180 protein-coding genes, 7 tRNA genes and 4 riboswitches are annotated in these 210,789 nt (G+C 72.4%); of the genes, 60 read left to right on the forward strand and 127 right to left on the reverse strand.

All coding sequences use genetic code 11. The features are described from left to right. Window positions 1–275: 275 nt before the first annotated feature. Complete coding sequence (locus tag ACFVQ3_RS04595) at window positions 276–1,541, forward strand: Fic family protein (protein WP_387635653.1); 1,266 nt, start codon at window positions 276–278, stop codon at window positions 1,539–1,541. On the opposite strand, the gene ACFVQ3_RS04600 is transcribed toward ACFVQ3_RS04595, so the two are convergent. Continuing rightward, window positions 1,529–2,293 carry a hypothetical protein gene (locus tag ACFVQ3_RS04600; protein WP_387635655.1) on the reverse strand — a complete coding sequence of 255 codons (765 nt, stop codon included), beginning with the start codon at window positions 2,291–2,293 and terminating at the stop codon, window positions 1,529–1,531. The genes ACFVQ3_RS04595 and ACFVQ3_RS04600 overlap by 13 nt on opposite strands. A 330-nt stretch (window positions 2,294–2,623) precedes the next feature. Here ACFVQ3_RS04600 and ACFVQ3_RS04605 point away from each other — a divergent pair, with 330 nt between their 5' ends. The 4 genes from ACFVQ3_RS04605 to ACFVQ3_RS04620 all read left to right on the forward strand — a co-directional run bounded on the left by ACFVQ3_RS04605 (window position 2,624) and on the right by ACFVQ3_RS04620 (window position 6,763). Then, on the forward strand, window positions 2,624–3,601 hold the full coding sequence (locus tag ACFVQ3_RS04605; protein ID WP_387635657.1) for a carbohydrate ABC transporter permease: 978 nt from the start codon (window positions 2,624–2,626) through the stop codon (window positions 3,599–3,601). After that, window positions 3,598–4,593 carry a carbohydrate ABC transporter permease gene (locus ACFVQ3_RS04610; protein ID WP_387635660.1) on the forward strand — a complete coding sequence of 332 codons (996 nt, stop codon included), beginning with the start codon at window positions 3,598–3,600 and terminating at the stop codon, window positions 4,591–4,593. Before ACFVQ3_RS04605 ends, ACFVQ3_RS04610 begins: the two co-directional genes overlap by 4 nt. 68 nt (window positions 4,594–4,661) lie before the next feature. Next, window positions 4,662–6,029, forward strand: a complete 1,368-nt coding sequence (locus ACFVQ3_RS04615; protein ID WP_387635662.1) for an ABC transporter substrate-binding protein — start codon at window positions 4,662–4,664, stop codon at window positions 6,027–6,029. After that, complete coding sequence (locus ACFVQ3_RS04620; protein WP_387635664.1) at window positions 6,026–6,763, forward strand: glycerophosphodiester phosphodiesterase; 738 nt, start codon at window positions 6,026–6,028, stop codon at window positions 6,761–6,763. Before ACFVQ3_RS04615 ends, ACFVQ3_RS04620 begins: the two co-directional genes overlap by 4 nt. A gap of 140 nt (window positions 6,764–6,903) precedes the next feature. Here ACFVQ3_RS04620 and ACFVQ3_RS04625 read toward each other — a convergent pair whose 3' ends face one another. The 4 genes from ACFVQ3_RS04625 to ACFVQ3_RS04640 all read right to left on the reverse strand — a co-directional run bounded on the left by ACFVQ3_RS04625 (window position 6,904) and on the right by ACFVQ3_RS04640 (window position 11,049). Then, window positions 6,904–8,046, reverse strand: coding sequence for a VanZ family protein (locus tag ACFVQ3_RS04625; protein WP_387635667.1), 1,143 nt, complete (start codon window positions 8,044–8,046; stop codon window positions 6,904–6,906). 177 nt (window positions 8,047–8,223) lie between these two features. Beyond that, window positions 8,224–9,855: a mechanosensitive ion channel family protein gene (locus ACFVQ3_RS04630; protein WP_387635669.1), complete on the reverse strand. Its 1,632-nt coding sequence runs from the start codon at window positions 9,853–9,855 to the stop codon at window positions 8,224–8,226. A gap of 83 nt (window positions 9,856–9,938) precedes the next feature. Further along, complete coding sequence (locus ACFVQ3_RS04635) at window positions 9,939–10,535, reverse strand: antibiotic biosynthesis monooxygenase (protein WP_387635672.1); 597 nt, start codon at window positions 10,533–10,535, stop codon at window positions 9,939–9,941. 154 nt (window positions 10,536–10,689) lie between these two features. Then, window positions 10,690–11,049 carry an iron chaperone gene (locus ACFVQ3_RS04640; protein WP_387635674.1) on the reverse strand — a complete coding sequence of 120 codons (360 nt, stop codon included), beginning with the start codon at window positions 11,047–11,049 and terminating at the stop codon, window positions 10,690–10,692. 177 nt (window positions 11,050–11,226) lie between these two features. Here ACFVQ3_RS04640 and ACFVQ3_RS04645 point away from each other — a divergent pair, with 177 nt between their 5' ends. The 3 genes from ACFVQ3_RS04645 (at window position 11,227) to ACFVQ3_RS04655 (ending at window position 14,926) form a co-directional block, all read left to right on the forward strand. Next, window positions 11,227–11,718, forward strand: a complete 492-nt coding sequence (locus ACFVQ3_RS04645) for a hypothetical protein (RefSeq protein WP_387635676.1) — start codon at window positions 11,227–11,229, stop codon at window positions 11,716–11,718. A gap of 263 nt (window positions 11,719–11,981) precedes the next feature. Then, a complete protein-coding gene (locus ACFVQ3_RS04650) occupies window positions 11,982–13,175 on the forward strand; it encodes a threonine/serine exporter ThrE family protein (RefSeq protein ID WP_387636074.1) in 1,194 nt (397 codons plus the stop codon). A gap of 419 nt (window positions 13,176–13,594) precedes the next feature. After that, window positions 13,595–14,926 (forward strand): M15 family metallopeptidase, encoded by a 1,332-nt coding sequence (locus ACFVQ3_RS04655; protein WP_387635678.1) that lies wholly within the window; start codon window positions 13,595–13,597, stop codon window positions 14,924–14,926. Window positions 14,927–15,006: 80 nt separating this feature from the next. On the opposite strand, the gene ACFVQ3_RS04660 is transcribed toward ACFVQ3_RS04655, so the two are convergent. The 9 genes from ACFVQ3_RS04660 to ACFVQ3_RS04700 all read right to left on the reverse strand — a co-directional run bounded on the left by ACFVQ3_RS04660 (window position 15,007) and on the right by ACFVQ3_RS04700 (window position 22,241). Then, the gene (locus ACFVQ3_RS04660) at window positions 15,007–15,927 is read right to left on the reverse strand and encodes a prenyltransferase (protein ID WP_387635680.1); all 921 of its coding nucleotides are present in this window, start codon (window positions 15,925–15,927) and stop codon (window positions 15,007–15,009) included. Further along, a complete protein-coding gene (locus tag ACFVQ3_RS04665; RefSeq protein WP_387635682.1) occupies window positions 15,924–16,238 on the reverse strand; it encodes a lycopene cyclase domain-containing protein in 315 nt (104 codons plus the stop codon). The genes ACFVQ3_RS04660 and ACFVQ3_RS04665 overlap by 4 nt, the downstream gene beginning before the upstream one ends. Further along, on the reverse strand, window positions 16,235–16,624 hold the full coding sequence (locus ACFVQ3_RS04670; RefSeq protein WP_387635685.1) for a lycopene cyclase domain-containing protein: 390 nt from the start codon (window positions 16,622–16,624) through the stop codon (window positions 16,235–16,237). Before ACFVQ3_RS04670 ends, ACFVQ3_RS04665 begins: the two co-directional genes overlap by 4 nt. Next, window positions 16,621–18,372 (reverse strand): phytoene desaturase family protein, encoded by a 1,752-nt coding sequence (gene crtI, locus ACFVQ3_RS04675; RefSeq protein ID WP_387635687.1) that lies wholly within the window; start codon window positions 18,370–18,372, stop codon window positions 16,621–16,623. The genes ACFVQ3_RS04670 and crtI overlap by 4 nt, the downstream gene beginning before the upstream one ends. Then, window positions 18,369–19,346, reverse strand: a complete 978-nt coding sequence (locus ACFVQ3_RS04680) for a phytoene/squalene synthase family protein (protein ID WP_387635690.1) — start codon at window positions 19,344–19,346, stop codon at window positions 18,369–18,371. Before ACFVQ3_RS04680 ends, crtI begins: the two co-directional genes overlap by 4 nt. 131 nt (window positions 19,347–19,477) lie before the next feature. Further along, window positions 19,478–20,461 (reverse strand): UDP-glucose 4-epimerase GalE, encoded by a 984-nt coding sequence (galE, locus tag ACFVQ3_RS04685; RefSeq protein WP_387635692.1) that lies wholly within the window; start codon window positions 20,459–20,461, stop codon window positions 19,478–19,480. A 66-nt stretch (window positions 20,462–20,527) separates the two neighbouring features. Continuing rightward, a complete protein-coding gene (locus tag ACFVQ3_RS04690) occupies window positions 20,528–21,454 on the reverse strand; it encodes a cation diffusion facilitator family transporter (RefSeq protein WP_387635695.1) in 927 nt (308 codons plus the stop codon). Then, the gene (locus ACFVQ3_RS04695; protein ID WP_387635698.1) at window positions 21,451–21,864 is read right to left on the reverse strand and encodes an ArsR/SmtB family transcription factor; all 414 of its coding nucleotides are present in this window, start codon (window positions 21,862–21,864) and stop codon (window positions 21,451–21,453) included. The genes ACFVQ3_RS04690 and ACFVQ3_RS04695 overlap by 4 nt, the downstream gene beginning before the upstream one ends. 32 nt (window positions 21,865–21,896) lie before the next feature. After that, on the reverse strand, window positions 21,897–22,241 hold the full coding sequence (locus ACFVQ3_RS04700; RefSeq protein ID WP_191792004.1) for a metallopeptidase family protein: 345 nt from the start codon (window positions 22,239–22,241) through the stop codon (window positions 21,897–21,899). Window positions 22,242–22,421: 180 nt separating this feature from the next. Between ACFVQ3_RS04700 and ACFVQ3_RS04705 the strand changes: the two genes are divergently transcribed. The 5 genes from ACFVQ3_RS04705 to ACFVQ3_RS04725 all read left to right on the forward strand — a co-directional run bounded on the left by ACFVQ3_RS04705 (window position 22,422) and on the right by ACFVQ3_RS04725 (window position 23,875). Further along, window positions 22,422–22,494 (forward strand) — tRNA-Glu (locus ACFVQ3_RS04705). Window positions 22,495–22,582: 88 nt separating this feature from the next. Further along, window positions 22,583–22,656, forward strand: a tRNA-Asp gene (locus tag ACFVQ3_RS04710). A gap of 45 nt (window positions 22,657–22,701) precedes the next feature. Next, window positions 22,702–22,774 (forward strand) — tRNA-Phe (locus ACFVQ3_RS04715). 394 nt (window positions 22,775–23,168) lie between these two features. Beyond that, window positions 23,169–23,591 (forward strand): phage holin family protein, encoded by a 423-nt coding sequence (locus ACFVQ3_RS04720; protein ID WP_387635701.1) that lies wholly within the window; start codon window positions 23,169–23,171, stop codon window positions 23,589–23,591. Further along, a complete protein-coding gene (locus ACFVQ3_RS04725; RefSeq protein ID WP_387635704.1) occupies window positions 23,588–23,875 on the forward strand; it encodes a DUF3618 domain-containing protein in 288 nt (95 codons plus the stop codon). The genes ACFVQ3_RS04720 and ACFVQ3_RS04725 overlap by 4 nt, the downstream gene beginning before the upstream one ends. A gap of 232 nt (window positions 23,876–24,107) precedes the next feature. On the opposite strand, the gene ACFVQ3_RS04730 is transcribed toward ACFVQ3_RS04725, so the two are convergent. Next, window positions 24,108–24,320, reverse strand: a complete 213-nt coding sequence (locus tag ACFVQ3_RS04730; RefSeq protein WP_030151000.1) for a BldC family transcriptional regulator — start codon at window positions 24,318–24,320, stop codon at window positions 24,108–24,110. A 316-nt stretch (window positions 24,321–24,636) separates the two neighbouring features. On the opposite strand from ACFVQ3_RS04730, the gene ACFVQ3_RS04735 reads away from it, so the two are divergent. Then, a complete protein-coding gene (locus ACFVQ3_RS04735) occupies window positions 24,637–24,936 on the forward strand; it encodes a DUF3073 domain-containing protein (protein WP_387635707.1) in 300 nt (99 codons plus the stop codon). 169 nt (window positions 24,937–25,105) lie between these two features. On the opposite strand, the gene purM is transcribed toward ACFVQ3_RS04735, so the two are convergent. Both purM and purF read right to left on the reverse strand, forming a co-directional pair. Further along, on the reverse strand, window positions 25,106–26,224 hold the full coding sequence (gene purM, locus ACFVQ3_RS04740) for a phosphoribosylformylglycinamidine cyclo-ligase (RefSeq protein WP_387635709.1): 1,119 nt from the start codon (window positions 26,222–26,224) through the stop codon (window positions 25,106–25,108). Window positions 26,225–26,279: 55 nt separating this feature from the next. Further along, a complete protein-coding gene (gene purF / locus ACFVQ3_RS04745) occupies window positions 26,280–27,827 on the reverse strand; it encodes an amidophosphoribosyltransferase (protein WP_387635712.1) in 1,548 nt (515 codons plus the stop codon). 118 nt (window positions 27,828–27,945) lie between these two features. Between purF and ACFVQ3_RS04750 the strand changes: the two genes are divergently transcribed. Further along, a complete protein-coding gene (locus ACFVQ3_RS04750) occupies window positions 27,946–29,304 on the forward strand; it encodes a hypothetical protein (protein WP_387635715.1) in 1,359 nt (452 codons plus the stop codon). 27 nt (window positions 29,305–29,331) lie between these two features. On the opposite strand, the gene ACFVQ3_RS04755 is transcribed toward ACFVQ3_RS04750, so the two are convergent. The 11 genes from ACFVQ3_RS04755 to gdhA all read right to left on the reverse strand — a co-directional run bounded on the left by ACFVQ3_RS04755 (window position 29,332) and on the right by gdhA (window position 45,564). Beyond that, window positions 29,332–29,766 (reverse strand): hypothetical protein, encoded by a 435-nt coding sequence (locus ACFVQ3_RS04755; protein ID WP_387635718.1) that lies wholly within the window; start codon window positions 29,764–29,766, stop codon window positions 29,332–29,334. A 138-nt stretch (window positions 29,767–29,904) separates the two neighbouring features. Continuing rightward, a complete protein-coding gene (locus ACFVQ3_RS04760) occupies window positions 29,905–34,611 on the reverse strand; it encodes an ExeM/NucH family extracellular endonuclease (RefSeq protein WP_387635720.1) in 4,707 nt (1,568 codons plus the stop codon). 432 nt (window positions 34,612–35,043) lie between these two features. Continuing rightward, window positions 35,044–35,421, reverse strand: coding sequence for a sterol carrier family protein (locus ACFVQ3_RS04765; RefSeq protein WP_387635722.1), 378 nt, complete (start codon window positions 35,419–35,421; stop codon window positions 35,044–35,046). Window positions 35,422–35,466: 45 nt separating this feature from the next. After that, window positions 35,467–36,996, reverse strand: coding sequence for an RNB domain-containing ribonuclease (locus ACFVQ3_RS04770; RefSeq protein ID WP_387635725.1), 1,530 nt, complete (start codon window positions 36,994–36,996; stop codon window positions 35,467–35,469). A 226-nt stretch (window positions 36,997–37,222) separates the two neighbouring features. Beyond that, the gene (locus ACFVQ3_RS04775; protein ID WP_387635727.1) at window positions 37,223–38,110 is read right to left on the reverse strand and encodes an ABC transporter ATP-binding protein; all 888 of its coding nucleotides are present in this window, start codon (window positions 38,108–38,110) and stop codon (window positions 37,223–37,225) included. Beyond that, window positions 38,110–39,027 (reverse strand): ABC transporter ATP-binding protein, encoded by a 918-nt coding sequence (locus ACFVQ3_RS04780; RefSeq protein ID WP_387635729.1) that lies wholly within the window; start codon window positions 39,025–39,027, stop codon window positions 38,110–38,112. Before ACFVQ3_RS04780 ends, ACFVQ3_RS04775 begins: the two co-directional genes overlap by 1 nt. Further along, the gene (locus tag ACFVQ3_RS04785) at window positions 39,024–40,163 is read right to left on the reverse strand and encodes an ABC transporter permease (RefSeq protein ID WP_387635732.1); all 1,140 of its coding nucleotides are present in this window, start codon (window positions 40,161–40,163) and stop codon (window positions 39,024–39,026) included. Before ACFVQ3_RS04785 ends, ACFVQ3_RS04780 begins: the two co-directional genes overlap by 4 nt. Continuing rightward, window positions 40,156–41,151, reverse strand: coding sequence for an ABC transporter permease (locus ACFVQ3_RS04790; protein WP_387635734.1), 996 nt, complete (start codon window positions 41,149–41,151; stop codon window positions 40,156–40,158). Before ACFVQ3_RS04790 ends, ACFVQ3_RS04785 begins: the two co-directional genes overlap by 8 nt. A gap of 46 nt (window positions 41,152–41,197) precedes the next feature. Continuing rightward, window positions 41,198–42,883: an ABC transporter substrate-binding protein gene (locus ACFVQ3_RS04795; protein WP_387635736.1), complete on the reverse strand. Its 1,686-nt coding sequence runs from the start codon at window positions 42,881–42,883 to the stop codon at window positions 41,198–41,200. Window positions 42,884–43,171: 288 nt separating this feature from the next. Further along, complete coding sequence (locus ACFVQ3_RS04800; protein WP_387635739.1) at window positions 43,172–43,930, reverse strand: copper homeostasis protein CutC; 759 nt, start codon at window positions 43,928–43,930, stop codon at window positions 43,172–43,174. A gap of 296 nt (window positions 43,931–44,226) precedes the next feature. Continuing rightward, on the reverse strand, window positions 44,227–45,564 hold the full coding sequence (gene gdhA, locus ACFVQ3_RS04805) for an NADP-specific glutamate dehydrogenase (protein WP_387635741.1): 1,338 nt from the start codon (window positions 45,562–45,564) through the stop codon (window positions 44,227–44,229). A 314-nt stretch (window positions 45,565–45,878) separates the two neighbouring features. Further along, window positions 45,879–45,988: riboswitch (SAM riboswitch) on the forward strand. A 20-nt stretch (window positions 45,989–46,008) separates the two neighbouring features. Between gdhA and ACFVQ3_RS04810 the strand changes: the two genes are divergently transcribed. Continuing rightward, window positions 46,009–46,647 (forward strand): NADPH-dependent FMN reductase, encoded by a 639-nt coding sequence (locus tag ACFVQ3_RS04810; protein WP_387635744.1) that lies wholly within the window; start codon window positions 46,009–46,011, stop codon window positions 46,645–46,647. After that, a complete protein-coding gene (locus ACFVQ3_RS04815) occupies window positions 46,644–47,210 on the forward strand; it encodes a flavin reductase family protein (protein WP_387635746.1) in 567 nt (188 codons plus the stop codon). The genes ACFVQ3_RS04810 and ACFVQ3_RS04815 overlap by 4 nt, the downstream gene beginning before the upstream one ends. A 73-nt stretch (window positions 47,211–47,283) precedes the next feature. Here the strand turns inward: ACFVQ3_RS04815 and ACFVQ3_RS04820 are convergent, their stop codons facing one another. The 16 genes from ACFVQ3_RS04820 to ACFVQ3_RS04895 all read right to left on the reverse strand — a co-directional run bounded on the left by ACFVQ3_RS04820 (window position 47,284) and on the right by ACFVQ3_RS04895 (window position 63,946). Beyond that, a complete protein-coding gene (locus ACFVQ3_RS04820) occupies window positions 47,284–47,700 on the reverse strand; it encodes a hypothetical protein (protein WP_387635749.1) in 417 nt (138 codons plus the stop codon). A gap of 138 nt (window positions 47,701–47,838) precedes the next feature. After that, entirely contained in the window at window positions 47,839–48,936 is a 1,098-nt protein-coding gene (locus ACFVQ3_RS04825; protein ID WP_387635752.1) for an LLM class flavin-dependent oxidoreductase, read from the reverse strand. 171 nt (window positions 48,937–49,107) lie between these two features. Beyond that, complete coding sequence (locus ACFVQ3_RS04830; protein WP_387635755.1) at window positions 49,108–50,223, reverse strand: LLM class flavin-dependent oxidoreductase; 1,116 nt, start codon at window positions 50,221–50,223, stop codon at window positions 49,108–49,110. 164 nt (window positions 50,224–50,387) lie between these two features. Continuing rightward, entirely contained in the window at window positions 50,388–50,993 is a 606-nt protein-coding gene (locus ACFVQ3_RS04835) for a GNAT family N-acetyltransferase (protein ID WP_387635757.1), read from the reverse strand. Further along, window positions 50,990–51,379: a rhodanese-like domain-containing protein gene (locus ACFVQ3_RS04840; RefSeq protein ID WP_387635760.1), complete on the reverse strand. Its 390-nt coding sequence runs from the start codon at window positions 51,377–51,379 to the stop codon at window positions 50,990–50,992. Before ACFVQ3_RS04840 ends, ACFVQ3_RS04835 begins: the two co-directional genes overlap by 4 nt. A 51-nt stretch (window positions 51,380–51,430) precedes the next feature. Then, window positions 51,431–52,705 (reverse strand): LLM class flavin-dependent oxidoreductase, encoded by a 1,275-nt coding sequence (locus ACFVQ3_RS04845; RefSeq protein WP_387635762.1) that lies wholly within the window; start codon window positions 52,703–52,705, stop codon window positions 51,431–51,433. 38 nt (window positions 52,706–52,743) lie between these two features. Then, window positions 52,744–53,658 carry an NADPH-dependent oxidoreductase gene (locus ACFVQ3_RS04850; protein ID WP_387635765.1) on the reverse strand — a complete coding sequence of 305 codons (915 nt, stop codon included), beginning with the start codon at window positions 53,656–53,658 and terminating at the stop codon, window positions 52,744–52,746. A gap of 61 nt (window positions 53,659–53,719) precedes the next feature. Beyond that, window positions 53,720–54,904 (reverse strand): FAD-dependent oxidoreductase, encoded by a 1,185-nt coding sequence (locus ACFVQ3_RS04855; RefSeq protein ID WP_387635768.1) that lies wholly within the window; start codon window positions 54,902–54,904, stop codon window positions 53,720–53,722. Window positions 54,905–55,010: 106 nt separating this feature from the next. Further along, a complete protein-coding gene (locus ACFVQ3_RS04860; RefSeq protein ID WP_387635771.1) occupies window positions 55,011–56,072 on the reverse strand; it encodes an ABC transporter substrate-binding protein in 1,062 nt (353 codons plus the stop codon). A 74-nt stretch (window positions 56,073–56,146) separates the two neighbouring features. After that, a complete protein-coding gene (locus tag ACFVQ3_RS04865; RefSeq protein ID WP_387635773.1) occupies window positions 56,147–56,962 on the reverse strand; it encodes an amino acid ABC transporter ATP-binding protein in 816 nt (271 codons plus the stop codon). Continuing rightward, on the reverse strand, window positions 56,959–58,116 hold the full coding sequence (locus tag ACFVQ3_RS04870) for an amino acid ABC transporter permease (RefSeq protein WP_387635775.1): 1,158 nt from the start codon (window positions 58,114–58,116) through the stop codon (window positions 56,959–56,961). The genes ACFVQ3_RS04865 and ACFVQ3_RS04870 overlap by 4 nt, the downstream gene beginning before the upstream one ends. 77 nt (window positions 58,117–58,193) lie before the next feature. After that, complete coding sequence (locus tag ACFVQ3_RS04875) at window positions 58,194–58,805, reverse strand: GNAT family N-acetyltransferase (protein ID WP_387635777.1); 612 nt, start codon at window positions 58,803–58,805, stop codon at window positions 58,194–58,196. Further along, window positions 58,802–59,773: a DUF1684 domain-containing protein gene (locus ACFVQ3_RS04880; protein ID WP_387635780.1), complete on the reverse strand. Its 972-nt coding sequence runs from the start codon at window positions 59,771–59,773 to the stop codon at window positions 58,802–58,804. The genes ACFVQ3_RS04875 and ACFVQ3_RS04880 overlap by 4 nt, the downstream gene beginning before the upstream one ends. 78 nt (window positions 59,774–59,851) lie before the next feature. Further along, on the reverse strand, window positions 59,852–61,273 hold the full coding sequence (locus ACFVQ3_RS04885; RefSeq protein ID WP_387635782.1) for an NtaA/DmoA family FMN-dependent monooxygenase: 1,422 nt from the start codon (window positions 61,271–61,273) through the stop codon (window positions 59,852–59,854). Window positions 61,274–61,284: 11 nt separating this feature from the next. Then, entirely contained in the window at window positions 61,285–62,565 is a 1,281-nt protein-coding gene (locus ACFVQ3_RS04890; RefSeq protein ID WP_387635784.1) for an LLM class flavin-dependent oxidoreductase, read from the reverse strand. A 586-nt stretch (window positions 62,566–63,151) separates the two neighbouring features. Continuing rightward, window positions 63,152–63,946 (reverse strand): SDR family NAD(P)-dependent oxidoreductase, encoded by a 795-nt coding sequence (locus ACFVQ3_RS04895; protein WP_387635786.1) that lies wholly within the window; start codon window positions 63,944–63,946, stop codon window positions 63,152–63,154. Window positions 63,947–64,064: 118 nt separating this feature from the next. Here ACFVQ3_RS04895 and ACFVQ3_RS04900 point away from each other — a divergent pair, with 118 nt between their 5' ends. Then, window positions 64,065–65,693: an ATP-dependent DNA ligase gene (locus ACFVQ3_RS04900; RefSeq protein ID WP_387635788.1), complete on the forward strand. Its 1,629-nt coding sequence runs from the start codon at window positions 64,065–64,067 to the stop codon at window positions 65,691–65,693. Between the two features lie 49 nt (window positions 65,694–65,742). Beyond that, window positions 65,743–65,961: a hypothetical protein gene (locus ACFVQ3_RS04905; protein WP_387635790.1), complete on the forward strand. Its 219-nt coding sequence runs from the start codon at window positions 65,743–65,745 to the stop codon at window positions 65,959–65,961. Between the two features lie 59 nt (window positions 65,962–66,020). Here ACFVQ3_RS04905 and ACFVQ3_RS04910 read toward each other — a convergent pair whose 3' ends face one another. From ACFVQ3_RS04910 to purL, 5 genes are all read right to left on the reverse strand, one after another. Further along, on the reverse strand, window positions 66,021–67,025 hold the full coding sequence (locus ACFVQ3_RS04910) for a hypothetical protein (protein WP_387635792.1): 1,005 nt from the start codon (window positions 67,023–67,025) through the stop codon (window positions 66,021–66,023). A gap of 138 nt (window positions 67,026–67,163) precedes the next feature. Next, window positions 67,164–67,523: a hypothetical protein gene (locus ACFVQ3_RS04915; protein ID WP_387635794.1), complete on the reverse strand. Its 360-nt coding sequence runs from the start codon at window positions 67,521–67,523 to the stop codon at window positions 67,164–67,166. Between the two features lie 9 nt (window positions 67,524–67,532). Further along, window positions 67,533–68,537: an endonuclease/exonuclease/phosphatase family protein gene (locus ACFVQ3_RS04920; protein WP_387635796.1), complete on the reverse strand. Its 1,005-nt coding sequence runs from the start codon at window positions 68,535–68,537 to the stop codon at window positions 67,533–67,535. Further along, window positions 68,534–69,202, reverse strand: coding sequence for an endonuclease/exonuclease/phosphatase family protein (locus ACFVQ3_RS04925; RefSeq protein ID WP_387635798.1), 669 nt, complete (start codon window positions 69,200–69,202; stop codon window positions 68,534–68,536). The genes ACFVQ3_RS04920 and ACFVQ3_RS04925 overlap by 4 nt, the downstream gene beginning before the upstream one ends. Before the next feature lie 297 nt (window positions 69,203–69,499). Then, window positions 69,500–71,884 carry a phosphoribosylformylglycinamidine synthase subunit PurL gene (gene purL / locus ACFVQ3_RS04930; protein WP_387635800.1) on the reverse strand — a complete coding sequence of 795 codons (2,385 nt, stop codon included), beginning with the start codon at window positions 71,882–71,884 and terminating at the stop codon, window positions 69,500–69,502. Between the two features lie 208 nt (window positions 71,885–72,092). Here purL and ACFVQ3_RS04935 point away from each other — a divergent pair, with 208 nt between their 5' ends. Next, window positions 72,093–73,127 (forward strand): DUF2599 domain-containing protein, encoded by a 1,035-nt coding sequence (locus tag ACFVQ3_RS04935; RefSeq protein WP_387635803.1) that lies wholly within the window; start codon window positions 72,093–72,095, stop codon window positions 73,125–73,127. Between the two features lie 117 nt (window positions 73,128–73,244). Here the strand turns inward: ACFVQ3_RS04935 and ACFVQ3_RS04940 are convergent, their stop codons facing one another. The 3 genes from ACFVQ3_RS04940 to ACFVQ3_RS04950 form a co-directional block, all read right to left on the reverse strand. Beyond that, window positions 73,245–74,000: a GNAT family N-acetyltransferase gene (locus ACFVQ3_RS04940; RefSeq protein WP_387635807.1), complete on the reverse strand. Its 756-nt coding sequence runs from the start codon at window positions 73,998–74,000 to the stop codon at window positions 73,245–73,247. Window positions 74,001–74,280: 280 nt separating this feature from the next. Continuing rightward, entirely contained in the window at window positions 74,281–76,464 is a 2,184-nt protein-coding gene (locus tag ACFVQ3_RS04945) for an acyl-CoA dehydrogenase (protein WP_387635809.1), read from the reverse strand. Window positions 76,465–76,502: 38 nt separating this feature from the next. Next, window positions 76,503–77,183, reverse strand: a complete 681-nt coding sequence (locus tag ACFVQ3_RS04950) for a TetR/AcrR family transcriptional regulator (protein WP_387635811.1) — start codon at window positions 77,181–77,183, stop codon at window positions 76,503–76,505. Window positions 77,184–77,506: 323 nt separating this feature from the next. Here ACFVQ3_RS04950 and ACFVQ3_RS04955 point away from each other — a divergent pair, with 323 nt between their 5' ends. Genes ACFVQ3_RS04955 through ACFVQ3_RS04965 form a run of 3 tightly spaced genes read left to right on the forward strand, consistent with a single transcriptional unit; the run spans window position 77,507 to window position 81,344 of the window. After that, window positions 77,507–78,997 carry an acetyl-CoA C-acyltransferase gene (locus ACFVQ3_RS04955; RefSeq protein ID WP_387635814.1) on the forward strand — a complete coding sequence of 497 codons (1,491 nt, stop codon included), beginning with the start codon at window positions 77,507–77,509 and terminating at the stop codon, window positions 78,995–78,997. A gap of 11 nt (window positions 78,998–79,008) precedes the next feature. After that, a complete protein-coding gene (locus ACFVQ3_RS04960) occupies window positions 79,009–80,361 on the forward strand; it encodes a 3-oxoacyl-ACP reductase (RefSeq protein WP_387635817.1) in 1,353 nt (450 codons plus the stop codon). After that, window positions 80,358–81,344 carry a MaoC/PaaZ C-terminal domain-containing protein gene (locus ACFVQ3_RS04965; protein ID WP_387635820.1) on the forward strand — a complete coding sequence of 329 codons (987 nt, stop codon included), beginning with the start codon at window positions 80,358–80,360 and terminating at the stop codon, window positions 81,342–81,344. Before ACFVQ3_RS04960 ends, ACFVQ3_RS04965 begins: the two co-directional genes overlap by 4 nt. A 95-nt stretch (window positions 81,345–81,439) precedes the next feature. Here the strand turns inward: ACFVQ3_RS04965 and ACFVQ3_RS04970 are convergent, their stop codons facing one another. From ACFVQ3_RS04970 to ACFVQ3_RS04980, 3 genes are all read right to left on the reverse strand, one after another. After that, window positions 81,440–83,614 (reverse strand): CocE/NonD family hydrolase, encoded by a 2,175-nt coding sequence (locus tag ACFVQ3_RS04970; protein ID WP_387635822.1) that lies wholly within the window; start codon window positions 83,612–83,614, stop codon window positions 81,440–81,442. 75 nt (window positions 83,615–83,689) lie between these two features. Further along, on the reverse strand, window positions 83,690–85,183 hold the full coding sequence (locus tag ACFVQ3_RS04975) for a peptide MFS transporter (protein WP_387635825.1): 1,494 nt from the start codon (window positions 85,181–85,183) through the stop codon (window positions 83,690–83,692). A 110-nt stretch (window positions 85,184–85,293) separates the two neighbouring features. Continuing rightward, window positions 85,294–85,902, reverse strand: a complete 609-nt coding sequence (locus ACFVQ3_RS04980; RefSeq protein ID WP_387635828.1) for a GNAT family N-acetyltransferase — start codon at window positions 85,900–85,902, stop codon at window positions 85,294–85,296. A gap of 123 nt (window positions 85,903–86,025) precedes the next feature. Here ACFVQ3_RS04980 and ACFVQ3_RS04985 point away from each other — a divergent pair, with 123 nt between their 5' ends. Beyond that, complete coding sequence (locus ACFVQ3_RS04985; RefSeq protein ID WP_387635831.1) at window positions 86,026–86,202, forward strand: CsbD family protein; 177 nt, start codon at window positions 86,026–86,028, stop codon at window positions 86,200–86,202. A gap of 72 nt (window positions 86,203–86,274) precedes the next feature. Here ACFVQ3_RS04985 and ACFVQ3_RS04990 read toward each other — a convergent pair whose 3' ends face one another. The 3 genes from ACFVQ3_RS04990 to ACFVQ3_RS05000 form a co-directional block, all read right to left on the reverse strand. Continuing rightward, window positions 86,275–87,099, reverse strand: a complete 825-nt coding sequence (locus ACFVQ3_RS04990) for a GNAT family N-acetyltransferase (RefSeq protein ID WP_387635833.1) — start codon at window positions 87,097–87,099, stop codon at window positions 86,275–86,277. A gap of 82 nt (window positions 87,100–87,181) precedes the next feature. Then, on the reverse strand, window positions 87,182–88,582 hold the full coding sequence (locus ACFVQ3_RS04995) for an aminotransferase class V-fold PLP-dependent enzyme (RefSeq protein ID WP_387635836.1): 1,401 nt from the start codon (window positions 88,580–88,582) through the stop codon (window positions 87,182–87,184). 41 nt (window positions 88,583–88,623) lie between these two features. After that, window positions 88,624–88,738: riboswitch (SAM riboswitch) on the reverse strand. A 34-nt stretch (window positions 88,739–88,772) separates the two neighbouring features. Continuing rightward, entirely contained in the window at window positions 88,773–89,678 is a 906-nt protein-coding gene (locus ACFVQ3_RS05000; protein ID WP_387635838.1) for a phosphotransferase enzyme family protein, read from the reverse strand. Between the two features lie 74 nt (window positions 89,679–89,752). Beyond that, a riboswitch (SAM riboswitch) is annotated at window positions 89,753–89,845 on the forward strand. A gap of 6 nt (window positions 89,846–89,851) precedes the next feature. Between ACFVQ3_RS05000 and ACFVQ3_RS05005 the strand changes: the two genes are divergently transcribed. The 5 genes from ACFVQ3_RS05005 (at window position 89,852) to ACFVQ3_RS05025 (ending at window position 94,371) form a co-directional block, all read left to right on the forward strand. Next, window positions 89,852–90,316 (forward strand): rhodanese-like domain-containing protein, encoded by a 465-nt coding sequence (locus ACFVQ3_RS05005; RefSeq protein ID WP_387635841.1) that lies wholly within the window; start codon window positions 89,852–89,854, stop codon window positions 90,314–90,316. A 20-nt stretch (window positions 90,317–90,336) separates the two neighbouring features. Continuing rightward, window positions 90,337–91,599: an O-succinylhomoserine sulfhydrylase gene (locus ACFVQ3_RS05010; RefSeq protein ID WP_387636076.1), complete on the forward strand. Its 1,263-nt coding sequence runs from the start codon at window positions 90,337–90,339 to the stop codon at window positions 91,597–91,599. A 128-nt stretch (window positions 91,600–91,727) separates the two neighbouring features. Continuing rightward, window positions 91,728–92,777 carry an LLM class flavin-dependent oxidoreductase gene (locus ACFVQ3_RS05015; protein WP_387635844.1) on the forward strand — a complete coding sequence of 350 codons (1,050 nt, stop codon included), beginning with the start codon at window positions 91,728–91,730 and terminating at the stop codon, window positions 92,775–92,777. A gap of 4 nt (window positions 92,778–92,781) precedes the next feature. Continuing rightward, window positions 92,782–93,633, forward strand: coding sequence for an MBL fold metallo-hydrolase (locus tag ACFVQ3_RS05020; RefSeq protein ID WP_387635847.1), 852 nt, complete (start codon window positions 92,782–92,784; stop codon window positions 93,631–93,633). Between the two features lie 66 nt (window positions 93,634–93,699). Then, a complete protein-coding gene (locus tag ACFVQ3_RS05025; RefSeq protein WP_387635849.1) occupies window positions 93,700–94,371 on the forward strand; it encodes a DUF1345 domain-containing protein in 672 nt (223 codons plus the stop codon). Between the two features lie 10 nt (window positions 94,372–94,381). Here ACFVQ3_RS05025 and ACFVQ3_RS05030 read toward each other — a convergent pair whose 3' ends face one another. The 5 genes from ACFVQ3_RS05030 to ACFVQ3_RS05050 form a co-directional block, all read right to left on the reverse strand. Beyond that, window positions 94,382–94,663, reverse strand: a complete 282-nt coding sequence (locus tag ACFVQ3_RS05030) for a hypothetical protein (protein WP_387635851.1) — start codon at window positions 94,661–94,663, stop codon at window positions 94,382–94,384. 140 nt (window positions 94,664–94,803) lie between these two features. Beyond that, window positions 94,804–95,532, reverse strand: coding sequence for a phosphoribosylformylglycinamidine synthase subunit PurQ (gene purQ / locus ACFVQ3_RS05035; RefSeq protein WP_387635853.1), 729 nt, complete (start codon window positions 95,530–95,532; stop codon window positions 94,804–94,806). Continuing rightward, window positions 95,532–95,804, reverse strand: a complete 273-nt coding sequence (gene purS, locus ACFVQ3_RS05040) for a phosphoribosylformylglycinamidine synthase subunit PurS (RefSeq protein ID WP_030151045.1) — start codon at window positions 95,802–95,804, stop codon at window positions 95,532–95,534. Before purS ends, purQ begins: the two co-directional genes overlap by 1 nt. 285 nt (window positions 95,805–96,089) lie before the next feature. Next, complete coding sequence (locus tag ACFVQ3_RS05045; RefSeq protein WP_387635856.1) at window positions 96,090–96,746, reverse strand: hypothetical protein; 657 nt, start codon at window positions 96,744–96,746, stop codon at window positions 96,090–96,092. Further along, entirely contained in the window at window positions 96,746–97,099 is a 354-nt protein-coding gene (locus ACFVQ3_RS05050) for a PadR family transcriptional regulator (RefSeq protein WP_387635858.1), read from the reverse strand. Before ACFVQ3_RS05050 ends, ACFVQ3_RS05045 begins: the two co-directional genes overlap by 1 nt. A 163-nt stretch (window positions 97,100–97,262) precedes the next feature. Here ACFVQ3_RS05050 and ACFVQ3_RS05055 point away from each other — a divergent pair, with 163 nt between their 5' ends. Continuing rightward, window positions 97,263–97,622 (forward strand): HNH endonuclease signature motif containing protein, encoded by a 360-nt coding sequence (locus tag ACFVQ3_RS05055; protein ID WP_387635861.1) that lies wholly within the window; start codon window positions 97,263–97,265, stop codon window positions 97,620–97,622. Here the strand turns inward: ACFVQ3_RS05055 and ACFVQ3_RS05060 are convergent. From ACFVQ3_RS05060 to ACFVQ3_RS05075, 4 genes are all read right to left on the reverse strand, one after another. Continuing rightward, window positions 97,600–98,556: a phosphoribosylaminoimidazolesuccinocarboxamide synthase gene (locus ACFVQ3_RS05060; RefSeq protein WP_387635864.1), complete on the reverse strand. Its 957-nt coding sequence runs from the start codon at window positions 98,554–98,556 to the stop codon at window positions 97,600–97,602. The genes ACFVQ3_RS05055 and ACFVQ3_RS05060 overlap by 23 nt on opposite strands. Before the next feature lie 347 nt (window positions 98,557–98,903). Beyond that, window positions 98,904–100,193: a phosphoribosylamine--glycine ligase gene (gene purD / locus ACFVQ3_RS05065; protein ID WP_387635866.1), complete on the reverse strand. Its 1,290-nt coding sequence runs from the start codon at window positions 100,191–100,193 to the stop codon at window positions 98,904–98,906. Window positions 100,194–100,381: 188 nt separating this feature from the next. Continuing rightward, entirely contained in the window at window positions 100,382–101,668 is a 1,287-nt protein-coding gene (locus ACFVQ3_RS05070; RefSeq protein ID WP_377677911.1) for an adenylosuccinate synthase, read from the reverse strand. A gap of 369 nt (window positions 101,669–102,037) precedes the next feature. Beyond that, the gene (locus ACFVQ3_RS05075; protein WP_387635869.1) at window positions 102,038–102,478 is read right to left on the reverse strand and encodes a DUF3151 domain-containing protein; all 441 of its coding nucleotides are present in this window, start codon (window positions 102,476–102,478) and stop codon (window positions 102,038–102,040) included. A 69-nt stretch (window positions 102,479–102,547) separates the two neighbouring features. Here ACFVQ3_RS05075 and ACFVQ3_RS05080 point away from each other — a divergent pair, with 69 nt between their 5' ends. Then, window positions 102,548–102,886: an STAS domain-containing protein gene (locus tag ACFVQ3_RS05080; RefSeq protein WP_030151057.1), complete on the forward strand. Its 339-nt coding sequence runs from the start codon at window positions 102,548–102,550 to the stop codon at window positions 102,884–102,886. Between the two features lie 20 nt (window positions 102,887–102,906). Here the strand turns inward: ACFVQ3_RS05080 and ACFVQ3_RS05085 are convergent, their stop codons facing one another. Then, complete coding sequence (locus ACFVQ3_RS05085) at window positions 102,907–105,249, reverse strand: SpoIIE family protein phosphatase (RefSeq protein WP_387635871.1); 2,343 nt, start codon at window positions 105,247–105,249, stop codon at window positions 102,907–102,909. Window positions 105,250–105,363: 114 nt separating this feature from the next. Here ACFVQ3_RS05085 and ACFVQ3_RS05090 point away from each other — a divergent pair, with 114 nt between their 5' ends. Beyond that, entirely contained in the window at window positions 105,364–105,819 is a 456-nt protein-coding gene (locus ACFVQ3_RS05090) for an STAS domain-containing protein (RefSeq protein WP_138826418.1), read from the forward strand. A gap of 151 nt (window positions 105,820–105,970) precedes the next feature. Here the strand turns inward: ACFVQ3_RS05090 and fbaA are convergent, their stop codons facing one another. Together fbaA and ACFVQ3_RS05100 are read right to left on the reverse strand one after the other, a co-directional pair. Continuing rightward, window positions 105,971–106,993 carry a class II fructose-bisphosphate aldolase gene (gene fbaA / locus ACFVQ3_RS05095; RefSeq protein ID WP_387635873.1) on the reverse strand — a complete coding sequence of 341 codons (1,023 nt, stop codon included), beginning with the start codon at window positions 106,991–106,993 and terminating at the stop codon, window positions 105,971–105,973. Between the two features lie 170 nt (window positions 106,994–107,163). Then, window positions 107,164–107,835 (reverse strand): TrmH family RNA methyltransferase, encoded by a 672-nt coding sequence (locus ACFVQ3_RS05100; RefSeq protein WP_387636078.1) that lies wholly within the window; start codon window positions 107,833–107,835, stop codon window positions 107,164–107,166. A gap of 293 nt (window positions 107,836–108,128) precedes the next feature. On the opposite strand from ACFVQ3_RS05100, the gene ACFVQ3_RS05105 reads away from it, so the two are divergent. Further along, on the forward strand, window positions 108,129–109,010 hold the full coding sequence (locus ACFVQ3_RS05105) for a DedA family protein (protein ID WP_387635876.1): 882 nt from the start codon (window positions 108,129–108,131) through the stop codon (window positions 109,008–109,010). Continuing rightward, window positions 109,010–109,783, forward strand: a complete 774-nt coding sequence (locus ACFVQ3_RS05110; RefSeq protein ID WP_387635879.1) for an HAD-IIA family hydrolase — start codon at window positions 109,010–109,012, stop codon at window positions 109,781–109,783. The genes ACFVQ3_RS05105 and ACFVQ3_RS05110 overlap by 1 nt, the downstream gene beginning before the upstream one ends. Window positions 109,784–109,928: 145 nt before the next feature. On the opposite strand, the gene ACFVQ3_RS05115 is transcribed toward ACFVQ3_RS05110, so the two are convergent. The 4 genes from ACFVQ3_RS05115 to ACFVQ3_RS05130 are packed head-to-tail and all read right to left on the reverse strand — an operon-like array spanning window position 109,929 to window position 113,619. Next, window positions 109,929–110,318 carry a universal stress protein gene (locus tag ACFVQ3_RS05115; RefSeq protein WP_387635882.1) on the reverse strand — a complete coding sequence of 130 codons (390 nt, stop codon included), beginning with the start codon at window positions 110,316–110,318 and terminating at the stop codon, window positions 109,929–109,931. Continuing rightward, complete coding sequence (locus ACFVQ3_RS05120; RefSeq protein ID WP_387635884.1) at window positions 110,318–111,877, reverse strand: tripartite tricarboxylate transporter permease; 1,560 nt, start codon at window positions 111,875–111,877, stop codon at window positions 110,318–110,320. Before ACFVQ3_RS05120 ends, ACFVQ3_RS05115 begins: the two co-directional genes overlap by 1 nt. Then, window positions 111,870–112,544 carry a tripartite tricarboxylate transporter TctB family protein gene (locus ACFVQ3_RS05125; RefSeq protein WP_387635886.1) on the reverse strand — a complete coding sequence of 225 codons (675 nt, stop codon included), beginning with the start codon at window positions 112,542–112,544 and terminating at the stop codon, window positions 111,870–111,872. Before ACFVQ3_RS05125 ends, ACFVQ3_RS05120 begins: the two co-directional genes overlap by 8 nt. A 1-nt stretch (window position 112,545) precedes the next feature. After that, on the reverse strand, window positions 112,546–113,619 hold the full coding sequence (locus ACFVQ3_RS05130) for a Bug family tripartite tricarboxylate transporter substrate binding protein (protein ID WP_387635889.1): 1,074 nt from the start codon (window positions 113,617–113,619) through the stop codon (window positions 112,546–112,548). A 225-nt stretch (window positions 113,620–113,844) separates the two neighbouring features. On the opposite strand from ACFVQ3_RS05130, the gene ACFVQ3_RS05135 reads away from it, so the two are divergent. Further along, on the forward strand, window positions 113,845–115,611 hold the full coding sequence (locus ACFVQ3_RS05135; RefSeq protein WP_387635892.1) for an ATP-binding protein: 1,767 nt from the start codon (window positions 113,845–113,847) through the stop codon (window positions 115,609–115,611). Beyond that, window positions 115,608–116,336, forward strand: coding sequence for a response regulator (locus tag ACFVQ3_RS05140; RefSeq protein WP_387635895.1), 729 nt, complete (start codon window positions 115,608–115,610; stop codon window positions 116,334–116,336). Before ACFVQ3_RS05135 ends, ACFVQ3_RS05140 begins: the two co-directional genes overlap by 4 nt. A gap of 91 nt (window positions 116,337–116,427) precedes the next feature. Here the strand turns inward: ACFVQ3_RS05140 and ACFVQ3_RS05145 are convergent, their stop codons facing one another. The 6 genes from ACFVQ3_RS05145 to ACFVQ3_RS05170 form a co-directional block, all read right to left on the reverse strand. After that, complete coding sequence (locus tag ACFVQ3_RS05145; protein ID WP_387635897.1) at window positions 116,428–120,450, reverse strand: HtaA domain-containing protein; 4,023 nt, start codon at window positions 120,448–120,450, stop codon at window positions 116,428–116,430. Window positions 120,451–120,689: 239 nt separating this feature from the next. Continuing rightward, complete coding sequence (locus tag ACFVQ3_RS05150) at window positions 120,690–121,286, reverse strand: LemA family protein (protein WP_387635900.1); 597 nt, start codon at window positions 121,284–121,286, stop codon at window positions 120,690–120,692. Window positions 121,287–121,428: 142 nt separating this feature from the next. Next, a complete protein-coding gene (locus ACFVQ3_RS05155) occupies window positions 121,429–122,199 on the reverse strand; it encodes a hypothetical protein (RefSeq protein ID WP_387635903.1) in 771 nt (256 codons plus the stop codon). A gap of 173 nt (window positions 122,200–122,372) precedes the next feature. Next, window positions 122,373–122,957: an orotate phosphoribosyltransferase gene (gene pyrE, locus ACFVQ3_RS05160; protein ID WP_387635905.1), complete on the reverse strand. Its 585-nt coding sequence runs from the start codon at window positions 122,955–122,957 to the stop codon at window positions 122,373–122,375. 10 nt (window positions 122,958–122,967) lie between these two features. Then, window positions 122,968–123,687 carry a hypothetical protein gene (locus ACFVQ3_RS05165; RefSeq protein ID WP_387635908.1) on the reverse strand — a complete coding sequence of 240 codons (720 nt, stop codon included), beginning with the start codon at window positions 123,685–123,687 and terminating at the stop codon, window positions 122,968–122,970. A gap of 27 nt (window positions 123,688–123,714) precedes the next feature. After that, the gene (locus tag ACFVQ3_RS05170) at window positions 123,715–124,482 is read right to left on the reverse strand and encodes an SDR family NAD(P)-dependent oxidoreductase (protein WP_387635911.1); all 768 of its coding nucleotides are present in this window, start codon (window positions 124,480–124,482) and stop codon (window positions 123,715–123,717) included. A 114-nt stretch (window positions 124,483–124,596) separates the two neighbouring features. Here ACFVQ3_RS05170 and ACFVQ3_RS05175 point away from each other — a divergent pair, with 114 nt between their 5' ends. After that, window positions 124,597–125,388 (forward strand): exodeoxyribonuclease III, encoded by a 792-nt coding sequence (locus tag ACFVQ3_RS05175; RefSeq protein WP_387635914.1) that lies wholly within the window; start codon window positions 124,597–124,599, stop codon window positions 125,386–125,388. Between the two features lie 91 nt (window positions 125,389–125,479). On the opposite strand, the gene ACFVQ3_RS05180 is transcribed toward ACFVQ3_RS05175, so the two are convergent. Both ACFVQ3_RS05180 and ACFVQ3_RS05185 read right to left on the reverse strand, forming a co-directional pair. Beyond that, window positions 125,480–127,936 (reverse strand): GH36-type glycosyl hydrolase domain-containing protein, encoded by a 2,457-nt coding sequence (locus tag ACFVQ3_RS05180; protein ID WP_387635916.1) that lies wholly within the window; start codon window positions 127,934–127,936, stop codon window positions 125,480–125,482. Window positions 127,937–127,989: 53 nt separating this feature from the next. Further along, window positions 127,990–130,212: a glucosamine-1-phosphate N-acetyltransferase gene (locus ACFVQ3_RS05185; protein WP_387635918.1), complete on the reverse strand. Its 2,223-nt coding sequence runs from the start codon at window positions 130,210–130,212 to the stop codon at window positions 127,990–127,992. 328 nt (window positions 130,213–130,540) lie between these two features. On the opposite strand from ACFVQ3_RS05185, the gene ACFVQ3_RS05190 reads away from it, so the two are divergent. The 3 genes from ACFVQ3_RS05190 to ACFVQ3_RS05200 all read left to right on the forward strand — a co-directional run bounded on the left by ACFVQ3_RS05190 (window position 130,541) and on the right by ACFVQ3_RS05200 (window position 134,315). After that, window positions 130,541–131,206 (forward strand): DUF4190 domain-containing protein, encoded by a 666-nt coding sequence (locus ACFVQ3_RS05190; RefSeq protein ID WP_387635920.1) that lies wholly within the window; start codon window positions 130,541–130,543, stop codon window positions 131,204–131,206. Further along, window positions 131,203–131,862: a septum formation family protein gene (locus ACFVQ3_RS05195; protein ID WP_387635923.1), complete on the forward strand. Its 660-nt coding sequence runs from the start codon at window positions 131,203–131,205 to the stop codon at window positions 131,860–131,862. The genes ACFVQ3_RS05190 and ACFVQ3_RS05195 overlap by 4 nt, the downstream gene beginning before the upstream one ends. A gap of 125 nt (window positions 131,863–131,987) precedes the next feature. After that, window positions 131,988–134,315 carry a glycoside hydrolase family 3 C-terminal domain-containing protein gene (locus ACFVQ3_RS05200; protein ID WP_387635926.1) on the forward strand — a complete coding sequence of 776 codons (2,328 nt, stop codon included), beginning with the start codon at window positions 131,988–131,990 and terminating at the stop codon, window positions 134,313–134,315. Window positions 134,316–134,378: 63 nt separating this feature from the next. On the opposite strand, the gene ACFVQ3_RS05205 is transcribed toward ACFVQ3_RS05200, so the two are convergent. After that, window positions 134,379–135,164 carry a TetR/AcrR family transcriptional regulator gene (locus ACFVQ3_RS05205; RefSeq protein WP_387635929.1) on the reverse strand — a complete coding sequence of 262 codons (786 nt, stop codon included), beginning with the start codon at window positions 135,162–135,164 and terminating at the stop codon, window positions 134,379–134,381. Window positions 135,165–135,511: 347 nt separating this feature from the next. Between ACFVQ3_RS05205 and ACFVQ3_RS05210 the strand changes: the two genes are divergently transcribed. The 4 genes from ACFVQ3_RS05210 to ACFVQ3_RS05225 all read left to right on the forward strand — a co-directional run bounded on the left by ACFVQ3_RS05210 (window position 135,512) and on the right by ACFVQ3_RS05225 (window position 139,394). Next, window positions 135,512–136,225 carry an ABC transporter ATP-binding protein gene (locus ACFVQ3_RS05210; RefSeq protein ID WP_387635932.1) on the forward strand — a complete coding sequence of 238 codons (714 nt, stop codon included), beginning with the start codon at window positions 135,512–135,514 and terminating at the stop codon, window positions 136,223–136,225. Continuing rightward, window positions 136,225–137,118 carry a hypothetical protein gene (locus ACFVQ3_RS05215; RefSeq protein ID WP_387635934.1) on the forward strand — a complete coding sequence of 298 codons (894 nt, stop codon included), beginning with the start codon at window positions 136,225–136,227 and terminating at the stop codon, window positions 137,116–137,118. The genes ACFVQ3_RS05210 and ACFVQ3_RS05215 overlap by 1 nt, the downstream gene beginning before the upstream one ends. A gap of 198 nt (window positions 137,119–137,316) precedes the next feature. Continuing rightward, window positions 137,317–138,735, forward strand: coding sequence for a sensor histidine kinase (locus ACFVQ3_RS05220; protein ID WP_387635937.1), 1,419 nt, complete (start codon window positions 137,317–137,319; stop codon window positions 138,733–138,735). Continuing rightward, entirely contained in the window at window positions 138,732–139,394 is a 663-nt protein-coding gene (locus ACFVQ3_RS05225) for a response regulator (protein WP_387635940.1), read from the forward strand. Before ACFVQ3_RS05220 ends, ACFVQ3_RS05225 begins: the two co-directional genes overlap by 4 nt. 65 nt (window positions 139,395–139,459) lie before the next feature. On the opposite strand, the gene thiC is transcribed toward ACFVQ3_RS05225, so the two are convergent. The 4 genes from thiC to clpB form a co-directional block, all read right to left on the reverse strand. Next, a complete protein-coding gene (gene thiC / locus ACFVQ3_RS05230; protein WP_387635943.1) occupies window positions 139,460–141,187 on the reverse strand; it encodes a phosphomethylpyrimidine synthase ThiC in 1,728 nt (575 codons plus the stop codon). Beyond that, window positions 141,178–141,287, reverse strand: a riboswitch (TPP riboswitch). It overlaps the preceding gene by 10 nt. Window positions 141,288–141,398: 111 nt before the next feature. After that, window positions 141,399–142,382: a diacylglycerol/lipid kinase family protein gene (locus ACFVQ3_RS05235; protein ID WP_387635945.1), complete on the reverse strand. Its 984-nt coding sequence runs from the start codon at window positions 142,380–142,382 to the stop codon at window positions 141,399–141,401. A gap of 67 nt (window positions 142,383–142,449) precedes the next feature. Beyond that, on the reverse strand, window positions 142,450–143,574 hold the full coding sequence (locus ACFVQ3_RS05240; RefSeq protein WP_387635948.1) for a CAP domain-containing protein: 1,125 nt from the start codon (window positions 143,572–143,574) through the stop codon (window positions 142,450–142,452). A gap of 274 nt (window positions 143,575–143,848) precedes the next feature. Further along, entirely contained in the window at window positions 143,849–146,464 is a 2,616-nt protein-coding gene (gene clpB, locus ACFVQ3_RS05245) for an ATP-dependent chaperone ClpB (protein WP_387635951.1), read from the reverse strand. A gap of 262 nt (window positions 146,465–146,726) precedes the next feature. Here clpB and ACFVQ3_RS05250 point away from each other — a divergent pair, with 262 nt between their 5' ends. Continuing rightward, window positions 146,727–147,302, forward strand: a complete 576-nt coding sequence (locus ACFVQ3_RS05250; RefSeq protein WP_387635954.1) for a hypothetical protein — start codon at window positions 146,727–146,729, stop codon at window positions 147,300–147,302. A gap of 124 nt (window positions 147,303–147,426) precedes the next feature. Then, window positions 147,427–148,467 carry an alpha/beta hydrolase gene (locus ACFVQ3_RS05255; RefSeq protein ID WP_387635956.1) on the forward strand — a complete coding sequence of 347 codons (1,041 nt, stop codon included), beginning with the start codon at window positions 147,427–147,429 and terminating at the stop codon, window positions 148,465–148,467. Between the two features lie 73 nt (window positions 148,468–148,540). Here ACFVQ3_RS05255 and ACFVQ3_RS05260 read toward each other — a convergent pair whose 3' ends face one another. The 11 genes from ACFVQ3_RS05260 to ACFVQ3_RS05310 all read right to left on the reverse strand — a co-directional run bounded on the left by ACFVQ3_RS05260 (window position 148,541) and on the right by ACFVQ3_RS05310 (window position 160,063). Next, complete coding sequence (locus tag ACFVQ3_RS05260; RefSeq protein ID WP_387635959.1) at window positions 148,541–149,569, reverse strand: cation diffusion facilitator family transporter; 1,029 nt, start codon at window positions 149,567–149,569, stop codon at window positions 148,541–148,543. 88 nt (window positions 149,570–149,657) lie between these two features. Next, window positions 149,658–150,095, reverse strand: coding sequence for a monovalent cation/H(+) antiporter subunit G (mnhG, locus tag ACFVQ3_RS05265; protein ID WP_387635962.1), 438 nt, complete (start codon window positions 150,093–150,095; stop codon window positions 149,658–149,660). Next, window positions 150,092–150,547 carry a monovalent cation/H+ antiporter complex subunit F gene (locus ACFVQ3_RS05270; protein WP_387635964.1) on the reverse strand — a complete coding sequence of 152 codons (456 nt, stop codon included), beginning with the start codon at window positions 150,545–150,547 and terminating at the stop codon, window positions 150,092–150,094. Before ACFVQ3_RS05270 ends, mnhG begins: the two co-directional genes overlap by 4 nt. Next, the gene (locus tag ACFVQ3_RS05275; RefSeq protein WP_387635967.1) at window positions 150,544–151,236 is read right to left on the reverse strand and encodes a Na+/H+ antiporter subunit E; all 693 of its coding nucleotides are present in this window, start codon (window positions 151,234–151,236) and stop codon (window positions 150,544–150,546) included. The genes ACFVQ3_RS05270 and ACFVQ3_RS05275 overlap by 4 nt, the downstream gene beginning before the upstream one ends. Continuing rightward, window positions 151,233–152,804 (reverse strand): Na+/H+ antiporter subunit D, encoded by a 1,572-nt coding sequence (locus ACFVQ3_RS05280; protein ID WP_387635970.1) that lies wholly within the window; start codon window positions 152,802–152,804, stop codon window positions 151,233–151,235. Before ACFVQ3_RS05280 ends, ACFVQ3_RS05275 begins: the two co-directional genes overlap by 4 nt. Continuing rightward, window positions 152,801–153,367, reverse strand: coding sequence for a Na(+)/H(+) antiporter subunit C (locus ACFVQ3_RS05285; RefSeq protein ID WP_387636080.1), 567 nt, complete (start codon window positions 153,365–153,367; stop codon window positions 152,801–152,803). The genes ACFVQ3_RS05280 and ACFVQ3_RS05285 overlap by 4 nt, the downstream gene beginning before the upstream one ends. A gap of 86 nt (window positions 153,368–153,453) precedes the next feature. Continuing rightward, entirely contained in the window at window positions 153,454–156,519 is a 3,066-nt protein-coding gene (locus tag ACFVQ3_RS05290) for a Na+/H+ antiporter subunit A (RefSeq protein ID WP_387635973.1), read from the reverse strand. A 305-nt stretch (window positions 156,520–156,824) separates the two neighbouring features. After that, window positions 156,825–157,463 carry a PadR family transcriptional regulator gene (locus ACFVQ3_RS05295; protein ID WP_387635976.1) on the reverse strand — a complete coding sequence of 213 codons (639 nt, stop codon included), beginning with the start codon at window positions 157,461–157,463 and terminating at the stop codon, window positions 156,825–156,827. Window positions 157,464–157,540: 77 nt separating this feature from the next. Further along, the gene (locus tag ACFVQ3_RS05300; RefSeq protein WP_387635978.1) at window positions 157,541–158,632 is read right to left on the reverse strand and encodes a hypothetical protein; all 1,092 of its coding nucleotides are present in this window, start codon (window positions 158,630–158,632) and stop codon (window positions 157,541–157,543) included. 65 nt (window positions 158,633–158,697) lie between these two features. Continuing rightward, window positions 158,698–159,273: a dCTP deaminase gene (gene dcd / locus ACFVQ3_RS05305; RefSeq protein ID WP_387635980.1), complete on the reverse strand. Its 576-nt coding sequence runs from the start codon at window positions 159,271–159,273 to the stop codon at window positions 158,698–158,700. Between the two features lie 175 nt (window positions 159,274–159,448). Continuing rightward, window positions 159,449–160,063, reverse strand: a complete 615-nt coding sequence (locus ACFVQ3_RS05310) for an NINE protein (protein WP_387635983.1) — start codon at window positions 160,061–160,063, stop codon at window positions 159,449–159,451. Window positions 160,064–160,200: 137 nt separating this feature from the next. Between ACFVQ3_RS05310 and ACFVQ3_RS05315 the strand changes: the two genes are divergently transcribed. After that, window positions 160,201–160,274: transfer RNA gene (locus ACFVQ3_RS05315), tRNA-Gly, on the forward strand. Between the two features lie 81 nt (window positions 160,275–160,355). On the opposite strand, the gene ACFVQ3_RS05320 is transcribed toward ACFVQ3_RS05315, so the two are convergent. Further along, window positions 160,356–160,550 carry a hypothetical protein gene (locus tag ACFVQ3_RS05320; RefSeq protein ID WP_387635985.1) on the reverse strand — a complete coding sequence of 65 codons (195 nt, stop codon included), beginning with the start codon at window positions 160,548–160,550 and terminating at the stop codon, window positions 160,356–160,358. 153 nt (window positions 160,551–160,703) lie between these two features. Between ACFVQ3_RS05320 and ACFVQ3_RS05325 the strand changes: the two genes are divergently transcribed. The 3 genes from ACFVQ3_RS05325 (at window position 160,704) to ACFVQ3_RS05335 (ending at window position 164,210) form a co-directional block, all read left to right on the forward strand. Continuing rightward, entirely contained in the window at window positions 160,704–161,108 is a 405-nt protein-coding gene (locus ACFVQ3_RS05325) for a molybdopterin-binding protein (RefSeq protein ID WP_387635988.1), read from the forward strand. Continuing rightward, window positions 161,105–161,935 carry a molybdate ABC transporter substrate-binding protein gene (gene modA, locus ACFVQ3_RS05330; RefSeq protein WP_387635991.1) on the forward strand — a complete coding sequence of 277 codons (831 nt, stop codon included), beginning with the start codon at window positions 161,105–161,107 and terminating at the stop codon, window positions 161,933–161,935. Before ACFVQ3_RS05325 ends, modA begins: the two co-directional genes overlap by 4 nt. A gap of 82 nt (window positions 161,936–162,017) precedes the next feature. Beyond that, window positions 162,018–164,210 (forward strand): ABC transporter permease, encoded by a 2,193-nt coding sequence (locus ACFVQ3_RS05335; protein ID WP_387635993.1) that lies wholly within the window; start codon window positions 162,018–162,020, stop codon window positions 164,208–164,210. Between the two features lie 40 nt (window positions 164,211–164,250). Here the strand turns inward: ACFVQ3_RS05335 and ACFVQ3_RS05340 are convergent, their stop codons facing one another. The 5 genes from ACFVQ3_RS05340 to ACFVQ3_RS05360 all read right to left on the reverse strand — a co-directional run bounded on the left by ACFVQ3_RS05340 (window position 164,251) and on the right by ACFVQ3_RS05360 (window position 170,199). Beyond that, window positions 164,251–165,504, reverse strand: a complete 1,254-nt coding sequence (locus ACFVQ3_RS05340) for an AGE family epimerase/isomerase (protein ID WP_387635995.1) — start codon at window positions 165,502–165,504, stop codon at window positions 164,251–164,253. Between the two features lie 127 nt (window positions 165,505–165,631). Further along, window positions 165,632–166,546: a carbohydrate ABC transporter permease gene (locus tag ACFVQ3_RS05345; protein ID WP_387635998.1), complete on the reverse strand. Its 915-nt coding sequence runs from the start codon at window positions 166,544–166,546 to the stop codon at window positions 165,632–165,634. Next, window positions 166,543–167,448, reverse strand: coding sequence for a carbohydrate ABC transporter permease (locus ACFVQ3_RS05350; RefSeq protein ID WP_387636001.1), 906 nt, complete (start codon window positions 167,446–167,448; stop codon window positions 166,543–166,545). Before ACFVQ3_RS05350 ends, ACFVQ3_RS05345 begins: the two co-directional genes overlap by 4 nt. Window positions 167,449–167,634: 186 nt before the next feature. Next, window positions 167,635–168,924 carry an ABC transporter substrate-binding protein gene (locus ACFVQ3_RS05355; protein ID WP_387636003.1) on the reverse strand — a complete coding sequence of 430 codons (1,290 nt, stop codon included), beginning with the start codon at window positions 168,922–168,924 and terminating at the stop codon, window positions 167,635–167,637. A 210-nt stretch (window positions 168,925–169,134) separates the two neighbouring features. After that, window positions 169,135–170,199: a LacI family DNA-binding transcriptional regulator gene (locus tag ACFVQ3_RS05360; RefSeq protein WP_387636005.1), complete on the reverse strand. Its 1,065-nt coding sequence runs from the start codon at window positions 170,197–170,199 to the stop codon at window positions 169,135–169,137. A 330-nt stretch (window positions 170,200–170,529) separates the two neighbouring features. Between ACFVQ3_RS05360 and ACFVQ3_RS05365 the strand changes: the two genes are divergently transcribed. Together ACFVQ3_RS05365 and ACFVQ3_RS05370 are read left to right on the forward strand one after the other, a co-directional pair. Continuing rightward, entirely contained in the window at window positions 170,530–172,107 is a 1,578-nt protein-coding gene (locus ACFVQ3_RS05365; RefSeq protein ID WP_387636007.1) for a DUF1524 domain-containing protein, read from the forward strand. A 53-nt stretch (window positions 172,108–172,160) separates the two neighbouring features. Then, window positions 172,161–172,697, forward strand: coding sequence for a GbsR/MarR family transcriptional regulator (locus ACFVQ3_RS05370; protein ID WP_387636009.1), 537 nt, complete (start codon window positions 172,161–172,163; stop codon window positions 172,695–172,697). 3 nt (window positions 172,698–172,700) lie between these two features. Here ACFVQ3_RS05370 and ACFVQ3_RS05375 read toward each other — a convergent pair whose 3' ends face one another. The 4 genes from ACFVQ3_RS05375 to ACFVQ3_RS05390 form a co-directional block, all read right to left on the reverse strand. Further along, entirely contained in the window at window positions 172,701–173,534 is an 834-nt protein-coding gene (locus tag ACFVQ3_RS05375) for an ABC transporter ATP-binding protein (RefSeq protein ID WP_387636011.1), read from the reverse strand. After that, a complete protein-coding gene (locus ACFVQ3_RS05380) occupies window positions 173,534–174,643 on the reverse strand; it encodes a FecCD family ABC transporter permease (protein ID WP_387636013.1) in 1,110 nt (369 codons plus the stop codon). Before ACFVQ3_RS05380 ends, ACFVQ3_RS05375 begins: the two co-directional genes overlap by 1 nt. Then, complete coding sequence (locus ACFVQ3_RS05385; protein WP_387636015.1) at window positions 174,640–175,590, reverse strand: FecCD family ABC transporter permease; 951 nt, start codon at window positions 175,588–175,590, stop codon at window positions 174,640–174,642. The genes ACFVQ3_RS05380 and ACFVQ3_RS05385 overlap by 4 nt, the downstream gene beginning before the upstream one ends. A gap of 109 nt (window positions 175,591–175,699) precedes the next feature. After that, window positions 175,700–176,749, reverse strand: coding sequence for an ABC transporter substrate-binding protein (locus ACFVQ3_RS05390; RefSeq protein ID WP_387636018.1), 1,050 nt, complete (start codon window positions 176,747–176,749; stop codon window positions 175,700–175,702). 179 nt (window positions 176,750–176,928) lie between these two features. Here ACFVQ3_RS05390 and ACFVQ3_RS05395 point away from each other — a divergent pair, with 179 nt between their 5' ends. After that, the gene (locus ACFVQ3_RS05395; RefSeq protein ID WP_387636020.1) at window positions 176,929–177,663 is read left to right on the forward strand and encodes a type B chloramphenicol O-acetyltransferase; all 735 of its coding nucleotides are present in this window, start codon (window positions 176,929–176,931) and stop codon (window positions 177,661–177,663) included. A 131-nt stretch (window positions 177,664–177,794) separates the two neighbouring features. Here ACFVQ3_RS05395 and ACFVQ3_RS05400 read toward each other — a convergent pair whose 3' ends face one another. From ACFVQ3_RS05400 to ACFVQ3_RS05410, 3 genes are all read right to left on the reverse strand, one after another. Next, entirely contained in the window at window positions 177,795–179,012 is a 1,218-nt protein-coding gene (locus tag ACFVQ3_RS05400) for a substrate-binding domain-containing protein (RefSeq protein ID WP_387636022.1), read from the reverse strand. A 246-nt stretch (window positions 179,013–179,258) separates the two neighbouring features. Next, window positions 179,259–179,885: a TetR/AcrR family transcriptional regulator gene (locus ACFVQ3_RS05405; protein WP_387636025.1), complete on the reverse strand. Its 627-nt coding sequence runs from the start codon at window positions 179,883–179,885 to the stop codon at window positions 179,259–179,261. A gap of 90 nt (window positions 179,886–179,975) precedes the next feature. After that, window positions 179,976–180,869: a sugar phosphate isomerase/epimerase family protein gene (locus tag ACFVQ3_RS05410; protein ID WP_387636027.1), complete on the reverse strand. Its 894-nt coding sequence runs from the start codon at window positions 180,867–180,869 to the stop codon at window positions 179,976–179,978. Between the two features lie 255 nt (window positions 180,870–181,124). Here ACFVQ3_RS05410 and ACFVQ3_RS05415 point away from each other — a divergent pair, with 255 nt between their 5' ends. After that, the gene (locus tag ACFVQ3_RS05415) at window positions 181,125–185,039 is read left to right on the forward strand and encodes a ThuA domain-containing protein (RefSeq protein WP_387636029.1); all 3,915 of its coding nucleotides are present in this window, start codon (window positions 181,125–181,127) and stop codon (window positions 185,037–185,039) included. A gap of 169 nt (window positions 185,040–185,208) precedes the next feature. Here the strand turns inward: ACFVQ3_RS05415 and ACFVQ3_RS05420 are convergent. Beyond that, a tRNA-Arg gene (locus ACFVQ3_RS05420) sits at window positions 185,209–185,281 on the reverse strand. A 107-nt stretch (window positions 185,282–185,388) separates the two neighbouring features. Then, complete coding sequence (locus ACFVQ3_RS05425) at window positions 185,389–187,311, reverse strand: KUP/HAK/KT family potassium transporter (RefSeq protein ID WP_387636083.1); 1,923 nt, start codon at window positions 187,309–187,311, stop codon at window positions 185,389–185,391. A 178-nt stretch (window positions 187,312–187,489) separates the two neighbouring features. Between ACFVQ3_RS05425 and ACFVQ3_RS05430 the strand changes: the two genes are divergently transcribed. The 3 genes from ACFVQ3_RS05430 to ACFVQ3_RS05440 all read left to right on the forward strand — a co-directional run bounded on the left by ACFVQ3_RS05430 (window position 187,490) and on the right by ACFVQ3_RS05440 (window position 190,641). After that, window positions 187,490–188,227, forward strand: coding sequence for a fumarylacetoacetate hydrolase family protein (locus ACFVQ3_RS05430; protein ID WP_387636031.1), 738 nt, complete (start codon window positions 187,490–187,492; stop codon window positions 188,225–188,227). Between the two features lie 210 nt (window positions 188,228–188,437). Next, the gene (locus ACFVQ3_RS05435) at window positions 188,438–189,280 is read left to right on the forward strand and encodes an ABC transporter ATP-binding protein (protein WP_387636033.1); all 843 of its coding nucleotides are present in this window, start codon (window positions 188,438–188,440) and stop codon (window positions 189,278–189,280) included. Continuing rightward, window positions 189,277–190,641 (forward strand): FtsX-like permease family protein, encoded by a 1,365-nt coding sequence (locus ACFVQ3_RS05440; protein WP_387636036.1) that lies wholly within the window; start codon window positions 189,277–189,279, stop codon window positions 190,639–190,641. Before ACFVQ3_RS05435 ends, ACFVQ3_RS05440 begins: the two co-directional genes overlap by 4 nt. 299 nt (window positions 190,642–190,940) lie before the next feature. On the opposite strand, the gene ACFVQ3_RS05445 is transcribed toward ACFVQ3_RS05440, so the two are convergent. From ACFVQ3_RS05445 to ACFVQ3_RS05485, 9 genes are all read right to left on the reverse strand, one after another. Then, window positions 190,941–191,029 (reverse strand) — tRNA-Ser (locus tag ACFVQ3_RS05445). A 192-nt stretch (window positions 191,030–191,221) separates the two neighbouring features. Then, window positions 191,222–193,831 carry an MMPL family transporter gene (locus tag ACFVQ3_RS05450; protein WP_387636039.1) on the reverse strand — a complete coding sequence of 870 codons (2,610 nt, stop codon included), beginning with the start codon at window positions 193,829–193,831 and terminating at the stop codon, window positions 191,222–191,224. A 40-nt stretch (window positions 193,832–193,871) separates the two neighbouring features. Beyond that, the gene (locus ACFVQ3_RS05455; protein ID WP_387636042.1) at window positions 193,872–194,567 is read right to left on the reverse strand and encodes a TetR/AcrR family transcriptional regulator; all 696 of its coding nucleotides are present in this window, start codon (window positions 194,565–194,567) and stop codon (window positions 193,872–193,874) included. A gap of 69 nt (window positions 194,568–194,636) precedes the next feature. Continuing rightward, window positions 194,637–195,908, reverse strand: coding sequence for a threonine/serine exporter ThrE family protein (locus ACFVQ3_RS05460; RefSeq protein ID WP_387636045.1), 1,272 nt, complete (start codon window positions 195,906–195,908; stop codon window positions 194,637–194,639). A gap of 147 nt (window positions 195,909–196,055) precedes the next feature. Further along, window positions 196,056–196,140 (reverse strand) — tRNA-Ser (locus ACFVQ3_RS05465). 174 nt (window positions 196,141–196,314) lie between these two features. Next, window positions 196,315–196,860, reverse strand: a complete 546-nt coding sequence (locus ACFVQ3_RS05470; RefSeq protein WP_387636086.1) for an ATP/GTP-binding protein — start codon at window positions 196,858–196,860, stop codon at window positions 196,315–196,317. A gap of 397 nt (window positions 196,861–197,257) precedes the next feature. Then, window positions 197,258–197,674, reverse strand: a complete 417-nt coding sequence (locus ACFVQ3_RS05475; protein ID WP_030151140.1) for a DUF742 domain-containing protein — start codon at window positions 197,672–197,674, stop codon at window positions 197,258–197,260. A 10-nt stretch (window positions 197,675–197,684) separates the two neighbouring features. After that, window positions 197,685–198,134, reverse strand: a complete 450-nt coding sequence (locus tag ACFVQ3_RS05480; RefSeq protein ID WP_030151141.1) for a roadblock/LC7 domain-containing protein — start codon at window positions 198,132–198,134, stop codon at window positions 197,685–197,687. A gap of 40 nt (window positions 198,135–198,174) precedes the next feature. Continuing rightward, window positions 198,175–201,930, reverse strand: coding sequence for an ATP-binding protein (locus tag ACFVQ3_RS05485; protein WP_387636048.1), 3,756 nt, complete (start codon window positions 201,928–201,930; stop codon window positions 198,175–198,177). Window positions 201,931–202,152: 222 nt separating this feature from the next. Here ACFVQ3_RS05485 and ACFVQ3_RS05490 point away from each other — a divergent pair, with 222 nt between their 5' ends. Together ACFVQ3_RS05490 and ACFVQ3_RS05495 are read left to right on the forward strand one after the other, a co-directional pair. Beyond that, window positions 202,153–203,130, forward strand: coding sequence for an NAD(P)H-quinone oxidoreductase (locus tag ACFVQ3_RS05490; RefSeq protein WP_387636051.1), 978 nt, complete (start codon window positions 202,153–202,155; stop codon window positions 203,128–203,130). 45 nt (window positions 203,131–203,175) lie between these two features. Next, complete coding sequence (locus ACFVQ3_RS05495; protein ID WP_387636053.1) at window positions 203,176–203,823, forward strand: bacterial proteasome activator family protein; 648 nt, start codon at window positions 203,176–203,178, stop codon at window positions 203,821–203,823. 33 nt (window positions 203,824–203,856) lie between these two features. On the opposite strand, the gene ACFVQ3_RS05500 is transcribed toward ACFVQ3_RS05495, so the two are convergent. The 5 genes from ACFVQ3_RS05500 to ACFVQ3_RS05520 all read right to left on the reverse strand — a co-directional run bounded on the left by ACFVQ3_RS05500 (window position 203,857) and on the right by ACFVQ3_RS05520 (window position 209,706). Beyond that, window positions 203,857–204,717 (reverse strand): DMT family transporter, encoded by an 861-nt coding sequence (locus tag ACFVQ3_RS05500; RefSeq protein WP_387636056.1) that lies wholly within the window; start codon window positions 204,715–204,717, stop codon window positions 203,857–203,859. Between the two features lie 211 nt (window positions 204,718–204,928). Beyond that, the gene (locus tag ACFVQ3_RS05505) at window positions 204,929–205,867 is read right to left on the reverse strand and encodes a carbohydrate ABC transporter permease (protein WP_387636059.1); all 939 of its coding nucleotides are present in this window, start codon (window positions 205,865–205,867) and stop codon (window positions 204,929–204,931) included. Then, window positions 205,864–206,853 (reverse strand): carbohydrate ABC transporter permease, encoded by a 990-nt coding sequence (locus ACFVQ3_RS05510; protein ID WP_387636063.1) that lies wholly within the window; start codon window positions 206,851–206,853, stop codon window positions 205,864–205,866. The genes ACFVQ3_RS05505 and ACFVQ3_RS05510 overlap by 4 nt, the downstream gene beginning before the upstream one ends. 180 nt (window positions 206,854–207,033) lie before the next feature. Beyond that, entirely contained in the window at window positions 207,034–208,422 is a 1,389-nt protein-coding gene (locus tag ACFVQ3_RS05515) for an ABC transporter substrate-binding protein (RefSeq protein WP_387636066.1), read from the reverse strand. Window positions 208,423–208,698: 276 nt separating this feature from the next. Beyond that, the gene (locus ACFVQ3_RS05520) at window positions 208,699–209,706 is read right to left on the reverse strand and encodes a LacI family DNA-binding transcriptional regulator (RefSeq protein ID WP_387636069.1); all 1,008 of its coding nucleotides are present in this window, start codon (window positions 209,704–209,706) and stop codon (window positions 208,699–208,701) included. A 235-nt stretch (window positions 209,707–209,941) separates the two neighbouring features. On the opposite strand from ACFVQ3_RS05520, the gene map reads away from it, so the two are divergent. Continuing rightward, window positions 209,942–210,724 carry a type I methionyl aminopeptidase gene (map, locus tag ACFVQ3_RS05525; RefSeq protein ID WP_387636072.1) on the forward strand — a complete coding sequence of 261 codons (783 nt, stop codon included), beginning with the start codon at window positions 209,942–209,944 and terminating at the stop codon, window positions 210,722–210,724. The last annotated feature ends 65 nt before the right edge of the window (window positions 210,725–210,789 follow it).

Genomic DNA, 210,789 nt, shown 5'->3' on the forward strand with positions numbered 1-210,789 from the left:
GCATAGATACCAGCAGGACCAGCGCCAACAACGGCGACACGCAACGGACGAGAGCTGCTCACAGGAAAGAACGCCTTCCGGTCGAGGAGGGGAGGGGCGGTCCACGCCGGGGTCGGCAGCCGCACGCTTCGACGGTACGTCCTCAACCGGGGTTGAGGTCAAGGTGCGCGGTGGAGACTGCGGGGAGGACCCTGGGGACGGCCGTGCGTGACCGTCAACTGATCATCGACCTGTCCGTGAGTTATCAGTTACCGCGTAAGTGATAACTTGTCGAAGTGGTGGGTTATCAGATGCGCTGGCCCTCGCTGGCCGCCGAACAGCTCGAGTGGCTCTCCGTACGCGAGAGCACGACGGGCAGGAGACCCGCGCGCCGCTACACAGCCTCAGTCGTCCCACCGATCGCCGACCTGCCCGTCGTGCTCCCCGCCCCTCTTTCCGCCGAGGTCGAGGACGCATCCCGTGAGATCACGCGCTTCGACACCGAGATGGGCAGCGAGCTCGCACCCTTCACGGCAGTCCTCTTGCGCAGCGAGTCCGCCGCGTCGTCCAGGATCGAACGACTGACTGCGTCCGCCTGCCAGATCGCCATGGCCGAGCTCGGAGCGGCAAGATTCGGATCCAACGCGCCCGTCATCGTTGCCAACACACGCGCGATGCGCGCAGCCCTCGCGCTGGCCCACCAGCCCGACCAGGACACGGTCCTGCACATGCACCACGCCCTCATGGAGCACGACGACCCAGAACAGGCGGGACGTTGGCGGACTGAGCAGGTGTGGATCGGTGGCGTAGACCACTCGCCGGCGGGAGCCGACTTCGTCCCTCCGCACCACGAACGGGTGCCGGGGGCAATCGACGACCTCATCGCATTCATCAAGCGTGACGATGTCCCTCCGTTGGCACACGCCGCGATAGCCCATGCGCAGTTCGAGACGATCCACCCGTTCACCGACGGCAACGGGCGCACCGGGCGCGCTCTCGTCCAGGCGATGATGCACAGCTCCGGGCTGACACGAAACGTCACGATGCCGCTGTCCGCGGGGCTCCTCGCGGACGTCGACTCGTACTACGCCGCTCTCGACACCTACCGACAAGGGCACCCGGAGGGCCTCATCAGCCAGTTCGTCCACGCCAGCGCTCGCGCGGTCGACAACGGACGCCGCCTCGTACAGGAAGTTCGCTCGATCCGTGCCGGGTGGGACCACCAGATCACGGCGCGCCGAGGTGCGCGTACCTACGAGGTCGCCGACCTCCTCACCCGCCAGCCGGTCATCAACGCACAGGTCCTCAAAGAGGTGCTTGGGATCGGGCCGACGAACGTCCGGCGTCACATGGACCCGCTCACCCAAGCCGGGATCGTCACTGAGACACGGGTCCACCGCAAGGGCGTCGTGTGGTCGGCCCTGCAGATCCTTGGCGCACTCGACGACTTCGCCGAGCGGGCCGGCAAGCGCCGCCCCGGCTACGGAAAGGCAGGACCTCTGCCGTCTTCACCTGAGGACTCTGGAAGCCCGGACGGGTCCGCAAACCGTCAGGGCTCGTAGCCCTCGACGAAGCCCGTGATCTCCCTGCGCATCACGTCCTCGCTCAAGGGCTCCCGTGTGGACGTCCCGATCGAGAACCCGTACCCCTCGATCGGCCCGTTCTGCCAGGAGAAGTCGTAGCTCCCGGGTTCGTGGGGCCTGTCGGTGACCGTGAACTCCTGGCCGTCGACCGTCAGGTGCCACACCTGAGGTGACCTCCGAGGTGCAGCGCTGACACGGCTCTGCAGCCGCTCGATCCGCGGCCGCAGGAGCGCGTCCGTCGCCGCCGGGTCCTCCCACGTCTCCACGCTCACGAGCAGCCGGTGCGGGCCGAGGTCCCGGTGCCACGCACCGCCCACGGGAACGAGCTCGACGTCGTAGACCACCGGGACGTCCGGGTCGCCGATCGGCTCCGGGACGTAGCCGTCGGGCAGGTCAGCCTCCGAGAAGAAGAAGCTCGGTCGCACCATCTCCTCGTGCCATGCCCGCGCCTCGGCCGCGACGGCCCCGAACACCGCGGCCAGCCGCTCCGACGCGGGCTCGACGTCGCGCCCGGCGGGCACCTCGGTCAACCGGTCCCACCACTCGCGCCACTCGGCCGCGAGCGCCGCGACCTCGTCTCCCGGCAGGGCCTCGACCGCGACGCGGGGAACGAGCGCCGGGACGTCGTCGGCCACGGGAAGCGCGAGACGGTCGCGGACGAACAGCGCGACCGTGAAGCCGACGCCACGCCCTACGTTGATGCTCCGCAGGTCCTGGGGTTCGTGCGTCATCGCTCACCTCGTCGTCGGGCCGGCGGGCGCCGGACCGCCCATGCTAGGCCGTCGGTGCCGTCCCACCGCACGCGTCGCGTGCCCGCATGTCCGCCCCTCACGCTGCAGGTGACGGCGCCCACCACGGCGACCCGGCGGCTCGTCGCTCGACTCGGGTCCCGGCCGCGGGCGGCTCGCAGGTGGCCGCCACGGGTCCCCGATGACCTCGCGTCGAGGCCCCGGTGAACGCCTCGGGAACGTTCGGGGAACGGGGCCGCTCACGCCACTTTCCGGTCACTTCGCCCTCCTAGGGTGACGGCGTCCACCCGCTCGTGACTGGAGCCCCACCCCATGACCTCCGTGTCAGCCCCCGTGCGCCCCGCGCCACCCGCACGTCGTCGGACGATCCCCGGACGGGCCCCGACGGCCCGGTCCCGCTTCACGCGCCCCACCCCACGGGCCTTGCGCACCTGGCTCGCGTTCCTGCTGCTCGCGGGGCCCAACGTGGTCCTGCTGCTCGTGTTCGTCTACCGCCCGCTGCTGCAGAGCTTCTACTACTCGACCCTGCAGTGGAACATGGGCTCCCCCACGGCCCGCTCGGTCGGCCTCGGCAACTACGTCGAGTGGTTCCAGGACCCGACGACGGCCGACGTCATGGTCACGACCGGCGTCTTCACGGTCGCGACCGTGGGCGGCTCGCTCGTCCTGGGCCTGGGCCTGGCCCTGCTGCTGAACCGCCGCCTCAAGGGCCGCGGGTTCGCGCGGACCGTGGCGTTCGCGCCCTACGTCCTGTCGGGTGTCGCGGTCGGCATGCTGTGGCTGTTCATCTTCGACCCGCGCTACGGCCTGCTCTCGGCCGGGCTGCGCGTGATCGGGCTCGAGTCCCCCGACTGGTACACGACCTCGCCCTGGGCGCTCGTCATGATCATCGTCGTCTACCTGTGGAAGAACGTCGGGTACGTCGCCCTGATCTTCCTGGCCGGTCTCCAGGCCGTCCCGCAGGAGCTCAAGCAGGCCGCGGCGCTCGACGGTGCGTCGTCGGCCCGCACGTTCCGTTCGATCGTCCTGCCGCTGCTCGCGCCCACGACCTTCTTCCTCACGGTCACGACGCTGCTCAGCTCGCTCCAGTCGTTCGACATCATCCAGGCCATGACGAAGGGCGGGCCGCTCGGCTCGACCACGACCCTCATGTACCAGATCTACGAGGAGGGCTTCGTGACCGGTCGGGCCGGCTACGCGTCGGCCGTCGCGACGATCCTCTTCCTCCTGCTGCTGGTCGTCACGGTCGTCCAGCTGCGCTTCGTCGAGAAGAAGGTGCACTACGCATGAGCGTCCAGAACCCGGTGCGAGAGTCCCCTGCCCCCGCAGCGCCCCAGACCCCGGCCTCGACCTCGGGCGCCTCCGGCGCTCAGCACCCCGGGTCACCCGTGGACGCACCACCGGCCCCCGGCGGTGCCGGCCACCGCCAGAGCGGCGGCCGACCGCCGGAGCGCAGGCGCCGTCGTCGGCCCCTGCACCTGGGCTCGTACGCGACCCTCCTGGTCGCGACCGTCGTCATGGCGCTGCCGCTCGTGTGGATGGTGCTCGCGAGCTTCAAGCGACCCGACGAGCTGTACTCGATCCCGCTCCAGTGGCTCCCGCAGAACCTCGACCTCGCGAACTACGTCCAGACGACGCAGAGCATCCCCGTCGGGCAGCTGTTCCTCAACAGCGTGGGCCTGACGGTCGTGGGCTCGACCCTCAAGCTGCTGCTGGGCCTGTGCTGCGCGTACGCGCTCGTGTTCCTCGACTTCCCGTTCAAGCGCGCGGTGTTCGTCCTGGTCCTGTTCACGCTGCTCATCCCGCAGCAGATCACGATCATCCCCAACTACACGCTCGTCGCCCAGCTCGGGTGGCTCAACACCTACCAGGGCATCCTCGTGCCGGGCCTGGCGAGCGCGTTCGGGACCTTCCTGTTCCGTCAGCACTTCCTGTCGCTGCCGATCTCGATCCTCGAGGCCGCCGAGCTCGACGGCGCGGGCCACTGGCGCAAGCTGTGGCGGTTCGTCGTGCCGCTGTCGTACCCCACGATCGCGGCCGTCGCGCTCGTGTCCGTGGTCGCCGAGTGGAACGACTACCTGTGGCCGTTCCTCGTGACCGACGACGCCGAGAAGATGACGCTCCCCGTCGGCCTCACCCTCCTGCAGAGCGTCGACGGCATGAACAACTGGGGCGTCCTCATGGCCGCGACCGTGCTCGTGACCCTCCCGATCCTGATCGTCTTCCTGTTCCTCCAGCGCCGGCTCGTCGCCGGGCTCACCGCCGGAGCCGTGACCGGCTGACGCGCCGGTCCTCCCCCTGTCCCCCCGGCATCTGCCGGGTCGCTGTTCCCCACCCCAAGGAGCATCACGTGAACCAGCCCCTGCCCGCCCAGTGGACCCCGTCGCGACGCGACGTGCTGCGCCTCGGCGGCCTCGGCGCCCTCGCCCTCTCCCTCGCCGCGTGCGCGGGACCGACCGTCGGCGGCGGCACGTCCGCCCCGTCCGCCTCCGCGGGCACCGACTGGTCGAAGATCAAGCCCGCCTCGCAGATCACGTGGTGGAGCAACCACCCCGGCGCCTCCAAGACCATCGAGGAGGAGCTCATCCGCCGCTTCAACGCGAAGCACCCCGACATCGCGGTCAAGCTCGTGACCGCGGGCGCCGGGTACGACGAGGTCGCGCAGCGCTTCCAGGCCGCGTCGTCGTCGAACAACCTGCCGGACCTCGTCATCGCGAGCGACGTGTGGTGGTTCCGCTACTACGTCAACGGCCAGGTCATGCCGCTCGACGACGTGTTCACGCACCTCGACGTCGACGTCGCCGACTACAACCCCACGCTGTACGGCGACTACTCGTACGAGCAGAAGCACTGGGCCGTGCCGTACGCGCGCTCGACGCCTCTCTTCTACTACAACAAGACCATGTGGGCCGCGGCGGGCCTGCCGGACCGCGGCCCCGCGACGTGGGCCGAGCTCGCCGAGTGGGCCCCCGCCCTGCGCGCCCAGGTCCCCGCCGACGGCGCCCCCCTCGGCCTCGCGACCGGCACCTCGTGGGCCGCCTGGTGGTTCGAGAACATGCTCTGGGGCCAGGGCGGCCAGTACAGCGACGAGTTCACGGTCACGCTCGACACCCCGCAGGCCCTGGCCGCGGGCGACTTCCTGCGCGACCTGTTCCACGGGTCCAAGGTCGCGGGCGTCGGGACCGACGCCGGAGCCGACTTCGCCGCCGGCATCTTCGCCTCGACCATCGGGTCCACGGGCAGCCTCACGGGCCTGCTCGACGCCGCGTCGTTCGAGCTCGGCACGGCCTACCTGCCCGACGGCCCCTCCGGCTCCGGGACGCCCACGGGCGGCACGGGCCTGGCGATCCCGGCCTCGCGCACGCCCGAGCAGCAGCTCGCCGCGGCCATGTTCCTCGCCTTCATCACGGACCCGGAGAACACCGCATACTTCTCCCAGAACACCGGGTACATGCCGGTGCGCACGTCCGCGGTCGAGGGAGAGACCATGAGCAGCATCTACGCGGCCACGCCGCAGTTCCGCACGGCCGTCGACCAGCTCGCCGAGAAGTCGCGCTCGCAGGACTGGGTCCGGGTCTTCGTGCCGGGAGGCGACCAGATCCTCACCGACGGGATCGAGCAGATCGTGCTCAAGGGCACGCCCGCCGCCGAGGCGTTCGCGTCGATCACGCCGCGCCTGGAGAAGGCGTACCAGGAGAACGTGGAGCCCTACCTGTGACGGGCGCGTTCCGGGTCGTCGCGCACCGCGGGAACTCGTCCGTCGCCCCGCAGAACACGCTCGCCGCGTTCGAGGCCGCGTGGCGTGCGGGGGCCGACAGCATCGAGATCGACGTGCAGCTCACCGCCGACGGCGAGGTCGTCGTGATCCACGACGACACGCTCGACGCCACGACGGACGGTACCGGCCGCGTCGACGCGCTGCCGCTCGCGGACGTCCGCGCGGTCGACGCGGGGTCGTGGTTCGCCCCGGCCTACGCCGGGCAGCGCGTCCCCACGTTCGCGGAGGTCGTGGACTTCCTCGCGACGCACCCGGGCATCGACCTCCTGCTGGAGGTCAAGGGCGACTGGGGGCCCGACGACGTCCGCAAGGTCACCGAGCCCGTCCAGCGCGCCGGGCTCACCGGCCGCGTGATCGGGCAGAGCTTCTGGCCCTCGACCGTCGCAGCGCTGCAGAAGGTGGCCCCGGACCTGCGCCGCGGGCTGCTGATCGGCGAGCTCTCCGACGACCTCCTCGCGACGTGCGCCGACCTGGGCGTTATGACGTGCAACCCCGCGGGGCACCTGCTCGTCGAGCGGCCCGGCCTGGTCGACGAGCTGCACGACGCCGGGCTCGAGGTCCAGGTCTGGACGTTGAACGAGCCCGCACAGTGGACCCTCGCCCTGGTCGCCGGCGTCGACGCGGTCATCACCGACCGCCCCGACCGGCTGCGGGGGTGGCTCACGGGGCGCTGACGGCTGGCGGCTCGCGGCTGGCCGCTGGTGGCTGGCCGCTGGTGGCTGGCCGCTGGTGGCTGGCCGCCGGAGAGACGAGGGCAGATGCCCCTGGATCGGTCGATCCGGGGGCATCTGCTCACTGCTCGGCGTGCAGACCGTCAGCTCCTCGCGTCGACCACCCGAGCACCCGACACCACACCCGAGAGCCCTCGCCGGTCCCGCGTGAACAGGACCGAGACGACCGCCACGAAGGCGACGAGCCCGCCCAGGGGCGCTGCGACGTCGGGCAGGAGACCCGCCGGAAGGTCGGCCAGGATCAGGCACAACCCCCACAGCCCGCCCGTCGAGAGGCCCCGGACCGCACGGCGGGCCGTCGTCCCCCGGCCCAGGCCGTCCGGGCCGATCGGCCCCTCGGCGGTGTCCGGCGCCCAGCGCGGCTCGAGCCACATGGCCCGCTGCCCCCACGACGCCCCGCTGCCCAGGAACGGAGGCACGAACAGGACCAGCACCACAGGGACCACCGTGCCGAGCAGCACCTCGACCGGACCCTGCCCCAGCGGGACCTCCCGCCCTACCGCGACCAGGACCACCCGGTACGACAGCACCAGGACGAACCCGACGGCCGACACCAGCGCAGCATCGAGCAGCATGCCCAGCCACCGCCGCCACACCGTGACCCGGCGCGGGACGCCACGCTGCGCCGCGAGGTCGGTCGACCGCGGCATCCACCGCAGGACCACGGGCGCGATCAGTGCGCCGACCAGACCGCCCAGGGTGTTCGTCAGGAGGTCGTCGACGTCGGCCAGGCGGTACGAGCACGGAATGAGCCCGAAGATGCCCGTGCCCTGGGTCGTCTCGATGAGCAGAGACGCCGCGAACGCCGACGCCACCGTGAGCGGCAGCCGCCACCCGAAGAAGCGCCGCACCAGCACGCCCCACGGGACGAACAGCACCACGTTGAACACCGTCTGCAGCACCGCAGGGCTGCGCAACGTCGCCGCCGCGGACAGGCCCGCCGTGTCCCGGCGGATGTCCTCGACGAACTGGAACGGGTTGAGCTGCGGCCCGGAGAACCCGTGCTGCGTGCACCACTGCGCGAGGTCGCCCGAGGGCAGCGGCAGGAGCGTGTAGGCCACGAGCGCGACGCCGTACACCGCGACCGCCGCCGACCCGAGCAGGCGCAGACCGCTCAGCCGCCCGTACCGGCGGTACTGCCAGACCACGACCGGCAGCAGGAACATCACGAAGACGACGACTCCGCCGATCACGCCCACGTACGCGGGCCAGGTCCACCTGCTCACGACGAGACCCTAACCAGGGGTGCACGCCGCGGCTCGGTGGGCATGGGTCGTGTGCGTCACGTCGGGGGGCGAGAGCGTCACCGTCGGGGGGTGGGAACGTCACCGTCGGCGGGCGGGCGCGTCCCCCTCGGGGGGCGGGAACGTCACCCTCGGCGGGCGGGCGCGTCACCCTCGGCGTCAGGCGTCCCCGTCGTGACCGGCGTCGCCCTGCGACTCGCCGCGACCCAAGTCGCGGGCGCCCGGGCGCGCCCCCGCACGGTCGGCCTCGACGGCCTCGTCGACCTCGTCCCGCGGCTCCGGCTCGTCCCGCTCGTCCTCGACCCGGTGCCGCTCGGCCGTCTCCTCGCGCTCGTCGATGACCTCCTGGCCCGGGCCGGCGAACGCCTTGGAACGCTCGACCCCCTCGGCCGTGCCGCTGAAGAAGGCCGACTCGGACGCGCCGCCGGGGAGGTCCTCGGGGCCGATCTCCCCCGTGGCGCCAGGGTCCCGTGCGCCCGCGAGCGCCGCGTCGACCGGCGCCATGACCCGGGTCTCGACGACGTCCTGCGGTGCGCTGACCGTCCCGATCACGCGCGTCTGGTCGCGCACCGACACGCGCCGCGTCGCCTGACGGGTCGACAGGGGCGGCTGCCCCGGGATGCCCGGACCCACGGGGATCGCCGGCGGGAGGTGGACCTCCGGTTCAGGGATCGCGGGTTGGGCAGCGGCGCCGTCGGCCTGCGGACGACCAGGCGCGACGTCGGGCTCCTCGGCGATCCGCCCCTCCTCGACGCCCTCGAAGCGGGTGCGGGGAAGCGAGTCGGCGCTCGACCGCTGGAGCCACTCCACGAGCCCCTCGCGCACGAAGCACCGCAGGTCGAACAGCGTCGGGGCGTCCCGTGCGCTCACGAGTGCGCGCACCCGCACGACGCCGTTGATCGCGTCGGTCACCTGCAGGATGCCCACGCGCTGGTCCCAGAGGTCGGTGTGCGCGAGGAGCCGCTTGAGCTCGGCCCGCATGGCGCCGAACGGCACCCGGAAGTCCAGGTCGAGCTCGACCGTGCCGAGCAGGTCCGCGGCCCTCCGCGTCCAGTTCTGGAACGGCGTCGTCGTGAAGTACGTGCACGGCATGATGAGGCGCCGGTCGTCCCACAGGTGCACCACGACGTACGTCATGGTGATCTCCTCGATCCGCCCCCACTCCCCCTCGAGCACCACGACGTCGTCGACCCGGATGCCGTCGGTGAACGCGATCTGCATGCCCGCGAAGACGTTCGCGAGGGACGTCTGCGCCGCGAGGCCCGCGACGATCGAGATGACACCGGCCGACGCGAGGATGCTCGCGCCCGCGGCACGCGCCGCGGGGAACGTCAGCAGGACCGCGGCGATCGCGCAGATCACGATGATCGCGACCGTCAGGCGGCGCACCACGATGATCTGCGTGCGGATGCGCCGGGCGTGCCGGTTGTCGACCACGTCGACCCGGAAGCGCTTGAGCGCACTGTCCTCGAGGACGAACGCGAGCGCCCCCACCCACCACGCACCCGCCGCGATGAGCGCGATCAGGAGGGCGTGCTCGACCGCGGGACGCCAGCTCACCGACGGGTCCGTCGTGACCCGCACCGCGATCCACACCGCGACGATCATGAGCACCGCACGGTCCGGGCGGCGCAGCCGCTTCGAGATGTCCCGTGCGAGCTCGCTGCGCCGCCCGAGGCGGTTCACGACCGCCGAGACGATCGTGCCCAGCACGAAGGCGACCACCAGCGCTCCCGCGACGGCGGCCAGGGTCAGTGCGACGTCGGTCGCGTTCTCGATCTCGTCGTCCATCCGTCCACGCTATGGCCGGGCGCTGGAAGTCGCCTGGACAGGCGCTGGGTGAGCGGCGCCGTCGGGCGGGAGGGTCCGTCTCCTCAGCGAGCGAGCCACGGTGCCAGACGGCGCGTCACCCACGGCAGGACGGCGTACGTCATGATCGGGGTCAGCACGAGCGTCGTCACGAGGACCCTCGGGACCACGGGCAGCTCGCCGAAGCTCGGGACCGCCCACGAGACGAACAGCGTGAACGCGAGGTTCACGGGGAAGAACCCGAGCCAGATGCTCACCGACTGCTTCCACCGGGCGGGCGCTCGCTCGGCGCTGATCTGCGGCTCCTCGACGCGGGCGGGTGCGTCGAACCAGCCCTCGATGCCCGTCCTGCGCTCGACGCGCTGGTCCTCGACGAGCCCCTGCCCCTCCTGGAGCCACGCGACCCGCTCGGGCGAGGAGTCCCACGCGTCGAGCGTCGCCTCGTCGGCGAAGCGGTAGAGCATGTGCCAGTCGTGCGAGTCCTTCGCGGCGCGCACCCAGCCCGACCCGAGGAAGCCCGGGTACGTGTTGGCCATGTTGACGCCGGTCTGGACCCAGCGCGTCGCGTCCGGGACCAGGTCGGGGTGGATGCGGCGGTGGATGGAGACGGTGACGGGTCGGTCCGGGGATCGCCCGGCCGTGCCCGTGGAAGGAACGGTCATGAGGGCGAGTACACGACGCCGACGTTTCCGGGGTGTGACGACCCGGCCGTCGTGGGACGGCGCGTCCCGACAGGTGGGCACCGCCCGGCGGCCGCGCGGTGCCCTGCCGGGCGTCTTCCGGGTGCGGCTCAGCACCTTCCGGGGAGAGCGTTCGCTACGCCGAGGCCCCGTACTGGTCGAGCAGGTGCCGCGAGACCGTCTCGATCACGCCGTACGGGATCGGCTCCGAGAGCATGAACTTGAGCGTCCCCTTCGAGGCCCGGTACGGGGCGACGAGCCGCTCGAAGTCCGTGTCGCCGTCGGGCACGGGATACAGGCTCACGTGGTGCTTCCACCCCGCGAAGTACACGACGACCCTGCCACGCACCGTGACGGCAGGAATCTGGTAGCTGATCTTCTCGCCGGCGTCGGGCACGACCCGGTGGATCGTCCGGCGCATCTCCTGCAGGACCGCCTGGGTCTCGGGCGGGAACGAGCCGATGTAGTCGTCGACGGTCGCGAACGTCCCGGTCATGCCGGCCTCCCCGTGCTCGGGCCCCGCGGGCTGCGGGAGTCCTTCCCCCTACTGTCTCGCGCGAGCGGGTGAAGGGCCTGCGGAGCGTCACCCTCGGCGGGGCAGGACGTCACCCCCGGCGGGGCAGGGCGTCGCCCTCGGCGCGCCTGGTCGGGCCGACCCGACCATACTGGCGACATGATCTCCTGGGACCTGGCCCTCGCCCTGCGCGAGGCCGGAGTGCGCTGGCACCCCGAGTCCGGCGACCGGTTCCGGCTCCTGGCGACCGGCCCCTCGGGTGACCTCTTCACCGTCAGCGACATGACGATCGAGCCCCACGAGTTCGACACCGGCGTGATCCTCGGCTTCAACGGCACGACGGAGTGGGCGCTCGACTCCGTGGCCCTCGAGGACGCGCTCTGGCACCCGCTCGAACCCCAGCTCCGTGCCCTTCTCGGCGGCACGTTCCGCTGGCTCCAGCGCTTCGTCGAGGACGACGACGCCCCGGCCTACCTCGTCGAGATCGAGCTCGGCGGGCGCACGCTCACCTTCCGCGGCCACGACCCGGCCGACGCCTACGGCGAAGCCCTGCTGCACCTGGTCGCGGCGTCGTCGGGCCCGGTGGACCCGTCGCCCGGCCCCTCCGACACCCACCGCGACCCCGCGGGCGGGCACGGGGTGGTGCCCTGAACGCCGAAGGTCCACCGGCGGACCCGCCGTCCGAGCAGGCAGCACCGCCCGCCCTGCACGACGGCCCGCCACCGGACCCGGAACCCGAGACGTCCCCCACGAGCAGCCCCGGCTCCCCGCCCCGGCCCGACCACCGGTTCCCCCTGCTGTCCGGGCTCCGCCACGCCCCCTCGACCTTCCGCAGGCTCCTTCAGGCGCTCGGCAACGACGCAGCCCCCGACGACGAGCCCGAGGTCCCGGAGATCTCGCCGGACCTCGTCCCGCTGCTCCGCACGCTCGGCCGGGCGATGCTCGACTCGGGGCAGTCCGTCAACGACGCGCAGGACGTGCTCAAGCAGGTCGCCGACCTGCACGGTGCCCGCACCGTGCAGACCCTCGTCCTGCCGACGTGCGTCTTCATCCGGGTCCAGACCGCGTCCGGCGTCGTCACGGACTTCACCGACGCCGCCGGCAGCGGGCTCGACCTGGACCAGATCGGTGCGCTCTACGCGGTGATCCGCAAGCTGCGCAACCAGACGATCACCCTCTCCGACGCACGGGCCGAGCTGCGCGCGATCCGCCACCGCCCGGCCCGCTTCGGTGCCGTGCTGACGATCGTCGGGCACGCGATCCTGACGCTGGGCTTCGGCCTGATCCTCAACCCGACCCTGGACCTGCTGCCCGTCTTCCTGGCCCTGGGACTCGGTGTCGGGGTCCTGCGCTGGCTCGCCGCACGCTGGCCCACGCTCAGCACGGCCCTGCCCGTCGTCGCGTCCTTCCTCGTGACGGTCCTGGCGATCCAGGTGGTGCACCCCTGGCTCGGCGACAGCCCGCTGCAGGTCCTGGTCCCGCCGCTCATCAGCTTCCTGCCCGGGTCGGTCCTGACCGTCGCCGCGATCGAGCTCACGAGCAACCAGATCGTCTCGGGCGCGAGCCGGCTCCTGTACGGGATCGCCCAGCTCCTGCTGCTCGTGTTCGGTGTCGTCGCGGGTGCGGCGGTCGCGGGCGACCTGGTCTCCGGGCAGGTCGGCGAGCGCATGGGCTGGTGGGCGCCGTGGGTCGGGGTGGTGCTCGTGGGCGTCGGGCAGATGTTCTTCGCCTCGACCCCGCGCCGGAGCCTGCCCTGGGTGCTCGTGGTCCTGTTCGCGGCCTATGCCGCCCAGCTCGTGGGGTCCTACGTCGCCCCCGAGATCTCGGGCTTCTTCGGCGCCCTCGTGATCGTGCCGCTCGCGACGCTCGTCGAGCGGACCCGCACCGGTCCCCCGGCGATCATCACGACCCTGCCTGCCTTCTGGCTCCTGGTGCCGGGCGCCCTGAGCTTCCTGGGTCTGTCGGAGCTCGTGGCCGGGGACACGGGCTCGGTGCAGGACATCGCCAACGCCGTCGTCGCCGTCTTCGCGATCGCGTTGGGCATGCTGGTGGGTACGGCGCTGACTCGCGACGCGAGACGCGTCGGTCGTACCTTCTTCACCGAATAGGCCCGGACCCGGCACACCATCACCAGCGGATCCTCGCCGCGCAGGGCCAGAGCGGTCACAAACGTAGTTGAAGATGGAACGAGTCGGCAGGCACCGAGGACCGTCCTCGCATCCCATCTGCCGGCGCACGCGGCTCCCATGTCATCCGGACACGCCGCGACTCAGGCCGCTGAGGCTCCAAGAACGATTCCCGTCACCGCGACGGCACGGTACGGCGTCGAGCTCCCGCTCGACCGCCGCAGTGCGCACGCGGTCCCGGCCTCGGCCCGACGAACGGAACATCGGAACACCGTGACAACTGCACTGCTCAGCTCTGCCGCGCCCGTCGGGCGCCGCCCGTTCCCGGGCACGGACGACCGCACGACCTCCCCCCTCGGCGCTGCCGACCAGCCGGACCCCGGCACGAGAGGGGGTCGCTGATGGGGAAGCACTCCCAGCGTCGCTTCGCAGCGACCCTCCCGGGGCGCTCGCTGCGCCGACGGTCCCCCTTCGCGATCGCGGCAGCCCTTGCCGCGGTCGCCGTGACCACCACGGCCGGCGCCGCCAGCCTGGTCACCGCTCCCCCCACCGCACAGGTCGCCGCGGCGAGCACCGGTACCGCGGCCTCGACGGTCGCCAGCGTCGCCGGGGCGAGCGCGTCGACGCCCGAGGAGCAGGCCGCCCTCGACGCGGCGAGCACCGAGCTCGAGCGGGCCGAGTACCTGGCGGGCGAGGGCGCGTCCTCCCTCCCGGCCGACCAGCTCGCCCAGATCACCTCGACGCGTGACCAGCTTCGGCAGCTCCTCAGCGCCGCGAGCACGGCGGAGAACGCGGACGAGGCAGCCACCGGGGCGGCGACCGTGTCCGCCGACGCGGCGACCGACACGTCGCTCGACGCCGGCGGGCTGACCTCCGGACCGACGCTCGAGGCCCCTGGGGCGGACGCCGCGCTCGACGGCCGCGACACGTTCCGTGCGAGCCGCGCCGGAACCGAGGGGCGCGAGTCCCTCACGGCGGACGCCGGTACGACGACGCCCGAGGCCTCGACCACCGACCCCGCCGCCGCAGCGGCGGATGACGCCGCGCCGGCCGACGAGGCCGCACCGGCCCCCGACCCGGCGACCGTCGAGACGGACCCGTCCGGCCATGCCCAGATCGCCCCGACAATCGACGAGATCGGTGCGGCGACGGACGCCCTGCGCGCGCTCCTCGACTCGACGTCCGTGACGGTCTCGGTCGAGCCGGGACCGCCGACGGCCGAGGAGATCGCCGCCCAGCAGGCCGCCGAGCGCGAGGCCGTGGCTGCTCAGCAGGCTGCTGAGCGTGCGGCGATGGCTTCCCAGCTCGCGACCTGGGCCAGCAGCACCGCCGGGTACTCGAACGGGAACATCCCCACCGACCTCCTGTGCTCGCCGAGCTTCGCGCCCGGGCACTTCGCGCGCTGCGACGGGGTCTACTACCTCGAGCAGCTCAACACGGCCTACCGGGCCGCGTTCGGCACGGACATCTCGGTGACGTCGTCCTACCGGTCGTACGCCTCGCAGGTCTCCGTCAAGGCGTCGAAGGGCAGCCTCGCGGCGCGCCCCGGCACCTCGAACCACGGCATGGGCCAGGCGCTCGACCTGGGCGGTGGCATCAACCAGTTCGGCACCGCCCAGTACAACTGGATGCGGGAGAACGCTCCGGCGTTCGGCTGGGACAACCCGACCTGGGCTCGTCCGGGTGGAGCGAACCCCGAGGCCTGGCACTGGGAGTACGGCACCACGTACTGACCTGCCTGCCAGGACACCCGAGGCACGCAGACGGCCGCCGTCCCGCGAGGGACGGCGGCCGTCGTCGTACCCGGGAGCGCTCAGCCCCAGGTGGCGGCGATGAGCAGCATGGTCACGAGGAACCCGGTCGCGAGGTTGAGCCACAGGAAGCGGCGCCAGCCCGCGTTCGCCCGTTCGCAGTCCTCGTCGCGCACCGACCAGAACGAGGCGACGTTGGCGAGGTACGGGAGCGGGAGCAGGGCGGCGAGCCAGCCCGGCCAGGGGAGCAGGGCGAGCAGCAGCGCGGCGACGAGGTACGCGCAGGCCGCGACGACGACGGTCCGGTGCGCCCCGATCACGGTCGCGACCGAGCCGATCCCCCCCTCCCGGTCGGCCCGCACGTCCTGGACCGCGCCGAACGCGTGCGACGCGGCCCCCCACAGCACGAACGCCACCAGCACGGGCCACACGGTCCGTGCACCGAGGTCGGCCCCGACGAGCACGAGCGCGTAGAGCAGCGGCCCCACGAAGTGCAGCGCGGACGTGAACGAGTCGAGGAAGGGCCGCTCCTTGAAGCGCAGCACGGGCGCCGAGTAGGCCACGACGAGGAAGACCACGACGGCGAGCGTCAGGTTCGCGGCGACGTCGCCCTGGAGCAGGAGCCACGCGAGGAACGGGACGTTCGTCACTGCGCACGCCCACAGGATCCGCCGGTGGGTCCCGCGCGCGGTCGCGGGGTCCGCGAGCGCACCCTCGATCCCGCCCTTGCGGGGGTTGCGCAGGTCGGACGCGTAGTCGAAGACGTCGTTGATCCCGTACATGAGCAGGTTGTACGGGATCAGGAAGTAGAGCGTCCCGACGACGAGCGCGGCGTCGACGCGTCCACCCGTCGCGACGAGGTAGCCGGCCGCGAACGGGTAGGCGGTGTTGATCCAGGAGAAGGGTCGCGAGGACGCGACGATCTCCCGGAGAGCGACGAGCGGTCTGGGCGCGGCCCCCGGCTCGAGCGCGACCCCGGTCACGACTGACCTCCCGCGTGCCGTCGTCGTCGGCCGTCCCCGACCCAGGTCCACACCGCCGGCAGCAGCAGGACCGCGGCCAGCGGGTAGGCGAAGTCCTCGAGCGGCGCCCCGGCGAGGTAGATCCCGAGGATCTTGTCCGGGGCATAGGCGTAGAGCCCGACCGCGATCATGATCGTGTCGAACACGAGCGTCAGGACCACCATGACCGCGGCCGTCCACAGGAGCGGCCCGGCCCGGTGGCGCCGGAGCGTCCACCCGGTGACGGCGGCGACGAGCGCGATCACGACGACGTTCAGGACGATGTTGGTCATGCGCCGGCTCCCGTCGTCGGACCGTCCGAGGCCCTGGCCGGCACGTCCGCGGGGGCGTCGGCCGCCCGCCGCCGCCCCCGCACCCGCAGGTCGAGGAACCGCCAGACGAGGAGCGTGTTGTAGCAGAGCAGCGTGAGGAACACGGCCTCCTCGACGGGCAGCTCGGGGGCGAGCTGGAGCCCGGTCATGTGCGGCGAGTCGCCGCGCGCGAAGATCCCGAGCGCGAGCCCCGCGACGTCCCACGCGAGGAAGAACAGCACACCCACCACGAGCGTGATCGCGGTGCGGGCAGGGTCGGCCCAGAACGCGAGGTGGAACCGGCGGTCGAGCACGGCGAGCCCGCCGAGCGAGACGAGGAGCGCCCCGAGGTACGCGAACCCGATCACGAAGCACCGCCCCGCAGACGCTCGGGGCGACGGCTCGCGGCGAGGAAGCCCTGGCGCAGCGGCGTCGGGAGGGGCCGGGACGACGTCTCGCCGAGGAGCCGCTTGGCGACGAGCTCGGCGCTGATGAGGCACATCGGCAGCCCGACGCCAGGGGCCGTGCCGGCGCCCGCGTAGTAGAGGTTGGCGACCTTGCGCGAGGCCCCCGGGGGGCGGAACATCGCGCTCTGCGCGAGGGTGTGCTCCATCCCCAGGGCCGTGCCTCGCCAGGACGAGAACTCGGTCGCGAAGTGCGCGGGCCCCAGGACCCGCCGCGTCACGACGCGCTCGCGCAGGTCGTCGATCCCGGCCCAGGCGCCGACCTGGTCGAGATAGGCGTCGGCGAGCCGTTCGAGGTCGGCCTGCGACGCGGCGGACCCGCCGAGCGCGGGGTCGGCGGGGAAGGGGACGAGGACGAAGAGGTTCTCGTGGCCGGGCGGGGCAGCGGGGTGGTCGATGGTCGCGTCGTCGGTCGCGGAGGTCCGCGAGACGTAGAGCGAGGCGGGGGTCGGGACCCGCAGCGAGTCCACGGGGCTGTTGGCCGCGTCGCCGAGGACGTCCGCGAAGTTGCCGCGCCAGTCCTCGGTGAAGAACAACGAGTGGTGCGCGAGCTCGGGCAGCTCTCCCCGCACGCCGGCGAGGATCAGCAACGCCGAGATCCCGGGGCCGCGGTCGTCCCACGCGGACGCGGGCAGGTCGGCGTAGGCCGGGGGAAGCAGTGCGGTCTGCGTGTGGTGCAGGTCGGCACCGGACACGACGACGTCCGCGGGCACGACCTCGCCCGTGCTCAGCCGCACGCCGGTCGCGACGCCACGCGTGCGCCGCCGGGACCGGCCGGTCCGCGCGCGGGGCGTGGCTCCGCCGTCGGGCACGGGCGCGGCCGGCGCGACCTCGATCCCGACGACGTCGCTCCCCGTGCGGATCGTCACGCCCTCCGAGCGGGCCAGCTTCTCCATGGCCTGGACGACCGTGTACATGCCGCCGCGCGGGAACCGGACGCCCTCGACGAGGTCCAGGTGGCTCATGAGCGAGTACAGCGCGGGCACCCGGTAGGGCGACGAGCCGAGGAAGACGGCGTGATATCCCAGGACCTGGCGCAGGCGGGGGTCGTCCACCCGACGCTCGACGCGGTCCGCGAGCGAGCGTCCCAGCAGCGCCGCGAGCCGCGGGAGCCGCCGCAGGACCGAGGCGTCGACCGCGCGGTCGGGACGCTCGAACGTCGTGTAGAGGAAGTGGTCCAGGGCGAGACGGTAGGCCTCGCTCGACTCATCGGCGTAGGCGCGCATGCGCTCACCGTCGCCCGGCGAGAGCGCGTCGAAGCGCGCCCAGTTGACCTCCGGGTCTCGCGTGACGTCGAGGACGGTACGTGCCGTCGGGAGGTTCGTGGCGGCGTCGGGCTGCTCGGAGGACCCGGCCCGCTCGAAGAAGACGCGGTACGACGGGTCGAGCGGGACCAGGTCGAGATGGTCCTGGACGCGCTCGCCCAGGAGCGCGAACCAGTGCTCGAAGACCTCGGGCATGAAGTACCAGGAGGGTCCGGTGTCGAAGCGGAACCCGTCGAGGTCGAGCGTCCCCGCGCGCCCTCCGACCTTCTCGTGACGTTCGAGCAGCGTGACCCGCGCACCGCCCCGCGCGAGGAGCGCGGCCGTCGCGAGGCCGCCGACGCCACCGCCCACGACCACGACGTGCGGCATGGGCGGGGTGTCGTTCACAGGGCTCCTCGGGGATCGGCGAACCGGGTGGGTCGCAGCGACGCGGCCGGGACGTCGCGCCGCAGCGACTCGCGTGCCGCGGCACGAGCGGCGACCACGAGCTTGACCGGGTCCGGGACGCGCACGCGCGCCCGGAGCAGCTCGTCGGGGGCCGTCGAGGCGAGCCTGCCGAGCAGGGAGTCGTAGAGCGCGAGCGTCGCGGCGACCGCCATCCGGGCCCTCCGCGGGAGCGACGGAAGGGCGGCACGTGCTGCGTCGAGGTCGCTGCCGATCTCGGCGAGGATCGCGTCGACGTCCTCCTGCGTGAGGTCGGCGGGCGTGATCCCGGGGAAGTAGCTGCGCCCCAGCTCCTCGTGGTCCGTGCGCAGGTCGCGCAGGAAGTTGATCTTCTGGAAGGCTGCACCCAGGCCCTGGGCGCCCCGCAGCACGGCCGCGTCGGCGCGGACGATGGGCTCCCCGGGCCGGCGGTCGGCGTTGAGGAACACCGCGAGGCACATGAGCCCGACGACCTCGGCCGAGCCGTGGACGTACTGCTCGTAGCTGGCCTTGTCGTGCACGTGGACGGTGAGGTCCATGCGCATCGACGCGAAGAACGGGTCGATCTCCGCGTGCCCGATCCCCGTACGCCGGGCCGTGCGCGCGAACGAGTGGACGACGAGGTTGGTCGAGTACCCGCTCGCGAGCGCGCGGGCGGTCTCCTCCTCGAGACCTGTCAGGAGCGCGTCGGCGCCCTCGCCCCGGCGGGTGTCGACGACCTCGTCGGCCACGCGAACGAGGCCGTAGACCGCGTCGATGTCGCGCCGCGCCACGCTCCCCAGGAGCCGGGACCCGAGCCCGAAGGACGTCGAGTACCCGGTCAGGACCGCCCTGCTCGCGCGGGCAGCCGTGCGGTCGTACAGCATCTGCGACACGTGGACCTCCCCTGTCATGGTCTCGGACGCTCGGCCTGCCGGCATCTCAGGCGTTCCGGGCATGGCACACCCCTTCATCCTCAGCGTGCTGAGTAATTTTGCTCAGCATACTGAGGATCTGACGGGATGTCAGCGTCGGACACGCAGGAGGGCCCCTCGCACGCGTGCGAGGGGCCCTCCCGGTACGTCGAGGCTCAGACGTCGATGCGACGAGGCCCCGCCTGCCACGCCTCCCAGGCCGACGAGATGATCTCCTCGAGGCCCTGCGAACCGCTCCACCCGAGCACCTTGTTGATGCGCTCCGGCGAGGCGACGAGCTGCGGCGGGTCGCCCGCACGGCGCGGGAGGATCTCGGCCGTCACGTCGAGGCCCGAGACCTTGCCGATCTCGTCGATGACCTCGCGGACCGAGGAGCCCGTCCCCGTCCCGACGTTGAAGACGTCGTACGCGCGCTCGTCCTCGTCGAGGTAGTCCAGGGCCGCGAGGTGCGCCTCGGCCAGGTCCAGGACGTGGATGTAGTCGCGGATGCAGGTGCCGTCGGGCGTCGGGTAGTCGTCGCCGAAGATCTTGGGCTGCTCGCCACGCTCGAGGCGGTCCAGGACCATCGGGACGAGGTTGAGGATCGCCGGGTCGCCCAGGTCGGACCAGCCGGCACCCGCGACGTTGAAGTAGCGCAGCGCCACGAACCGCAGGCCCCACGAGCGGCCGGCCGCCCGCCCCAGCCACTCACCGATGAGCTTGGTCTCGCCGTAGGGGTTGATCGGCTCGGCGTGCAGCTTCTCCTCGACCAGGGAGACCGACGGCATCCCGTACGTCGCCGCCGACGACGAGAAGACCAGCCGGTCGACACCCGCCGCCTCCATCGCGGTCACGAGGTTCGTGAAGCCACCGACGTTCTGCTGGTAGTACCAGGCCGGCTTCTCGACCGACTCGCCGACCTGCTTGCGGGCCGCGAAGTGCACGACAGCGGTGACCTCGTGCTCCGTGAGCGTCCGGGTCAGCACCTCGACCGCCTCGGCGCTCGACACGTCGAGGCGCACGAGCGGCGCTCCCCCGATCCGCCCCTCCTGGCCGGTGCTGAGGTCGTCGACGACGACGACCTTCTCGCCCCTGCCCTGCAGGAGACGCACGACGTGCGCCCCGATGTACCCCGCTCCACCCGTCACCAGAATCGTCATGGGACGAGCGTAGTTCGGCACGCGGGCACCCCTCGTCGCCGCACACTCTCGCGAGACGGTCGGCGATCAGTGATGGACCGACTCCTCGGTCTCCTGCATCGACGGCGGCTCGATCTGGAACGTGCAGTGGTCGACGTCGAAGTGCCCGCCCAGGCACTCCTTGAGCCGCTGCAGCACCTCGGTCCCCCCGCCGCGCTCGAGGATCTCGTCCTCGACCACGACGTGTGCCGACATGACCGGCACGCCCGAGGTGATGGTCCAGGCGTGCAGGTCGTGCACGCCCACCACGCCGGGGGTGCCCTCCATGTGCGTGCGGACCTTCTCGAGGTCCACGCCCGCGGGCGTCGACTCGAGCAGCACGGCGGCGACCTCCCGCAGGAGCATGAAGGCGCGCGGCAGGATCATGAGCCCGATCGCCACCGACGCGAGACCGTCGGCGCCGGGGAACCCGACCGCGACGAAGAAGCCCGCGACGATGACCGCGACCGACCCGAGCAGGTCGCCCAGCACCTCGAGATAGGCGCCCCGGACGTTGAGGCTCTCGGCCTGCCCGGCGGACAGCAGGCGCAGCCCGACCGCGTTCGCGACGAGCCCGACGACCGCCACCCCGATCATCAGCCCGGCCTGGATCTCCGGGTCCGGCGAGCGGAACCGCGAGACGCCCTCGACGATCGCCAGCACGGCGACCGTGCCGAGGATCAGCGCGTTCGTCAGGGCCGCGAGGATCTCGGCGCGCTGCCAGCCGAACGTCCGGGCGGGGGAGGCCGGGCGCGTCGCGAGCCAGCTCGCGAAGAGGGCGATCCCGATCCCGGTCGCGTCGGTGAGCATGTGCCCGGCGTCCGCGAGGAGGGCGAGCGACCCGGAGACCAGCGCGCCCACGACCTCGAGCGCCATGACGCTCAGCGTGATGCACAGGACGATCACGAGCCGACGGCGGTGCGCGCCCGTCGCGGTCGACGCGCCGTGCGAGTGGGAGTGGGAGTGGCCGCTCATCGTGCACCCCTCGTGGCGTCGACGATGCGCTCTGCGTCGGCCAGGATGTGCGCGACCTCCGGACGCACGAGGCGGTACCAGGAAGAGCGCCCTTCACGGCGTGTCTCGACCAGGCCCGCCTCACGAAGCGTCGCCAGGTGGGCCGACACCGTGGACTGGGCGAGCCCCAGCTCACGGGTCAGGTCGACCACGCGGTGCTCGGCAGCCGCGAGGAGGTGCACCACCGAGAGCCGGTGCGGCTCGGCGAGGGCGTGCAGGAGACGCGCCACCGCGGTGTGGTCGTGCCCGACGACGGGCGGCGTGCACGGTTGCTGCGGGTGCTCGGCCGCCACCTGCTCGGTGAGGGCGTCGGTCACGGGCCGGCGCGCTCGCAGGTGGGTACGAGCACTCGTCTCCCTTTTCATCGTCATGTGACGATGTTATCGCCAACTAGCGATGACTGCTAGGCCCAGCCGAGCTCGTGCAGCCGGTCGTCGTCGATCCCGAAGTGGTGCGCGATCTCGTGCACCACCGTGACGACGACCTCCTCGACCACCTCCTCGCGCGTCTCGCAGATCGCGAGCGTGGGGTTGCGGAAGATCGTGATCCGGTCAGGGAGCGCGCCCGCCGCCCACATGAGGTCACGCTCGGTCAGCGGGACGCCCTCGTACAGACCCAGCAGCTCGGGGTCGTCGACGGGCGCGTCGTCCTCGACCAGGACGACCACGTTGTCCATCTGCTCCGCCAGCTCCTCCGGGATCTCGTCCAGCGCATCGCGCACCGCGTCCTCGAAGTCCTCGCGCGTCATCTCCACCACGGGACCATCCTCCCCCGCCACGACGGGGCGAGGCCCCGCACCGCCCGCCCCTCGGCCCCCGCGCACCCCGCCGAGCACCGTTTTGCACGGCGGCCCCGCTTCCCCGTATGCTGACGGAGGTCTCTCGGCGACTCGTGCCCCGCAGGCGGTGCGGGTTGTCCAGGAAACTAGGCCCCCATCGTTTAGCGGCCTAGGACGCCGCCCTTTCACGGCGGTAGCACGGGTTCGAATCCCGTTGGGGGTACTCGGAAGGATCCGATTAACGGATTCGCCCGGCAGTGAGATACGATTCTCGAGGTTCGAACGGCCCCGGCCGGGAGAAACTCACGCAAGGCCCTGTAGCGCAGTTGGTTAGCGCGCCGCCCTGTCACGGCGGAGGTCGCGGGTTCAAGTCCCGTCAGGGTCGCTCGACAGCGACTGCCCGGTCATCATGACCGGGCTTTCGTGTCAAGGCTCTGTAGCTCAGTTGGTAGAGCGTTCGACTGAAAATCGAAAGGTCACCGGATCGACGCCGGTCGGAGCCACTTCCACGAAGCCCCACCTCGTTCCCACGAGGTGGGGCTTCGTCGTTCCCGCCGGCCCCGGCCTGCACGCCACCCCGACCGCCCACGCTGGCCGGCGCCGTCGGGCCGGTCCGATACCGGCGTCCCCGCGATGCGCCGCCCGTCCGACGAGACGGGCCCCTGCGCCCCAGACGGGTGGCGCGGATCGTGACGGGGGCACCCGTCTCCGGCACGGACACCCCTCTCACCCGTCACCTGCCCCAGCACACCGGAACACCACTCGCACGCCCGGCGCGCGGAATTGCCCTCGGGGCGGTTGACCGGTTGAGTGGGACATGAAGAAACGACTCTTCAGGGCGCGGGTCCCCCTCGCGCGCACGGGCGCCCCGACCGGAGCGCCAGGAAGGTGACCACCATGAGCGACTGGGACGACGGGCAGCCCCCTCCCCCGAGCCCGAAGCCCTCGATCGGCAAGCTCGTCGAGCAGATGTCCGAGCAGGCCACGCGCCTCGTCCGGACCGAGATCGCGCTCGCCAAGAAGGAGCTGACGACGAAGGCCGCCCGGTCGGGCATCGGGATCGGCATGTTCGTCGTGGCCGGCGTGCTCGCGCTCTACGGCCTGGGCTTCCTCCTGCACTCGGCGATGGTCGGGCTCGCGCACGCCGTGCCGCTGTGGCTCGCGGCCCTCATCGTCGGCGTCGTGCTGTTCCTCCTCGCGGGCACCCTGGCGTTCGTCGGCAGCAAGCAGCTCAAGAAGGGGATGCCCCCGACACCGGACGTGGCCATCGCCGGCATCAAGGAAGACGTCGCCACCGTGAAGGAAGGACTGCGCCCGTGAGCACCGAACCGACCCAGGCCGAGCTGGAAGCCGAGATCGCCCGGACCCGGTCCGAGCTCGCGAGCACGATCGACGAGCTCACCACACGCCTCGACCCTCGGACCCAGGCGGCGAACGTCGCGCACCAGACGAAGCAGGCCGCCGCCGACACGGGGAGCTTCTTCACGGGCCGCGGCCTGCCCGAGCACGACCCGGCGCGCGCCCGCAACGTCAAGATCCTCGTCGGTGGAGCGGTCGCGACGGTCGCGCTCGTCGCCGCCGCGATCCTCCGCCGCCGCTCCTGACGCATCGGGACGACGATTCGGCCGCCCCCGCCCGAGCCACCCGGGCCGGCCGAACGGCAGAGCTGACGGGCCCCAGGAACGACCGAGCCCGGCGCCACAGGCGCCGGGCTTTCGGCTGGTCGTGAGGAAGATCCAGGTCGGGACGCGACGGGAGCTCCGGGAAACAGGTCCCGGGGCTCCGCAACGGCCCGACGGCGAAGGCTGGGCGCGGGCAGGTCCACCGCGCCGTCGGTCAGCCCTTGTCGACGCCCTCGGCGTTCTCGCTCGCGGCACCGAGAAGTGCACGAACCTCGGACTCGCGATAGCGCCGATGCCCCCCGAGGGTCCGGATCGACGACAGCTTGCCGGCCTTGGCCCAGCGAGTGACGGTCTTGGGATCGACGCGGAACAGGCTCGCGACCTCGGCCGGTGTGAGCAGAACTTCGGACTCTCCATGGACGGACATCACTGCACCTCCTCCTAGCGACTGGCTGGTCCGACGGTGACGTCGGAACGCGACGACAGCTCTGCGCTAGCCCTTCCATTGTCGCAGCATGAGGATTTTGGGCGACTTGGCGGACAGGGTGAATTAGACGGGGTATGGGTGGTACAGGTGTTTCGGACCGAGATCCGGGCGTGTCGCGCCTCGACCTGGACCCTCGTCCGGCTGCCCCCGCGACGCCTCGTCGGCTGCCCGTCGAGGCGTCGTTGTGTGGAGACAGTGTGACAAGCCACCCGATCGGGGGACCCGAGTGGCTGGAATGCATCCGGAGCATGTACCGTTGGACTCTGAACAGACGAAACACACTCCCGGGGCCGCACGTCTGAGTACGTTGCCGCCCCGCTTCTACGTTGAGGGGGTCGGAGCCATGGGCCGCGGCCGTCAGAAGGCTAAGCAGACCAAGGTCGCTCGTGCGCTGAAGTACTACAGCCCCGAGACGAACTACCAAGCTCTCGAACAAGAGCTCACCGGTCATAGCCACACGGATCTCGCGACAGATCCTCGCTACGGAGCGAGGTCTTCCGAGGACAACAACGGAGACTACGACCAGCCGTTCACCGGCTGGTCCGACGACCGCTGACGCGTCTCACCCTCTTCCTGCGACCTTCGGGCCCCAGGCGGTCCGTGAGTCGACAGATCGCGAGTTCGTCCATCGGTGACCGACCCGCGAGTCTGATCCTCGTACGACGAAGGCGCGCCCCGCACCTCAGGTCTCGGCCTGAGACGCAGGGCGCGCCTTCGTCGTACCGTCAGTTGCGGTAGTCACCCGTCAGGCGCACGGCGCCCGCGTGCACGCCCTTGGTGCCCACCACCAGGTCCTCGCCGCCCGCCGACGCGGCCACGGCCTCGTCCAGCACGCCGACCGTACCCAGGACCCAGGCGGTCAGGCCCAGCTCCGCGCACCGCGCGAGAGCGGCGTCGGCGCCGTCCTCGCCCACGATCGCGACCATGCCCACACCGAGGTTGAGCGTGTTCTCCAGGTCGCGGCGAGGGACGTTCCCCAGGTCACGGACCACCGTGAAGACCGGCGGGACGTCCCACGACCCGCGGTCGATCGTGCCGACCAGCCCGGCCGGCAGGACGCGGGCCAGGTTCGCCGCGAGCCCACCACCCGTGACGTGCGTGAACGCGTGGACCTGCGCGGCGTCGTCGTGCGCCAGGGCGAGGCAGTCGCTCGCGTAGACGCGCGTGGGCTCGAGCAGCTCCTCGCCGAGCGTACGGCCGAACTCCTCGACCTCGCGGTCCAGCTCCCAGCCGGCGTGCTTCACGACCGCACGCACCAGCGAGTAGCCGTTCGAGTGCAGGCCCGACGACCCCAGCGCGATGAGGACGTCGCCCTCGCGCACACGCTCGGGCCCCAGCAGTCGGTCGGCCTCGACCACGCCCGTCGCGGCACCTGCGACGTCGTACTCGTCCTCGCCCAGGAGGCCCGGGTGCTCCGCCGTCTCGCCGCCGACGAGAGCCGTGCCGGCGACCTCGCACGCGGCCGCGATCCCACGGACGATCCCCGCGATGCGCTCGGGCACGACCTTGCCGCACGCGATGTAGTCCGTCATGAAGAGCGGCTTGGCCCCCACCACGACGATGTCGTCGACGACCATGCCCACCAGGTCGAACCCGATCGTGTCGTGGACGTCCATGGCCTGTGCGATCGCGACCTTGGTCCCCACGCCGTCGGTCGACGTGGCCAGCAGAGGCTTGGTGTAGGTCGCGACCTCGCTGAAGTCGTAGAGCCCGGCGAACCCGCCCACACCCCCGAGGACCTGCGGACCGTGCGTGCGGCGCACGGCGTCCTTCATCAGCTCGACGGCCTTGTCGCCCGCCTCGGTGTCGACACCGGCTGCGGCGTACGTGAGACCTTCAGACACGAATGAACTCCTGGTGGTTGCGGCGCGCCCCGGTGGGGCGGTGCGTCGTACGGGGTCAGGGGTGGTCGAGGGCGGTCCCGCCGCCGACTCCCACGGAGAGGCTGCGCAGCCCGTCCTCCGGGGCACCCAGCGGCAGCTCCGCCTGCTCGAGCAGGTGCTTGCCGAGCTGGTCGTCCGGGGGCAGCTCGATAGGGTACTTCCCGGTGAAGCAGGCCGTGCACAGCTGGGAGGCCGACTGCTCGGTCGCCGCGATCATCCCCTCCTCGGAGATGTACCCGAGCGTGTCGGCACCGAGCGAGGCGCCCACCTCCTCGGGCGACAGGCCGTTGGCGATGAGCTCGGCGCGCGACGCGAAGTCGATGCCGTAGAAGCACGGCCACTTGACCGGCGGCGAGCTGATGCGGACGTGGACCTCGGCGGCCCCGGCCTCGCGCAGCATGCGGATCAGGGCACGCTGGGTGTTGCCGCGCACGATCGAGTCGTCGACGACGACCAGGCGCTTGCCCCGGATGACGTCGCGCAGCGGGTTGAGCTTGAGCCGGATGCCGAGCTGGCGCAGCGTGTCCGACGGCTGGATGAAGGTGCGTCCGACGTACGCGTTCTTGGTCAGGCCCTGGCCGAACGGGATGCCCGACTCCTGGGCGTACCCGACGGCCGCAGGCGTGCCCGACTCGGGGACCGGGATCACGAGGTCCGCGTCGATGCCGTGCTCGCGGGCGAGCTGACGGCCCATCTCGACGCGCGCGGCATGCACCGAACGACCGTTGATCGAGGTGTCCGGACGTGCCAGGTACACGTACTCGAAGACGCAGCCCGCGCGTTCCACCGGAGCGAAGCGCTGCGAGCGCAGGCCGTCACCGTCGATCGCGATGAGCTCGCCCGGCTCGACCTCGCGCACGAACGAGGCGCCCACGATGTCGAGGGCCGGCGTCTCGCTCGCGACGACCCAGCCCCGCTCCAGGCGCCCCAGCACGAGCGGGCGCACACCCTGCGGGTCGCGCGCGGCGTAGAGCGTCTTCTCGTCCATGAAGACGAGGCTGAAGGCGCCTCGGAGCCTCGGGAGGACCTCCATCGCGGTGGCCTCGAGCGAGTGGTCGTCGTCCCCCGCGAAGAGCGCGGTGATGAGTGCCGTGTCGGTCGTGTTGCCGCGGGCCAGCTCGCCCCGACGCTGCGCGCCGTAGCGCTCCGCGACGAGGTTCACGAGCTCGGCCGAGTTGGTCAGGTTGCCGTTGTGCCCCAGCGCGACCGTCCCGGAGGACGTCGCGCCCAGCGTCGGCTGGGCGTTCTCCCAGGTCACGCCACCGGTGGTCGAGTACCGGCAGTGCCCGACGGCGATGTGCCCCGTCAGCGCGTTGAGGGCCGTCTCGTCGAAGACCTGGGAGACGAGTCCCATGTCCTTGTAGACGAGGATCTGCTCACCATTGCTGGTCGCGATCCCGGCCGACTCCTGACCGCGGTGCTGCAACGAGTACAGACCGAAGTAGGCAAGCTTGGCGACCTCTTCGCCGGGCGCCCAGACACCGAAGACGCCACAAGCGTCCTGGGGGCCTTTCTCGCCGGGCATGAGGTCGTGGTTGAGAAGTCCATCTCCGCGGGGGGCCACGGCTCCAGTGTCCCACACGGTCGCAGGCTGCTCGAAGTCCCGACCAGGGGATGGACCACGCGACCCGACGAGGGCACGTCCCTGTACGTGCCCGCCCGGTGGTCGCTAGCCTCGCGCAGTGACCGACTCCTCCCCCGCGTCCCCTGGCCGCACGATCGCCGTGGCGGGGCGCCGTGTCCCGTCGAGCTCGCTCCGGCTCGTCGAGCCCGCCCCGAGCGTCCCTCAGATCCTCGCGGACGGTCTGCTGACGATCTCGCGGACCGTGCTGACCTCGGCCGGTCTCGGGTTCCTGGTCCTCCTCGGTGCCTGGCTCACGCTCGAGGAGGGCTTCCCGGACGTCTGGCACGACCAGCACCTCGACCCGGTCAGCCGTGCCGTGATCGTGCACGCGAGCACGGTCCTCGCGGCCGGCGGCGTCCTGTACGCCCTGTCGAGCGCCGCGTCGCGCACGCTCCTCGGACGCCGGCTCGACGCACTCGCGGGGACCTCGCCCGAGCAGGTGCCGGTGCGCACCGTGCGCGCCCGGGCGCTCGGCGACGACGTCACCCCCACGGCGCCGCTCGTCGGACTGTGCGTCGCCCTCCTGGTGGTCGTCGGTGTCGCCGTCCTGGTGGTGGCCCCCGTCATGATCTTCGCGAGCGACATGGTGGCGACCGGGCTCACAGTCCTCGCCGGCGCAGCCGTCGTCGCGGTGCTCGTCGGGTTCACGCTCTCGACCCTGAGAGGACGCGGCCGACGGGCATGGGCACTCCTGACCGACCGTCCACGGCAGGCCTGGGACGAGCAGGTCGTCCGCGCCGCCGTGCGCACCGAGGAACGCCTGCGCCCGTCCGCAGAGCGCACGGTCGAGCTCGGCCGGCGGCACCGTCTGACGGCCAGGGCCCAGAAGCCGCTGTCCGTCGTCGGAGGGATCCTGCTCGGCGCAGGGCCCGTCGTCGGATTCGTCGCCGTCTTCCTGCGCAAGCCGGGACGGAACGCGGACACCCTGCACTACGACGAGACGGGCGAGACCGCGATCGACGTGATCATCACGTCAGGAGCGGTGCTCGCGCTGGCCGGTGCGGCGGTGCTCCTGCTCGCCCTCGCGGCGACCACCGTGGTCCGGGCCGACGAGCGCCTTGCGCTGCGCCGGTACGCCCGGGCGGGCGACGCGGGCACCTGGCGGCCCGACGACGCGACCCTGCGACGCGTCCTCGACGGCCCACCGCTTCTCTGGGCAGGAGGCGTCCTGCTCCTCGGGCTCGCGACCGTCGTCGCCCCAGCGGTCCTGGCGCTTCTCCAGGTCACGGGCGACCCGGAGCACCCCCTCACCACCTACCGCAGCACGATCGAGGCCACGGGCTGGGCGTCGCTCGCCCTCGCGCTCCTCGGGGCCACCGCACTGACCGTCGGCATGCCGGCCGGGGTCCGGTTCCGCCAACGGCTCCGCGCGACGTGGCACCCGGGCGACACCGCACCGGTGACCGCGGGCTCCTGACGAGCCGCGGTGCTGGCGAGGAGGCCGTCAGCGGCGCAGGCTGCGCTTGTCCGCCCAGATCGCCAGGGCACCCGCGACGAGCGTCGTGAGCGTCGTCGTCCCGAGCACGACGACCGTGAGGTAGACACCCGGCTTGAGCACGCCCAGGGACTCCGGGGAGCCGAGCCACGTGATCCCGAGGCACAGCCCCAGGACGACCCCGACCAGTGCCCCCGTCGTGAAGAACGCCTTGTACCGGGGCGCGCGACGGATCGTCGCCGGGTCGACGACCGACTCGATCTCGACCTCGTCGCCACGGATGCCGCCGTCGTTCGTGTCACCGGCCGATGTGGTGTCCGCGGCAGCAGGCGTCAGGGCTGCCGGAGCGGCCGGTGCGGTGGCCGGTCCGGTCTCCGGGGAAGCGGCGGGAGCGAGGCTGTCGGGGGTCTCGTTCACGTCGGGGGTGGGGGTGCTGGGGCTCACGCGCCGACAGTACCCCGTCCGGCTGAGAATCCCCTGGGCCGCACCCGTGCGCGAAAGGTACGAGACGCCGTCGGGCCCGCTCCCCCCCAGCAGGGAAGCGGGCCCGACAGGTCTTCGGGTGCTCAGGCGATCAGTGCGTCAGCCGCACGTCACCGCCGGGTAGGCCAGGTCGTAGGTTTCGTAGAACCCCTGACCGTCCTGCCACTTGTACGCCGCGACGCGCACCGTGCCGGCCGGCACGGACGTGGCGCGGGTGTTGAACGTCTGCGCCGCGATCTTGCCCGGCGCCAGCTTGGTGAACTTCTTCTCGCCGTACGCCGTCGTGAAGCGCACGTCGATCGGGAGCGTCTCACCGTTCACGCCCTTGACCGCCAGGTGCACGCGGCCCCCGACGCACTGAGCCTTGGCGCTCAGGTCGTCCATGACGACGTCGGGCAGGTCCGCACCCTCGACCGTGAGCGCCAGGCGCGTGACCGTGCCGCTCGGGGCGGCCACGACGTACACGCCGTACTCGCCCCCCGCAGTCTCCGCCGGGACCGGCACCTCGAGGCTCGCAGCCCCGTTCGTGACCGTGCCCGTGGCGACGGGCGTGCCCGGGTTCGCCACGTCGAACGCCGTGCCCGCAGGCACGAGGTACGCCGAGACACCCGTGTTGGCCGGGCTGCCGAGCGACGTGAGGTTGAGGCGCTTCACGTCGGCGGTGACGGACCCACCCGCGGTGACCGTCCCCAGCCCGTCCGCGACGACGCCACGGCGGGCGAAGTCGGGGTCGAGGTTCGGGTGGGTCTGCAGGTAGGAGATCCACGCGTCCCGGTCGATCAGACCCGAGTCGCGCGCGTCCGTGCCCTGCGAGAAGACCCGGAAGTTGTCACCACCCGTCGCGAGGAACGAGAACGTCGCGACCCGGTACGTCCTGGCCGGGTCGAGCGGCTCACCGTTGACAAGGACCGACGTGATGTTGTCACCGGGGGTGGCGTTCACGTCCGCGGTCCTGGCGGTGTAGCTGACGTTGTCCGACAGGCCCAGGGCCAGGTACGGACGCGACGGGCGCGTGCCGTCCGGGTTGGTCTGCCACTGCTGCTCGAGCATCGTCTCGACCTGCGCGCCCGTGAGGGACACGGTCCACAGGTTGTTGACGAACGGCAGGACCGCGTTGGCCTCGGCGTACGTGATGACGCCGTCCGCACCGACGTAGAGCTCGTTGCGGAGACCGCCCGGGTTGACGACACCGAAGTCGGCACCGCCGCGGGCCGGGTCGGCCAGCGTGTCGCGCAGCGAGGTCGCGACGAGGTTCCCGAGCGTCGACTCCGACGCACGGTCGTCACGACCCGTGGAGGGCAGCGGGCCCGAGCCCGTGTACTTGCCGTTGACGTACGAGCCACCCAGGTAGGCGGTCGTGATGTCCGCCGTGACCGAGCCGACCGGCTGGGCGCCGATGACCTCGGCCTGCGCGAGCGCCGCGTCCACGATCGTCTTGACCTCGGCCACGCGCGGGTACGCCGCGACGAGCTCCGGAGCCGGCGTCGTGGTGCGCTTGACGTTCTCGACCGAGTAGTCGGTGACCAGGTCGGTCGCGGTGTCGAACGTCAGGCTCACGTGCCCGATGTTCTCGCCGTAGCTGCCGGTCTGCAGGACCGGACGGGTCCGGTCGGTGCCGGGGATCGGCGCCTCCCACGCGTACTGCTTGTGCGTGTGGCCCGTGAAGATCGCCGAGACACGGGCGTCCGTGTCGTTGACGATCTGCTCGAACGCACCCTGGTGGGCGAGCTCCTGCTCGAGGGTCGAACCGTCAGGCGTGCCCGCGCTCGCACCCTCGTGGTAGAGCGCGACCAGCAGGTCGGCCTCACCGTTCGCCGCGTCGCCGTCGCGCAGCTGCGCGGCGACACGGTTCACGGCCTCGACGGGGTCGCCGAAGTCGAGGCCCGCCACGCCGGACGGCGTCACGAGCGTCGGGGTCTCCTCCGTCACGGCACCGATCACGCCGACCTTGACGCCGTCGACGTCGATCACCGCGTACTCCGGCAGGGCCGGGTTCGTGGTGCCCTTGGTGTAGACGTTGGCGCCCAGGTAGGCGAAGTCGGCCTGGTCGGTCACCCGACCGGTCAGGTCCGCGAAGCCCTTGTCGAACTCGTGGTTGCCCACCGCGGAGGCGGACAGGTCCAGGGCGTTGAGCACGTCGAGCGTGGGCTTGTCGTCCTGGAGCGCCGACGCGAAGAGCGACGCGCCGATGTTGTCACCGACCGAGAGGAACGCCGTGCCCGCCGGGTTGGTCGCACGCAGCTGCTCGACGGTCCCGGCGAACGCGACCGTGTTCGCGTCGATACGACCGTGGAAGTCGTTGATCGCGAGCAGGTCGAGCTCCTTGACCCCGCCCGGCTCCTCGCCGCCCAGCTCGAGGCCGACGACGATCGGGTCGTGGTCGGACGAGCGGAACGCCGTGGTGTCGTACAGGTTCGAGACGTTGTAGTTGAAGCGGCTGTACTCGTTCGCGATGGGCTCGACCGAGTTGATGTTCCAGATGTCGACGTCCGTCACGGCAGCGGCCGCTCCGGGCGAGGCGAGCACGTGGTCGAGCGAGCCGACGAGCCCGTCGAACAGGTACGTCTCCTTGCCCGTGGTCGGGCCGAGGTCGACGTAGCCCGCGTCGGTGAGGACCTTGATCGGGTCCTCCTTGGCGTAGGAGTTGAAGTCGCCCGCGAGCAGCACCTTGTCGGTGCCCGCGGCCGTCGACACCTGGTCGGCGAAGGTGGCGAGCGCCGTGGCCTGCTTGACGCGCGACGCGTTCGACGCGCCCTGCCCGTCGCCCTGGTCGGCGTCCGCCCCCGAGCCGGAGCCCTTGGACTTGAAGTGGTTCGCGACGACGACGAAGTCCGTCGAGGCCTCTCCCCCGGCGACCCGGAAGGTCTGGGCGAGCGGCTCGCGCGCGTTGTCGAAGGCGGCGACGTCGTGGATGACCGAGGCCCCCACGGTCTCGACGGCCGCCGGGCGGTAGATGAACGCCGTCCGGATGACGTCCTCCGAGGCAGGAAGCGCCGCCGGGGAGGGCACGAACGCCCAGGTCCCCGCGCCGGCCGCGGCGTTGAGCCGGTCCGTGAGGGTGGACAGCGCCGCGTCCCGGTTCTTGCCGAACACCTTCGAGTTCTCGATCTCCTGGATCGCGACGACGTCCGCGTCGAGCGAGTTGAGCGCCGCGACGATCTTCGTCTCCTGGCGCTGCAGGTTCGCCGCGTTCGCCGCACCGCGGGCATCGCAGCCCGTGCGGACCGTGATCGGGTTGCCCTCGCGGTCGGTGAAGAACTGGCACCCGCTGACCTGGTCGCCCGTCGTCGTGAAGTAGTTCAGGACGTTGAACGCCGCCACGGTCACGTCGCCGCCCACTGCCTCCGGGGCGTCCGTGCGCGTGTTCGCGAACGTCGCAGGCTGGACCGCTGCCGCGTTGGCCGGGGTCAGCTCGGTGACGGGCTGGAAGTTCCAGCCGTCGAACCGGTAGTCGAGGATCACCGGCGACGTGAAGGTCGCGAGCGCGCCGACACGCACCGGCGCACCGCCCGTCAGGTACGGCAGCGGCTTGGCCTTGTTCGCCGCGTTGTTGAAGTTCGTCGTCGCGCCGTCGTCGAGGTTGACGCGGCGGGCGTTCGCGTCGGCGACCGCGGCTGCGGCCTCCGCGCTGCCCGGACGGCCGACCGACGTGGGCTGCCGCAGCGGCTCCGTGCCGCTCGCCAGGACGACCGAACCGTAGTAGTTCGTGTCGTAGTTGTCGGCGACGACGTAGTCGCCGGCCGGCTGGACGAGCATGCCCTCGAGCTTCTCGCGGTCCGCCGCGGTCGCGGGGTACGCGACGTTCGCGGGCTTGACGACCTCGGCCGGGTCCGTCAGGACCTTCCAGCCCGACGCCGCCGGCGTGACCTGCGTCAGCCCGAAGTACTCCGAGACGACGCCCGTGACCTCGACGTGCTGGCCGACCTGCAGCGCCGTCGCCGCAGCCTTCGAGTACACGAACAGGCCGTCCGACGCGGTGTGCGTCGCGAGGTCCAGGTCACCGCCCGAACCGGCCGTCTGGATGTAGAGACCGTCGAAGCCGCCCGAGGGGTAGGTCGCGGTCACGACGCCGCGCGTCGTGACGGTCTGGCCCACGAGGGGGCTCGCGTCGCCCGTGCCCTGGATCTCGGCGATGGTCCTGGCCGTGCCGGGCTCGGGGTCCGGGCCGGGGCCCGAGCCGCCACCGCTGTTCTGCGGCGTCACGGTGGTGCTGACCGCGAAGTCCACGGAGTTGTTGTCCGTGTCCGCGCCGGCCGCACGGTTGAGCGAGCCGGGCACGTTGTTGGCCGTTCCCGCGGGAGCCGCCGCGGTCTCGAACGTGTTGGACGTGCCGTAGCCGAGCAGGTCCACGACCTGCGGGTTGGCGACGACCGAGCCGGGCGTGATCGTGATCGCCGAGGCGGACCTGACCAGGGCGAGCGTCCCGTTCTGCCCCTGCGGCGCGATGGTCCCCGTCGCGTCGGGCGTCGGGAGAGCAGCGCCGTTGGCGCCGTTCGACGCCCCCTGCACGAGGTAGTAGCCGCCTGCCTTGATCTTCCCCGTGAGCGGGACGACCCCGTTCGAGGCGCCCGTGCCCGTCGCGGACCGGTACTGGACCGACCAGCCCGTGAGGTCGATGTCCGCGGCCGTGGGGTTGTAGAGCTCGACGAACTTGTTGAGGTAGGGCGCGTTGGCGCTCCCGCCGTTGAGGTACGCCTCGTTGATGACGACGGACGAGCCGTCGACCGCAGCAGAAGCCGACCCCGCGGCTACCGTGCTGAGCGCCGCCGTGGCGACGAGCGACGCCGACAGGGTGGCCGCGACCACACCTCTCCTGCGTCGGGACTGATGGTGACTACCGATCACGCTGACTCCTTCGTGTCGTGGCCGGGTTCCCGGCGCGCCCGCCTCGGCGCGGGTGGCGCGGGTGCAGGCTCTGGAATCCAACAGCAGGCTGATGAACACGTGGTGTCCGGCCGGTCTCCACCGGTCGAACGACCACGATCCCCTGACGAACGGCACCCTGCGGCCGGGGTGCGCGACGTCGTCGTGCGCGGTCCGGTCGACGGGCACCGTCGCCCGTTCGACACGCACGCTATCTCACCCAGCGGACACTGCGCACCGGAACGGTCCTCACGCCGACGGTGACGGGCCAGCACGCCGACGGTGACGGCCCGGCACGCCGAGGGTGACGGGCCGGAGCGCCGACGGTGACGGCCCGGCACGCCGACAGTGACGGGCCGGAGCGCCGACGGTGACCTATCGGTCGCGGCGTCGCGCGGCCTGCAACGGGAGCAGCGACGAGATGTCGGAGCGCTCGCCCGAGGCGCTGATCCGCCCGTCCGCCACGGCCTCCGCCCAGTCGACCGCACCGGTGACCAGGCCGAGCCACGTCTCGGGGTCGGTCTCGACGACGTTGGGCGGGGTGCCACGGGTGTGCCGCGGGCCTTCGACCGCCTGGACCGCGCCGTAAGGGGGCACCCTGACCTCGACGGCGTGGCCGGGCGCGACCTCCGCCAGCTCCTCGAGCGTGAAGCGGACGGCGGTCGTGACCTCGGGACGTCCGGCGGCACCGTCCTGCCAGGAGGCGAGAGCGGAGCGGCCGACGGCGGGGTCGGTGCGGCGACGGGGAGGCATGGGTCCATCCTCCCGTGCTCGTCGCTGAGTGCGTGATTCGGCCCGTCAGGCGAGCTCGAAGTCGACCCGGCGGCGCTCGATCGACGCCTCGCGCAGCCGGACCCGGACAGGGTCGCCCAGCGGCAGGTCGACGCCCTCGACGCTCGCGCGGACCGCGGGATCGACGATCACGACCTGGCCGCGGACCAGGTCCTGCCCGTCCGGCGTCGGCGCGTCGGCAGTCGCCTCGCCCGTCTTCCTGGCCGCCCGACGGCGTCGCTCCTCGTCGTTCTCGACATCGACGACCACGGCGTCGAACACGTCACCGACCCGGCCCGTGAGCAGCGCCGCCTCGACGATGTCGACGCTCGCCCGCTCGTACGAACCAGCACGCTGACCGGTCCGCGCCATGGTGCGCGGCAGCCCCGGCAGGGCGTCGCGGACCCAGAGCGGCACGTCCTCGCCGGCGCACAGCGCGAGGCAGATCTCGGTCCCGTAGCGGTCGACCAGGCGGCGCAGCGGTGCGGTCACGTGCGCGTACTCAGCGGCGATCGCGGCGTGCGCGACGTCGTCGGGCACCTCGGCGGGCTGACCCGTCCCACCGAACGGGGCGTAGGACGCCCCACGGAACAGCGACGTCGCCTCGTTGAGGAAGGCCGCGTGCCGCGGGCTCGCCGAGTCGAGGGTCGCGAGCAGCTCGCCGTAGGACACCTGCCGCGGCCAGTCGATGCCGAGCGCCCCGGCCGTACGACGCAGGCGCTCCAGGTCCCGCGGGTCCGCGGCGGGCAGCGTCCGAAAGATCCCCACCCCGCCCGACCGCATGATCCGGGCGGCCGCGATGCCTGTCAGCAGGGAGATCTGCGCGTTCCACCCCTCGACCGGGAGCGTCGAGCGGAACTCGAGCCCGAACGACCCGCCCTCGTGCGCCACGACGTCCTGCTCGGGCACGTTGAGGGACACCCCGCCCCGCGCCCTCTCGCGCGCCTCGCGCAGCAGGCCGATCTCGCGCAGCAGGTCGAGCATCGGTCCCGCGTCCCCCGTGTCGAGGCGCGCCTGGACCTCCTCGTAGGTCAGCCGCGCCGTGCTGCGCACGAGTGCCCGCTCGACCCGGGCGTCGGCGATCTCGCCGCGCTCGTCGAGCGTCACGTGCCAGACGGCGGCGGCCCGGTCCGCGGCCGGCAGGAGGCTCGCCGCGGCCTCGGACAGCACCGCGGGGTGCAGAGGCGTGCGCTCGTCGGGGCCGTAGAGCGTCATCCCCCGCTCGTTCACCTCGGCGTCGAGCGCACCGCCCGGGGTCACGAAGGGCGCGAGGTCGGCGATCGCGTACCGGACGAGGTAGCCACCGGGCAGGCGTTCGAGGTGGACCGCCTGGTCGAGGTCCATCGAGCCGGGCGGGTCGATCGTCACGAACGGGACGTCGCGCAGGTCCTCACGGCCGGCCGAGACGTCGGCCCGGGCCGCCGTCGAGGCTTCCTCGACGACGTCCGGCGGGAACTCGGCGGGGATCTCCATCTCCGCACGCAGGGTGGCGAGAGCGGTCAGGACAGGATCGACCGTCGGGAGGACGGGGGCGACACGCAGGTTCCGGGTGGGCACGTCGTCGACTCTAGGGGGTACCCGACGGCGACGGCTCCTCGTCGGCGCTCGGGCGGACCTCCGACCGCGGCCGAGCGCCGATGCCCCGCACGGCGTCGTCCCGGCCGGGGGCCGGCATCCGGGGCGACCTCTCACGACGGGCGAAGACCCCAGGTCCGAGGACCTGGGGTCTTCTCCCGTCAGCCGATCGCCTGCTCGCAGACCGGCCCCGCTGCGTCGGCCGTCCTCAGAGGCCGGCCGTACCGAAGCGGTCGCGCACCGTGTCGGCCTCCCCCGAGGTGGTCGACGTCGATGCGAGCTCCTTGCGCACCTCGTCCCGCAGCTGCCCCTGGTTCTTGGGGTTCGGCGCGGCGGACAGGAGCAGCTTGGTGTACTCGTGCTGCGGGTCGAGGATCACGTCGTCCGACGGGCCCCGCTCCACGATGTTGCCACGGAACATCACGATGATCTCGTCGGAGAAGTGACGAGCCGTCGCGAGGTCGTGCGTGATGTAGAGGACCCCGAGGTTCTCCTCGCGCTGGAGGCGGGCCAGCAGGTTGAGGACTCCGAGCCGGATCGACACGTCGAGCATCGACACCGGCTCGTCCGCGATCAGGAAGCGTGCCCCGGGAGCGAGCGCACGGGCGATCGCCACGCGCTGGCGCTGGCCGCCGGACATCTCGTGCGGCCGCTTCTCGGCGAACACGGCGGCCGGCGTGAGGTTCACGCGCGTGAGCAGCTCCTCGACCGCCTTGTCGAGCTCGGCATTGGTCTTCGCACGTCCGTGGATACGCAAAGGCCGTTCGAGGTGATGACGGATCGAGTGGAAAGGGTTGAGCGACGCGAACGGGTCCTGGAAGACCATCTGGACGTCGTGCCGGTAGTTCGCGAGCGCACGACCGCGCCGAGCGCTCGGAGCACCGTCGAGAAGGATCTGCCCCGACGACGGCGTCTCGAGCTTGGCGATCATGCGAGCGACCGTCGACTTGCCCGAACCCGACTCGCCGACGATCGCGATCGTCTTTCCCGGCTCGAGCGTGAACGAGACGTCGTTCACGGCACGCAGACGCGTCCTCTTCAAGCCGTTGCGGATCGCGAAGTCCTTGGTGAGGTTGCGGACCTCGAGCGTGCCCATCAGGCCACCCCTCCTCTGTTGTCCTCGATGTCGTCGCCCGACCGCACGAAGCCCCCGCGCGCCCCCGTGAGGCTGGGGAACGACGCCAGGAGCCTGCGCGTGTACTCGTGAGCCGGCGCGCGGTAGATCTCCTCGGCGCTGTTGAGCTCCACGATCTCGCCCTGGAGCATGACCGCGATACGGTCGCTGATCTCCAGGAGCATCGGCAGGTCGTGCGTGATGAAGACCACCGCGAAGTCGAACTGTTCGCGAAGGCGCATGATCTCGCGCAGGATCCCCCGCTGGACGACGACGTCGAGGGCTGTCGTCGGCTCGTCCATGATCATGACCTGGGGGTTGAGCGCCATGGCCATGGCGATCATGACGCGCTGGCGCATCCCGCCAGAGAGCTCGTGCGCATAGCTGTTGAGCCGGTTCGCGTCCACACCGACCAGCTCGAGGAGCTCCCTGCTCCGGGCGATCTTCTCCTTCTTCGACATACCCGGACGGTGCGTGTCGAAGACGTCGAAGAGCTGGGCCTTGATGCTGATGACCGGGTTCAGGGAGCTCATCGCTCCTTGAAAGACCATCGAGACCTTGTCCCACCGGAACGCGCGGAGCTTGTCGCCCGCCAGTGCGGCCACGTCGATGTCGTACCCGTCCTTGTCGTGCAGGACGATGTCACCGCTCGTGCGCAGGGCCGGTGGCTTGAGGAGCTGGTTGAGCCCGTAGGCGAGAGTCGTCTTGCCGCAGCCGGACTCACCCGCCAGCCCGAGGATCTCACCACGGTGCAGGGTCAGGGAGACGTCCTTGACGGCCTGGACGACGGGCGTGACCCGGTACTCGATGGAGACGTTCCGCGCGGTCAGCACGGGCACCGCGTCATGCGGCGCTCCGGCGTTCCCCGCTGGCTTCGCGGTCAGGGTCGGCGTGGTCATGACTGCACCTTCTCGTCGTCGCGGGCTGCGGTCTCGACCGGCATGGGGCGGGCCGTCACGGTCGCGCCCTTCTCCCGGCGCTTGCGAGCCAGACGGACGTTCTTCACGGCGGCCGGGGCCGTCCGCAGCTTCGGGTTGATGATCTCGTCGATGCTGAAGTTGATGAGCGCGAGCCCACAGCCGAACAGCGCGATCAGCAGGCCCGGCGGGACGAACCACCACCAGCGACCGTAGGCCATGGCGTTCTGGGTGCTCGCCTCGTTGAGGATCGTGCCCCACGTGACCGAGCCCGACGGCCCCAGGCCGAGGTAGGAGAGTCCGGCCTCGCTCAGGATCGCGAGGATCACGGCGCCCAGGAAGTTTGCGGCAAGCAGTGGGAGCAGGTTCGGCAAGATCTCGACGAGGATGATCCGCGGTGCCTTCTCGCCGGCGACCCGCGCCGCGTAGACGTAGTCCCTGCTGCGCAGAGACCGGGCCTGGGCACGCAGGACGATCGCGGCCCCGGCCCATCCTGTGATGCCGAGGATGAGAGCGACGAGGAGCAGCGAACGCGACTCCAGGTAGGCCGAGATCACGATGATCAGCGGGAGCCCGGGGATCACGAGCATGATGTTCGTGATGAACGACAGGACCTCGTTCGTCCAGCCCCCCACATAGCCGGCGATGATGCCGAAAGCGAGGGAGAGGACCATCGCAATCACGCCGGCGAGGAGGCCGACGGTGAGCGACCCGAGCCCGCCGTGCGCGACCTGCGCGAAGATGTCGACGCCGATGTTGTTGGTCCCGAGCAGGTGCTCGGTGCTCGGCGGGAGGTACTCCTTGTTCTTGGTCGACGTCGGGCTCTGGCTGAAGAGCGGCGCGACGACCGAGAAGGCGACGATGCCGAGCGTCAGCACGAGGCCGACGACGAGCTTGCCGGACCGACGAGGGAGCATGGCCCGGAGCCCCCGCTTGGGGGCCTTGCTCACCGGCACCGGCTCGCCGGCGACGACGGCCTCAGGTGAGGCGATCGGGACGTCGGGCACGATCCCTGGGGTCTCGTTCTGGACGGGGAGACCGTCGACCACCACCGACGCGGCAGGAGCGGCATCCGCGGCCGGGGTGACGGTCTCGGCGTCACGGATGTGGTCAGCCATTGTTGCGCGTCCTCGGGTCGATGATGCCGTTGATCAGGTCCATGAGGAAGTTCGCAGCGAGCACCACGATGGTGATCACGAGGAACGCTCCCTGCATGAGCGCGTAGTCCTTGGCCTGGACCGCGGTGAAGAGCAGCTTGCCGATCCCCGGGTAGCTGAACGCCTGCTCCATCACGACCGAGCCCGCCACGACGAACCCGAGCGCGATGCCGAACCCGGTGATCGACGGCAGGACGGCGTTGCGGGTCGCGTAGGTCGTGGCGACGCGCAGGGGGCGCAGCCCCTTCGCCTCGGCCGTGGTGACGTAGTCCTCGGCGAGCGTGGACACCATCATGTTGCGCATGCCCAGGAGCCATCCGCCCATGGCGGACAGGACGATCGTGATCGCGGGCAGGGTTCCGTGGTAGACCACGCTGCCGATGAACTCCCAGGACCACTCGGGCCCGTTGTCGAACTCGAAGATGTCGTACGCCCCGACGATCGGGAACCAGCCGAGCGACACCGAGAAGACGGAGATCAGGACCAGGGCGAGCCAGAAGTAGGGCACGGCCTGGAGGAAGGTCGACGCGGGGATGATGTGGTCGACCCAGGTCCCGCGCTTCCAGCCGACCCAGGCGCCGCCTCCGACGCCAAGGACGAACGCGATGATCGTCGCCAGCCCGACGAGGCCCACCGTCCAGGGGAGGGCCTCGCCGAGCAGCTGGTTGACGGGCGCCGGGAAGTAGAGCACCGAGGTACCCAGGTCACCTGCGAACAGGTTCTTCCAGTACCCGATGTACTGCTCCCACAGCGACGCGTCGTCACTGCCGAAGAGGAGGTCGATGCTGTTGAGCATCGCGGGGGTCAGCTCGCCGTTCTTCCGCAGAAGCGTATCGATGTAGATCTGCTTCGGGTCTCCGGGTATCGCCCGGGGAAGAATGAAGTTGAGCGATACGGCGGCCCAGAGGGTGACCACGTAGAACGTGGTCCGCCGTGCGTAGTACCTCATGCGACTGACTCCTTGCTGCTCCGAGCTCCTCCTCGACAGTGAGACATCAGCTCGTGGGCTCGAGGCTCGAGAGGATGACGCCGTTGCTGATGGTGGCCCACGACGGCGGGAAGGCGTACATGTCACCCTCGACGGGCCAGCCCGTGTAGTCCTTCGTGTTGACGAACGACATCGTGGGGTTCACGACCAGCGCGATGTACGGGAGGTCGCGGACGATCTCCTTCTGGACCGTGGCGTATGCCGCCTTCTTGGCGTCCTCGTCGTTCGTCGCGGCGGCCTGGGCCACCGCGTCGTCGACGATCGGGTTCGAGTAGCGCGGGAAGTTGAAGCGGCCGGCCTCGATCGTCTCGCCCACCGGCGTCGTGTACTCGGTCGTGAGCCACTGACGGTAGATCTGGAACGGGTCGTCGAGCGAGGTGCCCGTGATGCCGCTGATCATCATCTGGTAGTTGCCGCTCGTGCGGGCGTCGGACATCTCCTGCTGCGTGATCTTCACGTGGTTGATCTGGACGCCCGCCTCGACACCCTGCTGCGCGATCAGGTCGCCGGCAGCGTTGTGGTCGCTCCAGCCGTCGACCGAGATCAGGTCGACCGAGAGCTTCTGGCCGTCCTTCTCGTAGATGCCGTCCGCACCCTTGGTGTAGCCGGCGGCCTCGAGGACCTTGCCTGCCTCGGCCGCGTTGCCCTCCTGGGGGCTCTCCTTCTCGATGTCGGGCGAGATCCAGCGGTCGTCACGACCGATGAGCGCGAGCGACGGAGAAGCGGGGGCCGCGTGGCCGGAGAAGGCCTTGTCGTTGATCTCACCGCGGTCGATGAGCAGGTCGACCGCCTGGCGGACGGCGAGGTCCGTCTGCGGACCCACGCAGCCGAGCGCGACGTTCATGCACGACATGACCGTGGTCGGGTCCTGCGGGGTGTTGATGAGCGAGACCTGGCCCTTGCTCGTGATGGGCTCGGGGTCCGCGATGAACATCGTGGTCCAGTCGATCTTGCCCGTGCTCAGGAGGTCCTGGGCGCTCTGGTTCTTGTCGAGAGCGAGGTAGCGGACCTTCTCGAGCTTGGGCTTGCCGCCCCAGTAGTCCTCGTTGGCGACGACGGTGTAGGTCGCGTTCGAGATGGTGTCGAGCTTGTAGGGGCCCGTGCCCACCGGCGCGTCGTTGGTGTACGTGATCTTGTCGGGGACGTCCTTCCACAGGTGCTCGGGCAGCATGAGCGTGGTGCCGAGGATCTGGACGGCGGTCGTGAACTGCGCACCGTTGAAGGTCAGCTTGACCGTGGAGTCGTCCACCTTCTCGGCCGTGCTGAGGTAGTCACGCTTGGCGGTCTCGTTGGTGTACGAGAAGATGACGTCCTCGACCGTGAAGGGCTTGCCGTCGGTCCACTTGACGCCCTCACGGATCTTGATGGTCAGCGACGTGCCATCCTCCGACCATTCGTAGGACTCGCCCAGGACGGGCGCCGGGTCGCCGGCCTCCGCGCGGTTGTAGAAGAAGAGCGGCTCGTAGATCGCGCCGTTCGTCGCGTGCAGCGGGTTCGGGGCGTAGGGGTTGAAGTTCGCGACCATGGGGGTCTGCGTTCCGGCCCACACGTTCAGGACGCGGCCGCTGTCGCTGGCGCCTCCGCCGTCGCCGTCGCCCCCGGAGCTGGAGCACCCGGCTGCGAACATCGTCACTCCGGTCACCAGGGCAACCGTCGTGAGCAGGCGCTTGCGCGCCACGCTTCGAATCATCATCGGTCCTCTCGAGTCGTCAACGCGTCGTCACGCTGATCGGCCGCCCGCCACCGTGCGAGCTCGTGGCAGGAACACTAACGAATGCCGGACGGGCTTCCAGCCAATACAACAGGAAAGTTACCTAAATGAAATCTCACAGCGGGAAGTCGAGCCAGGAACCGCAGGATCCTGCGGTTTCCTCTCAGAGGCAGGCGACCGGCGATCGGTGCGCAGTGCACAACGGAGCGCCCCCCGGAGGGCGACCGCCTGGTTGCGCGGCCTCCGTGGGAACGCTCCGACTGCTGCTCGCTAGAGGCTCGCGACAGCCTCGTCGACCGCTGCCCGCGCCGCGCGCGCGACGGTCAGGTCCGTGACCTCGTAGCCGGACCCGCCCCCGCCACCGGGGCCGCCGTCGTCGGACAGCGTGCGCTTGGCCGAGAGGTGGACCGCGTCCACCCCCGCCCCCACGAGCGCCCCCACGTCCTGCGGGCGCACTCCCCCGCCCGCCTGGACCTGCACCCGTCCCGCGGCGTGACGCGCCATGTCCCGCAGCCGGTCCACCCCGTCGATGCTGCTCGGGGCGCCGCCCGAGGTCAGGACCCGAGAGACGCCCAGGTCCGCGAGGAGGTCGAGCGCCGCCGTGACGTCCTCGACGACGTCGATCGCCCGGTGGAACGTCACCTCCCGCCCGCTCGCGGCAGCGACGAGAGCGCGCACCGCGTCCGCGTCGACCAGACCGTCGGCCGTGAGGGCGCCGATCACGACCCCGGACGCTCCCGCCGCCACGGCGGCCCGGACGTCCCTGACCTGCACGTCGAGCTCGGTCGCGCTGAACACGAACCCGCCCGGGCGCGGCCGGATCAGCGGGTGCACCTCGACGGGCACCCCGTCGCCCGCCACCTCGGACGCCACCGCGACCGCCGCCTCGACGAGCCCGACGCTCGGCGTCAGCCCACCCGTCGCCCCGAGCGCCGCGCACAGCTCGACGCGACGCGCGCCGACCTGCGCGGCGATCCGCACGCCGTCGGTGTCCTGGACTGCGATCTCGAGGGCGACCTCGCGTGCCATGTGGGGATGCTCCTTGGGTCGGGGTCGGGGTCGGGGTCGGCGCGCGGCAGCGCACCCGTGTCAGCGGTCAGCGTAGACCCGACGGCGCCCTGTGCGCCCCGCGCCCGTCGCCCTGCGCACCCCGCGCCTCGCCACCTCGTAGCGCCCCGCGCCCCGTACACCCCGTACGACCCGCACGCCCCGAAGGGCGGCCGAGCCCCCCACGGCGACGGGAGCCGCGCCCTCCGCGCGCCGCGAGGCGCACGGAGCACACGGCTCCCGTCGATCGGCCGGGCGCGGGGGCCCTGCAGGGTCCGTCAGATGACGCCGAGCGAGATCATCGCGTCGGCGACCTTGGTGAAGCCCGCGATGTTCGCGCCCAGGACGTAGTTCCCCGGCGCGCCGTACTCGTCGGCGGTCTCCTCGCAACGCGTGTGGATGCCCTCCATGATGTGCGCGAGGCGCTTCTCGGTGTGCTCGAACGTCCAGGCGTCGCGCGAGGCGTTCTGCTGCATCTCGAGGGCCGAGGTCGCGACACCACCGGCGTTCGCGGCCTTGCCGGGGGCGAAGAGCACGCCGGCGTCCTGCAGGAGCGAGACCGCGCCAGGGGTGGTGGGCATGTTTGCGCCCTCCGCGACCGCGAGGACACCGTTCGCGACGAGCTGCTTGGCGTCCTGCTCGGTCAGCTCGTTCTGCGTTGCGCACGGCAGGGCGACGGTGGCGGGGACGTCCCAGATGCTGCCGCCCGTGACGAGGCGCGCGCCGGGGCGACGCTCGACGTAGTCGGCCACGCGTCCGCGCTCGACCTCCTTGATCTGGCGCAGCAGCTCGACGTCCACACCGGCCTCGTCGACCACGTAGCCCGACGAGTCGGAGAACGACACGACGTTCGCCCCGAGCTGCTGAGCCTTCTGGATCGCGTAGGTCGCGACGTTCCCCGAGCCGGAGACGACGACGCGCTGGCCGTCGAAGCTCTGCCCCTTGGTGCGCAGCATGTGGTCGGCGAAGAAGACCGTGCCGTAGCCCGTGGCCTCGGTGCGCACGAGCGACCCGCCCCAGCTGATGCCCTTGCCCGTGAGGACGCCCGACTCGTAGCGGTTCGTGATGCGCTTGTACTGGCCGAACAGGTAGCCGATCTCGCGGCCGCCCACGCCGATGTCGCCCGCGGGGACGTCCGTGTACTCACCGATGTGGCGGTAGAGCTCGGTCATGAACGACTGGCAGAAGCGCATGACCTCGCCGTCGGACTTGCCGCGCGGGTCGAAGTCCGACCCGCCCTTTCCGCCGCCGATGGGCATGCCCGTGAGCGAGTTCTTGAAGATCTGCTCGAACCCGAGGAACTTGACGATCCCCAGGTACACCGACGGGTGGAAGCGGAGGCCGCCCTTGAACGGGCCGAGGGCCGAGTTGAACTCGACGCGGAAGCCGCGGTTGATCTGCACGCGGTTCTGGTCGTCCACCCACGGCACGCGGAAGATGATCTGGCGCTCGGGCTCGCAGATGCGCTCGAGCACGGCCGCGTCGACGTACTGGGGGTTCTTCTGGAGCACCGGCCCGAGCGAGTCGAAGACCTCGCGAACCGCCTGGTGGAACTCGACCTCACCAGGGTTGCGGGCGAGGACCTCGTCGAAGACGGACTGCAGACGACTATCCATGGAGTGCTCCTCGGCAGGGCGGGCTTTGAACCGCACCAGGTTACGTACTCGTAAACACCGCCGTACTTCCGTCCCACTCTGGGAGACGGCAGGCTCACGACCTGGGACGTCGCTCTTGCTCGGGGCAACAGTCCGGCCTCTCGGCACCGGGCCGGCAGCCGTGTCGGCAGCCGGTAGCAGCCCCGGCAGCGGCCGGCACGCACCGGCACCACGCGACGAACCGGCACCCCCGCACGAAACCTCCGTCCACCCTCTGAGAATTCTGGACCTGATCGGTGCAGATTCCTCGGTCCGGGGTTATACCCCTACCCAGAGGTCACGAGCACCAGCGCCAAGCCCCGGCTCGCTGGTCAGCAACCCCTTCACGACGGGGTGCTCCGGGAGATGACCTGGCCGCGCCGGCACGACGCGGCAAGCGTGCAGCACGACGACAGTGAGGAAGCGATGACCCAGCACCCTGCAGCACCCCGCCCCGCGGAGACCGGCGACCGGCGACCGACCGTGGTGACCCTGGTCGGCAACCCGCGGCCCGGTTCACGGACCCTCGCCGCCGCCCGGACCGTCGCGGCCCGCGTCGCCGACCACCTGGGCCTCGCCCCGGCGGACGCGACCGAGCCCGCCGCGGCCACGATCGACCTGGCCGAGATCGCGACCGAGATCCTCGCCCCCGAGCACCCGCGCGCCGACGCCGCACGGCAGATCGCCGCGAGCGCCACCGTCCTGGTCGTCGCGACGCCCGTCTACAAGGGCTCGTACACCGGGCTCCTCAAGGCGTTCCTCGACCTCTACGGCCCGGACGGCCTGGCCGGTGTGGTCGCCGTCCCGGTCGTGGTGTCGGGCAACCCCGCGCACGCCCTCGCGGGCGAGGTGCACCTGCGCCCGCTCCTCGTCGAGCTCGGCGCGACGGTCCCCGCACGCACGCTCGCCCTCCTGGACTCCCGGTTGGGCGAGGCCGACCTCACGAGCACCGTCGACGCCTGGCTCGACCACGCGGGTGGACCGTTGCTGCGGGCGGCGAGCGACGCCGTCGGGCCGGAGAGCATCCACCTGACCGCCCCCGAGCTCGCCGAGGTGACCCGATGACCGCCGAACCCACGACCCGCCACGACGTCGCGGGCCTCGCCGGTCTCGAGGCCCTGCTCCACGAGCAGGACGAGCCGCAGCTCAGCCCCGACGCCTACAAGGCCGTGTTCCGGCAGCACCCCGCCGGGGTCGCGGTGATCGCGCTCGAGCACGAGGGTCGCCCCGTGGGCTTCACGGCGACGTCGGTCATCTCGGTCTCGGCCGCGCCGCCCCTGCTCGCGTTCTCGCTCGCGTCGACGTCGTCGTCGTGGCCCGCGATCTCGGCGGCCCGCACGGTCACCGTCAACTTCCTGGCCGCCGAGCAGGACGACGTGTCGGCGCGCTTCGCGACGAGCGGGATCGACCGCTTCGCGGCGGGCGGCTGGTCTCCTCTCGAGTCCGGGGAGCCCGTGATCGACGGCGCGCTGTCCTGGGTGCGCGGCCGCATCATCCAGCGCACGCCCGTGGGAGACAGCTACCTGGTCTCGCTGCGCGCGCTCGCGTCGGGGACGCGGGGCGACGCGACGCCGCTGGTCTACCACGACCGGTCGTACCACCGGATCGGGGACCACTCGGCCCTCTGAACCCGGTCACGAGGTGAGGGGCCCGACGGCGGAGCGCGCCGCCGTCGGGCCCCTCACCCGTGCAGCGGGCCGGCTACCAGGACCAGCCGCGCGAGCTGAGCTCGAGCTCCTCGCGCAGGCGCTCGTCCTCGTCGCTGCGCAGGCCCGCGGCGAGCGGGTCCACGTCGACTTCGAGGCCGCTGAGCCGGCACGCCTCGCGCAGCAGCGCGTCGTACGCGCCCTGCGCGGCGAGGTAGTGGTGGGCGCGGGCGTAGACGTCCGGGTCGGCCTCGACCGCGCGCAGCTCGTCGGCGAGCCGCCCGAGGCGGATCTGGAGCGCGAGCGCGACGAGCGGATCAGGCGCCCGACGGCGTCGCTCGCGCAGGGTCGTCCGGTGCGGTCCGGGCGGTGGGAGGGCGTCCCCGGAAGGCCGGTCCGCGCGCACCGTCAACCAGGCGATGGCGGCGACCACGGCCGCGCCCACCGCGCCGGAGATCACGAGGAGCCACATCGTCGGAGCCTTCTTCTCTACCCGCGTCCGGCGCACGCGCAGGTCTGCCGGACCCTTCCAGCCTAGGACGTGCGGGAGCGCTCCGCCAGGGTGCCGGCCTGCCCACCGGCACCCCGGCCGGCACCCTCGGCCGCCGACCTAGCGTGCCGTGAACCCCTTGGCCCTGCGGGCGTCGGCGGGTCCCCAGAGGTCGGTCTTGACCTCGGCCCTGACCAGGGGCACGACCTCCTCCGCGAAGCGCCGCAGCACGTCGTCCTGCCGAGCGGGCTCCAGGAGGTGGTTGATCGAGACCGACTGGAGGTCGTGCCCGTAGCTCTGGTGGTAGTCGAGGATCTTCTCGGCGACGCGCTCGGGAGAGCCCACGAGGGCGGGGCCACGCTCGACGGCCTCCTCGATGGTCCGGAAGCTCGTGACCTTGCCGACCGCTGCGGGGTCGTACTTCCGCAGGTCCGCGCGCGCGACCGCTCCCTCGTAGATGGGACGGAACTCCTCGATCGCCTGCTCGGTCGTGTCGGCGAGGAACAGGCCCCCGGAGCCCGAGCCGACGAACCCGTACGCCGGGTCGTGCCCGGCCGCCGCGTACTGCTCGCGGTAGTGCTCGATCAGCACCTGGTAGTTCTCGCGGGGCTGGAACGCGTTGGCGCTCACGATCGGGTCGCCCCACCGTGCGGCGAGCTCGACCGCGAAGCGCGAGGTCGCGGACCCGTGCCAGATCCTGAACGCACCGTCGAACGGTCGGGGCAGGGTCGTGGCCCCCTGCAGGTCCGGACGGTGGCGCCCCTCCCAGTCGACCTCCTCGCCGCTCAGCAGGAGGCGGAGGAGCTCGTAGTTCTCCTCGAGGTACTCGTACTGCTTGGCGAGGTCGAGGCCGAGCAGCGGGTACTGGAGCGCCTCGTTGCCCTTGCCGATGACCATCTCGAACCGGCCGCGGCTCAGCTGGTCGATCGTCGCGTAGTCCTCGGCGACGCGGATCGGGTCGAGCAGGGACAGCACGGTCACGCCCGTGCTCAGCAGGATGCGTGACGTGCGCGCGGCGATCGCCCCGAGGATCACCGTCGGTGACGAGGACAGCACGTCGCCCGCGTGCCGCTCACCGACCGCGAACCCGTCCAGGCCGAGCTCCTCCGCCAGGACCGCGGTCTCGACGACCCGCTCGAGCCGGTCGGCCGCGGGGACGGCCCGGCCCGTGACGGGGTGGGGTGGGTTGAAGACGATGTCGAGGACCTGGAAACGCACGGGGGGCTCCTTGGTGGGTGCGGTGGGATGCGTTCGTGCGTGAGGTAGACCCCTGTGCGCGAGGTAGACCCGAGTGCGGACACCTACGGGTCTACCTCGCGCACACGGGTCTACCTCACGGGAAGCGGGGGTGAGGTGGGTGGGTGGCGTGAGGTGGGTGGGTTGGGTGTGTCAGGCCGCCTGGGTCGCCGCGGCCTCGGCGTCGCGCTTCGCGACCTCCTCGCGCACGATCGGGATGACGTAGCGGCCGAAGTCGGTCGCGTCGTCGAGCAGGTCGTACCCGCGGGCCGAGATGATGCGGACCCCCAGGTCGTAGTAGGCGAGCAGCGCCTGCGCGACGGTCTCGGGCGTCCCGACGAGAGCGTTCGAGTTCCCCGCTCCCCCGGTGGCCTTGGCCGTCGCGGTCCACAGGGCCGTGTCGAAGCGGTCGCCCTGCGCCGCGATCTCCAGGAGCCGCTGCGAGCCGGCGTTCTCGGGCTTGTCGATCGGGTGGCGCCGGCTCAGCACGCCCCCGGCCGCGGCCTTGCGGGCCTCGATCCGGTCGAGGATGCCGTGCGCCTTCTCCCAGGCCAGCTCCTCGGTGGCCCCGATGATCGGCCGGAACGCGGCGTGGATGCGCGGCGGCGTGGACCGGCCTGCGGCGGCCGCCTCGGTGTGCACGCGCTGGATCTGCTCGGCCGTGCGGTCGAGCGGCTCGCCCCACACCGCGTAGATGTCGGCCTCGGCCGCACCGACCCGGAACGCCGCGTCGGAGGACCCGCCGAACGAGATCGTCGGTGTGCGCCCCTCGAACGGCTTGGCGTCCAGCACGAAGTCGTCGAAGTCGTAGAAGGTCCCGTGGTGGTCGAACGGCTCGGCGCTCGACCACGCCCGCTTGACGATCTGGATGTACTCCTGGGTGCGGGCGTAGCGCTCGTCCTTGGTCAGCGTGTCGCCCTCCCGCCCCTGCTCGTGGTCGTTGCCGCCCGTGATGAAGTGGACGGACAGCCGCCCCTCGGAGAGCTGGTCGAGCGTCGCGAAGGACTTGGCCGCGAACGTCGGGTAGGAGACGTTGGGGCGGTGCGCGAGCAGCAGCTCGACCGAGTCGAGGCGGGCTGCGGTCCAGGCCGCGAGCGCCGACGGCTCGGGTCCGCTCGACCCGTAGGCGAACAGGACGCGGGTCCAGCCGTTGTCCTCGTGGGCGCGCACGAGGCGCTCGAGGTACCGCTTGTCGAAGGGGGCGGTCGTGCGGGTGGTGGTCTCGGAGGCGTCGCTCGTGGTGGCGATGCCGAGGAACTCGACGGGCATGGGGTTCTCCGTAGCGGGGTGGTGTGGTCGTTCGGTGGTTGGCCTGTTGCCGAGGTAGACCCGTCCGCGCGAGGTAGACCCGCGTGCGTGCTCCCAGGGGTCTACCTCGCGCCGGGGGGTCTACCTCGGCAGGAGGGGTGGCAAGGGGGGGCGGGGGGTGTCGACTAAGGGAGGTCCAGGCCGTACGCGTGCAGCCGGCCGCCGCCCTCCCCTTCGATCACGCGGGTCTCGCGCTCGGGCAGTCGCCGGAACCCGAGCGCCTCGTAGAGGCAGTGCGCGCGCGTCATCTGCGGGCCGGAGTTCATGACGACGCGAAGCACCCCCTGGGCACGGGCCACGTCGAGGACGTGCCGCGTGAGCGCGGTCCCGATCCCCCGCCCACGGGCCGCGGGCGCGACGCCGAGGAGCCGGAAGTCGAGCTCCCCGTCGAGGGCCAGGGGCGAGATGTGCCGACCGGGCAGCGGCGTCGCGACGGTCCCGAGCACTGCCCCGGACTCGTCGTCGACCGCGACCCACACGTCGTGCTCGGCCGCACGGCTCGCGACGTCGCGCAGCACGGCCCGGTACGAGTCCGAGATCGAGTACTCGTGCCCGTACGCCGCCTCCAGCAGGTCGGCGACGGCCTGGTGCTCGGCGGGCGTCACGAGCCGGACGCTCACCCCGGTGCCGTCCCCGGGCGCCCCCGCTCCCCGGCGAGGCTCGTCGCCGGGGTGAGCGGCGCCGTCGGGCGGGGCGGCCGCGCGCGGGCGGGACGTGGTGGGCGCGGTCATGCGCGCTGCCGGACTGGCTCGTGCGGGCCCGACGGCGCCGCTCCCGTCCCCGCCTCGGCCGGGAGTCCCGCGTCGCGCCAGGCGGGGAAGCCACCCTCGACGTGCGTGACGTTCGTGTAGCCGCGCGCCGCGAGGGCCTCGGCGACGGGGCCCGAGCCTCGCTCGGAGCCGCAGACCACGACGACCGGGGTGTCGAGCGACACCGCCGGGGCGGAGGCGGAGCCGAAGATCGCGTCGAGGTCGTCACGGTCGGTGACCGTGGCGCCGGGGATCGAGCCGGCGGTCGCGCGGCCCCCCTCGCTGCGGACGTCGATCAGGAAGGCGCCGTCGGCGACGCGGGCCCCCGCGTCGGTGGCCGGGGCGAGGACGGGCTGGTGCTGGGTCATGTCGTCTCCTGGGTGGGGTGCTTGGCGGGTGCCGAGGTAGAGGGCGGTCCGCTACCTCGCGAGGGCTGGTTCGCGGGCGGCTGCGACGCCCGGCTCGGCGGCGACCGGCGCCAGGCCCCAGTGGTGGGCCAGGAGCTCGAACGAGCGGGCCCGGTCGGCGGGGTCGTGGGTGGCGGTCGTGACGACGATCTCGTCGGCCGCGGTCACGCGCGCCAGGGTCTCCAGGCGCTCGACGACGGTCTCGGGCGATCCGACGAACCGCGTGTCGACGCGGTCCTGGACGGCGGCCCTCTCGGCGTCCGACAGGTCCTCCCACGCGGGCGACGTGCCCGGTGCCGGGTACGCGATCGCACCGCCGGCCCCGCGGCGGATCGACAGGACCCAGGCCGTGAACGGCTCGCCGATCCGCCGGGCCTCGTCGTCGGTGTCCGCGACGAGGACGTCGGCCGAGACCACGACGTAGGGGCGGTCCAGCACGCCCGGCCGGAACGCGGCCCGGTAGGCCGCGATGGTGTCGAGCGTCGCGGACGGGCCCACGTGGTAGTTCGCGGCGAGCGGCAGGCCGAGCTCGCCCGCGACGCGCGCGCTGACCCCGCCGCTCGACGCGAGGACGAACAGGTCGAACGCGGCACCCTCGACGGGCGGGCTCGTCCACGGGGTGCCCGCGCCGTCGGTGAAGGTTCCTGCGCGCAGCCCGAGGACGAGCTCGAGCTCGGCGCGGAACTCGGCCGGGGTCCGGCTCGCGCCCACGACGTCCTTCTGCGCGAGCAGCCGCTCGCGCAGCGCCGAGTCGTTGAGGTCGACGCCGGGCGCCGCAGGGATCAGCAGCCCGTCGACCACGCGCGTCCCGGCCGGGCGCGCGGGGGCGGGCGGGGCGGGCTCGCCGGCCGTCGTCTCCGCCGTGCCCGACGCCGGGGCCTCGCCCGCCGTGCTCGACCCGGGCTTCGCGGGGGGCGGGGTGAAGGCCCGGCCCAGGCCCAGGTCCACGCGGCCCGGGTGCAGGGCCGCGACGGTCCCGAACTGCTCGGCCGCGACGAGCGGGCTCGTGGTGCTCAGCAGCACGGCCCCCGACCCCACGCGGATGCGCGACGTGCGCTCGGCGACGAGGGCCGCGAGGACCGCGGGGGACGCCGACGCGACGCCCGGGGACAGGTGGTGCTCGGCGAACCAGATGCGGCGGTAGCCGAGCTCGTCGGCCCGGACCGCGGAGTCGAGGGTGTCGCGCAGGGCCTGGGCGCCGGTCGACCCCTCGCTCACGACGGCGAGGTCGAGGATCGACAGCGGGACGCGGGACTGGGGGGTGGCCGGGAGGTCGGAGGTGGTCATCGGGAGGTCCTTCGTGGGTCGGTGGGGGACGCGGGGTGTCAGCGGGACGGCAGGCCGCGGGCGGCGAGCGCCGAGTGCAGGTGGGCGTGGCCCCGCTGGGGGCCGGGGATCGCGAGCCGGTCGACGACGCGGCGCCGCCAGCTCTCCGTCAGTCCCTCGTCGCGGTAGAACGGTGCGATGACGTCCTCGTAGGCGTCGACGTGCTCGGCCTGGGCGTCGAGGTCGTACGTCTCGTGGTGCAGGACCGCGGCCTGCGGCAGGCGCGGCTTGACCCGCTCGCCTCCCGCCGGGTCCGGGTGCCCGACGACGAGCCCCACCACCGCGACGGTTCCCTCGGGCAGGCCGAGCTCGGCTGCGACCTGCTCGGGGTGGTGGCGCAGCGCGCCGATGTACACGGTCCCGAGCCCCAGCGACTCGGCGGCCACGACGGCGTTCTGCGCCGCGAGGGCCGCGTCGACGAACGCCACGACCGTCGAGTCCAGGTAGTCGGTCCCCTCGAGCGAGGTGCCGTGGGCCTCGCCGATCGCGCGGGCGCGGGCCAGGTCAGCGACCCACACGAGCAGGAGCGGCGCCTGCCGGATGTGCTCCTGACCACCGGCGAGCGCCGCGAGCCGGTCCTTGCGCTCCGGGTCGGCCACCGCGACGACGCTCCAGAACTGCATGTTGGACGACGTCGGGGCAGACTGCGCGGCCGCGACGAGCGTCGGCAGGACGGCCTCGTCGAGCGGGTCGGGACGGTAGGCGCGCACCGTGCGGTGCCGCAGGATCCCGTCGATCGCCTCGGTGGGCGGTGCGAGGAGGACGGCCTGGTCGGGGCCGTAGCGCTCGGTCAGGGGCGATGCCGCCGCGGGGACGGCCTCGGAGGGTGCGGTCTCGGAGAGCTCGGTCTCCGAGGGGACGGTCACTGAGGGCGCGGCCCCCGGGAGGGAGGCGAGGTCGGTCGTGGTCGACATGGTGGCCTTTCGGTGGGTCGGGGTGGTGGGTGCCGCGGGCGGCGTCGGTCGGTCTGCCTGCTCAGCCAGGGAGCTGCACCAGCGAGCCGCGCGCGAAGCGGGCCAGGGAGAACTGGCGGTCCGCGGCCTCGGGCGACGCGTCCGGGTCCTCGCGGGCCAGCTCGGCCAGGACCCGCCCGATCGACGGTGCGAACTTGAACCCGTGCCCCGAGAACCCCGCCGCGATCACGACGCGGCCCACACGGTCGAGCACGAAGTCGTGGTCCGGGGTCGTGGTGTAGGTGCACGAGACGGGCACGAGCCGGTCGGCGTCGGCCCCCGGCACCCATGCCCGGACGTAGTCCTGGAGCTGGGCGAGCTGCCCGGGCTCCGGGCGGAAGGTCCGGTGGTCGGGATCCGTGCGGGGACCGACCCCGTGGAACCCGACCTTGATCCCCTCGCCCGGGGTCGCCAGCCCGTAGACGCCGCTGGGCCACGTGTGCGGCTCGGCGGGGGCGTGCGTGAACGCGGGCCAGGTGCCCTCCGCCGGTGCGCCCGGGGCGAGCGCGAAGTGCGCGGGCTGCTCCTGGGTGACGACGAGGGACGGGAGGGGCGCGGCGCCGTCGGGCTCGGGGAACACCTCACCCAGCAGGCCCGCGCTCCACGCCCCCACGGCGACCACGACCGTGCCCGCGACCAGGTCGCCCCGGTCCGTGACGACGCGCACCGAGCCGGTGCCCGGGTGGACGTGGCGGACGTGCACGCCGTGGCGGACGTCCGCACCGTGCGCGCGGGTCGCCGACTGGAAGGCCGCGACCGCACGGTCGGCGTGGACGCGCCCGGCCGTCGCGGTCTCGTGCAGGACGTCCCCCTCGAACCTCAGGCCCGGCCAGCGTTCTGCGGCCTCCTCGGGGCGCAACCACTCGTGCGGGATGCCGCGTGCGACGAACGCGTCCCCGATCTCGGTACGCCGCGGGAAGCCGTGGCTCACGCCGCCCGTGAGCGTCAGGACGTCGTCCTCCCGGAGCGCCGCGTCCCGCTCGAGCTCGCGCCACAGGCCGAACGCCTCCTGCGCGAGGTCGAGGTACGCGGCCTGGGAGTACGTCGTGCGGTAGATGCGGGACGCGCCGTGCGAGGCGCCGTTCGCATGGCCGGGCTCGAAGCGTTCGAGCAGGACGACGTCGTGCCCCGCGCGGGCGAGCTGCCACGCCGCGGCGGACCCCATGACGCCGCCTCCGACGACGACGTGCGACACGTGCTCGGTCATGCGGCTGCCTCTCTCAGGTCGGTGCTCGGGGTGGGCCGTGCTCGGGGGCCGGTGCCGCCGGCCCGCGGGTCCCAGGAGGAGCCCCGCGGGCCGTGCGGCCGTCCGGTCAGGGCTTGGGCAGCCCGGGCGGGTTGGTCTCCGAGGCGGGGATCGCCTCGTCCTCCAGGCCCCAGTGCTCGAGGAGCTCGGCGTAGCTGCCGTCCTCGATCGCGTGGTTGATCGCCGCGGTCACGGCCGGGGCGAGCTCGCTGCCCTTGAGGGTCGCGACCGCGATCTGCGCCGTCGCGGGCCAGCCGCCGTTGAGCGTGCCCACGACCTTGTACTGGTCGGGCGCGGTCGCGGCGCTGTACGCGAGGCTCGCGTTGGGCCCCACGTACACGTCGAGGCGACCCGACGCGACAGCGAGCAGCGCGTCCTTGTAGTCCTCGTAGTACTCGGGTTCGCCACCCTCGAGGGGATCGAGGCCGGCGGCCACGTTCTCCTCGTTCCAGGCGAGCAGGATCTTCTCCTGGTTGGTGCCCGACCCGACGCCCACCGTGAGGCCCGCGATGTCCTTGGCCTCCTTGATCGCGGGCACCTTGTCGTTCGAGGCGCCCGAGAGCCAGCCGAGCTGGTCGTTGCGGTAGGACGAGAAGTCGTACAGCTCCTTGCGCTCCTCCGTCACGGTGACGTTCGAGATCACGGCGTCGACGTCCCCGGACTGCAGCGCGAGCGGCCAGTCGGCCCACGCCTTGACCTCGAGCTCGAGGTCGAGGCCCAGGGCGTCCGCGACGAGGACCGCGATGTTGGGCTCGTTGCCGATGGGCGTCTTGTCGTCGTCCGCGAGGAAGCCCAGGGGCGGCAGCCCGCCCGCGGTCGTGGAGACCTTGAGGACGCCCGCGGCCTTGACGTCCTCGGGCAGGAGCGCGATCGCCTCGGGCGACTCTGTCGTGTGGATGAACTCCTGGTCGGGCGACGTGTCGATCACGAGACCGGCGGCCTCCGCGGCCTTCTCGTTGTCCGCCGTGCCGGGCTCGGCGTCGGCGCTCGTCGCGCACGCCGCGAGCAGCGCGAGGAGGGGCAGGGTCGCGACGGCGGCGACCGCGCGGTGGGAGAGGCGGGCGGGGCGGCGACCGGCGCGGGACGCCGCGGAGGCACGGGTGGGCGCTCCGGAGGTGTGCAGGGACATCGTGTTCTCTTTCGTGGTGGGTGGGAGTGCGGTGGTGACGCGGGCCGACCTCAGGGTGAGCCGGGCCCCGGGAGTCACAGGACCTTGTCGAGGAAGGCTTTGGTCCGGTCGTGGCGGGGCGCGTCGAGGACCTGGGCGGGCGGCCCCTGCTCGACGACGCGGCCCGCGTCCATGAACACGACCGTGTCGGCGACCTCACGGGCGAAGCCGATCTCGTGCGTGACGACGACCATGGTCGTGCCGCCGTGCGCGAGGTCCTTGATGACGTCGAGCACCTCGCCGACGAGCTCGGGGTCGAGCGCCGACGTGGGTTCGTCGAAGAGCAGGACGCGGGGTCGGGTCGCGAGCGCCCGGGCGATCGCCACGCGCTGCTGCTGCCCGCCCGAGAGCTGGCGCGGACGCGCGTCGACCTTGTCGGCGAGGCCGACCCGGGCCAGGAGCTCGCGCGCCTCGACCTCGACCTCTGCGCGCGGCCGGCCCTGCGCCGAGACGGGCGCCTCGACGACGTTCTCGAGGGCCGTGAGGTGCGGGAAGAGGTTGAAGCTCTGGAAGACGAACCCGATCCGGGTCCGCTGGACGAGGATGTCCTTCTCCTTGAGCTCGCGCAGCGTGTCTCCCCGGCGGGAGTACCCGATGAGGTCGCCGTCGACCGCGACGAACCCGCGGTCGACCTTCTCCAGGTGGTTGATGACGCGCAGCAGGGTCGACTTCCCCGAGCCGGACGGGCCGAGGATGACGGTGACCTCGCCCGGGCGGACTACGAGGTCGATGCCCGCGAGCACCTCGAGGGTGCCGTAGGACTTGTGGACGCCGCGGACCTCGACGAGGCCCAGTGGCGTCGTGCCCGGGCCGGCCGGGCCCACCGTGGAGCGGGCGGTCGTGGCGGTCATGCGGCACCTCCGGTGCGACGGTCGGTCGTGCCGGTGCGCAGCAGGTGTCCGCGCCCGACGGCGGCGCGCGCCGCGTAGGCGGGTGGCAGGTGGGCGGGCGCGGGGCGTCCGGTGATCCGGGACCACGCGACCTGGAGCGTCCACCGGACGCGCTGGACCGGGGTCGGGGGCAGCGTGCGCACCGCGCCCTTGGCGTAGTGCCGCTCGACGTAGTACTGCGCGATCGTCAGGACCGTCGTGATGATGAGGTACCAGATGGCCGCGACCATGAGCAGCGGGACGACACGCTGGTTGCGGCCGTAGATCACGCCGATCGTGTAGAACAGCTCGCCGTACGCGAGGACGTACACGACCGACGTGCCCTTGACGAGGCCGATGATCTCGTTGACCGACGTCGGCACGATGGTCCGCATGGCCTGCGGCAGCACGATGCGCAGCGTCTGGCGCGAGCGCGGGATGCCCAGGGAGGCTGCTGCCTCGTGCTGGCCCTGGTCGACCGAGAGGATGCCGGCACGCACGATCTCCGAGGAGTACGCGGCCTGCGACAGCCCCAGGCCCAGGATCGCGGCGCCGAACTTGTCGATCACGTCGAGCGTCCCGAACTCGAGGAAGCCGGGGCCGAACGGGATGCCGAGCGACAGCGTCGGGTAGAGGTAGGCCAGGTTGTACCAGAGCAGGAGCTGCAGGATCAGCGGCACCGAGCGGAACACCCACGTGTACGCCGACGACACGGCCTGGAGCAGCGGCGACCGGGACAGGCGCATGAGCGCGAGGACGGTCCCGAGCCCGAACCCGATGACCGCGGCGACCGCCGTGAGCCGGATGGTCCCCCACAGCCCGTTGAGCACGGAGGGCCAGGTCAGGTACTGCGCGACGATCGTCCACTCCCACTTGGGATTGGTCACGAGCGAGCTGATGACCATCGCGAGGAGGACCGCGACGAACGCGGTCGCGACCCAGCGTCCCGGGTGGCGCGCCGGGACGACCTTGAGGTCCTCCCAGCGCGTGGTGGCGTCGGCGGGCGTGACGTCGCCGGCGGGCCTGGCGCTGGTGGTCGTGTCGGCGGCGACGGTCACGCCCGGTGGGTCGGGCAGTGATCCGGGGGGTGGGACGAGCTGGCGCGACTCGTCCTGCGGCAGGGACAGGGTGCTCATGGCGGACCTCGGGCGGGTGAGGAGGGAGGAGGGCGGACGGGGTGGCGTGCCGTGTCAGAGCGAGCGTGGCCTCGGGGTCACGCTGGTCCTGACACGTGCGGACAGAGCCACTTCTCGAACGCCAGGGGCCCGACCTCCTCAGGGTCGCGCGTCACGTCGAACAGCGGCGTGTAGCCCGCGCTCAGGTACAGGCCCGCGGCCTCGGGCTGGCGGGGTCCGGTCGTGAGGTAGATCCGGGGGTAGCCGCGCTCGGCCGCACGCTGCTCGAGCTCGACGAGGACCTGGCGGGCGAGCCCGCGCCGCCGGTGGGCCGAATGGGTCCAGATGCGCTTGAGCTCGGCCGTCGCGACGAGAGGGACGCCGTCGTCGGAGTGCGTGGCGCCCTGGGCGTGCGGTCCGGTGCCGGGCCGGGTCCGGCGCGACGGATCACCGACCTCGGGTTCTGCCCGACGGCGGAACGCGCCGCCCGCGACCGGCTCGCCGTCCGCGAGGAGCAGCACGAGGTCGCCGTGCGGGGCCGCGAAGTCCGCAGCCGGGTAGTGCTCCATCTCGGCGCGGAGCTCGTCCTCGTCGAGGAGGCTGCGGTAGCGCGAGGCGTACTCGTGCGCGAGCTCGTCGAGGAGCGGGCGCACGAGAGGGTCGTGCAGGTGCACGGAGCGGATCGTGACCGCCGTCGTGGGTGCGCTCATCGCGGTACCTTCTCCCCCGCCTCGACCGAGAACGGCAGGACGTTGCCCTCGACCGGGCGCGGGCACGTGCCGAAGTCGGTGAACGCGTAGGGCAGGTTGAGCGTGCGGTTCAGGTCGAGCCGCAACGTCCGGGCGGCGTCCGGACCGTCCGCGACGTCGTCGTCGGACGCCTCGGCCACGTCGGTCCCGGACCCCGCGGTCCCGGCCGGGTCGCGGTCGACGAACAGCACGCGCCAGTCCGCGACGCCGGGTGCCGGGTCGGTGAACAGCAGGCTCGTGCTGCCGCCAGGGGTGCCCGTGAGCCGCAGGGTCGTCGTCAGGCCGTCGCGGGTGACGTCGACCTCGCCCACGACCTGCACGTGGTGCTCGAGGCCTGGCTGCGCGCCGCCCACGACCTCGGCGACCGGCTCGTCGTACCAGCGGACCGGTGCGTCGAGGACCCAGGACGGGTCGTAGGCGAAGGTCGGGACCCCCTCGAACGTGACCCGGGTGCGGGCCCGCGGGTCACGCACGCGCAGCCCGTAGCGCCCGGTGCGCCGCACGAGCTCGACCGCGACCGGAGAGGCCGGGTCGACGCCGTCGGGCACGAAGGTCGCGACGAACGTCGACGCGCCCTCCGCGACGTCCTGGACGTGCGTGCCGCGCAGCGCGTCCTGGCCGCCGGCCGGGACGATCGCGTCCGCGGCTGCCGCACGCAGGTGCACGCCGTCCGCGTCCGACCACCACTGGCCGGGCAAGCCTGCGAAGGACGTCGGGGACTCCGGGACCCAGTGCAGCGTCGTGAGCGTGAGCCAGCCGTGCTGCTCGCGCAGGGTGCGCTCGCGCTCGGCGTGCCACGCCGACCACGCGGCCGCGGCGGTCCCCGTCGCCGAGCCGTCGTCCTGCTCGACGGGCGCGCCCGTGGGGGCCGACGCCGTGTGGCGGCCGCGCGTGGTGACGCCTGCCGGGGACGTGGTGCTCGTCGTCATGATGCTCCTTCGGGGCTGGAGGTCGGGCGGTGGTCGGACAGGTCGGGGCTGGGCCCGGTCGGGCCGGGCCGGGCCGGGTCAGGCGGAGTGCGACGGGGCGGCGGACGCAGCGCCGGTGGCGGTACCCGCACCCACCTCGGGGCGCGAGAGCCCCAGGTGGTCGCGGAGCGTCGTGCCCGTGTACTCGGTGCGGAACGAGCCCCGCTCCTGGAGCAGCGGCACGACCTGGTCGAGCACGTCGTCGAGGCCCGTCGGCGTCAGGTGCGGCACGAGGATGAAACCGTCGGACGCGTCCTCCTGCACGTGGCGGTCGATGTCGTCGGCAACCTGCTGGGCCGTGCCGACGAACCCGCCGCGACCCGACACCTCGATCACGAGGTCCCGGATGGACCATCCGTTGGCCGCGGCTTTCTCGCGCCACGCCCGGACGACGGGTGCCGGGTCCTTGATGTGCCGGACACGTCCGCGCGTGATGTTGAGGTGGTCGAGGTCGGGCTCGACGTCGGGCAGCGGCCCCTCGGGGTCGTACGCCGTGAGGTCCCGCCCCCAGACCTGCTCCAGGAAGGCGATCGCCGTCCGCCCCGGGACCTGCTGGAGCCGGATCTCCCGCGCACGCTCGGCGGCCTCCTCGGCCGTGTCCCCCAGGACGACGACCGTCGCGGGGAGGATCTTGAGCGAGTCGCGGTCACGACCGTGCGCCGCGAGGCGGGACTTCACGTCGGCGTAGAACGCCTGGCCGTCCTCGAACGCGGAGTGCGCGGAGAAGATCACGTCGGCCGTCGCGGCGGCGAAGTCGCGCCCGTCGGCCGAGTCGCCCGCCTGGAACAGGACGGGGTGTCCCTGAGGCCCGCGGGGGGTCTCGAAACGCCCAGCCACGTCGAAGTGCTTGCCCTGGTGCTCGAACGCGCGCACGGCCCCCGTCCGCACGACCTCGTCCGCGTCGACCGCCTCGTCGTCCCACGAGTCCCACAGCTGCCGGGCCAGGGCGACGAGCTCGCCCGCGCGCTCGTACCGTTCCTCGTAGGGCAGGAAGCCGCCGCGGCGGAAGTTCGCCCCCGTGAAGGCGTCGGGGCTCGTGACCAGGTTCCAGGCCGCGCGCCCTCCGGACAGGAGGTCGAGCGTCGCGAACTGGCGGGCCAGCTCGTAGGGCTCGTTGAACGTCGTGTTGACGGTGCCCGCGAGGCCCAGGCGGTCGGTGACCGCGGCGAGCGCCGCCAGGACCGGGAGCGTGTCGGGACGGCCGACGACGTCGAGGTCGTGGATCTGCCCCTTGTGCTCGCGCAGGCGCAGGCCCTCGGCGAGGAAGAAGAAGTCGAGCTTCGCGGCCTCGGCGCGGCGAGCGAGGTGCTCGAACGACGCGAAGTCGATCTGGCTGCGCGAGGCCGGGTCGCTCCACACGGTGGTGTTGTTGACGCCCGGGAAGTGGACGCCCAGGTGGATCTGCTTGCGGGGTCGGCCGTCGTTCGAGCGGGCCGGCGAGGCGGGGGTGGGGTGCGTCATGGTGGGGTTCCTCAGGCGATCGCGGCGGCGTAGCGGTTGGCGGGGCGTGCGAGCCCCAGGGTGTCCCGCAGGGTCGTGCCCGGGTAGGTCGACCGGAAGACGCGGGCCTCCTGGAGCAGCGGCACGACGCCGTCGACCAGCGCGTCGAGGTCCGTGCGGAGCGAGGACGGACGGATCGTGAACCCGTCGGCCGCGCCGGCGTCGAACCACTCCTCGACGACCTCGGCGAGGTCACGGGCCGTGCCCACGTGCGTGAGCGAGTCGGTGTCCCACGTGATGCCCTCGAGACCTTCGAGCAGGTCGAGGCGCGCCTGGGCGCTGGCCCGGTCCTGCCCGATCACGGCGTAGAGGTCGACGAGGACGCGCAGGTCGTCGGGGTTGCGACCCGCGGCCGCGGCCTCGGCCCGCACCTGGTCGCGCAGCGCCCTGGCCGCGTCGAGCGTCGTGGCCCGCACCCGCACGACGTCGGCACGGCGACCGGCGAGGGCGAGAGCCTCCGCGGAGTCCGCGCGCACGACGACCGGGGGCTGCGCCTGGGGCGAGCGGGGCGTGATCGAGGGGCCCTTCACGGCGAAGCGGACGCCGTCGTAGTCGACGTAGTGCACCTTGTCGCGGTCGATGAACCGCCCCGACGGGACGTCGCGGATCTCGGCGTCGTCCTCCCAGCTGTCCCAGAGGCGGCTCACGACCTCGATCGCCTCCTCGGCCTCCGCGACCGCGTCCACGTCGCCCTGAGCCTCCTTGCGCCCGAACAGCGCCGCGGCCGCGTCGGTCGTCGACCAGCCCACCTGCCACGCGGCCCGGCCAGTGCTCACGTGGTCGATCGTCGCGATCGCCTTGGAGACGTGGAAGGGCTCGGTGTGGGTCGTGTCGACGGTCGCGACCAGGCCGATCCCGGTCGACCGGGGGGCGAGGCGCGACGCCACGAGCGCGGCGTCGAGCCGGCCGCGGAGCGTCGTGTTGCGCGTGGGCTGGAGCGAGAACGTGTCGTCGAACAGCGCGAAGTCGAGCACGCCGCGCTCGGCGGTCGCGACGAGCTCCTGGAGCCGGTGCGCGTCGAACAGGCGCGGCGACTGCGAGCCCACGGCCCGCCACGCCCCCGCTCGCGCCCCGGCGTCGGACAGGTCGACGCCGAGGTGCACCGAGCGGCGCGGGCGCTCGTCGAGCAGGGAGTCGAGGCCGGCCAACGCGTCGAGGTCTTCCTCGACGGACCGCGACGCGGGCTGCTCGTCGGGCTGGGCGGTCGGCTGGGACGTGGGGGCGAAGAGCGGGGTCAGGTTCGAGTCAGGCATGGGTCGTTCCACTCCGGGAGGTCGGGTGCGGGGTCGCTCGGCCGCTGCCGCAGGGGTCGGCGGACGGCCACGACGGGTCGCGAGAACACGGTGGGGTGCAGCGGGTGGACCGCCGGGCGCGGCGACGTGGCACCGTGGCCGGCCGTGGATCGGCATGCCGCGGCGACCCGGTCAGGGGCGAGGCGGTTCAGGGGCGAGCCGGGGCGGCTCGGGAGGCGTCAGGAGGAGCGCAGGCTCAACAACAGACGCGGCCCGGGACGACGGGGCGCCCGGGGGAACAACACATTCGACGTGCGAGGGCCGACGGAGCCGTCACGAGGACGGGCGCGGTGCTGGTGTCCACGGGCCCTCCTCTGCTCGTCGTGCTGCGGTGTGCGGCCGACGGGGCGTCTGCCGATGGCCCGGAATGTATGCCTGGGCACCGGGCGTGTCAACGACTTGGACGAACCGTCCGCATTCTGGACCGAATTAGTAGAGATTGCACCAGGAACCGGTCCGAAACGGACACCACCTTCGTCGAGTGCGGAGCAGCTGTCGTCGTCGCCGGTGATCCGCAGCCGCAGCTCCGCACTCAGCGGAAGAAGAGTCAGCGCGGCGTCATCCGGATTCCGCCGTCGAGGCGGATCACCTCGCCGTTGAGCATGGGGTTCTCGACGATCGCGCGCACCAGGCGCGCGAACTCCTCGGGGCGACCGAGCCGGCGCGGGTGCGGCACCTGGGCCGCGAGCGACTCCTGCGCCTCGGGCGGCAGCGATGCCATCATGGGCGTGCTGAAGATGCCGGGCGCGATCGCCATGACCCGGATGCGCCTGTCGGCGAGGTCGCGGGCGAGCGGGAGCGTCATCGCGGCGACCCCGCCCTTCGACGCCGCGTAGGCGGCCTGGCCCACCTGACCGTCGAACGCCGCGACCGACGCGGTGTTCACGATCACGCCGCGCTCCTCGGGCTCGTCGTGCGCCTCCCCACCCGCGTCGCCGCCGGTGACACCCAGGTCGACCATGCGCTCGGCCGCGAGCCGCGCGACGTTGAACGACCCGACCAGGTTCACGGTCACGACCTTCTGGAAGGACGCGAGGTCGTGCACGCCGCCCTTGCCGAGGACGCGTCGCGCGAGCACGATCCCCGCGCAGCTCACGGCGACGTGCAGGCCGCCCAGGTCGGCGGCGGCGTCGAGCGCGCGGGACACGTCGTCCTCGCGCGTGACGTCGGTGGGCACGAACCGGACCGCGTCGCCCAGGGCGTCTGCGAGCGCCTCGCCGGGCGAGCCCGCCAGGTCCGCGACCACGACGCGCGCCCCCGCGCCGACCAGCTCCTCGACGGTCGCCCGCCCCAGGCCCGACGCCCCTCCGGTCACCAGCGCGACCTTGCCCGCGATCTCCACGTCCCACTCCTTCGTCGACGGTCCGGGCAGCGTAGCCCGGAGTCGAGGAGGTCCGCAGGGCCGGGCGCCGCCGTCGGGCTGGCCGAGCGTGCCGGGCTGGGTGGCGCGAGGATGAGGCATGCTGCTCGCCGAGGTCGCCGCCACGTCCGACGCCGTCGCCGCCACCCGCTCGCGCCTCGCCAAGCGTGCGGCCCTGGCCGACCTGCTGCGCCGTGCCACGTCGGGCGGGGATGCGGACGACCCCGGGGACGACGTCGAGATCGTCGTGTCCTACCTCGCGGGCGAGCTGCGGCAGCGCCGCACGGGTCTCGGCTGGGCGTCGCTGCGGTCGCTGCCCCCGCCCGCGGCGACCCCGACGCTCACGGTCGCGGCGGTCGACGCGACGTTCGAGGAGATGGCGGCGCTCGCGGGGCCGGGCTCGGACACCGCCCGGTCCGCCGCGGCGGCGGCGCTGTTCGCGGCGGCGACCGAGCGCGAGCAGTCGTTGCTGCGCGGGCTCGTCGCGGGTGACCTGCGGCAGGGTGCGCTCGACGCCCTGGTCGTGGACGCTGTCGCCGAAGCTGCGGGCGTCCCGGTCGACGCGGTGCGGCGTGCGGTCATGCTGCGCGGGGCGACAGGTCCGGTCGCGCGGGCCGCGCTCGCAGCCTCCGGCCCGACGGCGGCGCTCGCCACCCTCGACGGCTTCGGCCTCGAGGTGGGTCGCCCCGTGCGGCCCATGCTCGCGCAGTCGGCCCCCGACGTGGCGGGGGCGTTCGAGAAGCTCGGTGTCCCGCCCGCGGCGGACGACCCGGGACACCGGGTGTCGGTCGACGTGAAGCTCGACGGCATCCGCATCCAGGTCCACCGCGACGGCCACGAGGTGCGGGTGTTCACGCGCTCGCTCGACGACATCACCCCGCGGGTCCCCGAGATCGTCGCGGATGCGCGCTCCCTGGCCTCGGAGCGGTTCGTGATGGACGGTGAGGCCCTCGTCGTCGGGCCGGACGGGGTGGCCCGGCCGTTCCAGGAGACGGCCGCGCGCTCGGCCACGCGGGACGCCCCCGGTGCGGGCGGCGGAGCAGGTGGCGGGGCAGACGCAGGGGCGGGCGAGGCCGCGCTCGCCGGGGCGCTCGCGCTCCGCCCGTACTTCTTCGACGTGCTGCACGCCGACGGCCACGACCTGATCGACGCCCCGCTGCACGAGCGGCTCGACGTGCTCGACCGGGTCGCGGGGTCGTTCACGGTCCGTCGCCTGAGGACCTCCTCCCCCGGCGCCGCGGAGGAGTTCTTCGCCGAGGCCGTGCGCGAGGGTCAGGAAGGCGTGGTCGTGAAGTCGCTCGACGCGCCCTACGCGGCCGGGCGACGCGGCGCCGGGTGGGTCAAGGTCAAGCCCCGGCACACGCTCGACCTCGTGGTGCTCGCGGTCGAGTGGGGGTCGGGCCGCCGGACGGGGCTGCTGTCCAACATCCACCTGGGCGCGCGCGACCCCCAGGGCGGGTTCGTGATGCTGGGCAAGACGTTCAAGGGCATGACCGACGAGATGCTGCGCTGGCAGACCGAACGCTTCCTCGCGCTCGAGACCTCTCGGTCCGACCACGTCGTGCACGTGCGCCCCGAGCAGGTCGTCGAGATCGCGTTCGACGGGCTCCAGCGGTCCACGCGCTACCCCGGCGGGCTCGCGCTGCGGTTCGCGCGCGTGCTGCGCTACCGCGACGACAAGACCGCCGACGAGGCGGACACGATCGAGGCGGTCAGGGCGCTCGCGTGAGCGCCGCGACCCGCGACCTGCGCGCCGACCGACCGAGAGGACCCCAGCCATGACCGACGACCGCACCGCCGTCCCGCCCAGCGACCTCACGCCGCGCATCGGCAAGGTCGCGACGCGCGAGCTCGCCCACCACGGGTACACGCGCTACGAGGACCTCACGCGCGCGACCACCAAGGAGCTGCTCGCGATCCACGGCGTCGGGCCGAAGGCGATCCGCATCCTGGGCGAGGAGCTCGCCGAGCGGGGGTCGGGGTTCCGGGAGGCGTGACGCGGGGCTCCCGGCACGAGCCCGTCACGTACCTCGCGCCGGCCACGCAGGACCTCGCCTCAGGACCGGATGCTCTCCCGAGGTCCTGCGAGCTCGCCGAGCGCAGCGGCCTGCGCCCCGGTGAACGGCAGGTCGAACGTCAGGAGCGCGTGCGCGGCGCGGCGGACCAGCAGCGCGACCCGCTCCGACTGGTCGGTGATCGCGCACTCCTCGTCGCTCAGGGCGATGTCGAGCTCGGTCGCGGACCTGTCGATCCCGACGTTCAGGACGCCCTCGCGGACGTCGTCCTCCTCGCCGTCCTCGACCTCGCCGTCCCACTCGGCCTGCGACAGCACGACGACCGCGACCAGCCCCAGCACGTCGGGGCGTTCGAGGGGGCTCCCGAGGGCCGCGTAGAGCTGCTTGCTCGCCTCGATCCCGGCGCCGGTCCACCCGTCGCGGGCCTCGACCGGCGCTCCCTGCTCCGCCGCGATCGACGAGGCGTCGACGTCGACCCACCCGTACTCGGGATCGAGGTGGAACATCTGGGCGGCGGGATCCCCCGCGACGCTCGGCCAGGCCTTCTCGCGCCGCGTGCCGAGGCTCACGAGGACGTCCTTCCAGATCATGCGGTTCAGCGGGTCCCTCCACCTCTCGACGTCCCAGCGGTCGGCGAGGTAGCCCTCCGGGTCAGGGGTCTCGTACGGCGCGACGGCGGGCGACGAGTCGTAGGACCGCAGGTACGACGGGTCGGCCACGACGCGCGCGACTGCCTCCGGACCGGCGACGACGACCGCGTCGACCGTCCGCAGAAAGCGGCGACGCGCGAACGGCCGGCCCGGGCCGGTGAACGGGATCTCGCCCGCGAAGCGCGCGGCGGCCTCGGTGTCGAGCAGGTCGTACGCCCGCTCGAGCTGCTCCTTGGCCTTCGCGAGCACCTTGGGGTCCATCGTCGCCGCGGCCTGGAGCCAGGCCTGCGTGCTCGACGGCGTCACGCGCCCGCCGTACGGGGCGAGCACCGTCCACAGCTCGTCCCACGTGGACGGGTCGGACTTCTTGCGGAACAGCGAGCCGAACAGCGCCATCAGGGCATCCTCACGTAGGCCGGGGTCCGCGACAGCGTAGCCGGGCCACCCGGGGTGAGCGGCGCCGTCGGGCCGTGGAGGGCTCGTCCGCCCACCGGCGCGCCACGGCCGTACCGTCAGCTCGCCACGGCCGTACCGTCAGGCCGTGATGACGTCGATGACCTCGGTGTCGTCGTGCCGGCGGGCCAGCGCCGTCACGACGGGCGGCTTGGGCACGGGCGGCTGCGCCTTGACGCCGGTGCTCTTGCTGCGGCGCGGGCGCGTCGGCACCGGCACGCCCAAGGACTTGAAGACCTTGCGCAGCTCGGCCTCGGTCCAGCCCGCGGCGAGCGCGTCGGAGAAAGCCGCGGCGTACTCCTGCTCGGCCTCCTCGAGCTGCGCCTTGGCCGCTGCGACCTGCTCGGCCCGCTCGGCCAGGACGCGGCCCGAGTCCATGCGGTGCTCGAGGAGGTCGCGCAGCCGTGCCTCGTACGTGGTCGCGGTGTCGTCGTCGCTCATGCCACCAACCTAGGGCCTGACCTGCACGGTCGCCAGGATCGCGAGGTGATCGGTCCCGGGGATCGTGACGGGCCCGACGTCGTCTACCCGCATGCCCTCGTCGACCACCACGTGGTCGAGGTCCACGAGCGGCGGGTAGCGGCGGTCGGCGGGCCACGACAGGTTCACGCCGTCCCCCGCGAGACGGGTCGCGTCCGCGAAACGGTCGCCGAGCAGGTCGCGGAACGCCGCGTGGTCGTAGGACGCGTTGAAGTCGCCGAGCAGGATCTGCGGCATGGGATCGGTGTGCGCCTCGTCGCGCAGCAGCGCGAGGTCGTCCGTCCACAGGTCGACCGCGCCGGGTGTGGGCGGGTGCGGGTGCACGGCCGTGACCCGTACGGACGTCCCGTCCACCCCGACGACGGCGCTCGGCTGGTGGAACCGGCTCGCCACGCCGTCGCGTCCGTCGGTCAGCGGGGTCGCGCTCCACAGGCCGCTGCCCGCCGCACCCTCGGTCGGGTGGACCCTCGTCCACGCGTACGGCAGCGCCTCCTCGATCCCGGCCTCCACGAGAGCGGCCTCGAACTCGTCGCTCAGCTCGACCACGCTCAGCAGCTCGACCTTCTCCTCACGCACCGCCTCGACCACCGCCCGCGCGTCGGCGCGCCCGTAGAGGACGTTGACCGCCATGACGCGCAGCGTCCCGTCGGCCCCGGCCTCGATGCCCGGGCCCGGCACGAAGAACGGCAGGAGCCACACCGCGTGCACGACGACCATCAACCCGGCGACCGCGCTGAGCACCCAGCGCCGCCTGCTCAACGAGAGCAGCAGCACCAAGAGCGCCGCCAGGGCGACCCACGGCGTGACCGACACGAGCTGCACGAGGGGCGAGACGCCGTCGAACCCCAGAGCCCGGACCAGCGTGAGCGCACCCACCGGGACCAGGCACAGCGACAGCACGACCGTCCACACGACGGCACCCGCACGCCGCACCCTCGACGGCGGACGCTCCTCGGTCGGGGCGCGCGCGCTCACGGCGCGACCTGCACGGTGACCGCGAGCGCCCGGTGGTCCGATCCGGGGACGACGAGCGAGTCGAGGTCGTCGACCCGCATGCCCGCGTCGACCACGACGTGGTCGAGGTCGAGGAACGTCGGGACCCGCTCCCCGACGGGCCACGACAGGTTCAGGCCGCGCCCGGCCGTGCGGGTCGCGTCGTGGAAGCGGTCGCCCAGGACGGCGCGGAACGACGCGTGGTCGTACGTCGCGTTGAAGTCGCCCAGCAGCACCTGGGGCAGGGGCTCGTCGTGCGCGCGCCGGGCGAGGTCGGCCATCTCCTGGTGCCACACGCCCGTGATCTCGGGAAGCGGCGGGACGGGGTGGACGGCGGTCACGCGCACGGGCGACCCGTCCACGTCGACGGTGGCTGCGGGCATGGCGAACGTGCTCCACTCGCTCGTGTCGGGGTCGGTCAGCGCGGTCCGGCTCCACAGGCCGGCCAGGACCACCCCGCCAAGGACCCACAGCACCAGCCCGACGGCGCGCCCACCGGGGCGACGTCGGCTCGCCGAGGTGAGGGTGGGGTCGGGCGGGGTGGCCGGTGCGGGCGTGGAGGCGACGGTGGACCCGGCACCGCTCGTGCTGCCGCTCGTGCTGCCCGTGGTCCCGCTGGTCCCCGTGGCGTGGCTGTCCCCTGTCATGCAGCGACCCTATCGACGGGTTCGGGCCGTTCTGGGCCGGTCGGTCCCGGGCGACGGGCAGACCCCGTGCAGCGCAAGGAAGGATCCTGTGAACGGTGCCGTGACCGTCCTGGGGCAGCGCGCCTGTCTCCGAGACGCTGCCCTGTAGGCCTCGTCGCGCCTCACCACGCGAGATGCGGCCAACTGGGGTCCGGAACCCGCCCGGACCCCAGTTGGCCGCATCTCACGAACGCCGACGGGGCGGGGTGCGGAGACCAGGTCTCGCGCACCCCGCCCCGTCGGCGACTCAGCGACGAATTAGCCGAAGATGCCCGGCAGCGTCGCGCGGAACACCTGGTCGGCCTCGCTCAGCGGGATCGTGAAGATGCCCTCGACCTCGAGCGACTCGCCGGTCTCGGTGACCTCGGCGGGCTCGGTGCCGGTCTCGCCGATCCTGAGGACGGGCACGCCGCGCGCGACGCACGCGTCGACCAGCTTGGTCTCCTCACCGCGCGGCACGGCGACGAGCGCGCGGGCCGTGGACTCGGAGAACAGGGCCTCGAACGGGGTCACGCCGTCGCGGGCGGCGAGGCCGTCGATCGAGACCTTGGCGCCCGTGCCGAAGCGGAGCGACGCCTCGAGGAGGCCCTGGACCAGGCCGCCCTCGGAGAGGTCGTGCGCGGCGGAGACCAGGTCGTCCCGGCTCGCGTTGACGAGCACCTCGGCCAGGGCACGCTCGGCGGCGAGGTCGACCTGCGGGGGCACGCCGCCGAGGTGCTGGTGGACGACGTCGGCCCAGGCGGAGCCGTCGAGCTCGGGGCGGGTCGTGCCGAGGAGGTAGATCGCCTCCCCGGTCTCGCGCCAGCCGGACCCGGTGGCGTGCGCGACGTCGTCGAGCACGCCGAGGACGCCGACGACGGGCGTCGGGTGGATCGAGGAATCGATCTGCCCCGGCTCCCCCGTGCCGTTGTAGAGCGAGACGTTGCCGCCCGTGACCGGGACGCCGAGGGTCTGGCACGCGTCGGCCAGGCCTTCGATGGCCTCGACGAGCTGCCACATGGAGTCGGGGTCCTCGGGGGAGCCGAAGTTGAGGCAGTCGGTGATGGCGAGCGGGCGTGCGCCGGTCGTGGCGACGTTGCGGTACGCCTCGGCGAGCGCGAGCTGGGCACCCGTGCGCGGGTCGAGCTTGGCGTAACGGCCGTTCGCGTCGGTCGCGAGCGCGACCCCGAGCCCGGTGGTCTCGTCGACGCGGATGACGCCGCCGTCGTCGGGCTGAGCGAGGGCCGTGTTGCCCTGGACGAAGCGGTCGTACTGGTTGGTGACCCACTCCTTCGACGCGAGGTTGGGCGAGCCGAGCAGGCGCAGCGCGGTCGCGCGGAGCTCGTCGGCCGTCTCGGGACGTGCGAATCGCGCGGCGCCCTCCCCCGTCGAGATGCTGTCGGCGTTGAGGCCGTCCATCCACGTGGGGCGCGCATAGGGGCGGTGGTAGGTGGGGCCCTCGTGGGCGACCGACTTGGGGTCGACGTCCACGATGCGCTCGCCCTGGTGGTCGATCGTGAGGCGGCCGGTGCCGGTGACCTCACCGATGACCGAGGTCTCGACGTCCCACTTGCCCGTGATGGCGAGGAACTCGTCGAGCTTGTCGGGCGCGACGACCGCCATCATGCGCTCCTGCGACTCCGACATGAGGATCTCGCCCGCGTTGAGCGACGGGTCGCGCAGCAGGACCGAGTCGAGCTCGACGTGCATGCCGCCGTCACCGTTCGAGGCGAGCTCGGAGGTGGCGCACGAGATGCCGGCCGCGCCCAGGTCCTGGATGCCCTCGACGACGCGAGCCGCGTAGAGCTCGAGGCAGCACTCGATGAGGACCTTCTCCATGAACGGGTCGCCCACCTGGACCGAGGGGCGCTTGGCGGGCACGCCGTCCTCGAACGTCTCGGACGCGAGGATCGAGGCGCCACCGATGCCGTCGCCGCCCGTGCGCGCACCGAACAGGACGACCTTGTTGCCCACGCCCGAGGCGTTGGCGAGGTGGATGTCCTCGTGGCGCAGCACGCCGATGCACAGCGCGTTCACGAGCGGGTTGCCCTGGTACGAGGAGTCGAACACGAGCTCGCCGCCGATGTTCGGCAGGCCCAGCGAGTTGCCGTAGCCGCCGACGCCCGAGACGACACCGTGCACGACGCGCGCCGTGTCCGGGTGGTCGACCGCGCCGAAGCGCAGCTGGTCCATGACGGCCACGGGACGCGCACCCATCGAGATGATGTCGCGCACGATCCCGCCGACACCGGTCGCCGCACCCTGGTAGGGCTCGACGAAGCTCGGGTGGTTGTGGGACTCGACCTTGAACGTCACGGCCCAGCCGTCGCCGATGTCGACGACGCCCGCGTTCTCACCGATGCCGACGAGGAGGTGCTTCTTCATCTCGTCGGTCGTCTTCTTGCCGAACGTGCTCAGGTGCACCTTGGACGACTTGTACGAGCAGTGCTCCGACCACATGACGGAGTACATCGCGAGCTCGGCGGCCGTGGGGCGTCGCCCGAGGATGTCGCGGATGCGCTGGTACTCGTCCGGCTTGAGGCCGAGCTCCGCGAAGGGCTGCGCCTCGTCGGGGGTGGCGGCTGCGCGCTCGACCGTGTCGAGGTGCGGCCGGTGCTCGGAGGTCGCTGCGGCGGGCGTCGGGGCGTTGCTGGGGGCGGTCATCGAATCCCTCGGGGTGGCGTGCCAGCCGGCGCGTTTCGACGAGCGAGTCATCGAGGAGGCGACCGGCACGGGGCTGCACAGGTGCGGCCAGTTTACCGGCGGTCGGGAGCGGTGGGGTCGGGCGTCCACGAACGCGTGCGACGGGCGCTTCCCGGGCAGGTGGGTGGCCGGGTGCGGCCGCCTCGGCAGGCGGAGATAGCCTCGCACGGTGACCTCCCTCGTACGTCTCCCCCGCCCGCGCGCCACCCTGGTGGTGGGCACGGTCGTGGCGGTCCTGCTGACGGGCTGCTCCCTGCCCGACGGCGTCGCACCCGTCCGGCCCACGTCCGCGGCTTCCGAGGGGGCTGCGTCGGGAGAGCCCTCGCCGTCCCCGGCGACTGAGCGGCCCACGGTGACGAAGGTCCTCTCGGCCGACGGGATCGAGCTCGTGCTGACGGTGCCGCTCGGGACGGCTGACGAGGCTGACGGGGGCGGCCCCGGCGGCGGGGCCGACGGGGGCGATGGGGCTGACGGCGCCGGAGGCGAGCCCGTCACGGTCACCCCGGACGAGGACGGGTCGAGCCGTGTCGCGTTCGTCCTGCCCGCCGACGGGGCGACGACGGGCCCCTCGTCAGGGAGCACCCCGACCGGCGACACCGACGCCGTGAGCAGCGCGGTGCCCGCGACGCTCGACCTCGTCTCCCCTGCGGACGGCTCCCTGGTACGCAACAGCGACGCCAGCATCACCGTCCTCGACGCCGCGGGCACCCCGCTCGGTGGGCTGTCGGCGCCGGAGGCGACGGAGACGTCCGGGTCGGCGGGCCGTGCAGGGGTCGTGGTCGTGGCGCCGACCCGCGCGGAGGTGCACGCGAAGGCCTGGGGGGCGACGCCGTCGGGCAGCGGGGGCGACCAGGGCACGGACGGTTCCGAGACCGGGGGCGCAGCGGGTCCGGGAGGCTGGACCGTGACCACCTGGCTGGGGGCGCAGGGCGTGCGCAGCGCGACCTGGGGCGAGCGGGAGGGCGGACGCTCGCTCGCGGTGGACCCGACGCCGTGGGCGCGGCAGTCGGGCATCGTGGGCGAGGCGACGGCCTGGGCGCAGCTCGTCGCGAGCGAGCCCGAGGCCGCGTCCAGGACGATGCGCGACCAGTTCGACTGCCACGCCCTGGGTGCGACCGACAAGAAGACGTGGAACCTGGAGCCGTGGCGCCCGGACGTCGGGTTCCTCGCGATGGCCGCAGCCCGCTGCAACCCGACGCCCTAGCCGGGGCCCTCCTCGGTGCCGAGCATGCGGTGGGCGTCGAGAATCGGCGGAATCCGGACGCCAACCGCATGCTCGACCGACGCCAACCGCATGGTCGGCCCCTCGCCGGGCACCCGCTCAGTCGAGCCCCAGCATCTCCCTGACCGGTCCGACGCCGTGCAGCGTCACGTCGGGGCGCAGCACCTCCGGGCGCGCGTCCCAGTCCTCGCGGTCGAGGCGGTACCGGACGTCGCCCGCGGGCTTGCCCTCGCGGGCGAGCGTCGCCGTGCCGTTGGGCCGGTACCCGATCTTGCGCGTGACGCCGTTCGAGGGGCCGTTGTCCTCCCAGGCCGACGTCGTGGCCGTCCGGGCGTCGAACCCCGTGAAGAGGAGCTCGAGGATCATGAGGCGGGCCAGCGTGCCGACGCCCGCACCCTGGTGCCGGCGCCCCAGCCACGAGCCCGACTCCGCCGTGCGGGTCACGGGGAAGTCGGTCGCGGTGAGGGCCTGCACGCCCAGCACCTCGCCGTCGCGGACCACGGCCAGCTCGATCGCCCACGACGCGGGCGCGATCCGCGACGCCGCGCCCCACTGGTAGGCCAGGATGCTGCGGCCGACCTCGACCGCGGTTCCGCGCGACCACGGGAACACGAAGGGCATGAACCCCTCGTCGTGGATCCCCTCGCCGCCGACGACCGCGAGCCGGTACAGGAGGTCCTCGTCCAGGTGACGCAGCTCGAGATCTCCGGAGACGACGCGCAGCCCCGACGGGGGCCAGAGCTCGGCGCGCGTGGGCCGCGCGGGGCCGGGGGCGGGGGCGGGGCCGGGTTCTGCCGGTGAGGGGGCGTCGGGGCTGGTGTCGGGGGCAGGGACGGCTGCGGGGTCGGGTGCCATCGGAGCATCCTGGCCGGGTGCCCCGGGTGCGTCAACAGGTTTGCCCCGTCCCGCTCGCGACGGGTTGGGCCGGACGCACGACGGGACCCGCCGGCCCGAGCTGACGGCTGGTGGTCGTCAGGTCGAGCGGGCGGGTCCCGGGTTCCCTCGGCGGCGGTACCGCTCCGCCGTCGGTCCGAGGTCGTTCGTGCGGCAGTGTCGTGCGGTCGAGCACGGGGTTGGGGTCGTCGTGGGTCGGATGACGACCTCAACCCCGTGCTCGGCACCGTGACGACGGGCGTCAGCGCCTCGCGATCCTCGACCCGCCGCGTGCCGCCGCCTTCGCCGCGGCCTTCTCGCGGGCCTTGATCGACTTCTCGCTCACGGGCTCGTCGCCGCTCGCGCGCAGCTGCCGGTAGTACTCGCGGGCCTCGTCCTGGCGGACCTGCTCGGCGCCCGACGCGATCTTGGCGCGCAGGTGCTCGGGGCCGTAGCCCCAGGCGTCGACGAGGTCCTGGGCGTGCGGCCGCAGTCGCGCGACGAGGCGGTCGACGTACCCGCTGACGGTGCGCGCACGCTGCGCGGACAGACGCCCGTTGACGAGGTACCACGCGAGGTTGCGCTCGATGGTCGTGAGCCCGAACAGGTCGCGCACCCACGTGAGGACCTGGCGCGTGCCCGCGTCCTCGATCGTGTCGAGCGCCTGCGTGAACGCCTCCCAGTGCAGCAGGTCGGCGTGCGCCTTCGCCATCTCGATGAGCTCGTGCTGGTGCTCGTTGAAGAGCTCGGCGGCCTTCTCAGGGGTGGCCTTCTGGGCCGGGCGCAGGGCTGCGGCGACGTCGGCGACCATGGTCTCGACGCGGTCGGTCAGCAGGTCGCGCTGGTTGCCGACGTCCTTGAGGTGCCCGACGGCGCGGCGCGGGTCGCCCACGTCCGCGAGGGTCTGCGCGGCGCGCTTGAGGGGCGTGCGGTGCAGCGCGGCGTCGGCGGCCTGCTCGACGACGAACCGGGCCATCTGCCCGGGGGTGATGTCCTTGAACTCCTTGCCGTAGTCGGCCAGGAGCCGCTTGGCGACGAGCTGGAGCAGGACCGTGTTGTCGCCCTCGAACGTGACGTACACGTCCATGTCGGCACGCAGGCTCGTGAGCCGGTTCTCGGTGAGGAACCCGGCGCCGCCGCAGGCCTCGCGGGCCTCCTGGAGCGTGTCGAGCGCGAACCAGGTGCTGAGCGGCTTGAGCGAGGCCGCCATGGTCTCGAGGTCCTCGCGCGAGGAGGGGGTGTCGTTCTCGCCCGAGAACACGGTGTCGAACAGGTCGAGCAGGCGGTCGTGCGCGAAGTGCATCGCGTACGTCTGCGCGATGCGCGGGATCAGTCGGCGCTGGTGCGTGCCGTAGTCGAGGATCACGACCTCGTCGACGGCCGAGGCGCCGTTGAACTGGCGGCGCTGGTTGCCGTAGGTCACGGCGGTCGCGAGGCCCAGCTTCGACGCGGTGATCGCGGCGCCGTCGAGCGAGACGCGGCCCTGGACGAGCGAGCCGAGCATCGTGAAGAAGCGGCGCCCGGGGCTGTCGATCGGCGAGGTGTAGGTGCCGTCCTCGGCGACCTGACCGTAGCGGGCCAGGAGGTTCTCGCGCGGGACGCGCACGTGCGTGAAGTGCAGGCGACCGTTGTCGATGCCGTTGAGCCCGCCCTTGAGCCCGTCGTCCTCCCCGCCGACGCCGGGCAAGAACGCACCGGCCCCTCCGTCAGCAGTGGTCTCGCGGATGGGCGCGTAGAACGCGTGGACGCCGTGGTTGACGCCGTTCGTCACGAGCTGCGCGAAGACGACCGCCGCGGTCCCGTTGACGGCCGCGTTGCCGAGGTAGTCCTTCCACGCCCCGCGGAACGGGGTGTGGACGACGAACTCCTGCGTCGCGACGTCGTAGGTCGCGGTGGTCGCGATCGAGGCGACGTCCGAGCCGTGGCCCGTCTCGGTCATGGCGAACGCGCCCGGCACGGAGGCGTCCATCGCGGCCGGGAGCAGGCGGTCCTGCTGCTCGGGCGTGCCGAGGTGCAGGATCGCCGCGGCGAACAGGCCCCACTGGACGCCCGCCTTGATCTGGAGCGAGGGGTCGGCGGCGACGAGCTCCTCGAACCCGGCGAGGTTGCCGCCCGCGTCGTCCTGCCCGCCGAGCCGTGTGGGGAACCCGCGGTGCACCTGCCCGATCTCGACGAGCTGCTTGACCTGGTCCATGACGCGCTCGCGGTGCTCGGTGAGCGAGAGCCCCTCGACGCGCTGGAAGCGCTCCTCGCCGGCGGTCGCGCGCGCCTTGGCGCGCAGGTCCGCCCAGCGGCCCAGGAGCTGGTGGGAGAGGTCGGCCACGTCGATGCGGACCTCGCCCGCGGGCATCGGGGGTGTGACGCCTGCGGCGGGGATCGAGGTGGAGGTGGCTGCGCCGTCGCCGCGGGTGTCGCGGGCGGTGGTGCGGTCTGAGGTGGTGGTCATCGGGACTCCTGTGTGCCGGTGGTTGCCATGAGGGAGGTTCAGAGGTCGTCGGTCGAGGGGGTGGCGTCCGCGGCGGGCGTCGAGCCGCGCCCGCGGGCCATGACCCCGACGGGTCCGCCCCACAGCCAGGCGGCGACGCGCTCGGTGAGCTCGTCGCGGTCGGGGGCGTCGGGGCCGTCGTGGTTCCCGAGCCACCACTCGCCGGCGCCGCGCACGAACCCGACGGCTCCTGCGGCCCACGCGGCGGCGTCGGCGGGGCTCACGTCGGTCGCCCGGGTGAAGGGCTGGGCGACCAGCTGGGTCACGGAGTCGAGGAACGCCGCGAGGGGCGCGGAGGCGGTGCGGGCCGTGCCGTCGGTGCCCGCGATCGCGCCCGTGCGGGTCACGAAGTAGTAGACGTTGGGTGAGCTCGCGATCATCTCGAGGTACACGCCGACCATGGCGCGCAGCGCGCGGCGCGGGGTCTCGGCGGACTCCGCGGCCTGGGTCAGGGCGTCGTGCATCTGCCCGACGACCGAGGCGCCGATCGCGATCTGCAGCCCCGTCTTGTCCTCGAAGTAGCGGTAGATGATCGACTTGGACGTGCCCGAGGCCGCCGCGATCTCGTCCATGGAGACCCCGGGGCCACCCTTGTGGACGGCCTTGCGGGCCGCGTGCACGAGCTCGGCGCGACGGATGGCGCGGTGGTCGTCCCAGCGGGTCGAGCGGCCGTCGGTCACGGGGGCAGGGGGCGGGGTGCGTCCGGGGTCGCGAGAGAGCACGGCAGTGCGGGGTCTCCCGGCTCGTCCGTTCGTGTCGCCGTTGATCACGCAGTCCTCCAGTGGTGCCCGACGTCGGTGTCGTCCCTGGTCGTCCGTCCGGCGGTCCGCGAGTGGCCGGCCGGGCGGCGCCCTCTCGAGGCGGGGACCGCCGGGGCGCAGGGAGCGAGGGGTGTGACCCACCTCACGGTACCGAGAGTATCAGGTACTGTGGGTCTTGGACACCGCGTGGATCGCGCCCGCGGTCCCCACCCTCAGCAACGACGCGAGAGAGAGCAGGCGAAGTGGCCACCCCGAAGACACCCCAGACCACCACCCCCGGAACCGACGAGCGGCCGGAAGCGCAGCCCGTCGAGCAGCCCGGGCGCACGCCCGCCCCTCGCGACGCCTACGTCCTGGGCGGCAACCGCATCCCGTTCGCCCGCGCGGGCGGCAAGTACACGGGAGCCGGCAACCAGGACATGTTCACGGCGGCCCTCGAAGGGCTCGTGGCCCGCTACGGCCTCCAGGGCGAGCGCCTGGGCGAGGTCGTCGGCGGTGCCGTCCTCAAGCACTCGCGCGACTTCAACCTGGTCCGCGAGTCCGTCCTCGGGTCGTCGCTCTCGCCCCAGACCCCCGCGTTCGACCTCCAGCAGGCGTGCGCGACGGGCCTCGAGGCCGTCGTGACCGTGTCCAACAAGATCCGCCTCGGGCAGATCGAGTCGGGCGTCGCGGGCGGCTCCGACACCGTGTCCGACGCCCCGATCGCGGTGAGCGAGGGGCTGCGCAAGGCGCTGCTCAAGGCCAGCCACGCCAAGACGCTCGGGGCACGCCTCAAGGCGTTCGCCGCCGTGCGCCCGGGCGACCTGGCACCGTCGACGCCCAGCACGGGAGAACCTCGCACGGGGCTGTCGATGGGTGAGCACCAGGCGATCACCACCGCCGCCTGGGGCATCACGCGCGAGGCGCAGGACGAGGTCGCCCTGAACAGCCACCTGAACCTCGCCGCCGCGTGGAAGGACGGGTTCTTCGACGACCTCGTGACCCCGTTCCGCGGCCTCACGCAGGACCAGAACATGCGCGCCGACTCGTCCGCCGAGAAGCTCGCGTCGCTCAAGCCGGTCTTCGGCAAGCACCTCACGCCGAGCGCGCCCACGCACGGGGCCGCGGCGCGCGGCACCTCGGGCGGAGCCGCGGAGCACGCCCTGCCGACGGGGCCCACGATGACCGCCGGCAACTCGACGCCCCTGACCGACGGCGCGTCCGTCGTCCTGCTCGGCTCCCGCGAGTGGGCCGCAGAGCACGACCTGCCCCTCCTCGCCCGCGTGGTCGACGCCGAGTCCGCCGCGGTCGACTTCGTCCACGGTCACGAGGGGTTGCTCATGGCGCCGGCGCACGCAGTTCCCCGCCTGCTGGCCCGCAACGGTCTGGCGCTCGAGGACTTCGACTTCTACGAGATCCACGAGGCCTTCGCCTCGACCGTCCTGACGACCCTGGCCGCGTGGGAGGACGACGACTACTGCCGGACCGAGCTCGGCCTCGACGGCGCGTTCGGGTCGATCGACCGGACGCGCCTCAACGTCCACGGCTCGTCGCTCGCTGCAGGGCACCCGTTCGCCGCGACCGGCGGGCGCATCGTCGCGACGGCCGCGAAGCTCGTGGCCGACAAGGCCCGCGAGACGGGCCGCCCGGCCCGCGTGCTCATCTCGATCTGCGCTGCGGGCGGCCTGGGCCTCGCCGCGATCCTCGAGAGCGCGAGCCCGGCCACCACGACCGCACAGAGCACCGAGAGCTGAGGGAGCCCACCATGACCGACAAGTACCTGTCCGCCGTGAACTCCGGCTTCACCAAGACGCTCGCCAAGAAGCTCGGCCTGCCCCGCCCTGCCGTGCTGCGCCGCTACCGTCCCGGCGACCCGCTGGTGCCCGGCCCGGTGCTCGTGATCGGCGAGCCCGGCTCGGCCAAGGACACGAACGCCGTCGCGCAGGCCCTGCTCGGGTGGGACCTCGACGTCCGGCAGAACGCGGGCGACGGGGAGACCCGGTGGGGGGCGGTCGTCGTGGTCCTGACGGGCGCCACCAGCCCGGCGGACTTCTCCGCCCCCGTGCTCGAGCTCGGCGCGAACCTGCGCCGCCTCGCGCCGGGCGGCCGCGTCGTGACCGTCTCGCGTGCACCGGCCGACGACGACACACCCCTCCTCGCGGCGACCCGCCAGGGCGTCGACGGGTTCCTGCGCTCGCTCGCCAAGGAGCTCCGTGCGGGCGCGACGGCCAACGGCATCCAGCTCACGGACGGCGCCGCACCGGACTCGACGTCGGCCCTGGCCACGCTGCGGTTCTTCCTGTCGGGGAGCTCGGCGTTCGTCGACGGGCAGCTCCTGCACGTGGGCCCCGCCGCGACCGAGGCCACGACCGACTGGGACCGACCCCTCGCAGGGCGCGTCGCGGTCGTGACGGGTGCGGCCCGCGGGATCGGCGCGGCCATCGCCCGCACGCTCGCCCGCGACGGCGCCACGGTCGTCGTGGTCGACGTCCCCGCCGCGGGCGAGTCCCTCGCGAAGGTCGCCAACGAGATCAAGGGCACGGCCCTGCAGCTCGACGTGACGGCCGAGGACGCGGGAGCCCGCATCCTCGAGCACGCCCGGACACGCCACGGCGGCCTGCACATCCTGGTCCACAACGCCGGGATCCTGCGCGACAAGCTGCTCGCCAACATGTCCCCCGACAAGTGGGACGCCGTGATCGCGGTCAACCTGCTCTCCCAGCTGCGGATCAACGAGTACCTGCTGGGTGCGAACGGATTCTCGGAGGCCCCGCACATCGTCTCGCTCGCCTCGACGAGCGGCATCGCGGGCAACCGTGGGCAGACGAACTACGGCGCCTCCAAGGCCGGGGTCATCGGGCACACGCGGGCGACCGCCCGCCTCCTGGCCCCGCTCGGCGGCTCGGCCAACGCGGTCGCGCCCGGGTTCATCGAGACCGACATGACGGCCTCGATCCCGCTCGTCCAGCGTGAGATGGCCCGTCGCGTGTCCTCGCTCCAGCAGGGCGGGCAGCCGATCGACGTCGCCGAGGCGATCTCGTTCCTCGCCTCCCCCGCCGCGGCGGGCGTCAACGGCCAGGTGCTGCGCGTGTGCGGCCAGAGCCTGGTGGGCGCGTGACGGCCGCCGCGCAGGAGACCCCCGAGCACCGCAACCCGCGTCTCGTCACGCTGCCCTCGCTGCCGGGGCTCGGCGGCCTCTACGCGAAGGGCGTGGCGTCGTCGGGCCGGATCGCCGTGACGCGCTCCCCCGTGGGACGCGTCCTGCCCGGGCCGCGCGACGTCGTCCTGCCGGACGTCGTCTACCGCGTCGCCGACGTCCCGACCGCGGGCGTGACCGAGCACCTGACCGCGTACCAGCGGCTGATCGGCGAGCGCGTCGACGACACCCTGCCCGCGGGGTACCTGCACGTGCTCGCGTTCCCGCTCGCGACCGCGCTCATGGTCCGCGGCGACTTCCCGCTGCCGCTGCTGGGCCTGGTGCACGTGTCGAACGCGGTCTCGGTGCACCGGCCCGTGCGGGTCGGCCACGTGCTCGAGGTGCGCGCGACCGCCGAGAACCTGCGCGCTCACCGGCGCGGGGTCCAGGTGGACCTCGTGACCGAGGTGAGCACGGACGGCGAGCTCGCGTACCGGGGCGCCTCGACGTACCTGGCCAAGGGGTTCCGGCTGCCGTCGTCGGAGGGGTCGACCGCCCCGCGGACCGACGACGGGCCCCGCGAGGACTTCGTGCCGCCGCTGCCGACGGCGCGCTGGGAGCTCGGCGGCGGGATCGGTCGCGCGTACGGCGCGATCTCCGGCGACCGCAACCCGATCCACACCTCGGTCCTGGGCGCCAAGGCGTTCGGCTTCCCGCGGACCATCGCGCACGGCATGTACACGGCCGCCCGAGCGCTGGCCGAGGTCGGCGCCGCACGCGGCGACGCGTACGACTGGACGGTCGAGTTCGAGAAGCCGGTCCTGATCCCCGGCACGGTCCAGGTGGCGATCACCCGCGAGCCCGACGCCGGAGCGCACCCGGGTCGGGACGCGGGGTTCACGTACGTGGGCTGGAACGGGAAGAGCGGCAGGCGCCACTTCAGCGGGACGGTCACGCCGCGCTGAGCGCTCGTGCGGGAGCCGCAGCGGCTGCCGAGAAGTGAGCAGATGCCCCTGATCGGGTCAGATCAGGGGCATCTGCTCGCTACTCGGCAGGACGGTCACCCCGCGGTGCGCCGGATGCTGCGCCGCCACCGGCGTTCGAACACCACGTCCTGGCCGTCGCGCGCCACGACCTCGTCGTCGGTGTGGAAGTGCTCGGCGTCGCACGTGATCTCCGAGCGCGTCACGATGCTCGCGTCCCACGCGAGGTCGGCCGGCGTGGCACCAGGCCGACGCAGCCGCACGCTCCAGTCCGAGCGCGTACGCGCGCTCAGCGGGTCACGCCCGATCCAGTACCGCTCGAGCGCGTCCTCGGTGAACTCCAGACCGTCGGGGTAGATGCGGGTCCCGCCGTAGCGCGGGTCGACCTCCAGGAGCCACTCGTCGGGTGCGACGTCGCGCACGACGCGCCGCTCGGGTCGCTGGTCCGCGGTCTCCGGGTAGACGACGCCCAGCGGGGGCGCCTGCTCGGGCTCCCCGAAGGTGACGACCGGGTGGCCACCAGGAGCCGCGCCGTCGTGCAGCGGGAGCTCGAGCGAGCTGCCCGCGGGCGCGACCGCGAGCGCCGCCCCGCCCGGCTGCGGCCACACCCACGGCCAGTACGCGGAGGAGACCGCGAGCCGGAGCCGGTGCCCGGGCGCGAGCGCGTACCCGGTTCCGCTGAGCTCGAACGTCACGTCGTGCGTCGCGCCGGGTTCCCAGGGCACGACGAGGTCGCGCCCCTCACGGGCCGACAGGTTGAGCACGCCACGCGTCACGAGCGTCGAGGAGCCGTCCGGCCCCACGTCGCACAGGCGCGCCACGACCTGGCCCTTGTCGCCCGCGCACGACAGGCGCAGACGGACGCGGGCCCGGCCCAGGATCTCGAGTCGCTGCGTGAGCGGGGCCGAGTCGAAGCACACGGACCGCCCGTCCTCCTCGCGCTGGTCGGGCGGCAGGTCCGCGTCGTTGCCGAACGGGAAGAAGCGTCCCGCGTCGATCCCGGTGTGCTGGGGAGAGTCCACGAGGCACGACGGCGGCACGTCCGCCGGGGCGGTCTGCCGGCCGCCCGCCGGGCTCGGGCGGGCGGGCAGGTGCGTGACGAGCGGCGCGGTCGTGCGCAGCACGGTGGCGGCCGCCGCGTCGTCGGTGTCGTCCGGTCCACCCGGCGCTCCGGCGAGCGGGAGGACCGTCGGCCGGACGTGCGGTGACGGCCACCGCTCCTCCCCGACCCAGCGTCCGGGCAGCTCGTCGTAGACCGTGGCGGGCGGCACCGAATCGGTGACCCACGCACGCAGCGCCGGTTCGTCGAGGGCTCCCGTGTCCTCGTCCTTGAGGAACTGGTCCCACCAGCGCAGCGTCTCCTGGAGGAAGCCGATCGACGGTCCGGGTGGCAGGCCGCGGTCGGGGTACTGGTGCGACCACGGACCGACGATGCCGCGGACCGGACCGCCCAGGGAGCGGTCTCCGTCCGCCGTCGTGTCGCCCGCGGCCACGAGCCGCAGGACCGTGTCGCGGTACGGGTCGTTCCACCCGCCGACCGCGAGCACCGCGGCCTTGATCGCCGAGTAGTCCTCGATCACGCTGCCGTGGCGCCAGTAGTCGTCGCGCGTCTGGTGGTCGAGCCAGGTGTGGACGAACGGCTGGGTGTGCTCGAGCCGGTCGAGCCACTGCTCCTTCCACCGGTCGCCCACGACGGCCGGGTCCGGGGGCCGGGAGCAGAACGCGAGCATGGTCGCGGCCCAGGCGTGCATGTCGACCGCGAGGACCGACCCGCCCGTGTAGTGGACGTCGTTGTCGTAGCGGTCGTCGGTCGAGCACACCGTGACGATCGCCCGGAGCGCCTCGGGTGCGAGGGCCGCGACCTGGAGGGCGTTGAACCCTCCCCACGAGATCCCGAACATCCCGACCCTGCCGCTGCACCACTCCTGCGCCGCGAGCCACTCGACGACCGCGACGCCGTCGGCCAGCTCGGTCGGCGAGTACTCGTCGTCCTGGTGGCCGTCGGAGTTCCCGCTGCCGCGGATGTCGACACGCACCGACCCGTACCCGTGGCCCGCGTAGTACGGGTGGCGCTGCGCGTCGCGCGGGGCGGTCCAGTCGGACAGGCGGTAGGGCAGGTACTCCAGGACCGCGGGGACGGGCGTGGGGTCGACAGGTCGCCACACGCGCGCCGCGAGGCGCGTCCCGTCGGCGAGGGGTATCCAGTGGTCCTCGACCGTCGTCTCGAACGGGAGCTCGGTCACGTACCGCATGGTGGTTCCTCCGGTGCTGGGTGGTGCGGGTGGTGCGGGTGGTCCCGGTCGTGCCGGTGGTTCCGGTCTCGCGTGTCAGTGCACGGGGTGCATGGTCCGCTTCATCCAGGGCGACAGGACCAGGACGACGACCGCGACGAGCACGGCCACGGCCCCGTTGAGCGTGAAGTAGAGGCCGTCGGGGATCTCGCCGTAGAACCGGACGGTCTGCGCCTGGATGCCGTTCGCGAGCGCGATCGACAGGAACCACACGGCCATCGACTGGCTCGAGAACGCCGCCGGGGCGAGCTTGGTCGTCGCGGACAGGCCCGTCGTCTGGAGCAGGACGTCGCCGAGGCCCAGCAGCAGGAGCGAGGCCAGGAGCCACCACACGGCGATCTTCCAGTCGCCGCTCTGCCCGGTCACCGCGGGCACGAGGATCAGGTAGGACAGCCCGCCGAGGAGCGCGCCGATCGCGATCTTCTTGGACGCGTGCGGCTGCCGCGGTCCGAGCCACGTCCACAGGGCCGCGACCACGGGCGCGACGAGCACCTCGACGCCACCGAGGAACGAGCTGAACCACGCAGCGGGGGCCTCCCACCCGAAGATCGTGCGCTCGACGTGCTGGTCGGCCAGCAGGATCAGGACGCTGTACGCCTGAAAGAGCACGAAGTTGAACGCGACCGACGCGAACCACAGCACCAGGAACGGCCGCAGCCGGCCGCGCTCCTCCCCCGTCACGCGCGGGCTGCGGAACATCACCGTGAAGTAGACGATCGGCGCGGCCATCGCGACCACGGTCAGCGCGTCGACGACACCCGCGATGCTGAGCCGCCCCACGAGCGCCAGCCCGACGGCGAGGACCACCACCCCGGCCGCGACCCCACCCAGGATCCACAGGGTCCGGCGCATCACGGCCGGCGGCAGGGGCGCCTCGGGGCCGCGTCCGTGCCCGGGGACGTGCCTGCGGCCCACGACGTACTGGACCACTCCCGCGGTCATGCCGATCGCGGCGGCCGAGAAGCCCCAGTGCCACCCGACGTCGGCGCCGAGCCACCCCGTGACCAGGGGGCCGAAGAACGCGCCCACGTTGATGCCCATGTAGTAGAGCGCGAAGCCCGCGTCGCGCCGCTCGTCGGTGGTCGAGTAGAGCTTGCCCACGAGCGTCGACACGTTGGGCTTGAGCAGGCCCGTACCCAGGCTGATGAGGACCAGCCCGAGCCACGTCGAGAGCTCGGCCGGGATCGCCATGGTGTAGTGCCCGCACGCGATGAGGATGCCGCCCCACAGGACCGCTCGGTACGACCCGAGGACACGGTCCGCGATCCACCCTCCGCCGACCGAGACCAGGTAGACCATGGTCCCGTAGCCGGCGGCGATCGAGGCTGCGGGGCCCGCGTCCATGCCGAGCCCGTCCTCCGCGACCGACGCGGTGAAGAACAGGACGAGGATCGCCTGCATCCCGAGGAAGGAGAACCGCTCCCAGACCTCGAGGCCGAACAGGGTCGAGAGCCCTCGGGGGTGCCCGAAGAAGGCTCGGTCGTCCGGGTCGACCGTGGGGCCTGCCGGTCGTGCGTCCTCGGTCGTCAACAGCCCTCCAGCGGTCGGTCAGCCCGTCGCAGGTCCGCGGAGGCATCCTTCCAACCTAAGGAGGATCGGGCGAAGAGGCCACAGGGGCGTCCCTGGCCGGCCCGTCGTCGTCATCGTCGCGCCGGCCCCGGGCGCAGCAGACGGTCCAGCAGCCCGTCGCGGACCCCCGGCCACTCGTCCGCGAGGATCGAGAAGTAGGCCGAGTCCCCGCGCGACCCGTCGGGCGCGACCCGGTGGCTGCGCAGCACGCCCTCCGGCACCGCACCGAGGCGCCGGATCGCCGCGATCGAGCGGGTGTTGCGCGCGTCGGCCCGCAGCGCCACGCGCTCGACGTCGAGCACCTCGAACGCGTGCCGCAGCACGAGGAGCTTGCACGCCGGGTTGGTCACGCCGCCCCACCACGGCCGGCCGTAGTACGTCCACCCGAGCTCGACGCGCCGCTGCGCAGGCGACCACTCGTAGAGCGACGTGCTCCCTCGGACCTCCGCGGCGCCGTCGGGCCCGGGACTCCCCTGCCCGACGACGGCCCACGCCAACCGTCCGGGCGTCGCCACCGCATCGCGCACGAGGGCGACCACGTCTGCCGCGCTGCGCGGCACGGGGGTCGACATCCCGGCCCACATCGCGTCGTCGACGAGACCCGCCAGGGCGGGCGCATGCTCCTCGGCGAGCGGCTCGAGGCGCAGCCCGAACCCTTCCAGGACGACGTCGTTCTCCATACGGGCATCCTGCCCGACCACTTGTGAAGGTCTCGTGGAACGCCCGTCACCCGAGATGCGAGTGCCCCGGTCCCCTGCCTACGGTCGTCAGGAAGCAGCCACCACCACCGAGGGAGGAACCCCATGGGACTGGGAGACAAGATCAAGCACGGTGCCGAAGAGGCCGAGGGCAAGATCAAGGAAGGTGCCGGGAAGCTCACCGGGAACGAGCGCCTCGAGGCCGAGGGGCACGCCGACCAGGCGAAGGCCAACGTGAAGCAGGCCGGCGACGACGTCAAGGACGCCTTCAAGAAGGACTGACGCCCCGACGAAGACCGCCCCGGGACCCTTGCGGGTCCCGGGGCGGTGCTGTGGACAGGGTGGACGAGAAGGTCAGAGTGCGATGACCGGGGGCAGGTCGGGGACCGCAGCGAGGTCAGGCACGGCGAGGATGCCGTGCGCATCTCCCCCGAACGACTCCTCGCCGACGGGCGGCACCACCGTGAGCACCGGCGGCCCCACGGGGACCCCGGGACCGGGCGCCCCGGCGTCGGGCTCCCCGGCGTCGGTCAGCCCGACCGGTCCGAGCACGGGCACGATGCGCGGGCTCGCGATCCGGTCGAGCAGGCCGAGCTCGACGCCCGCCCACTCGTGCGCCAGGATCGAGAAGCACACCGAGTCGGCCCGGGTCCCGTCAGGAGCCGTGCGATGACCACGCATGACGCCCTCCTCGTACGCGCCGAGGCGACGCATCGCGGCGAGCGAGCGAGCGTTGCGCGCGTCCACCCGGAATCCCACGCGGTGCACGTCCCACGACTCGAACGCATGTCGGAGCAGCAACCATTTCGAGACGGGGTTGACGAGGCTCCCCCACGTGGAACGGGCGTAGAAGGTCCGCCCGATCTCCACGCGCCTGTCGTCGAGCGACAGGTCACGGAAAGCGGTGCTCCCCACCACGAGACCCGAGCCCGCGTCGACGACGGCGAAGGCCGTCAGCGCGCGGGTGGCGCGGGTGTCCTCGATGAAGTTCACCATCCCGACCTCCCCCTCGGGGAGGGTCGTACTCATGCCTGCCCACATCGACGGATCGACGATCTGGGCCAGCGCACCGGCGTGCGCGACAGCCAGGGGTTCGAGGCGGAACCCGTGGCCTTCAAGGTGGACATCGTGCTGCACAGCGCAAATCAGAACACACGCAGGCGTCGCCGCCAAGACCACGGAGCGGTCGTTCGTGAACGACCGGGTGACGCCCCGGTGAACGTTGCGGTCCAGGCAACGTCTTCGCAGGTCAGAGGGCCCCTCAGGCGGGGGCCGGCCCGCAGCCCACGGCGGCCGTGATGTAGCCCGCAGCGGCCGTCGCGAAGAGTCCCGAGAGGCCCGCGACCTGCAGGAGCGGGCGAGGGTCGTCGCTCACCACCCAGCAGCCGTCCACGACCTCGTAGCGGGTCTTGGCCCCCTCGGTCACCCAGGTGCGCAGCGCGGTGAGCAGGCGCTCGATCTCCTCACCCGTGGTGCCGACCCCGATCGACGCCCGGATCGCCCCGGCCGGGAAACCCAGCCGGGCCAGGAGCGGGTGCGCGCAGAAGCGGCCGTCACGCACGCCGATGCCGTGCTCGGCCGACAGGTAGGCCGCGACGAGCCCTGCGTCGGAGCCGTCGACCGAGAACGTCACGACGCCCACCGGGTCGACCGCGTCGGCCCAGGCCCGCACGACGCGCACGCCGTCGATCGCCTCCAGGCCTTCGACGAGGCGGGCCCGCAGCTCGGTCTCGTGCGCGACGAGCGCACCCGGCTCGAGAGCCGCGAGCGCGTCGCACGCGGAGGCCAGCGCGACCGCGCCGATCACGTTGGGCGACCCGGCCTCGTGCCGCGCCGGGGCGCTCTGCCACGAGGTGCCGTCGAGGGTCACGTTGCGCACCGCGCCACCACCGGCGAGGTAGGGCGTGCCGGTGTCGAGCCAGTCGCGGCGACCCACGAGAGCGCCCGCGCCGAACGGCGCGTACGTCTTGTGCCCCGAGAACGCGACGTAGTCCACGTCGCTCGCGGCGAGCGAGACGCCCCGGTGCGGGACGAGCTGGGCACCGTCGAGCAGGACGCGGGCCCCGGCGTCGTGCGCCGCGGCCACGACCTCGGCGAGCGGCAGCGACTCGCCCGTGACGTTCGAGGCGCCCGTGACCGCGACGAGCGCGTACGGGAAGCGGGCGAGCTCGGTGCGCAGGCCCGACAGGGTCTCGGCGACCGTCGCGCCACCGACGAGGACCGTCGCGCCGCCCGTGCGCTGCCAGGGCAGGAGGTTCGCGTGGTGCTCGACGTCGAGGACGAGCACGCGGCCCGGCGACCCGTCCGCCTGGGCCGGGACGCAGCCCGCGAGGAGGTTGAGGGAGTCCGTGGTGTTGCGCGTGACGATCGTGACGTCGTCCTCGCGCGCGCCGACGAACGAGCCGATGGTCTGGCGGGCGGCCTCGTAGAGGGCCGTCGACACCTGCGACAGGTAGCCCGCGCCGCGGTGCACGCTCGCGTACAGCGGCAGGACCTCGTTGACCCGGTCGGCCACGACCTGGAGCGCCGGGGCCGAGGCCGCGACGTCGAGGTTCGCGTACGGGACGCTGCGCCCGTCGACGAGGGGGACCAGGGTGTCGCTGCCCACGACGGGCAGCACGGCACACGAGGTGGGTGCTTCGATGACTGCGTGTGCGCTCATGGCACGTCCTCCAGTGGTCGTCGGAGTACGCCGTGCCGGCCCCTCCGCGCTTGCCCCCCTCCAGATAGAGAGGGACCTGGTCGTCACCCGGGGCACCCCACCGCGGAGGAGGGTTGCCGGCCAGCAAACCGGGGTTTTGCGCTGGCACTCATGACCTGGTGTCCAGGATGGTCGAGGCGCGCGGAGCGTGTCAACCGGTGGGCACCGCGTCTCGGATGGTGGTCAGGGCGGTCTGTCGGACGGGCTGGACCGGCGAGTCGGAGGACGAGTCCGCGAGCGCCCTGGCCCTCCGCGCGTCGGCCCGGTACATGGCCGCGTGCTCCCGGAAGTCTGCCCGTCCCGTCGCGGACGCCCGCTCGTCGGTGAAGGCAGCGAGCTCGTCGAGCCGCGCGACCATGACCGTCAGGACCTCGCGGCGCGAGTACGGCATCCCGTACGCGGAGACCAGGGCGTCGAGCCGCGCCAGCCGGTTCAGCCGCCCGACGGCGTCGGCCCCGTCCGCGTCCGAGGCGTCCGCCACGAGAGGCGCGAGCCGGTAGCCGAGGTAGGCCAGGTCCCAGATCCGGGGGCCCGGGCTCGCGGTGTCGAAGTCGATGAGCCCGGCCACCGCGCCGTCGCGGAAGACCAGGTTGTACGGGGCGACGTCGTTGTGGCACACGACCTCGGCGGGCTCGTGCGGCGGGGTCTGCCACATCAGGGCCGAGGGGGCGGCACCGGCAGAGCTCTCGGGGGCCGTGGCCGTGGCCGTGGCCGCGAGGAACCCGACGCTCGCGTCGTGCACGCGCCGCAGGAGCGCGCCCGCGCCCCGGAGCACCGACTCGTCCCAGACCCACAGGGGCAGCGGGTAGTTCGCGACGTCGCCGGCGAGGAAGGACAGGACCTCGCGACCCTGGTCGTCGACACCCAGCGGTTCGGGCACCTCGGTGACGCCCTGCGCCCGCAGGTGCCGCAGGAGCGCCTGGACCGTCGGCGTCCAGGGCCCCGCGGTCCGGCGGACGGTGTCGCCGCTGCGCACTACGGTCGTCGAGTTCCCGCCGACCAGGGGCTCCTCGGTCTGGTCCGGCGTCTCGCGGTCCGGTGTCGGGAGGTGGCTCATGCGCAGGAACCTAGCCCGACCACCCTGCGAGACACCTGTTCTTTTCCGTGGTCACGGTGGCGTACGATCCGACGCAACCATCCAGAGCGGCTGAGTGACTTGGCACGATGACGCCGCAGCAACCCCCCGGTGACGGGCGAGGGTGCTACCGCCACGACCGATGGAGGATCACCATGAGTGCCCCCGACCGCGCGACCGCTGCCCCGGTCCCCGACGCCCGGCCCGCCGACGGCTACGCCGGCGACATCACGCCCCAGCAGGCCTGGGCCCTTCTGCAGAGCGACCCGAGCGCCGTCCTCGTGGACGTCCGTACCGACGCCGAGTGGCGCTTCGTGGGTGTCCCCGACCTGTCGTCGACCGGCCGTGAGCCCGTCCTGACCCAGTGGGTCGACGTCGCGGGCCGCCCCAACCCGGCGTTCGTCACCGACCTCACCGCGGCCGGGCTGACCCCCGAGGTCCCGGTCGTCTTCCTGTGCCGCTCGGGAGCCCGCTCGATCGGCGCGGCCCGGGCCGCGACAGCCGCGGGCCTGGGTCCCGCGTACAACGTTCTCGAGGGCTTCGAGGGAGCGCTCGACGGCGGTGGCCACCGCGGGTCCGACGGCTGGCGCGCAGCCGGGCTCCCTTGGACGCAGTCGTGAGCGCCGCGACCGGGGACGGCGTGCTGCGCATCCCCGCCGGCATCCCCGGCGGCTCGGGTCGCGGCCCGCTCCCCCGCTCGGTCCGCCCCGACACGCTCGCGGTACGCGGCGGCCACGCCCGCACGAGCTTCGAGGAGACGAGCGAGGCGCTCTTCCTCACGCAGGGTTACGTGTACGGGAGCGCAGCCGAGGCCGAGGCGGCGTTCACGGGCGAGGTCGACCGCTTCATCTACTCGCGCTACGGCAACCCGACCGTGCACACGTTCGAGGAGCGGCTGCGCCTCATCGAGGGCGCAGAGGCCTGCTACGCGACGGCGTCGGGCATGTCCGCGGTGTTCACGTCCCTCGCGGCCCTGGTCGGTTCGGGCTCGCGCATCGTCGCGGCCCGAGCCCTGTTCGGCTCGTCGCTCGTGATCTTCGACGAGATCTTCGCCAAGTGGGGCGTGCGCACCGACTACGTCGACGGGCACGTCCTCTCGCAGTGGGAGGAGGCGCTGTCGACCCCCGCGGACGTCGTCTTCTTCGAGACCCCGTCCAACCCCATGCAGGACGTGATCGACGTCCGCCGCGTGAGCGACCTCGCGCACGCCGCAGGCGCCGTCGTCGTGCTCGACAACGTGTTCGCGACCCCCGTGCTGCAGAAGCCGCTCGAGCTCGGGGCGGACGTCGTCGTGTACTCGGCGACGAAGCACATCGACGGCCAGGGCCGCGTGCTGGGCGGCGCGATCCTGGGCTCCGAGGAGTACGTCAAGGGCCCCGTCCAGACCTTCATCCGCAACACCGGTCCCTCGCTCAGCGCGTTCAACGCGTGGGTCCTGGTCAAGGGGCTCGAGACGCTGTCCGTGCGTGTCAAGGCGCAGAACGCCGCGGCGTTCCAGGTCGCGACGGCCCTCGAGGACCTGCCCGGCATCACGGCCGTGCGCTACCCGTTCCTGGCCTCGCACCCGCAGGTCGAGCTCGCCAAGGCCCAGCAGAGCGGCGGCGGGACGGTCGTGACGTTCAACCTCGACGTGCCCGGCGCCGACGACCCGCACACCGACCCCGAGCTCCTCAAGAAGCGCACGTTCCAGTTCCTCGACGCCCTGCGGGTCGTGGACATCTCGAACAACCTGGGCGACGCCAAGTCGCTCGTCACGCACCCGGCGACCACGACGCACCGCAAGCTGGGCCCTGAGGGGCGTGCCGCCGTCGGGATCGCGGAGACGACCGTGCGCCTGTCGATCGGCCTCGAGGACCCGCTCGACCTGATCGAGGACGTCGAGCAGGCGCTCGCCGCACGCTAGGCCGTCACCGGCACCGCTGGGTGCGGGGTGGCTGTCGTCGGACCGAGCGATCGGCGACGACCACCCCGCACCCAGCGACACGACGGGGCCAGGAATACCCCGGCCGTATCCCGGGGTTGCACCTGGCGATGACTACCTCGCCGCGCCTCTCCGTCCTCGACCTCGTCCCCGTCCGTTCGGGACAGTCCAGCTCCCAGGCCATCGCCGCCTCCCTGGACCTCGTGCGCCTCGCCGACCGGCTCGGCTTCACGCGCTACTGGTTCGCCGAGCACCACAACATGCCCGCGGTCGCCGCGTCCGCCCCGCCCGTCATGATCTCGGCGGCCGCCGCGGTGACCGACCGCATCCGTGTCGGGTCGGGAGGTGTCATGCTCCCGAACCACGCGCCGCTCGTCGTCGCCGAGCAGTTCGCGGTCCTGGAGGCCATGGCCCCGGGGCGCATCGACCTGGGGATCGGGCGCGCGCCCGGCAGCGACCCCGTCGTCACGGCGCTGCTCCGCAGCAGCGGTCCCACGTCGGACGTCGACCGCTTCCCCCAGCACGTCCAGGACATCCGCTCGCTCATGAGCGCCGAAGGGGCGTCGGTGCGCCTCACGACCGGCCAGGTCTACGACGTCCACGCGACCCCGGCCGCCGAGTCGGTGCCGACCGTGTGGCTGCTCGGGTCGAGCGACTACTCGGCGCGCCTCGCCGCAGAGCTCGGGATGCCGTACGTGTTCGCCAACCACTTCTCGGGCGCCGGCATCGACGAGATCCTCGCGCTGTACCGCGAGGGCTACCGTCCGTCGCCCGAGCACCCGACGCCGGAGACCTTCCTGACGGTCAACGTGTCGGTCGCCCCGACGCTCGACGAGGCCCGTGCCCGCGCGCTGCCGCAGGCCCGCATGATGGCGCGCCTGCGCTCGGGCAAGCCGCTCGGTGCGCAGGAGACGGTCGAGGACGCCGCGTCCACGCCGCTCGACGGGCTCACGTCGCAGATGGCCGACGAGATGCTCGACCGCTGGATCGTCGACGAGCCCCAGGCCGCGGCCCGCCGCGTGCGCGAGCTGGCCGCGCGGCACGGCGTCGACGAGGTCATGGTCGTGCCCGTCGCGGGCTCGCGCGCCGACGAGTCCCTCGACGCGACGCCCGGTCGCACGCAGACCATCGAGCTCCTCGCGGGCGCGCTCGGCGACTGACCACGTGACACCGCCGAGCGACGACCGCACCGGACCGCCCGCCGACGCGACGTCGTCGGGCGGTCCGGTGCGCGTCACGGGCCTGGCCTCGGTCCTGCTCGCTCCCAACCCCGGCCCCATGACGCTCGACGGGACCAGGTCCTACGTCCTGGCCGCGCCGGGGGCGGGCACGCGCGTGGTCGTCGACCCCGGGCCCGACGACGTCGCGCACCTCACCGCCCTGGCCGCCGGTCCGCGCGTCGAGGTCGTCCTGATCACGCACCGCCACGCGGACCACACCGCAGGGGCGGCACGCTTCGCCGAGCTCACGGGCGCGCCGGTCCGAGCCGCCGACCCGGCGCACTGCCACCCGGCCGGTTCCCGCGAGGCGCCCCCGCTGCACGACGGCGAGACGATCCGCGCGGCCGGCCTGCGGATCAAGGTCCTCGCGACGCCCGGGCACACGGGCGACTCGACGAGCTTCCACCTCCCCGACGACGGACCGCACGGCAGCGTGCTCACGGGGGACACGATCCTCGGCCGTGGGACCACGGTCCTCTCCGAGCCCGACGGCTCGCTGCGCGACTACCTCGCGAGCCTCGACCTGCTCGGGTCGCTCGGCGCCGCGACGGTCCTGCCCGCGCACGGCCCGCACCTGGCCGACCTGTCCACCGTGGTGCACGCCTACCGCGAGCACCGGGCGGGACGGCTCGCCCAGGTGCGCGAGGCGCTCGGAGACCGGGCGGTCGACGCGGTGACGGAGGCGCTCGTCGACGACGTGACCGCCGCGGTCTACGGCGACGTCGCCCCCGGCGTGCTCCCCGCGGCGCGGCAGAGCGTCCGGGCCCAGCTCCGGTACCTCGCCGAGGACGCGTAGCGACCGGACCTCCGGGACCCGGTCGGCCGACGCGCCGGGCCGCGCGGCCGGTGGTTGACTGACCGCGTGACGCCCTCCCGCCCGGACCTGCCCTCCGGCCCCGTCCCCCGCGACCGGCTCGGCGCCGGCCCCGGGTGGCGCCTGGCCGCCGGGGCGCTGGTCGGGGTGGCGGTCGGGACCTGGATCGGCTCGCAGGGCTACCCGCGGTTCGCGGTCCTCGCAGGGTGGAGCGTCGCGGCCCTGCTGTTCGTCACCTGGACCTGGGTCGTCGTCGCGCCCATGGACGCCCGCGTGACCGCGAGCCACGCCACGCGCGAGGAACCGTCACGACGGGTGGCGCACCTGTTCATCCTCGCCGCGTCGGTCGTGAGCCTCGTCGGGGTCGGCCTCCTCCTGCTGGCCTCGCCCGACGACAAGACGGAGCAGGCCCTCACCGCGGTGTTCGCCGTGGGGAGCGTCGCGATCTCGTGGGCAGCGGTCCACACCCTGTTCGGCCTGGCCTACGCGCGGCAGTACTACACGGGCCCTGATGGCGGGATCGACTTCAACCAGGCCGAGCCGCCCCGGTACCTCGACTTCATGTACGTCGCGTTCACGGTGGGGATGAGCTTCGCGATCTCCGACACCGACGTGACGTCGGGCGCGATCCGCCGGACGGCGCTGGGCCACGCCCTGCTGTCCTACCTGTTCGGGACCGTGATCATCGGCGCCGTCGTCAACCTGGTCGCGGGGCTCTGACCCCGCCGGCTCACCGGCCCCGGCGGGTCAGGAGGGTCGACACGAGCGCGGCGACCGCCGCGACCGCCGTGACGAGGAAGAGCGCGAGGGCGACCCTCAGCGGGGTGTACAGGATGCGCTCGGTCATCTCGCCCGTCGGGCCGAACCAGCCCCAGTCCACGACCACGGCCTCGATGCGCGAGCCGATCACGCCCACTCGGCCCGGCGCGGCGGCGAGCATCCCCGTCACCCACGCGACGCAGTCGATCACGTGGGCGCCGAACACGGAGGAACCGGACAAGAGGGTGAGCACCGGACCAGGGTAGCGGGTCGGGCGGCCCGGCAGCGGGTGATGTCCGGGCCAGGTACGACACTGCCCGACGGCGGCGCTCACCTCGGGAGGTGAGCGCCGCCGTCGGGCAGTGCGTGCGTCGCGCGGGGGCGACGGGGCTCTCAGGCCTGGACGAGCGTGCTCAGCACCGAGGTGAAGAAGCCCAGGCCGTCCGTGCCCGCGCGCGGGCCGGACTCGTTCGCGGGGCCGAAGCCGGCCTCGACCGCGTGCTCGGGGTGCGGCATGAGGCCCACGACGTTGCCCGCCGCGTTCGAGATGCCTGCGATGTTGCGGCGCGACCCGTTCGGGTTCCAGCCCTCGTAGCGGAAGACGACGCGACCCTCGGCCTCGAGCTCGTCGAGCGTACGCTCGTCGGCGACGAACTGGCCGTCCTGGTTCTTGAGCGGCACCGTGATGCGCTGGCCCGCGGTGTAGTCGCGCGTCCAGGCGGTGTCGGCGTTCTCGACGACCATGGTCTGCTCGCGGCAGATGAACGCGAGGTGGTCGTTCTTGATCATCGAGCCGGGCAGCAGGTGCGCCTCGGTGAGGATCTGGAAGCCGTTGCAGATGCCCAGGACGGGCAGGCCGCCCGTGGCCGCGTCGACGAGCGAGTCCATGACGGGCGCGAAGCGGCTGATCGCCCCGGCACGCAGGTAGTCGCCGTACGAGAAGCCGCCCGGGAGCACGACCGCGTCGACCCCGTGCAGGTCCGCGTCCGCGTGCCACAGGGACACGGGCTCGCCACCGGCCAGACGCACGGCGCGGGCCGCGTCACGGTCGTCGAGCGTGCCGGGGAACGTGATGACACCGATCCGGGCCGTGGCCAGGCCGGTCGCTGCGGGGGCGCTCATCAGGCGCTCTCCCCGCCCAGCTCGGCCGTCAGCTCGGCGACGAGGACGACGTCCTCGATGACCGGGTTCGACAGGACCTTCTCGCCGGCCTCGCGGGCCGCGGCCAGGACCTCGGGGGTGACGTCACCCTCGACCTCGAGCTCGAACCGCTTGCCCTGGCGCACGCCGGTGAACTGGGTGAAGCCCAGGCGCGGGAGCGCCCCGACGACGGCCTTGCCCTGCGGGTCCAGGATCTCGGGCTTGGGCATGACCTCGACGACTACGCGTCCCACAGGAGCTCCTCGGGAAGTTGGTCCGGCCGGCTCGGCTCGGACAGGTCCGCACGAGGCTCGGGGCGCGCCGCGAGGGCGGCGACGAGGTCGCACGGATCTCGGTGGGTGGGGATTCCGGGGCCAGTTTACCCGGGCCGCGCCCGGGGCCGGGTCGCGTCTCAGGCGTCGGTCGATGCGGTGCCCCCGGGGGCGCCGAGAACGAGGTTGCGGCCGTTCTGCGCGCCGTGGCGACCTCGACCTCGTTCTCGACCGCGAGGATCTCCCTGCCCGACGGCGGAGCGCACCTCAGGAGGTGGGGGCGGCGTCCCGGGGGTCGGGTAGGTCGTTCGTGGGCGTCTGCCGCTCGGTGCCCGGCGGCAGCGGAGCCGGCGCGCGCAGCGGCAGCGGCATGTTGCCCTCCATGACGTGTCGGCGCCAGGCCCGACGGACGCGGTCCTTCCGGAAGGCTGTGCCCCCGACGACGACGGTCAGCGCCATGAACGCCCACCAGTACCAGGACGACACGTAGATCGGGACGTAGACGCCCTGCCCGGTCAGGAACGCGACGGGCGTCGGCCACGTCGTGGCCAGGACGAGCATGGCGACCACGCCGGCCTGAGCCCGGAACGCATAGGCGGCCCCGTGGATGTCGTCCGCGACCCACCACCAGTACTTCTCCGGAAGTCGCACGTCGAAGCACCGGTACAGCGCCCACCGCCACAGCGGCGGGCGCTCCCGCCACCGCAGCCCCCAGCCGGCGCACTGCAGGCTGCGGACCTCGCTGGGGCTCAACCGGTCGGGCACGGGAGCGCCCGCAGCCTCGGCCGCCGCGTGCGCGATGTCCTGCTGGACCGCGAGGAGCTCGTCGCCGTGGACCTCGCGCCAGCGGCGGGGGTAGGCGCGCGCCCAGAGTCGCGCCGACCGTTCGAAGCGTTCGTCGGCAGCGAGGTCGCGGCGGCGCATCAGGCCAGCCCTCCAGCGAGCCTGCCCGACGTCGGGCGTGCCGCCGCGCCGCGCCTGTCGAGGGCCTTCTGCGCCCTGGCGGCGAGCTCTCGGAGCCTGTCCGTCTCCTGCTCGGCGGCGCGGCCGCCGTCGTCCGTGATCCGGTAGTAGCGCCGGAGACGGCCGTCGACGACCTCCTCGCCCGAGGGCTCGACGAGTCCCGCGCCCGAGAGCCGGTCGAGGTTGCCGTACAGGGTCCCTGCGCCGAGGGCCGTCGCCCCGTCGGAGAGCTCGGTGACGGCCTGGATGACGGCGTAGCCGTGCAAGGGCTCCGGGGTGAGGGAGAGCAGGATCAGATAGGCCTGCTCGGTCATGCGGAAGGGTCTTCCGCCGCTCGGGCCGTGCGTCGCTGTGGGCATAGTCGATATATATCGCGCAACGACCCATAGGACAAGCGTCGGCACCGAGGATCCGCGCTCCGGTGCGAGACACCGGCTCGCGGGGCCTGTGTCAGAGGCGCCGCCTATCATCGAACACATGTTCGAACCGTCGCTCGCAGTCCGCCCCGGGCCAGGAGTCCAGGTGATCGCCGCCGTGCTCTCGCGCGACCGCACCTGCACCTTTCCCGGTTGCTCGGTCCCTGCGTTCCGCTGCGACCTCGACCACGTGGTCCGCCCCGCGCCGCGAGAGCCGGACTCCCCCGAGCCCGACGTCGGGCCCGAGGACCTCATCTCCCTGTGCAGGCACCACCACGTGGTCCGGGCACGCTCCGGCTGGCGCCCCGACCTCGCGGCCGACGGCACGGTCCGCTGGACGTCACCGACCGGCCACCGCTACGTCCGCGAGCGCCACGCCTCCACGGCGGGGCCCGTGCTCAGAACAGGGACTCGCCCGTGATCCGCTCGTAGGCCTCGAGGTAGCGGTCGCGCGTGCGCTCGACGACGTCCGCAGGCAGCGAGGGTGGCGGCGCGTCGGACGCACGGTCCCAGCCCGAGGCCTCGGAGGCGAGCCAGTCGCGGACGTACTGCTTGTCGAAGCTCGGCTGCGAGCGCCCCGGCTGCCACTGGTCGGCGGGCCAGAAGCGCGAGGAGTCGGGGGTCAGCACCTCGTCGCCCAGGACGGTCGTGCCCGTGACGGGATCCACCCCGAACTCGAGCTTGGTGTCGGCGAGGATCACTCCACGCTCGCGGGCGATCTCCTCGGCGCGCGAGTAGACCGCGAGGGTCAGGTCGCGCAGCCGGGTCGCGGCGTCGAGCCCGACGGTCCCCGCGACGACCTCGAACGACACGTTCTCGTCGTGCTCACCGACCTCGGCCTTCGCTGCGGGCGTGAAGATCGCCTCGGGCAGGCGCGACCCGTCGACGAGCCCCTCGGGCAAGGGCACTCCGCACACCGTGCGGTCCACGCGGTACTCGACGAGGCCCGAGCCGGTGAGGTAGCCACGGGCGACGCACTCGACCGGGAACATCTCGAGCCGGCGGCAGATCATGGCGCGGCCCGCGACGGCGTCGGGCACCAGGCCGTCGCCGGGCATCGCACTGGCCTCGGTGCTGACGACGTGGTTCGGGACGAGGTCCGCGAGCCTGTCGAACCACCACAGGCTGAGCTGGGTCAGGACGACGCCCTTGTCGGGGATCCCTGGGGACAGGACGTGGTCGAACGCGCTGACACGATCGCTCGCGACCACGAGGACGACGTCGCCGAGCGGGTGCGCGCCGCCGAGCTGCGCGAGGTCCGGCTCGTAGAGGTCTCGCACCTTGCCCGAGTAGACGTGCCGCCATCCCGGGAGTTCGAGGTGGGCCGTGTCGAGGGCGTCGCGCGAGTCAGTCACGGCGCCTAGTCTCTCATCCACGACACGGGCCCCTCGGGCTGTCCGGATGGCGAGGTGGGCGCCGGCACGTCACGTCACCCGGCGCCCGGGGCGAGGGGCCCACGCGTCACCCGACGCACCGCGCCGGCGAGGCGACGGCTGCCCCGTCGACGGGCGCTCGACCGAGGGCTCATCAGCAGGACCGCCCTCGCCCCGGGGAGCGTCCTCCTGGCGTTCGTCCGAGCAGTCCGTCAGGACCCCGACCATCCGCGGGACGGCAAGGGCCCGCGAGCATCGGCTCGCGGGCCCTGCGCCGTCGGCCGGTTCCCCTGCGCGGGCGGACCTCACGGTCCGTCAGGGGCGCACGGTCAGCCGCGCGACGCCTTCTCCGCGATGTCGGTGCGGTGGTGCGAGCCGGGCAGGACGACCTCGTCGACACCCGCGTACACCCGACGACGTGCCTCTCCCAGGTCCGCGCCGCGGGCGACGACCGACAGCACGCGGCCGCCCGCGCTGCGCAGCGTGCCCTCGTCGAGCGCCGTGCCGGCGTGCAGGACGTGCACGCCCTCGACCGCCTCGACACCGTCGATCCCCGTGATCGGGTCCCCGCTGCGGACGGTCGAGGGGTAGCCGTTGGCGGCGACGACCACGGTGACCGCGGCGTCGTCGGACCAGCGCAGGCGCGGGAAGTCCGCGAGCTCGCCGCGGGCCGCTGCGCGCAGCACCGCGGAGAGCGGGGTCGTGAGGCGGGCCAGGACGACCTGCGTCTCCGGGTCGCCGAAGCGCGCGTTGAACTCGACCACGCGCGTGCCGCGGCTCGTGAGCGCGAGCCCCACGTAGAGCACGCCGGCGAACGGCGTGCCGCGGCGCGCCATCTCGTCGATCGTGGGCTGCGCGACCCGGGTCACGACCTCCTCCGTCAGCCCCTCCGGGGCCCAGGGCAGCGGGCTGTACGCACCCATGCCGCCGGTGTTGGGGCCGGCGTCGCCGTCGAACGCGCGCTTGAAGTCCTGCGCCGGGGCCAGGGGGACCACGCTCGTGCCGTCGGACAGGCAGAAGAGCGAGACCTCGGGACCGTCGAGGTACTCCTCGATGACGACGACGGGGTCGCCCGCACCCGGGCGGGGCGTCGCGAAGCAGGCCTGCGCGTGCTCGAGCGCCTCCTGGCGGTCGTCGGTCACGACGACTCCCTTGCCCGCCGCCAGCCCGTCGTCCTTCACGACGTAGGGGGCACCGAACGCGTCGAGCGCGTCGGCGACCTGGTCGATGTCGGTGCAGACGTGCGCGAGCGCGGTCGGGACCGACGCGGCAGCCATGACGTCCTTGGCGAATGCCTTGGAGCCCTCGAGCGCAGCGGCCTGCGCGCTCGGTCCGAAGCAGTCGATGCCCACCGCGCGCACCGCGTCGGCGACGCCCGCGACGAGCGGCGCCTCGGGGCCGATCACGACGAGGTCCGCACCGAGGCGGGTCGCGAGCGCCGCGACGGCCTCGCCGTCGACCGCGCTGACCGCGTGCAGGGTCGCGAGCTCGCCGATGCCCGGGTTGCCGGGGGCGGCGTGCAGCTCGTGCGCCTCCGCGCCGGTGGCCGCGGCCTCCTGGGCGAACGAGTGGACGATGGCGTGCTCGCGGGCACCCGAACCGATGACGAGGATCTTCACGGGACGGCAGTCTACCGATCCGGCGTCGTGGGGCCCTGGGCGTCCACGTGATCCGTGCCCGAGACCGCGTCCGCCGCCGCGTTCCGTACCCGACGACGACGGGCCCCGTGCCCGCTCACCAGGCAGGTGAGCGGGCACGGGGCCCGCAGCGGAACGACCCTGCGTGGGCCGTTACCGGAACGTATGACTCAGTGCAGCAGGTCGTGCAGCGGGATGATCGCGTCGCGCGACGGCCCCACGCCGATCGCCGAGACGCGCGCACCCGAGAGCTCCTCGAGCGAGCGCACGTACGCCTGCGCGTTGGCCGGCAGGTCCTCGAACGTCCGGCAGCCGGAGATGTCCTCGGTCCAGCCGTCGAACTCGGCGTAGATCGGCTTCGCGTGGTGGAACGCCGTCTGGTCGGTCGGCATCTCGTCGTAGCGGACGCCGTCGACGTCGTACGCGACGCAGACCGGGATCTTGGGGATGCCCGTGAGGATGTCGAGCTTGGTCACCACGAGGTCCGTGATGCCGTTGATGCGGCTCGAGTACCGGGCGATCACCGAGTCGTACCAGCCGCAGCGACGCGCGCGACCCGTGGTGACGCCGTACTCCCCGCCGGCCTTGAGCAGGTACTCGCCCATCTCGTCGAAGAGCTCCGTGGGGAACGGGCCCTCGCCGACACGGGTCGTGTACGCCTTGATGACGCCGATCACCGACGAGATCTTCGTCGGTCCCACGCCCGAGCCCGTCAGGGCGCCGCCTGCGGTCGCGTTCGACGACGTCACGAACGGGTAGGTGCCGTGGTCGACGTCGAGCATCGTGGCCTGACCGCCCTCGAACAGGACGTTCTTGCCCGCGTCGAGCGCCTGGTTGAGGATCAGCGACGTGTCCGCGACCATCGGCTTGACGCGGTCCGCGTACGCCAGCAGCTCCTCGACCGTCTCGTCGACGGTGATCGCCCGCCGGTTGTAGACCTTGACCAGCAGGTGGTTCTTCTGGTCGAGCGAGCCCTCGATCTTCTCCGCGAGGATCTTCTCGTCGAACAGGTCCCACATGCGGATGCCGACGCGGTTGATCTTGTCGGCGTACGCCGGCCCGATCCCGCGGCCGGTCGTCCCGATGCGGCGCTTGCCCAGGAAGCGCTCGCTGACCTTGTCCATCGTGCGGTGGTAGCCCGCGATGACGTGGGCGCTGCCGGAGACCAGCAGGCGCGAGACGTCGACGCCGCGCGAGATCAGGTCGTCGAGCTCCTGGAAGAGGACCTCGATGTCGACGACGACCCCGTTCGCGATGACGGGGGTGACCCCGGGCGACAGGATGCCGGAGGGCAGCAGGTGCAGGGCGTACTTCTCGTCGCCGATGACGACCGTGTGCCCGGCGTTGTTGCCGCCGTTGAACTTGACCACGTAGTCGACCCGCGACCCGAGGAGGTCGGTCGCCTTGCCCTTGCCTTCGTCGCCCCACTGGGCACCGATGAGCACCACGCCTGGCATGGATTCCCCACTTTCAGACTGCCTGTTCCTCGGACCGGGTCACGGACCGGCACCGACCGGCACGTACGGAGGACTGTCCGGTCGGCGAGCGACCGCGTCGCGCACCATCGACCGGGGGTCGACGCACGGCGCGTTCCGCCGACGGGTCCTGCGCGGGCCCGAGGCGCGTCCGGGCGGCAGTCACCCGGAAGCCTGGACGAGTTTACCTGCCATTGACCTCGGCGGGCCCCTCGGCCCACCGGGAAGATCCCCGCGGCCCGACGGCGCCACGTGCGCGACGTCGTCGGGCGGCGGGAAGAGGCACGGCGGCAGGGGCGACGACCGCGCGGGCGGCGTCCATCGTCCCGACCGACCGCAGGCGCCCGGGCGTCAGCCCGCGAGCGCCCCGACCTCGTCGGCCGACGTCCCCGAGTCGACCAGGAACTGGGCGCACCGCTCGGCCTCGCCGTCCTCGCCGATCAGCGACGCCGCGCGCGAGAGCGCGAGGAGCGCGCGCAGGAAGCCCTGGTTCGGGACGTGGTCGGCCGGGATCGGCCCCTGGCCGCGCCAGCCGGCGCGACGCAGCGCGTCGAGCCCTCGGTGGTAGCCCGTGCGGGCGAACGCGTACGCCGTGACGGCCGCACGGGCGTCGTCCTCGCGGAGCGTCGCCTCGGCGAGGAGGGCCCACGGGAGCGAGGAGGCGGGGTACGCGCCTGCGAGCGCGAACGTGTCGTCCCCCCGGGCGATCGCCGCGTCGACGTCCGGCTCAGCCGGGAGACGGACGGGCGCGGGCCCGTCGAGGAGGTTGCGGTGCGTGGGTGCGTGAGACATCCAGCGATTCTCGCAGGCTCCTGACGAGCGCATGTGCAACGAGGCGCCCCGCCGCCTAGAGTCATGCACATGATCGAGATCTCCACGTCCCCCGCGACGACCACGCTCGTCATCGCCGGGGACCTCGATCTCGCGGAACGTGACCAGTTCCCGGAGATCGCCGCCCGCGTCGTGGGGCTGCGCCGTCAGCTCCTCGTGATCGACATGTGCCGCGTGACCTTCATGGACTCGACCGGCGCGGCCTTCCTCATCTCGCTCGCCGACTCCGGTCGCAAGCGCGGCGGGGCGACCGTGCTCCGCGGGTGCGACGACCGGGACCTCTTCGTCCTCGAGGTGTGCGGGGCCCTCGACCTGTTCCGCATCGACGCCGACCACCGCTGCGACCCGCCGGTGAGCGCGACCGCCTGACACGACCGCCCGTCGGGCCTTCAGCCCTCCTCGGGCCGTGCCCCTCGGTCGGCCCGTTCCGCGGGTGACCTCAGCCTGGCCCACACGAGCTTGCCCGAGCCGGCCGGCCGCCACCCCCAGTCCGCGAGGCGCTCGACGATCTGCATCCCGAACCCGCCCATGCGGTGCACGTGGCCGTCGGTCGACACGGGAGGAGCAGGGTTCGAGTCCTCGACCTCGACGCGCAGACCGTCCCCGGTGTCGAAGAGCCGCAGCGCGAGGTGCCCCCACCCGTGCAGGACGCCGTTCGCGACGAGCTCGGACACCACGAGCTCGGCGTTGGCGCTGTCGCCGAGGTCCCACGCCTGACACGTGCGCAGGACCGCGTGCCGTGCCCGCCCGATCGACGCGGGCTCGCTCGGCAGGAGCCACCGTCGGCTCCGCGGGCTCAGGGCCGACGTCACGGGATCCGTGACGGGGTCGGGGACCCGGACCACGACGAGCGCGACGTCGTCCTCGGGTGCGTCGGCGAGACGTGACAGGAGCTCCTCGCCGATCCCCGCGGAGTCGATCGCCGTGATCGCCCGGGTCGCCTCCACCAGGGCGTCGAGGCCCACGCGCAGCGCGCGGTCCCGGCGCTCGATGAGACCGTCGGTGTAGAAGAGCAGGACGTCCCCCGGCTGCAGGTCCGCCCGCCCCGTCGCGCGGGTCCCGACCCCGAACCCGACGAGCGAACCGCCCGCCTCGTTCAGCTGCGTGACCTCCCCGTCCCGCAGGAGCAGCGGCGGCAGGTGCCCGGCCCGCGAGTACTCGATCGTCCAGCGCTGACCGTCCGCCCCGCCGCGGTCCTCGGTGCGCGGCTCGTCGGTGCCGGGCTCCTCGGCGCCGTCCTCGGGCGGCTGCTGCTCGCCGTGCCGCACGAGCGACGCGTAGACGAGGCTCGCCGACCGCGGGATGCGCATGCCCACCACGAGCTGGTCCACGCGTTCGAGCACGGGCCCGGGCGTCGTGAGCTCGTACGCGTAGGAACGCACGACCGACCTGAGCTGCCCCATGGCCGCGGCCGCCTCGACGTCGTGCCCCACGACGTCCCCGATGACCAGCCCGACGACGTCGGGCGTGATCTGCAGGACGTCGTACCAGTCGCCGCCCACCTGGGCGTGCTCGGAGTTGGGCGCGTAGTACGTCCAGACGTCGAGCCCCGTCACGTCCGCCTGCTCGGGCAGCATCGCGCGCTGCAGGGTCTCCGCGAGGCGGTGCTCCCGGGCGTAGAGACGCACGTTGTCGATCGCGAGACCGGCTCGCCTCGCGAGGGTGCGCAGGACCGCGTCGGCGCTCTCCGGGTCCGTCGTCGTCCCGGGTGAGGCCGGCAGGCCGCTCGTCGCGAGCAGCCCCAGGACGCGGCGGCGTCCGGCGATCGCGTGGAGCAGCACCTCGCGGGGCGCGCCCGCGAGCGTGGAGGTGCGCTGCCGCACGTCGCGGCTCAGCCAGCCCGACGCCGACCACTGCGGGTAGTCCGCCGACAGGTCGAGCCGGACAGGGCCCTCGATCCGTCCGTCGAGCAGGTCCTGCACCGTGTCCTGGAGGTCGATCACGGTCCCCGGGACCAGGAGGGCCGGGCCCGTCGCGTCGCCCAGCGCGTCGGTCTGCCCCATGGCCCCCTCGACGATGCCCGCACCGTCGGCGATGTACCGGCCGTGGCGCTGCCCGCGCCCGCTCGGTGGTGTCGTGGTGTCGATGCCCTCGGCGAACCGGAGCCCGTCGTCGTTCATGTAGAAGCCGGCCCACTCCACGAGCGCCCCCTCGAGGACGTCGCAGATCTCCCGCAGCGCGAGCGGGTAGTCCAGGTCGTTGAGGAGGTCCGAGGTCTCGGTGATGATCGCGAGCCCGGCACGCTTGCGGCGTTCGAGCTCGAGCGAGGCGAGCTGCGCCGCCGACCGGTCGACGTGCTCGGTGAGGTCGACCATCGAGCCCGCCCAGTGACCGACCTCGCCACCGGCCTCGTCGACCGGCGCGAGCGTGAGCTGCACCCAGATCATCGACCCGTCGTGGCGCTCGTGCTGCACGGTGCGCTTGACCTCGCGGCCCTCGAGGACCCCCGCCCGGAAGTGCTCGGCCTCGGACTGGTCCGCGAGGAGGTCCGACAGGAACTGCGGCCGACGCCCGACGACCTCGTCGGTCGAGTAGCCCGTGAGCCTGCTGAACGCGTCGTTGACCCAGAGCACGGGCATCCCCCCGGAGGCCGGGCCCAGGAGGAACGCCGCGACGCCCGCACGCTGGACCGCACGAGCGAGGGTCTCCGCCCCGCCGTCCGGCAGCGCCGCGCCACCGGCACGCGGAACGTGGCCCCAGGAGCCCAGACCCAGGCTCGACGAGCCGACCATTTCCACCTCCGAACGACACTGCCGTGAGCGCGTTACTGTCCCGAGTGGACATTCAACCGTAGATTGGTGATCTCCGAGACCTGTGCGGGTCCGGTCCACGCTGGGAGGAGCAACGTGCGCGACGGTAACACCACGGCTGGTAGCGAGCCCGAGGACCCCGAACTCGGGGCGAGCGGCGTCGTCACGGACCAGGCCGATCCTGCGAGCGTCCACGTCATCGTCGGGGCGACCCGAGCACGGATCGTCCTGTCGGGAGAGATCGACGCCGATCTCGGCGCCGATCTCCTGGACGCGACGGCCGACGCAGAGGCCACGGGCCTGCCCGTCGAGATCGACGCCCATCACGTGACCTTCATGGACTCCTCGGGCGTCGCCTTCCTCGCGCGGCTCGCGACGCGCGGCCCGCACCGGGTCCGGGTGCTGCGCGCCCCGCCCACGGTGCGGTTCCTCCTGGAGGTCACGCGAATCGGGGACATGCTCGACATCGTCGACGAGGACCCCGGCTTCGACCTTCCCGACGGCGTCACGCACCTCAACGGGAGCCGTCGCCTCCCGCGCACCGACCGCTGAGGCGGACCGCCCGGCCCACGCTCCGCCGTCGGGCTCGCGCGTCCCGGACGACACGCAGCAGGCCCCGGTCCTGACGGACCGGGGCCTGCTGGCACTCCAGGTGGCGGGACGTCCCGCCGGGGTCACCGCCCTGGCGGGCGGCTCACCGGGTTCAGCGGATCTTCTGGCCCGCGGAACGCAGCTGCTGCGACGCCTCGACGATGCGCTGAGCCATGCCGGCCTCGGCGAGCTTGCCCCAGGCGCGCGGGTCGTAGGCCTTCTTGTTGCCCACCTCGCCGTCGATCTTCAGGACACCGTCGTAGTTGCGGAACATGTGGTCGACGACCGGACGCGTGAACGCGTACTGCGTGTCGGTGTCGATGTTCATCTTGATGACGCCGTTGTCCACGGCCTCCGTGATCTCCTCGAGCGTCGAGCCCGAGCCGCCGTGGAAGACGAGGTCGAACGGGTTCTCCTTGCCGATGGCGTCGCCCACGGCCTTCTGGATGTCCGCGAGGATCGACGGACGCAGCTTGACCGCACCCGGCTTGTAGACACCGTGCACGTTGCCGAACGTGAGGGCCGTCAGGTAGCGGCCCTTCTCGCCCGCACCGAGAGCCTTGACCGTCGCGAGACCGTCCTCGACCGTCGTGTAGAGCTTGTCGTTGATCTCGGCCGTGTGGCCGTCCTCCTCGCCACCGACGACGCCGACCTCGATCTCGAGGATGGTGCGCGCGGCGACGGACAGCTCGAGGAGCTCCTCGGCGATGATCAGGTTCTCGTCGAGCGGCACGGACGAGCCGTCCCACATGTGCGACTGGAAGGTGGGCAGGCCACCGTTCTTGACCTGCTCGGCCTCGATCGCGAGCAGCGGGCGGACCCAGGAGTCCAGGTTCTGCTTGGCGCAGTGGTCCGTGTGCAGGGCGATGGTGACGTCGTACTTCTTCGCGACCTCGGTCGCGTAGGCCGCGAGGGCGAGCGAACCGGTCACGCGGTCCTTGATCGTCGAGCCGGACGCGTACTCGGCGCCGCCGACGGAGACCTGGATGATGCCGTCGGACTCGGCCTCGGCGAAGCCCTGAATGGCGGCGGTGATGGTCTGCGACGACGTGATGTTGACGGCGGGGTAGGCGAACTTGCCTGCCTTCGCGCGGTCGATCATCTCGGCGTAGACCTCGGGGGTTGCGATAGCCATCTGCAGAACTCCAATGACGGAAGGAGGTGGGTGCCGACGACACTGCCGCGCGCCCTGTTATCCCCATGATTTTGTCATGGATCCCTACCGGGGGTGTCGTCCGTCCCTCAGATGGACGCTCGTCACCACGGGTTGGGACGTCTCACGGAGCGGGCTGCAGGGCCGACCCGTCAGGGGACCACGAGGTGCTGCGTGACCCACGCGTGCATCGCGATCGCCGCCGCGGCGCCCGCGTTGATCGACCGCGTCGACCCGTGCTGCGTGATGTGCAGGACGTCGCGGCTCGCCGCGCGCGCCTCCATGGACAGGCCGGTGCTCTCCTGGCCGAACAGCAGCACGCACTCGGGCGGGAACGCGTACCCCTCGAGGGGGATCGAGCCCGGGACGTTGTCGATCCCGATGACGGGGATGCCCGCGCCCTCGCGGGCGGTCGCGGCCCAGGTCAGCAGGTCCTCGACCTGCGGGTGGTGGCTCACGTGCTGGTAGCGGTCAGTGACCATGGCGCCACGACGGTTCCAGCGTCGTCGCCCCACGATGTGCACCCCGGCCGCGTTGAACGCGTTCGCGGTGCGCACGACCGAGCCGATGTTGAGGTCGTGGCCCCAGTTCTCGATCGCGACGTGCAGGCGCCGGTCGCGCGGCCTGCGCGCGTCCATGTCCGCGACGACCGCCTCGACCGTCCAGTAGCGGTAGGCGTCCACGACGTTGCGGCGGTCGCCGTGCTCCAGGAGCTCGACGTCGTAGCGCGGGTCGGTCGGCCACGCCGCCCTGCCCCCGGGCCAGGGACCGACGCCCACCTCGACCTCGTCCTCACCACGGGGGGTCGGGTCGCCGGACTCGATCTGCCCGTCGGGCGTGGTCGGCCCGTCAGGCGTGGTCGGCCCGTCGGGGGCGATCTGCCCGTCGGGCGTGTTCGGCCCGTCGGGCCGGGGCTCGGGCTGGGACTCGGGCTGCGCGGGGCGGGCTGTCACGGTCCCATTGTCGCGGGTCCCGACCACGGCGCCGCGGCCGACCCCGGTCGTGGCGCACGGTGCGGACGGCCCCCACGTCCCGAAGGTGCGATCCACCCACGATGTTCACGGTCGCGCCACGCGGGCCCGGGCCTGCGCGGCAGCGCGCCCACTACGCTGGGTGCGTGCTCACCGACCTGCTCACGTCCACGCTGCCCGACGCCACGGCCGCGCTCGCCGCCGTCGACGGGAGCCACGTGGTCGCCCTGGGGCCCGACTGGCTCGACGCGCGGAACATGATCAGCGGGTTCATCGAGCGCTTCGGCGTCTACGCGGTGTTCGGCATCATCGCCGTGGTCTTCATCGAGACCGGCCTGCTCTTCCCGTTCCTGCCGGGCGACTCGCTGCTGTTCACCGCGGGCCTCCTCGTCGCGCAGGACGAGCTGAACCTGTCGATCTGGCTCGTGTGCGGCATGATCTTCGCCGCCGCATTCCTGGGCGACCAGCTCGCGTACCTGATCGGCAACAAGATCGGTCCGCGGCTCTTCAAGCCCGACGCACGCGTCCTGAAGACCAAGTACATCGACCAGGCCCACGACTACTTCGAGCGGTTCGGCGGCCGCACCGTCATCCTCGCGCGCTTCGTCCCCTTCCTGCGGACGTTCGCACCCGTCGCGGCCGGCATGAGCGGCATGCGCTACCGCACGTTCGTGGTCTACAACCTGGTCGGTGCGTTCGTCTGGGGCGTCGGCGTGACGCTGCTCGGCTACTGGCTCGGCAACGTCCAGTTCGTCAACGACCACATCGAGACGATCCTCGTGCTCATCGTCGCGATCTCCGTGATCCCCGTGGTCATCGAGGTGCTGCGCGCCCGCCGGGAGTCCCGTCGGGTCAAGGCCGAGGGCACGGGTGCCCTGGCGGACGCCGCGACCGTCTCCGAGCTCGCCACGTCGACCACGGCCGCAGCGACTCCCACCGCGCTCCCCACCGAGGCGACGACCGCACCGGTGACACGACCCGAGAAGTCGACGGACGCCGTCGAGCACTCCCCCGGAAAGGACGACTGATGCCTCGCGTGATCGAGAGCTGGCTCACCGACATGGACGGCGTGCTCGTCCACGAGGGCCACGCCATCCCCGGCGCCCCGGAGTTCATCCGGGCCCTGCGGGACAAGGAGCGCCCGTTCCTGATCCTCACGAACAACTCGATCTTCACGGCACGCGACCTGCGCGCGCGGCTCGCGACCTCGGGCATCGAGGTGCCCGAGGAGTCGATCTGGACGTCCGCCCTGGCCACGGCGCAGTTCCTGAGCGACCAGGTCCCCGGCGGCAGCGCCTACGCGATCGGCGAGGCGGGCCTGACCACGGCCCTGTACGAGGCCGGGTACACGCTCACCGAGTCGGACCCCGACTACGTCGTGCTGGGCGAGACCCGCACCTACTCGTTCGAGGCCATCACCAAGGCCGTGCGCCTCATCCTGGGTGGCTCGCGGTTCATCTGCACCAACCCGGATACGACCGGCCCCTCGCAGCAGGGGCCGCTGCCCGCCACGGGTGCGGTCGCGGCCATGATCACCGCCGCGACGGGGCGCGAGCCCTACTTCGTGGGCAAGCCCAACCCCATGATGTTCCGGTCCGCGCTCAACCGCATCGACGCGCACTCCGAGACGACCGCCATGATCGGCGACCGCATGGACACCGACGTCGTGGCCGGGATCGAGGCGGGGCTCTACACGTACCTCGTCATGACGGGCTCGACCAAGATCCACGAGGTCGACACCTTCCCGTTCCGCCCCAGCAAGGTCGTCGACTCGATCGCCGACCTCGTCGACCGCGTCTGAGGCTTCTGCGGCGGGCTGCCCCGCCACGCAGCCCCACCGCGACGTCGCCCCGCTGGCCCGCTGCCCGCTGCCCGCTGCCCCGGGCAGCGCACCGCCCCGGCCCCCCGACCAGCTCGGGGTACCGGGGCGGCGGTCCGTGGACGCCTCAGGCCTTGACCGCCAGGACCGGGCAGCTCGCCCGGAGGAGGATCTGCTGAGGCGTGGAGCCGAGCACGAGCTTGCCCACCGGTGTCCGGCGGCGCAGGCCGACGACGATGAGCTCCGCGTCGACCTCCTCCGCGACCTCGAGGACCACGTCGGCCGGCAGGGCGCCGGACTTCAGGTGGCGCACCTCGTGGCCGACCTGCGCCTCGTCGAGGATCTCGATGACGTGGGCCAGCTCGGCCTCGTCGGCCCACCGGGGGTCGACGAGCCGGTCCGCCCGCGTGGCGTTGACGATCACGACCTTCGACCCGAGCAGCGCGGCCGACCGGCCCGCTGCTCGGGCGCTGGCGGTCCCGAGGTCGCCGGGAGCGTAGGCGAGGACGACGGTCATCAGTTCACCTCCTGCGACTGGGATTCTTCACGGATCTCCTCGCCGAGCCGGGACAGCTCGACGTTGGCACGCTTCTCGCGGCTCTTGAGCCACAGGCCGAGGCCCACGATCACGAGGATCGAGACGTAGGCGGTGGCTGCGAACGGGCTCGTCACGAGGTACGAGAGGTCTCCCTGGCTGATGGTCAGGGAGCGCCTCAGGCGATCCTCGGCCATGGGGCCCAGGATCATGCCGACCACCATGGGGGCCACGGGGTAGCCGTAGCGCCGCATGAAGAAGCCGACCACACCGATGACGAGCAGGATGAGCACGTCGACCGGGGAGAAGTTGAGCGCATAGGACCCGAGCGCCCCGAACAGCAGGATGCCCGCGTACAGGTAGTGCCGGGGGATCTGCAGGACCTTGACCCACATGCCGACGAGCGGCAGGTTGAGGACGATCAGCATGAGGTTGCCGATGTAGAGGCTCGCGATGAGCGCCCACACGAGCGACGACTGCGTCTGGAAGAGCATCGGCCCCGGCTGGATCCCGTACGACTGGAACGCGACGATGATGATGGCCGCGGTCGCGGTCGTGGGGAGCCCCAGGGTCAGGAGCGGGACGAGGACGCCCGAGGCTGCGGCGTTGTTCGCCGACTCCGGGCCTGCGACGCCCTCGATGGCGCCCTTGCCGAACTGGTCCTTGTGCTTGCCGGCGAGCTTGCGCTCGGTCGCGTACGACAGGAAGGTCGCCACGTCGGCGCCACCGGCCGGGATGGTCCCGACGGGGAAGCCGATCGCGGTGCCGCGGAGCCAGGGCTTCCACGAGCGGCGCCAGTCCTCGGGCTTCATCCAGGAGCGCCAGCCCTTCTCGACCGGGATGACGTGCACCGGTCCGTGCCGCAGGCGCGACGCCACGTAGAGCGCCTCGCCCACCGCGAACAGGCCCACGGCGACGATCACGACGCTGAGGCCGTCGGCGAGGTTCGGGACGCCGAACGTGAAGCGCTGCTGCCCGGTCAGGGTGTCCGTGCCCATGAGCCCCAGGAACAGGCCGAGGGCGAGGGCGACCATGCCGCGCGAGACGGACTTGCCGAGGAGCGCTCCCACCGTGATGAAGGCGACGATCATGAGCGCGAAGTAGTCGGGCTCGCCGAGCTGGACGGCCCACTTCGCCATGACGGGAGCCACGAGCGTCAGGAGGACGGTCGCGATGGTGCCCGCGACGAACGACCCGATCGCGGCCGTGGCGAGTGCCGCGGCTCCGCGCCCGAGCCTGGCCATCTTGTGGCCCTCGAGCGCGGTCACGATCGAGGCCGACTCGCCCGGGGTGTTCAGCAGGATCGAGGTCGTCGACCCGCCGTACATGCCGCCGTAGTAGATGCCCGCGAACACGATGATCGCGGCCGTCGCGTCGAGCGAGTACGTCAGGGGCAGGAGCAGGGCGATGGTCATGGCGGGTCCGATGCCCGGCAGGACGCCGACCGCCGTCCCGATGAACACGCCGAACAGCGCGTAGAGCAGGTACACGGGCTGCGCGACCGTCGCGAAGCCCTCCATCAGTGCGGAGAGGTTATCCACGGAGGAAGCTCACCCCTTCAAGGAACGGGCCGGGGGGCAGCGACAGGCCGAGCAGCCCGCCGAAGACGAGCTGGATGATGAGGGCCAGGACGACCGCGAGCGCGATCGCACGCCACCACGGGCGGGCGCCGAGCACGATCGCCGACCCGCCGAAGAGCAGCGTCGCCGCGACCGGCCAGCCGGCGAGGTTGATCGTGTAGACGTGCGCCACGAAGATGACGCCGAGGAGAGCCACCGTCTTCCAGTCGGTCCTGACGTTCGGGTCGACGTCCTCGCCGTCGTCCTCCTCGCCGAACTTCCCGCGCAGGAGACCGACCAGGACGAGGACGCCCGAGATCAGCAGCAGGCCGCCGACGAGATAGGGGAAGGCGCGGGGGCCCATGGTGGTCGTCGACCCCGGGACCTGGATGGTCCCGGCGTCGACGACCACGAACACGCCCAGGGCGATCGTCACCGCGGCGACGACGTACTCGCCGATCCGCCGCCTGGGAGCCGCGTCGGTGTGCGCCGCCGCGGCCCCCGACGGCCCGGTCCCGCCGGTGAGCGGGACCTCTTCGGTCACCGGGACCTGGTCGCGCGCGTCGGCGCGAGGTTCCGTGGCGACCTGGGGGGAGGTCCCGCCCGGTGCGGGGGATTCACCGGGCGGGACGGGAGAGGACGGGGACATGTCAGGCGACCAGACCGATGTCCTGCAGGACCGCCTGGATGTCGGCGATGTTCTGCTGGAGGTAGTCGTCGAAGTCGGCGCCGGTGACGAACGCGTCGGCCCAGCCCTTCTCCTCGAGCGTGGCCTGCCACTCCTCGGACGCGTGGAGCTCGGTGAGGACGGCCTCGAGCGCGGCGCGCTCCTCGTCCGTGATGTCGGCGGGGGCGAGGACGCCACGCCAGTTGGTGAGGTCGAACCCGTAGCCCGCGTCGTGGAGCGTGGGGACCTCGGGGAGCGCCTCGACCTTCTCGGGGCTCGTGACCGCGAGCGCGCGCAGGGTGCCCGCCTTGACCTGCTCGGCGTACTCGCCGACGCCCGAGATGCCGGCGCTGACCTTGTTGCCGAGGAGGGCGGAGAGGGACTCGCCACCGCCCGAGTACGCGACGTAGTTGAGCGTGTCGACGAGCTTCTCCGACGGGACGCCGGCCTGCTTGAGGAGCATCCCCGCGAGGATGTGGTCCGCACCGCCTGCGGACCCGCCGGTCACCGTGACGTCCTTGCCGTTGGCGACGATGTCGTCCACGAGCTCCTTGAGCGTCGTGTACTTGGACTCGGCCGGCACGACGATGACGAGCGGCTCCTCGGTGAGGCGCGCGATCGGGGTCGTGTCCTCGATGCGGGCCTGGGACTTGTTGGTCTCGACCGCGCCGACCATGACGAGCCCGGTCACCATGAGGGTGTTGGGCTCGGTGACGGTCGCGAGGGAGGCCAGACCGACGGTCCCGCCCGCCCCGCCCACGTTGGTCACGTTGATGGTCTTCGCCAGCCCGGTGGCCTGCAGCTCCTTCTGGAGCGCCCGGCCCGTCTGGTCCCAGCCACCGCCCGGGTCCGCGGGGACGATGATGTCGAGCGAGGCCAGGCCGACCGCGGCGGGCTTGTCGCTGCCCTCGGCGGCCGGGGCCTCGTCTCCCGAGGCGAGACCTGCGCAGGCGCTCAGCGCGAGGGCGAGGCTGGTGAGTGCTGCTGCGCCGGCGAGGCGGCGACGCCCTGACGGACGCGTGCTGTGCCCGCGACGCGGGCTGACGACGGATGCCATTTCTCCTCCTTGAGCAGGCCTCGCGACGTCGTAGTCCCGGGCCGTTGGTGTGCAGCGGAGCCTAGGAGCGTGGAGGTGGTCCGTGGTCCCTGAGGTCGTAATGGACGTTGTGGTCGTTGTGGTCAGGCGAATTTCCGGCGTCAGGTCACGGGTACGTCTCGGTTCTGCACCCGAGTGGCGGACCGCACCTGTGGCCTGGGGCACACTTGTCCGGTGGGATGGGCAATGCCGCTCAGGGTTCAGCTGCTCCTGCTGCAGGTCGTCATCGTCCTCGCCGTGGTCTCGGCCGCAGGCGTGGTCGCGGGGACCCTGCAGGAGCGGCAGCTTCGTGACGCGTACCTGGACCGGATGACGGGGGTCGCGCAGTCGGTCGCGGGCCTGCCGGCCATCAGGGACGCGCTGGGCGCTGCCGACCCGTCGGCCACGATCCAGCCCATCGCCGAGGTCATCCGCGAGGCCTCCGACGTGACCTACGTCGTCGTGACCGACGACGAGGGCATCCGCATGTCCCACCCCACGGCGGAACGCATAGGGGAACGTGTGTCCACCGACCCCTCCGTCCCCCTGTCCGGGGGGACCTACATCGGCACCCAGACCGGCACCCTGGGCGAGTCGTGGCGCGTGAAGGTCCCCATCTACGACGAGTCGGGGCGGGCCGTCATCGGGGCCGCGTCGGTCGGCATCCTCGAGTCGCAGCTCCACGCGGACTTCCGCGAGGACCTGGACGGCCTGCTCCTCGCGCTGGGCACCGCCGCGGCGGGCGGTGTCGTGTGCGCCTGGTGGGTCACGCAGCTCGTCCGCCGCAGGATCTACCGGCTCGAGCCGGAGGAGATCGCGTCCCTCCTCGAGACGCGTGACGCCATGCTCCACGGCATCAGCGAGGGGGTCGTGGCGCTGGACCGCACCGGGCGGGTCGCGCTCGTCAACGACGAGGCGCGTCGCCTCCTGGGGCTGGGCCCCGGTGAGGCCCCGGTCGGGTCGCTCGCGACCGACGTGCTCGACGGCCAGCTCCTGGAGCTCGCCGACCGCCCCGGCGACCACTCGAGCGGCGAGCTGCTCCTCGCGGGCGAACGCGTCCTCCTCGCCCGTGCCAACCCGGCGACGGTCGACGGGCGGGCCGTGGGCGCGGTGCTCGTGCTGCGCGACCACACCGAGCTGCACGCCCTCCTGCAGGACCTCGACGGCGCCCGTGACCTGACCGACGCGCTGCGCGCGCAGTCGCACGAGTTCGCCAACAAGCTGCACGTCGTCTCGGGCCTGCTCGAGCTGGGCCAGCACGTCGAGGCCGTCGCCTTCATCGAGCGCGCCGGGCACGGCGGGCTCCTCACGGCGAGCGTGATCGCCCCGGGCGTCCACAGCCCGCAGGTTGCCGCGCTGCTCCTGGCCAAGGCGACCACGGCGCGCGAGCGCGGGATCGACCTCGAGGTCGACCCGTGCTCGGTGCTCGACGCCCCCGGCTCCCCCGACTCGACGGCACTCCAGCAGGACGTCCTGACGATCCTCGGCAACGCGATCGACAACGCGATCGACGCGGCGGGCCCCGGCGGGACCGTCCAGGTCCTCGTCCAGGAGGACGACGAGGAGGTCGTCGTCCTCGTCGACGACGACGGACCGGGGGTCCCGACGGCGTTGCGCGCCGCGGTCTTCCGGCCCGGCTTCAGCACCAAGCACGCAGGAGCCCGGCCTGCCCGGTCCGTCCGCCGGGTGCCGCGTCCCGGCACCGGCACGTCGTCGTCCCCCCGCTGGGACGCCCTCCGGCACGACGACGCCCCTGCACCTCACCTCCAGCCGACGCCAGGCTCCGACGCGGGAACCGCGCGCGGCATCGGGCTCGCCCTCGTGCGACGGATCGTCGCCCGGCGGGGCGGCACCGTCGGCTTCACGACCTCACCGCTCGGCGGCGCGCGCCTCACGCTGACGCTGCCCGTGCGCTCCTCCGCGGCCCCCTCGGGGGCCGCACTCGACCGACTCACCGGGACGGTGCACCGATGACCTCCACAGACGACCGACTGCGAACCCTGATCGTCGAGGACGACCCGCTCATCTCCCGCCTGCACCGCGGGTTCGTGGAGAGCCACCCCCGCTTCGTCGTCGTGGGCGAGGCCCGCACCGGCGCGGAGGCGGTGCGCGCGATCTCGGTGCTCGAGCCCGACCTCGTCCTGCTCGACATCTACCTGCCCGACACGAGCGGGTTCGCGGTCCTGAACCAGCTCCGTCGGCGGCCCGGTCCCCCCGTGGACGTCATCGCGACGACGGCGGCACGCGAGCTCGACAGCGTGCGCCGCGCCATGGCGGGCGGCGTGCAGCACTACCTCGTCAAGCCGTTCACGGCTGCGGTGCTGCGCGGGCGGCTCGACGAGGTCGTCAGGTTCCGTGCGCAGGTGCGGGCGACCGACGGCGCCCTCGACCAGGCCACGGTCGACCGGCTCGTCCGGCAGGCCCGCAACGAGGGTCCCCAGCTGCCCAAGGGTCTGTCCGACCGCAGCCTGGAGCTCGTCGTCGGGGCCCTCGTCGAGGTGTGCCGGACCGGGTCGGTGGACGCCTCGGCGGTCGACGTGGCCGAGGCGACCGGCATGTCCCGGGTGAGCGCGCGCCGCTACCTCGAGCACCTCGTCACGATCGGCCAGGCCGAGGTCAACCCGCGCTACGGCTCGGCCGGTCGGCCCGAGAACCGCTACAAGCCGCTCCTCGCGGTCAGCGCGGAGTCACCGGCCTAGCTGGACCGTGGGACGGACGGACGGACGAACGGAGGGCGGGCCGGGACCTCGAAGGGTCCCGGCCCGCCCGCCGTCGTCGTGCAGGAGGGTCTCAGGCGTCCGCGCGTGCCCGACGGCGCTTGCTCACCGCGAGCAGGCCCGCGCCACCCAGGAGCAGCATCACGGCGAAGGCCGTGAGCGTCGCCGAGTCGGCACCGGTGTCCACGAGCCCCGAGTAGACGTCGCACTCGACGTCGCCGCCGACCGGGAAGCTGAACGTGACGGGGGCGAGGGCCGTCCCCGGCTCGTAGAAGCCTGCGAACGCCTTGGCGCCCGCGGCGGTCAGCGTGGCGGGGGCACCCGTCCACGTGACGGTGCTGCCCGAGGTCGACTTCTTGCCCGAGAGGTTCAGGCTCGCGAACGCGACGCCCTTGCTCGTGGACTTGTTGCCCTGCATGTCGCTGCTGACGACGTCGACGACCAGGGTGCCAGTGCTGCCGTCGACCTGGACCCGCGGGTTGGAGATCTGCAGGTCGAGGATGCCGTCGTGGCCCGAGAACTTCACCGAGCCGGCGAAGCTCGTCCGCCCCTTGCCGAGGTCGGTGTTGAAGGAGCCCTTGCCGCCGCTCCACGTGAAGGACGAACCGTTGTCCTTGACGCCGCTCGTCGAGACCGAGCCCTTCGCGATCGGCCCGGCGATGTACGCACGGAACGAGTCGCCCACGCCCCAGCTCAGGGTCGCGCCGTTGACGCCCTGCGCGTAGCACTGCTGGGCGGCGGAACCGCCCGAGGTGCTGGCCGCGCCCGTGACCGTGATGACCGCGGAGACCTTGTGGTTCGCGCCCTCGAGGGACAGCGTGTGCTCGCCCGGCTCGAGGTCCTTGGGGATCGTGACCGTGGCCGACGCGGCGCCGCCGGTGTTGGCCGTGACCCCGGTCGCGAGGGTGCGCGGCGTCGACCGGATGATCGACGTCAGGCCCGTCTCGTTCGCCCCGAAGCCCACGCCGCTGATCGTGACCTGGCCGCCGGGGACGACCTGGTAGGTCGAGAGGGTGGCCTTGGTCGTGTCGATCGGCTGCGGGTTCCCACCGGGCTCGGTGGTCGGGAGGTCGCCCTCGTGGTCCGCCCCGACGGTGAACGTCACCGGGTCGAGCGCCGTGCCTGCGGTGTAGAACCCGGAGAACGCGTCCGCCCCCTCCGCGGTGAGCACCGCGGGGACCCCGGCGAACGTCACGGCCTCACCGGCGGACGTGACCGTGGCCGCGTCGAGGTCGAGCTGCGCGATGACCACGGTTCCCTCGACGATGCCGCCGCTCGTCGTCGCGGAACGGACGTCGACCACGAGGCCTGCCGTCCCGTCCTCGGCCACGACGACCTGCGGGTCGGAGAGGGTCGTGTCCAGGACGCCCTCGTGGGCGGTGAAGCGGACAGAGCCCGCGTACGAGACGTGGTCCTCGGCAGAGCTCGTCTGGACGAAGGAGAACACGCCGTTCGCACCCCGCGTTGCGCCGCCACCGAGCGTGATGCCCGACGGTCCGACGTAGGTGCGGAAGCTCTCCTTGAAGCCCCACTGGAGGCTGCCGACCGGCGTCGCGCCGACCACCGTGACGCTCGTCTCGCCCGTCGCGCCCAGCGCGCTCGTGACCTTGACCGGGTGTGCGCCCGGGGTCAGGCCGGCCGGGACGGTCGCGGTGACCTTCCCACCCTGTGCGGTGAACGTGGCGGCCGTCCCGCCGAGCCGGACGGAGGACACGGAGTCGCCCGACCCGAGTCCCTCGACCGTCAGCGTGACCTTCTCGCCGACCTTCACCGCGGCCGAGCCGACCGTGACCGTGAGCGGCGCGGGAGCCTGGGCATCGGTGTAGCGGACCGGGACGGAGAGCTCCTGAGCAGCGTTCGTCACGCCACCGGCACCGTAGGTGTAGACACCGAACGAGCCGGTCTCCGGCCATGCGACGTCCACGCCGGACGCCTGCTTGGGCTTGACCGTCAGCTCGGCCGTGAACTCACCCTCGGGCGAGACCGTGACCCACTGGCCACGCACCGCGCCCTGGTAGGCGGGCGAGATCGCGTCGAACCCGGCCTGGCTCAGCGCCCAGCGCTGGTCGCCGACCACGCGCGCCGCCGACGGAGCGCCCGCGGACGGCTTCCACGTGTCGGCGAACTTCCCGAAGACCACGTACGTCCCCGCAGGGTTGCCGGCCGAGATCGGCGGGCGGTTGCCCTCAGGAGCGAGGTTCCCGGCCGGGTCGAACCCGGAGCCCTTCACGACGACCTTGTCCCCCGCACGCACCAACGCGTTCCCCAGCGGGGTCGTGCCGTCAGCGGCGAATACCTCGATCTTCGGCTCGAACACCGGCGCGGGCTCGTTGGTGAAGTTCACCGCGACCGACTTCTCCTGCGCGGCGTTCTTCATGCCGCCCGCGGCGTACGTGTAGACACCGAACGTGCCGCCCTCGAGCGCGTCGAGCGTCGTGAGCTTCAGCCTCGCCGTGAACGAGCCGTCGGCGGAGATGTTCACCCAGTCCTTGCGGATCGCGCCCTGGTACTGCGACGGGACCTGGTCCAGCACCGACTCGGCCAGGGCCCACGCCTGCGGGCCCGTCTTGCGAGCCGTCGACGGCGCCCCCGTCGAGGGCTGCCAGTCCTTCGCGAACGACCCGAACACCACGTAGCTGCCCTGCGGCAGGTGCGCCGGGATCGGGACCCCGCGGCCGCCCACGTTCGCAGCCGGGTCGAACCCGGTGCCCTTCACGACGATCTCGTCACCAGGACGGACCACGGTGGTGCCGAGCGGCGTCTTCCCGTCCGCGGCGAGCACGTCGATCTTCGGTGCGAACACCGGCGTCGTGGGCTCCTCGCCCTTGAACGTGATCGGGGTGAACGTGTCGAGCGTGCGGTCGGTGACCGACAGCCCGTGCGCGGCCGACGTGGCCACCTGGTAGGACTTCGACGCGTCGAGCGTGCCTGCCGGGACCGTGATCGTGGTCGTGAACGCGCCGTCCTTGACGAGCGCGCTCGGGACGAATGCCTGCTTCAGCCACCCCGCGCCGGGCAGGGCCGAGCCACCGCTCCAGACGGAGGTCTCGCCGAGGAGCACGTACGCGCCGTTCTTCGCGCCCGCGCCGACGAACCCGGTACCCGAGACCGTGAACGTGTTCTCGACCGCCGGGTCGACGTCCTTGCTCGGGGTGACGGTGACCTTGGGATCCGCGACCGGGGCCGGCGGGTCGACCTGCTTGGCCGTCACGGTGTGCGGGACGACGCCGGACGTCGACGCAGCGAAGGCAGCAGCATCGGTCGGGGTGAAGCGTGCGGTGAAGGCGTGCTCCCCCACGGCGGCGGACGCGACGTCACGGTGAGCGACGCCGTCGGGCACCGCGGTGGCCGCGCCCAACGAAGTGGCGCCGTCGAAGAACTCGATCGTGCCTGCCGCTGCCGGGTAGACCGTCGCGCTGAGCGCGATGGCCGCGCCCTCGACCGAGGTACCCCCCGGGGAGACGGCGAGCGTCGTCGTCGTGACGGTCGCGGGGGCCACGGGGAGCGGGGCGTCGAGCGTCGCGGTCAGGGTGGACATGGGCTTGCCGACGTACGCGGAGAAGTAGCTCGAGACCGCGGCGAGGTCGTTCGAGACGGTGCCGTTCGCGACGAGGACCAGCGTGTCGCCGGTCCGCGTGGGTGCGACGGTGACGTCCGCGACCTTGGCGTCGTTCCCGGTGCCCTCGTTGACCGTACCCGCGAAGTCGGCCGTGAGGACGCCCGCCGTCGAGGAGGTCAGCCGGAGCGTGAGGTCCGAGATCGTCAGGTTCAGCGCGCCGTCGTGGCCCGAGTACGTGGTCGATCCGGCGAGCTTCACGGTCCCCGCGCCTGCGGCGTCGAGCGCACCGGAAGCCGGCCTGTAGACCGACTTCCCGTCGACCAGGGCGGGCGTGACGGTCCCCTTGGCGATCGGGCCGGTGACGTAACCCGTCCAGCCGTCCGTGAAGTTCCAGGTGGCGCTGCCGCCCGACACCGTGACGGTGTCCGCGGCGGCTCCTGCCGGGGAGACCCCGACGAAGGTGAGACCGGCGACGAGCGCTCCGGTCAGGAGTGACGCGAGGGCGCGTCGGCGCCCTCCTCGTTGCGTGATGAGCACTCGATCTCCTGTGAAGGTCCAGGGTCGCCCGCGATGGCGACGCATGGCGACAGGTCTCTCGACCATCGCCCCGTGGACCATATAAGGGCTGCCTCACCAAAGCAAGGCAAACCTTATCTGGTGTGGGTGGAGTCACACCCACGTCTCGCCCGGACGCAGCCGAGGGGCGGTGCACCCTCCGGCACACCGCCCCTCGGACGAGTCCCCCCGACCCCGATCCGGGGTCAGGTCCTCACGCCTCAGCGGTCGACGATCGACCCGTTCCCGTGGAAGTCGACGCGCGGCGCGGCGCGCACCGCCGGGTTCTCGACCTCGAAGTACTCCGCCCGCTGGAACCCGAACATCCTCGCGACGACGTTCGGCGGGAACGTCTCGACCTTCGTGTTCAACGTGCGCACGTTCGCGTTGTAGAACCGGCGACCGGCCGCGATGCGGTCCTCCGTGTTCGTCAGCTCGTCCTGGAGGCGACCGAAGTTCTCGCTCGCCCGCAGCACGGGGTAGGCCTCCGCGACCGCGAACAGCCGCCCCAGGGCCTGCGTGAGCTGGTTCTCCTTGGCCGCCTGGTCCGCAGGTCCCGACGCGGGACCGGCCGCTGCCGAACGAGCCGCCGCGACCTCCTCGAACACCCCGCGCTCGTGCGCCGCGTACCCCTTCACGGTCTCCATGAGATTCGGGATGAGGTCGTGGCGACGGTGCAGCTCGACGTCGATCTGGCGCCACGACTCCTGCACCAGGTTCCGCAGCCGGACGAAGCCGTTGTACTGCGCGACCGCCCAGAACAGGACGATCAGGACGACGATGCCGATGACGATCAAGGCGATGGTGCCGCCTGTCATGCTGCCCCCTTGGGCTGAGCTGGTCGGACCGGCCGCCCGGGCACCGCACGGCCGGACCGGACGGTCCGGGCGCGAGACGCCGTCGGGCAGCGCGGAAGGTAGGTGCATCGTAGCGGTGCGGCCCCTCGCCGGACCGTGCGGCTCACGGCGACGGCGTGCCCCACGGCGGCGCCTCGGCAGACCCCGCCCTCGGACCCGGGACGGGCCCGCCCGGCCTGCGCGGCGGCTGCTGCGAGCGACGCGGCGGGAGCGCCCCGCGGTCCAGCCACACGAAGTCCGGGACGGCGTCGACCACCACGGCGAGCCGCGAGAGCATCGGGAAGACGTTGTCCGGCACCGTCCGCCCACCCGTCCACGCGAGGATCGCGTCCCCCTCGATCCGCAGGAACCGGCGCTCGAAGTCCGCGTCCAGCAACCGCTGCATGGTGCGCGGGTGCAGCACGTCGTGCGCGAACCGCAGGTCGCTCGACTCGACCCGCCACGCCCGATTGAAGGCGTCCGACTCGAGCTGGATGTCCTGCCCGCCGAACACCTTGGCCAGCTTCGCGCCGAGCCCCTCGGGCGTGAGCTGGAGCGTCGGGAACGACGCGTCGAGCAGCAGCGCGACCACGTGCGCGGAGTGCGTCGTCGACTCCTTGCCCGAGCCCGTGGTCCACGAGTAGGTGAACGACAGGGCGGAGCGCCCCTCGAACGGCCCCGTCAGGACCTCGGTCGCACGCCGCGAGCGCCCCTCGTCGAACGGAGCGCCGCGCCACCGCCGCGCGAGCGCAGGGTCGGCACCGTGGAGCTGCCACCCGTTCTCCGACGCCCAGCGCTCGAGCAGCGCGATCCGCGCCCGGTGCCCCCACCAGCCGACGAGCACCCCCGCGACGGCGAGCAGCGCCATCCCGACCACGAACCACGAACCGTCCATCGCTCCCCCTGCTCGTCGGGGCCGGGGCCCTGTCGTCGTCGGACCGGGCCGGGTCGGGCCCCTGTCGTCGTCGGACCGGGCCGGGTCGGGTCGGGCCCTGTCGTCGTCGGACCGGGCCAGGTCAGCCCGGCCGGGCCCGGCCCGAACCCGTCAGCCCAGGTCCGTCGGGCCCGTCAGCCCAGGTCGAAGTCGGCCAGGCCGAAGATCGAGTGGTACGGCACGCCGAGCGCCTCGATCTTCTCGCGGGCTCCCGTGTCGCGGTCCATGATCGTCGCGACGCCCACGACCTCGGCGCCCGCCGCCCGCGCGGCCTCGATCGCCGTGATGGGCGAGCCGCCCGTCGTGGTCGTGTCCTCGACGACGACGACCCGGCGCCCTGCGATCTCCGGACCCTCGATCTGACGCTGCATGCCGTGCGCCTTGGCCGCCTTGCGGACCACGAACGCGTCGAGGTCCTGACCGCGCGATGCGGCCGCGTGCAGGAGGGCGGTCGCGATCGGGTCGGCGCCCAGCGTCAGGCCACCCACGGCGTCGACCTCGGCGGTGCCCAGCCCGACCTCCTCGAGCTGGTCCAGCAGGACGTGCCCGATGAGCGGGGCCGCACGGTGGTGCAGGGTGACGCGGCGCAGGTCCACGTAGTAGTCGGCCTCCTTGCCGGAGGACAACGTCACCTTCCCGTGCACGATCGCGAGCTCGGCGATCAGGTCGCGAAGCTGCTCGCGGGGCGTCGGGGACAGGTGCGTGGAGGTCTCGGTCATGGGGTCAAGGCTAGCGGTCCGGCGCCTGTGCGGGCCGTGTCTCCTCGTCCTCCGGACGCCCCGGGGCCCGGACGTGAGCGAGGACACCGGCGAGCAGGAGCGCGAGGTCGCGCACGTCCTCGACCGGTGCCGGGCCGTCCGTCCACGACAGGACCGCCCCGGACTCGAACCGCAGCCGGGTCCCGGCGTACGCGGGGGCCAGGAGCATCTGCCGCACGGAAGCCGTCAGGATCTCGTGGGCCGCGAGCTCGTCGGGGGCCCGGACCGTCCAGGCCGCGGCGAACGCCGGGTCGTCGAACACGACCTGACGCCCCACGACCCGCTGGACCGACGGCTGCCCGTACCCCACGGGCACGACCTCGACCGTCGGGACCTCCTGCGATGCGTCGAGGGCCACGACCTGGCACTCGACCATCGTCGGGCGCCCGCGCCCAGCCATGGTCGCCGCGGAGCGCCACGCGTACCGGAACGTCACGAGCGGCCGCCCGCCGACCGTCCCGGTCCGCAGGTCCTCGACCCGGCCGCGGTCCTGGACGTCGAACGGGGCCCCCTTCCACCGGTCGAGCAGCGCATGGTCCACCGGGACGGCCTCCCAGCCGAGGTCGCGCAGGAGCTCGTCCTGAGCGGCACCGCGGCGACGCCGGGCGACGACGCCCACCACGGCCGCCGAGACCACGAGCACCAGCAGCACACCGAGCACGACGAGCCCCACGACCGACTCCCGGCTCATGCGCGCCTCCCCCCGCCCCGCACTCCCCTAGCGCCCCTCGAACGCCCGCACGGCCGCGCGTGGCGCGACCTTCAGCAGCCCCGAGGCCAACCGGTAGCGCAACGACGGGGTCGAGATCACGACGCCGCGGCGCACGTCCGCGAGCGCCGCCGAGACCACGCGGTCCGCGTTGAGCCACACGACGTCGGGGAGCTGCGTGAAGTCGATCCCCGCCCGCTCGTGGAACTCGGTGTGCGTGAGCCCCGGGCACAGGGCAGTGGCCGTGACACCCGTGCCGCGCAGCTCGACCGCGAGCCCCTCGGTGAACGTCCGCACCCACGCCTTGGCCGCCGAGTACGTACCGCCCGCCGTGAGCGCCGCGATCGACGCGACGTTGAGGACCGCACCGCGCCCGCGCTCGGTCATCTGCCCTGCGGCGGCGTGCGACAGCACCAGGACCGCGCGCACCATGACGTCCAGGGCCTTGACCTCGGCGTCGAGGTCGCCGCCCACGAAGCGCTGATGGACGGTGTAGCCCGCGTTGTTGACGAGCAAGCCCACGGGCCGCTGCCCTGCCTCGTCCTCCTCGAGCACGGTGAGACGCGCTGCGACGCGCGCGACGTCGTCGGGCACCGAGAGGTCCGCCGGGAGCACCTGGACCCGTACGCCCGCGGCCGCACGGATCTGCGCCGCGACGCGCTCCAGGCGGTCCTCGTCGCGCGCGACGAGGACCAGGTCGTGACGGGCCGTGGCCAGCTGCCACGCGAACTCGAGCCCCAGGCCGGCGCTGGCGCCGGTGATCAGTGCAGTCGCCATGGCCTCAGCCTAGGGGGCGCGGGACGGTCGGGAGACCCGCACGCCCGACGGCGTCGCGCACCACCGCGCGTCGGGGACGCCGGGGGCGTGGGTCCGCCCGGATAGCCTGTCGCCATGCGTCTCGCCACCTGGAACATCAACTCGATCCGAGCCCGCGCCGAGCGCGCCGTCGCCTTCCTCGAACGATCGGGCACCGACGTGCTCGCGCTGCAGGAGACCAAGTGCAAGGACGCCCAGTTCCCGCACGCCGTCTTCGAGGCCGCGGGCTACGAGGTCGCGCACTTCGGGCTGAGCCAGTGGAACGGCGTCGCGATCGTCTCGCGCGTCGGCATCGAGGACGTCGAGACGGGCTTCGCGACCCAGCCCCACTTCGGGGCCGAGCCGCACCTGGAGGCCCGGGCCATCGGGGCGACGTGCGGCGGCGTGCGCGTGTGGAGCCTGTACGTGCCGCACGGTCGAGCCCTCGACGACCCGCACTACCCGTACAAGCTCGAGTGGCTGCACAACCTGCGCACCCAGGCGGCCGGCTGGCTCGAGGCGGACCCGGCGGCGCAGGTCGCGCTCGTCGGGGACTGGAACGTCGCACCGCTCGACACCGACGTGTGGGACCCGGCCGTGTTCGCGGGGCACACGCACACCTCGCCGGCCGAGCGTGCGGCCTTCGCCGACTTCGCGGAGGCCGGGTACACCGAGGTCACGCGCGACTTCTTCCCCGAGGAGCACAAGTACACGTACTGGGACTACCAGCAGCTCCGCTTCCCCAAGAACCAGGGCATGCGGATCGACTACGCCTACCTGTCCCCCGCGCTGCGCGCCCGCGCGACGGGCGTCGAGATCGACCGGGACGAGCGCAAGGGCAAGGGCGCCTCGGACCACGTCCCGGTGATCGTGGACCTGACGGACTGACCGTCCGGCCCTCCGGAAACGCTGAGTGCGGAGCAGTTGTCGTCGGACGAGCCGTTCGACGACAACTGCTCCGCACTCAGCGGCAGAGGACCTAGCCCAGCGTCACGACGACCTTGACCTCGGAGCCCTCCGGCTGCACCGGGATCGGCAGCGTCGGGTCGAGCTCGACGCCGTCGAGCGTCACCGACCGCACGCCCTTCGACACGTGGTCGGGGTTGCGGACCTCGATCTCGTAGACCGCGCCGCGCCACTCACGGCGCACCTCGAAGCCGTCCCAGTCCTTGGGGATCGACGGGTCGACGACCAGGCCGTCGAGGGCCAGGCGCACACCGAGGATGTACTTCGTCGCGGCCGTGTACATCCAGCCCGCCGTACCCGTGAGCCACGGGTTCTGCGCCTTGCCGAACCACTCGTGGTCGCGGCCGTACAGGAACTGCACGTAGGCGTAGGGCTCGGCCCCGCGGACCTCGATGTTGTCGTTCTGGTTGTACGGCAGGATCGCGTCGTAGAACTGCACGGCCTCGTCACCGCGGCCCAGCATGGCCTCGGCGATGATGGGCCACGCGTTCGGGTGCGAGAAGATCGCCGCGTTCTCCTTGATGCCCGGGTACACGCGCGTCACGAAGCCGACCGTGTCGTCGATCTTGGTGAACGCCGGCCAGTTCAGGTGGTTGCCGTACTCCGAGCCCAGGAGCTCGCGCACCGAGTCCATCGACGCCTCGCCGCGCTCCTGCGTCGTGATGCCCGCGATGACGGGCCACGCCTGGTGCTCGAGGAAGATCTTGCCCTCGTCGTTGTCGTTCGAGCCGATCTTGACGCCGTCGCGCGTGTAGCCACGGATCCACCAGGCGCCGTCCCAGAGCTGGGTGTCGGCGACCTTCGCGATGCGCTCGAGCTCGGCCTCGTACTTGGCGACGTCCGCCGCCGCGCTCTCGTCCCCGGCGGACGCACGGTGCCGGGCGAGCTCCAGGAACGCCTGGATGGCCCACGCGTGCAGGAACGTCACGAGCGAGGTCTCGCCGCCGCCCAGGTTGAGGCAGTCGTTCCAGTCGGCGCGCAGCCCCAGGGCCACGCCGTTCTGGCCGATCTGCTCGCTCGAGAAGTCGAGCGCGCGCGTGAGGTGCTCGTACACCGTGGCGGGCGTGCCCTCGGCGAACGGGATCACCTCGTCGAGGAACTCCAGACGGCCGGTCTCCTTGACGAACTCGACGACCGACGGGACGAGCCACAGGTGGTCGTCCGAGCAGGTGTCCTCGAGCCCGTGGATGAGGTCCTTGGGGTCAGGCGTCGGGACGATCGTCGGCGACGGGACGTCGGGCAGCTTGGGCGCGTCCGGGTCGAACGCCTTGGGCTCGAACAGGTGCAGGCCGTACCCGGCCTCCGTCTGGGCCCGCAGGAGCTCGACGATGCGCTGGTGCGTCTTGGTCGGGTTGGTGTGGATGACGCTCATGACGTCCTGGGCCGTGTCACGGAAGCCCAGGCCGCTGCGGCCGCCGACCTCGACGAACGACGCGAAGCGCGACCACACGACGCAGGTCTCCGCCTGGAGCAGCGTCCACGAGTTGATCATGGTGTTCATGCCCTCGTGGGGCGTGCGGATGCGGAGCTTGTCCTGCTTCGCCTTCCAGTACGCGGCCAGGCGTGCCCGCTCGGCGTCGACGGTCGCGACGTCCGCGTACTTGGCCTGCATCGCGCGACCGGCCTCGGCGCGCGAGCCGTAGCCGAGCATGTAGACGAGGCGCTTGGTCTCGCCCGGCTGGAGCGTGATCTTGTGCTGGAGCGAGCCGCAGTGGTTCTGCGTCGTCGCGCTCTCGTTCGAGCCGTGCCCGCGCTCGATCGCGATCGGGTTGGCCTCGGAGCGGTAGGGGCCGATGAAGTTGTCGCGCAGCGAGTCGTACGACGACGGCGTCTCGCTCGACGCGAAGTAGTGGAACGTCCACGGCTCGTAGTAGGCGTCGTACTCGATGATGCCGTCCTCGTAGGACGACCCCGTCGAGTAGAGCGACATCTGCAGGTTCTGGTTGTCGATCGTGATCGTGTGGAAGGAGAACTCCACGTACGACCCGGCGGTCAGCTCACGGACCTCGTCGGTCGTGTTCGTCAGGCGCACGTCCCAGATCTCGACGTCGTCGTCCAGGGGGATGAAGATCGTCTGCTGGGCGTCGATGCCCTTGTACCGGGCCTCGAACGTCGAGTAGCTCAGGCCGTGGCGCGTGGTCCACCGGCCCGCCCCGCCCGAGGGGTCCAGGGGCGCCCCGTCCTCCGCGAGCGGCTTGCCCACCGGCTGCCACGACACCGACCAGAAGTCGCCGTCCGCCTCGTCGCGCAGGTACACGTAGTGCCCCGGGCGGTCGAGGGGGACGCCGTTCTGGCGGAACCGCGAGATGCGGCCGGTCTGCGCCGACTTGTAGTACGAGTAGCCGCCGCCGTTGTGCGAGAGCACGGTGCAGAAGTCCTTGGTGCCCAGGTAGTTCGTCCACGAGACGGGGACGTCTGGGCGCTCGATGACGTACTCGTCACGAGCGGTGTCGAAGTGGCCGTAGCGCATCGTCGGGTCGGTCCTTGTCGGTGAGAGGTGCGGGTGGGTGGGGGTACGAGGGCTCAGACGCCCGCGGTGACGAAGCCCTTGAGCCAGTCGAGCAGCTCGGCGGCCTTCTCGGGCGAGTCCGCCTCGACGAACATGCGCAGGACGGGCTCGGTCCCGGAGAACCGCAGGAGCGCCCAGTTGTCGTTCTCGAGGACGATCTTGGTGCCGTCGAGGTGGGAGATGCTCACGACCGGATAGGGGCCGATGTGCGTGAGCGGGTGCGCCTCGAGGCGGCGCGGCACGGCGACCCGCATCTCCGGCGTGGAGTCCACGCCGGCCTCGAGCGTGTAGAGGCGCCCTGTGATCTCGTAGATCATCTCGCGCAGCTCGGAGATCTTCTTGCCCGTGCGGGCCAGCATCTCCACGACCAGGGCGCACGCGAAGATGCCGTCCTTGCCGAGGATCCAGCCGCGGACCGTGAGGCCCCCCGACGACTCGCCGCCGAGGACGGCGCCGATCTCCTCCATACCGGCCGTGACGTGCTTGAACCCGACCTTGACCTCGCGCGACTCCTCGCCGAAGTGCGCGGCGAGCCGGTCCAGCAGGTGGGTCGTGGCCAGGTTGCGCACGACGCCGCCCTTCTCGCCGCGGAACTCGTGCAGGTACCAGTACAGGAGGAGCAGGAGGTCGTTGGTCGAGATGTACTCGCCCGTCTCGTCGACGATCCCGATGCGGTCGGAGTCGCCGTCGGTCGCCATGCCCAGGTCGTAGCGGCCACCACCCTGCTGGATCATCGAGATCAGCGTGGACAGGCGCTGGAGGTCGGGCGCGGGGGCGATGCCACCGAACAAGGGGTTGTGCGACGCGTGGATGAACTCGGAGCGCACGCGCATGTCGTTGAGGATCGTGCCGAGCGTGAGCTGGCTCGTGCCATACATGGGGTCGACGATCACGCGCAGGTCCGAGCCACGGACGGCGTCGACGTCGACGATCTTCTCGATCGCGTCGACGTAGGGCTCGGTGAGGACCCTGTCCACGACGAGACCCGCCTTGCGGGCGACCGCGAGGTCGAGCGTGATGACGTCGTCGACGCTGAGCGCGTTGGCCTCGTCCTGGTAGCGGTCGGTCTCGTCGTCGAGGGGCAGCGAGCCGTCCTGGCGGAACACCTTCATGCCGTTCCACTCGGGCGGGTTGTGGCTCGAGGTGACGATGATGCCGTACGCCGCACCGAGGTACGGGGCGGCGAAGGTCACGAGCGGCGTGGGGACGTCGTCGGGCAGGAGGGTGACCGGGATGTTGTTCCCCGCGAAGACCTCGGCAGCCGCGATCGCGGACTCGCGCGACAGGAAGCGGCGGTCCCCGCCGATGACGACGCCCAGGCCGTCGATGCCCTTGCGGACCGTCTCGTTCGCGATCGCCTGGCACAGGCGGCGCACGTTGGCGAGCGTGTAGCCCTCGCCGATGATGGCGCGCCAGCCGCCCGTGCCGAACACGATCTTCGTGTCGGTGTTCTTCTTCGGCATGAAGAGGCGCTTGAGGAGGATGTCCGCGGCCTCCTGCAGCTCCTCGGCGGTGTTGATGCCGCGGACCTCGTCGGTGTCGTAGATGCGGTACGACGAGATGCTCTTGTGCTTGGCGATGACGCGGCGTGCGAGCTCGGTGAGCCGGTGCTCCCCCTCGGCGAGCATGACGTCGAGCTCGGTGAACAGCAGGCCCGGGCCTGCGACGTACGCGCCCACGTTGACCTCGACGGACGCGCCGTCCCCGGCGGTATCGGCCGGGCGGTCCTCCTCCTCGAGGATCGCGGTGATCTCGCCGTCGTGACGGACGATGCGCCCGTAGGTGGGCAGGTCCTCGGTCACGACGGCCGCGAGCAAGGACAGGTCCGCACCCTTGAGCGTGTGGCGGGTCAGGAGCCCCAGCAGGGACTCGGAGCGCAGGAGCGGGGTGTCGGCGTAGGCCACGAGGACCTCGCTCACGGTCGTCCCGAGCGCCTCGACCGCGGTGCGGGCCGCGAGCACGGCGCCGCCCGTCCCCGGCAGGTCCCGCTGCTCGACGTACCGGAAACCCTCACCCAGCAGGCCTCGGACGGTCGTGTCGCCTGGGGCCACCACGACCACGATGTGGTCGTCCGCGATGATCTTGCGGACGTTCGCGACCGCGAGCTGGACGACCGTCGCGTCACCCAGCGGGCGCGTGATGAGCTCGCGCGAGGCGTCGTCGTGACCTGCAGCGAGGACCACCGCCGCTCGATCGTTCGTGGTGGCGGGAACCTGTGCGGCCTGTGGCAGGGTCATGACGTCCTCACTGCTCGGTGATGCGTCGTGCGCGGCCCGTGCAGACCGCGCTCGGTAGGGCACCGGAGAGCCGAGCGAAAAAAGCACGACTCCTTCCAAATCCCTCTCGCGAGGGACCGCGGATGCCCGGTACCACCACCGATCATAGACGCGACGAGCGCCGTCCCGAAGGCCGCCGAGGCCTTTGGGGTGGAATCCTCACAAAATATTCGTCCACCACCACGACGCACCCCGGTCGACAGGCTCGTGCACCACCACGACGCACCCCGGTCGACATGCCCTGTGGAGGCTCTCGGCAGAGGGCGCGCGCCATGGCTACGGTTCTCCCATGACGCCACCCCCACCGCAGGGCTCGGACACCTCGGACCAGGAACCGTTCTCCCCGCCGGCCCCTCCGTACTCGCCCGGTGGAGCAGCACGCCAGCCCCCGCTCGTGCCGTACCGTCCGCCGACCGGGGCCGACGACGCCCCCGCCGCGACGGACCCGTACGCGCCCCCCGCTCCGGGGTCGGCGGCGCCGTCCTCGTCGACGGGCAGCGCGGCCCACGGTCCGTACGGCGCCCCCGGGACCCCCGTGTACGGGACCGCCCCGGAGACCTACTGGAACGACCCGTCCGCGAGCCGGCCCCCGGCCGGCTACGGTCCCGGCTACCCGTCCGGGCACACCCCCGGCCACCCGGCCGGGTACGGTCCCGGCCACCCGGCCGGCTACGGCCCACAGCCCGGTTGGCCGACCCCTTCGTGGGACGCCTCGTTCGCCCCTCCGCCCCGGCAGAACGGCCTGGCGCTCGCGTCGATGATCACGTCGCTCGCGGGCCTGCTCGCGTGCATGGTCCCCGGGATCGTGGGGCTGGTCCTCGGCATCGTGGCGCTGCAGCAGATCGGGCGCGACGGGACGACGGGGCGCGGGTTCGCGATCACGGGCATCGCCGTGGGTGCGGTCGGCACGGCCTTCGTGCTGCTCTGGATCTTCGCGATGGTGGCGGGCTGGTGAGCACCCCGCCCTCCCCGCACGGGTACGACCAGGACGTCTACTACGCGCCCGGCTGGCAGCCCGCTCGGCCGCGGACCGAGCCGCTGGCCGTGGCGGCCCTCCCGACCGGCCTGCTGCTCGGCCCGGTCGGCGTGGGGGTCGGGGCGGCGGCGCTCGCACGCATCCGGCGGGACGGCACGAGAGGCGTCGGCCTGGCCTGGGCGGGCATCGCTCTCGGGGTCGCGGTGACGCTGACGGCGGTCGCCGTCGTGGTCGCCCTGCTCGTCGGGGACGCCGCGACGCGGCCGCTGCCTGCCGACGTGAGCGAGCCGCGGTCTGCGCACGCACGTCAGCTCGTCCTGGGCAGCTGCCTGGCCGAGCTGCCCGACGACGGCGAGGTCTACACGGTCCGGGTCGTCCCGTGCGCGGAACCGCACGAGGCCCAGGTCGTCGCGAGGACCGACTTCCCCGCCGACTCGGCGTGGCCGGGGCAGGACGTGGCGGACGCCCGGGTGTCCCGGGTGTGCACGCCCACGGTGCTGTCGGGAGACGCTCCCATGGATGGCGTCGCGCTGGTCGTGTGGTCGCCGTCCGAGGATTCCTGGGCGCAGGGCGACCGGACCGGCCTGTGCGTGGCGAGCACCGCGGCGCTCACGGAGGGTTCCCTGATCGACTGATCGCGACCCGCACGGACGGCGGGTTCGCCACGACCACCGACACCTACCACTTGGTAGGTGTCTGCGCTAGCCTCGGACGGACAAGCAGAGCGGCTTGCCCGCCGAACCCGTGAGGAAGTGCATCCGTGACCTTCGAGACCACCGCCGCCCAGACCTCGGCGCGCACCGCCGGCCAGCTCGACGTCGAGCGCCTCGTCCAGGACCTCACGCTCGAGGAGAAGGCCTCGCTCACGTCGGGGCTGGACTTCTGGAACACACAGCCGATCCACCGCCCGGGGGCCGAGGTCCCGGCGGTCATGGTCACCGACGGTCCGCACGGCCTGCGCAAGCAGGACGAGTCCGCCGACCACCTCGGCCTCGGGGCATCCGTCCCCGCGACGTGCTTCCCCACGGCGGCCGCGCTCGGTTCCACGTGGAACGTCGACCTGCTCCACCGGGTCGGGCAGGCGCTCGGCCGCGAGACCCGCGCGAACGACGTCGCCGTGCTGCTCGGTCCCGGCATCAACATCAAGCGCTCACCGCTGTGCGGCCGCAACTTCGAGTACTTCTCCGAGGACCCCGTGGTCTCGGGCGACCTGGGCGCGGCACTGATCCAGGGCGTCCAGAGCCAGGGCGTCGGCACGTCGCTCAAGCACTTCGCGGCCAACAACCAGGAGACCGACCGCATGCGTGTGTCGGCCGACGTCGACGAGCGCACGCTGCGCGAGATCTACCTGACCGCGTTCGAGCGAGCCGTGAAGAAGGCCTCGCCGTGGACCGTGATGTGCTCGTACAACAAGATCAACGGGACGTACGCGTCACAGGACCACTGGCTGCTCACCGAGGTCCTGCGTGACGAGTGGGGCTACGACGGCGTCGTGGTCTCCGACTGGGGGGCCGTCTCGGACCGCGTGCCCGCTCTCGCCGCGGGCCTCGACCTCGAGATGCCCTCGACCGGCGGTCGCACCGACGCCGAGGTCGTGGCGGCGGTCCGGGCGGGCGAGCTCGACGAGGCCGTCCTCGACCAGGCGGTGCGTCGTCATCTCACGCTCCTGAACCGGGCCCTGCCCGCGCTCGCCGAGCCCGGCTCGTTCGACGCGGCCGAGCACCACGCCCTCGCGCGCGAGGCCGCGGCCGAGGGCGCCGTCCTGCTGCGCAACGAGTCCGTCGACGGCACTCCGACGCTCCCCCTCTCCCCGTCCGACGCGGCGTCGCTCGTGGTGATCGGCGAGTTCGCCCGCACCCCGCGCTACCAGGGCGCCGGGTCGAGCCAGGTCAACCCGACCCGTCTCGACGACGCCCTGTCGGAGATCCGTACGATCGCCCGCACCGACGTCCCGTTCGCGGCGGGCTTCGGCATCACGGACGAGACGTCGGCGGCCGACGCGGCGTCCCTGCGTACCGAGGCCGTCGACGTGGCCCGCGGAGCGGGGACCGCCGTCCTCTTCCTCGGCCTTCCCGCGAGCCAAGAGTCCGAGGGCTTCGACCGCGACCACATGGACCTTCCCGCCGACCAGATCGAGCTCCTGGAGGCCGTCACGGCGGTCTGCGACCGGGTCGTCGTGGTGCTCGCGAACGGCTCGGCCGTCACGATCGCCCCGTGGCAGGACCACGCTGCGGCGATCCTCGAGGGATGGTTGGGCGGTCAGGCGGGCGGCGGCGCGATCGCGGACCTGCTGTTCGGCGTGCGCAACCCGTCGGGCAGGCTCACCGAGACCGTCCCGGTCCGGCTCGAGGACAACGCGTCCTACGGGAACTTCCCGGGCGAGCTGGGCCACGTCCGCTACGGCGAGGGCGTCCTGGTCGGGTACCGCTACTACGACGCCAAGCGCATGGACGTCGCCTTCCCGTTCGGCCACGGCCTGTCGTACACGACGTTCGGCTACGAGGACCTGGCGGTCACGGTCTCGGGCGAGGGGCCGACGGCGTCGCTCACCGTGGACGTGACCGTCACCAACACGGGAGCCGTCGCGGGGGCAGAGGTGGTCCAGGTGTACGTGGGCGACCCGCAGGCCATGGTCGAGCGCCCCGAGCGTGAGCTCAAGGCGTTCGGGAAGGTCGTGCTCGCCCCGGGCGGGACGCGCACGCTGACGTTCGAGCTCGACGCGCGCGACCTGTCGTACTGGCACCCCGTGCTGCGACGCTGGGTCGTCGAGGGCGGCGAGTTCGTGGTGTCGGTGGGTGCCTCGTCCCGCGACCTGCGCGGCTCGGTGTCGGTCGACGTCGTCGGCGAGGACGTGACCCCGCCGCTGACCCCGTCGTCGACCCTGGGCGAGGCGCTGGCGCACCCGGTCGCGGGCGAGATCCTCCGGGCCTCGATGGCTCAGGCCGGCGGCTCGGGGGCCATGCCCCTCGACGACGGCATGATGGCCATGGCGGCAGGGATGCCGCTGCGCGTCATCGCGAGCTTCGACGGCATGCTGTTCGACGAGGCGCAGCTCGACCAGCTCGTCGCGGCGGCGAACGCTCGCTGAGACGGCTGCGGCGACGGGGCGCCCGCGGGTCTGCGGGCCCGGGGGCGCCCCGTCGTCGGGCGGTCAGCGCGTGGCGCCCGCACCGTCCGCCGGCGCACCGGCCGGCTCGGCCGACCCGGCGGGCTCGGCCGACCCGGCAGGCTCGGCCGACCCGGCAGGCAGGATCAGCGACAGGTAGGACCTCAGGCCGGCCGCCATGTCGACGGGTGGTCGCGGCCCGTTGCGCTCGAGCAGGAACTGCACCTGCAGCCCGTCCATGAGGGCGACGATCGCTCGGGCGGTCGTGGCGACGTCGACCCCGGGGCGCAGGTGTCCTGCGGCCGCGCGCTGGGCGATCTCCTGGTGGATGCGCAGGAGGACACCGTCGTAGCGGCGCTGGAAGTAGTCGTGCGCGGGGTGGTCGGGCGCCGTGGCCTCGGCGGACAGGATGCAGAAGAGCTCGACGATGCCGGGGCGGGCGGCGTTGCGCTCGACGGCGCGCACGAGGGCGTCGAAGTAGTCGAACCCCTGGGCGAAGTCGGCCTGGAGCAGGGCGAAGTCCACGGCGTCGCGGTGCTCGAGGACGGCCTGGAGGAGCATCTCCTTGGTCGGGAAGTGATGCAGCAGCCCGGGGTGGGAGATCCCGACGCGCGAGGAGATCTCGCGGAGCGACGCCGAGTGGTACCCGACCTCGCCGAACAAGCCCGTGGCTGCCTCGAGGATCTCGTCGCGCTTGGCGCGCCCCTTGGCGTAGCCGCGTGACGCGGTCCCGGCGGCCGCGCCCGGCGTGTCGCGCCGAGCCGGCGTGCGCTGCTCGGTCGGGCCTGCGCTCGGGCGTGGTTGCGTGGTCGCTGACGTCGTTCTGGGCATGTGCCCTCCCCCGTGAGTGTGTTCGTTCCCGGTCCTGCGGTGCGTGCCGCGGTGCGCCGGTCACGCGAGCCTAGCGCCGCGATCCGTCGACGGTGGGTCGTGTCCCACTGCGGCGCCCTTGCCTCCTGCTGCCATCGTCCCACCAGACCGACCGAGCGCTTCCTCTGTGCCGGGCGGTCGTCGCAACGGTCCAGCCCCCACCTGCCACCGTCCGGTCCACGGTTCCGCCAGAAGTCGCAACCCACCTTCCTCCCTCCGCCAGAAGCGCCCGCCACGGCCCGGACGACAGGCTGGAGGCACGGCGCGCGGCACCTCGGCCGCGCGGCCAGAGGAGAGGGGATCCACCGATGCCAGCCATCGAGATCGTGGGCCTGCGCAAGTCCTACGGGACGTTCGACGCCGTCCGTGACGTGAGCTTCGCCGTCGAGCCCGGGAGGGTCGTGGGGCTGCTCGGCCCGAACGGCGCGGGCAAGACGACCACGCTCAACGTCCTGCTGGGGCTCGCGTCCGCGAGCGCCGGGACCGCGACGATCCAGGGCAGCCCGTTCGCGGCGCTGGAGAGGCCGGCCTCGACCGTGGGCGCGCTGCTCGACGCGGGCGGCCTGCACCCGGGCCGCAGCGGCCGCGACCACCTGCGGGTCCTCGCGACGGCGGGCGGGATCGGGGGTCGGCGGGTCGACGAGGTGCTCGCGCTCGTCGGGATGGACCGCGCCGCGGACCGGCGCGTCAGGACGTACTCGCTGGGCATGCGCCAGCGCATCGGGCTGGCCGCGGCGCTGCTGGGCGACCCTCAGGTCCTGGTCCTCGACGAGCCCGCGAACGGCCTCGACCCGGCGGGCATGCGGTGGATGCGCGAGGTGCTGCGCTCGTTCGCGGAGGGCGGTGGGGCGGTGCTGCTCGCGAGCCACGTCCTGGCCGAGGTCACGCAGGTGGCCGACGACCTGGTCGTGATCGGCCAGGGCCAGGTCATCGCCGACGGCCCGCTCGCGGACCTCGTCCGGGGCGAGTCCCTGGAGGACTTCTACCTGAACCTGACCGCCGAGACCGAAGGAGTGCGCTGATGTTTCGCGCCGAGCTGCTCAAGCTGCGTACGACCCGCACGCCCTGGGTCCTGGGGGTCGTCGCCCTCGCGGGCATGGTCCTGGTCCAGGCCCTGACGATCGCCCTGCCGCGCGTCCTGTCGAGCTTCGAGGGCCTGGGGGGCGGCGCCACCGTGGGGCTCGAGGCCTCGCCCGGTCTGACCGCCGACCTCGCCCCCGACCTCACGGGCATCACCGACCTGGGCGCAGCGCCCGTGCAGCGCGCGATGCTGGACCTGCTGGGCAACGGCCCTGCGGGGTCGGGCTCGGCGGGGGTCTCGGTCATCTGCATGCTGCTGCTGGGTGTCCTCGCGGTCACGACCGACTTCCGCACGGGCGGCATCGTCCCCACGGCCCTCGTCGTCCCGTCGCGCCTGCGCGTCCTCGCGGGCAAGGCGGGCGCGACCGCCGTCGTCGCGCTCGTGATCGGTGCCGCGCTCGCGGTGCTCACGGCCCTGGGCCTTCTCGCGGCGGTCGCGTCGACGCCGGGCGCGCAGCTCATGGTCGGTGCGGGTGACGTCCTGGGCGTGTGGGGGCGTGGGCTGCTGGTCCTCGTGCTGTTCGCGTGGCTCGGGCTGGGCATCGGGACGTTGGTCCGCGGGCAGGTCGCGGCGATCCTCGTCGTCGTCGGGCTCGTGGTCGTCGAGCCGCTGATCCAGGCCGCGGTCGTGCTGCTCTCGGGCGGCACGTCGAGCGCTGCGGCGTGGCTGCCGCTGGGACTGGGGTCGCTCGCGTCGACCGGGCAGAGCGCGACGTCGGTCCTGGGCGGCCTCGCCCCGATGGGCGTCGGGGCCGCGGTGCTGGGTCTGGTCGTGTGGGTCGCGGTCGCGCTCGGATCGGGCGCGGTGACGTTCCGTCGCCGCGACCTCGTCTGACGCGGCGCCGTCGGGCGCCACGGCCACGTACCGTGGTGCCCGACGGCGCCGCTCACCCGGGTGCGCAGGTCGCCATCCCCCTGGACCCGGTTGGGTTCCCGCACCTCTGACGCCACACCACCCGTCGGCCGACCGCCGGCCGCCGACCGCCGACCGCCGACCGCCGACCGCCGCCCGACGATCCCGAGAGGAGCCCTCGTGCTCGACGCCCTGCACCGCCGGCTCGACGCCGTCGGCATCCGTACCCCGACGGGCCGGGACGCCCTGCTGGGCGGGGTCGTCGCGGCGCTCACGGTCAGCTTCCTGCTGGTCATCGAGCGCGTGGCCCTGACGGACCTCGGCATCCTGGTCGAAGGGGCGCCCGACTCCCTGCGGTTCTCGACGGCTGGCCGGGTCGCCGCGATCACGATCGTCGTCGCGCAGGCCATGGCGCTCACGCTGCGCCGTCGTGCGCCGCTGCTCGCGCTCGCGCTGGTCGTCGTGGGCCAGGTCGCGCTCGTGCCGGTCCTTCCCGCCCTCGTCTCGTTCCAGGCGCCCGCGACACTCGTCGCGGCGTACTCGGTCGGGGCGTACGCGCCGCGCCGCACGGCCCTGTGGGCGGCCGGGGCGTCCGCGGGCGTGCAGGTCCTGCTGGGCTTCGTGCTCGGCGGTCCGGTACCGATCACGTCGGCGGGCGGCACGCCCGTCGCGGTGCAGGTCTGGGGAGGCCTCGCCTCGGCCCTCCTGACGTACGTGGCCTCGGCGCTCGTCGGCGCGTACGTCGGCACGCGCCGCGAGCTCTTCGCCCAGCTCCAGGGGCGCGTCGCCCAGGCCGAGCGTGAGCGTGACATGCTCGCGGCGCAGGCCGTCCTGGAGGAGCGGGGCCGCATGGCACGCGAGCTGCACGACGTCGCCGCGCACCACCTGTCGGGGATAGTCGTCCAGGCGGCCGCGGCCGAGCGCCTCGTCGACCGCGACCCCGAGCGCGCCAAGGAGTCGATGCGCTGGATCCGCACCCAGGGACGCGAGACCCTCGACAACCTGCGGCTCGTCGTCGGCATCCTGCGCAGCTCGTCGCAGACCGGTCCCGGCGAGCCGGGCGAGGAGGCACCGGCAGCACCGCAGCCCACGCTCGACGACGCGGTCGAGCTGTTCGACCTCGCGCGCAGCGCAGGCGCCGAGGTGCGCGACGTGCGGCTCGGCGAGCCGTTCGACCTGTCCCCCGCGGCCCAGCTCACGGTCTACCGCGTGCTCCAGGAGGCGCTGACCAACGCCCGCCGGCACGCGCCCGGGCGCGCGATCGAGGTCGTGACGGACTACCAGCAGGCCGCGCTCGCAGTCACCGTGACCAACCGGTTGCCCGTCGGGGCGATCGGGTCGGGCGGCCGGGCCGGGCCGTCCGGTGCGGCACCCGGCACGCCGGACGCCCCGACCGGGCCTGGCCACGGCCTCATCGGCATGACCGAGAGGGCGACCCTCGTCGGCGGGACGCTCGACGTCGGCCCGGTGCCCGGCGACGGCTGGCGGGTCCGGCTCACCGTCCCCAGGCCGGCCGACGCCGTGCCTCCCACCATCCCCGAGCGCTCGGCGACGTCTGCGGACGAGCCGCGCTCCGCCGTCGGGCAGGAGGCCCCATGACCCGAGTGGTGCTGGTTGACGACCAGGCCGTCGTCCGCGCAGGCTTCACCGTGATCCTCGAGAGCGAGGGCTTCGAGGTCGTGGGCGAGGCGTCGAACGGGGCCGACGCCGTGCGCGTCGCGCGCCGGGAGCGGCCCGACGTCGTGTGCATGGACGTCCGCATGCCCGGCGGGGACGGCATCACGGCGACGCGCGCGCTCGCGGGGCCCGGCGTCGTCGACCCGGTCCCGGTGCTCGTGGTGAGCACGTTCGACCTGGACGACTACGTGTTCGGCGCGCTGGAGGCCGGGGCGAGCGGGTTCCTGCTCAAGGACGCCGAGCCCGACGTGCTGGTCGACGCGGTGCGGCGCGTGGCGTCGGGCGAGGGACTGGTCGACCAGACGCTCACGCGGCGCGTGATCGACGAGTTCGCCCGACGGCGGTCCCCCGCCGCCCCCGACGACGTCGCCTCGGGCCTGCTCACCTCGCGCGAGCACGACATCCTGGCGCTGCTGTGCCGAGGGCAGTCGAACGCCGAGATCGCCGCGACGCTGTTCCTCGAGGCCAGCACCGTGAAGTCGCACCTGAGCCGGATCATGACCAAGACGGGCGTGCGCGACCGCGTCCAGCTCGTGGTGTGGGCGTACGAACGGGGATTGGCCGCCCCGTCGCCACGGTGATCCGGCCGAGGTAGAACCGTGTGCGCGAGGTAGACCTCTAGGGGGTCTACCTCGCGCACACGGGTCTACCTCGGCGTCACGGGGAGATACACCCGGCCGCCCGCGTCGGCGAACTCGCTCGACTTCTCCGCCATGCCGGCCTCGATCGCCTCGACCGACGTCAGCCCGTTCTTCTCGGCGTACTCCCGCACGTCCGCCGAGATCCGCATCGAGCAGAACTTGGGCCCGCACATCGAGCAGAAGTGCGCGGTCTTGGCGGGCTCGGCCGGCAGGGTCTCGTCGTGGAAGGCGCGCGCGGTGTCGGGGTCGAGCGACAGCGCGAACTGGTCGTGCCAGCGGAACTCGAACCGGGCACGCGACAGCGCGTCGTCCCGCAGCTGCGCGCGCGGGTGCCCCTTGGCGAGGTCGGCCGAGTGCGCCGCGATCCGGTACGTGATGACGCCCGTCTTGACGTCGTCGCGGTCGGGCAGCCCCAGGTGCTCCTTGGGCGTGACGTAGCAGAGCATCGCGGTCCCGGCCTGCGCGATGATCGCGGCCCCGATCGCGGACGTGATGTGGTCGTACGCGGGCGCGACGTCCGTCGCGAGCGGGCCGAGCGTGTAGAACGGCGCCTCCTCGCACAGCTCCTCCTCGAGGCGCACGTTCTCGACGATCTTGTGCATGGGGACATGGCCAGGGCCCTCGATCATGACCTGCACGCCGTAGGACTTCGCGACCTTGGTCAGCTCCCCCAGCGTGCGCAGCTCGGCGAACTGGGCCGCGTCGTTGGCGTCCGCGATCGACCCCGGACGCAGACCGTCGCCGAGGGAGAACGTCACGTCGTAGTCGCGCAGGATCTCGCACAGCTCCGCGAAGTGCGTGTAGAGGAACGACTCCCGGTGGTGCGCGAGGCACCACGCCGCCATGATCGAGCCGCCGCGCGACACGATGCCCGTGACGCGGCGCGCGGTCAGCGGGACATAGCGCAGCAGGACGCCCGCGTGCACGGTCATGTAGTCGACGCCCTGCTCGGCCTGCTCGATCACGGTGTCGCGGTAGATCTCCCACGTGAGCCTCGCGGGGTCCCCCTTGACCTTCTCGAGCGCCTGGTAGAGCGGCACCGTCCCCACGGGGATCGGGGAGTTGCGCAGCACCCACTCGCGGGTCTCGTGGATGTCCTTGCCCGTCGAGAGGTCCATGAGGGTGTCCGCACCCCAGCGCGCGGCCCACACCATCTTCTCGACCTCCTCCTCGATCGAGGACGTCACGGCCGAGTTGCCGATGTTCGCGTTGATCTTCACGCCGAACGCCTTGCCGATGATCATGGGCTCGATCTCGGGGTGCCTGCGGTTGGCCGGGATCACCGCCCGGCCGCGGGCCACCTCGTCGCGCACGAGCTCGACGTCGACGCCCTCGCGCGCCGCGACGAACCGCATCTCGTCGGTGACGATCCCCGCGCGCGCCCACGCGAGCTGCGTCCGGGCGCCGCCCGCGCCGTGCTCGGTCGGTACGGCGTCGGGCCGCAGCCACGACGCCCGCAGAGCGGGCAGGCCGCCCGCGAGGTCGAACGCCGACGGGTCGTCGACCTCGGTGTACGGGCCCGAGGTGTCGTACAGGTCCAGGTGCTCGCCGTTGCTCAGGTGCACGCGGCGCTCCGGGACGCGCAGGTGCTCCGCTCCCGGGACGGGGTGGTGGACCTTGGCGGACCCGGCGATGGGTCCGGTCGTGATGGTGTGCGGCCTCGTGGCTGCCGTGGTGGCGCGCACAGCGCTGGTGGGCCCGGTGGTTGCGGGCACAGCGGTCTCAGAGCTCATTGCTCTCTCCCTACGTCGGCATGATCCGAACAGGTTCGAACGGTCGGCGGCGCTGAGCCGCCCTCTCAGCTCGCTGCTGCGAGCTCCCGTGGGGTGTGAAGTTGTGTGGTGCGGGGTGGTGCGGGGTGGTGCGCGGCCACCGTAGCGCACGTCGCCGGGCGTCGGCGCGATCGTCCCGCGACCACCCGTCTCCCCGTGAGCGCGGACCCGGTCACCCGTCTGCGGGCGCCCCCTCCGCGATGTCGTCCGACGTGTCGGGCTGGTAGACGCACACCCACAGCGCCCCGGCGCGGACGCTGACCTCGAGCTTCTTCGCTGGCTCGATCACGTCGCCGTCGAGCTGGCGCGGCTGCGGCCGGTCGGAGATCACGGAGATCCGCGACCCGCGCAGCACCTCCATGTTGGGGACGCGGCGGCGTCCGCGCAGCACGCCGACGAGGAGCTGGACCCAGTGGCCGAGGTTGCGGGGCGCGATGATCGCGACGTCCATCTGGCCGTTGTCGGGCTCGGCGTCGGGCAGCAGGTTGACGCCCGCCTGGAGCTTGCCGACGTTCCCGACGACCACGGTCCGTGCCCGACGGCGCAGCACGGGCCGGTCGTCGACGCGCACCTCGACCTTCATCTCGTCGTCGGCGAGGTGCTTGAATGCCGAGACGACGTACGCGAGAGCCCCGGCCTTGGCCTTGAGCGCGGTCGGTGCGTCCTCCATCATCGCGGCGTCGAGCCCCATGCCGGCCATGACGGCGAAGGCCTGCCCGTCGACCTCGCCGATGTCGACGGCCCGCCGGCCGCGGTCGAGCGCGAGGCGGATGCCGTCCTCGGGCCGGGGCGGGATGCCGAGGTTGCCCGCGAGGAGGTTGCCCGTGCCGCCGGGGAGGACGGCGAGCGCCGCGTCGGTCCCGGCGAGCCCTTCGATGCAGGCGCGCACGGTGCCGTCGCCGCCGCTCACGAACACGACCTCGGCACCGTCCGCGACGGCCTGCCGGGCCTGGCCCGTGCCGGGGTCCTCGGCGGTGGTCTCGAGCCATGCCGGGGCGGGCCAGCCCGCGTCGGCGAGCTGGGTCTCGATGGTGCGGCGGAGCTCGTCGAGCCCTTCGACACGGTTCGGGTTGACGATCACGGCCGAGCGGAGCGGTGCGTGGTCGAGGCGTTGCTGGGCTGCGGTCTCGGGCGCTTGTTCCTGGGACGGGTTCACACCTGAGTATGTCGTGCGCAGCACGTGCTCGCCCGGCAACGGGACGACTCGGGCACTCCGGGCGCGCTCAGTACCCGAAGACCTGCACCCAGGTGTTGCCCGCGCGCCCCAGCCCCATGGTCGTGAAGTCGCAGCCGAGGATGTTCGCGCGGTGCCCCTCGGACGCCATCCAGGCGTCGACCACGGCCTGGGCGGTCTTCTGCCCGGCGGCGATGTTCTCACCACCCGGTCGTGCGTAGCCCTGGGCGGTGATGCGGTCGCCGAACGTCCGACCGTCGAGGCTCGTGTGGCTGAAGTACCCCTGCGCGACCATGTCCTGCGCGTGCAGGGTCGCGGCGCGCCCGAGCTGGTCGTCGGCGCGCAGCGCGGGGCAGCCTGCGGCGGCGCGGTGCGTGTTGACGAGGGCGAGGGCGGCGGCCGTGTCACCCGCGGCGTCCCCCGTGCCCGACGACGTCGCTCCCCCCGCGCTCCCGGCTCCACCGGTCGTCGTGGTCGGGTCGGCGAGCAGCGCGGCCCGGGTCGCGGGGCCGGCGACGCCGTCGGGCTCGAGGCCGTTCGCGTCCTGGAACGTCCGCAGCGCGCTGTCGGTCCCGGCACCGAAGACGCCGTCGGCCGAGACGGTGGCCCCGTGCGCCTGGAGGCGCTCCTGGATCTCCTGGACCTCGGGCCCGGTCGCCCCCTGGCGGGGCGGTGCAGCGGGGGCTTCTGGAGCGGGCGGGGGCGACGGGACCGGGGCCTCGTCGGTGGGTTGCTCGGGTGACGGCGGGGCGTCGGTCGGCTGGTCGGCGGTGGTGCCCTCGGGCTGCTGCGCGGCACCCCCGCTGGTTCCGCCGCTCCCCGCCTCAGCGAGCAGCGGCTCGCGTCCGTCGGCGCTGCGGCCGGCACGGTCGTCCCCCCGGCCGAGCGCGGCGTCCCACCGGGCGCCGAGCGGTTCCAGACCGCGCCCCTCGCCGTTGAGCTCCTGGGTGGCCGGGACCACGAGCAGGCCGCCGACGAGCCCGAGGGTCACGACCGCGACCTGCGGCAGGGCACGAGGTCCGCGCGCTCTGCCGCTGACGCCGGTGACGCCGGTCGAGCGGGCGTGCCGGACGGCCTCCGCGCGGCGCCGACGACGCTGGGCCCGGGACGGCGAGGCGGCGGCCTGCTCGGCGAGCCGGCGCGCGGCACGGGTCTGCGGAAGGTGGTCGGGCATCGGGGACTCCGGCGGCACGAGCGACCTTCCGTCGGTGGGATGTGGGTTGATTGCCCAGTATGCCCCGACGGTGCGGGTGAAAACCAGACGCTCGGTAGGACCAGTTGAGCCCCGGCCTCCGCCGGGATTCGGTTCGTCGTCGACCCCGCGCGGCGTGAAGCGACGACCAGCCCCAGGTCGCACGGAGGCCCGGTCCCTTCCGGGACCGGGCCTCTCACGCACGGCGCGAGCGGCGCCGTCGGGCAGGAGGAGCCTCCCGCCGACGGCGCGCGCGTCACCGCTGGACGGTCAGCTCCAGGCCCTCGCCCTCGGTGAGCGAACGGTCGACGACGATCGTGTCGCCGTCCGCGACCTCGCCCGCGAGCAGCTTGCGCGCCAGGCGGTCGCCGATCTCGCGCTGCACCAGGCGGCGCAGCGGGCGCGCCCCGTACGCGGGGTCGAAGCCCTCGAGCGCGAGCCACTCGCGCGCGGCCGGCGTGACCTCGAGCGTGAGGCGACGGTCCGCGAGGCGCTCCGCCAGCCGCTCGACCGCGATGTCCACGATCCGCCCCAGCTCGTCGAGGTTCAGCGGGTCGAAGATGACGACGTCGTCGAGCCGGTTGACGAACTCCGGCTTGAAGCTCGACCGGACCGCCGACATGACGCCCTCACGCTTGGCCGTGTCGTCGAGCATGGGGTCCACGAGGTACTGCGAACCCAGGTTCGACGTCAGCACCAGGATGACGTTGCGGAAGTCGACCGTGCGGCCCTGACCGTCGGTCAACCGGCCGTCGTCGAGGACCTGCAGCAGGATGTCGAAGACCTCGGGGTGCGCCTTCTCGACCTCGTCGAGCAGCACGACCGAGTACGGCCTGCGCCGCACGGCCTCGGTGAGCTGGCCGCCCTCCTCGTAGCCGACGTACCCCGGAGGGGCACCGACCAGACGGGCGACGCTGTGCTTCTCCCCGTACTCCGACATGTCGATGCGGACCATGGCGCGCTCGTCGTCGAACAGGAAGTCCGCGAGCGCCTTCGCGAGCTCGGTCTTGCCGACGCCCGTGGGGCCGAGGAACAGGAACGAGCCCGTGGGGCGGTCGGGGTCGGCGACGCCCGCACGAGAACGTCGTACGGCGTCCGACACCGCGGCGACCGCGGCCTTCTGCCCGATCAGGCGCTTGCCGATCACGTCCTCCATGGCCAGGAGCTTCTCCGACTCGCCCTGGAGCATGCGGCCCGCGGGGATGCCGGTCCACGCGGACACGACCTCGGCGATCTCGTCCGCGCCGACCTTGTCGGCGATCATCGGCGCCTGCTGCGCCGTGGCGGACTCGTCGACGTCGATCGACGCCTCCTCCTGCTCGGCGGCCTGGAGCTGCTCCTGGAGCTGCGGGATCTCGCCGTACTGGATGCGGCCCGCGGTCTCGAGGTCGCCCTCGCGGATGGCCCGCTCGACCTGGACGCGCAGCTCGTCGAGCTTGGCGCGCAGGTCACCGACGCGGTTGTGGCCCGCCTTCTCGGCGTCCCAGCGTGCGGTCAGCGCGGACAGCTCCTCGCGACGGTCGGCGAGGTCGGCGCGCAGCTTCTCGAGGCGCTCGCGCGAGGCGGGGTCGTCGGACTCGGAGAGCACGACCTCCTCCATCTCCAGGCGCGTGACGGCACGCTGGAGCTCGTCGATCTCGATGGGCGAGGAGTCGAGCTCCATGCGCAGGCGCGACGCGGCCTCGTCGACCAGGTCGATCGCCTTGTCGGGGAGCTGGCGGCCCGTGATGTAGCGGTCGGACAGCGCAGCCGCGGCCACGAGCGCCGAGTCGGCGATCGTCACCTTGTGGTGCGCCTCGTAGCGCTCCTTGAGCCCGCGCAGGATCGCGACCGTGTCCTCGACCGAGGGCTCGCCCACGAAGACCTGCTGGAAGCGGCGCTCCAGGGCGGGGTCCTTCTCGATGTGCTCGCGGTACTCGTCGAGGGTCGTCGCGCCGACCAGGCGCAGCTCGCCGCGGGCGAGCATGGGCTTGAGCATGTTGCCCGCGTCCATGGCGCCCTCGCCGCCCGCGCCCGCACCGACGACCGTGTGGAGCTCGTCGATGAAGGTCACGACCTCGCCGTCGGAGGACTTGATCTCCTCCAGGACGGCCTTGAGGCGCTCCTCGAACTCGCCGCGGTACTTGGCGCCTGCGACCATGGCCGCGAGGTCGAGCGAGATGAGCTTCTTGCCCTTGAGCGAGTCGGGGACGTCGCCCGCGACGATGCGCTGGGCCAGTCCCTCGACGACGGCCGTCTTGCCGACGCCGGGCTCACCGATCAGGACCGGGTTGTTCTTGGTGCGGCGCGAGAGGACCTGCACGACGCGGCGGATCTCCGAGTCGCGCCCGATCACGGGGTCGAGCTTGCCCTCGGCGGCGGCGGCGGTGAGGTCCTGGCCGTACTGCTCGAGCGCCTTGTACGTGCCCTCGGGGTTGGGGCTCGTCACGCGGCCCGAGCCCCGGACGGCGGGCAGCGCGGAGCGCAGCGCGTCGGCGCTCGCCCCGGCGTCGCCGAGGATCTGCGCGGCGGGCGAGGAGCCCGCAGCGATGCCGATGAGCAGGTGCTCGGTCGAGACGTACTCGTCCCCCATGCCCTGGGCCTCCTTCGAGGCCAGGTCGAGCGCGGCAGAGGTGCCGCGCGAGGCGGTGGGCTGGGCGACGGCCGAGCCGCTCGCGGTGGGCAGCGCGACGAGCGCGGCGCGCACCTTCTGGCCGATGGCCTGCGCGTTCGCGCCCACGGCGTCGAGGAGCCCGACGGCGACGCCGCCCTCCTGCGTGAGCAGTGCGGCGAGGAGGTGGACGGGCTCGAGCTGGGGGTTGCCGGCGGCCGAGGCGGTCTGGATGGCCTCGCCGATGGCCTGCTGGGACATGGTGGTGAACTTGGTGTCCATGGGGTCTCCGGATACTTCAGGGTCTGGGTCTACCTGGAACAACAGGACCTGACTTGAGCCTATTCCACTCAACTCTGTCCGTCATGTCGGCGATGAGGCGTCCGAGCCGAGGACCGACCGATGACCGCCCCCTTCTCACCGCCACCGATCCACGGGATGCTGTGGGTGTGAAGACACGACGGCTCGAACCTCTCGCCACCATCGCACCGGACCACGCAGACCGCACCAGGGCGACGACCGTTCGTCCCGCCGGAGGTCTCCGATGAACTTCGCGCTCCTCCTCGTCGCCGCCGTCGTCCTCGTCGGCCTCGTCGTGATCGGCGTCGTCGCCTGGCTGCTCCTGCGTCCCAAGAAGGTGCCCGTGGCGCAGCCCTACGGCGCACCCGTCGCCGGGTACCCGGGGCAGGGCGGGTACCCGGGGCAGGGCGGGTACCCGGGGCAAGGCGGGTACCCGGGGCAGGGCGGGTACCCGGGGCAGCCCGGGCCGGGCGGCTACCCGGCCCAGGCCGCCCCGCCCGCCCAGCCCTACGGAGCACCCGGCGCACAGCAGCCTCCGTACCAGGCCTACCCCGCGCAGCCGCCGGCCCCTCCGCAGGCGACCGTGGACCCGTACGCCCCGCCGAGCGCGCTGCCCGCGCCTCCGGCACCTCCCGTACCCGCAGTGCCCGCGGCACCCGCCCAGACCTGGACCGCGCACGTCACCGAGCCCGGCACCGAGCCGTTCGACGACTCCGAGATGGACGAGTCGACCCGCCTGCGCGAGACCCCTCAGACCGCCCCGCCGGCGACGCCACCTGCTCCCCCGGTCCCCCCGACAGGCCTCACCCCGCCCGCCTGAGACCCACGGCCCGTCAGAGCGAGCGCGGCACGGAGCCCACGCTCGCTCTGACAGGCCCGCCCCGGCGGTGGACAATGGCGGGGCGCCGCGGCACCGCCCGAGTCCGCGCGCGAAGGGCAGCACCATGACGCACGGCTGGCAGCAGGACGTCCTCGGACCCGACTGGGTCGCCCGGACGCTCGACCTCCCGGGAGGCGACACCGCGACGCTCGTCCGCAAGGCGACGGGTCCCGTGACCGACGGCGCCGCACCGGACCCCGCGCGACCCACGACCCACGCGTCTCGCCCAGCCCCCGCCGACGGCGCGACGACCCCGGGCGGTGAGCGACGCCGTCGGGCCGTGCTGTACGTCCACGGCTTCGTCGACTACTTCTTCCAGACCCACCTCGGCGACGCCTTCGAGGAGCACGGCTACGCGTTCTACGCGATCGACCTGCGCGGGTACGGCCGCTCGCTCGCGCACTGGACCGAGGCCGGCAAGGACCCCAACATGGTCGACGACCTGAGCCTCTACGCCCAGGACCTCGACGCGGCGGCCGCCGTGATCCGGGCCGAGGGGCACGACGAGCTCGTCGTCGTCGGGCACTCGACAGGCGGCCTCGTCACGAGCCTGTGGGCCAACGCGCGCCCCGGCAAGGTGGCTGCGCTCGTCCTCAACAGCCCCTGGTTCGACCTCAACTCGTCCTGGTTCGACCGCGTGATCTCCACCCGGGTGATCGACGTCGTCGGACGGTTCGCCCCCCGGCTCGTGGTGGGCTCGCTCGACGACGCCTACGGGCAGGCCCTGCACACCGGGACCGGCGGCGAGTGGACCTACGAGCTCGGCTGGAAGCCGCACGAAGGCTTCCCCGTCCGGGCGGGCTGGCTGCGCGAGATCCGTCGCGGGCACGCGCAGGTCGCGCGCGGGCTGCACGTCCAGTGCCCCGTGCTCGTCCTGACCTCGACGCGGTCCGGGCCGAACAAGGGCTGGCACCCCGAGGTCGTGACGACCGACAGCGTGCTCGACGTCCAGCACATCAAGGACCGCGCGCCCGGGCTGGGCGACGACGTGACGCTCGTCGAGATCGAGGGCGGCGCGCACGACCTCGTGCTGTCCCCCGAGCCCGCCCGGACGGCGTTCCTCGACGAGGTCTTCGCGTGGCTCGACGAGCGGCTGCCCGCCTGATGCCGCAGGCCGCCGCCCCCGGCGTGCGGCCGTCGAGAACGAGGTCGCGGCCGTCCCGGGGGTCCGGGCGGCCTCAGGTCCGTTCTCGGCGGCTCGCCCCGTCCGACAGGACCAGGGACGGCTCGCTCGCCGGGGACACCGAGATGACCGCCCCCGCGATCACGGACGCCGCGGTCGCCCGACGTTCGAGCGCGTCGATGCGCTCGGCGACCACGTGCTCGTCGTCGTCCCCCACGAGGTCGACGCTCGCCACCAGGTAGAGCGACCGCGGACCCACGTACTCCAGACGCAGGTACGTGACCCGGTCGACCTCGGGGTCGGCGAGCAGCTCGCGCAGCGCGGCGTCCCGCGTCGCAGCCCCCGCCGGCTCGCCCACGAGGAAGCGCCGGTTGCGGTCGATGAGGATCCACGAGATGACCCCGAGGATCAGGCCGACCACGATCGAGCCGATCGCGTCGGGCACGGGCGACCCCGTCACCTGGTGCAGGAAGATGCCGACGAACGCCACGACGAGGCCCATGAGCGCAGCGGCGTCCTCCGCGAACACGGCCCGCAGCGTCGGGTCGGACGTGACCAGGACGTGCTGGAGCAGGTCGCGCTCGGCCTTCTTCGCCTCCTTGCGCGCCTGCCGGTTCGCCTGGAGGAACGAGACCCCCTCGAGGACGAACGCGACTCCGAGCACCGCGTACGCGATCCCGAAGTCGTCCGCGGGCTCCGGGTGGACGAGCTCCTGGATGCCGTGCGTGATCGAGACCCCCGCACCCACCGCGAACAGCCCGAGCGCCGCGAACATCGACCACACGTACGCCTCGCGCCCGAACCCCAGCGGGTGATCGTGGTCAGCAGGCTTGCGCGAGCGCTTGTTCGCGAGCAGGAGGAAGACCTCGTTGCCCGTGTCGGCCCACGAGTGCACGGCCTCGGCGACCATCGACGCCGAGCCCGTCAGCACCGCGGCGGCCGACTTCGCGACCGCGATCAGGAGGTTCGCGCCGAACGCGACGATCACCGTGAGCGCGCTCTCGGCGTGCTCCTCCGTCTTCACGACGCGAGGACTGTCGGCCACGGGTCGCGTGGGGGGCTGTGCGCTGGGCGGCGAGGTCATGTAGCGGGTCTACCACCGGACCTGCCGGGGCGCGCGGGGGCCCGTCACCGTCGGCGGGCACGTCGGGCACCCTCGGCGGGTGTCGGCGTCACCCTCGGCGGGCTGGGCCGTCACCCTCGGCGTCTGCCGCTCGGGTCGCCGCCTCGTCCTTCTCGCGGTCCGCCACGTCCTTCTCGCGGTCGGCCGCCTCCTGGTCCGCCGTGAGGTCGTCGAGCACGAGCAGGTCGGGGCGGACCTTCCCGGTCCGGTAGCCCGCACGACCGACCATGTGCGCCGCGACGGGCGAGGTCATGAGCTGGAAGATCACGACGAGCACGAGCATGCCCACGGCCGACCAGCTCCGCAGCCGCAGCCCGAGCGCGATGAGCACGAGGATCAGGCCCAGCACCTGCGGCTTGGTCGCGGCGTGCATGCGCGCGAGCAGGTCCGGGAACCGGACGACGCCCACACCGGCAGCGAACGCGAGGAACGCCCCGCACAGCAGGAAGATCGCGGCGAGCACGTCGGCCACCAGGGTCCAGCTCATGAACGTGCCTCCTCGGGTCCGGTCGAGCCGTCGACCTCGGGGGCCGCGGCGTCCTCGGCCTCGTGCAGCGCGTCGGGTTCGTGCTCTGCGCCGTGCTCGGGGTCGACGGCCTTGACCTGCTCGCCCTCCTCGGCTTCGAGGCGTTCGGCCTCCTCGGCCGCGATCTCCTCGCGGGTCTTGATGCGCCCTTCACCCTCGGGCTCGACCGACGCGAACCGGGCGATGGTCACGGACCCGACGAAGCCCACGAGCGAGAGCACGACGAGGATCGGGATGGTCTCGGTGCGCCGGGACCAGGCGGCCTCGAGCGCGATGGTGCCGACGAGCGTCGTCGTGAAGACGTCGAGAGCGATGGTGCGGTCGAGCATCGACGGGCCCTTCTCGGCCCGGACGACGGCGAGCGTCGCGGCCGAGGCGAGGAGCACGGCGCAGATCAGGACGACGACGATCATCGCTGCCCCTCCCCTCGGTCGGTACGTCGTTCGGTCCGGCGCGCCGCGTCGCCGGTGCCGTCGGCCGCCCCGCGCGTGCCCGACGGCGTCGCGCCCACCGGCTCGCCCGTCTCGCCCGCGTAGTGGTACAGCCCGGCGGACTTGAGCTCGTCGTTCGACGCGAAGGCGCGCAGCACACGGGCCTCGAGGTCGAGCGTGTCCTGGCGGACCTTGTCGGCGCCGCCCGCGGCGTCGAGGTCGAGCACGTGCAGGTAGAGCATCCCGGTGAGGCGGTGGGCCTCGATGACGAGCGAGCCGGGCACGAGCGAGCTGAGCTCGGCCGTGATCGTCATGTAGATGTCCGAGGGGTTGCGCAGGCGCACGCCGACCACGGCCCCGTGCGGGGTGTGGCGGAACCTGAAGGCCTGCATGCTCACCTGGAAGGACGCGACGACGAGGTCGGCGACGAACCGGGCGATCAGCACGACGAAGGACCAGGGGCGCACGGTGCCGCTCGTCGCGATCGACGGCAGCGGCATGAACGTGATGAGCAGGGCGGCGAGCAGGATGCCCGCGAGGACGTTGCCCCACGACAGGTCGCCCCACAGCATGACCCACACGACGGTGAGCCAGGCGACGGTGCGCCACTGGGCGACGAGGCGGTTGAGCCAGCCGCCCGCGAGCGGGCCCCTACGACGGTGCAGGCTCACGACCCACCACCTTCCTGCTCCTCCTCGACGAGGTCGTTCGAGACCCCCTGGCCTCGGCCGGTGTCGTCGGGGAAGACGGCGTCGACGTACGTCGACGGCTGCATGAGGTTACCGGCGGCGCGCTCGGCGTACGAGTACAGCGGCCCGGCGGCGAACGTGAGGGCCAGGCCGAAGGCGACGAGCGCCGTCGTGGGCCCGACCATTCCGCGCGGGGTCCCCGTCGACGGCAGCTCGACCGGGGCCGTCTGCCAGAACGCCTTGTTCCACGCCTTGACGATCGCGTAGAGCGTCAGCAGCGAGGTGACGACGCTGCCGACGACGAGCGCCCACGTGAGCGGCGTGCCCTGGGCGACGCCCTCCTGGAGCAGCCCGACCTTACCGAGGAAGCCCGACAGCGGCGGGATGCCCGCGAGGTTCATCGCCGGGATGAAGAACAGGATCGCGAGCCCCGGCGCGATCTTCGCGAGACCGCCGAGCTTGTCGAGCGACGTGGACCCGCCTCGTCGCTCGATGAGCCCGACCACGAGGAACAGCGTCGTCTGGACGGTGATGTGGTGCACGACGTAGAAGATCGACGCCGCCATCCCGGCCTCGGACGCCATCGAGATCCCGAAGATCATGTACCCGATGTGGCTGACCAGGGTGAACGACAGCAGACGTTTGATGTCGTTCTGCGCCACGGCGCCGAGGATCCCGATCACCATCGTCAGCAGCGCGAGCCACATGAGGACCGTGTCGAGGCGGTTGTCGGGGAACAGCAGCGTCTGGGTGCGGATGATCGCGTAGACGCCGACCTTGGTCAGCAACCCGGCGAACACGGCCGTGACGGGTGCGGGCGCCGTCGGGTAGGAGTCCGGGAGCCAGGCCGAGAGCGGGAAGATCGCCGCCTTGATCCCGAACGCGAGCAGCAGCAGGAGCTGGAGCGTCATGCGGACCCCGGGGTCCACGTCGGGCAGGCGTTCGGCGAGCTGGGCCAGGTTGACGGTGCCCGTCGCGGCGTAGGTGAGCGCGATCGCGACGAGGAAGATGACCGACGACAGCAGCGCGACGACGACGTAGATCGACCCCGCACGGATGCGTTCGCCCGTACCGCCGAGCGTCAGCAGGACGTACGACGCCGCGAGCAGGATCTCGAAGCCCACGTAGAGGTTGAACAGGTCGCCCGAGAGGAACGCGTTCGCGACCCCCGCCGCCAGGACCAGATAGGTCGGGTGGTAGATCGAGACGGGTGCCTTGTCGTGCCCGTCCGCGACGCCCTGCCCCAGCGAGTAGAGCAGGACGCAGAGCAGCACGAAGCTCGACACCGTGAGCATGAGCGCGGAGAGCCGGTCGGCGACGAGGTCGATACCGACGGGCGCCGCCCACTCCCCGACGTCGACCACGATGGGGCCGCTGTCGGCCCCGACGAGCAGACCGATGGACGCCGCCAGCACCAGGGACAGCGCGGCGACCGAGATGATGTGCTGGGCGCGCGGGTGGCGCCACAGCGCGAGCGCGAGGCCCGCCGCGAACAGCGGCAGGACCACGGGCAGCGGGACGAGGGTCGCGAAGCCGTAGGTGAGGTTCATCGGCCCTCACCTCCCCCGGTGCCGGGTGTGCCGGGTGTGCCGGACCTGCCCGACGGCGGGGCCTCCTTCTCGGCGCGGGTCCCGTCGCGGGCGTCGGTCTCGCCGTCGCCGTCGCCGTCGGTCTCGTCGTAGACCTCGGCGGCCTCGTCGTCCAGGGTGGCCCCGCTCTCCTCGGTGTCGCTGTCCTCGAACGCCGGTGCGTTGCGCGCGGCGTGGCGCGCGACCCGGCGGTCCTCGAGGTCGTCCTGGACCTCGTCGTGACCGTGCAGCTGCCAGGACCGGTAGGCCATGGCGAGCACGAAGGCCGTGAGGCCCAGGGTGATGACGATGGCGGTCAGCACCATCGCCTGGACGAGCGGGTCGCTCATCTGGTCGGGGGGCGTCGTCCCGATGAGGGGCGCACCCCCGGCGCGTCCTCCGGCGACGAGGAACATGAGGTTCGCGCCGTTGCCGATGAGGATGAAGCCGATCAGGACGCGCGTCAGGCTGCGCTCGAGGAGCAGGTAGACACCGGTCGCGAACAGCACGCCGATCGCGAGCACGAGGATCAGGCTCGGGGTCATGTCGATGCTGTCGGTCGTCCTGGCGACGTCCGCCGGGTCGACCTCCGCGGCCGGGAGGACGAGGGCGAGCAGGTTGCCGGTCGAGCTCATCGTCGCCCCCCTCCGATCTGGTCCGGTTCCATCGCTTCCATGGGTCCTGCGTCCTCGCGGGCCGAGGCTTCGGCCTGGCGGTCGATCTCGGCGCCGAGCGTGCGCAGGATGTCGAGCACGAGGCCCACGACGACGAGGAACACCCCGACGTCGAAGAAGAGCGACGTGACCAGGTGGACCGTCCCGATGAGCGGAAGGCTGATGTCGATGGCCGTGCTCAGAAGGACGCTCTTGCCCATGAACAGGCCGATCAGCCCGACCCCGACGGACAGGAACAGCCCCGTGCCGAGCAGCAGGCCCGGATGGACCGGTGCCGCCTCGCCGAGCTCGTACCGACCGCCCGCGAGGTATCTCACGATGAGCGCGATCCCGACGACGAGCCCGGCCGCGAACCCGCCACCCGGCGCGTTGTGCCCCGAGAACAGCAGGAAGATCGCGAACACGATCATCGAGTGGAAGAGCACGCGCGTGACGACCTCGAAGATGACCGAGCGGCGCTGCGGCGCGAGGGTGCGTCCGGCGCTGAGCCACACGAGCATGCGCGGCTGCTTGCCCGCGGCGGCCTCCTCCTCGACCCCCCGGCGGCGCAGGGCCGCGCCCGGGTCCTCCTCGTTGGCCCAGATCCCTGGCGAGGCGGCTCCCGACGACGTCGCGTTGCGCTCGCGGAGGATCTCGCCGCTGCGGGTGCGCAGGAACACGAGCGACGCGACCCCGGTCGCCGCGACGAGCAGCACCGAGATCTCGCCCATGGTGTCCCACGCGCGGATGTCGACGAGGGTCACGTTGACGATGTTCTTGCCGTAGCCGTGGATGTACGCCTCGGCCGGGAAGTCGAGCGAGATGGGGCTCGCGACGCGCGCGAGCGGGACCGTCAGGGCGAAGCCCATCATGACGACGCCGACCGCGACGCCCAGACCCAGGCGCACCCACCGCGACGCGACGAGCGGACGGTTGGAGAAGTAGGGAGGCAGGCGGCGCAGCACGAGCACCATGACGACGAGCGTGATGGTCTCGACGAGCACCTGGGTCAGCGCCAGGTCCGGGGCGCCGTGCAGCAGGAACAGCATGGCGTTGCCGTAGCCCGCGATCCCGACGAGGATCACGGCCTTGAGCCGGCGGCGCGAGCGGGCCGCGAGGATCGAGGCGACGCAGATGGCCGCGACGGCAGCGACCTGCGCGGGGCGGTCCCAGGCCTTGACCTGCTCGGGCCACTGCCCGCCGATGAACATCAGCAGACCGGGGCCGGCGACCAGGACGACGAGGATCGCGCCGAGGTAGAAGGGCAGCGAACCACGCTGGGTGACCGCGGTGACGTCGGCCGCGAGCTCGTCGAGACGCCGCATGATCCGGCGGTACGTGCGGTCGGCCTCGGGGCCCGTCCACAAGGAGGCCTGGAACCGCTCGACCGCGCTGCGCTGCCAGAACAGCACGGCGCCGACGCCGAGGATCAGCACCGTCAGACCCAGGGCAGGGGTGAAGCCCGCCCAGAGGACCAGGTGGCCCGGCTCGCCGACCGGGTACGTGTCGGCGTAGGGCGCGAGCAGGTCCTCGCCGAAGTGCGGCACGAGGGCCGTCGCGAGGCCGAGGAGGGCCAGCACCAGGGCGGGCCACACGAGGAGCGCCGGCTGCCGGTGGATGCGTGCGGGGTCGATCGGGGCGTCGTCGGGCAGGAACCCGGCCCCGCGCTGCGCGGGAGCGGACGCCGCTGCCGAGCCCTGCGCGGCCGCGTCCTTGGTCACGGCCTCGACCCGGACGTGCTCGTTGGCTCGTGCCACGGCCGCAGCGACGTGGCGCTTGGTCGCGAACGCTCCCCAGAAGAACCGCACGCCGTAGGCGACCGTGAACATCGAGCCGACGACGACGCCGACCAGCACGACGGTGTTCACCCAGGCCGGTCCCTCGCCGTGCAGGAGGGACTCGAGCGCGGCCTCCTTCGCGACGTAGCCCGCGAGCGGGGGCAGGCCGATCATGGACGCGGTCGCGAGCCCGCCTGCGAGCGCGGTCAGGGGCAGTGCTCGCCCGACGCCCGTCAGCCGGCGCAGGTCGCGGGTACCGGTCGCGGCGTCGACCACGCCGACCACCAGGAAGAGCGACGCCTTGAACATCGCGTGCGCCCCGATCATCGCGAGACCCGCGAGCGCGGCGGACCGCGTCCCGAGGCCCACGAGCAGGACGATCAGGCCCAGCTGGCTCACGGTGCCGAACGCCAGGACGAGCTTGAGGTCGTGCTGGCGCAGCGCGCGGTAGCCGCCCACGAGGAGCGTGCCGACGCCCAGGACGATGACGATCGTGCGCCAGACCGTGGTGTCGGAGTACGCGGGGGCGAAGCGCGCGACGAGGTAGACACCGGCCTTGACCATGGCGGCGGCGTGCAGATAGGCGCTGACCGGGGTCGGCGCCGCCATGGCCGCGGGAAGCCAGAAGTGCAGCGGGATGAGTGCGGCCTTGCTCGCCGCACCGGCCAGGAGGCAGACGATCGCCGCGGTCACGGCGCCGCCCGTGGGCGGGTCCGCGATGATCTCCGAGAGGCGGAACGTCCCGCCCTGGACCCCCAGGATCACGACGCCCACGAGCATCGCCAGGCCGCCCGCCGTCGTGACGACGATGGCCTGCATCGCGGCTCGCCGGCTCGCCTTGCGGTCCGCGTAGTGACCGATCAGCAGGTAGGAGAAGACGGTCGTGAGCTCCCAGAAGATGAACAGGAGCAGCATGTCGTCCGCCGTGACGAGGCCGACCATGGCCCCCGCGAAGGCCGTGAGCACGGCCCCGAACCGCCCGAGCCCGGACGCCGTGGGCGAGAAGTAGGCCGAGCAGTACACGAGGACCAGCGCACCGACACCGCCGACGAGCAGCAGCATGAGCCAGGACAGGGTGTCCATGCGGAAGGCGAGCTCGAGCCCCAGCCCGGGCACCCACTGGGTGACCTCGGTGGGGTGCACGCCGTCCATGACGCGTGTGGTCCAGCTGAGGGCGTAGACAGCGGCGGAGGCGGGCGCGAGGGCCATCACCAAGAACGCCTTGCGGCCCAGCACCGACACGAGTGCGGGCGCGCCGAGTGCCATTGCCAGATGCGCAACGAGCAGATAAAGCACGTCCGCTCCGTCCTGGTCGGGGGCGGGTGGGCGAGAGCATGGACCGCCGAGCCGTCAGGACCGCGCTCCCCCGCTCGACGGCGCGCGAGGAGAGACGGTCCCGAGACACACCGGGTCCGGTAGGTATTTTACCGTTCAATGAGCCCCTCAAGACCACGCGACGCCCCGTCGACCGGTGGGAGATGTCACAGGTTCAGCGGGAATGCACCGACGGGCCAGGGTTCGGCCACCGGGCGAACGCCCGGCGACCGACGCCCGACCACCGGGCCGGGCGACTAGGAAGAGGCCCCCACCCCGTCGACCTGCCCCGCCCGCCAGTCGTCGAGACCGCGGAGCGTCCCGTCCCCCAGGCGGCGGACCAGCACCTCGGTGTACCGGAGCTCGGCGAGGAGCAGCGCGAGCTCGTACTCCGTCTCGGCCGTGAACGGTGCCGGGACCGCCTCGACGCGGCGCTCCACGTCGTCCTCGAGACGGCGGACGGCGACCCGCAGCGCGACGAGACGGGTACGCAGGAGCGAGGCGGCGTCGTCGGGCGCGAGAACCTGCATGAAGCTCAGTGCCGCCAGGAACTGCGGGAACTCCTTGACGGGAGCCCCGAGGAGGCTGCGCATCCAGTCGTCGACCTCGTCGCGCCCGGCGTCCGTGAGGCGGTAGACCGTGCGCTGCGGGCGGTTGCCGTCCTGCTCCGTGCCCGCGGGCTCGATGAACCCGTCCCGTGCGAGCGCCGTGATGACCGAGTAGAGCGAGCCGTAGTTCAGCCTGACCGACTCGTCCTTGCGGCCGTCCTTGAGCACGCGCGCGATCTCGTAGGGGTGCATGGGCTTGTCGCCGAGCTGCGCGAGGACCGCGAGAGCCAGCGGGTTCCCGCGGCGCCGGGCCGTGGCTCCCCCGTTGCCCGCTGCACCCTGCGACATGCCCACCTCGCCCTGTTCATCCCGTTCCGACCGGACGGTCGAGCGTATGCGGGCAGCCATGAGAGCGCAACCAACCCTCAGACGTCCTGCGGGTCCACCAGGAAGTCGGCCTCGTCGGCGATCTCGCCGCCCACAGCCGCGTAGAGCGCGCGGGTCACGGTCGCGACGAGCTCGGCAGCGCGCTTGCGCGCGATCTTGAGCTCGAACGACGGCACCTCCATCTGCGACTCCACGAGGTCCCGCGGCTCCCAGCGCACCCGGTACGCGACCGCGCCCTGCGACGCCCACGGCAGGTTGCGCAGCAGCAGCGGCAGCTGCTCCTCACCACCCACCTCGACCGCCACGAGGCCGTCGACGCCCATGTCGATCAGGAGCCCGTACCCGTCGAGGATCTTGCCGCTCGTCAGGGCCGCGATGTCGATGTCGTCCGCCTGCGCGTGCAGCGCGCGCCGCAGCTCGGGGTCGAGCGTCTCGCCCCGGTACAGCGGCAGCTCGCCGATGCCCTGGGGCGGCCCCTGGTACGGGTTCCCCTCGGTCGCGAGCACGACGCGCGGGTGCACGGCCCCGACGACGGCCACCGCGGCCTGCGGGTCGAGCCACACGTCCGAGAAGACAGACATGTTCACCGCGACCCCCGGGTCCGGCGTCAGGACCACGACCGGTGACGCCGCATCGGCCGTGTCGACGCGGATCGAGCCGCCGAGTCGGCGCGCGACCTCGACGAGCCAGGAGATGACTCGCTCCTCCTCACGGGTCGGCAGCCCCGCCGGGAAGGCGCGCCCCACCCCGTCGCGGTCACCACCACCGGGGATCGGGACGGCACCCCGGTCACGCGGGCACACGACGTCGAACACCTGCTCCGTGCCCGGCGGCAGGCCGGGGTTGACCCCGTCCGCCGACCACGGCGAGTACGGCCCGGTCAGCGTCGTGTGCCGCGACGTCCGCAGCACACCGGGCTCGCCCGGCCTGGCGGTGCGGGGCGCCGGGGTCAGCGGATCCGTGCCCGACGGCGCCACGTCCCACCGCGCGCCCGCGAACCTGGACACGGCGAGGGTCTCGACCTCGTCGACCTCGACGTCCCCCGGGAGCGCGAGCAGGTGCCGCGCCTGGTGGGCCTGCGCCGAGGACGCGGGGAACGGCTGAAGGGTCGGGCTGGTCGGCTGCGACACGGTGGGATCGCCCTCTCTGCGGTGGCGACGTCCGATCAGGCGGGCTCGCTCGAGCCGGCTCGGGATCACACGTCGGTGCGGTGGAAGTTCTGCCAGGAGCGCGAGGCCGTCGGGCCCCGCTGACCCTGGTACCGAGAACCATAGATCGACGAGCCGTACGGGTGCTCCGAGGCCGACGACAGCCGGAAGAAGCACAGCTGCCCGATCTTCATGCCCGGCCACAGCGTGATCGGCAGCGTCGCGACGTTGCTCAGCTCGAGCGTCACGTGGCCGCTGAAACCGGGGTCGATGAACCCCGCCGTCGAGTGCGTCAGGAGCCCGAGGCGGCCCAGGCTGGACTTGCCCTCGAGGCGGGCCGCGACGTCGTCGGGCAGGGAGACCTGCTCGAACGTGGCCCCCAGGACGAACTCCCCCGGGTGCAGGATGAACGGCTCACCCGGCTCCACCTCGACGAGGCGCGTCAGGTCCGGCTGGTCCGTCGACGGGTCGATGAACGGGTACTTGTGGTTGTCGAACAGCCGGAAGAGCTTGTCGAGCCGCACGTCGATGCTCGACGGCTGCAGCATCGCGGGGTCGTAGGGGTCCAGGCGGACCCGCTGGGCGTCGATCTCGGCAGTGATGTCGCGGTCGGAGAGGAGCACGGGGCAACCGTACTCCGCGGGGCCGCGGGCCGGTGCGCGGTCCCGGGTGCCGAACCAGGGGCCGGTCGGGCGTCGCTGTCGCGACCGCCTGACCGACCTCGGGTGCGAGGCGCGGGGCGCGCGGGTGCCTTCGGGGGCGCGGGGTCGCCTCGGGGACCCCGCGCGGTCCGCGACGTCAGCTGCGCAGCGGGCGGCCCGTCGAGTCGACCGAGTACTGACCGGTCTTCGACGTCAGGTAGAGGATGCCCTCGACGAGGCCCCAGATCCAGACCGCCCAGCTCAGCATGCCCAGCGAGAGGACCGAGATCAGCAGCATCGTCACACCGATGCCGGTGTACCCGAGGTAGAAGCGGTGGATGCCGAACGTCCCGAGGAAGATGCCGAGCAGGCCCGCCGCGAGGCGCGACTTCGCGTTCGGGTCCTCGTAGTAGCCGGGCTGCTGGGCCCCGTACGCGCCGTACGGCTGCTGATAGCCCTGCTGGTAGCCCTGCTGAGGGGCTCCGTACCCGTACCCCGGCTGCTGGGCGTACGGGTCGGCGCCGTAGGCAGGCTGCGGCTGCTCGCCGTAGGCGGGCTGCGGCTGACCGTAGGCAGGCTGCTGGGCGTAGGGGTCGGCCGGTGCACCGTAGGCAGGCTGCGGCTGCTCGCCGTAGGCGGGCTGCGGCTGCGCGTACGGGTCCGCTCCGTAGGACGGCGCAGCAGGCTGCTGCGGCGTACCGCCGTACTGGCCGTACGGATCCGCTCCAGCCGCAGGATCGGTGGGCTGCTGCTGGTACGGGTTCTCGGACAAGGCGCCTCCTCAGGCAGTGCTCAGGCACAAGATGCTGGCATCCTGGCCCGACGTGGGTATGATCGTGGACGCACGCCGGTTCCTCACCGGCTCGCACCGGCCGGAGACGGCCCGCGAGCTGCGGGGTTCCACGTCACGCGGATGTAGTTCAATGGTAGAACTTCAGCTTCCCAAGCTGATAGCGCGGGTTCGATTCCCGTCATCCGCTCCACGACACGAGGCCCCGCACCTGCTGGTGCGGGGCCTCGTGCGTTCGCTCGGGCCCCACAGTCCGTCCGGGCCCGACCCGCCCTCACGCCTCGTCGCGCGAACGGGACCGGACGACGGCGCTCCCGATGCCGACCAGCACGGCCACGCCACCCAGCACCACGAACAGGAGCGGGGACTGCGGTCCGTCCTTGCCGGTCAGCGCGGCGATCCCTCCGCCCAGGGCCCAGACGGCGCCGATCACGACCAGGGCGAGCGAGCTCCAGTACCGACGAACCACGAGTCCTCCTACCGGTCCCGGCGCACCAGCACGTGCGCACCGCCCGAGCATGCCATGCTCACCACCCGCAATCCGGCATTTCGGCATCTATCGGTCTCTTCGGCATCACGGCATGGTCAACGGCACCGCATCTACGGGCCTACGATCGATCTCATGCCGCATTATCGGATCAAGGAAGCAGCCGACCTGCTCGGCGTCAGCGACGACACCGTCCGCCGCTGGGTCGACGCCGGCGAGCTCGACGCGACGCTCGACGAGTCGGGCCGCAAGGTCGTCGACGGCGCGCAGCTCGCCGCCTACGCGGTCCGCACCGCGCAGTCCACGCCCGACCCGTCGGGCGTCGCCCGCTCGGCCCGGAACCGGTTCGTCGGCATCGTCACCGACGTCGTGAGCGACACCGTCATGTCCCAGGTCGAGATGCTGTGCGGCGGACAGCGCGTCGTGTCCCTCATGAGCACCGAGGCTGTCCGCGAGCTCGGCCTCGAGCCCGGCAGCCTCGCCGTCGCCGTCGTCAAAGCCACCACCGTGATCGTCGAGACGCCGGGAGGCCTCGCATGACCCGCACGACCCGCACCGCCCCCACCACCGCGCGCCCCGCCCGACGCGCGCTCGCCATGACGACCACCGTCCTCCTGACGGCCGCGCTCGCGGCGTGCGCGGCGCCGTCGGGCACGCCGGACGCGGGCCCGACCGGCTCGGCCGCCCCCGTCGAGGAGCAGACCCTCACCGTGCTCGCCGCCGCGTCGCTGCGCGACGTGTTCGCCGAGCTCGCGGAGGGCTTCGAGGCCGAGCACGACGGCGTGACCGTCGCACTGTCGTTCGCCGGGTCCGCCGACCTTGCCGACCAGCTCCTCGCCGGGAGCCCGGGCGACGTGTTCGCCTCGGCCGACACCAAGAACATGGACCGCGTCGTCGAGGGCGGCGACGCGGCCGACCCCGTGGTCTTCGCGACCAACACGCTCACGGTCGTCGTGCCGGCAGGGAACCCGGGCGGCGTGACGTCGTTCGCAGACCTCGCGCGCGAGGACCTCAAGGTCGTCGTGTGCGCGGCCGAGGTTCCCTGCGGGTCGGCGACCGCCAAGGTCGAGGCAGCCGCCGGGACCACCGTCCACCGGGTGAGCGAGGAGGCGAGCGTGACCGACGTCCTCGCCAAGGTCACCGCCGGCGAGGCCGACGCCGGGCTCGTCTACGTCACCGACGCGACCCTCGCCGGGGACGACGTCGAGGTGGTCGACGTCCCCGAGACGAAGACCGTCGTGAACACCTACCCGATCGCCGTGACCTCCGGGGCCGCCGACGCCGCGCTCGCCCAGCAGTGGCTCGACCTCGTGACCGGCCCCATCGGCCAGGCCGCGCTCGCGAAGGCGGGCTTCGGGGCACCGTGACCCCCGACGACGTGGGCCACCCCCGGCGACGGCACTCCCCACGACCGGGTGGCGGCCTCGCGAGGACCGGGGAGGTCGCCTGATGCGCGGCCTCCCCCGCTGGGTCCTGGCACCCGCGATCCTCGGCGCGCTGTTCGTCGTCGTGCCCGTCGTCGCGATGGTCGCGCGCCTCGACGTGTCCGGGGGGCTCGGCGGGATCTGGAACCTGCTCACCTCGCCGACCGCGACCGACGCCCTGTGGCTCTCGGTACGGACCTCGCTCGTCGCGACCGTGTGCTGCGTGCTGCTCGGTGCGCCCATGGCCCTCGTCCTTGCACGGACCACGTTCCCCGGCCAGCGCGTGGCCCGTGCACTCGTGCTGCTCCCCCTCGTCCTGCCGCCCGTCGTGGGAGGCATCGCGCTGCTCTACACGTTCGGACGGCGCGGCCTGATCGGCCAGCACCTGTCCGTCCTGGGGATCGAGGTCGCGTTCACGACGACCGCGGTGGTCATGGCGCAGACCTTCGTCGCGCTGCCGTTCCTCGTGCTGAGCCTCGAAGGGTCGCTGCGGACGCACGACGCACGCTACGAGGAGGTCGCCGCGACGCTCGGCGCCTCCCCCACGACCGTGCTGCGCCGCGTGACCCTGCCGCTCGTCCTGCCCGGGCTGGTGTCCGGGTCGGTGCTCGCGTTCGCGCGGGCGCTCGGGGAGTTCGGCGCGACGATCACGTTCGCCGGCGCGCTCCAGGGAGTCACGCAGACGCTGCCGCTCGAGATCTACCTCCAGCGCAGCGCCGACCCCGACGCCGCCGTCGCGCTCTCCCTGCTGCTCGTGGTCGTGGCGGTGGTCGTCACGGCGGCGGTGCACGGCGGACCGTTCGGGCGCGAGCCCGCCGCCGAGGGCGACCGGGCCTCGGCCGGGGGCGACGGGATCTCCGCCGAGGGCGACCGGCAGCGGGCCGACGGTGACCGGATCTCCGCCGAGGGTGACGAGCATCCGGCCGACGGTGACGGGTCGCGTCACCCTCGGCAGGTCGGCGCGTCACCCTCGGCGACCCAGCACGTCACCCTCGGCGAACCGGGCGAGCCCGGCCGGCCCCGCGAGGCCGGCGCTCCCCTGCGCGTCCGGGTACGCCTCGCCGAGCGCGGCGTCGACGTCGACGTCACGGTCGAGCCCGGACAGGTGGTCGCGGTCCTCGGCGCCAACGGCGCGGGCAAGTCGACGCTCCTCCAGGCCGTCACCGGCCTCCTCCCCCACCGCGCCCGACCCCGGTCGGGACGCCCCGACGAGCTCCACGTCTCGATCGACGGCACCGTCCTCACCGACACCACCCGCGGCACCGCCGTCCCCCCACGACGGCGCAGGATCGGCTGGCTCACGCAACGTCCCCTGCTCTTCGCCCACCTCGACGCGGTCGACGACGTCGCGTTCGGCCTCCGCGCCCGGGGCGCCACCCGGCGAGACGCCCGCGCCTCGGCCCGCGAGCGCCTTGCCGAGCTCGACGCGGAGCACCTCGCCGGACGCCGACCGCGCGAGCTGTCCGGCGGGCAGGCGCAGCGCGTCTCGATCGCGCGCGCCCTCGCGACCGACCCCCGGGTCCTGCTGCTCGACGAGCCGCTGGCCTCGCTCGACGTCGGGGTCGCGCAGCAGGTGCGCCGCGCCCTGCACGACGCCCAGCGCGCGCACCCTCGCACGACGCTGCTCGTGACGCACGACCTCCTCGACGTCCTCCTCCTCGCCGACCGTGCGGTCGTCCTGGAGGGAGGCCGGGTCGTCGAGGACGGACCGGCGCGCGAGGTCCTCACGCGTCCCCGGTCGCGGTTCGCCGCCCGTCTCGCGGGCATCAACCTCCTCTCGGGCACCGCGACCGACGACGGCGGCCTGCGTCTCGGCGCGGGCGGCGGCACGGCGAGCGGCACGAGCACCACGAGCCCCCTCGCCACGGCGCAGGTCCTCGCGCAGGTCGTCGCGGGCGTCGTCGCCGACGACGCCCGTCTGGTCGAGGGTGACCCTGCGGTCGCGATGTTCGAGCCGCGGGCGGTCGCGATCCACCGTGAGGCGCCGTCGGGCAGCCCTCGGAACGCCTTCGCGGTGACGATCACGTCGCTCGAGCCGCACGGGCAGCTCTTCCGGGCCTGGGGAGAGGTGACGGGTCCGCGCGAGGTGCGCGACGCCGTCGGGCACCTCGCTGCCGACCTGACACCGCGGTCCGTCGCGGACCTGCGCCTGGCGCCGGGCGAGCGCGTGTGGTTCGCGGTCAAGGCTGCCGAGGTGCAGGTCTACTCCACCCGCTGAGTGCGAAGCAGCTGTCGTCGATCGGCTGTCCGGACGACTGTTACTCCGCACTCGGCGGAAGGACGCGCTGAGCGCGCCAGGCACGCACGGACTCCGCGAGGCTCCCCGTGACCGGCACGTCCGCGAGGAGGAGCGCCTGCCCCGCGTGGTAGACGTCGGGCTTGCCGTCCCACACGACGGCGGACGGGCGGTTGTGGGCGTCGAGCTCGTGGTGCCAGGAGCCGCGCTCGACGTCGACGAGGTGCGCCCGCGCGTACGCCCACCAGTCGTCGGCGAGCTGCGCGTACCGCTCGTCCCCCGTGACCTGGGCGAAGACCTCCGCAGCCGCGATCGCCTCGGTCGCGACCCAGTGGAACCTGCGCCGCTCGACGGGCCGCCCGAACCAGTTGACCGTGTAGACGAAACCACCCTCGGCCCGGTCCCATCCGTCGGCCGCAGCACGGTCGAACAGGTTCTCGGCGGCGTCGAGGCGAGCCCCCGGCGTTCCCGTGCCCGCCGAGGCCTGCGCCGCGTCGAGCTGCAGGAGGAGGCGCGCCCACTCGAAGCCGTGCCCGGGCGTCGACCCGTAGGGCTTGAACTGGTCTGCAGGGTGCTCGGCGTTGAGCTCGAGCTCGGGTCGCCACTCCGCGTCGAAGTGCTCGACGACGCGCCAGTCCTGCGCGGCGGCCCAGCCGACGACGCGGTCCGCGATCGCGCTCGCCCGCTCGAGCCACCGGCGGTCGCCCGTCGCCGAGTGCGCGGCGAGCAGCGCCTCGACGCCGTGCATGTTGGCGTTCGCGCCCCGGTAGGGGGTGCACGTGGTCCAGGCGCGGTCCCACTCGTCGCGGAGCATGCCCTGGTCCGCCTCCCAGAACTCCTGGTCGAGGATGCGCAGCGCGTCGTCGAGCAGCCCGCGCGCGCCGGGCCGTCCCGCGATCGTGGCGCTCGACGCCGCCAGGACGACGAACGCGTGCGCGTAGGCGCTCTTGGTGTCGTCGACCGCGTCACCCGGCCCGCGCGACGCGAACCAGCCACCGTCCGTGGGGTCCGCGAGGTGGGTGCGCAACCCGTCGAGGGCAAGGTCCGCGAGCGTGTCCGCCCCGGGCACCCCGAGCAGGGTCCCGAGCGCGTACATGTGGGCCGTGCGCGCGGTGATCCAGGTGTGCACGGGCTCGTGCGGGTCGGGCACTCCTTCGTCGTCGAGCCACCGCGCCCCGCCGTCGGGCCCGAGGGACGCCTGCGCGAACGCGAGCAGCCTGCGCAGCTCGTCGTGGCGCCACACGGCCCCGTCGGTCGTGCGTGCCGGCTCGTCCATGACCGTCATCGTTCCCCGTTCGTCGTTCTCGTCAGTGATCTTCCCCGGGCGGGCACGTCCCCGTCGAACGCCCGACGGCGCAGCGTCCGTCCCGCCGAGCCCGGCCAGGCCGCCCGGCCAGGCCGCCTCACCCCTTGACCGACCCGGACATGAGCCCGCCCATGAAGTACTTGCCGAGCAGGATGTAGACCAGGAGGGTCGGGAGCGAAGCGAACAGCGCCCCCGCCATCGACACGCCGTAGTTCTGCAGCAGCGCCCCGTTCGCGAGGTTGTTGAGCGCGAGCGTGACCGGACCGTTCTGGCTCGAGGAGAAGAACACCGCGAAGAGGAAGTCGTTCCACGCCGACGTGAACTGCCAGATCAGCACGACCACGAAGCTCGGGATCGAGAGCGGCAGGACGATCGACCAGTAGGTGCGCAGCATGCCCGCCCCGTCGACGCGCGCGGCCTCGATGAGCTCGTTCGGGACGGTCTGGTAGTAGTTGCGGAAGATCAGCGTCGTGATCGGCAGGCCGTAGATCACGTGCAGCACGATCAGCGTCGGGATGCCGCTCGGCAGGTCGAGGCTCAGGACGAGCTGGTTGAGCGGGATGATCACCGCCTGGTACGGGATGAACATGCCGAAGAGGATGAGCGTGAAGACGAGGTTCGCGCCGCGGAACCGCCAGCGCGAGAGCACGAACCCGTTGAGCGACCCGAGGAACGCCGAGATCAACGCGGCCGGGACCACCATCTGGAGCGTGCGCAGGATCGCCGGTGACAGCGCGGTCCACGCCGCCTGCCAGTTCTCGGTGGTCCACACCTGCGGCAGGTTCCAGGCGCGGGTCGGGGCGGCGTCGCCCGGTCCCTTGAAGCTCGTGACGAGCAGGACGTACACGGGCACGAGGACGATGAGCACGAACAGGATCAGGAGCAGGTAGCGCAGCGTGCGGGCCACGGAGAACCGCTCGACGGGCTTCTTGCGACGACGCGACCCGGCGGTGCCGGACCCCGAGCCCGAACCCGGGGTCGTCTCCTCGACGGGGGTGGTGACCGTGGTCATCGGATCCTCTCCTTGCGGTTCAGGGAGATCAGGTAGGGCACGATCACGAGGGCCACGATGATGAGCAGGATCGCGCCCACCGCGGCCGCGTTCGCGTAGTCGAAGCTCGACTTGAAGACGTACATGTCGACGGCCGGGACCTTGGTCTGGTAGTTCGACGGCTTGGAGATCGACATGATGAGGTCGAACGCCTTGAGCGACATGTGGCCCACGATGATGAGCGCGGACAGCGCGATCGGGGTGAGCTGCGGGAAGAGCACGTAGCGGTACAGCTTCCACTCGCTCGCACCGTCGATGCGGGCCGCCTCGCGCAGCTCCTCCGGGATGCCGCGGAACCCTGCGAGGAAGAGCGCCATGACGTAGCCGGAGAGCTGCCAGATCGCGGGGATCGCGATGGCCGCGATACCGAAGGTGACGTTGTTCCACCAGTTGTTCTGCAGCGCGTCGAGCCCGATCATCTGGAACAGCCGGTTGAGGCCGCTCGCCTTCTCGCCCTGGTTCGAGTTGAGGAGCCAGCGCCACACGACGCCCGAGGCGATGAACGAGACCGCCATGGGGAACAGGTAGACGGCGCGGAAGAACCCTTCGCCCTTGACGGGCTTGTCGAGGAGCCAGGCCCAGACGAACCCGACGACCATGGTGCCCACCAGGAAGACCACGGTGTAGATCAGGAGGTTCAGCAGGGAGTGCTGGAACTCCGGGCTCGCGAGCAGGTCGAGGTAGTTCTGGAAGCCCACACGGGACACGGGTGCCTGCCCCGTGGACTGTGCGGCCTTGTGCATGTCGGTGGTCGAGGTCGAGAAGTTGATCCCGATGAGGCCGTAGACGAACACCCCCACCAGGATCAGGGACGGGGCGACGAGGAGCAGCGGCGGCCCCCATCGTCGGGCGGAGTGGATCACCGGTGATCCTCCAAGGTGTGCGGGCACGGTCCGGGGCGCACGCTGCGCACGGGGGTGCGGGAGCGCCCGCCGACCGGTGCGGCGGGGAACGAGGCGGTGCGGCGGGGCGCCGCGGGTGCGTGACGCGACCGGGCGGCGCCCGTCGCGGGCTGCGCGAGCAGCTCTGCGACGGGCGCCGCCTGCGGCCTACTCGGCGGTCGCGGCGGCCAGGTCGGCCTGGTACTGCGCCAGGTCGGAGGCACCGGACGTGAACTTGCTCGTCGCGTCCGAGATGGCGTTGAGCACGGCGACCGAGGCGGCTGCGCCGTGGGCGAGCGACGGCACGATCGTGTCGTCCGCGAACGAGGTGATGGCCGTCTGCTGGTACTCCGAGAAGTCGGCAGGGTTCGCGTCGGTGCGGGCCGGGATGGAGCCCTTGGCCTTGTTGAACGCCGTCTGGCCCTCGAGGCTCGAGACCGTCTCGAGCCACGCCTTGGCACCGTCGGGGTTCTTGGCGCCCACGGGGAGCGTGAACGAGTCGGCGAGGAACCCGAACATGCCGTCCGTCCCGGGGACCGGGAAGTAGGTGAAGTCCGTGCCGGCCGTCTTGCCGGCCTCCTCGAACGCCGCCACGGCCCAGTCGCCCATGACGTTGAACGCGGCGTCGCCGTCCATGACGAGCTGGGTGGCCTCGGGCCAGTCCAGGCCGTCGCGGTCGGTGTTGGTGTAGCTCATGAGCTTCTGGAAGTCCTCGAGAGCGGCCGTGACCTCGGGGCTCTTCCAGTCGGTCGTGCCGTCCCAGAGCCCGTTGTAGGCCTCGGCGCCGAGGTCGGCCATGAGGACCGTCTCGAGCAGGTTGACCTGGGTCCACGTCTGGCCGACCGAGAGGGCGGTCTTGCCCGTGGCCTGGACCGCGTCGAGAGCCGCGAACCAGTCGTCGAGGGTCGCGTAGGTCGCCGCGGGGTCGAGGCCCGCCTCGGTCAGGACCGCGGGGTTGGCCCAGACCATGTTCGAGCGGTGGATGTTGGAGGGCATCGAGTAGATCTTGCCGTCGACCGTGAGGAGGTCGATGAGGTCCTGCGGGAAGACGTCCGTGACCCCGAACTCGTCGTAGAGGTCGGAGATGTCCTCGATCTGGGCGGCGTCGATGTAGTCCGTGAGCTCGGCGCCCGCGTGGGCCTGGAAGGTGTCCGGCGGGTCGTTGGCCTGGAGCCGGGTCTGGAGCAGGTCCTTGGCGGCCGATCCGGCGCCACCGGCGACCGCGCCGTTCACGAACGTGTAGTCGGGGTGCTGCTCGTCGAAGACCGAGACGAGGGCGTCGAGGCCGGCCTTCTCGGAGCCGGCGGCCCACCAGGTGAAGACCTCGACGTCGCCGCCTGAGCCACCCCCCGTGCCGCCCGAGGTGGAATCGCTACCAGAGTCGCCGCTGCAAGCCGCGAGGGCCAGGAGGGCTGCGGTGCCCACCAGTGCCCCGGCGACGCGTAATCCGTTACGCATGGGGTCCTACTTTCGTCGTTGACAGCGCTGTCAGGAACAGGTCGAACGTAAGACCGTGCACCGGGATCTGTCAAAGAGCTGCGCCGAATCGTTACCTCGAGGAGACCTGGGCAGGGCTCGAAGAGGACGACGACGACAAAGCGACCGACCCGGCAGGGTCGGCAGGCCCGGCCGGGTCGGTCAGGACCGAGCGAGACCCGGCCCGTCGGGTCACCGCCCTGCCGGGACCTCCATCGCTGCCTGGCGCGGCGCGATCTCCCCGGACCCCCGGGGGATCAGGGCGGTCGGGACGACCCGCAGCCGCGGGGCCCCTCCGGGCGACTCGATGCGGTCGACGGCGAGCCGCGCGGCCTCCTGGCCCATCACGGAGATCTCGTAGCCCACGACGGTCACGTCGAGGACGTCCGCGAGCTCGAAGTCGTCGAACCCGACGAGGGCGACGTCGCGGCGCGTGCCGTGACCGGTGCGCAGCGCCCGGAGCGCACCCTGGGTGATCTTGTTGTTGGCCGTGAGGATCGCGGTGGGCGGCTCGTCGAGGGCGAGGAGTCCCTGGACCGCCTCGCGGGCGGTCGCGGCGTCGTGCAGCCCGTCGCGCACGTAGCGCTCGGGGTCCTCGATCCCGGCTTCGCGCAGCGCGGCGACGAAGCCCTCGTGCCGTTCGCGGAACGTCCACAGGCGGGACAGGTCGCCGGCGAGCGCGATCCGGCGGTGCCCCTGCGCGAGCAGGTGCCGGGTCGCTGCGGCCGCGCCGGCGCGGTTGTCGAGCACGACGGTGTCGGCCTCGATCCCGCTCGGCGGGCGGTCGAGGAAGACGACGGGTACTCCGGAGGCGAGCTCGGCGTGCAGGTAGGAGTGGTCCGTCGCCGTGGGGGCGATGAACAGGGCGGCGACGCGGCGTTCGATCAGCGCGTCGATGAGCTCACGCTCCTGGTCCGCGTCCTCGTCGGAGCTCGTGGTGATGAGCTGGAGCCCGTGCTTGCGCAGCTCGCGCTCGATCCCGCCCGCGAGGTCGGAGTAGAAGGGGTTGGCGATGTCCCCGGTCACGAACCCGACGAGCCGGGAGCCTCCGCCGCGCGCGAGGTCCGCTGCGACCGCGTTGCGTCGAAACCCGAGTGCGTCGGCGGCCGTGCGCACCTTGAGGCGGGTCGCCTCGGCGACGCTGGGTTCGTCGTTGAGCACGCGGGACGCCGTCTTGAGGCTGACTCCCGCGGCCTCGGCCACTGCGGCGAGGGTCGGGCGACCTCCGCCGCGCGCGGCGCGGCCTCCTGCGGCCATGTGCACCCACCCCCGCACGGTTCGACTGGCGGGGATTCTTCCACACCCCCGGTTGGCTCCGCCCCGACGTGTCACGACCGACGCGGTTCGGGCGGTCAGGACCGTCCGGCGCTTCCTGGGGCGAGTAGACCCGAATCTGACAGCGCTGTCAAGCATCCGGTGGACCGACCCCTCCCCGCATCGCCGTGAGACCGCGTCCACGCCCCGCGCCGCGTGGGCGACGGACCGATTCGTGCCCTTCCGGCGCTCTCCGCTAGCCTTCGATCGCCCTGTCGGTCCAGGACGCCGCCGGCGGGTTGCACGCAGGCGACCAGAGCAGCAGGAGGCGTGATGGGTCGCACCGCCCCGGGGTGGTACCCCGACCCCTCCGCAGCCGGTACGGAACGGTGGTTCGACGGCGACCGCTGGTCCCAGCACACCCGCCCCACGGTCCTGCCCGCCAGCACGCAGCGCCTCCCCCTCGGCGTCGGGACGCTCGGGGACGACGCCCTCCGCCCGCCGAGGCCGTCGGGTGAAAAGCCCCCCGGCACCCCCTTCGCGGAGGTCCGTCCGGACGTCGAGGAGCAGCCCGCGTCGTACGCGCCGGTCTCGACCGTGCGGGCTCTGCCCCCGATCCCGCCCCCGCCGGGACCGCTCCCTCCAGGACCCGTCACGCAGTCCCCGGCACCCACGGGCCCGACGACGTCGCGCGCGTCGGCGCGTCGCGACACCTCGGCGCGTCGGCCGGCCTCCCGGCAAGGGCTGCTGTCCGGGCCTGCGCTCTGGGCGGGCTGTGCCGTGCTCGTCGTCGCGCTCGCCGGGAGCGGCGTGGCCCTCGCCCAGAAGGGCGGCTCGGACAGGCCACCGGCCCCCGTGAGCTCCAAGTCGACGACCGCCCCGCCCCCCGTCGAGGAGCCCGCTGAGGACCGGACCCCGGACTATCTCGAGGTGGCCAACTCGGCAGTCCTCGCGGTGCCGACCCTCGACGTCGACGAGGTCGTGGCCGCAGCTCCCTCCCAGTCGGCGCTCGCGACGGTCGCGCTGCTCGAGGTCGGCGACCGGGACGTCTCCGCGGCGTTCTCCGTCGAGGCGTTCGGGGCACGTTTCGCGGACACCGACGGCAACGGGTGCGACACCCGCAACGACGCGCTCGCCCGGTCGCTCACCGGGACCTCGTTCAAGCCGGGGACGAACGACTGCGTCGTCCTGACGGGCCTGCTCGCCGACCCCTACGGCGGCGCCGAGATCGCTTTCGAGCGTGGTCCGCTCTCCTCGGAGAAGGTCCAGGTGGACCACGTGGTCGCCCTGACCGACGCGTGGCACAAGGGTGCGCGGGCGTGGGACGCGGCACGGCGCGAGGCCTTCGCGAACGACCCGCTCAACGTCCTCGTCGTCGACGGCGCCCTCAACCAGCAGAAGGGCGACGGGGACGCGTCGGCCTGGCTCCCCCCGAACGAGGCGTACCGCTGCGCGTACGTCGCACGCCAGGTGGGCGTCAAGTACACCTACGGGCTGCGCGTGACCAGCAGCGAGAAGGCAGCCCTCGTCGCCGTCCTCTCGACGTGCCCGGGCGAGCCCCTGCCGACCGGCAGCGCGCTCCCTCCGCCTCGCGACCCCGTCGCCCCTCCGGTCGAGAGGCCGCGGCCACGCCCGACGCAGGCCCCGACGCCCGAGGCACCCCCGGTCGCCGAGCCCCTGCCCGCCCCGGAGCCCTCGACGCCCGCCCCTGCGCCGTCGCCGAGCACCAGCACGACCCCGATCCCCGAGGACTGCAAGATCAAGGGCCTCTACGTGCGCCAGATCGACGGCGCGACCAACGTCTACTACGTGCGGGGAGAGGAGTGGAACTTCCGGGAGGTCAAGGCCGACGTGTGCTTCGAGAGCCGCAAGGACGCGGAGGCGGCAGGCTTCAAGCGGGCGTGGTGGTGACGACGCCCGTCGCGCGCCCCCGGTGTGACGCGCGGGGCTGAGAGACTGTGCGGGTGGACCCCGCTGACGCACCGTCGACCCGCGCCGAGTTCGAACCGTGGTTCGTCGACCGGTTCGCCGGGTACTGGTCGAGCCAGGGCCTGTCGCGCATCGAGGGCCGCATCGTGGGCCACCTGCTCATCAGCGACTCCCCCGGGGTGACCGCCGACGAGCTCATGGAGGCGACGGGGGCGAGCCGCGGGTCAGTGTCGACCTACACGCGCAGGCTCCTGGAGATCGGCTTCGTCCGCAGCTTTCGTCGCCCGGGCGACCGGACGCACTACTTCGTGATGGACGCGGACGTGTGGGGCGGGTTCCTCGACAACGAGCACGCGTACCTCGAGCGGCAGCGCGAGCTGTCGGACGTCGCACTGTCCTTCACCGACCCGAGCGGTCCGGCGCACGTGCGGCTGCGCAACATGCACGACTACATGGTCTGGCTGCTCGGCTTCTACGGCACGCTGCGCGACGAGTGGGCGCGCTACAAGGCCGTGCGCGACGTCGAGGCGGGTACCACCGGCACCCCGACCACGGCGCGCGCGGCCGACTGACCCTCACGCCCGAGCGGCACGCGCCTCCCGCGCGAGCGGGACGATCAGCGGCGCCCCCGTCTGCGGGTCAGGCACGACCTGGCACGCGAGCCCGAACACGTCCTCGACGAGGGCGGCCGTCATGACCTCGTGGGGGTCGCCCTGCCCGACGACGGCCCCGTCCTTCATGACGACCAGGTGGGTCGCGTAGCGCGCGGCCTGGTTGAGGTCGTGCAGCACGGCGACGACGGTCCTGCCCGCGGCCCGCAGGTCCTGGCAGAGCTCGAGGATCTCGATCTGGTGGGCGAGGTCGAGGAACGTCGTCGGCTCGTCGAGCAGGACGACGTCGGTGTCCTGGGCGAGCACCATCGCGAGCCACACCCGTTGGCGCTGCCCGCCCGAGAGGTCCGCGACGGGGCGGTCGGCGAGCGCCGTCACCCCCGTGGTGTCGAGCGCGTCGGCCACGACCCGCTCGTCGTCGGGGTGCCACTGGCGCAGGAGCGAGTGGTACGGGTAGCGGCCGCGTGCGACGAGGTCGCACACGCGCAGCGAGTCGGGGGCCACGGGGCTCTGCGGCAGGAGCGCGAGGCGCCGGGCGAGCTCCTTGCTGCGGTAGGACCGCACGTCCCGGCCCGCGAGGGTCGCGGTCCCCGCGAGCGGCACGAGGGTCCGGGACAAGGCCTTGAGCAGCGTGGACTTGCCGCACCCGTTGGGGCCGATCACGGCCGTCAGCTCGCCGTCGGGCAGGACGATGTCCAGGCCCTCGACGACCACGCGGCCGTCGTAGGCGAGCGTGAGACCGTGGGCGGCGAGCCCGCCCTCGGCGGGTCGCGCGGGCGTGGTGGTGCGGTCCGTCATCAGAGCCGGCCCTTCTTCCGTTCGTCGAGCAGGAGGTAGCCGAGGTACGCGCCGCCGATGGCCCCGGTGAGCACGCCCACGGGCAGGCCGTCTGCCCACGGCGCCTGCTGGACCACGAGGTCGGCGACGACCATGACGAGCGCCCCGGTGAGCGCGCTCGACACGATCCCCGCACCCGAGGAGCCCGTGAGCCGGCGTGCGATCTGCGGGGCGGTGAGCGCCACGAACGCGATCGGTCCGGCGACGCTCACGGCCCCGGCCGCGGCGACCACGGAGACGACGACGGCGCTCACCCGCGTCGGACGGGTGCGGGCCCCGAGCGAGTCGGCGAGCTCGTCGCCCATCTCGACGAGCCGCAGGCGCGGCGCGAGGGCCAGCCCGGACGGGACGACCACCAGGAGCACGAGGCCGATCGTCCGGGCGTGCTCCCAGGAGACGGCCGCGATCGACCCCGTGAGGTAGGCCGTGAGCTGCATGCCGTGGTCGCGCAGCACCGTCGAGACGACGTACTGGGTCACCGCCCCGGCCATCGCGGCGATGCCGATCCCCGCGATGACGAGACGGCTGGGCGAGGAGAACCCCCGCCCCGTCGCGACGAAGACGAGGGCCATGGCGAGCGCCGCACCGCCCACGGCCCCCACGGGGACCGGCACGACGCCGGGCCACAGCAGGCTCGTGAGGACGACACCCGCACCCGCCCCGGCGCCCAGACCGATCACGTCGGGACTGCCGAGAGGGTTGCGGGTGACGGTCTGGAAGAGCGCACCGGAGATCCCCAGGGCTGCGCCCGAGCCGATCGCGACCACGAGCCGCGGCCCGCGCAGGCGGTCGAGCACGAACCCGGTCTTGCCGCCGGGGTTCTCCAGCAGGGCCCCGGGCAGCTCGGCGAGCGGGATTCCGAGGCGTCCCATCGAGAGCGTCGCGACGGCGGTCGCGAGGATCGCCGCGAGCAGCACCAGGCTCCACACGGCGGCCCGGACGCTCACGGGCAGCGCGACCCAGCGCCCGACGCGCACGAGCGGACGAGCCGGCCGCCGGACCCGACCGGGGAGCTGCGGGCGCCCTGCGCCGGGTCGCGGCGCACGGCGGAGCAGGGTGGGTGCGCTCACGACTCGGCACGCATCCGGCGAACGGCCAGCAGGAGGAACGGGGCGCCGACGAACGCCGTGACGACGCCCACCGCGATCTCCTGCGGGCGCGCGACGACGCGTCCGACGACGTCGGCCGCGACGAGGAGCACGCCTCCCAGGACCAGCGAGTACGGCAGGGTCCAGCGGTGGTCGCTCCCGACGAGGCTGCGCACCACGTGCGGCACGGCGAGGCCCACGAACGCCACGGGTCCCACGGCAGCGGTCGCGGCCGAGGCGAGCACGGTCGCGGCGCCGATCCCGCCGGCACGGACCCAGCCGGTCCGCGTGCCGAGCGCGACCGCCGTGCTCTCGCCCAGCGCGAGCGCGTTCAGACCCGAGGCGAGCGCAGCGGCCGCGACCAGGCCCACGACGACGAACGGCAGGATCTCCCCGACGGCCGACAGGTCCCGACCGGCGAGCGACCCGACGACCCAGTACCGGTAGCCGTCGAAGACCTGCGGCCTGGTGAGGGTCACCGCCTGGATGTACGCCCCCAGGAGCGCGGTCACCACGGCCCCGGCGAGGACGAGCGGGACCACGCTGCCCCCCGAGCGGTGGCCGCCGACCAGGTAGACGACGAGGACCGCGAGCAGCCCGCCGGGGAGCGCCGTCCACACCGCGGCCGACCCAGCGGACAGCCCCAGGAAGCCTGTCGCGGTCACGATGCTCGCGGCCGCGCCGACGTTGACACCCAGCAGCCCGGGCTCTCCGAGCGGGTTGCGCGTGATGCCCTGGATGATCACTCCCGACACCGCGAGGGCGCCGCCGACCACGAGGCCGAGCACGGTCCGCGGGATCCGGCTCTCGACCACGGTCTGCACGTGCGCGTCCGCGTGCCCCTGGAGCGCCGCGACCACCTCGGAGACCGGCGTCGGCCTGCTGCCTGCCGCGAGGCTGACCAGGCTCACGACGACCAGGAGGAGCACGCACCCGACGAGGCCGAGCGCCCGGGCGGGGACGCGCCGTCGGGCACCACGACGCGCCCGGAGGCCCGCCCCGCGGGGCGGCGCCTCCGGACGCGCGGGAGCGGTCGTGCTACTGGACACTCTTCGCGATGGCCGCGTCGATCATGGGCACGTAGCGGTCGAGCGCCCACGGCACCGTCAGCGGGTTGATGATCGAGGACCCCGTGACGAACGGCTGGTCGGAGCTCGTGACGAGCGCACCCTTGGCGATCGCGGGGATCGCGGCGTACAGGGGCTGGGCCTCGATCTCCTGGCGCGTCTGCTCGTCGGAGTAGAACGTGAAGAGCAGGTCGCTGCCCGCGAGCTTGTCGGCGTTCTCCAGGCCGATCAGGGCCGAGTCGGTGCCCTCGGTCTCGTCGAAGGTCTCGGCGACGGGGTCGACCGTCAGGCCCAGTCCACGGACCATGGCGACGCGCTGCTCGTCGGGCAGGAACACGCCCAGGGTGCCGGGGCCGGTCGTGTACACGTAGGAGAAGGTGACGTCGGCGTACTCGGGGTGCGCCTCCTTCGAGGCCGCGAACTGGCCCTCGATCTCGTCGACGAGCCCCTGGGCCTCGTCGGGCCGGCCGAGCGCCGTCGCGATCGTCTCGATCTGCTCGTCCCAGTTGATGCTCCACGGCAGGTCCGGGTAGGCGACCGTGGGGGCGATGTCGGTGAGGATGTCGAACTGCTCCTGCGTGATCCCGGACCACGGGGCGAGGATGAGGTCCGGCTCGAGCTCGAGGATCGCCTCGACGTCGATCTCGGTGCCGCCCGTGAACTGGACGGGCAGCTCCTCACCCTCGGCCTCGAGAGCCTCGTGGATCCACGGGAGGTAGCCGGTGTCGTCGCTGCCCCACGGGTACTCCTCGATCCCGACGGGCGTGACGCCGAGCGCGATGGCCGTCTCGGCCGAGCCCATGCCGAGGGTCACGACGCGCTCGGGGGTCTTCTCGATCACGGCCTCGCCGAGCGCGCTGTCGATCGTGACGGGGAAGGCGCCGTCGGCCGCGGGCGTCGCGGCGTCGGAGCCGGCGCCCGCGTCGGTCGAGGAACCGCAGGCCGTGAGGGCCAGGGCACCGGCGACCAGGGTCGCGGCGAGGGCCGTGCGACGGGCTCGCAGGCGGGACGTTCCGGGCATGGGAGGGCCTTTCGTGGGGTCGGCAGCGGGACCCATCCGGGGGCTCACCACAACCGGAGCCACTCCGACTGAGTGTTGCCTTACCTTACTTCATCTTTCAAACGGATTGAAAGTTGCGGGTGACCGAGGCTGCGCAAATTGCCTTGCCCGCGGGGTACGCGGTCCGATGCACTGACCCGATGGACCCCGCCGCGAGAGACCTCTTCCCCGACTTCACCGTGGTCGAGCGCCTGGACACCTCGCGCGAGGTCCTGGACCACGCGGGCATCGTCCTGTCCCAGGGCCGACACTCCTGGTACAGCGGCCACTACCACCAAGAGAGCTTCGCGGGCCGCGCCCGCTACCTCTTCGCCGACTCCCCCACCTACCGGGGCGTCCCGACGGACAAGCTCGTGATCGGCAACTTCTGCCAGTTCGCGTCCGGGACCACGTTCCTGCTGGGCGGCAACCAGGGGCACGACATGGCCGCCGTGACGCCGTACGGCTTCAACTTCGTCGAGGGCGCGACCGACGCGTGGAAGCCCGTCGGCGACACGGTCGTCGGGCACGAGGTCTGGTGCGGGTACGAGTCGACGATCCTGGGCGGGGTGCGCATCGGCGTCGGCGCGATCATCGGGGCACGCGCCGTCGTCGCGAAGGACGTGGCGCCGTTCTCGGTGGTCGTGGGCGACGGGCGCGTGGTGCGCCACCGGTTCGACCCGGTGCGGCGCAAGCTGCTCTGGCGCGCCCGGTGGTGGACCTGGGACGACGAGCACGTCCGCGAGGCGCTCCCGCTCCTCCAGGGTGGGGACGTCGAGGCGCTCGCCAGATCGGTGGGCATCACGCCCGACGACGTCGCGCACGACCCGGACCCGGCCGACCTCACGGGAGCGCAGGCCGCCCTGCCGTCCGGGCACGAAGGCAGCACCGCCTGAGGGCGGGCCGCCGGGACGCACGAACGGGCCGCCCCGCCCCTCGACGTCGGTCGAGGGACGGGGCGGCCCGGGTGGTCGCGGCGCGCTCCGCGCACCGGGGTGCCGCCGGGCGGTGATCACCCGGCCGAGGGTCAGCGGTCGGCCCAGGCCTCCGGGTATCCGGGCAGGTCCTCGCCGCCGAACTTCGCGTAGTGCAGCGAGGGCATGTCCTTGTTGGCCTCGAGGTACGTGTCGAGGTCGTCCTCGGTGATGGGCGACTGCGGCAGGACCCACTCGGCCGGGACCTGCTCGCCGTTCCAGATCTTCTGGGCCGCGAGCACAGGCGTACGCCACTGGAACGTCGAGTAGACCGTGCCGAGGGCCGTCATGTCGGTGTCCTTCCACTTGCGCAGGAAGCTCAGCTCGTCCTCACCCATGAACACGGGGTAGGGCTTGCCGGCGTCCTCGAACGCCTCGACCGCCGCGACCGCGCCGTCACCCGCGTCCATCCAGATGCCGTCCACGTCACCGCGCTGCAGGTACTGCGTCACGATGTCCTTGATCTTCGCGCCGTCACCACCGGTGAACTCCTGGCCCACGACCTCGATCTCGCTCTCGGAGAAGATCTTGTCCGCCGCGGCCCAGCGGTTCTCCAGCACGTCGACCCCCGGGAGCACCCGCAGCGCGAGGACCTTCGAGCCGGGCTCGAGGTTCTCGACGAGGAACTCCGCACCGTCGGCGCCGTAGGCGTAGCCGCCGATCGGGTGGATGTACGTCACCATGCAGTCCGTGTTGACGCCGCGGTCGAACACGATGACGGGCTTGCCCGACGCGCACGCCGCCTCGACCGCAGGGGTCAAGGTCGCCGTGGTCGAGGGCGAGATGATGATCGCGTCGCAGTCACCGGCCTCCACGAACGCCTGGATGTCGGTGATCTGCTTGTTGTCGTCGTCCGCGGCGTCCGAGACGCGGAACTCCGAGATGTCGCCCGAGGCCTTGAGGACCTCGACCTGCTGCTGCATCGTGATGAACGCGGTCACGCGCCACGGGTTGGACAGCGACGCGTTGGAGAAGCAGAGCTTCTTGCCGCCCTCCTTCGTGTACTGCGCGGTGTCCACGTACTCGGGGTCGATCGCCTGCAGCCACGGCTGGCCCGCAGGTCCCTCGGGCACCGCGGTGCGCTGCGCGAGCTGGCGGTCGTAGTCGGCCTGCACGAACCACTGGCTGTTCGCACCGGACTCGTTCGACTCCTCTTCCGAGGCGGTGGCCCCTCCGGCGGCGGGGGCGTCGGGCACGTCGGTGCTGCACGCAGCGGTGAACAGCAGTGCCGCGGTCACGGCCCCTGCCATGAGAACTCGGGAAGAACGCATTTCCTGCTCCTGATGATCGAGACGTCGTCGTCTGATGGATGCGCTGGACGGTGATGCTGGTGGTGCTGGTGGTGACGGCAGCGGCGGACCGCCCGGCAGGAAACGGGCACGCCGCGTCGAACGGGGTGTTCGAGGGTGTTCGGCCTCTCGGGCGGTCTCGGCACCGAGCCGTCCGGGAGGAGGGCGCAGGACCTGCCGTCAGGACCTGCGGGAGCGGGCCTGCGGGTATCGGCCTGGGGGGTGGGTCTAGACCTTCGAGGCCTTCGCGGGACGCCCCGGGACGGGGGTGCCGAGGAGCGACAGGAGCTGAGCCCTGATCCGGAGCTCGCTCTCCGGTGCACAGGACTGCGGCCGGAACAGCGAGATCTGCTTGGTGCCCTCCATCGCGGAGAACATCACGCTGACCGCGCTGTCCACGTCGTCGCACTCGAGCTCCCCGGCCCCGACCGCCCGGTGGGTCAGGCCCAGGAAGTACCGTTCCGCCTCGTCCAGGAATCCTGCCCAGCTTGCCCGGACGTCCTGGTCGTAGAGCGCCTGCGCGACGATCTCCATCGTGAAGACCCGGTTCGCGTCGTCGAGCAGACAGCTGCGGACCGAGTACGCCACAGCGGCCTCGACCTTCGCGAACGCGCCGGTCGACTGCTCCGTCGCGCCGGTGATCGCCTCTCGCCACTGGCGGTAGTAGACCCCGCACGCTGCGAGCACGACCTCCTTCTTCGAGGAGTAGTGCCAGTACAGGCTGCCCTTGGTCACCCCGGCGCCTGCCGCGATCGCGTCCATGTTGACCCCGGCGATGCCTCGCGTCGAGAACAGCGTGAACGCTGCGAGCGCGAGCTCGTCGGGCTTGGCAACAGTGGGCGAGGACGTCGGCATGACGCCACCCTACCTCCTTCCATACTCACTGGTACTGCCGTGATCGACACCGGGCGGTCCGGTCGTGCGCCTGCCGACGCACGACCGGGATCAGGCGAACGCGGGCACGCGCTCGGTGAAGCCGGCCGCGGCGACCTCCTTCCGCAGCCAGGACAGCGAGTCGGCGAGCATCGGACCCCCCTGGCCCTCGCACTCGATGCTGAGCACGCCGTCGAACCCGCGGGCGTTGAGCCTCGCGAGGATCTGCCGGATGTTCTCGGCGTTCACGCCGTCCCCGGCGGCCACGTGGCTGATGGCGATACCCGTCGCCCCACCACGCACGGAGTCTGCGAGCGACTGCGAGACGTCCTTGATGTGCACGTGGTCGATCTTGTCGAGGAAGCGGTCGGCGAACTCGACCGGGTCGTTGCCCGCGATGAAGGTGTTCCCCGTGTCGAGGTTGAGGCGCAGCCACGGGGAGTCCCCGCAGAACGCGAGCATCTCGGCGAGCCAGTCGGGCCTGGTCGTGAAGTAGCCGTGGACCTCGATGGTCACGACGACCTCGTGGGCCTCGGCGACGCGGATGATCTCGCCGTAGCTCCGCTTCATGAGGTCGAGGGCCTCGCGATCCTCGAGCCCCTCGGGCTTGTGGAGGCCGTCGGTCGTGGCTACCCGGGGCGAGCCGGCGAGGGCCGCCCAGGCGATGGCCTTCTGGACGTAGGGCACGCCGACCGTGAGCCCGTCCCGCCCCGAGAGCGGGTAGGCGGCGTCGATCTGCGAGAACTCGACCCCGTAGGTCGCCATCTTCTTCCGGAGGAGCGCCGGGTCCTCGAGGAGCGAGACGTGCGGGAAGTAGCCGAGCCCGTGGATCCAGCAGGCGCCCTCGATCACGCCCGGCTCGATGTAGTGGACGTCGTTCTCCTGCGCCCAGGCCAGGGCCTGCTCGAACGACTTGTGGCTGGAGTTGAAGGCGTCGGTGTGGAAACCGATCCCGATCTGCGACATGAGACTCCTTCGTCTGGGTAGGAACGTACTGACCGGTGCAGGGTGCTCTTCGGGGAATCTGCGGCCTCAGCGTTCAGATCCCGTAGCGAGACGCGGCCCCGTGAGCCACCACCATACTGACCAGTATTGCAATGTGGTGACGCTGACACTAGCATCACGATCACGTTCTGACGACCATCAATCAGAAGTCGCCAGGTCGCTGGACGAACGGATCGCAGGGGCCCGACGCAACGAAGCGGACACGAGGGAGCACGGATGAGAACGCGAAGAGGGGCCGCACTGGCGGCCTGCCTGGCACTGTCCACAGGACTCGCAGGCGTACTGACAGCACCAGCCATCGCCCACGAAGGGCACGAGCACCCGGAGGCGCCGGAGTTCCGGGCGCTGATCTTCTCGGAGACGGCCGGGTTCGTGCACGACTCGGTCCCCGAGGCCAAGGCCATGTGGGACGAGCTCGCGACGGAGAACGGGTTCGAGGTCGTCCAGGCGACGGACTCGGCGCTCTTCACCGACGAGGGGCTCGCGGACTTCGACGTGATCGTCCTGGCCCAGGCGTCCGGTGACGTCTGGGACGCGGCCGAGGAGAGGGCTTTCGAGAAGTACGTGCGCGGGGGTGGCGGCGTCGTCGCCATGCACAACCCGCTCGACATGGAACCGGGCTTCCCCTTCTACCGCTCGCTCATCGGCACCGAGTTCACCGCGCACTCCGCCGCGGGCACGAAGGGAGAGATGGCGGTCGTCGACCACGAGCACCCCTCGACCGCGGACCTGCCCGAGCGCTGGGAGCGCAACGAGGAGTGGTACGGCTTCACCAAGTCGGTGCGTGGCGACAAGCACGTGCTGGCCCAGCTCGACCCGACGAGCGTCCCGACGTCGACCCCCGGACGCATGGTCGACCATCCGGTCACGTGGTGCGCGGACTACGAGGGCGGCCGGACCTGGGTCACCTCGATCGGGCACGCCAAGTCCTCCTACGGAGAGCCGAACGTCCGCAAGCACGCGCTGGGCGGCATCCGCTACGCGGCGGGCGTCGAGGAGGGTGACTGCGGCGGCACCGTGTGGGACGACTTCGACAAGGTGCCGCTCGACACCAACACCTCGGCCCCCTGGGGCATCGCGGTCGCGGGCGACGGTCGGGTCTTCTTCACCGAGCTCGTCCGCGGTCAGGTCAGGATCTACGACCCGGCGCTGCAGAGCACCGTGACGGCCGCGACCATCCCCGTGTACGGGGGCGGTGAGGACGGCATGCTGGGCCTCGCGCTCGACCCGCAGTTCGCGCAGAACAACTGGGTCTACCTGTACTACTCCCCCCGGGACGGAGGCTCGGTCAACCGGCTCTCCCGGTTCACCATGGACGGCAACACCATGCAGCTCGACACCGAGGTCGTGATGCTGGAGGTCCCCGCCGGCCGTGACGACAAGGAGATCGGCCACACCGGCGGCACGCTGCGCTTCGACGGCCAGGGCAACCTGTGGCTGTCCGTCGGCGACGACGTCGTGCCGTTCGAGTCCTCGGGCTACACCCCGATCGACGAGCGACCGGGCCGCGCGCACTTCGACGCCCAGGGCACCTCGGCCAACAGCAACGACCTGCGCGGCAAGCTCCTGCGCATCAGGCCCGAGCCCGACGGCACGTACTCGATCCCCGCGGGCAACCTGTTCCCCGAGGCCGAGGACGCCGCGGACAAGACCCGGCCCGAGATCTACGCGATGGGCTTCCGCAACCCGTTCCGCTTCTCGGTCGACGTCGACGGCACGGTCTACCTGGCCGACTACGGGCCCGACGCGGGCAGCGCCAACCCGAACCGTGGCCCCGCAGGCTACGTAGAGTGGCAGTCCATCAAGGCCCCGGGCAACTACGGCTGGCCGTACTGCCACGCGAACAACATCGCGTACAACGACTTCGACTTCGTGACGAGCACGTCCGGAGCGAAGTTCGACTGCGCCAACCCGGTCAACACGTCCCCGAACAACACCGGGCTGACCCAGCTCCCGCCGTCGATCCCCGCGGAGGTCTACTACTCCTACGGTGCGTCGGCGGAGTTCCCGCAGCTCGGCAGCGGTGCGGGTGCGCCCATGGCCGGACCGGTCTACCACTTCGACGACGCGCTCGACTCGGACCGCAAGTGGCCCGCGTACTTCAGCGGCACGCCGCTGTTCTTCGAGTGGGGCCGCAACTTCATCAAGGAGTTCCCGCTCGCCGCGGACGGCTCGCTGCTCGCGATCAACCCGGTGCTGTCGAACCAGCAGTTCCTCTCGCCGCTCGACCTGCAGTTCGGGCCCGACGGCGCGCTGTACCTCCTCGAGTGGGGTGGCGGTTTCGGTCGCGACAACCCGAACTCGGGCCTGTACCGCGTCGACTACGCCGCCGACGGCAGGGCGCCCACGGCCAAGGCCGCCGCGGACGTCACGACGGGGCTCGCCCCGCTGAGCGTGACCTTCTCGAGCGAGGGCACCGTCGACCGTGACGGCGACGAGCTCGACTTCGCGTGGGACTTCGGCGACGGCACCACCTCGACCGAGCAGGACCCGACCCACGTCTACACGACCAACGGCAACTTCGAGGCGCGCCTGACGGTCACGGAGCGCACCGGGTCTGCCAAGACGGGGACCGCCACGGTACCCATCGTCGTCGGGAACACGAGCCCGGTCGTGACGATCACGGCCCCGCCGAACGGCAGCTTCTTCCGCTGGAACGACGTCCTGCCGTGGAAGGTCGAGGTGACGGACGCCGAGGACGGCCAGATCGACTGCAAGGACGTCACGGTGCAGCCGGCCCTGGGGCACGACGAGCACGCGCACCCCACGCTGCCCGTCAACGCGTGCGAGGGCGAGGCGTCGACCATCCTCGACGAGGGACACCTCGAGGCGGACGCGTTCTGGGTCATCGACGCCCGCTACACCGACAAGGGCGGGGCCGCGGGCGTCCAGCCGATCACGACGAGCGCGACCAACGTCTACCGTCCGACGCGCTTCCAGGCGCACTACTGGGACGAGGTCAAGGGGGTCGCGGTCGAGAACAACGCGGCGGCCGAGCTCGGTCAGTACGTGGGCGACATCCAGGACGACGACTGGCTGCGCTACGAGGACATGAACTTCCAGGGGATCGACGCCGTGCGCTACCGCGTGTCGGCCGGTCCGGAGGGCGGCGGCCGGATCGAGATGCGCCTCGGCTCGCCGACCGGTCAGCTCGTGGCCACGACGCCCGTGAACAGCACGGGCGGATGGTTCACCTTCAAGGAGACGGACCCGACGCCGGTCACCGCCCCCGCAGGGACGCACGACGTCTACCTCGTCTTCCGCTCGAACCCGGGGGTCAACTGGTCGATGACGCTCGACGTCTTCGAGGCCGTCGGCTCCGGGGTCGGTGTCCCGCCCGAGGGCACGCCCCGCCAGGACACCTCGACCCAGGGGAGCTGGATCGGGAAGTACGGCACGGCGGGCTACGCGATTCCCCAGGTGGGCACGCAGCTCCCCCAGGGCGTCACGGTGGCTCCGGTGACGGGGACGCAGGCCTGGACGTGGGAGCAGAGCACGACCAAGCGGTCGGCGCTCCAGGTCCCGCCCGACGGCGCCGCGCGTCGTGCGTCGACCTGGTTCGGTGCCGGGGCGGCGGTCGACGTCACGGTTCCTGAGGGGTCGGTCTACGACATGTCGGTGTACGTCGACAGCCACGACATGGCCAGGACGCAGAACGTCCAGGTGCTGCGTGCCGACGGTTCGGTCCTGTACCCGGCGTTCTCGGTCTCGGACAACGCCGCAGGCGTGTGGCTCACGTACCGGATCGACTCCTCGGTCCGGGTCAAGGCCGACAAGGTGACCGGGCCGAATGCCGTGATCGGCGGCATCTTCCTCGACGTGCCCGACGTCGAGCAGCCCGCGCTCGCCGTCACGGCGACGGTCACCCCGAAGTGCGTCGCGGGGCGGGCGACGCTCACGGTCCGCGCGGTCAACGGTGAGGACGTCCCGGTGGACGTCGTCGTCGAGACCCCGCACGGTCACAAGACCTTCGCGGGAGTGGCGCCGGGCAGGTCGGCACAGCAGTCCTTCGCGACACGGGCCGCCGGCATCCCCGCGGGCGAGGTCACCGTGACCGCGACGGGCGACACAGGATCCGGTCCGATCACCACGGAGATCGTGACCGGCTACGAGGCGGCCGGATGCAGCTGACCGCCCTCGGGGCTCCTCGCACCTACCTCTCCTGAGGTGCTCGGAGCTCCTCACGAGCCCGGGGTCGGCGTCGTCCTTCTGTCGGACGGCGACGCCGGCTCCGGGCTCGACCCTGACGGGAAAAGCACGAAGGCCAGGAACCTTGCGGTTCCTGGCCTTCGTGTCTCTGTGCGCCCGGAGGGATTCGAACCCCCAACCTTCTGATCCGTAGTCAGATGCTCTATCCGTTGAGCTACGGGCGCCCGGCTGTTCGCGATTTCTCTTGAGCAGCCGTCGAGAAGACTACAACGAGATTCGCCGGATACTCAAACCGATACGGGCTGACCAGCCGCTTCGTGACGCACGACACCTACAGCGGCACGTCCCGGCCGAGCACGACGGTCCGCTCGCGGGGCAGGTCGAGCGTCTCGACGGGGTCGGGCACGATCCGGTAGAGGCCGAGGAAGAGCCGCTGGGACCAGCGGGGCATCCGTGACCGCGGGCTGGGTCGCGGTACGGACAGCGACACGAAGTAGGTCGCGGTCCCGAGGTCCACGCCGTGCATCACGTCGGGTGCGCCGCGCTGGACCTGGCCGAGGAGCCGCACGACCCGTGGTCGTTCCCGGAACCCGTAGGTCGCGACGATCTCGACGACGCCTTCGTCGCCGACGGCGGCGACCCGGTATCTTTCGGCGGCCGGGACGACGGGTCGGTCGGCCGTCGTCCAGCTCACGAGGAGGACGTGGCGCTGGAGCGCGTGGTTCTGCTCGACCATGGATCGCAGCGCGAGGGGCACGACGCCGCTGTGCCTGCTGAGGAAGATCGCGGTCCCTCGGGTCCTGGTCACGGAGCCGTGGGCCTCGAGGACGTCCTCGACGCGCTGGACGGTGGTCTCGAGCGCGAGCCGACCGCGCCCGACGTGCCGCTGGCCCGTCCACCAGGTCACCATGACGACGAAGACGAGGGCGCCGATCGTCAGGGGCAGCCATCCGCCCGAGCCGACCTTGGCGAGGTTGGCCGCGAGGAAGACGAGGACGACGACCAGGATCGCGCCGGCGACGACGAGGGGGCCGGTGGGGCGCCGTCGGGTCGTCCAGGTGTGGGCGAGGTAGACGACCGTGGTGATGGAGATGGTCAGCGTGACGGCGATGCCGTACGCGGACGCGAGCGCTGCGGAGGACCGGAACGTCAGCACGACGACGAGGACGGCCACGGCGAGGAGGGCGTTCACGGCGGGCAGGTAGATCTGCCGGCTGTTCACGGGCGACGTGTGGACGGTGCGCAGCGGGGGGAGCACGCCGAGGCGGCCGCTCTGGTGGACGACCGAGAAGGCCCCGGACACGACGGCCTGCGACGCGATGATGGTCGCGAGCGTCGCGAGGACCACGACGGGCATGGTCACGGGTGCGGGGACGAGCGAGAAGAACGGGTTGTCGGCGGCCTCGGGCGAGGCGATCAGGTGCCCGCCCTGTCCCAGGTAGCTCAGGGCGAGGGCTGGGAAGACGACGAACGTCCAGGCGCGGACGATCGGGCGCCTGCCGAAGTGCCCGAGGTCCGCGTAGAGGGCCTCGGCACCGGTGACGGCGAGGACCACGGCGCCGAGCGACAGGAACGCGGCCGCGGGGTGGTCGGCGAAGAAGAGCAGGACCCAGTGCGGGGAGACCGACACCAGGACCTCGGGCGTCTCGAGCACGCCCCGGACGCCGCAGGCCGCGATCGTGGCGAACCAGAGCAGCATGACCGGGCCGAAGAGTCTCCCGATCGCCCGGGTCCCGAACCTCTCGACGACGAACAGCCCCGCGAGGATCACCACGGCCAGGGGCACCACGAGCCGGGCGAGCGAGGGTTCGACGACCTCGAGCCCTTCGACGGCGGACAGGACGGAGATCGCGGGGGTGATGACGCCGTCCCCGAGGAACATCGCGGCCCCGAGCATCCCGAGGACCGTGAACACGACGGCCGTCCGGCGTCCGCCGTGCGCCCGGTCGAGGGTCCGCCGGAGCAGGCCGAGCAGGGCGAGGAGGCCGCCCTCGCCGTCGTTGTCGGCGCGCAGGAAGAGGCGGACGTAGAGGATGCTGACGACGAGGGTCAGGGTCCACAGGATCGTCGAGGTCATTCCGTAGACGAAGGTCCGGTCGGACTCGACCCCGGCGCCCCGGGCCGTCGCCACGACGGCCGTCGCGGCGTACAGGGGGCTGGTGCCGATGTCCCCGAAAACGACGCCCAGCGCTCCGACGAGGGCGACGGCCCCGGTCGTCCGCCCACCCGCAGCGCCGTCCGCAGTGCGTGAGATGGTGCCTCCTCGCCGCGCGTCGCAGGGAGCCCGCCGGCGGGCCCGGTCATCTCAGTGTCGTGCCGGTCCGCCTGGTCGGCCACACGATCACATCGGACGTCATACGTCCTGTAGTCTCGCATCCGCCGGCACGACCGCGCCGACGCACAGCCGGACCCCGCAGACGGAGGAACCCACCGTGAGACTCGCTCGGATCGCCACCCCCACCGGCCCTCGTCCCGTCGTCCAGGACGGCGACGTCTGGTCCGTGGTCACGGACCACCACGCCCCGGTCCTCGAGCGCACGGGCGAGACCCACCCCGTCGACGGCGCGCACCTCCTCGCCCCGTGCGAGCCACGTGTCGTGCTCGGCATGGCGCACAACAGCGGCCCGGCGGACCGCCTCGTCCCACCGCAGGCGTTCACCAAGTCGGCACGCACCGTGATCGGCCCGGGCGAGCCCGTGCGCCTCGACCCGGCCGCGGGCAAGGTCGTGGTCGAGGGCGAGCTCGCGATCGTCATCGGCCGCACGGCCCGCCACCTGACGCCCGAGCAGGTCCCCGGTGCGATCCTCGGCTGGACGGTGGGCAACGACGTCACGGCGTACGAGCAGAGCGCGCTCGACGACAAGTTCACGCAGTCCAAGAACGGCGACGGCTTCACGCCGCTCGGCCCGTGGATCGAGACGGACCTCGCGACGCCGGGCGACCTCGCGATCGACGTCCAGGTCGACGGCGCCACGCAGGCCGAGGCGTCGACGTCGGGTCTCGCGTGGGACGTCGTCGAACAGCTCGTCTACCTGACGTCGCACCTGACCCTCGGTCCGGGCGACGTGGTCCTCACGGGGTCGCCGAGCACGTCGGCGCACGTCCTGCCGGGCCAGACCTCCTCCATCACGATCGAGGGCGTCGGGACGCTCACGAACCCGATCGTCTGACCCGACCGCCGCCCGCCTGTCAGGACCAGCGCGGTCCGGGGCGGACGCTCGTCCTGACAGGTGTGCCGCCAGGCGCGCGGCCAGGAGGCGTGCGGCCGGGCCGTACGCCGCGAGGACGGCGACCGGTCCCCCCAGGGCATGACCCGCCGTCGGGCAGGTCCACACCGTGGCCGGACGCGGCGCACCCCGTCCCCGCCGAAGGATGGGAGCATGACGAACCTCGGCCCTGCCCCCTCGACCGGCTCGCCCCTCGTCGCCTCCGGGCTGACGAAGGTCTACGGCACCGACCACACCGCCACGCACGCCCTCGCGGGCGTCTCCCTCACGGTCTCGCCCGGCGAGTCCGTCGCCATCATGGGTCCCTCGGGCTCGGGCAAGACGACGCTCCTGCACTGCCTCGCGGGGATCCTCAAGCCCACGTCGGGCACGGTGTCCTGGCGTGGCGAGGACCTGACGACCCTGAGCGAGGGCCGTCGCACGGCCCTGCGCCGCCAGGACTTCGGCTTCGTGTTCCAGTCGGGCCAGCTCCTGCCCGAGCTCCCTGCGGTCGAGAACGCCGCCCTGCCCCTCATGCTCGCGGGCACGCCGCGCGCCGAGGCCACGCAGGTCGCGGCGGCCTGGCTGGCGCACCTGGGCCTGGCCGGCATGGAGCAGCGCCGGCCGGGCGAGCTCTCGGGCGGCCAGGCGCAGCGCGTCGCGATCGCGCGCGCCCTCGTCGGGTCGCCCGGCGTCGTGTTCGCCGACGAGCCCACGGGCGCGCTCGACCAGGGCACGGGGGCCGAGGTCCTGTCCGTCCTGACGTCCGCGGTCCAGGCGTCGGGTGCGGCGCTCGTGATCGTCACGCACGACGCGGGCGTGGCCCGCTACTGCTCGCGCACCGTCACGATGCGCGACGGCCGCATCTCGGGCGAGTTCCACGCGAACGCGCCCGCGCAGCAGCGGGCCCCGCAGGCCCAGGTGCCCGACGGCGCCACGAACGCCGCGATGGCCGCGCACCCCGCGAGCGGTACCCCCTCGGCACCGCACGACCCCACGCAGGGAGCGACCCGATGAAGGCCATCCTCGACCTGTGGTGGCTCCTTCGCCGCCGCAGCTCCGACAGCCGCGACCCCCAGGGGCTGACCAACGTCCTGGCGATCATCGCGTTCGCCGCGACGACCGCGATCCTGCTCGTCGTCGTCGGCGGCGTGGGTGCCTTCCTGGAGCGGGCGGGCGGGTTCGACGGCATGTCGGCCGGGGCCGAGGCAGGGGCGAGCTCGTACGACGGCCAGTACCCGATCTTCGCGGCCATCGCGTCCCTCCTGCTCCTCATCCCGCTCGTCACGCTGGGCGGGGCCGCGGCCCGCCTCGCCGTGGCCCGCCGTGACGCCCGGCTGGCGTCTCTGCGTCTGGCCGGGGCGACGACGGGGCAGGTCGCGACCCTCACGGTCCTCGACGCGGCCGCACAGGTCCTCGTGGGCGCCCTCCTGGGGCTCGTGGGCTACGCGGCCCTGCTGCCCCTGGTCGCGCAGCTGCGCTTCCAGGGCCGGACGTTCGAGCTCTCCGAGCTGTGGGTCGGCGTGCCCGCGCTGCTGCTCGCGGTCGTGGGCGTCGTGCTCGTTGCCCTGGTCTCGGCGGCCGTCTCGCTGCGCCGGGTCGCGATCACTCCCCTGGGCGTCGCGGCCCGCGTGACGCCGCCGGGCATGAAGGCCGTGCGGCTGGTCTCGATCGCGGTCGCCTTCGTCGCGATGCTCGTCGTCACGAACGTCTCGTTCGGCGGCGCGGGGGTCACGATCGCGGTCCTCACCCTCGTGCTCGTGGCCGGGTTCGCGACGCTCAACGTCGTCGGCCCGTTCGTGATCTGGGTCGTCGGTCGCCTGACCGCGCGAGCCGCGCGCAACGTCCCGACGCTCCTCGCGGGCCGCCGCATCGTCGACTCGCCCAAGACCGCGTGGCGCTCGGTCGGTGGCGTCGCCCTGGCGACGTTCATCGCCGGGATCACGAGCATCTTCGCGCTGTTCGACCCCGGCATGGGTGCCGACCCCGAAGAGGTCCAGTTCCTGGGCGACCTGGTCACGGGCGGCTTCCTCACCCTCGCGATCGCGGGGGTGCTGGCGGCGGTGTCGACGGGAGTCATGCAGGCCGGACGCGTGATCGACCAGCGCGGCGAGTACCGCGCACTGACGCTCGCGGGCACCGACCTCAAGACCCTCGACAAGGCGCGGTTCCGCGAGACCGTGATCCCCCTGGCCGCGAGCGTGGGCCTCGCGACCGTCGCGTCGCTCATGTTCATGGCGCCCGTCCTCGGTCTCAACGCGTTCGCGAACGCCGACGTGGTGCTGCAGTTCCTGGCGTGCGTCGCCGGGGCGTCGGCGCTCGTGCTGGCCGGGGCGGCCGCGTCGCGGTTCGTGGTGCGGTCGGCCATGGCCGCCTGACGCGCGCCACACGGCAGGCGAGCCCTGGCTCACGCCACGCCTACCGATGCCCGACGGCGGAGCTCACGTCCCGCCGTCGGGCACCGGTACGCGGGGGCTCCGTGAGCGCGGGCTCGCGCTGTGCGGACCGTGCGCAGGCACCGCGGATCGGGGCGGTTCACGCACAGCCGGCCCGGGGTGCGATGCACAGGGGGCCGCTCGGCGGCGGATGCACGGGCGGCCGCCCGGCGGCGTCGCCGCGCCGAGATCCCGGGCAACAGAAAAGGCCCCGGGCCTGACGCAGCCGGGACCTTCCTGAGCGGAGACGGAGGGATTTGAACCCTCGAACGGGTTGCCCCGTTACCACCTTAGCAGGGTGGCGCACTAGACCTGACTATGCGACGTCTCCATGCTCGGATGCTAGGCACCGAGCGTCGCAAGGCTACCTTCTCGGGGCGCTGCGGAGCAAAACAGGGGCGCGAGCGGCGCGTTCCCTGCCCTGCCGCCAAGTCCTCCCCACCCCAGGACGGCCAGAGCCGCCCTCCTCGCGGTGAGGAGGGCGGCCCGGGCCGTGTCACGGCAGCACGCTGACCGTGAGGGGTCAGCCGCGGACGCCCGCGGCGTCCTTGTCGAGGTCGTCCTCGGGCGAGGTCTCCGAGACGCCCACGGCCGCGTGCGGGTGACGCCGCTCGAGCGAGGCGCCCTCCACGTCGACGTCCGGCAGGATCTTGTCGAGCCAGCGCGGCAGCCACCAGGCCTTGTCCCCCGCGAGGTGCATGAGCGCGGGCACGACCATCATGCGGATCACGAACGCGTCGACCAGCACGCCGAACGCGAGCGCGAAACCGATCGGCCGGATCATCGCGCTGTGCGAGAAGATGAAGCCGCCGAACACCGCGATCATGATGATCGCCGCGGCCGTCACGACCGAGCGACCGGCCCTCACACCCTGCACGACCGCGATGCGCGCGGGAGCGCCGTGCGCGTACGCCTCACGCATGCCCGACCCGAGGAAGAGCATGTAGTCCATCGCAAGCCCGAACAGGATGCCCACCAGGATGGTCGGCAGGAAGTTCAGGATCGGGCCAGGGCTCTCGACGCCGAACACGCCGCCCAGCCAGCCCCACTGGTAGATCGCGACGACCCCGCCGAGCGCGGCGAAGTACGACAGGATGAACCCGAGCGTCGCGATGACCGGGACGAAGATCGACCGGAACACCAGCACCAGGATGATCAGCGACAGGCCGACCACGACCGCGAGGTAGACGGGCAGCGCGGACGCGAGCTTCTCAGAGATGTCGACGTTGCCGCTCGCCGAGCCCGCGACGCCGATCTCGTACGTCCCGTCGATCGGCGACATGTCGCGCAGCGTGTGCACGAGCTCCTCGGTCGACTCGCTCGTGGGACCCTCGGCGGGCACCACCTGGAACGCCGCGACCGAGCCGTCCTCGGACGTGCCGATGGGCGCGACCGCCACGACGTCGTCCTGGTCGAAGAGCGCCTGGGCGATCTCCACCTGGGCTGTCATGGACTCGGCCTCAGACCCCGCCTCGGCGGCGGGCAGGTCCGCGACGACGAGCAGCGTCCCGTTCTGCCCCTCGCCGAACTTCTCGGCCAGCGTCGAGTAGGCCTGGTACTGCGTCGAGTCGTGCGGCTCGGTCGAGCCGTCGGGCAGGTTGAGACGCAGGTCGAGCGCGGGCAGCGCGACGAGCAGCAGCGCCGCGATGCCGACGACGACACGGACGACGGCCCAGCCGGTCGACATGGGGCGGACCGCGGCGGGTGCCGGGGCGGCCTCCTGGGCACCCTGGGCCTCCTGGGTCGCGGCCACCGACGCGCCTGCCGTGCCCGCGAGGCGCGCACGCTCCTTCTTGCTGAGGATCCGCGCACCCACGAGACCGAGCAGCGCAGGCGTGAGCGTCACGGCGATGAGGACCGCGATCGCGATGCACGCCGCACCGACCGTGCCCATGAGCCCCAGGAAGGGGATGCCCGTGACGTTGAGGGCGAGCAGCGCGACGAGCACCGTCGTGCCCGCGAACACGACCGCGTTGCCCGACGTCCCGTTGGCCAGCGCGATCGACTCGTGCAGCTCGTCGCCCGCCTTGAGCTGACGACGGTGCCGGTTGACGATGAAGAGCGAGTAGTCGATCCCGACCGCCAGCCCGAGCATGAGCCCGAGCACGGGCGTCACGGACGCCATCTCGACGACCCCGGACAGGGACAGCGCACCGAGCGCACCGATGCCCACGCCGATCAGGGCCGTGAGGATCGGCAGGCCGGCACCGATGAGCGTGCCGAGCATGACGACGAGCACGACCGCGGCGACCAGCAGGCCGACGATCTCCCCCGCACCGATGATGCTCGGGGCGCCCATGGTCATGTCGGCCGAGAGGTTCACCTCGAGGTCCGCTGGGGCACCGTCGAAGACCGTGACGAGCGCGTCCTTGGTCTCCTGCGGGATCTCCATCTGCGGGTCCGCGAACGAGATCATGACGATCGCGGTCGTGCCGTCCTCGGAGACCATGCGGATCTCGGAGGCCATGTCGAGCAGCGTCGCGCCCTGCTCGAGCTGGGCGCTCTGCTCCTCGAGCTGGCTCGCACCGTCGTCGAGCACGGTCTGCTGCGTCTCGAGCGCGGCGAGCCCCTGGTCGATCGTCGCCTGCTGCGCGTCGAGCTGGGGCTGAGCCTGGGCGAGCATGCCCGCGGCCTCCGCCTGGGCCCGCGCCGCGTCGAGCTGGGCCTGACCGGCGTCCAGCTGGGCACGACCCGCGTCGAGCTGGGCCTGACCGGCCTCGAGCTGCGTGCGCCCGGCCTCGACCTGGGCGCGGCCGTCGTCGACCTGCTGCTGCTGCGCGGCGCGGTCCGCCTCGGTCACGAACGGGTCCATGACCGCCGTGACACCGTCGACGCTTGAGGCATCCGCGACGAGCGCCGCGATCTCGTCCTGCTGTGCCGTGGTCAGCTTCTCGCCGTCGGCCGACTGGACGACGACGGTCCCCGTCCCGCCCGACGCGTCGGGGAAGTCGCTCTGCAGGCGGTCGGTGACCTCCGCGGTGGGTGTCCCGGGGATCGAGAAGGTCGTCGCGAGGGTGCCGGCGCCCAGGGCGAACGCGACGCCCGCGGCGACGAGGATCGCGAGCCACGCGACGACCACCGTCTTCGCGCGTCGCGCCGACCAGCGGCCGACGCGGTAGAGAAATTCAGCCATGAGAGTCCTTCGGTTGCGCGCGAGTACGCGGATGGGTGGGTCAGCGGGTGCGGCGTGACGACGCGACCGGCTGGTGGCCGGTCCGGGTCGCGTCGAGGAGCCGTTCGAGCAGGTCGGTCCAGGCCTCACGCGTGGTGGGGTCGTCGACCGCACCCGTCACGTCGACCCAGCGGAGGTAGACGACGATCAGCCCGCTCATGAGCGAGCCGACGAGGAGCTCGACGTCGAACGGGTCGGCGTCGGGGTGGCTCGCGGCCAGCGCCACGGTGAGGCGCATGCTCACGTCGGCGAAGACCTTGATGAGGGTGTACGCGCGTCGGGGCGAGGGGCCACCCTCGTCGCCCAGCACACGGGTCAGGTACACCAGGGGGGTCACGAAGTCGGTCGAGCGCAGGGCGTCCGCGACCTCGTCGAACAGCGTGACGTCAGGCCTGTGCCCGACCTGGTGGTCGGGCACGCCCTGCTGGTCCGGCACGCCCTGCTGGTCGGACGCGATGGCGTCGAGCCGGTCGAGCGCCGCGCCGACGACCTCGCTGCAGACCTCGGTCACGACGTCGTCGAGCGACGCGAAGTGGTTGAACACCGTGCGCCGGGAGACGTCGGCGCGGTCCGCGAGCTCGTCGACCGAGAACCTCGTCCCGCCCGACTCCCCGATCAGGGCGGCGGCGGCGTCGACGATGGCCCGCCGGTGGCGGGCCTTGAGCGCAGCACGACGATCGACCGCAGGAAGGGACATGTCTCTACGCTAGGTGCATCGATGCACTCGGTGCAACAAACCTGGTCAGAGGCTGGGTCGGACCAGGTCCTATCGCTCGAACGTCCAGTTCTTGTCCGTCAGCATGCGGGCCACCGCGAGCCCGATCGCGAGCGCGACGATCACCAGCCCGGCCTCGACGGTCGACGCCAGGGCCTCGAGCGTGGCACCGCTGTTGAACTCGTAGACGGCCCGGTACGCCGTCACGCCCGGCACCATGATGACGACGGCGGGCACCGACATCGTGATGCGGGGCACCTTCATGGCGGGGGCGATGTAGGCCGCCAGGACACCGACGATGAGCGCGGTCGCCGCCGCAGCAGCCTGCGACGCGAAGCCCGCGTCGATGAGCTCGAGGCGCGCCACGTTCGCGACCATGCCGATCGACGCCGCGCCCACGGCCATCCTCCACGGGCTGTTGAACATCAACGCGAAGCCCAGCACCCCCGCGAAGCTCGCGAGCGCACGCAGCGCCACGAACAGCGTCTCGTCCAGGGCGGGCGGCGGGAGCCGGTCGGGCTGGAGCCCCGCGATCGCCGAGATCGCCCACACCGCCAGGGCCGCCGACGCCAGGATCATCAGGGCGTACGTCATACGTGCGATACCGGCCGAGAAGTCGAGCTTGGCGAGGTCGAGCGCCGCGGTCACCAGGGCGAACCCGGGGACGAGGAACAGGACCGCGGACACGTAGCCCGCCTCGTGGCCCCCCGCGACCCCCATCAGGTTCTCGAAGGCGAGCACGATCAGCAGGTAGGCCGACGCGGCCACGGTCGCCGCGAGCATCGTGGTGCCGAACTGGTTGATGCCCTTGTGCAGCATGGCCCGACGCACCATCTGGCCGAAGAACGCCCCGACGAACACGGCGCCGCACTCGATGACCCCGCCGTTGTTGAGGAACGCGAACGCCGCACAGGCGATCGCTGCCCACAGGGCGTTGAGGAACGCGCCGTAGAGCAGCGGCTTGGCGGCGATCCGTTCGAGCTCTGCGTCGACCTCCGCGGCCGTGACCTGCTCGGGCAGGTCGCCGACGTACGCCTCGAGCTCGGACAACCGGTCGGAGTTGATGCCGACGGCCCGGACCTCCGCCACCTCGGTGCGGAAGTTGCGGTCCCGGTACGACGTCGCGGTGATCTCCGTGAGCGTCACGTGCGCCGCCGTGCGGTCGAGCCCCAGCGCGCGACCCACACGCGTCATGTGGGACTTCACGCGGTAGCTGCCGGTCCCGGCCGAGAGTGCGAGGTGGCCGACCCTCAGGACGGTCCCCGACTGCCGCACCAGCTCGCTCGGCCCCAGGCCCGGTTCGTCGGTCGCGTCTGCTGTCACCCCGACATGATCGCCCGTCCGGCGCCCGCGTGCACCCAAGGCCCGGTGCGGTGAGACGGTCCGGTCCACGCTCCCCGACGGAGAGTCAGAATCCTCCCGAGGCGTCGAGAGGCCCCGGACCGCGCGGGTCCGGGGCCTCTCGGAAGGCGGAGGGCGAGGGATTCGAACCCCCGGTTGCTTGCGCAACAACGGTTTTCAAGACCGTCACATTAGGCCGCTCTGTCAGCCCTCCAGATTGCTCCGACGCACATTCTGGCACGCCCGAGCGGTCGGGCGCGCCGTGCGCCTCCCGACCGGGCACCACGATCACCGCACGACGACGGCGGGTCACCTGGGTGAGGTGACCCGCCGTCGTGCGGTGAGTCGTCGCGCGACGCACCCCGCAGGGTGGTCGCCGAGGGTCGGTTCAGGCAGCGCCCGAGCGGAGCTGACGCATCGCGAGCTGCACGAGCGAGATCAGCGTCTGCTTGGTCGCCGCACGCGAACGAGCGTCGGTGTAGAGCATCGGGACGTGGGCAGGGATCTGCAGGGCCTCGCGCACGTCCTCGAGCTTGTGCTTGGCCACGCCGTCGAAGCAGTTGACGCCCACCACGAACGGGATGCTGCGCGACTCGAAGTAGTCGATGGCAGGGAAGCACTGCTCCAGGCGATCGGTGTCGACGAGCACGACGGCACCGATCGCGCCGCGCACCAGGTCGTCCCACATGAAGAGGAAGCGGTCCTGGCCCGGGGTGCCGAACAGGTAGAGCCAGAGCGAGCCCGGCAGCTCGATGCGACCGAAGTCCATCGCGACCGTGGTGGTCATCTTGCGGTCGCTCACGCCACCCGCGTCGTCGACGCCCACCGAGTGCTCCGTCATCGCGGCCTCGGTGTTGAGCGGCTCGATGTCCGAGATGGAGCCGATGAAGGTCGTCTTGCCGACCGCGAACCCACCCGCGACGACGATCTTCACGACCGTCGGAGCGGTGCGCGTCGCCTGCGGGGCAGGGGCGGCCGCCGGAGCGACAGGCTGCGGTGCCGTCGTGGCCGGGCTCGCCTGAGGCGCGACCGGAGCCGTCTGGGGCTGGACCGGAGGCGTCTGGTGGACCGTCGGCGCCTGCTGCGTGGCGACGGGCGCGGGGCCCTGCGGTGCTGCAGCGGGCGCGCCACCGGGCTGGCCGCCCAGGACGCTCTGGCGCACCGGCGCTGCCGACGGCGAACCCGCGGACGGGGCCGTGGCAGCGGGAGCCGCGGCAGCGGCCGCCGGTGCTGCGACCGGTGCCCACGACGGACCGGCGGCAGGTGCCGACGCCCCGGGTGCGCCCGTGATCAGGGTGCCACCAGCAGCCTGCGGCTGGCCGGCAGCACCGTCAGAGGGTGGAAATGCCATTGAGAACACTCTCCAAGATGCTCAGGGACAGTCCCGAGTTGCTGCTGCCGTGGCCGGTGTGAACGTTGAGCGGGGTCGACGTGTGCACCGTGAGGTAGTTCTCCTCGGCGAGGTCGGCGACCAGGATGCGGGTGACGCCCAGGGGCATCCGCAGGAGCGCCGAGAGCTCGGCGATCGACACGTAGTTGTGCGCGGCGTGCTGGAGGATCGCACGCTTCTCAGGAGGCAGGCCGTAGCTGTTCACAGCACCCGGCATCACCTCGACCAGCGCCTCGAGCGGGAGGTCCGAGGTGGCCGAGCGGACACGTCCACCGGTCACCGCGTACGGACGCACCGTCGCGGCCTCGTACGAGTCCGAGCTGTGCGCTCCCAAGCTGCCAAAAGGTGCGTTCGTCATCGACCTGTCCTCATCCCACCGGGGCTCGTGTTGCTCCGTCAACGGGCAGGCTACCGCGCATCTCCGAGATGAGCTGAGGCGTCAACGTCGCCTCGGTGCGGGAGACGAGGAGCGCCATCTCGTAGCCGATCAGCCCGATGTCGCACGTCGACTCGGCGACGACGCCGAGGACCGACCCGTTCGAGACGTTCATGAGGAAGAGGAACCCGTTGTCCATCTCGACGATCGACTGGCGGACGTTGCCCCCGTTGAGCTGGCGGGCCGCACCGCGGGTCAGGCTCGACATGCCGGACACGATCGCCGCGAGCTGGTCGCCGCTCGTGCGGTCGAGCTGGTCCGACATCGCCATGAGCAGGCCGTCGGCCGACACCACCAGCGTGTGCCGGCTTCCCGGGACGGTCCGCACGAAGTTGTCGAGCAACCACCCGAAATTGGTTGCTTCGGTGCTGAGCGCGTTCACACTTCCTCCTTGTCAGTTGCCACAGTCGGCGTGCTGTACGTCACCGCGACTGCGGCGCTGAGTCGGGGACATCATTGCCGTGCGAGGCACGTTCCGTCGAACCTGTCTCGTCGTCGGCCTCGACCCGTCCCCGTGCGGTCGCCGACTGGAAGGCTGCGAGGCGTGCCCGCAGCTGCTCCGGGTCCCGATCGATCTTCGCCGTGAACCGGTCGACGTACTCCTCGCGGTTCACGGTCCGAGCCCGACGAGTCAGGCCCGAGCTCGTCACGTCCGTACGCTCCTGGGGGCTGTACGTCCCCGCGGAGTCGGCGTACGCCTTGCCCTGGACCTCCGGGCCGTTGCGCAGCAGGGTCGACATCTCCTCGTAGAGGACCGCGGAGGCGATCCAGTCCGAGCGCGCCTCGACCGAGTCGGACACGTAGCCAGGTTCCAGCGGCTCGATCGGCTCAGGGGCGGGACGACGCACGAGCGGCGTCGAACCGGCCGGTGCACCCGCGTGCTCGTGGCCCACCGTCGGAGCCGGGGCGGGGGCCTGCGGCGGGGCGAACGCGGTCGGCGGAGCGAACGCGGTCGGCGCGGCGGGCTGCTGGTAGGCGGCCGGCTGCTGGACCGGAGCAGGCTGCTGGACGGGCGCGGGCTGCTGGAAGGCCGCCGGCTGCTGCGTGGGCGGCACGCCGCCGGCCGGCTGCGACGCGAGCGCCGCGGCCGAGGGAGTCACGACGGGCATGGCGCCCGTACGGGGTCGACGGTTGAAGATGCCGCGCTTGCGCGCCTGGCTCTCTCGCAGCGACCTGCGCGTCGGCAGGTCGGCCATGAGGTCCTCGAACCTGGGGAGCGCCTCGAACGACAGCTCCTCCGGGATCTCCTCCCGGGCCTCCGGCTCGTGCGCGGCCTGCGCCGCGGGAGCCTGCTGCTGGACCGGCTGGACCTGCTGCTGCTCCTGTACCGGCTGCGCCGCGTAGGTCCGGGGCTCGCGGTACTCCTGCGAGGGCTGCTGCTGCACCGGGGCCTGGTACGCGTCGGCCGGGACGGTCGGAACCTCGTACGCCGGGGCCTGCGGCGCCGGCGCCGAGCGCTGCGGGAGCTCGGACACGGGGGCCGCGACGGCCTGCGACTCGCTGACCACGGGCGCCGAGCGCTGCGGGAGCCCGGGCGCCGGTGCGGTCTCGACGAACGTCGGCTCGCTCACGACCGGCGCCGCGGCCTCGGGCACCTCGACGACCTGAGCCGGTGCCTCGGTCGCGCCGAGCGGCTCGATCGCGAACTGCGGAGCCCACGTGCCGTCGTCGGGCACGAAGTCCGGGACGGAGATGTCGGTCGCCGACACGTCCGGCGCAGCGTCGAGCTCGACGGCCTGCTGCTCCGACGTGGACGTGTCCGCCGCGCCGAGAGCGCGGAAGCTCGAGAACATGGCCGAACGCGTGCTCACGTCGAGCACGGGGATCTCGGCCGACTGGGGCTGCAGGGGCGGCATGACGCCGGTGGTCTCCGCAGGGCTCGCGGCACGGGCCCGGCTCGGGAGCGAGCTGCCCGAGGAGGCCACGCCCTCGGGCGGGGACCAGGCCTCGGGAGCGGCCGGCAGGTCGAGCGGGAGCGACGGCGTCGCGAGCGGCGGCAGGATGATCGAGCCGGTCTGCGGACCGGGGACGAAGGAAGCGCTCGGCGCGGACCCGGCAGGGTCCATGCCGCGCGAACGACGACGGGGCATGCCCGTCGAGGTCGCGCCGTCGGTCAGCGCCGCGAGGTCGACAGGGATGGCGACGGGGGCGTCGTTGTCGATCTGCGGGGTCGTGGTCGTGGCCGGGCCCGAGTAGACGGGGGCCGACGGCTGCGTGGGAGGCGCGGAGAGCTGGTTGGCTGCGACCTGCGTGCGGTTGTCCAGCGGGTCGGTCGGCATCGGCAGCGGGACGTTCGAGTCCGGCACGAAGAGGACGTTGGGGAAGCTGACCGTGACGAGGGTGCCGGCACCCTCGGGGGCGCGCTCGAACGTGACGCTCGCGCCGAGGCGGTCGGAGATGCGCCCGACCACGTACAGGCCCAGTCGCTGCGACCCCACGACGTCCGAGGCGGCGTGCGCGTTGACCTTGCGGTTCGCCTCGACGATCTCCTCGGGCGTCATGCCCAGACCGTGGTCGCGGATGATGATCTTGACGAACCGCTCGTCGCGCGCGGTGCTGACCTCGACCGGCGTGTGGGGCTCGGAGAACATCGTCGCGTTCTCGAGGAGCTCGGCGATGAGGTGGGCCGCGTTGAGCGCGTTGTGCCCGAGCATCAGCGGGTCGACGACGAGGTTCAGCCGGACGCGGTCGTACAGCTCGATCTCGGACGACGCCGTACGGATGACGTCCGAGGCGGGCATGGGCTGTCGGACGCGACGACCCGAGTCGATGCCCGCGAGCACGAGGAGGGACTCGGCGTTGCGGCGCATACGGGTCGCGAGGTGGTCGAGGCGGAAGAGGTTCGACAGCGTGTTCGCGTCTTCCTCGGAGCGCTCGAGGTCGTCGAGGAACGCCAGCTGCCGGTTGAGCAGCACCTGGTCGCGACGAGCCACGTTGACGAACATCTCGGCGATCGAGCCACGCAGAGCAGCCTGCTCGCGGGCCACCTGGATCGTCGTGGAGTTCACGTCGTTGAACGCGTTCGCGAGCTGTCCGACCTCGTCGCTCGACTCGACCGTGATGGGCTGGATGTTGATGCCCGGGCCCTGGCCGGGCACCGAGACCTGCTCGACCATGCGCGGGAGCTGGTCACGGACGTCCTGGGCCGCGCTCGTGAGGCGGCGCAGCGGGTTCACGATCTGACGGGCGATGGCACCGGCCACGAGGATGCTGGCGCCGAACGCGACGAGGGTCACGAGGATGGTCAGGACGGCTCGCGTCACGGCCGCGGCCGCGATGTCCGACGCCGTCTCGCCGGCGTCCTTGCGGACCTCGTCACGGACCGGGGTCATGTTCGCGAGGTCGTTCGCGGAGGCCGTGGCCCAGTCCTCCTTGTTCGTCACACCGACCGCGGCGTTGGCCGCGAGCGAGTTTCGCAGGTTGACGTAGGAGCCGATCGGGGACGGGATCGCGAGCCCGGTGCGCAGCTCGCGCACCGCCTTGCGGGCCGCTGCGGCCTTGGTCTCCCCCTCGCTGACGAGTCGGGCGGCACGCTGGGAGTCGTCCAGGACCGCCGGGCTGACCTGGCCGCCGTTCGCCTGGTCCTGGGCGATGTCCTGGAAGAGGAACGAGACGACCGGGAGCTCGAGCGCGACCTGGCTCATGAGCACGTTCGACGCGACGTACGCGTCGAGCACCTGGGCCAGACCACGGTCCTGCGCGGTGTCGGCCAGCACGCGGGGCACGTCGAGCGCGTCGTCGATCAGGGTGTTGTACGACGACGTGAAGCCGAGCTCCTGGATCGTCTGGTTGTCGATCTTCTTGCGGAGCGCGTCCAGCTCGGCGCGGTCCTTGACGGTCGCGTCGACGGCTCGGGACACGCGGGGGTCCAGCATGGACATGTTGACGTCGCCGTACATGCGGTCACGTCGGTCGAGCGCCTTGTCGGTCTCGGCGCGCGCCGCCTCGACCAGCGCGTCGGCGTTCTCGACGCCGCGCACCCGCTGGAGCTCTGCGGCGCGCTCGGCGGCGACGGCCTTCCCGGCGACGTCCTGGGAGGCGAAGGCCTCCACCAGGGCGACGGTCTGGTTGGCCACGCGCGCCTCGTTGATCGCCTGAACCGAGAAGACCGTTGCGGCCAGGAACAGGACGAAGACAGGCAGCGCGAGTGCCGCAAGGATCTTCCCGCGAACGCTCAACCTGCGGAGCATACGAACCTCTCTCCATACCCTGTGACCAGCGGATCGTCGTGAGGTCCGGTCGGCTGCGACCATCCCCCACTCGCCAGACGTGCGTACTAACTATCGGTGCACTTGCCCCAGGGACCTAATCCGGTCATCCAGGGCAAGCCGGAGGCTTCGCGGAGGATTCCGACGAGGCCCGACACCCGCCCTCGTCGACGAGGTCGTAGTGTCTTTCACGTGCGAGCCGTCACGATAGCCGCCCCGGGTGGCCCAGGGGAACTCACCGTGTCCGACCTCCCTGCCCCCGTCCCGGGGCCGGACGAGGTGCTGATCGACGTCGTCTCGAGTGGCGTGAACCCTGCTGACCTGCTACAACGCGCCGGAAAGTACCCTCCGCCACCAGGTGCGCCGGTATGGCCGGGTCTCGAGGTTTCTGGTGTGATTTCGTCCGTCGGGTCCCGTCTCACAGGATGGGACGTCGGCGACGAGGTCGTCGCGCTCCTGGACGGGGGCGGCTATGCGGAGAAGGTCTGCGTCCGCGCGTCCCAGGTGCTCCCCCTGCCGGACGGCGTCTCGCTCGTCGACGGCGCGGCCCTCCCCGAGGCGGTCTGCACGGCGTGGAGCAACCTGGTCGACGTGGGCCGCCTCGCCCGCGGCGAGGTGCTGCTCGTGCACGGCGGGTCAGGAGGGGTCGGGTCGGTCGCGACGCAGGTCGGTGCGGCGCTCGGCGCACGCGTCGTCACGACCGCCGGCGGACCGGAGCGCGTGGCCCGCTGCCTCACGCTGGGAGCGGACGTCGCCGTCGACCACCGGACGCAGGACTTCGTCGCCGCGGTGCGCGAGTCCTCGGGCGGTGCGGGCGCGGACGTGGTGCTCGACGTCGTCGGGGCGGCGTACCTGGGCGACAACCTGCGGGCGCTCGCCACGGGCGGGCGGCTGGTCGTGATCGGGCTGCAGAAGGGCCGTCGCGGCGAGCTCGACCTGGGCATGCTGCTCGCGAAGCGTGCGTCGGTCGCCGGGACCACGCTGCGCGCCCGCCCGGCGCAGGAGAAGGCCCGGCTCGTCCAGGACGTGCTGACGCACGTGTGGCCCCTGATCGAGGACGGGCAGGTGCAGCCCGTGGTCCACGCGCGGCTGCCGCTCGAGCGGGCGGCGGACGCTCACCGCCTCATGGAGTCGGGCGAGGTGTTCGGCAAGGTCCTGCTCGTGCCGTGAGCCCGGGCCGTCGCGCGCAGGGTCGGTTCGGGACAGACTGGGTCCATGAGCGACGACGCACGCGGCGACCTGTCCCCCGACCCGTCCGAGCCCGCTGCCCCGGAGCGCGGGAACGGGCAGGGCGCCGACACCGACGACGGGGCGAGGCGCGGGTACACGGTCGTCGCCCCGGACGGGAGCGAGGTCCCGTCGCAGGACGACGCCGGCCAGGACAGGACGAGCGAGGAGCGCGACCCGGGCGCGGCCGTCGAGGAGCCCGCGAAGGTCATGCGCATCGGCGGCATGATCAAGCGGCTGCTCGAGGAGGTCCGCGACTCGCCGCTCGACGAGGCGGCCCGCAGCCGGCTCGCCGAGATCCACGAACGGTCGCTCAAGGAGCTCGAGGAGGGCCTCTCGCCCGAGCTCGTCGCGGAGCTGCACCGCATCTCGCTGCCCTTCTCCGACGACGCGGTGCCGTCCGACGCCGAGCTGCGCGTCGCGCAGGCACAGCTCGTGGGGTGGCTCGAGGGACTGTTCCACGGCATCCAGACCGCCCTGGTGGCGCAGCAGATGGCCGCGCAGGCGCAGCTCTCGCAGATCCGCCGTGCGCTGCCCCCGGGGGCGCTCCCGGTCCCCGGCATGCCGGGGCAGCCCGGGCACCCCGCGCAGCGCGAGGGGGACGATGCCCGCCCGTCGCCCGGCCAGTACCTCTGAGGACCTCTCCGGGCGCTCCCGGCCGGGAGACGGCTACGCGGGCGGCGGGTCGGTCCGCTGGGCGGTCATGGCGATCGCGCCGGAGACGAGCAGCAGTCCGACGAGCTCGAGCCACGAGGGGACCTGCTGGAGCACGACGGCGCCGATCACCACCGCGGTCGCCGGCAGCATCGCGAGGAGCACCGAGAACGTCGCCGCGCTGACGCGCCGCAGGATGAGCTGCTCGAGCACGTAGGGCACGACGGACGAGCAGACCGCGATCCCGACGACCGCGAGCAGCAGCCGCCAGTCGTCGAGCACCGCGCCCGACGACGGTGCGAGGAACGGCGCGAACACGAGCGCCCCCGCGGTCATCGCCACGGACAGCGACGTGACCCCGGACCCGGCGAGCGCGACGCGGCGCCCCAGCAGGATGTACGCGGCCCAGCAGGCCGCCGCGATGCCGATCGCGGCGAGCCCGATCACGACGTCCTCACGCGGGAGGTCCGACGTCAGCGTCACGCCCGCGAGCAGCACGACGCCGACGGCCGCGACCGCGATGCCACCGCGCTCGCGCCAGCCGCGCCCGGTGATCGCCGCGACGGCCACGGGGCCGATGAACTCGATCGCGACCGCGGACCCCAGGGGCAGGTGGTCGATCGCGACGTAGAAGGTCACGTTCATCGCGGCGAGCGCCACACCGAACACCGTGGCCCACGCGAGCGTGCGCCCGGTCCAGCGTTGCCGCCACGGCCGTCGCCAGGCGAGCAGCAGGAGGGCCGCGACGACGATGCGCAGCCAGGCGACCTCGGGCGCCCCAACGACGGCGAACAGCCCGACGGCGATCGCGGCGCCGAGGTACTGGGTCAGCCCCGAGACGACGAAGAGGGCAGGCGGTGGGATCCGGCCCGCCACGCTACCGAGGGCACGACCGGGACGCGAAGACACGAGTCGACCCTACGTCGGCCCGAGCGACACCCAGGACAGGCGGAGCCGGACCCGTCCGGGCGGCCGGGCGACGCCGTCGGGCGCGCGACGCCGTCCCTGCCGCGGCGACCCGACGACGGCACCCGAGCCCCGCCGTCGGACGACCGACACCTCCCCGCCCGACGGCGGAGCGGGTGCCTCACCCCTTGACGGAACCCGCCAGGAGACCCCGGACGAAGTACCGCTGCAGCGCCAGGAACACGATGAGCGGCACGATCATCGACACGAATGCGCCCGCGGTGAGCAGGTGCCAGGCGTTGCCGCGGGTGCCGGCGAGGTCGGCGACCGCGACGGTCAGGGGGCGCGAGTCCTGGTTGGCGAACGTGAGGCCGACGAGGAGGTCGTTCCACACCCACAGGAACTGGAAGATCGCGAACGATGCGATGGCCGGGACGAGCAGCGGCATGAGGACCTGGAAGAAGATCTTGACGTGCCCTGCGCCGTCCATACGGGCGGCCTCGATGAGGGACGACGGGATCTCCTTCATGAAGTTGTGCAGGAGGAAGATCGCGAGGGGCAGCGCGAAGATCGAGTGGGACAGCCACACGGTCCAGAACGAGCCGTTGATGTCGGCGTCGACGTAGGCCGCGAGCAGCGGGATGAGCGTGATCTGGATGGGCACGATCTGCAGCGCGAACACCGCGACGAACAGCAGGTTGCGTCCCTTGAAGTCGATCCACGCGAACGCGTAGGCGGCGAGGAGCGCGATCGAGATGGGGATGACGACCGCGGGCAGGGTGATGACGATCGAGTTCACGAAGAACGACGCGAGGTCGGCCGACCCGAACAGGACCTCGTCGTAGTTGTCGAGCGTGAACTGCGGGTCGCTGAGCGTCGTCCACCAGCCGGACCGACGGATGTCGAGGGCGGGTCGGAAGGACGTGACGAGGAGGCCGATCGAGGGGATCGTCCACAGGATCGCGATGATGATCGCGAGGCCCGACGCCCACGGAGAGCTCAGCCTGCCCTTGACGGCGATGGCCCGTCGTTCGGCGCGCGAGAGCTTGCCGACGCGCTGGATGTCCTTGGACGCCTCGGCGTCGACGGAGGCGGGCAGCGTGGGCGGGACGGCGGTCATCGGACCTCCTCGGAGAGGCGGAGCTGGCGGACGTTGTAGACCACGATCGGGATGACGAGGACGAACAGGATGACCGCGAGCGCGGCTCCCAGTCCTTCGTTGGACTGGCGGAAGCTCTGCGTGTAGAACTCGTTCGCCACGACCGACGTCCCGAACTGGCCGCCCGTCATGGTCCGGACGATGTCGAAGACCTTGAGCGTGCCCATGGCGATGGTCGTGATGACGACGACGAGCGCGGGGCGGATGCTGGGCACGGTGATGTACCGGAACATGCCGATCCCGTGGAGCCCGTCGAGGCGCGCGGCCTCCACGATGTCGTCGGGGATCGCCTTGATGGCGGCCGACAGGATCGTCATCGCGAAGCCGGTCTGGATCCAGACCATGACCACGATGAGGAACAGGGTGTTGGTCGGCTGGTTGATGAGGAACTGCTGCGGGGGGATGCCGATCCACACGAGCAGCTGGTTGAGGAGGCCCGTCTGCTTGATGTTCGCCTGGTCGGGGCGGTACTCGTAGACGAACTTCCAGATGATCGAGGCGCCCACCATGGAGATGGCCATGGGCAGGAAGACGAGCGCCTTCGCGACCTTCTCGAACCGGGTGCGGTCGACGAGCACGGCGTACACGAGGCCGATGAACGTCGAGACGATCGGCACGAGGATGACCCAGATCGCGGTGTTGCGCAGGACGATCTGGAACTGGTCCGTGGTGAACGCCGTGACGTAGTTGTCGAGTCCGACCCACTCGGCCCCGGTCCTGTTCTTGAACGACGAGAGGATGGTCAGGATCCCGGGGTAGACGAGGCCGAAGATCACGAGGAGGACGGCCGGCCCGAGGAAGCAGAGGACCACGACCCAGCGCGGGACACGTTTGGGCTTGTCGACCGCGAAGAGCAGGCCACCCATCACGACGACGAACAGGAGCATCGCGAAGACCATCAGGCCGAGCTTCTCGGCGGTGGTCTCCGGTGAGGTGAAGAAGTCCATGGGGGCCTCCGGTCTGCCCGACGGCGGCGGCGGGCTGGGGCGGTTCGGTCACCCGCGGTCGTGGCCGGGCGGGTGGGGTGCTGCGCTGCTGCTCGGCCACCCGCGGGGACGTGCTGAGCCGGGGCCCGTCGCGTGGACGACGGGCCCCGGCTCCTCACGCCTCGGTGCGGGCGTCCTCGGTCAGGAGGCCGGCCAGGACGCCTCGATCTGGTCGACGACCTCCTGCGTGCTGGCCCCGGTGAGCCAGTTGACGATGCCCGTCCAGAACGTCCCGGCACCGACGGCACCCGGCATCAGGTCGGACGCGTCGAAGCGGCTCACGGTCTGGGGGTCGGCGAGGATCTCGGCCGAGAGCTTGTCGAACTCGGTCGAGAGGTTCTCCGGGTCGAGCCCCTTGTTGGCGCTGACCCATCCGCCGTCGGGCGTGGCCTTGGCCTTGGCGTTGGCCCACTCGGCGCTCGACAGGTACGTCTGGAAGGCCTGGACCTCGGGACGGTCGTTGAACGCGGCGACGAACTCGCCGCCGACCTCGACGGGCTTGATGTCGGTCTGGTTGGTGGGCAGGTAGAACGCGAAGACGTCGCCCTCCTTGGACACGTCGGTGCCCTCGGGGAACTGGGTCTGGTAGAAGTTCGCGGCGCGGTGCAGGAAGCACGTCCCGTCGAGCAGGCCGAAGCCCGCGTCGGTCCACGGGGTCGTGGCGATCGAGTCGACGCCTCCGAGGCCTGCGTTGACCATGGCCGGGTCCTTGAGGACCTCGCCGGCGGTGTCGAACGCCGTGACGACCTGCGGGTCGTTGAAGGGGATCTCGTGCTTGTACCACTGGTCGTAGACGTCCGGGCCCGCGGTGCGGAGCATCATGTCCTCGACGAAGTCGGTGCCCGGCCAGCCGGTCGCGTCACCGGACTCGACCCCCGCGCACCAGGGGAGCGCGCCGTCGTTGTCCTCGGAGTACTGCTTGGACAGGGCCATGAGGTCGTCCCAGGTCTCGGGGACCTCGTAGCCACCGTCGGAGAACGCCGACGGGGAGTACCAGACGTAGGACTTGACGTTGGCGCCGAGCGGGGCGGCGTAGAAGACGCCGTCGACCGTGCCGTAGTCCTTCCAGGAGGCCTCCCAGTTCTCGTCGACGTTCTTCGCGGTCGCGTCCGGCGCCGGGACGATGGTGCCGGTGTCGTTCACGATCGTCTGGAGGAGGCCGGGCTGCGGCAGGTAGGCGATGTCCGGTGCGTTGCCTGCCTTGACGCGGACGAGGAGCTGGGCCTCGAACTCGCGGGACCCCTCGTAGTCGATCGTCACGCCCGTGCAGTCCTCGAACGGCTTGTAGGAGTCCTTCTGGGTCTGGGCCTCGGGGTCGACGATCGAGGTGTAGACGTGGACGGTCTTCCCACTGATGTCGCCGAACTCCTCGTAGGGGGCGCAGTCGATGCTGGATGCGTCTCCTCCGCTGGAGCTCTCGTCGTCCCCGCTCCCGCCGCTGCTGCAGGCGGTGAGCACGATGGCGAGGCTCGCACCACCGGCGACGGCCGCGAGCGCGCGGCGCTTGAGTGACACGGTGCTTCTGGTCATGATCTTTCCTCCACAACGTTGTGGTGCTGACATCGCGGTCGGCCCGCAGGTGTCGCGGCCCGTCGCCCTCGACTTGGCCGCCCCACTGCAATGCAAGCGTTTACATCCTGGTTGCGCAAGCGCAGGAGGCCTGTTCGCGAGTAACGATTTCGTTACTCATGACGCCTCGCAACCGCTCACCGTGGTCACGCTCCCACCCGAAGTGACCTGCGGAAGCCCGTCGACGTGCCAGGAGCCGAGGCCCAGCCGCACGAAGCGTGGCCCGGCGCGGCACGATCACCGACGACGCGGCTGCGACGTCGACGACCGGCGGACCAGGTGCGTCGGGTACGTGAGGCTCTCCGGCACCGGGGCACCGTTGATCATCTCCATCAGGAGCATCGACGCGTCAGCACCCTGCTGGTAGGCGTCCTGACCGATCGTCGTCAGCCCCACGAGCTCGCCCAGGTCGTGCCCGTCGACCCCGACCACCGACAGGTCGCCCGGGACGTCCAGCCCCAGGTCGCGCGCAGCAAGGATCGCCCCCATGGCCATCTCGTCCGACGCCGCGAAGATCGCCGTGACGTCGGGGCGCCGCCGCAGGAGCTCCTTGGTCGACGAGCGCCCGCCCGCGACGTCGAACCCGCCGTTCACCACGAGGTCCGGCGACGGCTCGATGCCGGCCTTCCTGAGCGCGCGCTCGTACCCCGTCGACCGCTCGACCGGGGGCGACCACGAGGAGACCAGGTCCGGCTGGCCCGTGATGTGCCCGACGACCCTGTGCCCCAGGTCCAGCAGGTGACGGGTCGCGAGCGAACCCGTCCGCACGTCGTCGAGGCGCACCGTGACCTGGTCCGCCGGCCCCGAGCCCACGAACGCCAGAGGCGTCCCCAGCGCCACGAGCGAGGCCACCTCGTCGTCCTCGAGCGGGAGCCCGACCACGAGCGTGCCGTCGACACGGCGCCGCAGGACCGTCGGGTCGACCTTGCGGCGCGGGCGCCCGTCGTCCACCTCGAACGTGTAGAGCAGCACGTCGTAGCCCACCGAGCGCAGCGCGCGCTCCGCACCCTCGATGACGTTCGCGAAGAACCACCGGTTCACCCAGGGCGTGATCACGCCGATCGTCCGGGTCCGGCCCGTCGCGAGCGACGCCGCCGACGGCGACGGGACGTACCCCAGCCGCTCGGCCTCCGCCCGGACGCGCGCCCGCGTCGAGGCCGACACGTTCGGCAGTCCCCGCAGCGCGCGCGAGACCGTCGCCGTCGACACACCGGCCGCTTGCGCTACGTCGTCAATTCCTGCCACGAGGAGCGATTCTCCCCCGTCCACGAGGCAGAAGCGATTCACGGCGCGGGCGGGCCGGGGTGATCCGGGCGCCCTGCGGGCCCGCGAGGTGGGACCGTGCTGGCCCCGCGGGCCTGCGAGGTCCCCCACGGTTGCACCCCGGGCACCCTCCCGTGACACCCTGGGAGCAGGCCGGACGACGCCGCGACCTCCCGCGGCGGCCCGGCGCCTACCCGCACGCACCGGAAGGAACACCATGATCGAGCTGAGGACCCCCCGCGAGATCGAGCAGATGCGCCCGGCGGGCCGCTTCGTCGCGGACGTCCTCACGCAGGTCGGCGCGGCCGCGAAGGTCGGCGTCAACCTGCTCGAGCTCGACGCGCTCGCCCACCGCATGATCAAGGAGCGCGGCGCCGAGTCCTGCTACATCGACTACCACCCGTCGTTCGGGGCGAGCCCCTTCGGCAAGGTCATCTGCACGTCGGTCAACGACGCCGTCCTGCACGGCCTGCCGTACGACTACCGTCTCCAGGACGGCGACCTGCTGAGCCTCGACTTCGCGGCCTCGGTCGACGGCTGGGTCTCGGACAGCGCGCTCTCGTTCGTCGTCGGGACCCCTCGGGCAGGCGACCGGGGTGCCGCCGACCAGAAGCTCATCGTCGCCACCCAGGACGCCCTCGCCGCAGGGATCGCAGCCGCGCGGCCGGGCAACAAGGTCGGTGACATCTCGGCCGCGATCGCCGCGGTGGGACGCGAGGCGGGCTACCGGATCAACACCGACTTCGGCGGTCACGGCGTGGGACGCACCATGCACGGCGACCCGCACGTGCCCAACGACGGCCGCAAGGGCCGCGGCTTCCCGCTCAAGCCGGGTCTCGTGATCGCGATCGAGCCGTGGTTCCTGGAGACGACCGACGAGATCTTCACCGACCCCGACGGCTGGACCCTGCGCAGCGCCGACGGCTCGCGCGGCGCCCACTCGGAGCACACCGTCGCGATCACGGAGGACGGGCCGCTCGTCCTGACGGCGCGCGACTAGGCGTTGCTCCCTGGGTGCCGAGGTAGACCCGTGCGCGTGAGGTAGACCTCCCGGAGGTCTACCTC

This window comes from Oerskovia sp. NPDC057915 (assembly GCF_042887685.1).
In the GTDB taxonomy this organism is placed as follows: domain Bacteria; phylum Actinomycetota; class Actinomycetes; order Actinomycetales; family Cellulomonadaceae; genus Oerskovia.

Excerpts from the sequence above, each read along its gene's own strand:
- ACFVQ3_RS04910 (WP_387635792.1), bottom strand. The coding sequence starts at position 67,025 with ATGGCGCTGTTCGGCTCGCTGTTCCGCAAGAAGTCCGACCCGTCCACG.
- ACFVQ3_RS04795 (WP_387635736.1), bottom strand. The coding sequence starts at position 42,883 with ATGATGATTCGAAGCGTGGCGCGCAAGCGCCTGCTCACGACGGTTGCC.
- ACFVQ3_RS04600 (WP_387635655.1), bottom strand. The coding sequence starts at position 2,293 with ATGACGCACGAACCCCAGGACCTGCGGAGCATCAACGTAGGGCGTGGC.
- ACFVQ3_RS04630 (WP_387635669.1), bottom strand. The coding sequence starts at position 9,855 with ATGGACGACGAGATCGAGAACGCGACCGACGTCGCACTGACCCTGGCC.
- ACFVQ3_RS04850 (WP_387635765.1), bottom strand. The coding sequence starts at position 53,658 with ATGTCGACCACGACCGACCTCGCCTCCCTCCCGGGGGCCGCGCCCTCA.
- ACFVQ3_RS05190 (WP_387635920.1), top strand. The coding sequence starts at position 130,541 with ATGACGCCACCCCCACCGCAGGGCTCGGACACCTCGGACCAGGAACCG.
- ACFVQ3_RS04855 (WP_387635768.1), bottom strand. The coding sequence starts at position 54,904 with ATGACCGAGCACGTGTCGCACGTCGTCGTCGGAGGCGGCGTCATGGGG.
- ACFVQ3_RS05515 (WP_387636066.1), bottom strand. The coding sequence starts at position 208,422 with ATGACCAGAAGCACCGTGTCACTCAAGCGCCGCGCGCTCGCGGCCGTC.
- clpB (WP_387635951.1), bottom strand. The coding sequence starts at position 146,464 with ATGGACACCAAGTTCACCACCATGTCCCAGCAGGCCATCGGCGAGGCC.
- ACFVQ3_RS04900 (WP_387635788.1), top strand. The coding sequence starts at position 64,065 with ATGCTGCTCGCCGAGGTCGCCGCCACGTCCGACGCCGTCGCCGCCACC.
- ACFVQ3_RS04860 (WP_387635771.1), bottom strand. The coding sequence starts at position 56,072 with ATGTCCCTGCACACCTCCGGAGCGCCCACCCGTGCCTCCGCGGCGTCC.
- ACFVQ3_RS04800 (WP_387635739.1), bottom strand. The coding sequence starts at position 43,930 with ATGGCACGCGAGGTCGCCCTCGAGATCGCAGTCCAGGACACCGACGGC.
- ACFVQ3_RS04905 (WP_387635790.1), top strand. The coding sequence starts at position 65,743 with ATGACCGACGACCGCACCGCCGTCCCGCCCAGCGACCTCACGCCGCGC.
- ACFVQ3_RS05165 (WP_387635908.1), bottom strand. The coding sequence starts at position 123,687 with ATGAGCCGGGAGTCGGTCGTGGGGCTCGTCGTGCTCGGTGTGCTGCTG.
- ACFVQ3_RS05285 (WP_387636080.1), bottom strand. The coding sequence starts at position 153,367 with ATGACCCCGAGCCTGATCCTCGTGCTCGCGATCGGCGTGCTGTTCGCG.
- ACFVQ3_RS04840 (WP_387635760.1), bottom strand. The coding sequence starts at position 51,379 with ATGACCCAGCACCAGCCCGTCCTCGCCCCGGCCACCGACGCGGGGGCC.
- ACFVQ3_RS05005 (WP_387635841.1), top strand. The coding sequence starts at position 89,852 with ATGAGTGCCCCCGACCGCGCGACCGCTGCCCCGGTCCCCGACGCCCGG.
- ACFVQ3_RS05340 (WP_387635995.1), bottom strand. The coding sequence starts at position 165,504 with ATGGACGAGCCGGCACGCACGACCGACGGGGCCGTGTGGCGCCACGAC.
- ACFVQ3_RS05355 (WP_387636003.1), bottom strand. The coding sequence starts at position 168,924 with ATGCGTAACGGATTACGCGTCGCCGGGGCACTGGTGGGCACCGCAGCC.
- ACFVQ3_RS05365 (WP_387636007.1), top strand. The coding sequence starts at position 170,530 with ATGGGTCGCACCGCCCCGGGGTGGTACCCCGACCCCTCCGCAGCCGGT.
- ACFVQ3_RS05215 (WP_387635934.1), top strand. The coding sequence starts at position 136,225 with ATGTTTCGCGCCGAGCTGCTCAAGCTGCGTACGACCCGCACGCCCTGG.
- ACFVQ3_RS05325 (WP_387635988.1), top strand. The coding sequence starts at position 160,704 with ATGCCGCATTATCGGATCAAGGAAGCAGCCGACCTGCTCGGCGTCAGC.
- ACFVQ3_RS04980 (WP_387635828.1), bottom strand. The coding sequence starts at position 85,902 with ATGGAGAACGACGTCGTCCTGGAAGGGTTCGGGCTGCGCCTCGAGCCG.
- mnhG (WP_387635962.1), bottom strand. The coding sequence starts at position 150,095 with ATGAGCTGGACCCTGGTGGCCGACGTGCTCGCCGCGATCTTCCTGCTG.
- ACFVQ3_RS05085 (WP_387635871.1), bottom strand. The coding sequence starts at position 105,249 with ATGGTCGGCTCGTCGAGCCTGGGTCTGGGCTCCTGGGGCCACGTTCCG.
- ACFVQ3_RS05455 (WP_387636042.1), bottom strand. The coding sequence starts at position 194,567 with ATGTCCCTTCCTGCGGTCGATCGTCGTGCTGCGCTCAAGGCCCGCCAC.
- ACFVQ3_RS04790 (WP_387635734.1), bottom strand. The coding sequence starts at position 41,151 with ATGAGGTACTACGCACGGCGGACCACGTTCTACGTGGTCACCCTCTGG.
- ACFVQ3_RS05280 (WP_387635970.1), bottom strand. The coding sequence starts at position 152,804 with ATGAACCTCACCTACGGCTTCGCGACCCTCGTCCCGCTGCCCGTGGTC.
- ACFVQ3_RS04820 (WP_387635749.1), bottom strand. The coding sequence starts at position 47,700 with ATGTGGCTCCTCGTGATCTCCGGCGCGGTGGGCGCGGCCGTGGTCGCC.
- ACFVQ3_RS05210 (WP_387635932.1), top strand. The coding sequence starts at position 135,512 with ATGCCAGCCATCGAGATCGTGGGCCTGCGCAAGTCCTACGGGACGTTC.
- ACFVQ3_RS04775 (WP_387635727.1), bottom strand. The coding sequence starts at position 38,110 with ATGGGCACGCTCGAGGTCCGCAACCTCACCAAGGACTTCGCGATCCGC.
- ACFVQ3_RS05240 (WP_387635948.1), bottom strand. The coding sequence starts at position 143,574 with ATGCCCGACCACCTTCCGCAGACCCGTGCCGCGCGCCGGCTCGCCGAG.
- map (WP_387636072.1), top strand. The coding sequence starts at position 209,942 with ATGATCGAGCTGAGGACCCCCCGCGAGATCGAGCAGATGCGCCCGGCG.
- ACFVQ3_RS05110 (WP_387635879.1), top strand. The coding sequence starts at position 109,010 with ATGCCTCGCGTGATCGAGAGCTGGCTCACCGACATGGACGGCGTGCTC.
- ACFVQ3_RS05185 (WP_387635918.1), bottom strand. The coding sequence starts at position 130,212 with ATGACCCTGCCACAGGCCGCACAGGTTCCCGCCACCACGAACGATCGA.
- fbaA (WP_387635873.1), bottom strand. The coding sequence starts at position 106,993 with ATGGCTATCGCAACCCCCGAGGTCTACGCCGAGATGATCGACCGCGCG.
- ACFVQ3_RS04730 (WP_030151000.1), bottom strand. The coding sequence starts at position 24,320 with ATGTCCGTCCATGGAGAGTCCGAAGTTCTGCTCACACCGGCCGAGGTC.
- modA (WP_387635991.1), top strand. The coding sequence starts at position 161,105 with ATGACCCGCACGACCCGCACCGCCCCCACCACCGCGCGCCCCGCCCGA.
- ACFVQ3_RS04765 (WP_387635722.1), bottom strand. The coding sequence starts at position 35,421 with ATGCCTCCCCGTCGCCGCACCGACCCCGCCGTCGGCCGCTCCGCTCTC.
- purQ (WP_387635853.1), bottom strand. The coding sequence starts at position 95,532 with ATGAGCGCCCCCGCAGCGACCGGCCTGGCCACGGCCCGGATCGGTGTC.
- ACFVQ3_RS05260 (WP_387635959.1), bottom strand. The coding sequence starts at position 149,569 with ATGACCTCGCCGCCCAGCGCACAGCCCCCCACGCGACCCGTGGCCGAC.
- ACFVQ3_RS04665 (WP_387635682.1), bottom strand. The coding sequence starts at position 16,238 with ATGACCAACATCGTCCTGAACGTCGTCGTGATCGCGCTCGTCGCCGCC.
- ACFVQ3_RS05290 (WP_387635973.1), bottom strand. The coding sequence starts at position 156,519 with ATGGCACTCGGCGCGCCCGCACTCGTGTCGGTGCTGGGCCGCAAGGCG.
- ACFVQ3_RS05205 (WP_387635929.1), bottom strand. The coding sequence starts at position 135,164 with ATGCCCAGAACGACGTCAGCGACCACGCAACCACGCCCGAGCGCAGGC.
- ACFVQ3_RS05390 (WP_387636018.1), bottom strand. The coding sequence starts at position 176,749 with ATGCCCGGAACGTCCCGCCTGCGAGCCCGTCGCACGGCCCTCGCCGCG.
- ACFVQ3_RS04645 (WP_387635676.1), top strand. The coding sequence starts at position 11,227 with ATGATCTCCTGGGACCTGGCCCTCGCCCTGCGCGAGGCCGGAGTGCGC.
- ACFVQ3_RS05410 (WP_387636027.1), bottom strand. The coding sequence starts at position 180,869 with ATGTCGCAGATCGGGATCGGTTTCCACACCGACGCCTTCAACTCCAGC.
- ACFVQ3_RS04780 (WP_387635729.1), bottom strand. The coding sequence starts at position 39,027 with ATGACCACGCCGACCCTGACCGCGAAGCCAGCGGGGAACGCCGGAGCG.
- ACFVQ3_RS05075 (WP_387635869.1), bottom strand. The coding sequence starts at position 102,478 with ATGTCTCACGCACCCACGCACCGCAACCTCCTCGACGGGCCCGCGCCC.
- ACFVQ3_RS05345 (WP_387635998.1), bottom strand. The coding sequence starts at position 166,546 with ATGACCACGGTCACCACCCCCGTCGAGGAGACGACCCCGGGTTCGGGC.
- ACFVQ3_RS04845 (WP_387635762.1), bottom strand. The coding sequence starts at position 52,705 with ATGACCACCTCCGACCTCCCGGCCACCCCCCAGTCCCGCGTCCCGCTG.
- ACFVQ3_RS05130 (WP_387635889.1), bottom strand. The coding sequence starts at position 113,619 with ATGGCATCCGTCGTCAGCCCGCGTCGCGGGCACAGCACGCGTCCGTCA.
- ACFVQ3_RS05440 (WP_387636036.1), top strand. The coding sequence starts at position 189,277 with ATGAAGGCCATCCTCGACCTGTGGTGGCTCCTTCGCCGCCGCAGCTCC.
- ACFVQ3_RS04890 (WP_387635784.1), bottom strand. The coding sequence starts at position 62,565 with ATGCCTGACTCGAACCTGACCCCGCTCTTCGCCCCCACGTCCCAGCCG.
- ACFVQ3_RS05505 (WP_387636059.1), bottom strand. The coding sequence starts at position 205,867 with ATGACCGCCGTCCCGCCCACGCTGCCCGCCTCCGTCGACGCCGAGGCG.
- ACFVQ3_RS04690 (WP_387635695.1), bottom strand. The coding sequence starts at position 21,454 with ATGAGCGGCCACTCCCACTCCCACTCGCACGGCGCGTCGACCGCGACG.
- ACFVQ3_RS05150 (WP_387635900.1), bottom strand. The coding sequence starts at position 121,286 with ATGACAGGCGGCACCATCGCCTTGATCGTCATCGGCATCGTCGTCCTG.
- ACFVQ3_RS05125 (WP_387635886.1), bottom strand. The coding sequence starts at position 112,544 with ATGTCCCCGTCCTCTCCCGTCCCGCCCGGTGAATCCCCCGCACCGGGC.
- ACFVQ3_RS05335 (WP_387635993.1), top strand. The coding sequence starts at position 162,018 with ATGCGCGGCCTCCCCCGCTGGGTCCTGGCACCCGCGATCCTCGGCGCG.
- ACFVQ3_RS04915 (WP_387635794.1), bottom strand. The coding sequence starts at position 67,523 with ATGAGCGACGACGACACCGCGACCACGTACGAGGCACGGCTGCGCGAC.
- ACFVQ3_RS04680 (WP_387635690.1), bottom strand. The coding sequence starts at position 19,346 with ATGCCCGGAACGCCTGAGATGCCGGCAGGCCGAGCGTCCGAGACCATG.
- purL (WP_387635800.1), bottom strand. The coding sequence starts at position 71,884 with ATGACCGCCCCCAGCAACGCCCCGACGCCCGCCGCAGCGACCTCCGAG.
- ACFVQ3_RS04945 (WP_387635809.1), bottom strand. The coding sequence starts at position 76,464 with ATGACCACCACCTCAGACCGCACCACCGCCCGCGACACCCGCGGCGAC.
- ACFVQ3_RS05450 (WP_387636039.1), bottom strand. The coding sequence starts at position 193,831 with ATGGCTGAATTTCTCTACCGCGTCGGCCGCTGGTCGGCGCGACGCGCG.
- ACFVQ3_RS04925 (WP_387635798.1), bottom strand. The coding sequence starts at position 69,202 with ATGACAGGGGACAGCCACGCCACGGGGACCAGCGGGACCACGGGCAGC.
- ACFVQ3_RS04885 (WP_387635782.1), bottom strand. The coding sequence starts at position 61,273 with ATGACGCACCCCACCCCCGCCTCGCCGGCCCGCTCGAACGACGGCCGA.
- ACFVQ3_RS05360 (WP_387636005.1), bottom strand. The coding sequence starts at position 170,199 with ATGGCCGCAGGAGGCCGCGCCGCGCGCGGCGGAGGTCGCCCGACCCTC.
- ACFVQ3_RS05395 (WP_387636020.1), top strand. The coding sequence starts at position 176,929 with ATGGACCCCGCCGCGAGAGACCTCTTCCCCGACTTCACCGTGGTCGAG.
- ACFVQ3_RS05510 (WP_387636063.1), bottom strand. The coding sequence starts at position 206,853 with ATGGACTTCTTCACCTCACCGGAGACCACCGCCGAGAAGCTCGGCCTG.
- ACFVQ3_RS05050 (WP_387635858.1), bottom strand. The coding sequence starts at position 97,099 with ATGACCGAGCAGGCCTATCTGATCCTGCTCTCCCTCACCCCGGAGCCC.
- ACFVQ3_RS04640 (WP_387635674.1), bottom strand. The coding sequence starts at position 11,049 with ATGACCGGGACGTTCGCGACCGTCGACGACTACATCGGCTCGTTCCCG.
- ACFVQ3_RS04695 (WP_387635698.1), bottom strand. The coding sequence starts at position 21,864 with ATGACGATGAAAAGGGAGACGAGTGCTCGTACCCACCTGCGAGCGCGC.
- pyrE (WP_387635905.1), bottom strand. The coding sequence starts at position 122,957 with ATGACCGAGACCTCCACGCACCTGTCCCCGACGCCCCGCGAGCAGCTT.
- ACFVQ3_RS04635 (WP_387635672.1), bottom strand. The coding sequence starts at position 10,535 with ATGACCGTTCCTTCCACGGGCACGGCCGGGCGATCCCCGGACCGACCC.
- ACFVQ3_RS04720 (WP_387635701.1), top strand. The coding sequence starts at position 23,169 with ATGAGCGACTGGGACGACGGGCAGCCCCCTCCCCCGAGCCCGAAGCCC.
- ACFVQ3_RS05055 (WP_387635861.1), top strand. The coding sequence starts at position 97,263 with ATGTTCGAACCGTCGCTCGCAGTCCGCCCCGGGCCAGGAGTCCAGGTG.
- ACFVQ3_RS04875 (WP_387635777.1), bottom strand. The coding sequence starts at position 58,805 with ATGAGCGCACCCACGACGGCGGTCACGATCCGCTCCGTGCACCTGCAC.
- ACFVQ3_RS04610 (WP_387635660.1), top strand. The coding sequence starts at position 3,598 with ATGAGCGTCCAGAACCCGGTGCGAGAGTCCCCTGCCCCCGCAGCGCCC.
- ACFVQ3_RS05015 (WP_387635844.1), top strand. The coding sequence starts at position 91,728 with ATGACTACCTCGCCGCGCCTCTCCGTCCTCGACCTCGTCCCCGTCCGT.
- ACFVQ3_RS05135 (WP_387635892.1), top strand. The coding sequence starts at position 113,845 with ATGCCGCTCAGGGTTCAGCTGCTCCTGCTGCAGGTCGTCATCGTCCTC.
- ACFVQ3_RS05155 (WP_387635903.1), bottom strand. The coding sequence starts at position 122,199 with ATGGACGGTTCGTGGTTCGTGGTCGGGATGGCGCTGCTCGCCGTCGCG.
- ACFVQ3_RS04835 (WP_387635757.1), bottom strand. The coding sequence starts at position 50,993 with ATGACCGCGCCCACCACGTCCCGCCCGCGCGCGGCCGCCCCGCCCGAC.
- ACFVQ3_RS04785 (WP_387635732.1), bottom strand. The coding sequence starts at position 40,163 with ATGGCTGACCACATCCGTGACGCCGAGACCGTCACCCCGGCCGCGGAT.
- ACFVQ3_RS04655 (WP_387635678.1), top strand. The coding sequence starts at position 13,595 with ATGGGGAAGCACTCCCAGCGTCGCTTCGCAGCGACCCTCCCGGGGCGC.
- ACFVQ3_RS05405 (WP_387636025.1), bottom strand. The coding sequence starts at position 179,885 with ATGCCGACGTCCTCGCCCACTGTTGCCAAGCCCGACGAGCTCGCGCTC.
- ACFVQ3_RS05000 (WP_387635838.1), bottom strand. The coding sequence starts at position 89,678 with ATGAGCCACCTCCCGACACCGGACCGCGAGACGCCGGACCAGACCGAG.
- ACFVQ3_RS05255 (WP_387635956.1), top strand. The coding sequence starts at position 147,427 with ATGACGCACGGCTGGCAGCAGGACGTCCTCGGACCCGACTGGGTCGCC.
- ACFVQ3_RS05295 (WP_387635976.1), bottom strand. The coding sequence starts at position 157,463 with ATGTCGCAGGGTGCAGCGGGCAACGGGGGAGCCACGGCCCGGCGCCGC.
- ACFVQ3_RS05070 (WP_377677911.1), bottom strand. The coding sequence starts at position 101,668 with ATGCCAGGCGTGGTGCTCATCGGTGCCCAGTGGGGCGACGAAGGCAAG.
- thiC (WP_387635943.1), bottom strand. The coding sequence starts at position 141,187 with ATGAGCTCTGAGACCGCTGTGCCCGCAACCACCGGGCCCACCAGCGCT.
- ACFVQ3_RS05270 (WP_387635964.1), bottom strand. The coding sequence starts at position 150,547 with ATGATCGTCGTCGTCCTGATCTGCGCCGTGCTCCTCGCCTCGGCCGCG.
- ACFVQ3_RS04970 (WP_387635822.1), bottom strand. The coding sequence starts at position 83,614 with ATGCGGTACGTGACCGAGCTCCCGTTCGAGACGACGGTCGAGGACCAC.
- ACFVQ3_RS04700 (WP_191792004.1), bottom strand. The coding sequence starts at position 22,241 with ATGACGCGCGAGGACTTCGAGGACGCGGTGCGCGATGCGCTGGACGAG.
- ACFVQ3_RS04810 (WP_387635744.1), top strand. The coding sequence starts at position 46,009 with ATGACCCAGCACCCTGCAGCACCCCGCCCCGCGGAGACCGGCGACCGG.
- ACFVQ3_RS04870 (WP_387635775.1), bottom strand. The coding sequence starts at position 58,116 with ATGAGCACCCTGTCCCTGCCGCAGGACGAGTCGCGCCAGCTCGTCCCA.
- ACFVQ3_RS05415 (WP_387636029.1), top strand. The coding sequence starts at position 181,125 with ATGAGAACGCGAAGAGGGGCCGCACTGGCGGCCTGCCTGGCACTGTCC.
- ACFVQ3_RS04940 (WP_387635807.1), bottom strand. The coding sequence starts at position 74,000 with ATGGCACCCGACCCCGCAGCCGTCCCTGCCCCCGACACCAGCCCCGAC.
- ACFVQ3_RS05140 (WP_387635895.1), top strand. The coding sequence starts at position 115,608 with ATGACCTCCACAGACGACCGACTGCGAACCCTGATCGTCGAGGACGAC.
- ACFVQ3_RS04605 (WP_387635657.1), top strand. The coding sequence starts at position 2,624 with ATGACCTCCGTGTCAGCCCCCGTGCGCCCCGCGCCACCCGCACGTCGT.
- ACFVQ3_RS05250 (WP_387635954.1), top strand. The coding sequence starts at position 146,727 with ATGAACTTCGCGCTCCTCCTCGTCGCCGCCGTCGTCCTCGTCGGCCTC.
- ACFVQ3_RS05175 (WP_387635914.1), top strand. The coding sequence starts at position 124,597 with ATGCGTCTCGCCACCTGGAACATCAACTCGATCCGAGCCCGCGCCGAG.
- ACFVQ3_RS04995 (WP_387635836.1), bottom strand. The coding sequence starts at position 88,582 with ATGAGCGCACACGCAGTCATCGAAGCACCCACCTCGTGTGCCGTGCTG.
- ACFVQ3_RS05435 (WP_387636033.1), top strand. The coding sequence starts at position 188,438 with ATGACGAACCTCGGCCCTGCCCCCTCGACCGGCTCGCCCCTCGTCGCC.
- ACFVQ3_RS04960 (WP_387635817.1), top strand. The coding sequence starts at position 79,009 with ATGACCGACAAGTACCTGTCCGCCGTGAACTCCGGCTTCACCAAGACG.
- ACFVQ3_RS05475 (WP_030151140.1), bottom strand. The coding sequence starts at position 197,674 with ATGACGAACGCACCTTTTGGCAGCTTGGGAGCGCACAGCTCGGACTCG.
- ACFVQ3_RS04865 (WP_387635773.1), bottom strand. The coding sequence starts at position 56,962 with ATGACCGCCACGACCGCCCGCTCCACGGTGGGCCCGGCCGGCCCGGGC.
- ACFVQ3_RS04830 (WP_387635755.1), bottom strand. The coding sequence starts at position 50,223 with ATGCCCGTCGAGTTCCTCGGCATCGCCACCACGAGCGACGCCTCCGAG.
- ACFVQ3_RS04880 (WP_387635780.1), bottom strand. The coding sequence starts at position 59,773 with ATGACGACGAGCACCACGTCCCCGGCAGGCGTCACCACGCGCGGCCGC.
- ACFVQ3_RS05225 (WP_387635940.1), top strand. The coding sequence starts at position 138,732 with ATGACCCGAGTGGTGCTGGTTGACGACCAGGCCGTCGTCCGCGCAGGC.
- ACFVQ3_RS05115 (WP_387635882.1), bottom strand. The coding sequence starts at position 110,318 with ATGACCGTCGTCCTCGCCTACGCTCCCGGCGACCTCGGGACCGCCAGC.
- ACFVQ3_RS04985 (WP_387635831.1), top strand. The coding sequence starts at position 86,026 with ATGGGACTGGGAGACAAGATCAAGCACGGTGCCGAAGAGGCCGAGGGC.
- ACFVQ3_RS05045 (WP_387635856.1), bottom strand. The coding sequence starts at position 96,746 with ATGCGCCGCCGCGACCTCGCTGCCGACGAACGCTTCGAACGGTCGGCG.
- ACFVQ3_RS05170 (WP_387635911.1), bottom strand. The coding sequence starts at position 124,482 with ATGGCGACTGCACTGATCACCGGCGCCAGCGCCGGCCTGGGGCTCGAG.
- ACFVQ3_RS05495 (WP_387636053.1), top strand. The coding sequence starts at position 203,176 with ATGAGCGACGACGCACGCGGCGACCTGTCCCCCGACCCGTCCGAGCCC.
- galE (WP_387635692.1), bottom strand. The coding sequence starts at position 20,461 with ATGACGATTCTGGTGACGGGTGGAGCGGGGTACATCGGGGCGCACGTC.
- ACFVQ3_RS05180 (WP_387635916.1), bottom strand. The coding sequence starts at position 127,936 with ATGCGCTACGGCCACTTCGACACCGCTCGTGACGAGTACGTCATCGAG.
- ACFVQ3_RS05375 (WP_387636011.1), bottom strand. The coding sequence starts at position 173,534 with ATGACGGACCGCACCACCACGCCCGCGCGACCCGCCGAGGGCGGGCTC.
- gdhA (WP_387635741.1), bottom strand. The coding sequence starts at position 45,564 with ATGGATAGTCGTCTGCAGTCCGTCTTCGACGAGGTCCTCGCCCGCAAC.
- ACFVQ3_RS04815 (WP_387635746.1), top strand. The coding sequence starts at position 46,644 with ATGACCGCCGAACCCACGACCCGCCACGACGTCGCGGGCCTCGCCGGT.
- ACFVQ3_RS05080 (WP_030151057.1), top strand. The coding sequence starts at position 102,548 with ATGATCGAGATCTCCACGTCCCCCGCGACGACCACGCTCGTCATCGCC.
- ACFVQ3_RS05400 (WP_387636022.1), bottom strand. The coding sequence starts at position 179,012 with ATGCGTTCTTCCCGAGTTCTCATGGCAGGGGCCGTGACCGCGGCACTG.